The 230,686-nt window shown below is 44.7% G+C and carries 210 protein-coding genes, 1 tRNA gene, 1 pseudogene and 2 riboswitches (1 of these 214 cut by a window edge); of the genes and pseudogenes, 97 read left to right on the top strand and 115 right to left on the bottom strand.

Features of this window, described 5'->3' with window-relative positions; translation table 11 throughout:
- The first annotated feature begins 4 nt into the window (after positions 1-4).
- The 4 genes from gpmI to GTQ38_RS18980 all read left to right on the top strand — a co-directional run bounded on the left by gpmI (position 5) and on the right by GTQ38_RS18980 (position 4,269).
- Positions 5-1,522 carry a 2,3-bisphosphoglycerate-independent phosphoglycerate mutase gene (gene gpmI, locus GTQ38_RS18995; RefSeq protein WP_161437139.1) on the top strand — a complete coding sequence of 506 codons (1,518 nt, stop codon included), beginning with the start codon at positions 5-7 and terminating at the stop codon, positions 1,520-1,522.
- 93 nt (positions 1,523-1,615) lie between these two features.
- A complete protein-coding gene (locus GTQ38_RS18990; RefSeq protein WP_161437138.1) occupies positions 1,616-2,503 on the top strand; it encodes a bestrophin family protein in 888 nt (295 codons plus the stop codon).
- A 92-nt stretch (positions 2,504-2,595) separates the two neighbouring features.
- Complete coding sequence (map, locus tag GTQ38_RS18985) at positions 2,596-3,411, top strand: type I methionyl aminopeptidase (RefSeq protein ID WP_161437137.1); 816 nt, start codon at positions 2,596-2,598, stop codon at positions 3,409-3,411.
- An 84-nt stretch (positions 3,412-3,495) separates the two neighbouring features.
- On the top strand, positions 3,496-4,269 hold the full coding sequence (locus GTQ38_RS18980; protein WP_161437136.1) for a class I SAM-dependent methyltransferase: 774 nt from the start codon (positions 3,496-3,498) through the stop codon (positions 4,267-4,269).
- Here the strand turns inward: GTQ38_RS18980 and GTQ38_RS18975 are convergent.
- From GTQ38_RS18975 to GTQ38_RS18940, 8 genes are all read right to left on the bottom strand, one after another.
- The gene (locus GTQ38_RS18975) at positions 4,261-5,307 is read right to left on the bottom strand and encodes an FAD:protein FMN transferase (protein WP_238858032.1); all 1,047 of its coding nucleotides are present in this window, start codon (positions 5,305-5,307) and stop codon (positions 4,261-4,263) included. The two genes, GTQ38_RS18980 and GTQ38_RS18975, sit on opposite strands and share 9 nt — an antisense overlap.
- A complete protein-coding gene (locus GTQ38_RS18970; protein WP_161437135.1) occupies positions 5,264-5,620 on the bottom strand; it encodes a Na(+)-translocating NADH-quinone reductase subunit F in 357 nt (118 codons plus the stop codon). Before GTQ38_RS18970 ends, GTQ38_RS18975 begins: the two co-directional genes overlap by 44 nt.
- A 63-nt stretch (positions 5,621-5,683) precedes the next feature.
- Positions 5,684-6,991 (bottom strand): NADH:ubiquinone reductase (Na(+)-transporting) subunit F, encoded by a 1,308-nt coding sequence (nqrF, locus tag GTQ38_RS18965; RefSeq protein WP_161437134.1) that lies wholly within the window; start codon positions 6,989-6,991, stop codon positions 5,684-5,686.
- Positions 6,988-7,737 (bottom strand): NADH:ubiquinone reductase (Na(+)-transporting) subunit E, encoded by a 750-nt coding sequence (nqrE, locus tag GTQ38_RS18960; RefSeq protein WP_161437133.1) that lies wholly within the window; start codon positions 7,735-7,737, stop codon positions 6,988-6,990. The genes nqrF and nqrE overlap by 4 nt, the downstream gene beginning before the upstream one ends.
- A gap of 21 nt (positions 7,738-7,758) precedes the next feature.
- On the bottom strand, positions 7,759-8,406 hold the full coding sequence (locus tag GTQ38_RS18955; protein ID WP_161437132.1) for an NADH:ubiquinone reductase (Na(+)-transporting) subunit D: 648 nt from the start codon (positions 8,404-8,406) through the stop codon (positions 7,759-7,761).
- Between the two features lies 1 nt (position 8,407).
- The gene (locus GTQ38_RS18950) at positions 8,408-9,157 is read right to left on the bottom strand and encodes a Na(+)-translocating NADH-quinone reductase subunit C (RefSeq protein WP_161437131.1); all 750 of its coding nucleotides are present in this window, start codon (positions 9,155-9,157) and stop codon (positions 8,408-8,410) included.
- 2 nt (positions 9,158-9,159) lie between these two features.
- Positions 9,160-10,425, bottom strand: a complete 1,266-nt coding sequence (locus GTQ38_RS18945) for an NADH:ubiquinone reductase (Na(+)-transporting) subunit B (RefSeq protein WP_161437130.1) — start codon at positions 10,423-10,425, stop codon at positions 9,160-9,162.
- Between the two features lie 2 nt (positions 10,426-10,427).
- The gene (locus tag GTQ38_RS18940; RefSeq protein WP_161437129.1) at positions 10,428-11,780 is read right to left on the bottom strand and encodes a Na(+)-translocating NADH-quinone reductase subunit A; all 1,353 of its coding nucleotides are present in this window, start codon (positions 11,778-11,780) and stop codon (positions 10,428-10,430) included.
- A gap of 152 nt (positions 11,781-11,932) precedes the next feature.
- Here GTQ38_RS18940 and GTQ38_RS18935 point away from each other — a divergent pair, with 152 nt between their 5' ends.
- The 17 genes from GTQ38_RS18935 to GTQ38_RS18855 all read left to right on the top strand — a co-directional run bounded on the left by GTQ38_RS18935 (position 11,933) and on the right by GTQ38_RS18855 (position 28,436).
- Positions 11,933-13,177, top strand: coding sequence for a type IX secretion system plug protein (locus GTQ38_RS18935; protein ID WP_161437128.1), 1,245 nt, complete (start codon positions 11,933-11,935; stop codon positions 13,175-13,177).
- Positions 13,178-13,300: 123 nt separating this feature from the next.
- Complete coding sequence (locus GTQ38_RS18930) at positions 13,301-14,344, top strand: DUF3667 domain-containing protein (RefSeq protein WP_238858031.1); 1,044 nt, start codon at positions 13,301-13,303, stop codon at positions 14,342-14,344.
- A 9-nt stretch (positions 14,345-14,353) separates the two neighbouring features.
- A complete protein-coding gene (gene apaG / locus GTQ38_RS18925) occupies positions 14,354-14,740 on the top strand; it encodes a Co2+/Mg2+ efflux protein ApaG (RefSeq protein WP_161437126.1) in 387 nt (128 codons plus the stop codon).
- 663 nt (positions 14,741-15,403) lie between these two features.
- On the top strand, positions 15,404-17,032 hold the full coding sequence (gene pruA / locus GTQ38_RS18920; protein ID WP_161437125.1) for an L-glutamate gamma-semialdehyde dehydrogenase: 1,629 nt from the start codon (positions 15,404-15,406) through the stop codon (positions 17,030-17,032).
- A 133-nt stretch (positions 17,033-17,165) separates the two neighbouring features.
- Positions 17,166-17,669, top strand: coding sequence for a nuclear transport factor 2 family protein (locus GTQ38_RS18915; protein WP_161437124.1), 504 nt, complete (start codon positions 17,166-17,168; stop codon positions 17,667-17,669).
- 129 nt (positions 17,670-17,798) lie between these two features.
- On the top strand, positions 17,799-18,287 hold the full coding sequence (locus tag GTQ38_RS18910; protein ID WP_161437123.1) for a DOMON domain-containing protein: 489 nt from the start codon (positions 17,799-17,801) through the stop codon (positions 18,285-18,287).
- 135 nt (positions 18,288-18,422) lie between these two features.
- Complete coding sequence (locus GTQ38_RS18905; RefSeq protein WP_161437122.1) at positions 18,423-18,941, top strand: GNAT family N-acetyltransferase; 519 nt, start codon at positions 18,423-18,425, stop codon at positions 18,939-18,941.
- Positions 18,942-19,096: 155 nt separating this feature from the next.
- Complete coding sequence (locus GTQ38_RS18900; RefSeq protein WP_161437121.1) at positions 19,097-20,110, top strand: tetratricopeptide repeat protein; 1,014 nt, start codon at positions 19,097-19,099, stop codon at positions 20,108-20,110.
- 959 nt (positions 20,111-21,069) lie between these two features.
- Positions 21,070-21,540, top strand: a complete 471-nt coding sequence (locus GTQ38_RS18895) for a Crp/Fnr family transcriptional regulator (RefSeq protein WP_161437120.1) — start codon at positions 21,070-21,072, stop codon at positions 21,538-21,540.
- Positions 21,541-21,611: 71 nt separating this feature from the next.
- On the top strand, positions 21,612-22,067 hold the full coding sequence (locus GTQ38_RS18890; RefSeq protein WP_161437119.1) for a hypothetical protein: 456 nt from the start codon (positions 21,612-21,614) through the stop codon (positions 22,065-22,067).
- A gap of 272 nt (positions 22,068-22,339) precedes the next feature.
- The gene (locus GTQ38_RS18885) at positions 22,340-23,080 is read left to right on the top strand and encodes a CPBP family intramembrane glutamic endopeptidase (protein ID WP_161437118.1); all 741 of its coding nucleotides are present in this window, start codon (positions 22,340-22,342) and stop codon (positions 23,078-23,080) included.
- A gap of 151 nt (positions 23,081-23,231) precedes the next feature.
- Positions 23,232-23,969, top strand: a complete 738-nt coding sequence (locus tag GTQ38_RS18880) for a hypothetical protein (protein ID WP_161437117.1) — start codon at positions 23,232-23,234, stop codon at positions 23,967-23,969.
- A gap of 102 nt (positions 23,970-24,071) precedes the next feature.
- Positions 24,072-24,905, top strand: coding sequence for a class I SAM-dependent methyltransferase (locus GTQ38_RS18875; protein ID WP_161437116.1), 834 nt, complete (start codon positions 24,072-24,074; stop codon positions 24,903-24,905).
- A 44-nt stretch (positions 24,906-24,949) separates the two neighbouring features.
- Positions 24,950-25,504 (top strand): dihydrofolate reductase family protein, encoded by a 555-nt coding sequence (locus tag GTQ38_RS18870; RefSeq protein ID WP_317169091.1) that lies wholly within the window; start codon positions 24,950-24,952, stop codon positions 25,502-25,504.
- A gap of 82 nt (positions 25,505-25,586) precedes the next feature.
- Positions 25,587-26,117: a DUF4442 domain-containing protein gene (locus GTQ38_RS18865; RefSeq protein ID WP_161437115.1), complete on the top strand. Its 531-nt coding sequence runs from the start codon at positions 25,587-25,589 to the stop codon at positions 26,115-26,117.
- 16 nt (positions 26,118-26,133) lie between these two features.
- Positions 26,134-26,484, top strand: a complete 351-nt coding sequence (locus GTQ38_RS18860) for a GIY-YIG nuclease family protein (protein ID WP_161437114.1) — start codon at positions 26,134-26,136, stop codon at positions 26,482-26,484.
- A gap of 359 nt (positions 26,485-26,843) precedes the next feature.
- Positions 26,844-28,436 carry a serine hydrolase gene (locus GTQ38_RS18855; RefSeq protein ID WP_161437113.1) on the top strand — a complete coding sequence of 531 codons (1,593 nt, stop codon included), beginning with the start codon at positions 26,844-26,846 and terminating at the stop codon, positions 28,434-28,436.
- Between the two features lie 71 nt (positions 28,437-28,507).
- Here the strand turns inward: GTQ38_RS18855 and GTQ38_RS18850 are convergent, their stop codons facing one another.
- Positions 28,508-29,191 (bottom strand): HupE/UreJ family protein, encoded by a 684-nt coding sequence (locus tag GTQ38_RS18850; RefSeq protein ID WP_161437112.1) that lies wholly within the window; start codon positions 29,189-29,191, stop codon positions 28,508-28,510.
- On the bottom strand, positions 29,188-30,477 hold the full coding sequence (locus GTQ38_RS18845; RefSeq protein WP_161437111.1) for a DUF4198 domain-containing protein: 1,290 nt from the start codon (positions 30,475-30,477) through the stop codon (positions 29,188-29,190). The genes GTQ38_RS18850 and GTQ38_RS18845 overlap by 4 nt, the downstream gene beginning before the upstream one ends.
- Before the next feature lie 308 nt (positions 30,478-30,785).
- Here GTQ38_RS18845 and GTQ38_RS18840 point away from each other — a divergent pair, with 308 nt between their 5' ends.
- The 11 genes from GTQ38_RS18840 to GTQ38_RS18790 all read left to right on the top strand — a co-directional run bounded on the left by GTQ38_RS18840 (position 30,786) and on the right by GTQ38_RS18790 (position 38,351).
- Positions 30,786-31,187, top strand: a complete 402-nt coding sequence (locus tag GTQ38_RS18840; protein ID WP_161437110.1) for an ACT domain-containing protein — start codon at positions 30,786-30,788, stop codon at positions 31,185-31,187.
- Between the two features lie 10 nt (positions 31,188-31,197).
- Positions 31,198-31,902: a hypothetical protein gene (locus GTQ38_RS18835; protein ID WP_161437109.1), complete on the top strand. Its 705-nt coding sequence runs from the start codon at positions 31,198-31,200 to the stop codon at positions 31,900-31,902.
- A 291-nt stretch (positions 31,903-32,193) separates the two neighbouring features.
- Positions 32,194-33,324: a hypothetical protein gene (locus GTQ38_RS18830; protein ID WP_161437108.1), complete on the top strand. Its 1,131-nt coding sequence runs from the start codon at positions 32,194-32,196 to the stop codon at positions 33,322-33,324.
- Between the two features lie 237 nt (positions 33,325-33,561).
- Positions 33,562-34,368 carry a sialate O-acetylesterase gene (locus tag GTQ38_RS18825; protein ID WP_161437107.1) on the top strand — a complete coding sequence of 269 codons (807 nt, stop codon included), beginning with the start codon at positions 33,562-33,564 and terminating at the stop codon, positions 34,366-34,368.
- A gap of 126 nt (positions 34,369-34,494) precedes the next feature.
- On the top strand, positions 34,495-34,842 hold the full coding sequence (locus GTQ38_RS18820; protein WP_161437106.1) for an ArsR/SmtB family transcription factor: 348 nt from the start codon (positions 34,495-34,497) through the stop codon (positions 34,840-34,842).
- Positions 34,835-35,299 carry an SRPBCC family protein gene (locus GTQ38_RS18815; RefSeq protein WP_161437105.1) on the top strand — a complete coding sequence of 155 codons (465 nt, stop codon included), beginning with the start codon at positions 34,835-34,837 and terminating at the stop codon, positions 35,297-35,299. Before GTQ38_RS18820 ends, GTQ38_RS18815 begins: the two co-directional genes overlap by 8 nt.
- 131 nt (positions 35,300-35,430) lie before the next feature.
- Entirely contained in the window at positions 35,431-36,027 is a 597-nt protein-coding gene (locus tag GTQ38_RS18810; RefSeq protein WP_161437104.1) for a hypothetical protein, read from the top strand.
- 171 nt (positions 36,028-36,198) lie between these two features.
- Positions 36,199-36,852 carry a HEAT repeat domain-containing protein gene (locus GTQ38_RS18805; protein ID WP_161437103.1) on the top strand — a complete coding sequence of 218 codons (654 nt, stop codon included), beginning with the start codon at positions 36,199-36,201 and terminating at the stop codon, positions 36,850-36,852.
- A gap of 101 nt (positions 36,853-36,953) precedes the next feature.
- On the top strand, positions 36,954-37,322 hold the full coding sequence (locus GTQ38_RS18800) for a nuclear transport factor 2 family protein (protein ID WP_161437102.1): 369 nt from the start codon (positions 36,954-36,956) through the stop codon (positions 37,320-37,322).
- Between the two features lie 52 nt (positions 37,323-37,374).
- Entirely contained in the window at positions 37,375-37,887 is a 513-nt protein-coding gene (locus GTQ38_RS18795; protein WP_161437101.1) for a GNAT family N-acetyltransferase, read from the top strand.
- 74 nt (positions 37,888-37,961) lie between these two features.
- A complete protein-coding gene (locus GTQ38_RS18790; protein WP_161437100.1) occupies positions 37,962-38,351 on the top strand; it encodes a hypothetical protein in 390 nt (129 codons plus the stop codon).
- A gap of 10 nt (positions 38,352-38,361) precedes the next feature.
- Here the strand turns inward: GTQ38_RS18790 and rsmG are convergent, their stop codons facing one another.
- A complete protein-coding gene (gene rsmG / locus GTQ38_RS18785) occupies positions 38,362-38,997 on the bottom strand; it encodes a 16S rRNA (guanine(527)-N(7))-methyltransferase RsmG (protein WP_161437099.1) in 636 nt (211 codons plus the stop codon).
- A 102-nt stretch (positions 38,998-39,099) separates the two neighbouring features.
- Between rsmG and GTQ38_RS18780 the strand changes: the two genes are divergently transcribed.
- On the top strand, positions 39,100-40,203 hold the full coding sequence (locus tag GTQ38_RS18780) for a fatty acid desaturase family protein (protein ID WP_161437098.1): 1,104 nt from the start codon (positions 39,100-39,102) through the stop codon (positions 40,201-40,203).
- 12 nt (positions 40,204-40,215) lie between these two features.
- Positions 40,216-41,400, top strand: a complete 1,185-nt coding sequence (locus GTQ38_RS18775) for a pyridoxal phosphate-dependent aminotransferase (RefSeq protein WP_161437097.1) — start codon at positions 40,216-40,218, stop codon at positions 41,398-41,400.
- Position 41,401: 1 nt separating this feature from the next.
- Here the strand turns inward: GTQ38_RS18775 and GTQ38_RS18770 are convergent, their stop codons facing one another.
- On the bottom strand, positions 41,402-42,892 hold the full coding sequence (locus GTQ38_RS18770; RefSeq protein ID WP_161437096.1) for a TrkH family potassium uptake protein: 1,491 nt from the start codon (positions 42,890-42,892) through the stop codon (positions 41,402-41,404).
- A gap of 1 nt (position 42,893) precedes the next feature.
- Positions 42,894-44,243, bottom strand: a complete 1,350-nt coding sequence (gene trkA, locus GTQ38_RS18765) for a Trk system potassium transporter TrkA (protein ID WP_161437095.1) — start codon at positions 44,241-44,243, stop codon at positions 42,894-42,896.
- Between the two features lie 221 nt (positions 44,244-44,464).
- On the opposite strand from trkA, the gene ubiE reads away from it, so the two are divergent.
- Positions 44,465-45,193 (top strand): bifunctional demethylmenaquinone methyltransferase/2-methoxy-6-polyprenyl-1,4-benzoquinol methylase UbiE, encoded by a 729-nt coding sequence (gene ubiE / locus GTQ38_RS18760; RefSeq protein ID WP_161437094.1) that lies wholly within the window; start codon positions 44,465-44,467, stop codon positions 45,191-45,193.
- A gap of 2 nt (positions 45,194-45,195) precedes the next feature.
- The gene (porT, locus tag GTQ38_RS18755; RefSeq protein WP_161437093.1) at positions 45,196-45,894 is read left to right on the top strand and encodes a type IX secretion/gliding motility protein PorT/SprT; all 699 of its coding nucleotides are present in this window, start codon (positions 45,196-45,198) and stop codon (positions 45,892-45,894) included.
- On the opposite strand, the gene GTQ38_RS18750 is transcribed toward porT, so the two are convergent.
- Positions 45,881-46,618: an RNA methyltransferase gene (locus tag GTQ38_RS18750; protein WP_161437092.1), complete on the bottom strand. Its 738-nt coding sequence runs from the start codon at positions 46,616-46,618 to the stop codon at positions 45,881-45,883. The genes porT and GTQ38_RS18750 overlap by 14 nt on opposite strands.
- A 24-nt stretch (positions 46,619-46,642) precedes the next feature.
- Here GTQ38_RS18750 and tamL point away from each other — a divergent pair, with 24 nt between their 5' ends.
- The 3 genes from tamL to accD are packed head-to-tail and all read left to right on the top strand — an operon-like array spanning position 46,643 to position 51,248.
- Positions 46,643-49,231: a translocation and assembly module lipoprotein TamL gene (tamL, locus tag GTQ38_RS18745; protein WP_161437091.1), complete on the top strand. Its 2,589-nt coding sequence runs from the start codon at positions 46,643-46,645 to the stop codon at positions 49,229-49,231.
- Between the two features lie 59 nt (positions 49,232-49,290).
- Positions 49,291-50,358: a class II fructose-bisphosphate aldolase gene (gene fbaA / locus GTQ38_RS18740; RefSeq protein ID WP_161437090.1), complete on the top strand. Its 1,068-nt coding sequence runs from the start codon at positions 49,291-49,293 to the stop codon at positions 50,356-50,358.
- 29 nt (positions 50,359-50,387) lie between these two features.
- Complete coding sequence (gene accD / locus GTQ38_RS18735; protein WP_161437089.1) at positions 50,388-51,248, top strand: acetyl-CoA carboxylase, carboxyltransferase subunit beta; 861 nt, start codon at positions 50,388-50,390, stop codon at positions 51,246-51,248.
- A gap of 58 nt (positions 51,249-51,306) precedes the next feature.
- On the opposite strand, the gene GTQ38_RS18730 is transcribed toward accD, so the two are convergent.
- Positions 51,307-52,170, bottom strand: coding sequence for a hypothetical protein (locus GTQ38_RS18730; RefSeq protein WP_161437088.1), 864 nt, complete (start codon positions 52,168-52,170; stop codon positions 51,307-51,309).
- Between the two features lie 167 nt (positions 52,171-52,337).
- On the opposite strand from GTQ38_RS18730, the gene rpsO reads away from it, so the two are divergent.
- The 12 genes from rpsO to GTQ38_RS18670 all read left to right on the top strand — a co-directional run bounded on the left by rpsO (position 52,338) and on the right by GTQ38_RS18670 (position 66,397).
- Entirely contained in the window at positions 52,338-52,607 is a 270-nt protein-coding gene (gene rpsO, locus GTQ38_RS18725; RefSeq protein ID WP_161437087.1) for a 30S ribosomal protein S15, read from the top strand.
- Positions 52,608-52,791: 184 nt separating this feature from the next.
- Entirely contained in the window at positions 52,792-55,017 is a 2,226-nt protein-coding gene (locus GTQ38_RS18720) for a polyribonucleotide nucleotidyltransferase (protein ID WP_161437086.1), read from the top strand.
- A 197-nt stretch (positions 55,018-55,214) separates the two neighbouring features.
- Positions 55,215-56,078 carry a sigma-70 family RNA polymerase sigma factor gene (locus GTQ38_RS18715; protein ID WP_161437085.1) on the top strand — a complete coding sequence of 288 codons (864 nt, stop codon included), beginning with the start codon at positions 55,215-55,217 and terminating at the stop codon, positions 56,076-56,078.
- Between the two features lie 265 nt (positions 56,079-56,343).
- Positions 56,344-58,998, top strand: coding sequence for a c-type cytochrome (locus tag GTQ38_RS18710; protein WP_161437084.1), 2,655 nt, complete (start codon positions 56,344-56,346; stop codon positions 58,996-58,998).
- A 114-nt stretch (positions 58,999-59,112) separates the two neighbouring features.
- Positions 59,113-59,772 (top strand): ribulose-phosphate 3-epimerase, encoded by a 660-nt coding sequence (gene rpe, locus GTQ38_RS18705; protein ID WP_161437083.1) that lies wholly within the window; start codon positions 59,113-59,115, stop codon positions 59,770-59,772.
- Positions 59,772-60,755: a YpdA family putative bacillithiol disulfide reductase gene (locus tag GTQ38_RS18700; RefSeq protein ID WP_161437082.1), complete on the top strand. Its 984-nt coding sequence runs from the start codon at positions 59,772-59,774 to the stop codon at positions 60,753-60,755. The genes rpe and GTQ38_RS18700 overlap by 1 nt, the downstream gene beginning before the upstream one ends.
- A 151-nt stretch (positions 60,756-60,906) precedes the next feature.
- Positions 60,907-61,587, top strand: coding sequence for a Crp/Fnr family transcriptional regulator (locus tag GTQ38_RS18695; RefSeq protein WP_161437081.1), 681 nt, complete (start codon positions 60,907-60,909; stop codon positions 61,585-61,587).
- 18 nt (positions 61,588-61,605) lie between these two features.
- Positions 61,606-62,364 (top strand): flavodoxin family protein, encoded by a 759-nt coding sequence (locus GTQ38_RS18690; protein WP_161437080.1) that lies wholly within the window; start codon positions 61,606-61,608, stop codon positions 62,362-62,364.
- A gap of 42 nt (positions 62,365-62,406) precedes the next feature.
- Positions 62,407-62,934 carry an outer membrane beta-barrel protein gene (locus GTQ38_RS18685; RefSeq protein ID WP_161437079.1) on the top strand — a complete coding sequence of 176 codons (528 nt, stop codon included), beginning with the start codon at positions 62,407-62,409 and terminating at the stop codon, positions 62,932-62,934.
- A gap of 3 nt (positions 62,935-62,937) precedes the next feature.
- On the top strand, positions 62,938-63,714 hold the full coding sequence (locus GTQ38_RS18680; protein ID WP_161437078.1) for a hypothetical protein: 777 nt from the start codon (positions 62,938-62,940) through the stop codon (positions 63,712-63,714).
- A complete protein-coding gene (locus GTQ38_RS18675; RefSeq protein ID WP_161437077.1) occupies positions 63,695-64,426 on the top strand; it encodes an NAD(P)H-hydrate epimerase in 732 nt (243 codons plus the stop codon). Before GTQ38_RS18680 ends, GTQ38_RS18675 begins: the two co-directional genes overlap by 20 nt.
- A gap of 21 nt (positions 64,427-64,447) precedes the next feature.
- Entirely contained in the window at positions 64,448-66,397 is a 1,950-nt protein-coding gene (locus GTQ38_RS18670; protein WP_161437076.1) for a thiamine pyrophosphate-dependent enzyme, read from the top strand.
- A gap of 56 nt (positions 66,398-66,453) precedes the next feature.
- Here GTQ38_RS18670 and GTQ38_RS18665 read toward each other — a convergent pair whose 3' ends face one another.
- The 8 genes from GTQ38_RS18665 to GTQ38_RS18630 form a co-directional block, all read right to left on the bottom strand.
- Positions 66,454-67,608 (bottom strand): phosphatidylserine decarboxylase, encoded by a 1,155-nt coding sequence (locus tag GTQ38_RS18665; protein WP_161437075.1) that lies wholly within the window; start codon positions 67,606-67,608, stop codon positions 66,454-66,456.
- A 69-nt stretch (positions 67,609-67,677) separates the two neighbouring features.
- Positions 67,678-68,259 carry a DinB family protein gene (locus GTQ38_RS18660; protein ID WP_161437074.1) on the bottom strand — a complete coding sequence of 194 codons (582 nt, stop codon included), beginning with the start codon at positions 68,257-68,259 and terminating at the stop codon, positions 67,678-67,680.
- Between the two features lie 6 nt (positions 68,260-68,265).
- Positions 68,266-68,592 (bottom strand): winged helix-turn-helix transcriptional regulator, encoded by a 327-nt coding sequence (locus GTQ38_RS18655; protein WP_161437073.1) that lies wholly within the window; start codon positions 68,590-68,592, stop codon positions 68,266-68,268.
- Between the two features lie 113 nt (positions 68,593-68,705).
- Complete coding sequence (locus tag GTQ38_RS18650) at positions 68,706-69,842, bottom strand: hypothetical protein (RefSeq protein WP_161437072.1); 1,137 nt, start codon at positions 69,840-69,842, stop codon at positions 68,706-68,708.
- 159 nt (positions 69,843-70,001) lie between these two features.
- Entirely contained in the window at positions 70,002-70,349 is a 348-nt protein-coding gene (locus GTQ38_RS18645; RefSeq protein ID WP_161437071.1) for a toxin-antitoxin system YwqK family antitoxin, read from the bottom strand.
- A 368-nt stretch (positions 70,350-70,717) separates the two neighbouring features.
- Positions 70,718-74,665: a hybrid sensor histidine kinase/response regulator transcription factor gene (locus GTQ38_RS18640; RefSeq protein ID WP_161437070.1), complete on the bottom strand. Its 3,948-nt coding sequence runs from the start codon at positions 74,663-74,665 to the stop codon at positions 70,718-70,720.
- Positions 74,666-74,892: 227 nt separating this feature from the next.
- Positions 74,893-76,119, bottom strand: coding sequence for a hypothetical protein (locus tag GTQ38_RS18635; protein WP_161437069.1), 1,227 nt, complete (start codon positions 76,117-76,119; stop codon positions 74,893-74,895).
- Positions 76,120-76,384: 265 nt separating this feature from the next.
- The gene (locus GTQ38_RS18630) at positions 76,385-77,200 is read right to left on the bottom strand and encodes a dienelactone hydrolase family protein (protein WP_161437068.1); all 816 of its coding nucleotides are present in this window, start codon (positions 77,198-77,200) and stop codon (positions 76,385-76,387) included.
- A gap of 352 nt (positions 77,201-77,552) precedes the next feature.
- Here GTQ38_RS18630 and GTQ38_RS18625 point away from each other — a divergent pair.
- The 7 genes and pseudogenes from GTQ38_RS18625 to GTQ38_RS18595 all read left to right on the top strand — a co-directional run bounded on the left by GTQ38_RS18625 (position 77,553) and on the right by GTQ38_RS18595 (position 84,155).
- Positions 77,553-77,921, top strand: a pseudogene (locus tag GTQ38_RS18625) (DUF2200 domain-containing protein).
- A gap of 116 nt (positions 77,922-78,037) precedes the next feature.
- A complete protein-coding gene (locus tag GTQ38_RS18620) occupies positions 78,038-78,478 on the top strand; it encodes a hypothetical protein (protein ID WP_161437067.1) in 441 nt (146 codons plus the stop codon).
- A gap of 254 nt (positions 78,479-78,732) precedes the next feature.
- Positions 78,733-79,053 (top strand): hypothetical protein, encoded by a 321-nt coding sequence (locus tag GTQ38_RS18615; RefSeq protein ID WP_161437066.1) that lies wholly within the window; start codon positions 78,733-78,735, stop codon positions 79,051-79,053.
- A 459-nt stretch (positions 79,054-79,512) separates the two neighbouring features.
- A complete protein-coding gene (locus GTQ38_RS18610; protein WP_161437065.1) occupies positions 79,513-80,685 on the top strand; it encodes a hypothetical protein in 1,173 nt (390 codons plus the stop codon).
- Between the two features lie 262 nt (positions 80,686-80,947).
- The gene (locus tag GTQ38_RS18605; protein WP_161437064.1) at positions 80,948-81,481 is read left to right on the top strand and encodes a hypothetical protein; all 534 of its coding nucleotides are present in this window, start codon (positions 80,948-80,950) and stop codon (positions 81,479-81,481) included.
- A 77-nt stretch (positions 81,482-81,558) separates the two neighbouring features.
- On the top strand, positions 81,559-82,371 hold the full coding sequence (locus GTQ38_RS18600; protein ID WP_161437063.1) for a helix-turn-helix domain-containing protein: 813 nt from the start codon (positions 81,559-81,561) through the stop codon (positions 82,369-82,371).
- 65 nt (positions 82,372-82,436) lie between these two features.
- Complete coding sequence (locus GTQ38_RS18595) at positions 82,437-84,155, top strand: serine hydrolase domain-containing protein (RefSeq protein WP_161437062.1); 1,719 nt, start codon at positions 82,437-82,439, stop codon at positions 84,153-84,155.
- Positions 84,156-85,062: 907 nt separating this feature from the next.
- Here GTQ38_RS18595 and GTQ38_RS18590 read toward each other — a convergent pair.
- The 18 genes from GTQ38_RS18590 to mraZ form a co-directional block, all read right to left on the bottom strand.
- The gene (locus GTQ38_RS18590) at positions 85,063-86,148 is read right to left on the bottom strand and encodes a tetratricopeptide repeat protein (protein ID WP_161437061.1); all 1,086 of its coding nucleotides are present in this window, start codon (positions 86,146-86,148) and stop codon (positions 85,063-85,065) included.
- 272 nt (positions 86,149-86,420) lie between these two features.
- Complete coding sequence (locus GTQ38_RS18585) at positions 86,421-91,538, bottom strand: malectin domain-containing carbohydrate-binding protein (RefSeq protein WP_161437060.1); 5,118 nt, start codon at positions 91,536-91,538, stop codon at positions 86,421-86,423.
- A 434-nt stretch (positions 91,539-91,972) separates the two neighbouring features.
- Positions 91,973-92,890 carry a DUF6615 family protein gene (locus tag GTQ38_RS21055; protein WP_238858030.1) on the bottom strand — a complete coding sequence of 306 codons (918 nt, stop codon included), beginning with the start codon at positions 92,888-92,890 and terminating at the stop codon, positions 91,973-91,975.
- Positions 92,891-93,816: 926 nt separating this feature from the next.
- Positions 93,817-93,890: transfer RNA gene (locus tag GTQ38_RS18575), tRNA-Arg, on the bottom strand.
- Between the two features lie 92 nt (positions 93,891-93,982).
- Entirely contained in the window at positions 93,983-94,432 is a 450-nt protein-coding gene (locus tag GTQ38_RS18570) for a GatB/YqeY domain-containing protein (RefSeq protein ID WP_161437059.1), read from the bottom strand.
- A gap of 102 nt (positions 94,433-94,534) precedes the next feature.
- Positions 94,535-96,463 carry a cell division protein FtsZ gene (ftsZ, locus tag GTQ38_RS18565; protein WP_161437058.1) on the bottom strand — a complete coding sequence of 643 codons (1,929 nt, stop codon included), beginning with the start codon at positions 96,461-96,463 and terminating at the stop codon, positions 94,535-94,537.
- Between the two features lie 45 nt (positions 96,464-96,508).
- Positions 96,509-97,825, bottom strand: a complete 1,317-nt coding sequence (ftsA, locus tag GTQ38_RS18560; protein WP_161437057.1) for a cell division protein FtsA — start codon at positions 97,823-97,825, stop codon at positions 96,509-96,511.
- A 7-nt stretch (positions 97,826-97,832) separates the two neighbouring features.
- Positions 97,833-98,552: a cell division protein FtsQ/DivIB gene (locus GTQ38_RS18555; RefSeq protein ID WP_161437056.1), complete on the bottom strand. Its 720-nt coding sequence runs from the start codon at positions 98,550-98,552 to the stop codon at positions 97,833-97,835.
- A complete protein-coding gene (gene murC, locus GTQ38_RS18550) occupies positions 98,542-99,894 on the bottom strand; it encodes a UDP-N-acetylmuramate--L-alanine ligase (protein ID WP_161437055.1) in 1,353 nt (450 codons plus the stop codon). Before murC ends, GTQ38_RS18555 begins: the two co-directional genes overlap by 11 nt.
- Entirely contained in the window at positions 99,894-100,988 is a 1,095-nt protein-coding gene (gene murG, locus GTQ38_RS18545) for an undecaprenyldiphospho-muramoylpentapeptide beta-N-acetylglucosaminyltransferase (protein WP_161437054.1), read from the bottom strand. Before murG ends, murC begins: the two co-directional genes overlap by 1 nt.
- On the bottom strand, positions 100,975-102,180 hold the full coding sequence (locus GTQ38_RS18540; protein ID WP_238858029.1) for an FtsW/RodA/SpoVE family cell cycle protein: 1,206 nt from the start codon (positions 102,178-102,180) through the stop codon (positions 100,975-100,977). Before GTQ38_RS18540 ends, murG begins: the two co-directional genes overlap by 14 nt.
- Entirely contained in the window at positions 102,177-103,511 is a 1,335-nt protein-coding gene (gene murD / locus GTQ38_RS18535; RefSeq protein WP_161437053.1) for a UDP-N-acetylmuramoyl-L-alanine--D-glutamate ligase, read from the bottom strand. The genes GTQ38_RS18540 and murD overlap by 4 nt, the downstream gene beginning before the upstream one ends.
- A complete protein-coding gene (gene mraY / locus GTQ38_RS18530; RefSeq protein ID WP_161437052.1) occupies positions 103,512-104,732 on the bottom strand; it encodes a phospho-N-acetylmuramoyl-pentapeptide-transferase in 1,221 nt (406 codons plus the stop codon).
- 15 nt (positions 104,733-104,747) lie between these two features.
- Positions 104,748-106,211 carry a UDP-N-acetylmuramoyl-L-alanyl-D-glutamate--2,6-diaminopimelate ligase gene (locus GTQ38_RS18525; RefSeq protein ID WP_161437051.1) on the bottom strand — a complete coding sequence of 488 codons (1,464 nt, stop codon included), beginning with the start codon at positions 106,209-106,211 and terminating at the stop codon, positions 104,748-104,750.
- On the bottom strand, positions 106,208-108,214 hold the full coding sequence (locus tag GTQ38_RS18520) for a penicillin-binding protein (protein WP_161437050.1): 2,007 nt from the start codon (positions 108,212-108,214) through the stop codon (positions 106,208-106,210). Before GTQ38_RS18520 ends, GTQ38_RS18525 begins: the two co-directional genes overlap by 4 nt.
- The gene (locus GTQ38_RS18515) at positions 108,215-108,535 is read right to left on the bottom strand and encodes an FtsL-like putative cell division protein (RefSeq protein WP_161437049.1); all 321 of its coding nucleotides are present in this window, start codon (positions 108,533-108,535) and stop codon (positions 108,215-108,217) included.
- 15 nt (positions 108,536-108,550) lie between these two features.
- A complete protein-coding gene (gene rsmH / locus GTQ38_RS18510; RefSeq protein WP_161437048.1) occupies positions 108,551-109,453 on the bottom strand; it encodes a 16S rRNA (cytosine(1402)-N(4))-methyltransferase RsmH in 903 nt (300 codons plus the stop codon).
- A complete protein-coding gene (mraZ, locus tag GTQ38_RS18505) occupies positions 109,434-109,898 on the bottom strand; it encodes a division/cell wall cluster transcriptional repressor MraZ (RefSeq protein WP_161437047.1) in 465 nt (154 codons plus the stop codon). The genes rsmH and mraZ overlap by 20 nt, the downstream gene beginning before the upstream one ends.
- Positions 109,899-110,170: 272 nt before the next feature.
- Between mraZ and GTQ38_RS18500 the strand changes: the two genes are divergently transcribed.
- Complete coding sequence (locus GTQ38_RS18500; protein ID WP_161437046.1) at positions 110,171-110,935, top strand: alpha/beta fold hydrolase; 765 nt, start codon at positions 110,171-110,173, stop codon at positions 110,933-110,935.
- Between the two features lie 13 nt (positions 110,936-110,948).
- Positions 110,949-111,569 (top strand): ribosome biogenesis GTP-binding protein YihA/YsxC, encoded by a 621-nt coding sequence (gene yihA, locus GTQ38_RS18495; RefSeq protein WP_161437045.1) that lies wholly within the window; start codon positions 110,949-110,951, stop codon positions 111,567-111,569.
- Here yihA and GTQ38_RS18490 read toward each other — a convergent pair.
- A complete protein-coding gene (locus GTQ38_RS18490) occupies positions 111,566-111,949 on the bottom strand; it encodes a GTPase (protein ID WP_161437044.1) in 384 nt (127 codons plus the stop codon). The two genes, yihA and GTQ38_RS18490, sit on opposite strands and share 4 nt — an antisense overlap.
- On the opposite strand from GTQ38_RS18490, the gene bla reads away from it, so the two are divergent.
- The 9 genes from bla to GTQ38_RS18445 all read left to right on the top strand — a co-directional run bounded on the left by bla (position 111,932) and on the right by GTQ38_RS18445 (position 120,143).
- Positions 111,932-112,741: a subclass B1 metallo-beta-lactamase gene (bla, locus tag GTQ38_RS18485; protein WP_161437043.1), complete on the top strand. Its 810-nt coding sequence runs from the start codon at positions 111,932-111,934 to the stop codon at positions 112,739-112,741. The genes GTQ38_RS18490 and bla overlap by 18 nt on opposite strands.
- Before the next feature lie 37 nt (positions 112,742-112,778).
- Complete coding sequence (locus tag GTQ38_RS18480; protein ID WP_238858027.1) at positions 112,779-114,395, top strand: alkaline phosphatase D family protein; 1,617 nt, start codon at positions 112,779-112,781, stop codon at positions 114,393-114,395.
- A gap of 48 nt (positions 114,396-114,443) precedes the next feature.
- A complete protein-coding gene (locus GTQ38_RS18475; RefSeq protein WP_161437042.1) occupies positions 114,444-114,962 on the top strand; it encodes a TetR/AcrR family transcriptional regulator in 519 nt (172 codons plus the stop codon).
- 94 nt (positions 114,963-115,056) lie between these two features.
- Entirely contained in the window at positions 115,057-115,668 is a 612-nt protein-coding gene (locus GTQ38_RS18470; protein WP_161437041.1) for a hypothetical protein, read from the top strand.
- An 18-nt stretch (positions 115,669-115,686) separates the two neighbouring features.
- The gene (locus GTQ38_RS18465; RefSeq protein WP_161437040.1) at positions 115,687-116,169 is read left to right on the top strand and encodes a (2Fe-2S)-binding protein; all 483 of its coding nucleotides are present in this window, start codon (positions 115,687-115,689) and stop codon (positions 116,167-116,169) included.
- Positions 116,170-116,171: 2 nt separating this feature from the next.
- Complete coding sequence (locus GTQ38_RS18460; protein WP_161437039.1) at positions 116,172-118,337, top strand: xanthine dehydrogenase family protein molybdopterin-binding subunit; 2,166 nt, start codon at positions 116,172-116,174, stop codon at positions 118,335-118,337.
- Positions 118,338-118,455: 118 nt separating this feature from the next.
- The gene (locus GTQ38_RS18455) at positions 118,456-118,692 is read left to right on the top strand and encodes a thioredoxin family protein (protein ID WP_161437038.1); all 237 of its coding nucleotides are present in this window, start codon (positions 118,456-118,458) and stop codon (positions 118,690-118,692) included.
- Positions 118,693-118,735: 43 nt separating this feature from the next.
- Complete coding sequence (locus tag GTQ38_RS18450; RefSeq protein WP_161437037.1) at positions 118,736-119,476, top strand: hypothetical protein; 741 nt, start codon at positions 118,736-118,738, stop codon at positions 119,474-119,476.
- A gap of 67 nt (positions 119,477-119,543) precedes the next feature.
- On the top strand, positions 119,544-120,143 hold the full coding sequence (locus GTQ38_RS18445) for a MarR family winged helix-turn-helix transcriptional regulator (protein ID WP_161437036.1): 600 nt from the start codon (positions 119,544-119,546) through the stop codon (positions 120,141-120,143).
- Positions 120,144-120,148: 5 nt separating this feature from the next.
- Here GTQ38_RS18445 and gldC read toward each other — a convergent pair whose 3' ends face one another.
- Both gldC and gldB read right to left on the bottom strand, forming a co-directional pair.
- Positions 120,149-120,484 (bottom strand): gliding motility protein GldC, encoded by a 336-nt coding sequence (gene gldC, locus GTQ38_RS18440; protein WP_161437035.1) that lies wholly within the window; start codon positions 120,482-120,484, stop codon positions 120,149-120,151.
- Between the two features lie 3 nt (positions 120,485-120,487).
- The gene (gene gldB, locus GTQ38_RS18435) at positions 120,488-121,408 is read right to left on the bottom strand and encodes a gliding motility lipoprotein GldB (RefSeq protein ID WP_161437186.1); all 921 of its coding nucleotides are present in this window, start codon (positions 121,406-121,408) and stop codon (positions 120,488-120,490) included.
- 130 nt (positions 121,409-121,538) lie between these two features.
- Here gldB and nadE point away from each other — a divergent pair, with 130 nt between their 5' ends.
- Together nadE and GTQ38_RS18425 are read left to right on the top strand one after the other, a co-directional pair.
- Positions 121,539-122,327: an NAD(+) synthase gene (gene nadE / locus GTQ38_RS18430; protein WP_161437034.1), complete on the top strand. Its 789-nt coding sequence runs from the start codon at positions 121,539-121,541 to the stop codon at positions 122,325-122,327.
- 166 nt (positions 122,328-122,493) lie between these two features.
- On the top strand, positions 122,494-123,123 hold the full coding sequence (locus GTQ38_RS18425; RefSeq protein WP_161437033.1) for a response regulator: 630 nt from the start codon (positions 122,494-122,496) through the stop codon (positions 123,121-123,123).
- A gap of 65 nt (positions 123,124-123,188) precedes the next feature.
- Here the strand turns inward: GTQ38_RS18425 and dnaG are convergent, their stop codons facing one another.
- Positions 123,189-125,168 (bottom strand): DNA primase, encoded by a 1,980-nt coding sequence (gene dnaG / locus GTQ38_RS18420; protein ID WP_161437032.1) that lies wholly within the window; start codon positions 125,166-125,168, stop codon positions 123,189-123,191.
- Between the two features lie 92 nt (positions 125,169-125,260).
- Here dnaG and GTQ38_RS18415 point away from each other — a divergent pair, with 92 nt between their 5' ends.
- Positions 125,261-125,536 carry a zinc-ribbon domain-containing protein gene (locus GTQ38_RS18415; RefSeq protein WP_317169088.1) on the top strand — a complete coding sequence of 92 codons (276 nt, stop codon included), beginning with the start codon at positions 125,261-125,263 and terminating at the stop codon, positions 125,534-125,536.
- A 65-nt stretch (positions 125,537-125,601) separates the two neighbouring features.
- Here the strand turns inward: GTQ38_RS18415 and GTQ38_RS18410 are convergent, their stop codons facing one another.
- The 12 genes from GTQ38_RS18410 to rsgA form a co-directional block, all read right to left on the bottom strand.
- On the bottom strand, positions 125,602-126,675 hold the full coding sequence (locus GTQ38_RS18410; protein WP_161437031.1) for a porin family protein: 1,074 nt from the start codon (positions 126,673-126,675) through the stop codon (positions 125,602-125,604).
- A 126-nt stretch (positions 126,676-126,801) separates the two neighbouring features.
- Positions 126,802-127,563: a hypothetical protein gene (locus GTQ38_RS18405; protein WP_161437030.1), complete on the bottom strand. Its 762-nt coding sequence runs from the start codon at positions 127,561-127,563 to the stop codon at positions 126,802-126,804.
- A 52-nt stretch (positions 127,564-127,615) separates the two neighbouring features.
- Positions 127,616-128,191 (bottom strand): RNA polymerase sigma factor, encoded by a 576-nt coding sequence (locus GTQ38_RS18400; protein WP_161437184.1) that lies wholly within the window; start codon positions 128,189-128,191, stop codon positions 127,616-127,618.
- 101 nt (positions 128,192-128,292) lie between these two features.
- Positions 128,293-129,270, bottom strand: coding sequence for a polyprenyl synthetase family protein (locus GTQ38_RS18395; RefSeq protein ID WP_161437029.1), 978 nt, complete (start codon positions 129,268-129,270; stop codon positions 128,293-128,295).
- Between the two features lie 63 nt (positions 129,271-129,333).
- The gene (gene rlmN / locus GTQ38_RS18390; protein ID WP_161437028.1) at positions 129,334-130,377 is read right to left on the bottom strand and encodes a 23S rRNA (adenine(2503)-C(2))-methyltransferase RlmN; all 1,044 of its coding nucleotides are present in this window, start codon (positions 130,375-130,377) and stop codon (positions 129,334-129,336) included.
- A gap of 75 nt (positions 130,378-130,452) precedes the next feature.
- A complete protein-coding gene (queA, locus tag GTQ38_RS18385; RefSeq protein ID WP_161437027.1) occupies positions 130,453-131,502 on the bottom strand; it encodes a tRNA preQ1(34) S-adenosylmethionine ribosyltransferase-isomerase QueA in 1,050 nt (349 codons plus the stop codon).
- A gap of 149 nt (positions 131,503-131,651) precedes the next feature.
- Positions 131,652-132,881, bottom strand: a complete 1,230-nt coding sequence (locus GTQ38_RS18380) for a 3-phosphoshikimate 1-carboxyvinyltransferase (protein WP_161437026.1) — start codon at positions 132,879-132,881, stop codon at positions 131,652-131,654.
- A gap of 37 nt (positions 132,882-132,918) precedes the next feature.
- The gene (locus tag GTQ38_RS18375) at positions 132,919-133,245 is read right to left on the bottom strand and encodes a nucleotide pyrophosphohydrolase (RefSeq protein ID WP_161437025.1); all 327 of its coding nucleotides are present in this window, start codon (positions 133,243-133,245) and stop codon (positions 132,919-132,921) included.
- Complete coding sequence (locus tag GTQ38_RS18370) at positions 133,211-135,256, bottom strand: DUF3857 domain-containing protein (RefSeq protein ID WP_161437024.1); 2,046 nt, start codon at positions 135,254-135,256, stop codon at positions 133,211-133,213. Before GTQ38_RS18370 ends, GTQ38_RS18375 begins: the two co-directional genes overlap by 35 nt.
- A 33-nt stretch (positions 135,257-135,289) precedes the next feature.
- Positions 135,290-137,206: a DUF3857 domain-containing transglutaminase family protein gene (locus GTQ38_RS18365; protein ID WP_161437023.1), complete on the bottom strand. Its 1,917-nt coding sequence runs from the start codon at positions 137,204-137,206 to the stop codon at positions 135,290-135,292.
- Between the two features lie 81 nt (positions 137,207-137,287).
- Entirely contained in the window at positions 137,288-137,740 is a 453-nt protein-coding gene (gene dtd, locus GTQ38_RS18360) for a D-aminoacyl-tRNA deacylase (protein WP_161437022.1), read from the bottom strand.
- On the bottom strand, positions 137,737-138,687 hold the full coding sequence (gene rsgA, locus GTQ38_RS18355; protein WP_161437021.1) for a ribosome small subunit-dependent GTPase A: 951 nt from the start codon (positions 138,685-138,687) through the stop codon (positions 137,737-137,739). Before rsgA ends, dtd begins: the two co-directional genes overlap by 4 nt.
- Before the next feature lie 104 nt (positions 138,688-138,791).
- Here rsgA and GTQ38_RS18350 point away from each other — a divergent pair, with 104 nt between their 5' ends.
- A complete protein-coding gene (locus GTQ38_RS18350) occupies positions 138,792-139,232 on the top strand; it encodes a hypothetical protein (protein WP_161437020.1) in 441 nt (146 codons plus the stop codon).
- A gap of 63 nt (positions 139,233-139,295) precedes the next feature.
- Here GTQ38_RS18350 and GTQ38_RS18345 read toward each other — a convergent pair whose 3' ends face one another.
- From GTQ38_RS18345 to GTQ38_RS18320, 6 genes are all read right to left on the bottom strand, one after another.
- The gene (locus tag GTQ38_RS18345; protein WP_161437019.1) at positions 139,296-139,973 is read right to left on the bottom strand and encodes a head GIN domain-containing protein; all 678 of its coding nucleotides are present in this window, start codon (positions 139,971-139,973) and stop codon (positions 139,296-139,298) included.
- A 172-nt stretch (positions 139,974-140,145) separates the two neighbouring features.
- Positions 140,146-141,816, bottom strand: coding sequence for a serine hydrolase domain-containing protein (locus tag GTQ38_RS18340; RefSeq protein WP_161437018.1), 1,671 nt, complete (start codon positions 141,814-141,816; stop codon positions 140,146-140,148).
- Between the two features lie 175 nt (positions 141,817-141,991).
- Positions 141,992-143,074: a bifunctional 3-deoxy-7-phosphoheptulonate synthase/chorismate mutase type II gene (locus GTQ38_RS18335; RefSeq protein ID WP_161437017.1), complete on the bottom strand. Its 1,083-nt coding sequence runs from the start codon at positions 143,072-143,074 to the stop codon at positions 141,992-141,994.
- Between the two features lie 8 nt (positions 143,075-143,082).
- On the bottom strand, positions 143,083-143,946 hold the full coding sequence (locus tag GTQ38_RS18330; protein ID WP_161437016.1) for a prephenate dehydrogenase: 864 nt from the start codon (positions 143,944-143,946) through the stop codon (positions 143,083-143,085).
- A gap of 1 nt (position 143,947) precedes the next feature.
- On the bottom strand, positions 143,948-145,099 hold the full coding sequence (locus GTQ38_RS18325; RefSeq protein ID WP_161437015.1) for a pyridoxal phosphate-dependent aminotransferase: 1,152 nt from the start codon (positions 145,097-145,099) through the stop codon (positions 143,948-143,950).
- Positions 145,096-145,923 (bottom strand): prephenate dehydratase, encoded by an 828-nt coding sequence (locus tag GTQ38_RS18320; RefSeq protein WP_161437014.1) that lies wholly within the window; start codon positions 145,921-145,923, stop codon positions 145,096-145,098. The genes GTQ38_RS18325 and GTQ38_RS18320 overlap by 4 nt, the downstream gene beginning before the upstream one ends.
- A gap of 401 nt (positions 145,924-146,324) precedes the next feature.
- Between GTQ38_RS18320 and gldA the strand changes: the two genes are divergently transcribed.
- Positions 146,325-147,221 carry a gliding motility-associated ABC transporter ATP-binding subunit GldA gene (gldA, locus tag GTQ38_RS18315; protein WP_161437013.1) on the top strand — a complete coding sequence of 299 codons (897 nt, stop codon included), beginning with the start codon at positions 146,325-146,327 and terminating at the stop codon, positions 147,219-147,221.
- A 17-nt stretch (positions 147,222-147,238) separates the two neighbouring features.
- Here gldA and GTQ38_RS18310 read toward each other — a convergent pair whose 3' ends face one another.
- The 6 genes from GTQ38_RS18310 to GTQ38_RS18285 form a co-directional block, all read right to left on the bottom strand.
- Entirely contained in the window at positions 147,239-149,566 is a 2,328-nt protein-coding gene (locus GTQ38_RS18310) for a TonB-dependent receptor domain-containing protein (protein ID WP_161437012.1), read from the bottom strand.
- Between the two features lie 128 nt (positions 149,567-149,694).
- Complete coding sequence (locus GTQ38_RS21050; protein WP_238858026.1) at positions 149,695-150,672, bottom strand: helix-turn-helix domain-containing protein; 978 nt, start codon at positions 150,670-150,672, stop codon at positions 149,695-149,697.
- A gap of 65 nt (positions 150,673-150,737) precedes the next feature.
- The gene (locus tag GTQ38_RS18300) at positions 150,738-152,255 is read right to left on the bottom strand and encodes a M20/M25/M40 family metallo-hydrolase (RefSeq protein ID WP_238858025.1); all 1,518 of its coding nucleotides are present in this window, start codon (positions 152,253-152,255) and stop codon (positions 150,738-150,740) included.
- 19 nt (positions 152,256-152,274) lie between these two features.
- Positions 152,275-153,240, bottom strand: coding sequence for an NAD(P)-dependent alcohol dehydrogenase (locus GTQ38_RS18295; RefSeq protein WP_161437011.1), 966 nt, complete (start codon positions 153,238-153,240; stop codon positions 152,275-152,277).
- Between the two features lie 23 nt (positions 153,241-153,263).
- Positions 153,264-153,641: a bleomycin resistance protein gene (locus GTQ38_RS18290; RefSeq protein WP_161437010.1), complete on the bottom strand. Its 378-nt coding sequence runs from the start codon at positions 153,639-153,641 to the stop codon at positions 153,264-153,266.
- A gap of 115 nt (positions 153,642-153,756) precedes the next feature.
- Positions 153,757-154,725, bottom strand: coding sequence for an ankyrin repeat domain-containing protein (locus tag GTQ38_RS18285; RefSeq protein WP_161437009.1), 969 nt, complete (start codon positions 154,723-154,725; stop codon positions 153,757-153,759).
- 208 nt (positions 154,726-154,933) lie between these two features.
- On the opposite strand from GTQ38_RS18285, the gene GTQ38_RS18280 reads away from it, so the two are divergent.
- The gene (locus GTQ38_RS18280; RefSeq protein WP_161437008.1) at positions 154,934-156,016 is read left to right on the top strand and encodes a sensor histidine kinase; all 1,083 of its coding nucleotides are present in this window, start codon (positions 154,934-154,936) and stop codon (positions 156,014-156,016) included.
- Positions 156,016-156,723, top strand: coding sequence for a LytR/AlgR family response regulator transcription factor (locus GTQ38_RS18275; RefSeq protein ID WP_161437007.1), 708 nt, complete (start codon positions 156,016-156,018; stop codon positions 156,721-156,723). The genes GTQ38_RS18280 and GTQ38_RS18275 overlap by 1 nt, the downstream gene beginning before the upstream one ends.
- On the opposite strand, the gene GTQ38_RS18270 is transcribed toward GTQ38_RS18275, so the two are convergent.
- From GTQ38_RS18270 to GTQ38_RS18255, 4 genes are all read right to left on the bottom strand, one after another.
- Positions 156,720-157,196 (bottom strand): YdeI/OmpD-associated family protein, encoded by a 477-nt coding sequence (locus GTQ38_RS18270; protein WP_161437006.1) that lies wholly within the window; start codon positions 157,194-157,196, stop codon positions 156,720-156,722. The two genes, GTQ38_RS18275 and GTQ38_RS18270, sit on opposite strands and share 4 nt — an antisense overlap.
- Before the next feature lie 51 nt (positions 157,197-157,247).
- On the bottom strand, positions 157,248-157,844 hold the full coding sequence (locus GTQ38_RS18265) for a hypothetical protein (RefSeq protein WP_161437005.1): 597 nt from the start codon (positions 157,842-157,844) through the stop codon (positions 157,248-157,250).
- A gap of 59 nt (positions 157,845-157,903) precedes the next feature.
- Positions 157,904-158,347 (bottom strand): nuclear transport factor 2 family protein, encoded by a 444-nt coding sequence (locus tag GTQ38_RS18260; RefSeq protein ID WP_238858024.1) that lies wholly within the window; start codon positions 158,345-158,347, stop codon positions 157,904-157,906.
- A 61-nt stretch (positions 158,348-158,408) separates the two neighbouring features.
- Positions 158,409-159,317 carry an NAD(P)/FAD-dependent oxidoreductase gene (locus GTQ38_RS18255; protein WP_161437004.1) on the bottom strand — a complete coding sequence of 303 codons (909 nt, stop codon included), beginning with the start codon at positions 159,315-159,317 and terminating at the stop codon, positions 158,409-158,411.
- 142 nt (positions 159,318-159,459) lie between these two features.
- On the opposite strand from GTQ38_RS18255, the gene GTQ38_RS18250 reads away from it, so the two are divergent.
- On the top strand, positions 159,460-159,852 hold the full coding sequence (locus GTQ38_RS18250; protein ID WP_161437003.1) for a Fur family transcriptional regulator: 393 nt from the start codon (positions 159,460-159,462) through the stop codon (positions 159,850-159,852).
- 25 nt (positions 159,853-159,877) lie between these two features.
- Here GTQ38_RS18250 and GTQ38_RS18245 read toward each other — a convergent pair whose 3' ends face one another.
- The 3 genes from GTQ38_RS18245 to GTQ38_RS18235 form a co-directional block, all read right to left on the bottom strand.
- Entirely contained in the window at positions 159,878-160,750 is an 873-nt protein-coding gene (locus GTQ38_RS18245) for an SDR family oxidoreductase (protein WP_161437002.1), read from the bottom strand.
- 4 nt (positions 160,751-160,754) lie between these two features.
- On the bottom strand, positions 160,755-161,627 hold the full coding sequence (locus tag GTQ38_RS18240) for an SDR family oxidoreductase (protein ID WP_161437001.1): 873 nt from the start codon (positions 161,625-161,627) through the stop codon (positions 160,755-160,757).
- A gap of 109 nt (positions 161,628-161,736) precedes the next feature.
- Entirely contained in the window at positions 161,737-162,639 is a 903-nt protein-coding gene (locus GTQ38_RS18235) for an AraC family transcriptional regulator (protein WP_161437000.1), read from the bottom strand.
- Between the two features lie 184 nt (positions 162,640-162,823).
- Between GTQ38_RS18235 and GTQ38_RS18230 the strand changes: the two genes are divergently transcribed.
- Positions 162,824-163,798, top strand: a complete 975-nt coding sequence (locus GTQ38_RS18230; RefSeq protein WP_161436999.1) for a M28 family peptidase — start codon at positions 162,824-162,826, stop codon at positions 163,796-163,798.
- Between the two features lie 690 nt (positions 163,799-164,488).
- Here GTQ38_RS18230 and GTQ38_RS18225 read toward each other — a convergent pair.
- The 20 genes from GTQ38_RS18225 to metK form a co-directional block, all read right to left on the bottom strand.
- Entirely contained in the window at positions 164,489-165,592 is a 1,104-nt protein-coding gene (locus GTQ38_RS18225; protein WP_238858023.1) for a serine hydrolase domain-containing protein, read from the bottom strand.
- A gap of 125 nt (positions 165,593-165,717) precedes the next feature.
- Positions 165,718-166,509 carry a head GIN domain-containing protein gene (locus GTQ38_RS18220; protein ID WP_161436998.1) on the bottom strand — a complete coding sequence of 264 codons (792 nt, stop codon included), beginning with the start codon at positions 166,507-166,509 and terminating at the stop codon, positions 165,718-165,720.
- A 235-nt stretch (positions 166,510-166,744) separates the two neighbouring features.
- The gene (locus GTQ38_RS18215; RefSeq protein ID WP_161436997.1) at positions 166,745-167,845 is read right to left on the bottom strand and encodes an acyloxyacyl hydrolase; all 1,101 of its coding nucleotides are present in this window, start codon (positions 167,843-167,845) and stop codon (positions 166,745-166,747) included.
- A gap of 61 nt (positions 167,846-167,906) precedes the next feature.
- Positions 167,907-168,860, bottom strand: coding sequence for a methylenetetrahydrofolate reductase [NAD(P)H] (gene metF, locus GTQ38_RS18210; RefSeq protein WP_161436996.1), 954 nt, complete (start codon positions 168,858-168,860; stop codon positions 167,907-167,909).
- 171 nt (positions 168,861-169,031) lie between these two features.
- The gene (gene metH / locus GTQ38_RS18205) at positions 169,032-171,746 is read right to left on the bottom strand and encodes a methionine synthase (RefSeq protein ID WP_161436995.1); all 2,715 of its coding nucleotides are present in this window, start codon (positions 171,744-171,746) and stop codon (positions 169,032-169,034) included.
- On the bottom strand, positions 171,743-172,102 hold the full coding sequence (locus GTQ38_RS18200; RefSeq protein ID WP_161436994.1) for a four helix bundle protein: 360 nt from the start codon (positions 172,100-172,102) through the stop codon (positions 171,743-171,745). The genes metH and GTQ38_RS18200 overlap by 4 nt, the downstream gene beginning before the upstream one ends.
- 39 nt (positions 172,103-172,141) lie before the next feature.
- The gene (locus tag GTQ38_RS18195; RefSeq protein WP_161436993.1) at positions 172,142-173,143 is read right to left on the bottom strand and encodes a homocysteine S-methyltransferase family protein; all 1,002 of its coding nucleotides are present in this window, start codon (positions 173,141-173,143) and stop codon (positions 172,142-172,144) included.
- A gap of 201 nt (positions 173,144-173,344) precedes the next feature.
- Positions 173,345-173,461: riboswitch (SAM riboswitch) on the bottom strand.
- A 149-nt stretch (positions 173,462-173,610) separates the two neighbouring features.
- Positions 173,611-174,675 (bottom strand): NAD(P)/FAD-dependent oxidoreductase, encoded by a 1,065-nt coding sequence (locus tag GTQ38_RS18190; protein ID WP_161436992.1) that lies wholly within the window; start codon positions 174,673-174,675, stop codon positions 173,611-173,613.
- Between the two features lie 13 nt (positions 174,676-174,688).
- The gene (locus GTQ38_RS18185) at positions 174,689-175,342 is read right to left on the bottom strand and encodes a precorrin-2 dehydrogenase/sirohydrochlorin ferrochelatase family protein (protein ID WP_161436991.1); all 654 of its coding nucleotides are present in this window, start codon (positions 175,340-175,342) and stop codon (positions 174,689-174,691) included.
- On the bottom strand, positions 175,342-176,106 hold the full coding sequence (gene cobA, locus GTQ38_RS18180) for a uroporphyrinogen-III C-methyltransferase (RefSeq protein ID WP_161436990.1): 765 nt from the start codon (positions 176,104-176,106) through the stop codon (positions 175,342-175,344). Before cobA ends, GTQ38_RS18185 begins: the two co-directional genes overlap by 1 nt.
- Complete coding sequence (locus GTQ38_RS18175) at positions 176,099-178,189, bottom strand: HEPN domain-containing protein (protein ID WP_161436989.1); 2,091 nt, start codon at positions 178,187-178,189, stop codon at positions 176,099-176,101. The genes cobA and GTQ38_RS18175 overlap by 8 nt, the downstream gene beginning before the upstream one ends.
- 106 nt (positions 178,190-178,295) lie before the next feature.
- A complete protein-coding gene (locus GTQ38_RS18170) occupies positions 178,296-179,546 on the bottom strand; it encodes a sulfate adenylyltransferase subunit 1 (protein ID WP_161436988.1) in 1,251 nt (416 codons plus the stop codon).
- A 9-nt stretch (positions 179,547-179,555) separates the two neighbouring features.
- Entirely contained in the window at positions 179,556-180,458 is a 903-nt protein-coding gene (cysD, locus tag GTQ38_RS18165) for a sulfate adenylyltransferase subunit CysD (RefSeq protein WP_161437179.1), read from the bottom strand.
- A gap of 69 nt (positions 180,459-180,527) precedes the next feature.
- Positions 180,528-181,151: a phosphoadenosine phosphosulfate reductase domain-containing protein gene (locus GTQ38_RS18160; RefSeq protein ID WP_161436987.1), complete on the bottom strand. Its 624-nt coding sequence runs from the start codon at positions 181,149-181,151 to the stop codon at positions 180,528-180,530.
- A gap of 16 nt (positions 181,152-181,167) precedes the next feature.
- Positions 181,168-181,431: a DUF2061 domain-containing protein gene (locus GTQ38_RS18155; RefSeq protein WP_161436986.1), complete on the bottom strand. Its 264-nt coding sequence runs from the start codon at positions 181,429-181,431 to the stop codon at positions 181,168-181,170.
- Positions 181,432-181,652: 221 nt separating this feature from the next.
- On the bottom strand, positions 181,653-182,063 hold the full coding sequence (locus GTQ38_RS18150) for an RrF2 family transcriptional regulator (protein WP_161436985.1): 411 nt from the start codon (positions 182,061-182,063) through the stop codon (positions 181,653-181,655).
- Between the two features lie 35 nt (positions 182,064-182,098).
- Positions 182,099-183,271, bottom strand: a complete 1,173-nt coding sequence (locus GTQ38_RS18145; RefSeq protein ID WP_161436984.1) for a trans-sulfuration enzyme family protein — start codon at positions 183,269-183,271, stop codon at positions 182,099-182,101.
- Positions 183,272-183,545: 274 nt separating this feature from the next.
- Positions 183,546-186,950 (bottom strand): bifunctional aspartate kinase/homoserine dehydrogenase I, encoded by a 3,405-nt coding sequence (gene thrA / locus GTQ38_RS18140; RefSeq protein ID WP_161436983.1) that lies wholly within the window; start codon positions 186,948-186,950, stop codon positions 183,546-183,548.
- 73 nt (positions 186,951-187,023) lie between these two features.
- On the bottom strand, positions 187,024-188,316 hold the full coding sequence (locus GTQ38_RS18135) for an O-acetylhomoserine aminocarboxypropyltransferase/cysteine synthase family protein (protein WP_161436982.1): 1,293 nt from the start codon (positions 188,314-188,316) through the stop codon (positions 187,024-187,026).
- Positions 188,317-188,425: 109 nt separating this feature from the next.
- Positions 188,426-188,560: riboswitch (SAM riboswitch) on the bottom strand.
- A 76-nt stretch (positions 188,561-188,636) separates the two neighbouring features.
- Positions 188,637-189,893 (bottom strand): methionine adenosyltransferase, encoded by a 1,257-nt coding sequence (gene metK, locus GTQ38_RS18130; protein WP_161436981.1) that lies wholly within the window; start codon positions 189,891-189,893, stop codon positions 188,637-188,639.
- Positions 189,894-190,266: 373 nt separating this feature from the next.
- Here metK and GTQ38_RS18125 point away from each other — a divergent pair, with 373 nt between their 5' ends.
- Entirely contained in the window at positions 190,267-190,881 is a 615-nt protein-coding gene (locus tag GTQ38_RS18125; RefSeq protein WP_161436980.1) for a deoxynucleoside kinase, read from the top strand.
- Between the two features lie 226 nt (positions 190,882-191,107).
- Here GTQ38_RS18125 and GTQ38_RS18120 read toward each other — a convergent pair whose 3' ends face one another.
- The 4 genes from GTQ38_RS18120 to GTQ38_RS18105 form a co-directional block, all read right to left on the bottom strand.
- Positions 191,108-193,507, bottom strand: a complete 2,400-nt coding sequence (locus GTQ38_RS18120; protein ID WP_161436979.1) for a sodium-translocating pyrophosphatase — start codon at positions 193,505-193,507, stop codon at positions 191,108-191,110.
- Positions 193,508-193,623: 116 nt separating this feature from the next.
- Positions 193,624-194,151, bottom strand: coding sequence for an inorganic diphosphatase (locus GTQ38_RS18115; RefSeq protein WP_161436978.1), 528 nt, complete (start codon positions 194,149-194,151; stop codon positions 193,624-193,626).
- A 690-nt stretch (positions 194,152-194,841) separates the two neighbouring features.
- Positions 194,842-197,337 carry a DUF5686 family protein gene (locus GTQ38_RS18110; RefSeq protein ID WP_161436977.1) on the bottom strand — a complete coding sequence of 832 codons (2,496 nt, stop codon included), beginning with the start codon at positions 197,335-197,337 and terminating at the stop codon, positions 194,842-194,844.
- Between the two features lie 268 nt (positions 197,338-197,605).
- The gene (locus GTQ38_RS18105) at positions 197,606-198,583 is read right to left on the bottom strand and encodes a pyruvate dehydrogenase complex E1 component subunit beta (RefSeq protein ID WP_161436976.1); all 978 of its coding nucleotides are present in this window, start codon (positions 198,581-198,583) and stop codon (positions 197,606-197,608) included.
- A 185-nt stretch (positions 198,584-198,768) separates the two neighbouring features.
- Between GTQ38_RS18105 and GTQ38_RS18100 the strand changes: the two genes are divergently transcribed.
- From GTQ38_RS18100 to GTQ38_RS18065, 8 genes are all read left to right on the top strand, one after another.
- Complete coding sequence (locus GTQ38_RS18100) at positions 198,769-199,515, top strand: electron transfer flavoprotein subunit beta/FixA family protein (RefSeq protein ID WP_161436975.1); 747 nt, start codon at positions 198,769-198,771, stop codon at positions 199,513-199,515.
- Between the two features lie 6 nt (positions 199,516-199,521).
- On the top strand, positions 199,522-200,490 hold the full coding sequence (locus GTQ38_RS18095; protein WP_161436974.1) for an electron transfer flavoprotein subunit alpha/FixB family protein: 969 nt from the start codon (positions 199,522-199,524) through the stop codon (positions 200,488-200,490).
- Positions 200,491-200,577: 87 nt separating this feature from the next.
- The gene (locus tag GTQ38_RS18090) at positions 200,578-201,207 is read left to right on the top strand and encodes a bifunctional nuclease family protein (RefSeq protein ID WP_161436973.1); all 630 of its coding nucleotides are present in this window, start codon (positions 200,578-200,580) and stop codon (positions 201,205-201,207) included.
- 16 nt (positions 201,208-201,223) lie between these two features.
- Positions 201,224-203,029, top strand: a complete 1,806-nt coding sequence (locus GTQ38_RS18085; RefSeq protein WP_238858022.1) for a NupC/NupG family nucleoside CNT transporter — start codon at positions 201,224-201,226, stop codon at positions 203,027-203,029.
- A gap of 114 nt (positions 203,030-203,143) precedes the next feature.
- Complete coding sequence (locus GTQ38_RS18080) at positions 203,144-203,968, top strand: thymidylate synthase (RefSeq protein WP_161436972.1); 825 nt, start codon at positions 203,144-203,146, stop codon at positions 203,966-203,968.
- 70 nt (positions 203,969-204,038) lie between these two features.
- Positions 204,039-205,199: an ergothioneine biosynthesis protein EgtB gene (gene egtB, locus GTQ38_RS18075; RefSeq protein ID WP_161436971.1), complete on the top strand. Its 1,161-nt coding sequence runs from the start codon at positions 204,039-204,041 to the stop codon at positions 205,197-205,199.
- Between the two features lie 16 nt (positions 205,200-205,215).
- On the top strand, positions 205,216-206,187 hold the full coding sequence (gene egtD / locus GTQ38_RS18070; protein WP_161436970.1) for an L-histidine N(alpha)-methyltransferase: 972 nt from the start codon (positions 205,216-205,218) through the stop codon (positions 206,185-206,187).
- A 2-nt stretch (positions 206,188-206,189) separates the two neighbouring features.
- On the top strand, positions 206,190-206,471 hold the full coding sequence (locus GTQ38_RS18065; protein ID WP_238858021.1) for a DUF427 domain-containing protein: 282 nt from the start codon (positions 206,190-206,192) through the stop codon (positions 206,469-206,471).
- 51 nt (positions 206,472-206,522) lie between these two features.
- Here GTQ38_RS18065 and GTQ38_RS18060 read toward each other — a convergent pair whose 3' ends face one another.
- The gene (locus GTQ38_RS18060; RefSeq protein WP_161436969.1) at positions 206,523-206,819 is read right to left on the bottom strand and encodes an isoamylase early set domain-containing protein; all 297 of its coding nucleotides are present in this window, start codon (positions 206,817-206,819) and stop codon (positions 206,523-206,525) included.
- Positions 206,820-206,972: 153 nt separating this feature from the next.
- Positions 206,973-208,058 carry an aminotransferase class V-fold PLP-dependent enzyme gene (locus tag GTQ38_RS18055; RefSeq protein WP_161436968.1) on the bottom strand — a complete coding sequence of 362 codons (1,086 nt, stop codon included), beginning with the start codon at positions 208,056-208,058 and terminating at the stop codon, positions 206,973-206,975.
- Between the two features lie 60 nt (positions 208,059-208,118).
- Here GTQ38_RS18055 and GTQ38_RS18050 point away from each other — a divergent pair, with 60 nt between their 5' ends.
- Both GTQ38_RS18050 and GTQ38_RS18045 read left to right on the top strand, forming a co-directional pair.
- Positions 208,119-208,508 carry a 2TM domain-containing protein gene (locus tag GTQ38_RS18050; protein WP_161436967.1) on the top strand — a complete coding sequence of 130 codons (390 nt, stop codon included), beginning with the start codon at positions 208,119-208,121 and terminating at the stop codon, positions 208,506-208,508.
- An 11-nt stretch (positions 208,509-208,519) separates the two neighbouring features.
- Positions 208,520-209,020, top strand: coding sequence for a dihydrofolate reductase (locus GTQ38_RS18045; RefSeq protein ID WP_238858036.1), 501 nt, complete (start codon positions 208,520-208,522; stop codon positions 209,018-209,020).
- 155 nt (positions 209,021-209,175) lie between these two features.
- On the opposite strand, the gene murI is transcribed toward GTQ38_RS18045, so the two are convergent.
- From murI to GTQ38_RS18005, 8 genes are all read right to left on the bottom strand, one after another.
- A complete protein-coding gene (gene murI / locus GTQ38_RS18040; RefSeq protein WP_161436965.1) occupies positions 209,176-209,964 on the bottom strand; it encodes a glutamate racemase in 789 nt (262 codons plus the stop codon).
- Between the two features lie 91 nt (positions 209,965-210,055).
- A complete protein-coding gene (locus tag GTQ38_RS18035) occupies positions 210,056-210,565 on the bottom strand; it encodes an OmpH family outer membrane protein (RefSeq protein ID WP_161436964.1) in 510 nt (169 codons plus the stop codon).
- A 47-nt stretch (positions 210,566-210,612) separates the two neighbouring features.
- A complete protein-coding gene (locus GTQ38_RS18030; RefSeq protein WP_161436963.1) occupies positions 210,613-211,437 on the bottom strand; it encodes an OmpH family outer membrane protein in 825 nt (274 codons plus the stop codon).
- Positions 211,438-211,542: 105 nt separating this feature from the next.
- Positions 211,543-214,149: an outer membrane protein assembly factor BamA gene (gene bamA / locus GTQ38_RS18025; protein WP_161436962.1), complete on the bottom strand. Its 2,607-nt coding sequence runs from the start codon at positions 214,147-214,149 to the stop codon at positions 211,543-211,545.
- 4 nt (positions 214,150-214,153) lie between these two features.
- Positions 214,154-214,894, bottom strand: coding sequence for an isoprenyl transferase (locus tag GTQ38_RS18020; protein WP_161436961.1), 741 nt, complete (start codon positions 214,892-214,894; stop codon positions 214,154-214,156).
- Between the two features lie 9 nt (positions 214,895-214,903).
- On the bottom strand, positions 214,904-215,590 hold the full coding sequence (gene porG / locus GTQ38_RS18015; protein WP_161436960.1) for a type IX secretion system protein PorG: 687 nt from the start codon (positions 215,588-215,590) through the stop codon (positions 214,904-214,906).
- Between the two features lie 114 nt (positions 215,591-215,704).
- Positions 215,705-216,586 carry an NAD kinase gene (locus tag GTQ38_RS18010; RefSeq protein WP_161436959.1) on the bottom strand — a complete coding sequence of 294 codons (882 nt, stop codon included), beginning with the start codon at positions 216,584-216,586 and terminating at the stop codon, positions 215,705-215,707.
- A 4-nt stretch (positions 216,587-216,590) separates the two neighbouring features.
- Positions 216,591-217,247, bottom strand: a complete 657-nt coding sequence (locus tag GTQ38_RS18005; protein WP_161436958.1) for a CBS domain-containing protein — start codon at positions 217,245-217,247, stop codon at positions 216,591-216,593.
- 93 nt (positions 217,248-217,340) lie between these two features.
- On the opposite strand from GTQ38_RS18005, the gene GTQ38_RS18000 reads away from it, so the two are divergent.
- From GTQ38_RS18000 to clpX, 7 genes are all read left to right on the top strand, one after another.
- Positions 217,341-218,054 (top strand): pyridoxine 5'-phosphate synthase, encoded by a 714-nt coding sequence (locus GTQ38_RS18000; protein WP_161436957.1) that lies wholly within the window; start codon positions 217,341-217,343, stop codon positions 218,052-218,054.
- On the top strand, positions 218,054-218,824 hold the full coding sequence (locus GTQ38_RS17995; protein ID WP_161436956.1) for an alpha/beta fold hydrolase: 771 nt from the start codon (positions 218,054-218,056) through the stop codon (positions 218,822-218,824). The genes GTQ38_RS18000 and GTQ38_RS17995 overlap by 1 nt, the downstream gene beginning before the upstream one ends.
- A 129-nt stretch (positions 218,825-218,953) precedes the next feature.
- Complete coding sequence (locus GTQ38_RS17990) at positions 218,954-220,456, top strand: SGNH/GDSL hydrolase family protein (RefSeq protein ID WP_161436955.1); 1,503 nt, start codon at positions 218,954-218,956, stop codon at positions 220,454-220,456.
- 75 nt (positions 220,457-220,531) lie between these two features.
- Positions 220,532-220,882 (top strand): phage holin family protein, encoded by a 351-nt coding sequence (locus tag GTQ38_RS17985; protein ID WP_161436954.1) that lies wholly within the window; start codon positions 220,532-220,534, stop codon positions 220,880-220,882.
- A gap of 149 nt (positions 220,883-221,031) precedes the next feature.
- Positions 221,032-222,354: a trigger factor gene (gene tig / locus GTQ38_RS17980; protein ID WP_161436953.1), complete on the top strand. Its 1,323-nt coding sequence runs from the start codon at positions 221,032-221,034 to the stop codon at positions 222,352-222,354.
- An 85-nt stretch (positions 222,355-222,439) separates the two neighbouring features.
- Positions 222,440-223,120: an ATP-dependent Clp endopeptidase proteolytic subunit ClpP gene (gene clpP / locus GTQ38_RS17975; protein WP_161436952.1), complete on the top strand. Its 681-nt coding sequence runs from the start codon at positions 222,440-222,442 to the stop codon at positions 223,118-223,120.
- A gap of 92 nt (positions 223,121-223,212) precedes the next feature.
- Positions 223,213-224,448 (top strand): ATP-dependent Clp protease ATP-binding subunit ClpX, encoded by a 1,236-nt coding sequence (gene clpX, locus GTQ38_RS17970; RefSeq protein WP_161436951.1) that lies wholly within the window; start codon positions 223,213-223,215, stop codon positions 224,446-224,448.
- On the opposite strand, the gene GTQ38_RS17965 is transcribed toward clpX, so the two are convergent.
- The 4 genes from GTQ38_RS17965 to GTQ38_RS17950 all read right to left on the bottom strand — a co-directional run bounded on the left by GTQ38_RS17965 (position 224,445) and on the right by GTQ38_RS17950 (position 228,478).
- Positions 224,445-224,990 carry a hypothetical protein gene (locus tag GTQ38_RS17965; RefSeq protein WP_238858020.1) on the bottom strand — a complete coding sequence of 182 codons (546 nt, stop codon included), beginning with the start codon at positions 224,988-224,990 and terminating at the stop codon, positions 224,445-224,447. The two genes, clpX and GTQ38_RS17965, sit on opposite strands and share 4 nt — an antisense overlap.
- 189 nt (positions 224,991-225,179) lie before the next feature.
- The gene (locus GTQ38_RS17960; protein ID WP_161436950.1) at positions 225,180-225,695 is read right to left on the bottom strand and encodes a DUF3575 domain-containing protein; all 516 of its coding nucleotides are present in this window, start codon (positions 225,693-225,695) and stop codon (positions 225,180-225,182) included.
- Positions 225,696-225,794: 99 nt separating this feature from the next.
- Positions 225,795-226,934, bottom strand: a complete 1,140-nt coding sequence (locus GTQ38_RS17955; protein WP_161436949.1) for a helix-turn-helix domain-containing protein — start codon at positions 226,932-226,934, stop codon at positions 225,795-225,797.
- Positions 226,935-226,963: 29 nt separating this feature from the next.
- Entirely contained in the window at positions 226,964-228,478 is a 1,515-nt protein-coding gene (locus GTQ38_RS17950) for a GH3 auxin-responsive promoter family protein (RefSeq protein ID WP_161436948.1), read from the bottom strand.
- Between the two features lie 77 nt (positions 228,479-228,555).
- On the opposite strand from GTQ38_RS17950, the gene GTQ38_RS17945 reads away from it, so the two are divergent.
- On the top strand, positions 228,556-229,350 hold the full coding sequence (locus GTQ38_RS17945) for a DUF2797 domain-containing protein (protein WP_161436947.1): 795 nt from the start codon (positions 228,556-228,558) through the stop codon (positions 229,348-229,350).
- Here the strand turns inward: GTQ38_RS17945 and GTQ38_RS17940 are convergent.
- On the bottom strand, positions 229,343-230,686 hold the 3' end of the coding sequence (locus GTQ38_RS17940) for an AsmA-like C-terminal region-containing protein (RefSeq protein ID WP_161436946.1). The gene runs 1,365 nt beyond the window's last position; 1,344 of the gene's 2,709 nt are visible here — the last part of the coding sequence; its start codon lies beyond the right edge, outside the window; it ends in the stop codon at positions 229,343-229,345. The two genes, GTQ38_RS17945 and GTQ38_RS17940, sit on opposite strands and share 8 nt — an antisense overlap.

The raw sequence follows: 230,686 nt of genomic DNA, 5'->3' as shown, positions 1-230,686 counted from the left end.
CATTATGAATAAAAAAGTTCTGTTGATGATCCTTGACGGATGGGGAAAGTCTCCTAATCCTGAAGTATCTGCCATCGCTCAGGCAAACACCCCTTTTGTCGATTCCCTCTATACAAAATACCCTAATGCAGATCTGCTGACGGACGGAATGAATGTAGGCCTCCCTGAGGGGCAAATGGGAAACAGTGAAGTTGGCCATATGAATCTCGGGGCCGGTAGGATAGTCTACCAGGACCTCGCTAAAATAAACATTGCTGTTAAAGAGAATACGCTAAAAGACGAGGCCGTGCTTCAGCAGGCTTTTGCCTATGCCAGGCAGCAGGATAAGCCGGTACATTTCTTAGGATTGGTTAGTGATGGAGGAGTACACAGCCATATTAACCATCTTAAAGGACTTATTGCGGCTGCGGAGAAGTCCGGGGTATCCAGATCCTTTGTACATGCTTTTACTGATGGCCGGGACGTGGATCCGAAAAGCGGAAAGGCCTTTCTGGAAGAGCTGGAGGCCTACTGTGAGGACAAAAACACTGAGATCGCCAGCATAGTTGGCCGCTATTACGCCATGGACCGGGACAAGCGATGGGAGCGGGTGGCAGAAGCATATCATCTGTTGGTCAATGGAAAGGGTGAGAAATCCGACAACCTATCCAAGGCGGTTGAAAAGAGCTATGACTCCGGAGTTACGGATGAATTCATCAAACCCATTGTATTAACGGATAGCGAGGATTCACCTCGTGCTACTATCGGAAATGGGGATGTGGTTATATTCTTTAACTTCCGTACAGATCGCGGTAGGGAACTTACTCAGGTACTTAGCCAGCAGGACTTCCACGAATACAATATGCACCAACTGGACCTTTACTATGTGACCCTCACAAATTACGACGATACTTTTACCGGAGTAAAAGTGGTTTACGAAAAGGAGAACCTGGAGCAAACCCTTGGAGAGGTATTGGCCGCTGAGGGGAAAAAACAGATACGGATCGCGGAGACTGAAAAATACCCGCATGTGACCTTCTTTTTTAATGGCGGTCGTGAAACTCCCTTCGATGGTGAAGAACGCATCCTTTGTCCTTCCCCCAAAGTAGCTACCTACGATCTAAAACCCGAAATGAGCGCCTACGAGATCAGGGATGCCATTGTTCCGGAGCTGGAAAAGGAATCCGCTGACTTTGTTTGCCTGAATTTTGCCAACCCTGATATGGTGGGCCATACTGGTGATATGCAAGCGGCAATCAAGGCATGTGAAACAGTGGACAGCTGCGCGGAAAAGGTAATCACCACGGGATTGGAGCATGGATATGCAACAATTTTAATTGCGGATCACGGTAATTGCGATACGATGATCAACCCGGATGGCAGCCCGAATACGGCTCATACCACTAACCCGGTTCCGTTGATCATTGTGGATGAAGATATCCAAACCGTGAGAGATGGGGTTCTGGGAGATATCGCTCCGACCATTCTCAAACTGATGGGCGTACCACAGCCCGAGCTGATGACCCAAAAGCCGCTGATTTAGAAACTGGTATTTTTTTCGGAAATTTAGGGATGTCAAGACTAACAGGTGCTTAGCCTTACAGTAGTTTGATCTAATAACCAACAGCTTACCCCTATGATTCTGGAACGAAAAATCCCTATCGGTTACATCCTCGGTAAAATTAAAATAGATCTGCTTGTAGTGGTAGTTTTCTCTACGGCAACCTCTTTGTTATCCAGTTATTTACAGGATCTCAATATTCCCGTCACTATTGGGGCGTTCCTGGGTACTGCAATCGCCTTGATCCTGTCTTTTAAGCTTAGCCAATCTTACGACCGCTGGTGGGAAGCCCGCAAGATATGGGGGGCCATAGTCAATGACTCGAGGACCTTCGTATTGCAACTAAAGCACTTTTCCAAAAATCCGGAAAGTGCGCTGATCTCCCGTATGGCCTATCGCCAAATGTCATGGTGTTATGCCCTGGGAGCGAATCTTAGGGGACTCAAGATAAATACTGAAGAAGATCCCTTTCTTGAAGAACTTGAGAGGCAGTTGTTAAAGGACAGAATTCATATTCCCCTGGCGCTTCTGGATAATCATTCAGCAGATCTCAATACCCTTCACAGGGAGGATCAGCTCAATGATTTCCAACAGGTCCAGATAGATAGCACGCTGCTTAGGTTGTGCGCGTCTATGGGAAAGGCAGAACGCATAAAAAATACCTCCTTCCCCAAAACCTATCGCCTAACCCTGCATCTGTTCATCTACATATTTCTGGTTATGCTTTCTTTCTCACTAACCGAGCTAACCGGGTTTATTGAAATTCCGCTTCTGGTCTTTATCTCTGTTCCCTTCTTTCTTTTGGAAAAGATCGCCCTGAATATTCAGGATCCCTTTGAAAACCGTCCAACAGATACTGCCATGACAAGTATCGCCAGGACCATTGAACGAAATATCAGGGAACTTTTGAAGGAAGAGGATATTCCTGAACCTTTAAAACCGGAAAAATTCTATATGCAGTAAAGCCAGAGGGCTAGGTCAAAAGCGCATTGCTAAAGACCTTTATTATAGACATTTAACCCAATTTCAAACGAAAGTCATACCTTTGTCAGCCTATGGTAAAACTCAAGACTGCGGAAGAGATTGAATTGATTCGGGAGAGTGCCCTGATCGTATCCAAAACACTGGGGATGCTGGCCTCGGAAATCAAGCCGGGGGTCACTGCATTGTACCTGGATAAGCTTGCAGAAGACTTTATCCGGGATCATGGCGCCAAGCCCGGATTTTTAGGGATGTACGGCTTTCCTAACACCCTGAACATGAGTCCAAATGCCCAGGTAGTACACGGCATTCCCACTGATGATCCTTTGAAAGAGGGGGATATTATCTCTGTAGATTGCGGAGCCCTTAAGAACGAGTATTACGGGGATCACGCCTACACTTTCGAAGTAGGTGAGGTTGCACCGGAGGTAAAGAAGCTGTTACGGGTTACCAAGGAGTCCCTGTACATAGGTATACGGGAATTCAGGGCCGGAAACCGGGTCGGAGATGTGGGTTATGCTATTCAGACCCACTGTGAGAGCCACGGATATGGTATTGTACGGGAATTGGTTGGCCACGGTCTTGGGAAAAAGCTGCACGAAGGTCCGGAAATGCCAAATTACGGGAAAAGAGGACGTGGTAAGAAATTCGTCGATGGTATGGTGGTGGCCATAGAACCTATGATCAATATGGGTACCAGGCGGATCAAACAACTTAAGGATGGCTGGACTATTCTCACTGCTGATGGTCTTCCCAGTGCACACTTTGAGCACAACGTAGCCCTGGTTAACGGCAAACCTGAATTGCTATCTACCTTTCAATATATTTATGATGCTCTGGGCATTGAAAGCGACGAAGAAAAAGAATTCAGAAGGGAAGCATTCGCCTGACAAGATGCTATACTAACAGTTTGTCCAATTCCCGGATCACATAGCCGCGATCCCGACTAAACGTTCTGAGCAAGTAGTAACAGCTTGAAAAAGATCTTTAAACTAATACTAAATCGCTTTCCAAGGCCATTGCTCATCAAGCTGAGCTATCTGGCGAGGCCTGTACTGGCATTTTTTATGAGGGGTAGGAAATATACTGACCCCATCGATAACAGATCATTCCGAAGCTTCTTGCCCTACGGTTATGAAAAGCCAAGAGAAAATGTGCTTTCACCCTCCACCCTATCCCTGGAAAGGCATCGTTTGTTGTGGCTGTACCTGAAAAATGAGACTAATTTCTTTAGCGGCCATCACAAGCTGCTTCATTTTGCTCCGGAGCAGGCACTCTACAAGCGTTTTCGGAAGCTTAGAAACCTGGATTATACGACTACCGACCTAAACTCCCCTCTGGCGGATGTAAAGGCAGATATTTGTAATCTTCCCTTTAACGATGGAAGTTTTGATATCATTCTATGCAATCACGTATTGGAGCATATCCCGGATGACCGGAAGGCGATGAGCGAATTATACCGTGTCCTGAAACCAGGAGGTTGGGGAATCTTCCAGATACCACAGGATCTTTCCAGGGACGCCACTTTTGAGGATGACAGTATCACCGATAAAAGCGAAAGGGCCAGGATCTTTGGACAGTATGATCACGTTCGGGTATACGGAAGGGACTATTTTGAGAAACTAAGGCAAGTGGGCTTCGCAGTTGAGGAAGTGGATTACACTGCCACTTTAGGGCCTGAAGCCGTTGAAAAGTATCGATTAGCAAAAGGCGAGATCATTCCTCTTGTCCGAAAAGTATCATCTTAGGATGCGCTCTTCAAAACCCGTGGTGAAAAACTCCTGGGTCTCCCCCTCTTCATCCAGATAAATGATATAGGCCTCCAGGTCTTTGGATTTGGAAAGCAACGCTATGGAACGGTCCAGTTCCATGGCCATAAAAGCTGTGGCATACGCATCTGCCCTGGCACAGTCCTCCGCGATCACACTGGCTGCCAAAACCCTGGAATTCTTGGTAAATCCGGTTTTTGGATCTATAGTATGCACATATTTCTTACCACTTATGGAATCTATCCGGAACTTGCGGTAATTCCCGGATGAGGCCAGTGCCTCATCGCTAAGCTTAAGGGCCAGTTTGAGTCGTCTTGCATCTCGGGCCTGGGGGTCGTCTACCCCGACTACCCATTCCTTTTTTTTCAGTTTGTTCTCTCCACTACTAACGATCTCTCCGCCTACTTCAACCAGAAAGTTCTCTATCCCTTTGTCCTTGAGCATAGCCGCTAGCCGATCAATGGCATAACCTTTTGCCACGGCGTTAAAATCAAATTGGATAGCCGGATGTTCTTTGATGATCTCATCGGACTCATTCAGTCTCACCTTTTGAAATCCCACATACTCCAGAAGACTATCCACTTTAGCGCTATCCAGCTGAATCTGCTGCCCGGGACCGAATCCCCAGGCATTGACGAGCGTACCCACTGTAGGGTCAAAATAGCCATCTGTTTCCTCAAAGACCGATTTGGATAAACGGAATACATCCCGGAACATATGATCTACCTCCAGGGTATCTCCACGGTTGATCTTAGAGATGTCGGAGTCTGGAATATAGGTAGACAAGGATTGATTCACCACATTAAAAACCGAATCGATATCCCTTTGGAAGTTGAGTTCTTCCGATCCCAGGTAGGTGATATTGTATGAAGTTCCCAGTGCCCCTCCGGAATTGCTGTTCAAAATCCAATCCTGCGGTTCACGACAGCCAGTCAGGAACATAATTAATCCTAAAACCAGGGCGAAGTAGTATCTAAACCTCAATAAGCCCGTCATATTCAACAATATAGCTTTCATTCAAATATACCGGGAGTTCCCGGTTTTCCGCATTAGACAGGCCTACTCCCGCATAGTAGGTCCGGGCCTCGTATTTGAGGGCATGGGCCTTAACTTTTTCCAGTAGTTCCTTATCGTATTCTTTTGGATCATCAGGGTATGCCACGCTCCTGACGACTATAAAGTGCAATTCTTTTTCCCTGAGACACACAAACTGCGGGTTCTTTTTAGGTTTACTGTTGACTCCCATGAATTCGTAACCGGCAGCTTCCAGTTCTCTGCCTACTATATTCATCGCCAGGTTGTGCAATTCCTGCTCCGTCAGTGCCTGCATTTTATATGGTATTAAAAAACCGATATTTTTTGGATACCGGTTTTGTTTATTGTGACAGACGATTTATCCGCCAAAGTCATCAAATCTGATGTGCTCGTCCGGGATTCCGAAGTCTTCTCCCATTTTCTGTACAGCCTTATTCATCAATGGCGGGCCACAGAAATACAATTCAATATCTTCAGGGGCTTCGTGATCATTCAGGTAATTGTCGATCACACAGTTGTGGATAAATCCAACAAAACCATCGCCTTCACCTTCCAGATTCTCTTTTACCTTCCAGTTATCCTCTTCCAGCGGCTCGGATAAGGCCATATAGAACTTGAAGTTCGGAAATTCTTCTTCCAACTGCTTAAAGTGATCTATATAGAACAGTTCCCGCTTAGAGCGCCCTCCGTACCAGTAGGTAACCTTTCGATTTGTTTTAAGGGTCTTAAAGAGGTGATACAGATGTGAGCGCATAGGAGCCATTCCGGCACCACCCCCAACATACAGCATTTCCGATTCGGATTCGTTTATAAAGAACTCTCCGTAAGGTCCTGATATAGTAACCTTATCTCCTGGTTTTTGTGCGAAGATATAGGAAGACGCCACACCTGGATTTACATCCATCCAACCGTTCTTAGAACGATCCCATGGTGGAGTCGCGATACGTACATTAAGCATGATCTCCCTTCCTTCAGCTGGGTAAGAAGCCATAGAATAAGCCCTTTCCACAATCTCTGAATTCTTCATTACCAGGGGCCAGAGATTAAACTTGTCCCATTCCGTTTGGAACTTATCCGGAGTTTCATGTTCATCCGGGTGCGCGGTAATATCTATATCCGAATACTTAATTTCACAAGGAGGGATCTCAATCTGTATATATCCTCCCGCCTTATAGTTCATATCCTCCGGGATCTCTACTACGAATTCCTTTATAAATGAGGCTACGTTGAAATTCCTGACAACCGTGGCTTCCCACTTCTTGATCCCGAAAACTTCCTCCGGGATAGTGATATCCATATCCTGCTTTACCTTAACCTGACAGGCCAGCCTTGCTCCTTCGTTCAATTCACGCTTGGAAAAGTGTGGCGTTTCTGTAGGCAGTGCTTCTCCTCCACCGGAGAGCACATGGCATTCGCACTGGATGCAGGTACCCCCGCCTCCGCAGGCAGAAGGTAGAAAGATCTTTTGATTCCCCAGGGTAGACAGCAGGGAACTGCCCGAAGCCACTTCAACTTGCTTCTCACCATTAATAGTTATGGTAACCGGTCCTGAGGGGGATAATTTTTCTTTGGTAAACAACAATAGGGCCACTAACATCAATAGTAGGACCATAAAGGCGATCACCGTAATAACAATAGTACCAACTGTGCTTGTAGCTAATATCATGGATTTGCGTTTAATGCTTCATCAGTATAGGAAACCGCATTTTCATCGATCTCCTCTTTCTCTTCTTTTTGAACTTCTTCTATTTTCTGAGCAGTGGTTTCTTCTTCCGCGGCGGCACCGTCATCTCCCCCGGTAAGCATTCCTCCGAAACTCTGAAAACCAATACCCATCAAACCTGTAATAATAAAGGTAATTCCCAGGCCTCTCAAAGGAGCGGGGACGTTGGAATATCGAATTTTCTCGCGGATCGCGGCAATGGCAAGAATGGCTAAAAACCATCCGATACCAGAGCTTACCCCATAGTTAAAGGCGAGGCCTAATGTTGGGATCTCACGGGCTTGCATAAAGAGAGAGCCTCCCAGGATCGCGCAGTTTACGGCGATCAGCGGCAAAAAGATCCCCAGAGAATTGTAAAGGGCTGGTGAGAATTTCTCAACAACTATCTCTACAAGCTGCACCATGGTGGCGATTGTTGCGATAAACAGAATAAAGGATAGAAAACTCAGGTTGTAATCCGCGTACTCAGGTCCTAACCAGGCAAGCGCGCCGTCCTGTAATAAGTATTGATCCAGCAACCAGTTCAAGGGAACGGTAACGGCCAATACGAATATCACCGCAGCACCAAGACCTACGGCCGTAGCTACCTTCTTGGAAACCGCCAAATAGGAGCACATTCCCAGGAATACGGCGAATACCATATTATCTATGAAGATGGACTTAAAAAATAATTCTACATGCTCTAACATATGCTTTCCTTTATCTTCTGATTAATTTTCTTCTATCAAGGCCCTATTTTTAGAGCGTTGTACCCAAATAACAATTCCAACAACAATCAATGCGGCTGGCGGGATTATCATAAACCCATTGTTCTCATAACCTGTTGCGTACAGTCCGGTTTTTTCAATGGGGTTCCCCAATACCGGGATGCCGAAAAGGGTACCGGATCCTAAAAGCTCCCTGAAGAAGCCTACAATGATCAGAATTACACCGTATCCCAGGGCGTTTCCAATGCCATCGAGGAAGGACTTCCAGGGGCCATTACCCAGGGCAAAGGCCTCAAATCGTCCCATGATGATACAGTTGGTTATGATAAGCCCTACAAACACCGCAAGGGTCTTGCTTAAGGTGTATGCGTATGCTTTTAAAACCTGGTCTACAATAATTACCAGAGTGGCCACTACGATCAGCTGTACGATGATCCGGATCTTTGAAGGGATAATGTTCCGCATCAGGGAGATTACCACGTTTCCGACGCCCAAAACGAAAATTACCGAAAGGGCCATTACCAGGGAAGCCTGAAGTTCAGCTGTAATTGCCAGGGCAGAACATATCCCCAAAACCTGTATGGTAATCGGGTTGTTATCCGCCAGTGGATCCAATATCAGATTTGCATCTTTCTTTGAGAGTAGTGCCATCTTATTTTGCTCTAATAGTTTCTAAATAGTCTCTGTAAAGGTTTATACTTTCCCGTATCATGGCTGAAACTCCATTTCCGGTTATAGTCGCACCCGCAAGGGCGTCGACCTCATTGTCATCTTTTATTTTGTTCACCGGATCGTTATTTCCCTTGGCCACGTTTATTCCGGCATATCTGGATCCTGAAAGAATGGATTCTCCTTCAAAATCGTCCATAAAATATCGTTGTTTGATATTAGCGCCAAGGCCAGGGGTTTCTCCCTTGTGATCAAAGTAAACTCCTTGTACCACCATATTCTCATCCAGGGCAACAAATCCCCAGATCGCGTCCCAGAGCCCTTTACCGTACATTGGGAGTATGTAATATTTTTTACTGTCTTTTTCGCCTATGAAAACCGGAAGCCGGGGTGTGTTTCCAGCCTTGGCAACGGCCAGTTCCTTTTTAAGGTCAATCAGGTAGGCTTCGTCGTCCTGGGTGATCTGATCCCCGTTGATGACCAATTGTTCTTTGATGTATTTGGAGAACTCTCCTTCTACCCTATCGGTCGGAATGAAATTAACGCTGCCTTCATCTTCATTCTCATTTACCCCCATTGCATAGAGGATATTCTGCTGTTTTTCAAAACGCTCATTTTCTTTGATACGGTCGCTTAGTCCGGAAGCCAGGAAGGCCAGTATGGTTCCTACCACGACTACCATCAGCATCGCAAAAATTACCGTATAAATGTTCTTTTCCGTATTTATCGCCATGATTAAACTGTTTCTACTTTTGGAACTTCAGCCTGCTCAGTATCCTTCGGAAGGATAGTAGCGTGCTTCAATCTTTTCATCCTTCTTCTGACATTGCCTCTTACCACGTAATGATCTATGGTAGGTGCAAATACATTCATCAACAGAATCGCCAGAAAGACTCCTTCCGGATAGGCCGGATTGAATACCCGTATCATTACCGAAATAAATCCAATCAGGAAACCATAGATCCACTTGCCACGATTCGTCTGAGCCCCTGTCACCGGGTCGGTGGCCATGTAAACGATACCAAATGCGAGTCCGCCTACCAGCAAATGCTGCCAGAATTCAAAACTCATAAGTCCGTAAAACTTACTTCCGGTACTGATCCATCCGGCGTCGACCACTCCATTGAAGATCAACCCCATGACCAGGGAACCGATCACGGCACTTACCATGATACGCCAACTAGCGATCTTGCTAAAGATCAGGAATAGTCCTCCCAGTAAGATCAGAAAGGTTGAGGTTTCACCTACGGAGCCAGGGATAAACCCAAAGAACATATCGGATAGCGAATACTCATAACTTCCGTTCTGAGCCAGATAACCCAAAATGGTTTCTCCGGAAATGGCATCCGGTGTACCTGTTCTTTCTACCGCACCGTGAACCCACACTTTATCGCCACTCATCCATGTAGGATATGCGAAAAACAGGAAGGCCCTTATGGTCAGCGCGGGATTGAGGATATTCATTCCCGTACCTCCAAAAACTTCTTTTCCAATCACTACTCCGAAGACTACGGCTACTGCAAGCATCCAAAGCGGGGTATCTACGGGTACTATCAGCGGAACCAGCATTCCCGTAACGAGATAACCCTCTTCCACTTCATGACCCTTGATCACCGCGAAGATGAATTCGATCAGCAGACCCACTCCATAGGAAACAACTACCAGCGGCATAACCAGCTTGAATCCAAGCCAGAAATTTTCCCAGGTCAGGAAGTGATCCCAGATTGAAAATGCCTGAGGGAAACCGTTTATTGCAGAATAGTGCTGGTAACCTGTGTTAAAAAATGAAAACAGCAACACGGGGATCAATGCCATGATCACCGTGTTCATGGCGCGTTTGAGATCATCTGCCACCCTTACATGGCTCCCGGAATGCGTAGTTTCATTCGGAGCGAACAAAAAAGTGTGGAAGGCATTAAATGCCGGTGCCATTTTTTTGCCCCTGTAGTGGTGCTTTAGAATATGTAAACGTTTCTTGAAAGTCAGTCTTTTATCGCTCATTTCTATCCGATTTCTTTGTGGAGTAAGTCCAGTCCTTCCCGAATTATTTGTTGATGCGGTTGTTTGGAGATGCAGACAAATTCTGTCAGGGCGAAGTCTTCAGGTATCACTTCGTAAAGCCCGAGTTGCTCCATCTCATCCAGATCTTTTACCATACAGGCCTTGAGGAGTTGCAAGGGATATATATCCATTGGAAATACCTCTTCGTAGTGCCCCGTAATGACAAATGCCCGGTGTTCACCGTTAGTGTTAGTGGTAAGGTTGTATTTCTTTTTAGGTTGCAACCAGGAGAAGGTCAGTGCCCTGGTGTTTGATATTTTATTGAAGATGGGTTTGTTCCATCCGAAGAACTCATAGTCATCTCCTTCAGGGATTGCCGTAACGGTTGTATTGTAAAAACCGAGATAACCATCCGGTTTTACGGTTGAACCTGTCAGTACATCCCCGTTGATAACCCTGAAATTATCAGTATTCACTCCACTGGCATACAGAAAAGTTGCTACTTCAGCACCTATTTTAGTGGTGTAGTACTTTGGTTCTTTAACGGATGCCCCGACAAGCGCAACAGTTCGCTCCGCATTGAATTTTCCGCTAAGCATGGTCTCCCCAAGGATAACAAGATCCTGTGGTGAAATGGTCCATACCAATTCCCCTTTATTGATAGGGTCTATCTTGTTGATCTGCGTCCCGACCAGCCCGGCTGGATGAGGACCGCTTACTTTGTGCAGTTCTATACCGTTAAGGCCCTGTAATGGTGAATCACCTGACTTTCCTATCGAAATATGGATCTTACCCGGGGTAAGTTTTCCCAAAGCGGTAATAGCCGCCTGCAGGAATTCTTCTTTCCCTTTGAGGCTGTAGTTGAGGTCTGCGGCCAGAGGTGCCGTTACATAACCAGAAATAAAAATGGCTTTAGGTGTGGTTTCCGGATCTGCGATCAGATCGTAAGGCCTTTGGCGTATAAATGGCCAGCATCCGGATTTTAGCAAAAAGGACCGAATGGCATCGGATGATGCCGTTGCCGGATCCAGTTTATCGTGCGTAATGAATTCCTGGCTTTTGTCTGCCAGAATCTTAATTGTCAGGATCTTTCTCCTGGCCCCTCTTACTATTTCTATCAATTCTCCACTGACGGGAGCAACGAAAAGCATGTTTTCATTGTTCTTGTTGTAGAAAATCGGTTCTCCGGCTTTGATCTCTGCGCCCTCTTTAACGAGCATTTTTGGGGTCAAACCGTGAAAATCGAGGAGGTTGATTGCGTAAACGTTACTTAAAGCAGCTTTGGAAGTAGTATGTTCCGCTGCACCGACAAGGTTTATGTTTAAGCCTTTTTTAATTCGGATGTCTTTGGACATATTAAGGTAGACCTTAGGTTATCAAAATTTCCAGCAAAAATACCAAAGAAAAGAAAGTTTTCATAATTATTGTCTAGAAATTTGGGGTTTACATCGATAGGAATTTTAAGGGCACGCTTTTTGTTTACCTTTGCCTATTAAAAGCTCAAAAAATGCCCGTAAATCTTAAACAGCTTCTGTTGTTTTTTTGTTCTATTTCGCTGTTTTCACAGGTGCAGGTAGAGGTGGATGCACCGGCAAATATCAAGTCGATTATTTTTAAAGGGCCAACTGAAGATCAATTTCCCATTGTTCAGTTAGGGGAGACTATATACCTGGAGTTTGACGATATACTTGCCAACGAACAGGATTACTACTACAAGATCGTGCATTGCGACTACGACTGGACGCCATCCGACCTTTTAAAATCACAATATCTCATCGGTGTAGATAACCAGCGAATCATCGATTATGAGAACAGTTATACCACCCTGCAACCCTATTCCAACTATCGCCTTACCATTCCTAACGACAACGTACGCCTGAGAGTGAGCGGGAATTATGTGCTGGAGATCTATAACATGTTTTACGAGCTGCAGTTCTCCAGGCGATTTGTCGTCTACAAGGATATTGTCAAAGTAATTGCCACTACCAGGCGTTCAAGGGACTTTGATTTTCTGAATGAAAAGCAATCCGTACAGTTCACGATCAACTCAGCGGGCTTTCAATGGGTAAATCCAAAAAGGGAGATCAAAGTGGCTATTTTGCAAAACTATCATTGGCCTACAGCGCTTTACGACATAAGGCCACAATACACCCTGGGCAACGAATTGACCTATCGCTACGATCAGGAAACCGCTTTCTTCGGAGGGAACGAATACCTGAATTTCGACACCAAGGACTTGCGGGCTCCCAGCGCGGTGATATCACATATTGAATTCAAGGATGTGTATCATCATTATCTGTTCCGCGACCGGTTCCGGAGTGAGCTACCTTATACCTATTTCCCGGACGTCAATGGAGATTTCGCCATACGTACACTTCAGGGTGAGGATGTCTCCCGGGAGGCGGAATATACCGATGTGCATTTCAGCCTGCCGTATACGGAACTTATTGGCCTCAATGAAGTTTATGTATTTGGCAAATACAATAATTACGGCTTAACCGATGAAAATCGCATGACGTACAATGAGGAAACCGGTAACCTGGAAGTAAGGATCCGTCTCAAACAGGGCTTCTACAATTACAAATACGTGATGCAGACGGAAGGTGGAATTGTGGAACTCAATACGGTTTCGGGGAATTTTCACTTTACCGAAAACAACTATACCATTCTCGTGTATTACCGTGACTTTGGCGATCTCTACGACAGCATAATCGGTATTGGAAGCACGAATTCCAGGGATATTACCAATTAGCGTATCTTTAGCTTATCCAGGAGACAGGGATAAATGGAGGATAAGCCAACCATAGTGCCCAAGGGCAGATACCAACTCAAATACAGAGGGACCAAATGTTTGAATTGCGGTCACCCGTTGGATATGAGTGACAAATTCTGCCCCAGCTGCTCCCAAGCTAACAGCACCAAAAAACTTACACTCAAGGATTTTTTTGATGAGTTTTTCTCCAGCCTGATCTCATACGATTCCAAGCTTCTAAAGACGTTGAAAGCCATGCTTTTGAGACCGGGTAGAATCACCCTGGATTATGTTTCCGGAAAGCGGGTCTCTTATACAAATCCCTTTCGATTTTTGCTCAGCCTGGCGATTGTTTATTTTCTAATGCTGAGCTTTAGTGGAAATTATGATGCGCTGGACCGCTATGGGATGGAAAATACGGACGGTCAACTGGTCATGGATGGTCCAATGAATTTTACAATGTCTTCAATGGCCGAAGAAGCGGATGAGGCGGCAGGGGTCATAGATTCGCTTAGATTAACTGAAACCGCCAGCAGGCAACAAGAGCTGGAAGCCAGGCGAGATTCAATCAGGGCTTCAGATCCTAAGGCCTATTTCACCTCATTAGGAGATAGCACATTGTTAGATCGTATTGGTTATAAACGAGATCTGTTCGTAGCTTTGATCCAAAAGGATACGCTGTATTCCTTTGAGGAAATTAACTCTAAATACGAGATAGAAGACCGCTATGAGAATCGGGTCGCCTTTGGTATGGCAAACAGTATTCTCAAGGTATCTCAGGAACCGGGGAGTTTTGTGAATTCCCTGATGGCCAAGTTACCCTTTGCCACTTTTTTCTTTCTACCCGTCTTTGCTTTATTCATCTGGTTGGTTTACATCAGAAAAAAATATACTTACACCGATAATCTGATCTTTAGTTTTCATAATCAGTCTTTATTATTTATCTTGCTCATAATTAGTTTCTTAGTGGATTCTGTTTTTAATATAGACAGTTCCTGGTTGTTCTTTTTGATTTTCGCGTTTTACTTGTACAAGTCCATGCGGAAATTCTACGGCCAGGGAAGATTTAAAACTATATTAAAATACGTGTTCCTTAATACTATTTTTTTTATTTTAGCGAGCGTGGCTGCTCTGGTACTTTTGCTAGGCAGCGCTTTCACATATTAGGTCCAGACCATGATTACACAAGTAACCAAAGGCATTAAAATTTCAGTAGATACCAGTTTTGAAGGAACTTTCTTCAAAAATTATAAAATGCATTTTGCTTTTGGATACACTATTACCATTGAGAATCAGAGTAAGGATTCCGTACAACTCACCTCAAGGCATTGGCAGATCTATGACGCCTTAAACGATTTTGAGGTTTTGGATGGTGAGGGTGTTATCGGTAAGAAACCTGTGATACGCCCTGGTGAATCACATACTTACAGTTCTGGTTGTTTATTGGCCTCTCCGATTGGGGCTATGAAGGGTCATTACAACATGGTAAATTTCTCTTCCACTGAAAAATTCCGTGTGTACGTTCCCACTTTCAAGTTCAGCGCGCCCTTCGCATTGAATTAAGATAAACCCTTTTTGTATTTGGTTTAGCATTCCTCCTGTTGGGGGTATTTTGTGTTGGAGGAAGTTTAAGTACAGGCTTAAGTTTAAGCTTAAGATCAAGTAGAAGTTCAAAGTTTTAAATGTTGGGTGTTGGGTTTTAAATGGGGGAACTGTTCACTGATTACTGTTTACTGCTAACTGTTTACCGTATTCATCCTCCGAAGCTTTAGCGAAGGTGGACTGCCCAAATTAGGTCTCGACTCCGCTCGACCTGACATGGCGAACTGCCCACTGGAAACTGGCCACTGCCAACTGGAAACTGCCTACCGCCCACTGCCAACTGGAAACTGCAAACTGCGCACTGCCTACTGAAACAGGGGTTCTAAACCCCTCCCCAAAGTTAAGTTAATTGTTTAGACTGCAATTTAGAAGCAGAGAAGGCGAAGTTCGGGAATAAGTATAAGTTTAAGTACAAGTTTAAGTTCAGAGTTTTAAGTTTTAAGTGTTGGATGTTAAATAGGGAGATCTGTTCACTGATTACCGTTTACTGATTACTGTTTACTGTTTACTGTTCACTGATTACTGGAAACTGCCAACTGGAAACCGCATACTGACAAAAACCCTTTCTTCACATCAGCCATTTCACTACCTTTGAGCCCGACTAATTTTAAATAAAAACAGATTATGGCGAAAGGTTTTTTTCAGGTCCCTACGGCCGTTAACGAACCCATAAAAAGCTATGCCCCCGGCAGCCCGGAAAGGGAGGCGGTATTGCATCAATACCAGAAGTATTTCAATGGGAATGAAGACATTCCACTCTATATCGGAGGCGAGGAAGTGCGTACAGGAAATACCAGGACAATGGCTCCTCCGCACGATCATCAACACCAGGTAGGTCAATACCATCTGGCCGAAAAAGAACAGGTAGAGGCAGCGATCAGCAATGCCTTGGAAGCCCGGTCGGCTTGGGCCGATCTGACCTGGGAGCAGCGCGCCGCCATATTCCTGAAAGCGGCTGAACTGGTAGCCGGGCCCTACAGGGCAAAGATCAACGCGGCCACGATGATCGCACAATCCAAAACCATTCACCAGGCAGAGATCGACTCTGCTTGTGAATTCATAGATTTCCTGAGATTTAATGTGGAATACATGTCACAGATCTACGAAGAGCAGCCTGAGTCTGCGGAGGGGATCTGGAACAGGGTAGAATACCGGCCACTTGAAGGATTTGTCTATGCCGTAACCCCTTTCAACTTTACGGCTATCGCGGGGAATCTGCCGTCAAGCGCAGCCATGATGGGGAATGTTGTAATCTGGAAACCCAGCGATAGTCAGGTTTTCTCTGCAAAGGTGATCGTTGATGTATTTAAAGAAGCGGGTCTTCCCGATGGGGTGATCAATGTGGTATATGGAGATCCGGTGATGATCACAGAAACCGTTTTGTCCAGTCCCGATTTTTCAGGAATCCATTTTACAGGCTCAACTTTTGTATTTAAGGAATTGTGGAAACAAATAGGCAACAATATTCATACCTATAAGACCTATCCGCGTATTGTTGGAGAAACAGGCGGAAAAGATTTTATTGTTGCACATCCAACGGCCGTTCCCGCCCAGGTGGCCACGGCAATTACCCGAGGGGCATTTGAATTCCAGGGACAGAAATGTAGTGCAGCTTCGAGGGTTTATCTTCCGAAGTCTACAGCTAGCGAAATACTGGAATTGGTAAAAAAGGATATCGCATCCTTCAATCCCCCAGGTTCACCCGAGGATATGAGCAATTTTATCACTGCAGTGATCCACGAAGGATCTTTTGACAAGCTTGCCGGCTATATCGATCAGGCAAAAAATGATAAGGATGTAGAAGTGATTGCAGGAGGGGGATATGACAAGAGCAAAGGCTACTTTATAGAGCCAACAGTTTTGCTTACAACAGATCCTAACTATACTACTATGGAGACCGAATTATTCGGACCTGTAGTTACCGTATATGTCTACGATGATAAGGACTGGGCACAAACCCTGGAGCTGGTAGACAATACTTCAGAATATGCGCTCACAGGTGCCGTACTGGGTACAGATCGTTATGCGATCGACCAGGCCACCAGGGTATTACAGAATGCAGCCGGGAATTTCTATATCAATGACAAACCCACCGGTGCGGTTGTAGGACAACAACCTTTTGGCGGGGCCAGAGCTTCGGGAACGAATGATAAGGCAGGCTCAGCACAGAACCTGCTACGATGGGTGTCTCCAAGGCTGATCAAGGAGACGTTTGTACCGCCTACCGATTACCGCTACCCATTTTTGGGATAAGTATCCTTATACCGGATTTGTAAGAACCAAAATAGAATGCCCCTGATTGCTTAACAGGGGCATTTTGCGTTCAATGCTAATTGGTACAAAATCGATCGGAAGTTGAAAATTCAAACCAAAAAGATTACGCCATATGAAACGCATCTTATTACTCAAAGGAATAGCTATACTGCTTTTAAGCCTACTTTTTAGCTCGGGCTGTCAGGAGCAGACCCGGCCAGATCTCGATGCAGAAAAAGCAAAGATCCTGGAAATGCATCACGCCCAGCGAAACTACCATTTTGAAAAAGATTCACTGGCATTCGCGGATCAGATGTCTGAACATTTCATTTCAGTAAACCGGGGTATCATCAGCAGGCCTACACGGGAGGAACTTCTCGCCAGGTACAATCGCTACTTTTCTTCCGTTGAATTCCTAAAGTGGGATGATGTTTCGGACCCTGTAATCCGCTTTTCGGATGACGGCAGTATGGCCTACACTGTAGTTGATAAAATCGTAAGAGTACGTTACACAGATGCGGAAGGTAATTCAGAAGAAGGGGAAACACATTTTGCCTGGACTACCATCTACAGAAAGTATGGAGACCAATGGAAAATAGACGGGGTCACCTCAACAAATAAACCTGAAGCAGACTAAGTGCTTAGGCGTTAAAGTTTTGATAAGATCACAGGCCTTGAGAATTTCTTAACAGACTTTGGCACTACATTTATTAAACTTTAATCCGCGCCGAAAATATACGGCCATTCGTCAACAGAAAACATCATCATGAAAAAGATCCTGAGTACACTTTTGCTGCTGCCCTTATTCGCATTGGCCCAACAAGGTCATGAAGAAGTCGGTGGCATGACCATAAGCTGGAAATACACCGATAGTCAAATACATTTTCAATTAAACGCTCCCAATGACGGTTGGGTGGCCCTGGGCTTCAATAGCAGGAACGATATTAAAGACACCCACCTTCTGATGTTTGCCACCAAAGACGGAAATGCGGACTACCAGGAACTCTATGTAAAGGCTGCCGGCAATCCTGTTCCCGTGAAACAGCTTTTCAACAAGAATACACAGCTGAGCTACAAGATCTCTGAAAATGGGAAAAATACCGCTGTAGATTTTAGCATAGACCTGCGTAGCTATCCTGAATACAGTACCAGTATAAAACAAGGTTCTGAGGTATGGTTGATCTGTGCCTATAGCGAGGACGATGATTTTGCCCATCATTCCATGATGCGAAAGCACATCAAAGTCACGCTCTAGTGCAACATCTTATTAAAGATGGTAATTTCACCTCTTAGGTGATTGAAGAAATTGCCGCCAAAAATACAAGTGAAATAGTATCCATCCACAGCAGTTCTTTTATAAGCCGGTACAACCAAAACCCGTGGAATTGAAATGAAACCCTTTAAATCCATTCAAAGTCCGAGAACGCTTATCCGAAGATTTCGGGTTGATGACAAGCCAGACCTGATAAGCTTGCTTTGCGATAAGGAAGTCACAAAACATATGGCCTTTCCTGATGAAATGCTCACCCCGGAAGGTGTTTCAGAACTTTTGGACATTACGATTACTTCCTATACATCGCCAGAGCCACTGCTATCTTTTGCTATAGAGGATATTAAGTCTAAGGCTTTCCTGGGCGTAAGTGGTTTTACAGTTTTGACCGACAATGAGATCGAAATATTCTATGCTTTCCTACCGAAGTATTGGGGAAGAGGACTTGCTACGGAAATCCTTGAATATCTTAGCAATTATGTTTTTGAACAAGACCCGCGACACACAGTTGTAGCTCCGATTACCTGGAATAATCCTGCCTCCATCAAAGTCGCTGAAAAAAACGGTTTTAAGAGCCATGGGCTTAAGGAGGATCCGAACTACAAAGAACCCGTATATATCTACAAGAAAAAAAGGTAGTTTTCAGGGGAAAAAAGAGCCAAATGCTCCCTAATTCAGGTACTATCCCGAAAATACCTACGTTTGAACGGTTCTATTTCTTAAGCTGGAAAATCTGTGCGAATTTACAGTGTAATCGCATTGGCAGGAACATGCTGGTGATCAACACTATAAAGATGAAAACGCAGTTACTCAGATTGATATTTTTGCTTGTTGGTCCGGGAATCTTCGCCCAGGAAGCGGTCAACACTTTTGTAGAGCAGGGTATTCAATATCACGATCAGGGAGAATATGATAAGGCCATCGAAACTTATCAAAAAGCCCTCGAACTAGTTCCTCAATCCGCCCTGGTAAACTATGAACTCGCATTGAGTCATTTCGCCAAAGGTGACTATGAAAAGGTGATCGCCTACTCCGATGTTGTTTTGGATCAGAATGGAGACCATATGTTGCAGGCTTATCTGACCAAGGGTTCGGCCCTGGACGTAATGGGTAAAACCAAAGAATCCATCAAACTTTTTGAAAAAGCCATAAAAAAGACCGAGGGGCACTACCTGCTGCATTACAACCTGGCGGTCAATTACTACAAGCTGAATGAACTGGAAAAGGCCGAGGAAATGGTGATCAGGGCCATAGAAAGGAACCGGAATCATCCCAGCAGTCATTTAATGTTGGCCAATATACATCACCAACGGGGGAATACAGTGCAGACACTACTTGCCTCCCATTATTTTCTATTTCTGGAACCCGATACTCCAAGAGCTGTTGAGGCCTATCACATGCTTCAGCAAAATTTCGGTGGAAATGTCTCCAGGGACAGTGAAAAACCAAATACGATCAACATTCTACTGTCTCCAAATAATGACAGTCAGTTTGGGGCCGCTGAACTGATGGTATCCATGCTGGAAGCTTCGAGGGGTCTTGAAGAAAATCAGGGTAAGACGGAGGACGAAATGTTTATCAAAAACACCGATTCATTCTTTACTGTATTGGGTGAACTGAAAAGAAAAAAGGACAAGGAGATCTGGTGGACGTTCTACACTACATTTTTCTACGAACTGGCCAAAAGTGATCATATGGAAGCCTATTGCCACTACATAGCCCAGGGTTCAAAGGAAAATTCCAAAAAGTGGTTGATTGAAAACGGAGCTAAATTGATGGAATTTGACGGGTGGTTGAAGGAGTTGTAGGATTGGAAGTTTAAGTCTAAGTTCAAGCTGAAGTTTAAGTATAAAGTGTTGAGTGTTAAGTTTTGAGTGTTAAATTTTAAATGTATAACTGTCAATTTATCAGCTGAAACGCAGTGAAAGTGTACTGTTCACTGTTCACTGATTTCATCCTCCGAAACTTTAGCGAAGGAGGGCTGTTTATCGATTACTCCCAATAGCTATTGGGACAGTTTATGGCACTATCCTAAATTAGGTCTCGACTGCGCTCGACCTGACATAATAACTCAATGCATTCATCCTCCGAAGCTTTAGCGAAGGAGGACTGTTCACTGTTTACTGACTACTGTTTACTGATTTCATCCTCCGAAGCTTTAGCGAAGGAAGACTGTTCACTGTTTACTGACTACTGTTTACTGATTTCATCCTCCGAAGCTTTAGCGAAGGAGGACTGTTCACTGTTTACTGACTACTGTTCACTGATTTCATCCTCCGAAGCTTTAGCAAAGGAGGGCCGCCAACCGCCAACTGACCAGGGGTCTAAGCCCCACCCCAAAGTTAAGTTAGTCGATTATACTGCAATTTAAAAGCAGGAAGCTGAGGATGAGATAACGATTTCATTTGAAAACCTGGAAAAGGCAAAAATCAAATATTCCTTAAATTTCGGGTTCTTAATTGATAAGACCAGCAAGCGTGAATCAAAAAATAGGGTTAAGGGAAGCGATGTGCATTGGGATGGGAGGAAACAAGATCGTCCAAATAACGGGTTGTCTACTGTGTTTACTGGTTTTTTTGTTGATCAGTCAGCAACTTATCTCAAATAGAACCGGGGTTATCGTAGCGGTGTCTATAGTAACTGCTTGCTTTTTAAAGGAATTCATCTACAAGAACGCAGCAAATTACAGGACAAAAAGCTGATGTACAGCTTATGCACTATTTGGAGTTGGTAAACCGTGTCGTGAATACAAATAAACAGCATTAAATTGAAAAAAATTAGCATCAAAAAGGGTGAATTCCTGCAAAAGAGTGGCGACCTCAACACCAAAGTATATCATGTTCAATCCGGCTTGTTAAGAAGTTACATTATAGATGAGAAAGGAAAAGAACACATATTCTCATTTGCGCCGGAGAATTGGGTAATAGCAGGCAGCCTGCCCCCTGAAGTTCCGGCAGACCTGTACATTGACGCTATTGAAAATTCCGTGGTCCTTGTTGTGAATAAAGATATACGGTTAGAAGGTAAGAATGCGGGAGCACTGATCAGAAGGATTGCGGTATTACAGAAGCGTGTAATCATGTTGATGAGCGATTCCGCACTAAAGCGATATGAACATTTTATCCAAACCTACCCCGATATCGTTAAAAGGGTCCCACAAAAAATGATCGCCTCCTACCTTGGGATTACCCCGGAAGCCCTGAGCAAGGTTAAAAATGAAAGAAATCGCAATCATTAAACCTGATTTCTTAATCTAGATTAATGCACACTTTTTATGCAATTCCGAAATTGAGCGCTTAAACCATTCCTATGAAAAAGCTGGCACTACTTTTTAAACTTTCAGCAATCTTATGGATCATTTGGGGTCTCGTCCACATACTAGCCGGGGTAATGACCGTAAAAGGAATTCTAACCGACGACATTTCAGCATCTGTGGCAGGTATCGCAGATGCAGTAGACCCGAGCAGCCTGCAGATAGACTACCCTAAGGCCTCAGGAGCCATTATCGGGCAACACGGTTTTAATCTATTTTGGATCGGCTTAGTTACGTTTATCAGTGCCTTCTACATTTGGAAGGGAAACAAACACGCCATTTTCCTTGCTGCAATTGTCGGCGGATTAGCGGATCTGGGTTACTTCCTGTTCATGGATCTGGGTGGATACGTCAAATTCGTGCCAGGTACCGTAATGACCCTGGTTTCATCGGCTGCGATCATTCTAAGTTTCTACGCTTTTTACCGCAATAAAGGCAAATCGTCTGAATAGAAGCTCCAAACTACCAACTGCTAACTGCCAACTGCCCACTGAATTTATCCTCCGATGCTTTAGCGAAGGAGGGGTGTTCATTAGTAACTTCCCATATTAGTTCTCGACTGCGCTCGAACTGACATCGTCAACATTAACTGCTCACCGCCAACTGCCTACTGCCAACTGAATTTATCCTCCGATGCTTTTGCGAAGGAGGACTGCCAACTTAAATTATCGTACCTTATACAGTTGAGAACGAACCCGGGGTACCGGTAATAAACTACGTTGACATGAAAGTCGACTTTTTTGCGATAGTTTTTATTTTCCTGATCCTTATCCTAACTGTTTATTTTCCTATTTCCGGATATCGGGGAATGAAGCGGCTCAAGTCGCAACTTACTGCAGGAAACCATGAAGAAAAAGCACGATTCTACCACCGGACCATAGCGGGGTCCTGGGTACCCGTGATTTTAGTATTGTTACTTATCCCCATAAGCAATGTAAACCCAGGTGATCTAGGCCTGAAATGGATCCAAATCGATACTACTTCGGTCTCCAAATGGATTGTTTATCCTTTAATTGGGTTTTTCCTGCTGTATCTGATCTATTTGTTGTATTCGCTCTTCGTGATCAAATACGACAAGAAAAACCGGGAGAAAGTGGCTAAAACCATTCCCGAAGATACCCGTTTCCTTTTGCCGGTTACTCCAAAAGAAAAACAGCTTTGGACAAGGGTTTCCATCTCTGCAGGTATCACGGAAGAAATCGTTTACAGGGGTTATCTTTTCTTTGCTTTGGCTGTTGTTTTTCCTTCGCTATCCATAATTCACATCCTGCTTATCACCACACTTATTTTTGGAATGGGACATATATATCTGGGCAAAGACGCTATAAAATCTACCTTTCTCGGATTGCTGTTCGGGGTTTTTTACATTCTTTTTGATTCGGTAATTCCAGTGATCATTTTACACATCGTTCAGGATCTTGTAGTCCGGGATATCTTTCAGGAAGAAGAAATCCTCAATGATTAGACCCATAAAAACACGCTTATGCGGAGATCCTGTGTTTTTCTAATTTTATGCCAATGGAAAGGAATTAATCGAGGGCCGTTTTTACTAATGATCCAGGATTCCTGGATGAAAAGTAGAACTCTACATTCCATGAACCTTTAAATTAAAAACTATGAAAAGGCATATATTTATCGGGCTTTTTGCCCTTGTTTTTCTCGCTACTGGATGTGGTAACCGAAAACAAGCCCCGAAAGCTGAGATCGATCAAGAGGCACAAAAGTCGACTCCCGAACGATACGTTAAAGACAACATCCTGATCTCAAAGCTGCTTCCTAAGCTGGAAATAAAAGTAGCCGAAGAATTCGATTATGTTGGCACTTTTGAATTTGAAATCATTGCGAATTCCGAAGAATACCCGGAAGATCTGCGAGGCAAGCCAGTCGCGGCCGGAGATCGCTATGTTTTTGTATCTGCTGATGAGGGTAAAAAAGTGCAAAAACTCTTCATTCTTCAATTCGAGGGCTTTTTGCCGGATAACGACTTCATCTATAATTACAACTTCAGCCAGGCAGAAACCATTGGAGTGAATAAATATCGCCATAATACCTGGTTTTACGACAGTGCAAAACTGGCAGAAGAAAATCCGAATAACGAAGGTGCTAAGACCAGAAAATTTCTTAATGAAAAAGGATATCAATTGGAAGATCAGTTTATGATGTCGCGTTTCGTAGGCCTTGCGAGTGAGGATCGGAAACACGAGATCATTCTTTTTTATATTGAAATGCTTAAAAACAGTACCGGTATTTCGCTGGATGAATATGAAAACTCCATCAGTCCGGAAAAGGCGGATTCTCTTCAAAATACCTTTGTGGCCAGGTCCAGAAGCAGTTTTAGCGTTTTAAAGGGCTAACCGATTGCCAAAGCAGCCTGTTGAACCATAGCCAGACATGAAAGTTTTTCCTACTTTTGGGCAACAGTCCCGGGAGGCTAAACCAAATTCATTCTGATCACTATGAACCTGGAAAACCTGGCCCTTAACATCAAAAAAGCCGAGAACGGGATCTATTATTCCACAACGAGCTCAGCGATTTCTTACCCGGAGGAGGGAAATGATAACTTCATGCAGATTGAAGAGGATAGTTTCTGGTTTAAACACCGAAACAATGTCATTGCGAAGAGTGTTAAGAAGTACAGTGCTGAAAGGCCATTTTTCGACATAGGAGGTGGAAACGGTTTTGTCTCCAAACGATTGCAGGATGACGGATGCGATGTTGTACTTGTAGAACCTGGCGCTTCCGGTGCTGCCAATGCCAGAACACGGGGTATTGAGAAAGTACTCTGTTCTACCCTTGGAAACGCGGGCTTCCAGAAAGAGAGCATCGACTCAGCAGGCCTTTTTGACGTGGTAGAACACATAGAAGATGATGCTGGTTTTCTAAAAAACATTCACAGTTACCTGAAAAACGAGGGTTTGCTCTATCTTACTGTTCCGGCTTTTAATATTCTATGGTCCAATGAAGACAAGGACGCCGGACACTACAGACGGTACTCTTTAAAAGCAATCCGGGAACTATGCCGGGAATGCGGTTTCGAGATAGTTTATTCCTCCTACATTTTTTCCATACTACCTCTACCGATTTTCCTATTCAGGTCTATTCCCAGTAAATTGGGTTTAAACCGGAATTCGGATGATCTCAACAAGCACAAAAAGGAACACAGGGAAAGCAAAGGGCTGCTAAGCAAGATAATCAATAGCATATGGGCATGGGAACTAAGGCAGGTACAAAGGTCTAAGAAGATCCGGTTTGGCAGTAGCTGTTTCGTCATTGCTAAAAAGCAACAGTAACTTACTGATCAGGCATCTGTAAACCAATACAAATCGCAGTGAAAGTGAATGCAACATCCACCAAAGTAACAATTCATATGGTTGCCAGTCTGGATGGCTTTATTGCCAAAAAGGACAACAGTATAGACTGGATGAAATCTTCCGACAACTACGAAAAAGGTATAACCCTCACTGAGGAGAAAATAGTGGAATTTATCAACTCCATAGATTGTTACGTCATGGGCTCAAAAACCTATGAACATGCCCTTGAACTGGGATGGCCGTACGGAGAGGTGCCGGTCTATGTGCTCACCCAAAGAAAGCTGAAGGCAGAGCGAAAAACAGTAATATTCTACCAGGGAAATCCGCAAGAGCTCATAAAAAATACATTGGGCGCTAAATTTCAGAACATCTGGATGGTGGGAGGTTCAATGCTTACAAAAGCCTTTATTCAACAGGATCTGGCAGACGAAATCATCTTGTCTGTCATGCCCGTTATCCTGGGTGATGGTAAGCCCTTCTTTGATTTTATTGGGAAAGAAGTTGAGTTGCATCTTAAGGATGTAACCGCTTACAAAGATGGAATGGTAGAATTGTGTTACGAATTGAAAAAAGAATAAACCAATGGACAACAGGCAGTAGCCGGGAGACCATTTCCTACTACCAGATATGGTTTTAGTTTAAATTAAATACAAAGCAGTAATGTCCGTTTACAAAAAAATTGCCAAAATAGGCCCCAGGTTTTTTGCCAGAAATACACTTTTCAAATACGGTTTTAATTACTCTCCCATGTACCGTAGAAGTACAGGAAGGATAGTTCAGGTTTCTAAGGATTTGATGCACATAAGGGTCAAATTGCCCATCAGCTGGAAAAACAGAAATTATGTCAACTCCATTTTTGGGGGAAGTATGTTCTCCTCGGTAGACCCCATTCCCATGGTACAATTGATCAATCTGATCGGTGAAGATTACGTAGTATGGGACAAATCCGCGGAGATCTCCTTCCGCAGACCTGCAAAAGAGAGCCTGTTCGCGGATTTTAGGTATACGGACGAAGAACTACAGCAAATCAAAGACAAGGTAGTACGGGAGAACGAGATCGAGATCGTTAAAACCACCCGCCTGACCGATAGTGAAGGGAAACGCCTCTACTGTGAAGTAAAGAAGACCATCTATATTGCAGACAAGGCGTTTTACAAACAAAAGATGAATAAAGCCCGCCAAACCAGTTAAAAAAGAAGTATAGCTTATGCCCAGGGTGCAATATACCATCTACGTCGTTGAACTTTCCAAACGGGTATTTACTGAAAATTACCGGTTTCGGGCAGCGAACCCGCAATTTAATGGGGTCTTGCAGTGCCTTTATGTCGGCATGACGAGTAAATCACCAAAAGAAAGGTTTGAGCAGCATAAAACCGCTTACAGAAACAAAAAGGGCCACAATCTTTCGTCCGGTATCGTCCGGAAATACGGCACCTACCTAAGGCCGAGTCTCTACAATCATATTAAACCGCTAAACAGCAGAAGCGAAGCACTCAGAATGGAAAAAGCGCTGGCACTGGAATTGCGAAGAAAGCGCTACGCGGTTTGGTACAATTAGCCTTAAAAATTATTTGATGCCAACGCTTGAGAATTAGTTGTACTTGCCGGTTCAGGGTGTATTCTTCCCGGTTTTTAGTGACCACTCAGGTTTTGACTACAAGAACCGTTGATTTGGTTAGGAGTGTCCTTTACTTTCCACAGAAATTTGCTAAAACAAAAATTCATAAAGCTGGAAACAAATAAAATTACTTTAGTAAAAGAAGGAAGCCGGGGCCTTTGATTATCTGATCAATAATGCCGGTACCAGCTGTGCTCAGCCTTGGAAGACACCGCTGGAGTTCCGTCATTCCTTTGATCAAGGTTAGAATTAGTTCTGCTCAGGGCTTATATTTGGTATTGATAAGATACTATCAAGTCATGAACAAACTAATTTTCGCCCTGATCGCCATTTCTATTATCTCTTGCACAAACCAAAAATCAGATAGCACTTCGGTCAGCCGGGATTTTGAGGAAGATATGCTCCAGTTAAAGGAATACTTCCACATTCCAGGTTTAGCTATACTGGTAAAGAAAGACGGAAAAACGCTGTATGAGAATTATTTCGGATATGCCGATCTGGAAACCCAGCAGCCACTGGATTCAACCTCAATGTTTCCCATTGCATCTATAACCAAAACCTTTTCCGCAGTGCTATTGCAACAACTTGTGGAGGAAGGAAAATTGGATCTTGAGGAACCTATCAACCTTTACCTGGAAGGCTCTTCCCTTTCCGATTCCATTAAAATTAAGCATGTGTTATCCCATACTTCGGAAGGCGAGCCGGGTAGCTTTTTCAATTATAGTAGTCGATTCTTTTTGCTGACCCGTGTTATCGAAAAATCGGCTTCGGCCAGCCTGGTGGAACTGATGAATTCTAAAATCATCGATCCGCTGAATTTAAAGAATACCGTCCCGCTGATAGATCAAACCGTTATTGCGGCACGGGAAGACCAGCTGGCCAAACCCTATTATTTTTATGGTGAGGTAGAAGCCGGGCATTATGATAGTGGCCTGAGCGCTGCTAGCGGACTGGCCTCCACCTTACGAGACCTGGCCCGTTTTGACAACGCCCTCGATTCAGACCAGCTAATATCCGGGGAAAGCAAGAACCAGATGTTCTCCCCATTCAATTCGGATTTGGCTTTTCCCTATGGGTATGGAATTTTTACACAAAATTTCACTGCTAAGGAAATCAAATGGGGCTACGGGCAGGAAGACTGTTTTTCCAGCTTGTTGCTGAAAGTCCCGGAGGACAATATTACACTTATACTATTGGCTAATAACAACCTGATGAGTGACCCTCCACGGCTGATCAACGGCGACCTGAGCTATTCGCGTTTTGCCTTGAGTTTTCTAAAACACTTCGTTTTTGAACTCCCTGAAACTTATAAGAGTATGGATTATACCAAGCCGGAAAGCCTGGATATTGAACAAATCCAGGCAAACCCGGATCTCGGAAAGCTATACAGGCAGGAATTACTTGCGAATGCCATTGCTGCAAGTTTTATGGGCCAGGTAGACAGTTTGGAACTCCAAAGAAGTAAAGAGCTAACTGAAATTGCACTTCGCGAATTTCCGGATTACGCGCAATACGGAAACCAATCCCTGATGAGGCTTTTAATGGTACTGGCCAATTTTGGAGGATATGATGAATTTGACGAAGCTTTTGTAGATCTCGGGAACCTTTTGCTTGAAAAGAACCAATTTGACCCCTACACCAATGTTTATCTGGGTTACTATTATCAGAACAGGAACCAGGCCGAAAAGGCATTCCAATATTTTAATACTATAGCCGAAACACCAAATCTGCAGCCTTTCTGGTATTCCATAGAGGCATTTGATTTTTTGGGTGATTACTACAAAAATGACAATCCGGAACTCGCCAGGACCTATTATCAAAAAATTGTAGATATTGGCTGGAATATGGGCGGAAAACTTGACAAGGCCAAAACAGAGTTGGAGCGACTGTAGGACAATACAAAAACTCCCAGGCTAATTGTGGAGCAGTTTCATGTCAATTTAATCGTGAGGTATCAGCAAACTTAATGACCGTGAAAATAGCCGTACATCTGATAGATGAACAGCACTATACCCGCTATGACCAGGTAATAATTGGCAGCCTTGTAAAACGCCTGGTAACTTTTCAGCTTTTGCCATCTGGTTATGATAAAAACAATGGGGATCAACGCCAGGATCTGCCCAACTTCCACACCCACATTAAAACTGATGATCTTTAACAGGAATTGATCTGTCCCAATATCGAAGGATTGCAGTCTGGTGGAAAGGCCAAATCCGTGAATAAGGCCAAATATGAAAACCATCAACAATAAATTAGGTGATTTTACTTTGAACCATTTTTCGAAACCACCCAAATTCTCAAAACCTTTGTACAAAACACTCAGGGCTATTACCGCATCAACCAGATGTTCATCCGCTTTGATCCCCAAATAAGTTGCACTGATCAGGGTAATACTGTGCCCGATGGTAAATACAGTGATGAACTTTACGATATCCTTAAACCCACTCAGATAGAAGATCACCCCGGCCAGGAAAAGCAGGTGATCATAACCAGTGACCATGTGCTTGGCGCCTACATAGATGTAGGTCAGAAGTCCTCCGTTACTCAGCATTTCCTGGTCCGAAGAAGAGACTCCGTGGGCAAGGAGTACCAAAGGGCATAGCAGTAATACGATTACTACGGAAGGTTTAAATAACGATCTTTTCATTTGGCTTTACGGTTAAACCAAAGAAACAGGCCTCCAAATACTAGCAGACTGGCTATCCAGTAAACATAGGACGGGATTTCATGGCTGTGTTCTTCATCATGCTCGTGATGGTGATCTTCACCCTCTGCGTGACTGTGATCTCCCTGCCCTACAGCAAATGTCAGGGTAGCCCAGTTTGATTCATGAGTCAGGCCCTCCTCTTTGGAATGTACCAGATGTATGGTACGCAGATACCAAACCCCATCCGAAGTGAGTTTTACGTTGATCACACCTGCGGCATCAGTGCGTAATTGAGTTACAGCCTCATGACTGTGTTCTTCTTCAACTGGTTCCGCTTCCTGATCGTGGGAGTGTGTATGGTCTGAAGTTTCACCGTGATCATGACCGTGCTTGTGACTATGTTTTTTAGCATCGTCTTTGTCGTGCTCATGACCGTGTTCATGACTGTGTTTGTGTTCGCTATTCTTATCGTGATCATGGGTATGCTTGTGGTCTGCCTTGTCACTGTGCTCATGATCTGCTGAATGACTGTGCTCATGATCTGCTGAATGACTGTGGCTATGGCCCTGCTCCGATGTTGCCGCGTCCGATCCGGTATCATGACTGTGCGCTTCTTCCGGCTTCTCAGTTCCGTCTGCTTCCGCAGTATCGTGGCTATGACCCTGAGCTTCATCCAACCCCACGTACACCAATTGATCTGCCAGGGGCTTTCCCTGCCATAACAGTTTCACCTGCATCTCATGTCCCGCATGGATCTCGTAGGGATTACTTAAAGGAATAAATTCAATTGGGTAATCCAGAGCAGTCTTCCAGTCGTCCGTTTTCTTATCCCCTACCTGGAAAATTGTTTTGACGTGTTTGGAGTACTTTTCCACAGCATCTTTATCCAGCGCATTATTGTTTTTGCGCCACTCCAGCATGTCCAGTACGCCATCGTGTTCCAGGTACTTGTTGAAATCAGCGGCGTTCATCTCAATATTCCGGGCTAAGGTTGATACCCCGGCAATCCAGGTACCTTCAGCTCCTGTTTTAAAATCGAGTATAGTTTCGTTATCCGATTCCCTCCACTGAGTAGAATCCAGGACAAATCGTTTGTCTTCCCCCAAAAGGCTTACATCCAGCATGCGGTTGCGGTCTATAGTATTTTCGCTTTTTTGGAAAGTACCATTGAACAATCGAATAGATGCGGAGGTGTTCGCGGGAAGCACATAATCGTCCAATTTCAGGAACATATCGTGGCTGGAGAAGAGTAGGAATGCAAAGAGGGCAATGCCAATTTTTTTCATAGAAACGCTTTAAGTTACTGGCTCGGTTGTTTCTTCTGGCAATTCAGGAATCCCAAATGTAATCAAAATATACATCCCGGCAGAAAGATCTCACGGATCAGAGCGGGAATAGATCGCAGTTCATCGAAAATCCGTAGCGTACTCCAAAGTTCCGATGCTTTATCGTACATCTTCTACCTGCTTGCAATACTATCTTATCCCTGATGAAAGCCCGACATTTGGGTAAGTTTTGCTACATTTAAAGACGAATCCGGTCTCACTGGAACGAATAAGTTCCTGTCCGGTTAACAACAACCTATACCTCCTAAATGAACGCTGAAACAAGTCTGTCTGAACTCATCAGTGGAATGACACCACAATTGAATCCCGGGGAATATGTCTTTATTTCGACAAGGGATATTAGCAGTATTCCGAGAGATGAAACCATATGCGAATTCAGGGAAAAGGAGGCGCACACTGTGGTGATAAGCAGAAAAAAGGCGGAGGAAATGGGCCATAGCTATGAATATGTAGCTTCCTGGATCACCCTTATGATCCACTCTTCCCTTGAGGCTGTTGGGTTTACCGCGGTCTTCTCAGCCGAACTGGCCAAACACGGTATTAGTTGCAATGTGATCGCGGGCTATTATCACGACCACATATTTGTGAATAAAAAGGAGGCGGAAAAAGCTATGCGAGTGTTGACAAACCTTTCTAAAAATTACCATTAGACCGAAGTTTATGTACAAATCAAAAAACGGTCGTTTGTTTTTGAAAATCGCGGCAATTTGCTCATTTGCAGGGGCCTTAACCACGGCATTGCTCATTTTCCTTCCGAATCCTGAAGCTCCTGATTTTGAAAGCAGGGTAATGCTATTTGAAAACAGTCTGTATCTCACCAAACTGTGGATACTGTTCCTTCACCCACAGCTTAATCTGATCGCCAGCCTGGGTGTGGCCTTCCTTTTGTTGAAAAAATACCCCTGGCAGATCATCTTGGGAACCCTTTTTTTGTTGATCTGGGCACTGACCGAAATGTCTCAGCAGGCCTTACTGATCGATGCCCTGAACCAGATATGGCGCCCGGGCTACATGGCAGCGGCGGGAGAGGCAGATAAAACGGCCTATGAAACCCTGATCCAGGCTGCGAATGGGATTTCTGACAGCAAATACTTTTTGGTTATCTATGGATTCGGACTCGGAAGTCTCTTTTTTGGCCTCGCCTTTATAAGGGAAGAAGGTTTTGGCAAATGGATCGGTTGGGCACTGGTTTTCATCGGACTCCTGAGCCTTTCGTCTTTTGGGCGATATTATTTAGGGTTGAGTTTTTTGAACCCTCCGGTTAACTTCTCTTACACCTATATCTATCCTTACTTACAACCTTTGGTCCGCATTGCCATAGGTCTTTGGATCTTTAAAGCGATCATGAGATCACAGGATTCCTGAGATCAATAAATGTTCATGAAAATCCTATCTGAATCCAACCTGGAGCGAACCTGACTTGCCAAAAAGCCTGGCCCGCAATTGCCTCCAGGGAATGGTGTAACTTCAGAGGGTGATATAATCAAAGCAGTAGCCTTAAAAGTTAAATAATACGGGCTTAGCAACAAAGCAGATGTCTAAGCGTTCTTCTTGTGAAGGGACAGGAAAATACTTACATTTGAACTGCCCAAAACAAATACCAGAAGTTCCCTGAACAAATAAACAAACTGCGATTCTGCTTACAAGGAAATGGCTATGAAACTTACCAAGACTCTTTCGCTTCTACTGATATTCTTATGTTTGATTGGCTGCCAGGACGATGATGGAGAAGTACCTGAGGTAATCATTTCGGGAATAGCAGAGGTTACCGCTGCTACTGCCCAGGTTAGTGCCAATATCACCTTTTCAGGCTCCTCACCGGTGAACGAATACGGTATCTGCTGGAGTACCACAAATCCGCCAACGGTATCGGATAACTCCACGGTTAACCAAAACACCTGGTTAGGGGAGTTTACTGAATCCATAGCTCCACTAACCGGTGCTACAGAGTATTTTGTTCGAGCCTATGCGGTTAACGAAGAAGGAATAGCCTATAGCCAGACGCAGAGCCTTAAAACCCAGGGGGCTCAACCTACCATAATTAATCCTTCTGTCCTGAAAAATTGTCCACCTCTGGCTACCATAAGGGCAAGGGTGCTCTCCAACAAGATCTCTACCGATGTGTATTTTGAATACGGGACCACCACCGCATATGAATTTGGAAGGATAGGGGAAGTCTCCGATATTGGAGAAAGTGAGGCAATTGAGGTACCTTTAGAAGGACTCATTCCGAATACCACTTATCATTTCCGGGTGGTGGCAGAAAACTCCGCAGGAACCACAGTAAGTGAAGACATCTCCTTTGTTTCGCAATATGTACTCGGACAGGAACATATAGGTGGTATCGTAGCCTATGTGGATGAAACCGGTTTGCATGGCTTCGTATCACGTACCACTTATGAAAACGGTTCTTACGATATAACTTTTATAACCTCATGGGGACCCAATGAGGTTACCGGTGCCACTGGTCTGGAAATTGGGGACGGCAAGCCCAATTCAGAAAAGGCTATGGAGATCAACGGAACAACACTCTCCCATATGTATTTTATTAGTAGATATGGGCATTCTGTAAACCCGGACTGGTATATGCCTTCCATTGAAGAGCTCAAGATAGTCCAACAAAATATCTATGAGAATGGATTTGGAGCATTTCCCGGCATAAACTACTGGTCTTCCTCAGAAGTGCATAAAGACTCCGTATTGTGCCTCAATTTTGCCAAAGACAGCGTGTTTGTCGGTCCAAAAAACAAGCATGACCACGTAAGTTTAGGCATCTCTTATTATTAGGCAGCTCTTTTTGATCCAATATCCGGTCCCTAATTCATAATCAGGGCTGGATACGCTATTCAAATTCCGCATTTCTTCAGCTAAAATGGCTACCAAAGCCAAAGATTTTTATATGGCCCGATTTTTCGGTCTGTAAGACGTCGATCAAATCCGGTTATCGTCCAATTTTGATTGCTTAATAGCCAGTTTTTTTATAGATTTAAAGGTTAACTCCTTCCGGGCCCTACTATAACGAAAATGAAGCGATTATTGCCCTATATTCTGCTTATTCACTGGCTGTATGGCTGTCAGAAGGAGGCTGTGGAGGTTGACTACGAAAAGCCGTATAACGTTATCCTTATCGCAGGGCAGTCCAACACCTACTCAGGTGTCGGTTTAGATTCAAAATTCGACCACAGTCACGAACAGATCAAACAGCTGGGCAGATTCGGCTCAGACAACTTGAGGGTAATAAAAGCGCAAGAACCCTTGCAACATCACTCAAAAGCCAAGGGAAAAGTAGGATTTGCCATGACGTTCGCAAAACTCCTATTCGACCATCTCAAGGATGGAAGTGACATTCTGATCATACCTTGTGGCCATGGAGGGACCGGCTTTACGGACAGGAAATGGAATAAGGGAGATGAGCTGTATCAGGACGCTATAGCCAGGGTAAAACTGGTTTTACACGAATACAAGAACAGCGAGCTAAAAGCCATACTATGGCACCAGGGAGAGCGCGACATAGGAAATGGCAGTTATCAGGTACACCTGGACGATTTTATACAAAATTTCAGGCAGGATATCGGCCAGGAAAACGTTCCCTTCATTCTGGGGGGGATGGTACCATTTTGGGTAGAACAGGAAGAAGCCCGCCAGAAAATTCAGGAAATCATTTCGGAAACCCCGGAACGCCTTGGCAATGTTGGGTACGTAGATCCTGAATATCCTTTCCTGATAGAAAAAACAAACAATTTTCACGACGAGGTGCATTTCGATGCCAAAGGGCAACGCGAACTCGGGCGAAGGTATTTCAATCAGTTTAAAGCCATTACCGGGAAATAGCCTCCGGCTTGCATCTTCTTACTTCGGCCACTGGGGAACCCTTTGAAACATTTCTAAAAGAATTCCACAAAAATATTTGCGTAACCGAATGATTACATATATTTTTGTAACCAAATGGTTACCTAAATGAGAAGAGACGTTTTCCAGGCGATTGCAGATCCGGTAAGAAGGGACATTATCCGGCTACTCGCCGAGCAACGTCTTACGGTCAGTGCCGTAGCAGAGCAATTTGACGTCAGCAGACCAGCCATTTCCAAACATCTCAAAATACTGAACGAATGCGGGATAATCAGCATTGATCAACAAGGTAGGGAGCGGTATTGCGAAATTCAACCCAGAAACCTCATCCCCGCCTTTCTGTGGATACAACAGTACCAGAATCTTTGGGAGGACAAACTGGATTCCTTCGAAAACTATTTAGACCAATTACAAACCGGCATGCGACAGCAGCCTAAAAATCGAAAAGATGAATAAATCAGACGACCTGAGCAACCGAACGCTAACCTTAAAAAGAACCTTTAAAGCCCCCTTGAAACTGGTTTGGGAAGCCTGGACGCAAGCCGAACATATTGCCAGTTGGTGGGGTCCTAAAGGTATGAAAACCCGGGTCATAGAACACGATTTCAGGGCGGGTGGTCAATGGAAATACGCCATGACCATGCCTAATGGAGATGAATTTATTTCTGAAGGGCAGTACCTGGAGATCGTTGAAATGGAAAAGATAGTCACAACTGCCGATTTCAAACCTATGACCGAAGGGGTGGAATTGCATATTCAATTCGAAGCAGCGGGTGATAATACCCTTTTCACCTTTGACTGTGTTCACGAAACTGAAGCATATTGCAAACAACAGGAGCAAATGGGCTTTTACAACGGTTGGGCTTCTGTATTTGACAACCTTTCAGAATTTGTTGAAAATAGGGCAAATTAGGTTCTGACACAGCGCATAGCTGCCAGGTAAGCAATGTTAAAGGTCTTGTCTGCCTGAGAATTTTCCATAATTTTATTCTGCAAACTGATTACTCACTTCATCAAACAGAATGAAGTGATCACTGGCGAAATATGAGGCATCTACAGTTAATACTGCTGATCTTTCTGCTCGGACTGCAGGCGGTGGCCGGCCAGGAGCCCGTTACGGACCTGGATGGTCTGCACCAGCTCTTAAGCCCGGGAGATCGGGCATTCAAGCTGATGAAAACCGTTACCAAATACCAGGAGAGCCAGACTCCAAGAGTTCCCGATGAAAATGGCATGCAGCGGGAATTACCCCTGGATTTCAGGGAAACAGGAGAATTCATTTCAGTAGAATTGGAGCCTGCGGCCACCTTAAAACTCTCTACAACCTACACGGATTCTTCTGTAACCATAAAGGCGCTGGAGAATACCTTCTGCCCTACCATTTCCATCAACCTTAAAACACATGTCGCCCTTATAAAAGACCAGCATCTGAAGTCTGTAGAGAAGATTTCTGTAGAAAGTAAATCCAATCTTTTTCAGAGTGCCTGGCATGGCTATCAGTGGCAGGCGGAGACCAAGGAGCGAAACACTCTGAGCCAGCACAGGATCACCATAGGCAAACTGGAGGAAAATGGAGCGGTTTACCTGGAAATAGTCTGGCTGGAAGGTGGTCAGCGCTTTCATTATCGCCTTTTGGGCTAAAAGTTCTTCTTATTTGATCTTCTCCTGCTCTTTTAATGCTGTTGACACAGGGTTGTCAGTCGTCCTCCATAATTTTGAAAAAACAATCCATATTATGGATAAGCTAAAGGAATTTACCCTCCCGGGATCTCTGGCAGGATTTTTCACTAAAAGTATACACAAACCTGAGAGATGGAAGAACCAACATCTGTGATAGAACTGCTTTCCTCTTCCCAAAACAGCAGGGATCAGGGCCCGAATGAGGAACTAGCCGCACGAATAGCCGGTGAAAATGACCACAAGGCCGTTAAGGAACTCGTAGCGCACCTCTCAGATAAAAGCAAAGCCATACAAAACGATTGTATTAAAGTTATCTATGAGATAGGCGAGCGAAACCCTAAGTTGATCGCGAATTACGCTCCGGATCTCCTCCCCTTGTTGAAGAGCAAAAACAACCGCCTGCAATGGGGTGCCATGACCGCCATCTTTACGATTAGCTCTGAACGCCCGGAATGGGTCTATGCGGCCCTTCCAGAAATTCTCGCCGCCGCGGAGCTGGGTTCAGTGATCACAAAAGATAATGCAGTAAATACCCTGATCAGGCTATGTACCTATGAAGCCTATGCGGACAACTGCTTCGACCTGCTAAACGAACAGATCCTAAAAAGCCCGGTGAATCAACTACCTATGTATGCAGAAAGGGCCTTTACGGTTATTACCGCAGCGAACAAATCCATTTTTGTCAAAAGCCTGAATTCCCGTTTAGCAGACATTGAGAAAGAATCCAAACGGCAAAGAGTGGAGGCCGTCCTGAGAAAAATCCAAAAACATTTTCCGGACTCATAGCGCCAAGGTTAAGTCTGCAATTGTCAAATAAAGCTTAAATTACAGTTAGAAAGAGGCATACCTCATCAAATTTTCGAAACTAATTTAATGCACCAGGTGATATGAATTCGGAGGAATTAACCAAAATGTGGTTCGATAAATGGGAGAGCGGGGATTTTCTGAACCTGCCCATTTCCAACAACTTCAGACATACCAGCCCTTATGGGACTATAGAAGGCAAAGAGGCTTACATTAGCCTGGTAGATGCCAACAAGGATAAATTTCTGGGTCATCGGTTTGAGATCAGGGATGCTATTTACCGGTCCGACTCCTCCTGTGTGCGATACACGGCGATCCAGGGCGATTTCAGGCTGGAGGTGAGTGAATGGCATTATTGTAAAGACAGGATGATTGACGAGATAGTGGCTTACTACAATATTGAAGGAGAGATCAGCGAAGAGCGAAAACTTACAACACCTGGTGAATCCTGAAAAGCTGACTGATACTTTTTAAATTCAGGCATAAGTAGTTAACTTTCCTTCCATGGGTGAAATTGTTAAAGTAATTGACCAGGGTGAAATTAGTAGGACTGTGGAGCTGGCTTCAAAGATCTGGAACGACCATTATGTGCCTATTATCGGTCAGCAACAGGTAGACTATATGCTGGAGAAATTTCAAAGCGAACCCGCAATAAAGGAACAGATCAATTCCGGTTACGAATACTTCCTACTAAGAGATCACGGGAAAGAACTGGGCTATTTAGGCTTAATCCCGGACCACCCCAAGGGTAAGTTGATGATAAGCAAGATCTATCTGGATAAGTCTGCCCGGGGAGGAGGATATGGTGGGCAATTGCTTTCATTCACTCAAAATCTGGCTACTCACAGGCAATTCTCCGCCATCTGGCTTACCGTAAACAGACATAATAAAAATACCATTGCGTGGTACGAAAAGAAAGGATTTGTAAAGACACAGGAGATAAAACAGGATATCGGCAATGGTTATTTTATGGACGACTATGTTATGGAAATGTCACTGCCTTCCGATACGGATTAAACAAAAACCTCCGAAATACACTGCCTGGCCGCAACTTTTAAGACAATTTGCGTCTTTTTACAAAACACCTGGCTATGAAACTGATTTACCTTCCAGTAATTTTGTTATTTCTCCTTTTGGCATGTTCGGATGACGACGATAATACTGTTGTCTGTGGAGTGGTCTCACCGCTTACGGACCTACCCTGGTTGCGCACAGAGATTGAGAACAGGTTAGAGGAAGATTCCGAGGACCTGGTCTACTGTTATATTACAGAGGCTACCTACCGGGGCCAAACCGTATTCCTATACTGGGATTGTAACCCCACAATCAACAAGGTTATTCCGGTATATGATTGCGAAGGATCCTTCCTCGGTTCCCTGGGCCAGCAGATCGACGCTGAGGAAATAGAAGAGGAATGCGTTATCTGGAGGGCTCCTGGCTTTGTATGCCTTATTGATTTTGCCTGTATTCGGCCGGACTAGGGTTATCGGGTTACGGGCGGTATTTCAGAGGCAGATAAACCACTTTTTTGGTCTCGAAAAACGCTTCCTCGAAATAATCTGATAATTCAAAGATCTCGGCATTTCGGTAATCCTTTAATTCCTTGCTGAGATCACCTCCTTTCAGGTATAATATCCCGTTCCTGCGTTCGTGTACAGACTCCTTTTTAATACGCCCCCGAACCCATCGGACAAAGGTTGGCATAGCCGCTACCGCACGGCTGACAATAAAATCAAAACTGCCGTCCATCTCCTCTACCCTGCCATTTATTACGGTAACGTTAGAAAGTCCCAGTCCGGAAACGACTTCCTGGACCACTTTTATTTTTTTCTCGATGGAATCTACAAGTGTAAAATGGGCCTCAGGGAACAAGATCGCCAGAGGAATTCCCGGGAACCCTCCTCCCGTACCAACGTCCAATATCTCAGCACCGGCCTTAAATGCTTGAATTTTAGCGATCCCGCAGGAGTGCAGCACATGGCGCAGGTAGAGTTCATCAATATCCTTGCGTGAAACTACATTGATCTTCGTATTCCAATCCTGGTAAAGGGCTTCCAGAGCGAAAAACTGCGATTTTTGTTCTGCTGATAATTTGGGAAAATATTTAAGGACTAATTCAGCCGTCATACGTACCTTTGTGCTTTTCGCAAAAGTAGTACTTTCGCATGGGAGTATTAAATTGCAATTTTAACCGTTATATTTATAGCCTAGCCGTCAAAACGCGTTTGTATGGATAATAAGACCATTAGGTTCTCGAGAAAGGACTCCGCCCAGTTTTTCAGAACATTAAACAGAAGGGTAAACGAATACTTCAAGGAAAACGGAATAAAGAAAACAGGCAATTGGAGGCTTTATCTAAAGACGGCGGTAATGTTCGCCTTATTTCTTACCCCCTATTTCCTGATCTTAACCCTTAATCTTCCGAATTGGATCAACCTTCTGCTTACCATGGTCATGGGCGTTGGCATGGCAGGAGTTGGTATGAATGTTATGCATGACGGGAATCACGGGTCCTATTCAACCAAAAAGTGGGTGAACAAGATCATGGGAAGCACCATTTATATATTGGCGGGCAATGTCTACAACTGGCAGGTTCAACACAATGTACTGCATCACACCTATACCAATATCCACAACCACGATGAAGATCTGGAGGCTGGAAAGATATTGCGGTTTTCCAAACATGCCAAGTGGTATCGTTTTCACAAATTTCAGCACTATTATTCTGTTTTCCTATACGGCCTGCTCACTTTTAACTGGGCGGTGACCACGGATTTCATGCAAATGTATCGCTACACCAAGCGCAAGCTTTCATACGGCAGGTTTCCCAATCCCTTTGTGAACTGGAGTGTATTAGTAGCCACCAAGTTGATCTACGTTCTCATATGGATAGTTATCCCAATGTTGTTTCTGGATATTGCCTGGTGGAAGATCCTGCTTGGATTCTTTATTATGCACTACGTAGCCGGGGTAATCCTGAGTGTGGTATTCCAGTTGGCGCATGTTGTGGACGAGGCGGAAACCCCGCTTCCGGAAAAAGATGGCTCCATGAAGAATACCTGGGCCATTCACCAGTTGGCCACTACAGTAAATTTCGGGACCAAAAACCGTATTGTAAACTGGTTCACCGGCGGGCTCAATCACCAGGTTGAACATCATATTTTTCCAAATATCAGCCACATACACTACACAAAAATTTCGAAAATTGTGAAACAAACGGCAAAAGAGTTTAATTTGCCCTACAACGAATACAAAACCACCAGAAAAGCTATAATTTCGCACTTCAAGCATTTAAAGGAGCTCGGTAAAAAGCCGGTGCTGCAATACCAGTAAAGGAATTTGAAAATGAGTAACCAACTGTCCGATAGAATAAAGAACATGTCTACATCGGCCACACTGGCTATGGCCGCAAAAGCGAGGGAACTAAGAAATGAAGGTAAAGATATCATAGGTCTAAGTTTGGGCGAACCGGATTTCAATATCCCGGATTTCATCAAGGAAGCCGCTAAACAGGCGGTAGATGACAACTACAGCAGCTATTCCCCGGTAGACGGTTATGCGGATCTCAAGCAGGCTATCTCCAAGAAATTCAAAAGGGATAACAACCTGGACTATTCCATAAAACAAATTGTGGTCTCTACGGGTGCAAAACAATCACTTGCCAATGTAGCCATGATCATGCTAAACAAAGGAGATGAGGTTATCTTACCAGCTCCGTTTTGGGTGAGCTATAGCGATATTGTAAAACTGGCCGAAGGGGTTCCTGTTCAGGTTCCCACCAGTATCGCCACGGATTTCAAAATGACTCCGGAGCAGCTCGAAGAAGCCATAACTCCCAAAACCAAAATGCTATGGTTCAGTTCTCCCTGTAATCCCAGCGGATCAGTTTACAGTAAGGAAGAACTGGAAGGCCTGGCAGCGGTTTTGAGAAAATACCCGGACATCTATGTAGTCTCAGACGAGATCTACGAACATATCAACTTCAAAGGCGGGCATGTGAGTATAGCCGGAATTGACGGTATGTACGAGCGTACCATAACTGTGAACGGGGTATCCAAGGCCTTTGCCATGACGGGATGGAGAATAGGCTATATCGGTGCGGCCGAATGGATCGCAAAAGCCTGTACAAAATTCCAGGGCCAGGTAACCAGCGGCGCTAATGCCATAGGACAACGGGCTACGATCACTGCCCTTGAGGCCCCGGTAAGCAAGATCCAATTTATGATCGACGAATTTCACAAGCGTCGGGACATTGTGCTTGGACTTTTAGGTGAGATTGATGGATTTAAGGTCAATGTGCCAGAGGGTGCATTTTACGTTTTTCCGGATATCTCCGATTTCTTTGGAAAAACACTTCAGGGAGTCACTATCAATAATGCCTCGGACTTTTCAATGTACTTATTGGAAAAAGCGAATGTAGCCACCGTAACCGGAGAAGCTTTCGGAAATCCGAATTGTATAAGAATATCCTATGCTGCTTCTGAAGAAGAGTTGCGTGAAGCGATCGCAAGGATAAAGTCTGTACTATAGTCTAGGTCCGTTTCCAGAAATACGGAGTAAGCAGGATCAGCACTGTAAAGAGCTCCAGCCTTCCCGCGAGCATCAGAAATGCACACCACCATTTCCCTAACATAGGCAGGCCGTTAAAATTGCTGAGCGGATTCAGGCTGCCCAGTGCCGGGCCTACATTACCCAGGGAAGAAGCGGCTCCTCCTACCGCGGAAATGTAGTCCAGTCCCATAAAGCTCAGGACCAGGGCCCCGATAATGAACAACAGCATGTATAGTACAAAGAAGCCGATGATATTATACACGATATGCTCCGTAACCGTTTTATTATTGAAACGAACCGGTATAATGGCATTCGGGTGCAGGGTACGCTTAAATTCCAGTAAACCGTTCTTGATGATCAGCATATGGCGCATGACTTTGATCCCACCGGCCGTAGAACCGGCAGACCCGCCGAGGAACATCAAACCGAAAAAGAATACGGTAAGGAAGGGAGTCCATCCTGTAAAGTCGGCCGTCACAAATCCTGTGGTCGAAACTACGGCAACTACCTGGAACAGCGCATGCCGGAAAGCGCTTTCGCCTGGCCCGGAAACCATGGGGTGGTATTCAGAGACCGGCACATTGGCCTTGGTATAGATCACCAGGGCCGCTATAATGGTAAATATCAAAATAAAAATACCATAGGTCTTAAACTCCTCATCGCGCAGAACGCGCTGAACTTTTCCTTTGAATGCGAAATAACTCAGTACAAAATTGCTCCCGGCCAGGAACATAAAAAAGATCACAATATATTGGATAAGAGGCTCTCCGTTCCAATACGCCAGGCTAGCATTTTTAGTGGAAAAACCACCTGTGGAAAGCGTGGCCAGGGAGTGGTTCAGGGCGTCAAAAAAAGACATTCCCGCAAGCTTTAAAAGTAGGGTCTCAGCCGCCGTATATCCAAAGTAGATCAGCCAGAGACGCTTAGCCGTATCCGTAATCCTGGGGTGTAACTTATCAGCGCTTGGGCCCGGAGCCTCTGCCGCGAATAACTGCATCCCCCCAATTCCCAACAAAGGTAAAATGGCTATGGCCAGTACAATGATCCCCATACCTCCTATCCAGTGTGTAAGGCTTCGCCAGAAGAGAATACCTTCCGGTAGGGCTTCAATATCCTCCAGTATGGATGCCCCAGTAGTAGTGTATCCGGACATTGTCTCAAAAAAAGCATTGGTAACATCAGGGATGGCTCCAGAAAAAATATAGGGCAGTATCCCTGAAATGGACATCACCAGCCATCCAAGGGTGACGATGATGTAACCCTCTTTTCGCTTTACCTCTTTTTTATGGCCCCGGGTATAGAACATGGCCAGAACACCCACAAAGAGGGTAGTAATAGCCGCCAGGGTGATATCCAGAGTGACCCCGTCATTATAAATACCACTGACCAGGGCTGCCAAGAGCATAAAAGCGCCGTTGCAAAGCAACAGCAGCCCCATAAGATGAAAGATTATTTTGGAGTTAAGACCCATACTAGAGGAAGAGCTTTTCTATACGCGGAATGGATCTCGGCAAACAGCAGACCACCACTCTATCCCCCTCTTTAATTTCAAAATCCCCCAGGGCAATAATCCCCTTGCCATCGCGAATGACACCGCCTATGATGGCGGTCCTCGGAAAGTCTAACTCTCGAATGATCTTACCGGTTACCTCTGAAGTGGCTTTCACGATAAACTCCAGTATTTCCGCATTGAGATTATTCAGTCGGGTAAGAGCCACCACCTCACCCTTTCGGATGTAGCGGAAAATGTTGTTGGCTGCAAGCAGTTTTTTGTTGATCAGGGTATCCACTCCGATGGACTGGGATAATTGAAAATAATCCATATTCTCAACCAGCGCTATCGTCTTCTTGATCTTTTTGGACTTGGCAACCAGGCAGGACATAATATTCGTCTCTGAATTCCCGGTAACCGCGATAAACGCATCCATGGAATCCAGGCTTTCCTCCTCCAGCAACTCCACATTACGGCAGTCCCCGTTGATCACCAGGGCATTCGGCAAGCCATCTGCAATTTCAAAGGCCTTGGCCTTGTCCTTTTCTATGAGCTTTACATTGAATTTCTTATCGCAAAGGTCGCGGGCCGTTTTGAAACCAACCTTACTCCCTCCCAGGATCATGACGTTTTTGATCTCTTCCTTCTTTTTTCCGGTAAGCTTATAGAGTTCATCCACTCCGGTGCTGTCCGTTACAAAATAAACCTGGTCTCCATCTTTAAAAACAGTGTCTCCCCTGGGGATCAGGGTATACTGGGTGCCTTTGCGTTGCAGAGCTATGGGCATGAAATGCAGCCCAGGAAAGATCTGCGCCGCTTCTTTGACCATTTTCCCAACAAATGGAGCTGATTTAGGAAGGGATACCCCAACCATGATCAGCAGACCCTCCTCAAATTCATAAGTATTGTTGAAAGCGGACTGATTCAATAACAACTGAATTTCCGATGCGGCAAGCTCCTCAGGGGAGATCAGCTCATCAATACCCAATTCGGGAAATTTGATCAATTCCCGATTGTCTACAAATTCTGTGTTGGAGATCCTGGCAATGGTCCTTTTAGATCCCAATTGCTTTGCCAGCATGCATAAAGTAATATTGGTAGTCTCAGAGGCGGTTACTCCAATAACCAGGTCCGAAGTCTCTACTTTGGCATCCCTGAGCACGGAAACAGAAGTGGCATCACCTCTCAGGACACGAATATCAAGATGGGTATCCGCGTGGGCCAGACTTTCCTTATTCGTATCTATAAGTGTAATTTCCTGAGATTCGTAGGAGAGCAGTTTCGCCAAATGAAAGCCTACTTCACCGGCACCTGCTATTATGATCTTCATCTATCGAGTACATTAATTTTCATAGGCCGAACCTGTGGGGAACGGATTTGGACCCTGCCGTTAAGCATTCTATGCTCATCCAGTGAGGGTTAGCAAAGTTTTGCGGGAGCAAAATTACGCAAATTTCTGTTGTAAGCAGCTAATTTTTAACTGCAAATGCACAGGCTTGAAATTGCCGCTTTACTTATCTATTGTAGTATCTTTGCCAAAATTTTATAGCAGTGGCTAAAAAAGTTACCCCCTACAAGGATTCCGAGCTCGGGAAAAAGGAGCAGGTGACCAAAATGTTTGATACCATCTCCGGCAGCTACGACGGTCTTAACCGGGTCATTTCCTTCGGTATTGACGTAAAATGGCGCAAGCGAGTGGTTGCACTGGTTAAAAAAGAAAATCCCAAGTCTGTGCTGGATATCGCCACCGGAACCGGCGATCTTGCAATTCAACTGGTCCAAACCGGGGCCGATAAGATCGTAGGGCTGGATATTTCACCGGGTATGCTGGCAGTGGGTAAAACCAAGGTCAACGAAAAAGGATTGGACAATACCGTGGAAATGCTGGTAGGAGACAGCGAAGCCCTGGCCTTTGAAGACGGCAGCTTCGACGCCGCCACTGTAGCCTTTGGAGTACGCAACTTTGAGAACCTGGAAAAGGGGCTATCGGAGATCTATAGAGTATTGAAACCCGGGGGAACACTAGTAGTACTGGAGACCTCAGTACCTACAAAAACACCTTTTAAACAGGGATATCGATTTTATACCCGCTACATACTCCCGCAAATAGGAAAAATCTTCTCAAAAGACCGTTCGGCATACGCCTATCTCAGCGAATCAGCATCGGTTTTTCCATATGGTAAGGAATTCAACAATATTTTAGGCAAAATCGGGTTTATAGCTATGGAGAACCGGCCACAGACCTTTGGAGTGGCCACCATCTATATAGCCAGAAAATAGGAATGAAATATTTAGTGTTTGCCGTATTGGGCCTCGCCCTGCTTTTACCGCTTCCCTCTGCCGCACAGTTTAATGAAAAGCCCATCATTAATCTGGAGAATGAGGACAAAGCATTTTTGAATTGGGGATATTATCTCGGTTTCAATCAATACGACTTCAAATTTGAATATGCCAATGACCTTCCGGATATTCTGGTCAATAAGACCCTGGGCTTTAATGTTGGTCTGATCGGAGAGATGCGTATCAACGAGTTCCTGGACCTGCGCTTTGAGCCCGGGCTCTTCTATACCCAAAGAGATCTTGGCTTTCCCGGATTTGACGATGCCAATGACGCTATTCGCGAAGTGCGGTCAACCTACATCAACTTTCCGCTGCTACTGAAAGTGAGTACCAGGCGTCTGGGCAACTGGAAACCCTTTATTATTGGAGGAGTCTCAGCATCAATGAACCTGGGAAGCAATGAAACCGCATTGGACGATAACAGTAGTGGTACTTTTAGAATGAAAAAAAGTGTTTTCAACTACGAGTTGGGGTTCGGAATCGATTTTTATACGGAATACTTCAAATTCTCGCCATCGATACGGGGGGTTTTTGCTATAAATGACGAACTGGTTAGAGACAATGATCCGAACAGTCCCTGGACCGGGAATATAGATGCCATGGTAACCCGGGGCATCTTCGTGAACTTTACTTTTGAATAACCCCCACCCTTTTAATCTCATTCATAAATATGGCCGCGGCCGTGGCCACGTTGAGACTTTCAGCGGTATTTTCTCCAAACTGGGGGATCCCGATCTTTTTATGGATAAACGAATGTAGCCCGGAGGATATGCCATTGGCCTCATTTCCCAGCAGTAAGATCCCGGCTTCCGGCCATTTCTCCTCGTACACACTATGGCCATTCATAAAGGTTCCATATACCGGTAGATGGGTATCTCCAAAGATCTCTGACAGATCTTCATAAACCACATTTACCCTGCTAATGGAGCCCATTGTCGCCTGAAGCACTTTGGGGTTGTAGCAGTCTACCGTCTCCTTTGAGCACAGCAGCTGAGTAATCCCAAACCAGTCACAAAGGCGGATAATGGTCCCCAGGTTTCCGGGATCCTGTACTGTATCAAGAGCCACTATCCATTGATCAAAGTTCAATGGCTTTGCAGGAGGGATCTCAAATACACCCAATACCTCGTTAGGTGTTTTGAGATTGCTTAATTTCCTGAGTTCCCCAGCCGAAATTTTTTCCAATTTATCGGTCTTTTGTCCAAAAAGTTCCGGATTGATCGCAAATACCTTATACGCTTTAAAAGAGGAGTCTAAAAGCTCATTTACCGTCTTTATTCCTTCAACTACAAACAGCCCATGAACATTTCGGTACTTTTTTTGTTGTAGGTTTTTTATAAGTTTTGTTTGACTTTTAACAACCATTCAAATAATGTATTTTTGGCTTCTATGAACACCCGTTGGCGTTTTAACATAGGCATTACAAAAATAGGGGTATTATCGCTAGCTGTTATAATCACTTCCTGCAATGCGCTGAAACGGGTAGAGGAAGACGAGTTGCTACTTACCAAAAACAACGTCTTTGCCGATGAAGAGAAGGTAGTGGATGAGGATATCCAAAGTCTGATCGCACAGGAGCCCAACAGCCATGTTTTTGGTTTCCCACTGCGATTACACCTGTACAATCTGGCCAAAAAAAACCCGGATTCTTCATACCAGGCCTGGTTGCACAGAAAACCAAAAAGAGAACAGCGCTGGATAAATTTACTTTCCAGGAAACAGGTAGACAGGCTGGGGGAATCCTTTGTTGTAAAGGGGGCCAGCGAATGGCTAAAGAGTATCGGGGAACCACCCGCTGTTATTGATACGGCAAGAGTCCGGAAGTCCCTCCAGCGGCTGAGCGCTTATTATGGCAGTAAGGGGTACTTTAACAATACCACCAGTTATGATTTGGTTCCTACCGGGAGAAAACAAAGAGCGGAGGTCAATTATAATGTGGCACTGGGAAAACCCTATTATATCGATTCCCTGTCCAGACAGATCGCCTCTCCGGCAATTGATTCCATATACGAGCTGCACCGGGAGGACTCCTTTATCAAGGAAGGGAAGCAATTTGACCTGGTCGATTTCAACCTGGAACGCGAAAGGCTGACCAGCCTGTTCCGAAATTCGGGGGTGCATAATTTCCAAGAGAGTTCTATAACCTATGACATTCTTAGGGATACTTCTTTGTTACGGGACGATCAAAAAATGGATGTGGAACTCAATATTGACAACCTGAGAAGCCGTGGAGATACCATTGTATCTTCAAGGGAATACAAAGTTCACTATTTTGAAAAGATAAACATCTTTGCCGATTATAATTTTGATGTGGACATCAACAGCCTGCAGTCCCTTGATTATGAAAATTACACCATTTACTATAAGGACAAGCTGCGGTATAAACCCAAAGCCCTGACAGATGCCGTTTTTATGGATAAAGACAGTCTCTACCGGGATCTGGACAGGCTAAGGACTTACAGGCAGATCACTAACCTTAATACCTTCAGGTATCCGAACATTGAGTTTATAGAAGATCCTACTCAAACCAGACTCATTTCAAATATCTACCTCGCTCCCAGGCCTAAATATTCCCTTGGTCTTGATCTGGACGTAACCCATTCCAACATTCAGCGTCTGGGCGTGGGTTTCAGCACCTCACTGATCACCAGAAATGTCTTTGCCGGGGCAGAAACTCTGAGCCTCTCAGCAGGGGGTACATTTGGGTTGCTAAGCGATGAGTCCCTGCCGGAAGATTTCTTTTCAGAGATCAGGGGGGATATCAACCTGACCTTTCCAAGGATCTGGTTCCCATTCCTAAACACCAAAAAGATCATTCCTTATTATATGCTTCCCCAGAGCCGAATTGCCACGGGAACGAGCTTTCAAAAGAATATAGGATTAGACCGGCAGACCTTTAACAATGTTTATGGCTTTAATTGGTCTCCAACGGATTTTAAAAGGCATACGGTGGAGTTGTTGAATATACAATACGTGAGGAATGTAAATCCGGACCGTTTCTTTAACGTCTATCAAAGCACTTATGACCGATTGGATGAGATCGCGGATGATTTTGAGGACGAACCCACTTTAAGCGATTTTTATCAAACCCCTGAGGGCTCAGACGATCCCCGGTTGATCATTCCTGAAGGGACCACTGGTTTTACTGAGGCCATTTTGGACGACGGTCTTGTACCAACTGATTCCGAAACTTTCCGGGACGTGAGCAGGATTGAAGAAAGAAGGGTTAGGCTTACCGAGAATAACCTGGTATTCGCCAGTAATTACACCTTTAGTAAGAACAATCGGGTAGACATTAACGACAACAGCTTTTATCAATTCCGATTTAAACTGGAAAGCGCCGGTAACCTGCTGGCGGGAGTTTCCAATATCATTCCTTTTGAAATGAGTGACACAGGGGATCGCCTGGTATTTGGTGTGCCGTTCTCCCAATATGTAAAAACGGAATTCGACTATATCAAGCACTGGGACCTGTCCAGAGGGCAGGTGCTCGCCTTCAGAAGCTTTTTTGGGGTCGCGGTACCCTATGGCAATTCAGACAACATCCCCTTTATCCGTAGTTACTTTGCAGGTGGATCTAATGACAACCGAGCCTGGAACCCATATTCTCTTGGACCGGGAAGCACCAGGAACGTCAACGATTTTAACGAAGCAAACCTCAAGATCGCTTTAAACCTGGAGTACCGCTTTCCTATTGTGGGGGATTTTAAAGGAGCTTTGTTTGCCGATGCGGGAAATATCTGGAACGTTTGGGATGATGTGGACGATCCGGATGCCACCCTCAATGATTTCGCTTCCCTTGCGGATATAGCGCTGGGAACCGGAATGGGATTGCGCTATGATTTTACCTATTTCGTGTTTCGGGTAGATTTTGGATTCAAGACCTATAACCCCGCTCTTGACCCTTCCCGTAGATGGTTTACAGACTATAATTTTGCCAACGGAGAACTCCAAATAGGGATAAATTATCCTTTTTAGACCTAATTATTTTATTACTTTTGCCTCATCTTTAATTCAAACCAATAGACCTGAAAATTATGTCCCATTCGATAAAATCCGGAGTTGCAACCGGCGATGAGGTCCAGGAGATCTTTAACTATGCCAAGGAAAAAGGATTTGCGCTACCGGCTGTAAACGTTATCGGTTCAAACACTATAAACAGTGTTTTGGAAACAGCTGCAAGCATCAATTCCCCTGTTATCATTCAGTTCTCTAACGGAGGTGCCCAGTTCAATGCCGGAAAAGGGCTATCCAACGAAAACCAAAAGGCTGCCATACAAGGAGCAATTGCCGGGGCAAAACATGTCCATCAGCTTGCCGAGGCCTATGGAGCAACAGTTATACTGCATACAGACCACTGTGCCAAGAAATTACTGCCCTGGATAGACGGGCTATTGGACGCCAGCGAAGAACATTTTGCAGCTACGGGAAAATCTCTTTTCAGCTCCCATATGATCGATCTTTCCGAAGAACCTATCGAAGAAAACATAGAGATCTGCAAGGAATATCTGGCCCGAATGAGCAAAATGAACATGACCCTTGAAATAGAATTGGGTATCACCGGAGGTGAAGAAGATGGAGTTGATAATACGGATGTGGACGATTCCAAACTGTATACCCAGCCTGAAGAGGTGGCTTATGCCTATGAGGAGCTATCTAAAGTGAGTCATCGTTTTACGGTCGCGGCCGCTTTTGGTAATGTACACGGTGTATACAAGCCAGGTAATGTAAAACTTACCCCAAAGATCCTCAAGAATTCTCAGGAATACATCACGGAGAAATACGGGGTGGAACACAACCATATCGATTTTGTTTTTCACGGTGGTTCCGGCTCAACAGTAGAAGAGATAAGGGAAGCAATAGGCTACGGTGTCATCAAAATGAACATAGATACTGATCTTCAGTACGCGTTCATGGAAGGTGTACGGGATTATGTCCAGGATAAGGGTCCTTATCTGCAATCTCAGATAGGTAACCCTGATGGTGCAGACCAGCCCAACAAGAAGAATTACGACCCTCGTGTTTGGCTCAGAGAAGGCGAAAAGACCTTTGTTGAAAGGCTCAAGAAAGCTTTCGAAGACCTAAACAATGTAAATACGCTTTAATAAGCTGACAACTTTAACAGGTTTCCACTATGACAGCATGGTTCAAAAGAAAGGAGAAGGGAATTCAGACCGCTACTGAGCAGAAAAAAGACACCCCTAAAGGCCTTTGGTACAAATCGCCTACGGGGAAGATCGTCGAATCCGAGGAACTGGCCAAAAACTTTTACGTTAGCCCTGAAGACGATTACCACGTAAGGATTGGCAGTAAAGAGTATTTCGAGATCCTTTTTGACGATGACAAGTTCAAGGAACTGGACAGCAAACTCTCTTCAAAGGACCCACTGAAGTTTGAGGATACCAAAAAATATTCGGATCGGCTGAAGGCGGCTCAAAACAAGACCGGCCTGAAAGACGCCGTGCGCACCGCGGTTGGAAAATCCATGGGAAAAGACCTGGTGATCGCTTGCATGGATTTTAGTTTTATAGGCGGATCCATGGGAAGTGTAGTAGGTGAGAAAATTGCCAGGGGCATTGACTACTCCATTAAACACAAGATCCCTTTTCTTATGATCTCCAAGTCCGGAGGGGCCCGAATGATGGAAGCAGCATTGTCTTTGATGCAGCTTGCTAAAACATCTGCAAAGCTGGCGCAATTGGCAGAGGCGGGAATACCGTATATATCGCTTTGTACAGATCCGACCACAGGTGGGACCACAGCTTCATACGCCATGCTGGGAGACATTAATATTTCGGAACCAGGAGCCCTGATAGGCTTTGCAGGCCCTCGTGTTGTAAAAGAAGCTACCGGAAAAGAATTGCCGGAAGGGTTTCAAACCGCGGAATTCGTTCAGGAACACGGATTCCTGGATTTTATTTCACACAGAAGCGATTTGAAAAGGAAGATCAATCTTTATATCGACCTTATCCAGAACCTACCCATACGAAACTAAAAAAACCCTAAGACCGGGGCTGACCGGCATTAGGGTTCTCAACAGATTCAAAGCAATTTTATTTGAGAAATCTTCTGAGGAAGATCTCTTCCGTGCTGCCATCCGGGTAAGTCAGTTCCCCTTTGGCATCGCAGGTCCCATCGCCAAAATCGAGGCTGGCGGTAAGATCGTTTCTGCTGATCTCGAGAACGCCGCTTACGATAAACCTACAGGCCATTTCACGTCTTAATGGAGTAATAACCTCCCTGACATGGGTATTTCCCTGCTGCCCGACATAAGTTGCCTTACCGGTGATGAGAAAAACATTATCTCCCCAAAATCCACTACCAAAACCTTCTATCCATTCACGGGTTCGGTTTCCGTTAAAACTGGCAGTGGTTCCATCAGGCCAGGTTCCACTGAAATCAGCCATGGCATCCGACTGTGGATTTCCATTTTCATTGGAACGCACACGCTCAATCGAAGCTGATCCTTCTACCGCAACACCATTAAACGTGAAGTTTTCCAGGGACAGGCTCAATGACTTGGAAGCCATTTCCATATCCTTCAGATAACTAAGGTAAATGATACCGCTTAAGATATTTCCATTGGGAAGTTCACAACCTTCTCCAAAATCAATGGTTTTCTCTTTGGTAGAATCCGTGACCACAGTGGTAATGGTAACGCAATCCGGAAGGAAGTCCGAAGCATAACCTTTTGAGCTAACAGAGATCTCATCCGTGGCGTAAACATCCTCACCAATACTTAGGATCTCTTCGGAGATCTGCTCGGATTCATCACTTGCCTGAAGTTCTGCAACTTCAAAAGTTTGCTGTTCCTGGATCGGATCATCAGCAGTTTCATCTCTATCACATGAGGCAAAAAAGATGGGGGCCAGCAGCACTAGAGCCGCAAAGTTCATTTTTTTGAGACGCTTTTTCATAATTACACTTTTTTTAACGTTTGTGTTGCTTTGACCCCCACAATCGGAAAAGGTTTAATTCTGCCTCAAAAAAAATTTATCTTCGCCCTGTTATAAAATAATTCTTATCTTTGCGCCCTGATTGAAAATCAATCAAATACATAAAAATCATTTAATATAATATTGGAATGTATTTAACTAAAGAAATCAAAGCCGAGATATTTAAGAAACACGGCGGATCCGAAAGCAATACCGGATCAACAGAAGGTCAGATCGCATTGTTCACCCACCGGATCAATCACCTGACAGGGCACTTAAAAAAGAATCAAAAAGACTTTAATACTGAGCGTTCCCTGGTTAAACTGGTAGGAAAGCGAAGAAGTCTTCTGGATTACCTGAAAAAGAAAGATATTGAGAAGTACAGGGCTTTGATCAAAGAACTGAACATCAGAAAATAAATCTTTAAGGGGAAGCTTTGCTTCCCCATTTTTATACATACCAAGTCCTCTTCAGTGAGGCAAATACAAAAAGCTTACACTTAGTTTTTCATTGGTCCACCACAACAACACAACAAAGGCCGTCAACTAAGACGGCAGACCATTGTTTAACAAACCTGTTCTGTACAGGTACTAAGAAAAACTTATGATTCCAAAAACTTTTAAAGAGGTCATTGACCTCGGTGACGGTAGGGAAATTTCTATCGAAACCGGAAAACTTGCCAAACAGGCACATGGTTCTGTTGTGGTTCAGTCCGGGAAATGTATGCTACTATGTACTGTAGTTTCTAATTACAAGGCTTCGGATGTGGACTTTCTCCCATTGACTGTAGATTATCGTGAAAAATTCGCCGCTTCAGGACGTTATCCTGGCGGTTTCTTCAAAAGAGAAGCCAGACCAAGCGATGGTGAAGTACTGACCATGCGACTTGTAGACCGTGTATTGAGGCCATTATTCCCGAAAGATTACCACGCGGAAACCCAGGTTATGATACAGCTAATGTCTCATGACGAAAATGTAATGCCGGACGCTATGGCCGGCCTGGCTGCTTCTGCCGCCATCCAACTTTCTGATTTTCCATTTGAATGCCCTATTTCGGAAGTCCGTGTGGGCAGGGTCAATGGAGCGTTGATCATCAACCCGACCAGGGCTCAACTTGAAGAGTCTGACATTGATATGGTAATCGGGGCTTCTGAAGATTCTGTAATGATGGTAGAAGGAGAGATGAAAGAGATCTCCGAGGAAGAAATGGTAGAAGCCATCAAATTTGCGCACGAGGCCATAAAAGTACAGTGTGCCGCCCAGGTGAGACTGGCTGAAGCCTTTGGTAAAAAAGAAGTACGGGAGTACGATCCTGAGGCCGCAGATGAGGAGCTGGAGAAAAAGATCCACGAAATGTCCTATGACAAGATATACGCCATTGCAAAAGCCGGTTCTTCAAAACAAGAAAGAAGTACGGCCTTCTCAGACCTAAAGGATGAGATCCTTGAGACCTTCAGTGAAGAAGAACAAGAAGAACTTGGAGACCTTATCTCTAAGTACTACTACAAAACTGAAAAAGAAGCGGTCCGAAACCTTACCTTAAACGAAGGACTACGACTGGATGGAAGGCAAACTACAGAGATCAGGCCTATTTGGTGTGAGGTGGAATACCTGCCATCTACCCATGGTTCGGCCATCTTTACACGTGGAGAGACCCAGGCGCTGGCCACAGTTACGCTTGGAACTTCCAGGGAAGCCAACCAGATCGATATGCCTTCTTATGAAGGAGAGGAAACGTTCTATCTGCATTATAACTTTCCACCTTTCTCTACCGGTGAAGCCAGACCAATAAGGGGAACTTCCCGAAGAGAGGTAGGACACGGAAACCTTGCTCAACGAGCTTTGAAAGGTATGATCCCTGATGATTGTCCTTACACCGTAAGGGTGGTATCTGAAGTGCTCGAGAGTAATGGTTCCTCTTCCATGGCAACGGTATGTTCCGGAACCATGGCACTGATGGATGCCGGAGTACAGATGAAAAAGCCGGTTTCCGGAATTGCAATGGGATTGATTTCCGACGCGGAAACAGGGAACTACGCCGTATTGTCCGACATTCTGGGTGATGAAGACCACCTGGGTGATATGGATTTCAAGGTTACGGGAACCCATGAAGGAATTACTGCCTGCCAAATGGATATTAAGGTAAAAGGACTCTCCTACGAGATCCTTGTTAAAGCCCTGATGCAGGCAAAAGACGGAAGGTTACATATACTGGAAAAACTTACCGATACTATAGCACAGCCCAATGCAGATGTTAAGCCGCACGCTCCGAAAATGGTTACGACTACCATTCCAGGCGAGTATATCGGTGCGCTGATAGGGCCGGGAGGATCTGTGATTCAAGAACTTCAGAAAGAGACCAAAACCACTATAGTGATCAATGAAGATCCGGTTACGGAAGAGGGAATCGTAGAGATCCTCGGTGTAGACCAGGATGGAATTGACGCTGTATTGGCAAAAATAGACTCCATAACGTTTAAACCCGAAGTTGGAAGCGTTTACGAAGTGAAAGTGATCAAGATACTGGACTTCGGTGCTGTAGTGGAATATGTAGAGGCTCCGGGCAATGAAGTACTGCTTCACGTTTCTGAATTAGCGTGGGAAAGAACTGAAAATGTTACCGATGCCGTTAGTATGGGGGATGTTTTTGATGTAAGGTATTTTGGTCTCGATCAGCGAACCAAGAAAGATAAGGTATCCAGAAAGGCGCTGTTACCAAAGCCGGAAGGATACAGAGAAAGGCCTCCAAGAGATAACAGGAGCAGGGGAAATGACCGTAATCGAGGTGGTAACCACCGAAATCGGGACAGAAAACCCAGAAAAGACTAATTTTTCAATAAGGTCTTAAAAAGCCCTGGAAACCAAAATTTTTGTTAAATAGCAGGTTTCCGGGGCTTTTTTTTGCCTAAAAGCAGCCCGGATTAACCGAAAAATCAAAATTTTATAACTGTTTTGTAACATTTGTCCCTTTTTTACGTATAAGTATATGCAGTCAGGAACTATAAACTTAACAGAAAGGATTTTAGATGAGGCAACTTAAAATCACAAAACAGGTAACCAACAGGGAAACCGCGTCGCTGGACAAATACCTTCAGGAAATCGGTAAGGTAGACTTGATCACAGCGGATGAAGAGGTAGAATTGGCGCAGCGTATCAAGGCCGGTGATCAGGCCGCCCTCGAAAAGCTGACCAAGGCTAACCTGAGATTCGTGGTCTCTGTTGCAAAACAATACCAAAATCAGGGGTTAACCCTGCCCGATCTTATCAATGAAGGAAATCTTGGTCTGATCAAAGCCGCTCAGCGTTTTGATGAAACCAGAGGTTTTAAATTTATCTCTTATGCGGTATGGTGGATCAGACAGTCCATTCTTCAGGCTCTCGCAGAGCAATCGCGTATTGTAAGGCTTCCTCTGAACAAGATCGGATCTATCAATAAGATCAACAAGACATTTGCATTTCTTGAGCAAGCTCATGAGCGGGTACCTTCTGCGGAAGAGATCGCGAAAGAGTTGGATATGACCGTAGAGGACGTTAAGCAATCCCTAAAAAACTCAGGAAGACACGTTTCTATGGATGCCCCTTTAATAGACGGGGAAGATTCCAATCTTTACGATGTTCTTAGAAGCGGGGAATCTCCTAATCCGGACAAGGACCTCTTACATGAGTCCCTGAGAACGGAGATAGAAAGGGCTCTGGAAACCCTTACGCCCAGGGAGGCTGACGTGATCAGGCTCTATTTCGGGCTTGCGGGACAACATTCCATGACCCTTGAAGAAATTGGAGAGACTTTTGACCTTACACGTGAGCGTGTACGTCAGATTAAAGAAAAGGCTATCAGGAGGTTAAAACACACTTCCAGAAGCAAAATATTGAAGACATACCTTGGCTAAAACAAGGCACAAATTAACATGTTAAATATTCTATAAATTGGATTTATGGTATAAAAATTGTAATTTGTGAAACGTAACAACAGTTTATCATGACTGTTCGTTTTTTGATTGATGAATAAACTCCGGCTGATTACCGGAGTTTTTCATTTTATATACCCTCCTGCGGATTTTCCCGATTGGCCTGGTTTTACAGCATACCGGCGCTGAATATGACTCAGAACCCGGCGGGATTCCCTATATTTATGGAAAACAACTTCCAACGCCGATGTTTACAAGGAATATTAGCCCGATTTTGGCTTTTTTAGCCCTTTTTTTACTCTCCTGCGAGCAGAAAACCACAAAAAACAAGGATTCCGAAGAAATTGAGATAAGTTTTGACTTGCCGGAAAACTTTGAGCTCGATGAGCTTTATCACCCCAGTGCTTACGGACAAGGTTCCTGGGTGGCCCTTGCGGAAGGTCCGGATAGCCGGATCTACGCCTGTGATCAACGCGGAAAGATCTATCATTTTATCAAGCCAGGCGAAAATGAAGTACTAAAACCCAAAGCTGTTGACAGCGTTTCCCTGGAAATTGGAGAAGCCCACGGCCTGTTATGGGCCTTTAACAGCCTGTATGTAGCGGTAAACAAAACCTGGGATGAGTCCATACCGGAAGAAGAGCAGAACGGAAGTGGTATTTACCGACTGACAGATACGGATGCGGATGGGGAGTTGGATTCGCTGACCCGACTGTTAAAACTGGAGGGAGCCGGAGAACATGGCCCGCACAGTTTTGTGCTAAGCCCGGATGGCAAATACATCTATTTTATTGCTGGAAACCACGTTCTATTACCCGAAGCGCTAAAGGAAAAAAGCAGACTCCCTACAAATTGGGGCGAAGACAATTTGTTTACACCCTTCCTGGATGCCCGTGGCCATGCGAACGAAATCAAGGCCCCAGGGGGTTGGATTGCAAGATTTACTGAAGAAGGTAACGATTGGGAATTGATCTCCGCGGGGTATAGAAACCCTTTTGACCTGGCCTTTAATCAGGACGGGGAATTGTTCACATACGACGCGGATATGGAGTGGGATATCGGGATGCCCTGGTACCGCCCAACCAGGATCTGCCATGTGACCAGTGGCAGTGAATACGGCTGGCGAACCGGATCCGGGAAATGGCCGGATTACTACCCGGACAACCTTCCGTCTGTCCACAATCTGGAACAAGGATCCCCTACTGCGGTGCTCTCCGGGGCCGGACTCAACTTTCCGTCCAAATACAAAAACGGACTTTTTGTAATGGACTGGAGCTTTGGAACGGTCTATTTTGCCGATCTGATCGCTGAGGGCAGCACCTATACGGCTGAAAGGGAAGAATTCCTCACAGGCGTTCCACTGCCTTTAACAGATATGATCGCAGGTTCTGACGGTCATCTGTATTTTGCCACAGGAGGAAGGGGTTTGGACTCTCACCTATACCGTCTGCGTTATGTAGGACCAGAAAATTCCACTGAGATCGCCAAATCCACCGAGGAGCAGGAGGAGCTTCGAAAATTGAGACATCGTATCGAAAAATATCACTCCCAGGCGGATAAAAATGCCATCCCCCTGGCATGGGATAACCTGGACCACCAGGACAGGTTTGTTCGCTATGCTTCGCGCATTGCCCTGGAAAACCTTCCTACAGCAGACTGGAAACAGCAATTTTTAGCTGAACGGGACCCCCTGAAAGTAATTACAGCTGGTGTGGCCATGGCGAGACAAGGATGGAAAGAAAGTCAAAGTGAACTACTAAGCCGACTTAACAGTCTGAATTTTAACGAGTTGACAGAAAGCCAAAAATTGGACCTGTTGCGAGCGTATTCACTTTCTTTTATCAGGTCCGGGCAGCCGTCGGTGGCAGATGCACGAGCGGTTATTCAGAAATTAAAGCCCCATTTTCCGAATGAAAACAACGCCATAACCAGAGAAATGGCTCAGATCCTGGCATTTCTCAATGCTGATGGGATCACCGGTGAATTGTGCGCTTTATTGCAAAAACACACCCGTGAAAAGACGGTCATAGACCGGAAAATGCTCTCTGAGGAAACCACGATGAGAAGCGAACATTACGGCCCGCTTATCCGGGAAGTTCTGGCAAAGATGCCCCCAAGCGAAGGCATATATTACGGTGTACTGCTAAGTAATGTATCCGAGGGATGGACAAAAGATCTAAGAGAAGATTATTTTCAGTGGTTCTACGATGTGCTAAGTGCCAAGGGGGGTATGAGTTTTAAGGCATGTATGGAAAATGTCAGGCTCAGGGCACTAAGTCATGTTCCTGAATCTGAAGTAGCTTATTTTGAGGAGCTTACCGGCGTTTATTCACCAGAAACCGTTGTAGCAGACCTGCCCCAGCCCATTGGCCCGGGATCTGAGTACAGCGGAAGTGATATGAGCGATATGCTGTGGGGCGATGGAATGAAGGGCCATAAGGCAAACTTTGAGAATGGTAAGCGCGCTTATGATGCGGCTCTCTGCATTTTATGCCACCGCATGCGTGGCGAGGGTGGTGCCACAGGGCCGGACCTGAGTCAGATCCATACTAAATTCGGTAGATACGATATGCTTTTTGCCATTTACAGCCCTAATGATGAGATCTCCGATCAATATGCCTTTACGCTATTTCATATGGCAGACGATAGAAAAATCGCCGGGCGTATCTTATCCGAGGATGCAGATTCCGTGCAGGTGGCGCCTAACCCATTGAATCCGGCATATTCGGTGAGTTTGGACAAATCTGAGATTTCCAAAAGAGAGCTTTCTCCGATTTCCCCCATGCCTTCCGGGCTACTGAACCGCCTGAATAAAGAGGAAATCGCGGATCTGTTTACCTATCTGCTAGCCGGGGCCGACGAAAACCATGAATTGTACCAGGACGAAGCTGGTAGCCAATAGCCGCGGAAGAACAAAATACAGGTGGATCGCAGGGCGACGTCAATGGTCTTGTACTATGAAGGTAGAAGATGTCAATTCACTACCTTTGCAGGATAAAAGCGGTAATTATATCCTATGAATAAACCCAAAATTGCGCCTTCGCTCCTGGCGGCAGATTTCGGAAATCTGCAAAGGGATGTGGAGCTTGTCAACCGGAGTGAGGCGGATTGGCACCACATAGACATCATGGATGGTGTTTTTGTACCGAATATTTCTTTTGGAATGCCCGTACTCAAGGCTATCGCCAGTCATGCTACAAAACCCCTGGATGTTCACCTGATGATCGTTGACCCCGATCGCTATATTGACACTTTCGCGGACCTCGGTGCCGCTGTACTTACCGTTCATTATGAGGCCTGCACCCATTTGCACAGAACCCTTCAGGCCATAAAAAACGCCGGAATGCAAACCGGTGTAGCACTTAATCCACATACGCCTGTTTCCCTGCTATCGGAAATCATTGAAGATACGGATCTCGTATGCCTGATGAGCGTAAATCCGGGCTTTGGAGGGCAGTCATTTATTGAGAATACCTATCAGAAGATCAAAGAATTAAAGGAGTTGATACAGCTGCGCAATACCGAAACATTAATAGAAATAGATGGAGGTGTTAATGCGGATAATGCCAAAATGCTGGTCGATACCGGGGCAAATGTGCTGGTAGCCGGTAGTTTTGTTTTCAATAGCTCTGATCCTGAAGAAACCATTCGTCTTTTAAAACAAAAAGTGAGTTAATGGAGCGCTTAGATGTATTGATAGTAGGAGGAGGCCCCATAGGAATTGCCTGTGGTCTTGAAGCAAAGAAAAAAGGATTGCGCTATCTCATAGTTGAAAAGGGCCCAATTGTGAATTCTCTTTTCAACTACCCGATCAATATGCAATTCTTCTCTTCTTCAGAGCGACTGGAGATAGATGAAATACCTTTTATAAGCAAAGAAGCCAAGCCAAAGCGGAACGAAGCCCTTGAATATTACCGGCGAATTGTGACCTCTAACCAACTGCGGATCCATCTTTTTGAAAAAGTTGAAGATGTCAGCAAAAACGAGGACGGATTTACCGTAAGATCCGATAAAGGCCTCTACACTGCGGACAATGTCATTATCGCTACCGGCTTTTACGATCTCCCCAATATGCTCAATGTACCGGGCGAGAATCTACCCAAGGTTTCGCATTACTACAAAGACCCCCATTTTTATGCAAGTCAGAAACTGGCCGTGATCGGGGCAAGTAATTCCGCTATAGACGCGGCCCTCGAATGCTGGCGTAAGGGTTCTGAGGTCACGCTGATCATTCGCGGTCCGGAAGTGGGTCAAAGGGTTAAATACTGGGTTCGGCCTGATATCATAAACCGTATCAATGAAGGAAGTATTCAGGCGTATTACAACTCAAACGTAAAAGAGATCCGGGAAACCGAACTGATCATTGAAACTCCGGAAGGAATTGTTCATCTGGAAAACGATTTTGTGCTGGCACTAACCGGGTATATGCCAGATTTTGCCTTTTTGGAAGCCCTGGGAATACAACTTTCCAAAGACGAAAAAAGACTGCCGAATTACGATCAGGATACCATGGAAACCAATGTACCCGGGCTTTACCTTGCCGGGGTGATCTGCGGGGGTATGGAAACCCATAAGTGGTTTATTGAGAATTCCAGGATCCACGCCAAGATCATCGTGAGCGACATCCTGCAAAAAAAGGCCCAGGAAACACACAGCTAATAAGGCCTGTTATAAAGTTTTAGAGTTCTTATTCCCAATATTTTTGGTTTTATAGCAAGGGGTGTCGCCTAAAGTAAGTCTTCTGGTATGGCCCGAATCAATCCCCGTTAAAATTCCTTACATTTAAGGAGAGTAACTTGGCCATCCCAAAATGAATACCCTTACCAAATACTGGTTCCTGGAGGGCTTTGACCTTTTTCGAAAGTTGAGCATGCCGACTATGATGCGGATATGCAAACTGCTGGAGATGGAAAATAAGGATAAAGGAGAAGTCATAAGCCTGGGTGACAGGGATCGAAAGAATATATTCTTCCTGAAAAAGGGGACCGTAAAGATCATAGATACTTCTACTGACACCATCAAATACATTGTAAAAAAAGGGAATCTCTTTGGGGAGTTGGCACTTTACGATGAAGAGACTGCTTCCAAGGAACAGGCAATAACCCTTGAGGATTCTATCATATGCTACATTGAGGCTGATATGATGGAAGATCTGATGAGCCGGTACCGCTCTCTCAAAAACGGTGTTTTAAAGATATACGGCCTTAGAATAAAGCGGCTGGAAAGAAGGCTTCAAGACCTCTTGTACAAGGATAGTGCAACGAGGATAAGGGAATTTGTCTTTGCTTATATTCAGGAGTTCGGGCAACCTTTGGACGGCAGGCTGGTTGCCAAAAACCTTCTTTCTCACCAGGATATAGCCCATCTTACCAATACCTCAAGGCAGACCGTAAGTAATACGCTGAGCATACTACGAAAAGATAAACAACTGGATTACGATGCCCGAATGCTATCTATCCCTATGCCGGGTTCCCTGGCGAACAATAATTAATCATAAAAACTGCGAAATATGTCGGAACAACTCTCAAAAATGACGGAACAACACTGCTCCAATCCACCAGCCAGGTACGATGACCTAAAAGCCTTATTTCTGAACTGCACCCTAAACAGAACCCCGGTATTATCCCATACTGAGGGACTAATTGGGGTTGCCCAGCGTATTTTCGAAGCCAATAGTGTAAGCACTAAGGTAATACGCCCGGTAGATTATGATATTCCTGCCGGACTGGGCCTGGACATGTCTAAAACCCCGGAATGGGACAAAGACGATTGGCCAATGCTACAAAAGGAGGTGGATGATTGCGATATTCTCATCCTGTGTACTTCGGTCTGGTTAGGGGAGAAATCTTCCGTTTGCAACCGGGTGTTGGAGCGTATGTACGGCTATACCCATCAGTTCAATAAGAAAGGTCAATACCGGGATTATGGTAAAGTCGGGGCCACCCTGATCACCGGAAACGAGGACGGTGTAAAGCACTGTGCGATGAACATTTTGTTCTCCCTTTCCCATATCGGCTATACCGTACCGCCACAGGCTGACGCAGGCTGGATGGGCGAGGCAGGCCCAGGGCCTTCGTACCGGGACGAAGGTTCCGGAGGACCTGAAAATGACTTTACCAACAGGAATACCACTTTCCTGGTATGGAATTGCATGCATCTGGCCAGAATGCTAAAAGATCAGGGAGGCATTCCAGCCCATGGAAATCAACCGGATGAATGGGAAGCAGGATGCCGGGCCGGCTTTGATAGTCCTGAACACAAACGCTAGAAGATCCTGGGGCCTTATTCCAGAATTCCTAATTCGAATACAATGAGGCAGCATAAAAAACTGAATTCTCTTTTACTGTACTGTTCGCTGCTGTTGTTTACCCTTTGTGGATATTCACAGGAGGGATGGATGGCAGGGGCAGCTCCTTCCCTGGAGCTGGAGTATGGCCTGGTCGGTGTGAATTCAAGGTTATATTACGGGCCTAATCCCAAGGTTTGTTTTGGCCCGGAATTCACTTTGTTTCCCTATCAGGCTTTTGAAGAGAATTACGACATCAGTATTGTAGACCTGAATTTAAACGCTCACTACATCTTTGAGCTTTCCCATAAGTTTGGCGTGTACCCGCTGGCAGGTATCAATCACACTACGGAACGGGAAAGGTTTATTGACCGATCGGAAACCAATTCTGAAAACGCCTTCGGTTTGAATTACGGCTTGGGCTTCCATATAAATGTGAACCAATTCTTCATTTTTTCTGAATTCAAAGGTGTGACAGGCGAACTCAACGGGGAATTTTTGACCGTAGGGGTCATCTTTTTGATTTCAAAAACACAACAAAAAGCGCATTGAATTATGGAAGAGGGATTAAAAAATGCCGTTAAAGAAGTGCATCTTGCTGCACAGTACCTGGCTACGGCGGCCAAAAGTTTTACAGTGTCTAAGGAAGACGACAGCCACACCAATTTAGGTTTCAATACTGTTGAGGGATCCCTGGAAACATGGCCTTTAGATGATCAGGGACTTAAACTCAAATTTGAATATAAAGCATTTTCGCTTAGTCTGGGGAGTGATGATAAGGACCTGATGTCTTTTGCCCTGGACGGGCAATCACATGAGATGGTAGTCGATTGGCTTGGAAAAGCCGCTACCGGCCTTGGGATGGCGGAGTCCTACGATTACGACTTGCATTACAGTCTTCCTTACGAAGGCCTGACAGCAGATTTCAAGCACGAAAAGCCTTCCGAAAGGCATCTCGGAGAGCTTTTAAGATTGCGGAATATAGCCCATACGGCCATGGAGAACCTGGTAGCCGAGCATATGCTGGAAACAAATATTCGCATATGGCCTCATCATTTTGATTCAGGTGGCTATGTAGTCATTCCCGAGGGAGTGGTTTCCGGAATTGGATTTGGTATGGCCGTACCTGATACACTGATTGACGACTTTTATCTCTATTGTAGTGGTTACCATGGACATCAGGGTCTGGATACATCTTCATTTAAACCTTTATCCATGGGGAAATGGCTGAACGAAGGTTTCAAGGGGGCTACCTTGCCACTGAGTGCTGTGGGAGCTGAAATGGCACGAAGCTTTTTCGAAGAAACGATCAATGCCTATATATCCTTATAACCAAAGGACAGCCTTGATCCTGGATCTTAAAGAACGATATGATCACAATATGCAGGAACACTTTAAAAACAACGAAGCCTTAAGCCTGGAAGCCTTCCGGGATATGGATTATACGGCTATTGAGAAATACCAGTTACCCATTGAACTTATGATGGAAAACGCCGGTCTGCAGCTGGCCCGTATTGTCACGCGTAATGCCAGGGAAGATAGTATTATTTGTATTGGAGCCGGTAACGGAAACAATGGTGGAGGTGGCCTGGTAGCGGCTCGGCGGCTCTCAGGATGGGGATATCAGGTTTACCTGGATCTGCCGGTGGAGATCACCAAGCCGCTTCCGAAAAAGCAACTGCAGCGAGCCCTGCTTTTTGGGGCCAAACAAGCGGTGCCGGATCATACGGATATCTGGGTGGACGCCTATCTCGGCTTTTCACAAAGGCTTCCCTTATCCAGGGAATTCACAAAGGCCGTTCAAAGGGCTAATGCCTCTGGCGCTAAACTAATTGCCCTGGATATTCCTACAGGTATTTCGTCCAATACCTATCAACCCCGGTTCCTGGCAGACCAGGTTCTTACGCTGGCCGCACCAAAAAAGATCCTGAATGTTTTACCAAAGTCAACGGAAATTTTTGTAGCGGATATTGGTATCCCCAGGGAAATGTATGAGCATTATAAAATTCCGTCCCCGGATTTTTCGAAACATCAAATTCTTTAATTTAATTGAAAAGTATCTCAAATGGAAAATAAGGTCAGTTGGCATAAGGTATTGAACAGCAGAGAGGAGTTGGCCGAGGGCCGTGTAAAAACGGTAACGGTCAGCCATAAAGGAATCTGTCTCACGCATTTCGAGGGAAAGATATCGGCACTAGACAACAGATGTCCGCACCAAGGAGGGCCACTGGGAGAAGGTTCCATTGAAAATGGGCTCCTTCGCTGCCCCTGGCATGGTTGGGACTTTCATCCCTGTACGGGAAAACCACCTGGCGGGTACGACGACGGCGTGGAAGTCTTTGAAGTGAAAGAAGAACATGACGGTATTTACGTAGGTGTACCGGAAGAAGAAGAGCACAAGAAAACCATCTCGGACATCATGGTGGAGACTATGGTCAATTGGGGGGTAACCAAGGTATTCGGCATGGTCGGGCATTCCAATCTTGGTTTTGCTGACGCCATGAAGCGACAAGAGCAAAAAGGGAAGTTGGAATTCTTTGGTGTCCGCCATGAAGGAGCAGCGGCTTTTGCAGTGTCCGCTTACGGGAAGTTAACCGGAAAACCTGCGGCGTGTTTTACCATCGCCGGGCCAGGAGCGACCAATTTATATACCGGGATGTGGGATGCCAAGGTAGACCGGGCTCCATTTATGGCTTTGACCGGACAGGTAGCCACACAGGTAGTAGGAACCGGAAACTTTCAGGAAGTAGACCTGGTTCAGGCTTTTAATACCGCGGCAGAATTCAATCATCGTGTCCAAAGAGACAGCAGGCATGCGGAATTGATGTCGCTGGCCGTAAAACACGCCATTTTAAAAAGAGACATTTCTCATCTGACCTTCCCGGACGAAGTACAGGAGATAGAGGCAATGGAAAACGCTAAGCCCCTTGGGCCCGAAGACCGTATTACCGGTCTGGATATCGCACCGCCTCAGGCAGCAGTTGATAAAGCACTCAGCCTGATCAAAAACTCCAAAAGGCCCCTGATCATCATGGGGCACGGGGCCAGAGCCCACAAAAAGGCCGTGGTAAAATTTGCTGAGGACCTCAACGCTCCTGTGGTAACCACCTTTAAAGGAAAAGGACTTATAGCCGATAGTCATCCCCTGGGCTGTGGTGTTCTTGGGCGAAGTGGTACTCCTATAGCCTCCTGGTTCATGAACGAGTCCGACCTTCTTATCGTTTTTGGTGCGTCTTTCTCTAATCATACCGGGATCACCTCAAAAAAGCCCACAATACAGGTTGATTTCGATCCGATGGCGCTCAGTAAATTCCATAAGGTGGATGCAGCGGTTTGGGGAGAGATCTCAAGAACCCTGAAAATCTTTGAAGCCGGTTTAAAAGGCTATCCCGAGTTTCCGGACCAAAGGAAAGAGGTGGCAGAGCGTTGGGCCATCTGGCGTAAAGAAAAGGAGAAAAGGTTGGGAGAAACATCAGAAACAGGTTTGAGTTCTATAGCCGTTTTCGATGCCATGAATAAGCTAAGCCCCAAGAACGCGGTAATGTGCGTTGATGTGGGTAATAATGCCTATTCTTTTGGGCGCTATTTTGAACCTGAGGAGCACGACTTCCTGATGTCCGGATATTTGGGATCTATAGGTTTTGCACTTCCTGCTGCCATGGGTGCCTGGGCGGCTGTTGGTAATAGCAGACCTGTAGTGGCAGTAGCCGGAGATGGAGGACTTTGTCAATACCTGGCCGAAATCACCACGCTGGTCAAATACAATATGCCTGTAAAAGTCATTGTCCTGAACAATTTTGAACTAGGGAAAATTTCCAAGGAACAAAGGGCTGCGGAACTGGATGTCTGGCAAACATCGCTATCCAATCCTAACTTTGCGGAGTATGCCGTTTCCTGTGGTGCCTGGGGCAAAAGAGTAAGTCAGGCTTCAGAGCTTGAGGCCGCTATGAAGGAACTGTTCCAGCAGGAAGGTTGCGGTTTGCTGGAGGTTATTACAGACGTCAGCCTGATATAAAATACCGGGACCTGAATCCGCAACGCGTCATCAGATCCCGGCTTGTTTGTCCCCGTTTATGGTTTCAGATGGCCAATTTGCTGTCCGAGCTGAACGCTTATAGAACTTAACCGGTCTTTTTCAAATAATAATAAAACCGTAGATCCGCCGTAGGCAAAATGCCCTAATTTATCACCCTTGTATACCGCAATGGGAGCATCACCATCTATATCCTTAAATTTTTCCTCGAAAACTACAGAACCTATGGTCTGCAAACCAATGGGGATCATGGCAATATGCCCGAATTGTTCGGTTTTTATGATATAGTATCCATGCCTGAAATCCTGGAAAACACTGTAATCCTTGTTATAAGCGACATTCCCATCGTTGATCATATCCAAAATATCCGGCATACCGAATAAGCGATCTCCGGCATTTTCCCTGGATTCTACCATGACTCCCGAAATCGGGGCGTGGAAATGGTGGTAATTCGTCGGGAGAAGAAATACAGCCATGGCCGTTCCTCCCACGAAACGCTCACTGTATTTGGAATTATCCAGCAATTCGGTCAGGCTTAAAACCATGCCTCCTTTCGTGGGTAATTTGGTGTCAAGACTTAGATCGTTATTGATCATATTGATCACCCCGTCAGCAGGGGAAACCAATATGGAATTATCATCAATTGCCGTAATAGGCCTGGCTCCGGGTTTCAAGTCCCTGATAAAAAAATCATTGAACGATTTAAATCCCCCTTCCGGCATCACGTATTCCTCATTGTTGAGATTCGGATTGTTAAGCCATGCCGATATCGCCTGAGTGGAAGCAGGGCTGTCCATATAAGCCCCTTTTTCCATGGCGAACTCCAGGGACCAACTCAGGCCAGGCTCCTCTTTTATAAATTTCATCCCATACGGATTCTTGTAGTATAGAAATGAAAATTCAATGATACGATCCAGACCGTTCTCCGTATTCGGCAAAAAGTAGAACCACTCATTGATAAAAGAGTACAGGTCTTCTACGGTACGCCCTTTCCAGGGGTTTGAAGCGCCCCCGGGTAATTCCTGAACGTTCGCGAGCATCAGATCCGTATTTTGTTTAAAAGCCGGATGGGTTTCATATAACGCCTTTAGTTTTACCACAGGTTTACAATCTTCCTGTGCGCTTAAACTCAGTAAGCCCAGAATTAAAGAGCATAGTAAGAGTAAAAAAGTTATTCCAAGTTTCCGTTTCATCGTTTCTCGATTTATATTAATTAGTGATAGACTTAGCTATCCCATTAAGTTGTTTTTAAAGTATTTGTATTAGTCCGTGACGTAAGTGCTGCTTTCCGGGGGTAGTTCTATTCCCAGGTAACGCTCCTTGATAATATTAAAATGCCGCAATTCATGCCCGGCGATATGATAGGCCAATGCCCGGACCGTCCTACGGTTGACGAAACTTCCATCGAAATCTATCCCCTCTCCACCTCTGAGGAAAGCCTCTTCCGGCAGGTATTCAAAAAGAGAGATTGTAGCTCTGCGTACCCATTCATATTCCTCGAATATGCTTTCCAGGCTTCTTTCGTTCGCTCCGGAATATTGGGTATAGTGGTTTTCGTCAAAACCGTGCAAGGGTGTTTCATCGTTCCTGGCATATCGCAAAGCCCGATACGCAAAGATACGTTCGTCGTCAATCAGGTGGACCAGGATCTCCTTAATAGTCCATTTACCAGGCGCATACCTGTGGTAAAGGGTTTCTTCATCCAGACCGGATACGAATTCCCTGATCTCCTTAAAATTGTCCCAGAGTTGCTGTAGAATATTCCCATCACCCTTCAGCAAATCCATATAAATGCTTGAATAGGCAGGGTATTCAGATGTCTTCGGTTTTTTTATCATTCTCATGTGCTTCTATTTAAAGTTCTTTGCCCAAATTTTTGCCCAGCTCCCCAAAGGTTCGATCAGTTCAAAGAGTTCTTCGCCACTTTTGGTGAGTGCATATCCTTCGAGAGTCCGTTCAATCAGGTGGCAATCCTTAAGTTCCTTTAATCTTTTATTCAGGGTTGTGGGCGAAATAGATTCGCAATACTCCTGTAATCTCCTGAAAGTGCTGGGACCAGTGTAAAGGTGCCAAATGATTCCCATGGCCCAGCTCCTACCCAATAGGTCTAAAAGTGCCATGATTGGTTGTCCTGTTTTGGAACCTCGGACGGGTTTTCCCGGGATTGGTAAAGCCATACCACTACATATTTTGTAGCAATACTACATAATATGTAGCACCTTACCAAAAATTTTCAAAAAGACTTTCAGAAGAAAAGCACTGTGTTCTAACTCCCTGTTTCTAAATGGAATTACTTGATCTGTTCATCTGTAATCCTTGCGCTAAGCGTGGCCATTTCAAAAGTCGCCCTCCAAAAATTATAGGAATTTCCCCAAGAATCATCAGGATCGCCCTGACGTGTAAAGCTCTCCATGTCTGCCGTGAGCTGTTCCCTTTTAGACTGACTGAGCGCTTCGGTAGACAATACAACCACAATGCCTGTAAACGCTTTTTGAGCATCCTGAGCAGAAGGTAGTCTTTCCCCGTGTTGCGCAATCAGTTGGGCCGCGGTGATCTCTGTGATGGCGTCTGCCGTAAATTCACCAAAAACTGCCGTACTTTGAGGGTTTTCCGCCACCATTACAGTTTCAAGATCATCAGCTTCAATGAGACCCATGGTGTATAATTCCAGGTTCCCGTAAGGAACGGAATTACCACCGTTGGCAAAGGTCCCAAATCCGGTTTGCCCATTCAGCAGCCCCCTGTAGGTGTTTCCACCAAGGTCTTCCAGGGCATCAAAACCACCTAATTGACCTCCGGCACTAGAGTATCCCCAATGGCCACCAACAGTGGTAGCTATAAACCCGTGATTTGCCCAATAATGAGCTATTTCGTGCAAAAAAGGGCCATTGCGTACGTACTCTGTGCGTGGCATATGAATAAGAGATTTCAGTTTTCCAGCTGATCCATAGGCCGCGGTATTGTCCCACAAAGAACTCCCCAATCCGGAGACGCCGCTTTGAGCTGAAGAAGATCTGCCATAATAGAGGCCGGAGGGTTGCTCCTCCTCGACAGACAGTATGAAAATAAAATCAAAATCATCTTCAAAATACTGGTATACCTTGTTTGAAACCATTTGCAGATCACCATTACCTTCCAGAAATGCCTGATATTCGGCTGCAGACACTATCATACTGCTAAACATTCTGTCTTCATCCACTGTAAACCCATCTTCAAGCTCAATTGAACCCTGAGGGCCGGGGTCGTCTTGTTCAGCATCTGTATCTTCATTTGCATCATTATCATCTTCGGTATTATTCTCTGTGATCTCCGTGCCGTTTTCAGAATCCGTACTACAGGAATTAAAAACGACTACGGACAGAAAAAGGAAGGTTAGCATTAAAAGCCTTCTGATTCCGAGAATCTGGAAAGTTTTGATGTAAGACATATGCAAGCTTTTTGGGGATTCAATTAGTTATAACGGTTTTTTGTACTTGATATTTCACCGTTTATCGAATCGTTGGGCTTGCTATGCCCTTTACTATCCAGTAGGAATGAAACCCGCAACCAAAGCTACGGGTTTCGGGAAGGGAAAACCTCTCGGCAACTACAGCATGGACTCTGAGTTATTCCAAGTGATAACCTGTACCGGTCTTCCCTGGATATATGTAACCTCTCTCAAAGCTCTACCTTCTTCCTGCCAAAAGAACCATTTTCCGGTTCGTCTCCCTTCTTCGTACTCCCCCAAAGCGATTTTCTTTCCTTCTTTGTTATACATCACCCATTCTCCGTGAAGTTTTCCATCCAGGAAATGTCCGGTATGGGATACCAGGCCATTATCGTGAAAATAAGTGCCTTTAATGTACCTTCCTTTACCCTCGAATATGGGCTCTGTGTCTTGGGCAAATATCCCTATGTTTAAGAGGACTGCTGCCACTAATACTATTGCTTTCATATCTTATTTGTTTACTTAATTAATTTTACTCTTTTACTTAAATCTTCTCTGACCTGCCCAGCGAACCCTTTTGGTTTTAGCGTACTGGGAAAACATTTCCTGCCTTTTGGCTTCAGTTGGAATTGTCATACCTACTCTTTTCATGATTTTCAACTTTTTTGTTAAACATTGATTCTATTCGCTTTTGATCGATTTACAGAACTACCAGTCTTACAAGCGGTCCTGTGTTGTGATTCCGGGGGCAAAGGAATGACCAAAGCAAGAGCAGTACTATCAGGATTGTATCAAATACTGTAAAATATGTATGGATGGAAAGCGGGAAAAACCCAAATGAAAACCTGGTCGCGTAAACTATAACTGAGGTCGCATTAGCTGGATTTATTGACTTCCCGCGGGGAATAACCAAAAGCTTCTGTAAAACATTTGGTAAAATAGGAAGGGCTGGAGAAGCCAACCTCATAAGCGATATCCGATACTCTGCCCACTCCTTTTTCCAGAAGTTGTTTGGCGCGCTCCAGTCGGTATTTTCTGATGAAGAGGCTTGGAGCCTGGTTCGTAATAGAGAGCATTTTGCGATGTAGTTGAGACCTGCTCAGGCTCATTGCAGACGCCAGATCTTCTACTCCAAAAGTCTCATCTCCCATCTTTTCTTCTATAAGGTTTACGAGTTTTTGGAGAAAAGCCTCTTCCATAGAGGTAACCGCGATTTCCTTAGGGGTTATCAAGGCCGTCTCAGCAAAACGCTTTTGGAGTTTCCTGCGAATCAGGATCAGGTTTTTTACCCGGGCCGCCAGCTCAGCTTTATTGAAAGGTTTGGCCAGATAATCGTCGGCTTCAATATTCAAACCCTTTATCTTGTCCTCCTCCGAGGCCTTGGCAGTTAGTAGAATTACGGGTATATGAGCAGTAATTTCGTTCTTCTTGATCTCTTTGCACATTTCGGTGCCATTCATTCTGGGCATCATAACATCCGAAATAATAAGGTCCGGGACCTGTTCCCTGGCTAATTCAAAACCTTCCAGCCCGTTTTCAGCTTCAAGAATGCGGTAATCAGCCTGCATCAGGCTTTTGATATAAAACCGCATCTCTTTGTTGTCCTCAACGATCAGCACAACTTCTTCGTGTTCGGAGGCTATGGTTTCGGAATCCTCGATCAACCCTCCAACGACCGACTGCTTTTCCGGCACTTTTACAGCTTTAAAAGCCGCAAGCTGATGTTCTTCATAATGTGCTTTTCCCAGCGGCAGTTTTACGGTAAAAAGCGTTCCTTTGCCCGCTTTGCTTTCCACCTCAATAGTACCTCCATGAAGCTCTACCAATTCTTTGGCAAGCGACAGACCTATGCCTGTTCCCTCATATTCCCTGGATTCACTGTGATCTGCCTGATAAAAGCGATCAAAGATATAGGGTAACTGATCCGGATGGATCCCTATGCCGGTGTCCTGGACGAATAGTACCGCCTGTTCTTCGCCGCGTGTCAAACGTACTTCTACTTTGCCTCCGGCCCCGGTAAATTTAAGGGCATTTGACAGTAAATTGACCAGGACTTTTTCAAGCTTATCCGTGTCGTAAAAGACAAATAAGTCATCAGTATCCGATTGATAACTCAACCGGATATTCCGTGAAACCGCAAGGGAATCAAAGGATTTAGTTAGGGTGCAGACCAAATCCGCGAGGTTTTGCTGACTTACCTGCAGATCTAACTTTCCGGCCTCTAATTTGGAAAGGTCCAGCAATTGGTTAATGAGTCTTAGTAAACGCTTTGCATTGTTATTGATAAAGGTTAGCCGATTCCGTTGCTCCGGCTTTGTTGAAGCATCCTCAAGCAGGTCGTTTGAAGGCCCTAAGATCAGAGTCAGGGGTGTTCTTAATTCATGAGAGATATTAGCAAAGAATTTATTTTTTACGTCGTAAAGGTTTTGTATCTCTTCTGCCTGTCGCCTGGTTTCTTTGACCGCTTCAGCAATTTTGCCTTTCAGCATAATGTTTCTTTGTCTTAGCTGTCTGCTTCTCCAATGCGAAAAGGCATAAATAAGGAGGACAAGGCAAACCAGGTAAATTGAGATGGAGTATGCATTCCAGTACCATGGCTGCCTAACCTTAATACTGAGAGCGGCGACGGGGCTTTCAACAAAGTAATCATTAAGCGCTTTTACCTTAAATGTATATTCTCCGGGAGGAAGGCCGGTATATTCCTTAGTATGCTCCGGAGAAGGCGGAGACCATGCCTTATCAAAACCTTCAAGTCGGTATTGATACAATTTGAATTCCGCGTCTTTATAATTAGGGGCGGCATACTCAAATTTCAGTCGGGCATTGTTAAAGGGTAATGCGTTTAAAACCGTGCTGGCATTTATTTCATTATAGATAGTATCGGAAGTCACCACCTCTGTGATCATTACATTCAGGTTCCGTACGATCGTATTTGCCTTGTTAAGGTCATAAGCAACTATGCCTTTTGAACCACCGAGGTAGGCCATTTTTCCGGAGGCGTGAAAAGTCAGTGTGCTAAAGGGGTCTTTATAGTTTTGTACAGCCTTACTCAAGGCGTAGGAACGGTGGGAATAGCCATCCTTCCCAGCTTGCACTTCTATTAAATGGGTCTCCAGGCTATCTTGTTGCCTAAACCAGGCCCTGCCATTGATTTCACTTTCCTCAGGGAACATCCCCTTTTCGTTAAAACCAACATAGGGAGTAAAATCAGTCACTTTACTAAAACCATCAGTTTTAGGATCGTAGAGGAATACTGAATCCTTTTGCGACTTGAAAAACAGTTCATCATGGATACTGAATGTCCTGTTGTATCCGCTCGGAACACCGTCTTCCAGGTTATAGTTATCTACGATGGCATTCTCAAGGTCGATAATGCCTTCAGCAGAGATGCTATATTTCAGTCTGTAGAGGCCATTGATATTTGTAGTGATCCAGATAACGCCCGGTCTAAGCTGTACAAGGGTTCGCGCCTGACCGGAAATACTTTCCAATTGTTGGTGCACCTTCCAACCATTGTCCTCCCATCTTAGGTGAAAAAGCCCGGTGTCAAAGAGTACAACCGCAGACCTTGGGTCTTCCCGTAGTGGAAGAACCTTGTGGTTTACTTCACTGTTGTTGACGGCAGAGTCGTCTATAATATTGAGAGATCCCGATTTGTCAATCGCATAAAGTTCATCAAAACTGTTGGCCACAATGAGTTGCCCCTGTAGCGTATCCAGGTCTCTTATAATGGACTTGATGTTCCCAAAGGGTTTGAATTTGCGTCCGTCCTCCACCATCAATCCAGCTGTAGTACCCACATATAGTTTTCCCGCGAACTTTTGAATATCCAATATGGTACCGAGAAGTCCGGAGTCCTGGGTATAGAAAGAAAGGGGAGATCCCAGGTCGAGGCGCGCGATACCGGAATCCAGGGCAAACCACAGTGATCCTTCGGAATCTTCATAAATATTCCGTATCACATCGTTTCCCAGACCGATATCTGAGGTCAAATAATACCGCAAGTCGCCTTCTTCGCTTAAGATCACACATCCCTTTTTAATGGTTGCAATAGCGAAATCCCCGGACCTCAACTTCAAACCAGTGTTAATACCTGCATCATTGAGAATGGAGCCGGCCTGATTTTCGAAAGGATTTACCTCATTACCGCTAAAGTGCATCAGACCATTATTTTTTTCAAAGATCCAACCCTCGTTCAATGGTAACATAAACTCTGTAGCGGCGGATTGGAACAGCTCTGTATGCGGGACCCTGACCATTTCGTCATTGGAATTAATAAGGAGCAGACCTTCGTCCGGGATATTCAGATACAATTCATTATCTACCACCAGGAGTTTCCAGATACGGGAATCGGGATTCCAAATTTTTGAAGTACCATCCGGAGAGATCCGGATGACAAAATTGTCTGTTTGAAAGAAAACATTATCCTTATGCACCAAAGTGGTCCATACTCTCCCAAATGCGCCAAGTGAATCAGGAAGATGTTCTATATAGGACTTATACTTATAGGTTTTACCCTTCCTGCTAAACACGCCGAACTCATCGCCTCCACCCACATAGATCTTATCATTGTCGGTGGCCAGGGATCGGATATGACCGTCATTCGGCATTCGTTCCAAACCCCATTCCTCCCCATCAAAATGCAAGAGGCCCCTGCCATTGGCAAAATACATGACACCTCTGTTATCCTGAGCAACGGCCCAATTCTGACGATGACCATTGAATTCTTCAGGTCCGTAATTCCTCAGATACGGAATTCCGGATTCCTGGGCAAAACCACAAAGAAAAAATAATGATACCAGTATCAGTATATAGGGCTTCATAAGATACAAGTCTAAGTTGCTGATTCCTTGCCCCGGGGGAAGTGGGCGCGTGTTACACCGGATCTTCGAACAGATCTAGCTGATAAAATTACTGAAAAGAAGAATTGATTGTATCCTTTTTATGTAAGGAAAACATAATGAATCGTATAAAACGAGCGGCCATATTGTTAAAATCTGGGTGTCTTTAGGGTTGTTGCGGAATTCTACCGATCACTAAAACAAAAGCCCTAAAACCGGCTTAAGGGCAACCTTAAACGAAGTCCGGTCTGCAGGTCCGGAGCATTGTTTACCACCATATCTTCCTGAAGGTAAATGGAAAATTCGATCTTTTTGGTAAAAGAGTATATCAGGGACCAGTAACTCGGGAATTTGTACAAGTGCCTGGAAGCTTCATGCCATCGCTTAACCCGTTCCACGCTATAGGGCACGTAGTATGCCTCTTCCTTTTTCTTGTTATAAGGTGTTTGTATCCTGTAGTTCAAGCCAATGGAATGTGTGCCCCCTCTTCTGGTCTGTCGGTTGAATTCCAAATGACCTTCAAAACTGCCAAACAAACGGCTGGTGCCCAGGTCTGTCTGATCCTCGGAAAAAGACAAGACACTCCGCCGTAGCAGGTTGAGCCCGAAACCGGTAAGGAACTGATGACGTTGCTTCAAGGAAAACGCTTTTACCGTAGCAACGGAAATGCCGAGGTCCAGGGAACGATTATAAGGGCTAAGATTGGTTCCAAGATGTAAACCCATATTGGCATAAAGCTGCTTTGAGGGAAGAAAATCAGGATAGTAATACAAGGCGGTTTCGATTCCCGAAAAGACAAATTCCCCATTGTTTATTTCCAGGCTATTCCCATTGCGATCCGTATAGGCTATCCCGGCCTCATCCAATCCCTGTACTTTTCTACCGAAAGGGTCTTCCCCTCCTATACCAGAACTGTGGATAAATTCAATAAAGCGATCTGCAGTAAATACGCTAAACAAAGATGTCCCGTCTGACAACAGAAAAGAACGCGCCGTCAGAGACAATTCGTATTTACTACCCAATGGAATGCCAGCGTTTATCCTGAAATCCTTTAGGATACCATCATAGGCAAAAGTATAGGAATCTGAAGGGCTGCCGTCCGGATCAAATTCAAATATGCGGTCGTAAAATTCAATCTCACTGATCTGTTCTCTAACAGCAGAATTCTCTGGTAAATAAGTAGTCACCGGCTGACCCCAAATGTTGCCGCTGCTAAGGTTAATATCCAGGGTTGGCCTGAGATCCGGCCTGATCTTAAAATTGTGTGGCAAGGTATAAAACAAGACCCCAAAAGGATGGGTGGCCAATGTAACCGGCTTGCTAATGCCGTTTTTTAGTGTTTTGACCTCCTCTGTCCGGCTGTTTTGGGGAAGAAGTTGTTGTGTAAAATGCAGACAACATACCACAGCAAGCAGGTATCGACAAAATTTGTCCATATCACTTGCGAATTGGTTTGGTAAAGCAATGCATAAAACTAATAAATCGCTGTCTTATAAGTAGTTAAGAAAATCCTTCCAGATTTGTAATACTGGATTTTGAAGTTTTTAAGGGAAGGGTGACGCGATATAAAGTCTAAAGGCGGGCAATTGGTTCAAACCAGATCCTGATCAAATCCTCCAATATACTTCCGCAACTCACTTTTGCTGGTTACTTACTACCAATACCCATAAAATAGCATAACTCCTATTTTTGGGAAAAGCGCTATTCCCAAACCTCTGTTTTTAGCCAGTCTATTGCATCCAGCAGGTAGGACAGATATTCGCAGGGAACAAAATGGGTCAGGCCAACCGCTTTTATCAGGGTAATATCACTACCGGCATTCATGGATAACTGTGCCAGGGTTTCGGTATTGGTATACGGGAATATCGTATCATCCTCACCATGGATGACATAAAGAGGGACATCAGTTTTCTTTACCAGGCCTTCCTCTGTATATGAAAGTCCGTAAAAGCTGGCCATGGGTATGCCAGCGGAAAACACTTCAGGAAACAAATCGGCAAAAAACCAACTCCCTGTACCTCCGTCGCTATAGCCTACCGCAACCACTCTCTGCGGATCCACGCTCAGGTGCTCAATAGCAAAATCTACCAGGTTTAGCACCTGTGAGACGTTTTCATTGTGATTCCACAATCTGGCCTGTGAATTAGGGCTTATCACATAGGCCCTGGTGTTCTCCAAAGCCGGCTCAATCAGACATTCTGTCCTTTTATGCGCATTGGCATCCGGGGTCAGCACCCCACCGTGGAGGTTAACGAAAAGAGGAAGTAGTTCACCTTCCTCCACTTCCGGTACAATGACCCTAAAATCCCAGCTCTGATTGTGTAAAACGTTAAGGGTAAAGTCGTTCACCCCGGTGTTGAAGGACAATTCTGAAAAGGCCCTGTTGACATCTTCAATACTCAATTCGGGGATAACGTTCGCCGGATCGTCATCCGTTTCCAAAAAACTCTCACTACACCCAAAAAGAAAGAGTAAAAGAATGGAATATACCAGCAAAGCTCCGTTTTTGAGTCTCATGTTTCGTTAAGTTTAATAATTGGCCAGGCTTCTACTTTGCCTAAAATTGCGAAAATCGTTTTAAAATAGTGATTATAACGATATCCATAGCATTAAATACTGCGAAGAGTTGTTATAAATCAAACAGCTTATTTATTACAGTTTAGAATTTCGGTCACCAATCTTACTATTAGAATGAGAGCTGTTCAAGCATGCGTTTGTACAGCTTGTGGTTCGGACAAACATGAAAACCAAGCTATGTTCATCCGGTTTAAGTATCCCGGCCAAAGGGATTTCATATTTTAGAGGAACTGTCTCCATGCGATTTATGGATCAGATGGAATACAGGCAATCATCTAAAAAAAAGAAACCAATGAAAGTAACAGCAGAACACAATGCACGGATAGCAGGATTGACTTTTAGTTCGGTTTATCCGCATTACGTAAATAAAATAGAAAAAAGGTCAGACAAAAGAAGAACTGCACCAGGTGATACACTGGCTGACCGGCTTTGATTATGATAAGTTACAGGAGTTGATCGATGAGAAAGTAACGTTTGAAACTTTTTTGAGCGTACAAACCTGCATCCTAATGCGCAGCTGATCAAAGGGGTAATCTGCGGTTATAGCATTGAAGAAATTGATAACACACTAACCCGGCAGGTCAGATATCCGGATAAATTGGTTGATGAATTGGCGAAATACCGTAAAATGGAGAGGATCTTGCGCAAAGAAGGCCAATAATTTTGGTTATCAATAGGTTAGTGATTCTCCAGCTATAGAAACATTCCCTGCGCTGAAATTTTAACACAACCATGGCGTCTTTTTGACATCTAAGAGGAAAGTCAAACAACAAAATCATGTCAAATAAACTGTTTCTTATAGCCTTCTCTCTTTTATTGTCACTTGCACAAACTTCCTGCAACAGCGATGACGACAATGGTAATGAAGATGGCAATGCCAGATGCGAAGGTACTATTTGTACTGCCATATTTATCCGGATCAATGTATCCCTTACGGACCAGGATCAGAACCCTGTCGCACTGGATTCCTTTACGGTTACCAATTTGCAAAATGGTGAAGATATGACCGTATCCCTCACCCCCTCAGAACTGGCTGAAGCACAAGAAACCGGTCTGTATCCACTGACAGAGGACGGTAGTTTTGGGCTCAACGAAGAACGGGAAGTACAATTCAAGGGGTTTATCAATGACCAGGAGGTCTTAAGTAGCGATTATATCGTAAGTACGGATTGCTGTCATGTTGGATTAGACTCCGGAGACCTAGAGCTTACCCTTTAAGAGTTATTCCCTTTTTTATGGCTTTAAAGTGAAGCAAGATCTTGGCGCCTTTTCACCTAATTGCGTAGCTAAGCAGCAAGATTTCATATCGTAGTCTATGTGCTAATTCGCATTTCCAGACAACCCTTTGCTGCTTTTTAGCGTCCATAATTATAGAACCCTAATGGGATATTATGGAGGGATCAGGTTCAAGATCAAGTATAAGCTTAAGTTCAAAGTCGAGGTCATTTAGGTTTTTTGTCATCCTGGGATGTTTGCTGCTCACCCTTATGGCGGTCTTTCACGGAAGCGGATTGAAATTCGTGACCGCCTCGGTAGTCGAGTCTAATTCCGAAGACTTTATCAAAGATATTTTTCCCGTCCTGTTTTTACATACTTCTATGCATCTGTTGGGACTGGCGGTATTTGGATTGTCTACCTTGTGGATGCGAGAGGGTCATAATACCGTTTTGGTAATTATTTCTTCTTTAATTGCCGTCAGCGCTTTTGCCGCTTTTTATTTGGGTGCTCTGATCCCTGGCATACTACTGCTGACTGCCGGCTTTTGCTTTCTAATTGCACGCTACAGGAGCTAGTAAAAACGACTTTTGGAGGTGGTAAATCCCAAGTGGCTGTAAATCCAACTCAAAACATAGAATCCAATTTCTAAACTGGAACCTTTTACTATAACGCCTTCCCAAAGCTTGAAACTTTACATGTTCTTTTAAAAGTATCCTGATTTGAAATGGGTAAGGGTACAACAGCCGAGCCACTTGTAACGGATCCACCATTGTCTTTACCGAAAAAATACCTTCTTCCACTCCGCGGTCTGATTCCTATTATCATCATTTATGCGCCTTCATCCCCATTTATTACGGGACTATTTTTTTGATGTAAGAATTTACTGAATTTAGGTTGCCCATGTATACACTTGAACATCGTGTGCAAGCTAAATGAATATTAACAAAGCTTTTATTGGTCAGATTCAGTCCTGCCTTATTCCAATCCGATAGTTGTGGGGCGAATAGCAGCCGTATTCCTAAAACTTTAGCGTAATGGGCATAAAAAGAAGCGTCGATTTTTTAAGTAATGCCAAAACTAAAAAAGTCTCATATTGGACTCTTACTGGAATTTACATTTTTATTAATGCTCTTTTTATATGTAAATACGGAGAAAGGCTAAATTTCAAAGTATCTATCGTTGTTCTTTTGATCTTAGTTTACGGAAGCTTTATTGGGTGGGTGGCTTTTGTATTTAAGAAGAAAAAGTATGTTCCAACGCTTAAAAGATCTGTGCTGAGCGTTTTATACTGGCTAATAGTCGGGGTATTCACTGTTATATTTTCTGTGGTCGTTTTCAGTGTAGACGGTGAGAGTCTTAGTGTAGATAGGTGGTCGGCCCTGGAATTGACCGTTCAAGGAATCACTGAAAATAAATATCCATATTCCCGAACCGACCATCTAGGTAATATGAGCTCTAATTTTCCCGCTTTGGGGTTCCTGGGTTTACCGTTTTATTTGCTTGGTGATGTAGGGTATTTACAGGTATTGGTTTTTGCGTTATTTGCATTTTTTGTGTTTCAAACATGTAGCAAAAGAGAAACGTCTTTTTGCATACTGTTGCTTTACCTATCTTCCCCAGCATTGATTTGGGAAATCATTGCGAAAAGTGATTTAGTGAGCAATCTTTTTCTTGTTTTTCTTTTTATAGCCCATTGGCGAAAAAGATACCAAGGGGAAATACTCAGGAATCCCCTTGCATTTGGAGCCTCGGTCTCGTTTTTACTATTGACGAGAGCGATCGTTATTATTCCGCTGATGCTCATTTTTTTTAGGGATATATGGCAAAGTAAAATGAGTACTAAAATAAGAATTGGGATATCGGCCGTGTTAATCGGTATCCTAATTTGTCTGCCTACATTTATATCAGCTCAAGATTGGGAAACCCTGATAAAATTTAACCCACTCTCGCTGCAGGCAAACAAGGTTCCTATAATTTCTTATCTGCTACTATTCCCTATTTTTTTTATTCCCTGGATCACAAAAAAATATAATGATCACATATTGTATAGCGCTTTGATCATTTTTGCGATACCCTTAATCGGAATGCTTTATACCATTGTTCAATTCGGGGGTCATTTGACTCTTTTCGAGTCCAAATTTGACATTTCTTATCTTAGTATGTGTATACCACCTATCCTAATTTGGATAAAAAATAGTCTGGATTGAGAGCTTACGGCTTAAAAAGTATCAGGCACAACATCTGTGTTATTAATGGCAGGTCATTTTTAAAACCTCTCAAACCACATAAACTCTGATTACTCCTTACTGCCAAATCTAAGTCAGCTATAAATAGCAGTAATTTGTTAACTTCATAGCTGTAAACTTTTAAGGGTTAATCTTGCTGAATTTGAATTTTTACAATTCCACAATTTTGCGAAGAATTATGAAGTATTGGCCCTGGCAGCGGTAAAATCTCAATAATTATGATATGAAAAAATCTAAGCTCCTAAAAGTATTAGGCCTCACCATTGTTCTATCGCTAAGCCAGGGTATTGCAGCGCAGGATGCAGGGATCAAGGATCTTGATTTTTTGATCGGGACCTGGGAAACTCGCGAGGATAATGTAGAAGAGGGTTGGTGGGAAACGTCCACCAGGGAAATAAACTATGCCTTGAAAGAGAATTATATTGAAATAAGGGCAAATTCCATAGACTCCAATGGCCGGGAACGAGAATATTTTTGGTATATCAACTATAATAAGAAAACCAAACGCTTCGAAATGGTATCGATGTTTAGCAATTGGTATCAATCGCAGTTCGATATTTTAGAGTGGAACCGTAAAGAAAGAAAATTGACCATTCGTAATGAGCCGGACAGTGAAAAAGAATTTCGCATTAGGTTTGGCGAAATGGTATTCAACGAAAGCTTTGATGAATATACCTGGAAAGGTGAGAACAAATACGGAGACCCAAACAAGCCGAGTATCTGGAGGTACGTTGAAACGGGAGTTCGGATAAAGTAATACATACAAATACCAAAGATAGCGCCGCCTTGTCAACAAGCTTTTGTTGGCAAGCAGGCTAAACGACTTTCTAAAAGATGAAGATCTTATCCCGGGGAGAATATTATGGAAATCAGGATGCGGAGAACTCCTTTAACGGGGTGCTGCTGTCTGAATATACCTATCTGACAGACAGCACAGATTGGCATTACCATGAAAACCCCTATTTTATGTATGTCCTAAACGGTAATATGAAGGATTGCAATACCAGGACTAAAACACTCTGTCCTGCCGGGAGTCTGATGTTTAACAATTGGCAGGAGCCGCACTATGGTTCTAAGCACTCTAAAAAGGCCAGCGGATTTCATCTGGAATTTGAAAAAAAATGGCTTGAAGAACACAGCATTCCCTTACAATTATGGGAAGGCAGCCAGCGCATTCAAAACCCGAAATTGCACCTCCTTTTTGCCCATCTCTATAGTGAATTTCTGCTCTCGGATGAGTTTAGTGAAGTATCTGTGGAACTTCTATTGCTTCAAATCTGTGAAGCCCTGAGCGACTTAAAACGAGCTAGTTCGCTTGAAAACCCCGTCTGGATTAACGCTTTAAAAGAATTACTGCACTATGATACCTCCAAATTGAGCCTGAATTATTTATCTAAAGAGCTGCAGGTACATCCGGTACACATATCCAGGGTAGCCCCCAGGTATCTTTCCATGAGCCTTGGGGCCTACATCAGGATTGAGAAACTCAAGAAGGCGCTTCCTCTTTTATTGGACTCAACGCTGACTTTAACTGAAATCAGCTACCAGGTCGGGTTTTCAGATCAAAGTCATTTTAACCGGGTGTTCAAATCCCATTTCAATATGAACCCCGGCCAATACCGGAAAATAGTCCGAAAAAACCGCTGATGTTAATTTCGTCCAATTTCCAGTATTCCTGACACGCTACCTTTACTGCCTAAATCCTTATTACCATGCGCAGATACCTCAATATCTTAGTATTTCTTTCTTTGACTGCAATAATCAGCTGCGCACAGGACTACGAACAAGACTATCAGGGCGAATGGGTAGGTTTCTTACCAGATAAGTACAGCTTTAATTTTACGGTTAACCTGGAACGATCGGAGGGCAATAAGTATCATCTCAAAATCTCAAATGGCAAAACATTGATAGAGGAAGACATAGTGTCCTCCGGTGAGGATCATTTGCAATTCAATATAGATCAACAATTGTTTTTCAATCTTGAGTATAATCAGAGCATGCAGGCCCTAACCGGGTTTATCCGGAGCGGGAGATTGCTCTATCATGTGAGCCTGGCCAATAATGGCGATAACCAATTCGCCGGAGACTGGAACCCATTTATGTTTAACAATGGCTTACAGTCAAGGGATATTATGCTCTATGTAGAAGCCACAGAAACTGTTGGTCTGGCCGCCTATCCTTTTTTTGGAGACCAAAGGTTCAGGGGAACCTGGACAAGTGGTTTTAGGATGATGGAAGACACCCTATTCTTTAGAGACAGCAATACCGGCTTTAACTTTAGGGCCAACTTGTTAAAGAATTCGATTGAACTTGAAATTCTATTAACCGATGCGCTGGTTTCGAAAACTAGCTTAACACATACCGATGACGGTTGGGAATACCAATCCAATCCGGAGGAACAACCTCAGATAACGGATACACCCGTCCAGTTAGACGATGGATGGACCTCCGCTAATATTGCCGAACATGGTATCGATGAAAGTGAACTTCTCAGGCTGCTCGACAGTATTCGCTCCAAAACTTTGGTCAATACACATAGCGTACTGATCGCAAAGGATAACAAACTGGTATTTGAAAATTATTTTGAGGGATTTAATGCCCATATTCCACATGATTTACGCTCTGCCTCCAAGAGTATCTCCTCTGCTATGATCGGTATCGCCATGGAAGATAAATATCTACAAAGTGTGGATGAGCGCTTGTACGATTTTATTCCAAGAGAGTACCAATACACCAAGGATTCTGTTAAATCCAGGATAAGGCTCAGGGATCTACTGACTATGAGCTCCGGATTAGACGTTAATAATCTGGCACAGGAAGACTACTACCAAAATCCTGCTAACCCCAAAAGCTGGCTTCAAACCGTTCTGGAGGCTCCAATGGTAAAGGAACCCGGAACTTACGCGGATTATGGATCTGCTAACCCTTTCTTGTTAGGGATCTGTTTAAAAGAACGCCTGAATAAGCCCATGGAAATGTACATGGACGAAAAGCTATTCGCGCCTTTAGGGATAAGCAATTATATCAATCAGACGGACGACTCTGAGATCCACCCTTATTTTGGTGGGGGCATGCTCCTGACTCCTCGGGATCTGTTAAAATTCGGGCAACTTTACCTGGACAAGGGCAAGTGGCATGGAAAGCAGGTTATCTCCGAAGATTGGGTTACGGAATCCTTTGACAAGCACGTTCAGTTACAGGATGTAAGGGACAAGAATCTGTACGGTTATCTATGGTGGCACGATACTTATTTGATCCGTGGAAAAGCCATAGAAACTATAGAGGCCAGGGGAGCCGGCGGACAATTTATTTTTGTAATTCCGTCCCTGGATTCTGTGGTGGTCATCACTTCGGGAAATTTTAGAAATGGCAAGGGTAATCAAGCCAGAGATATTCTGAAGGACTATCTGTTGCCAGCTATGGTAGATTAAGCCGGTTTGTTGTATCCGGATGTTAGGAAGGGTGGAAGACAATTTGAAGATTTGAAGAAATGTAAAGTTGTAAAACTGTAAAATCGAGGAATTGTGAAATTGAGGAATTGACTGCCCACTGCTAACTGCCAACTGCCCACTGCCCACTGATCTCATCCTCCATAGTCTTGGCGAAGGAGGACTGTTCACTGCATACCGAAAATTGGCTCGCCAATTTTCATGGGGTTATCAACCCCACCCCAAACTCAAGTTAATCTTTTGCACTGCATTTTTAAAGCAGAAAACGCAAAGATCAAGCTTAAGTTCAAGTTGAATTAAAGGGTTTTGAGTTGAAAGTGTTGAACTTTAAATGAGAAAAACAGTCAAAAAATGTAAAATTGTAAAATTGAGGAATTGAGGAATTGACTGCCCACTGCTAACTGCAAACTACCCACTCACTGATCTCATCCTCCATAGCCTTGGTGAAGGAGGACTGCTAACGGCATACTGAAAATTGGCTCGCCAATTTTCAAGGGGTTATCAACCCCACCCCAAACTCAAGTTAAACCTTGGCGCTGCATTTTAAAAGCAGAAAAAGCAATGATTTAATTTGAAAATGTGAAAATGTAGCAATTTGAAGGTTGGGAGAAAGGTAAAGTTGTAAAACTGTAAAATCGAGGAATTGAGGAATTGAGGAATTGAAAGTTAGTAAACCTGATCCATTAGTGCCTTAAGGATAGTGTATCTAACATCGTATATCGTACTTTGTACATGTGCTTTACGCATTACGCTATACGCTAAGCGCAGGCCATCAACGAACAACTAACAACCATCAACTATTAGGAAAAGGACTGCCAACTGCCCACTGTTCACTGATTACTGTTCACTCCCGATAGCTATACTTTATAAACCATGTTGGCTGTTGGCATTAGTTATTATCTTTTTCAATATTTTCAATTAAACGCCTAAATGCTTGCATATAGACTACATATTCTTTGTCAGTCGCTGATTTCAAACCTTTTTTAGCATACTTAACCGCATTCTCCTTATTACCTAATCTTCTTTCAATTAAACTTAATCCGTAATAACTTCTGCACATCACAATTCGTTGACCTAATTCCTCGGATAAATACCTGGCCTTATCAAAATAACGCTTTGCTTCGGGTGTTTCATCTATATCAAAATGATATTGTCCTAAATTACATAGTGAATGCGCTTCCGTATAATTACTATTAATTTGTTTTCCATGATTGTATGCGCGGGTATAATGGAATAATGCTGAATCCAATTTGCCGCTTCTCATCAGCTCTGCTGCTTTATGAGTATCGTTCCTGATCATTCCAACAGTATCCGAAATCGAAAATGAAATCTTTAGTCCTTTTTCAAAATATTTAAGACTTTCCTCATTTTGTCCTTGAATTTGTAGAATTGAACCAAGTCTATATAGAACTTTCGATTCAAGTTCCAAAAGCTTTCCCTGCTTTGCCTGAATTAAAGAAGAATCCAAATAGGCCTTTGAGATATTTAAAGCATCCTCTTGTTCAAAATAAGCCCATTTGAGATAGTTTATATCTCCCAAACCATAATATGCTTCACCTAAATGTTCTGAATCCGCATTTTCTTTAGAGTTCTCTATAGCCTTTTTGAAATTGGTTTCAGATAAATCATAGTCTTCCAAGAAAAAATAATTTTGCCCTAAAACCAGATAATAATATGAGTTTTGCTTGTCAGAGGTTGTTCTTTGTAGTTCAATGTTGGCAATATCGATCGCATCTTTCCAATTACCCTGAATAAAAAGTCTTTCGATAATAGGTTTAAAACTTGATTTATTTTTGATGTCAGCTGAAGACCTGGTATTACACGCAATGCAAAGCACAAAAAATAGCAATAGATAGATTAGATTAAACTTTTGTGAATAGACTCGCATAATATTTCTGATTAACCTGTCTAATTTCTTAGTCCAGTCTGCTGCTACACCAAAAATAACTTTTTTGGGCTGTTCAACGAAAACCATATCGCCTGAATATCTGCGATTTACAGACTTTTTGAATTCAAAATTACATTTCTCAGTTATCGTGGGAAGATTACTCGTATCACTCGTTATCCTTGCCGCTCATAGCTACAAATAGGAAACCGCAATTGTCAACCTTAAATGTGGGATAATATTATTTACCGCTTTACATTTGAGTTTCTTAGACTTTTCTTGTTTTATTCTTGAAAAATCAAGAGTCTGCGATTACCAGCTAAAATTTAGATTTTCCTTTTTTGATTCGCTTTCTAATATTATTAGCGCTTTACGACTATCTGCTTCTGATAGCGATTTCCCTGAACATCGTATGAGTTGATGAAATAGGTGCCGGGCGGTAATTCACCTGTGTTGAGCAAATAGGTGCTATTTGCAGACATTCCCATGTCTGTATAGTGACGTACTAATCGACCCATTACATCAAAAACCTGAATCTTCAACAGTTGAACCGGCTTTTCGAAATTTAAGGAGGTCGTAGCCATTACAGGGTTTGGGGCGATGCGCATGGTATTATCGCTAATCGGTTTACTAGATGCCAACTTTGCAGGAGCTCCATTGTTGCTGCCAAGAATCTCTATGGCGTTGATTATCGGATGGCGTACGCCCCCATCGGTAGTTAATGACGAGAAGTCTATATCCAAAACCCCTCCTGAAACCGTTACATTGTGCGTTCTGACCAACATGGCCTCTGAACCGACCAGGGAATAGACATCCAGATTGTCTTCTTTTAACTCGCCCTCGATGCTGACATCAAAAACCCGTCTACCTATACCGGGCAATCCACCACCCGTAGCACCGAACCAAAGCTCGGCAAAATGAAGGTTAACGGTATATTCTCCATCAGGTACTGGAATATTGTAGCTCATTTGTTGTGAGGGGCTGAACCGGAAGGATTGATACGGTTCCGGCAAACCGGTTTGCGGCCTAACCAATGTTCTTCCCGTATCAAAATAGGAGTCGGCCATAAAGGCCTCACTTTTATATTCGACTTCAGATCCCCCTGTATTAATACGCAAGACGAAATCATTGGTGTCTGGGCAATCCTCTCCATCAAGCGATTTAATTTCATAATCAAAAACGACATCAGAACTACTACCAATAAAACCCCAATGAATAGTTACGCGATAGTTTCCGGGAGCTAAATCCGCTGCGAAGGGCCCTCTTAAAAGTGGATCATGGCTCCAAGTAGCATCATTATCTGGTATGCTTCCACCGGTTAATATGATTGCACTTCCATCGGCCGATGTACAACTTGTTGCATCCGTTATTCTTAAAACGGTGAAAATACCATCTTGTGCATTAAAATTAGCGGTAATCGATTGACCCATTGCACCACCTTTATTGGCAGCGGAATAAGGAGTTGCAGTCAACGTATATGCGCCCGGCGGCAATATATAATCACTTCCTTCAAAAAACAATTGAGAGTCTCCCGGAACATCATTTATCGTTTCCTCAAGGTTTATTCGGCCCTTTAGTTCAAAGTGGACACTACCTACACCTTCATTGACATTGGCCACAAACCGACTATTACAAGTAGTACAACCGGAATACATCAATCTGCTTCCTGTTAAATTAATACTACGTGAAGAACCATCATCTAAAATCAACGTCAGATTTGATATAATAGGATCTACCGGGCCGATCGTTTTGCCCAAAATCTCAATGGCATTGATTATGGGGTGACGTTCTCCTCCATCAACATCCAAAGAAGAAAAATCAATACTCATTGCCCCGTCTGTCACGGTTACATTGTGCGTTCTGACCAACATGGCCTCTGACCCGACCAGGGAATAGATATCGAGGTTGTCTTCTTTTAACTCGCCCTCGATGCTGACATCAAAAACCCGTCTACCTATACCGGGCGATCCTCCACCCGTAGCACCGAACCAAAGCTCGGCAAAGTGGAGGTTAACGGTATATTCTCCATCAGGTACTGGAATATTGTAGCTCATTTGTTGTGAGGGGCTGAACCGGAAGGATTGATAAGGTTCCGGCAAACCGGTTTGCGGCCTAACCAATGTTCTTCCCATATCAAAATAGGAGTCGGCCATAAAGGCCTCACTTTTATATTCGACTTCAGATCCCCCTGTATTAATACGCAAGACGAAATCATTGGTGTCTGGGCAATCCTCTCCATCAAGCGATTTAATTTCATAATCAAAAACGACATCAGAACTACTACCAATAAAACCCCAATGAATAGTTACGCGATAGTTTCCGGGAGCTAAATCCGCTGCGAAGGGCCCTCTTAAAAGTGGATCATGGCTCCAAGTAGCATCATTATCTGGTATGCTTCCACCGGTTAATATGATTGCACTTCCATCGGCCGATGTACAACTTGTTGCATCCGTTATTCTTAAAACGGTGAAAATACCATCTTGTGCATTAAAATTAGCGGTAATCGATTGACCCATTGCACCACCTTTATTGGCAGCGGAATAAGGAGTTGCAGTCAACGTATATGCGCCCGGCGGCAATATATAATCACTTCCTTCAAAAAACAATTGAGAGTCTCCCGGAACATCATTTATCGTTTCTTCAAGGTTTATTCGGCCCTTTAGTTCAAAGTGGACACTACCTACACCTTCATTGACATTGGCCACAAACCGACTATTACAAGTAGTACAACCGGAATACATCACTCTGCTTTCGGTTAAATTAATACCATGTGAAAAACCATCATCTAAAATCAACGTCAGACTTGATATAATAGGATCTACCGGGCCGATCGTTTCGCCCAAAATCTCAATGGCATTGATTATGGGGTGACGTTCTCCTCCATCAACATCCAAAGAAGAAAAATCAATACTCATTGCCCCGTCTGTCACGGTTACGGTATGCGATTTTACGAGTATGGCCTCCGCACCTACCTCAGCATAGACATCCAGATTGTCTTCCGCTAATTGTCCTTCGATATTCACATCGAACACTCGTTTACCTACGCCACCGGTACCACCTCCCGTAGCACCGAACCAAAGCTCGGCAAAATGAAGGTTAACGGTATATTCTCCATCAGGTACTGGAATATTGTAGCTCATTTGTTGTGAGGGGCTGAACCGGAAGCTTTGATAAGGTTCCGGCAAACCGGTTTGCGGCCTAACTAATGTTCTGCCGGTATCAAAATAGGAGTCGGCCATAAAGGTATCACCGTTATAGTCGATTTCGGAACCTCCTGTGTTGATTCGTAATTGAAAACCGCCGGGAGGGCAATTGTTCGGATCTATCCCGATCGTATATTCAATAGTACGGGTACAGCCCGGTTCATTGCCAACGGTTACCTCATATGTGCCGGGCTCATGGTATCTAACATAATCTCCATGCTCATCACGTTCCCAATTGGGCGCATCTTCATCGCTAATGGCCAAAGTGGTAATTAGAATTGCATGCCCACCTTCGCCATTACAATCAGCGTCAAAAGCCTCCACAATAGACCTATCAGTGGCTTCCTGACAGTAGCCCGCTATTTCAAAGGTCAATTCGACAGGGGTTCCGGCAACCCCCCCAAGATTGTCTTGGCTATAAGGTACGGCCGAAATGGTAAAATCAGCGTCAAAAAAAGTGGCGCCCATATAGTCTCCAATGGGCAAGTCCTGGAAAAAGGCATAGGGTAATAAACTTTCTGTCCGGATATTGTTAAGTTCCTGTACATTCCCGGAGGAAGTGATTGATAATTCGACGCTCTCCACATCCGTCGACGTATTCGCCCGTATATCCAGATGCAGCGTTGGTAATTTATCGATATCTATTTGCATACCATCTTTCAGGTCAAAAAGATCTTCATCGGTATCGGCATTGATCAAGGTAAAGGTAATATCGGATTGAGGTGGTGTTTCTCCTGAAACGTGCAAAGCCATGGGTGTCGAAACCGTCTGTGCGCCAGAGGGATCTGTCAGCCTTAAACGGATCAGATGATTCCCTCCAGGCAAGTTGACCGTGGTGAGACTGCTCTGATCAGGTGGAGTGTCATATACTCCGTCATTGTTGAAGTCCCACTCAAAGGAAAGTGGGGTGTTGCTATCAGGATCTCGGCTATGGCCAGCGTCTAAACTAAAATTATCTCCAGTTTCCCCAATGGGAGGGATGAAACGCATGTACGGCCAGGGTGCTCGATTGATTCCGGTCGCTGGGGTCACCTCGACAGTATTTTCCACTTTATTCCCTTCTTTGTCATACAGTTTTAAACGGAAATCCGTCATTATGCCTGGATTGAAATAGGGAATCGTTATCTGCCCATTGAAGCTAGTGCCAGAAAGCACATTTTCAACACTATAACCTGGAATGCCGAACAGATGAAGCATTGATAGGCCATCTGAGTCGGAAGCTGTTATATTGAATACCAATTTTCCGTCTTGTGGTGCGTTCGATTGTAGGGTAAAAGATACATTATCTACCCGATTACGTTGCTTGCCTGTATTAAAGTAGTGGTTGGTGTTAAGTGCTTGTGCACTGGCAAAGGCAAGCCGTGTATAGTCATTTGGATACTGCTTTGGATACAGGTGGCCACGGACACCTCGAAAACCGTTACCCATAAGGTTACCATGAAAATTGGCATCATTTCTAAAATCGTGATGCCCTATACCAAATGCATGCATCAATTCATGCCAGAATGCACCCACCGTAACCGATGCGATGGAACTCATGGTAGAGCGATCCCCGGGGTGAAAGCTTATACTCTGTTTTAAAGGATAGGGCCCTATTTCCGGGATGAGCATACCATCGTAAGGCCGGTTATCGGTTAAGGCACCATGTGCAACCGGGGTAAGAAAGGTACTCGTCATCGTTGCTACCCCGGGGTCATCTGCATTGCCAAAACTTGCACCCAGGGCACCGCCTGCAATAATTGAGCTATTAGGCTGCTGCATATGTGTTTCCGACACCAAAATCCATATTTCACCTCTTTGCCATACCCCAAGGCCAGCATTAATTGCTGCGCTTATTTTATTGTTCCAGGCATCTATATCGCTGTTCCCCTCAATCTGCGCATCCGTTTCAGGAATATGGACTACATGGATCAAAGGGGTTTCCCCATCTGCCTTCGTCTCGTAGCGAAAAGTTTTTGGGGGAAGGCCATTATGGGCCATCTGCTTCTTAAAAAAATCACGGCCCGTCCTGATGATCAGTTGAAGGGCCTCTACCCCTTTGGCCTGTGGAGTACGGTTGGAAGGAATAAGATAAGCCACACGCACGGTAGATTCCTCCAGGACCTTAGTTGTTAAGATTCTCTTTTCGGCAGCTAGAAGCCAAGCAGGATCAATAGGAGCGTCACAAGTAAGTGGCGGCAGGGTCTTTTCCTGTAAATTTGAAGCATTATTATGTTGGGCATAAATTTGAAAAGAAAATAGGAATATAAGGATCGCTGAAAAAGTAAAATTTTTCATGATTGTGGGTTTTGGTTATAAAAAATTGCCAGCCGACGATTTTGACCGAAAATACCTACATGAACTTGAGATACAAAACTCAGGAATGTGTTTTGAAGCCGAAATGATCTGAATCAGTTGACGGAATTTTAATAGAAGTGTAAGAAAATCAGATCTTGTTCTTCCATTTCCATGGCTACTACCTCCAATTTCACGTAATCGTCGATAGTTTTTTTATATTCTGATGTCTTCTATAGTCTTCATCAAAGCCTTCACGACTATTCTAGAGGTCGTTCATGGTCAGTCTCTGCCCTGATAAAATTTCATTTTACATGAGGATTACTCGTTTCATTAGTGACCCCGAACATTCAAGGTTCAAACTTTTTGGTTCAGGATTTAAAATCAATTGGAGAGCTTTCAAAAGATATCCCTGCTTTATTAATTACTTGTTAGTTTTATTTTTCTCCTATATCAATTTTTAAAATCCTTTTAGGGTATAGACCGAGTTGTTTATCATAGTATTCTTCAGATATAATAGGTGCATTTTTAATGACAATATTATTATCATAATTATTGGGACTCATAAATATTGAATCTTCAGATATTGTTTTGTAAGCTATTCCTAATGGATATTCTTTATCTTTTTTTCTCATTTCTTCTTCATCATCTCTATCAATTAATAACTGAATATTTTTAAAGAAAGGAGGTAACGATTTATGGTAACCAACAACATCTTCTCCTTTTTCCTTACATGAATTAAGTAAATTCTCAACATTTTTAGAATGCATCAAATATCGTATTGGAAAAGTGTTTTTACGGCAATGTATGCTTTCAAAATTCTTATTTCCTCTTACGTTAGAATCCAACAACTTCAAAATATTCTCAATAGGACTACATGTCCAACCAAATTGTTCTATCTGATACTCTTCTTTGTTTTGATGCCAGAAGGAGTGCAAATCGTCGTTATTTCTTACTCTTACGTAATTGTAAAAAGAATATAAAGGAATTGCATTATTTTTTTCGGCATACCTTTTTAAAATATCTACTTGTCTTTTTTGATTTGGTTTTTTGCCAGATTTATAGTTTAAAGACTTGTAATTAAGGGTCTTAGGGTCTATTTTTTTAGCTTGAACAGCATAACGCAGCCACCCCGTCTTTTCATTTCCTATCCACCATTCCCAATCAGTTCCTTTTTCCGGTTCTTTAATTTTTGGAGTTTGTACGACTATTATATTCTTATTTCCAGAACGTAGTATTTCCAATAAGATAATATCAGTTATGGTTTCTTCCCCCTGCCTAATACTCGCTCTACTTGTGTCCCTTAGTCGAAACCATACATCCTGCGATATTTGTTCAAATAATTTGTAAATCATAGATAATTGTTTCTTTCTTAATAATAGAATTAGATAAATGAAAATAAATAAACCAGACAAATTTGTCTGGCATTATGGACAATTTTGTCCAACTCGTGACCCTCACATGTTTGGCTTCCAGAGCAAAGCCCTGCTTAGCGAAGGCAGGATTATTCTTGATCCTATGAGCTCAATTACCAAATCGATAAGGAAGCGTTTGAATTGCAAGCTTTTTACAGGGAGAAGCACTAAATTATAATTGGGGAGGGGATGGCAATCCCCAACATCAAACTAATTAAATCCGGGCGTGATTTTCTGCTTGTGGTGACCTCTAAAGACTTGTCCGGCATAGCTAAATCCTGCTTAGCAAAGGCAGGATTACTCGTTTCACTCGTGATCCTCAAAGCTCCGCTTTGAAAATGCAAAGCCGCATGCCTTCACCATGGTCTTAATTGCTTTGATCTGCCCTGATAGAATTCCATTTTACATAAGGATTACTCGTTTCACTCGTGATCCTCACTGCACTCCCCTTCGCAAATGCAAAGCTGCATGCCTTCACCATGGTTTTATTGCTTTGATCTGTCCTGATAAAATTTCATTTCACATGAGGATTACTCGTTTCACTCGTGATCCTCAAAGCTCCGCTTTGAAAATGCAAAGCCGCATGCCTTCACCATGCTCTTAGTTGCCTTGATCTGCCCTGATAGAATTTCATTTTATGTGAGGATTACTCGTTTCACTCGTGATCCTCAAAGCTCCGCTTTGAAAATGCAAAGCCGCATGCCTTCACCATGCTCTTAGTTGCCTTGATCTGCCCTGATAGAATTTCATTTTATGTGAGGATTACTCGTTTCACTCGTGATCCTCAAAGCTCCGCTTTGAAAATAGACCAAACAAAAAAACGCTCAAGCAAGCTTGGCGTTTTTTCTTATTGATCTATTTATTCGTGACCGCGGGAGGATTCGAACCCCCAACCCTCAGAGCCGAAATCTGATATTCTATCCAGTTGAACTACGCGGCCCGATTTTAGCGAGCGCAATTTACGCAAAAAGAACTTTCCAGGGCGAATAAAATGCCCTCAATTCGTATTTCTTTTTTCCGTATCCTAAGCGTCTATGCCAATTTGCTACGAACGATGGCTGAGATTGTTTTCCCGTCTGCCTGTCCGGCCAATTCCTTGGTAACAATCCCCATTACTTTTCCCATGTCCTGCATGCCACTTGCCCCAATATCATCTATAGTCTGGACAACTACTTTCTCTATTTCCTCTTCGGTAAGCTGCTCGGGTAAGAATTTAGCAATTACTTCTGCCTGTGCCAGTTCCGGGGCCGCGAGGTCTTCCCTGCCCTGCTCTTTGAAAATAGCTGCACTATCCCTGCGTTGCTTCACCAGTTTCTGAACCAGTTTTACCTCATCCGCTTCAGATAGTCCATCACCGGCACCCTTTTCGGTTTGTGCAAGTAGCAGAGCAGATTTTATAGCCCGGAGTGATTCCAAAGCAACGGTATCCTTAGATTTCATCGCCGCTTTCATTTCTTCCATTACCTGTTGTTGTAAACCCATAACACCTTGATTTTAGCGAGGCGAAGATAAAAAAATAAACCTGAAAACTCAGTTAGGTTTCCAGGTTTAAACTCGGTTTGGGGGGACTATATCAAAAACTGGCTAATCCACATTTCCGTGCAAAAAGGAGTTGTTGGAACGCAATTGCATATCCCCGTTACTGTCTTCGCCAAGTGAGGTTTTAGAAACCTTTCCTTCGTTAGGGTTTTCATTGAGATCTACGCCCTGCCGTTTATACGCAGGCTCCTTTTCTATTTCGTCAATATTACTGACGCCATTCTGAAATTTGTAATTAAAGTCCTTAAGTTTTCGCCTTCTTTCATCAGCCCTTTCTTTCAAAAGCTCTTCGATGGAGCTGTTCATCGGATCAACCTCTTCATTTGCAGCCTTAGGTTCTGCATTGCCCTCCTCGCTCAAGGTTTTCTTCTCAAAGACCAACTCATCTTCCACGATCTTTGGTTCGTAGCCTTCTGCCTTGGATTTGGCCCCGGTAAGCTTGCTTTCCAGTTCCATATAGTCGTCCAGACTGTAGCGAGTCTCCCCTTCCTTCTTGTATTCCAATACAGGTACTACCTCAATATGGTCTTTCACATCCAGGTCCATCACTTCCTCGTCAAGATTGAAGGTTATCACATTTTCCTTTTCTTCTTCCAGTTCTTGCTCCCTGGATGATAGGGGCATATCAAAACTAAAAGCCATCTGATCCTTCTCTTCCTGCATAGAAGTGACCACGATCGGGTCTACCACCTCTATATCGTTCAGAGTGTCTTTAGAATCTATGATGATGAACTCATCCTCAGCAACCTCTTCGGCCACCACTTCTTCGTAAAACACATTGAAATTCCGGATGAAATTCGTAGTCGGGATAAGTTCTACCTCTTCTTCCTTTTCCAGGTCGTGCTTAACAACCGGCTCAAAAACTTCCTCTTCTTCAGTTACTAAATGATGTACAATAGGCTTTTCCGTAAGGTCTTGAACCGCTTTCTGCTCGTCTTCCAGCGTATGGATGATCTTCTTGGTCTCCGTATTTACAATATCGTCCTGCTGATCCACATTAAAACCCGTTGCTATAACTGTCACGGCTATAGCCTCACCAAGGTTTTCATCTTCTCCTACTCCCATAATGATATTGGCCCCATGTCCGGCTTCTACCTGGATATGATCATTGATCTCACCAATCTCATCTATGGTGATCTCCTGAGATCCTGAAACGATCAGTAACAATACGTTCTTGGCCCCGGTGATCTTATTATCATTCAGCAAGGGAGAATCCAGGGCTTTCATTATGGCTTCCTGCGCCCTGGAAGAGCCGGCGGCAATGGAAGAGCCCATAATAGCAGTTCCACTGTTGGACAGTACGGTCTTCGCATCCCTAAGGTCAATATTCTGAGTATAGTGGTGGGTTATCACCTCGGCGATTCCCCTGGCTGCCGTGGCCAGTACCTCATCCGCTTTGGAGAAACCGGCTTTGAAACCTAAGTTGCCGTACACCTCCCGCAGTTTGTTGTTGTTGATAACGATAAGGGAGTCTACATTTGCCCTCAATTTTTCTATTCCTATCTGCGCCTGCTTACAGCGGTTCTTACCTTCAAACTGGAAAGGCATGGTAACGATCCCTACGGTAAGCACGTCCATTTCCTTGGCCTGCTTAGCGATTATGGGAGCAGCTCCTGTGCCGGTTCCGCCTCCCATTCCGGCGGTGATGAAGATCATTTTGGTAGAGGTGTCCAGCATACGCTTGATCTCTTCCATACTCTCCAGGGCAGCCTGCTCTCCAACTTCAGGATTGGCCCCTGCTCCAAGACCTTCGGTAAGGGAAACGCCTAACTGGATTTTAATAGGGACCGGACTGTTCTGCAGCGCCTGCGCGTCCGTATTGCATATCACGAAATCCACTCCGTTTATTCCCGCCTGGAACATGTGGTTGATGGCATTACTTCCGCCACCGCCTACGCCGATCACTTTAATTACATTGCTTTGATTCTTAGGTAAATCAAAGGCTATACTGTCAAATTCGGAGTTCTTGCTCATGTCTATTTTGTTACTGATTATTGTTGAACTTATAAGTTAATGGGGTTATTCTGCGTTATCTAAAAAGTCTTTCAACTTCTCGGACCATTTATCAAAGACAGATTTGCGCTCTTTTTTCTGTGGATTGGAGTTCTCTAAAGGACCTTCAAGGACCAACTCCTTCTCCGCCAGTTCTTCTTCCTCTAATTGCTTTTGTTTGTGTTTATTTTCTATGGCATTCATCAGCAGCCCAACGGCCGTTGCATACATAGGGCTTGCGATCTCTACATCCGAGTCACCGGCAAGGTGCTCGTTGGGGTAGCCGATCCTGGTATCCATTCCGGTGATGTATTCCACCAATTGTTTCAGGTGTTTCAACTGGCTTCCTCCTCCCGTTAGTACGATCCCGGCGATAAGCTTCTTTTTCTGTTCTTCATGACCGTAGTTCTTGATCTCCACATATACTTGTTCCACGATCTCCACAACCCGGGCGTGTATAATTTTCGACAGGTTTTTCAGGGTGATTTCCTTAGGCTCCCTTCCACGAAGTCCGGGAATAGATACGATCTCATTATCCTTGTTCTCTCCTGGCCATGCAGATCCGAATTTCATTTTGAGGAGTTCAGCCTGTTTTTCTATGATGGAACAGCCTTCCTTGATATCCTCAGTGATGACATTTCCCCCGAAAGGGATTACCGCGGTATGCCTGATGATCCCGTCCTTAAAAATGGCCAGGTCCGTGGTACCTCCTCCTATATCTATCAGCGCTACACCGGCTTCCTTTTCTTCCTGGCTGAGCACCGCATCTGATGAAGCAAGGGGTTCCAGGGTGATATTGCCCAGATCCAGGCCGGCACTCTTGATGCAACGCCCTATATTTTTGATAGAGGATACCTGACCCACTACCACATGGAAGTTGGCTTCAAGTCTACCTCCGTACATCCCTATAGGTTGTTTGATCTCCGCTTGCCCGTCTACTTTGTATTCCTGTGGCAATACATGTATGATCTCCTCTCCCGGAAGCATCACCAGTTTGTACACCTGGTTGCACAATTTATCCAGGTCGTCTTCATTGATCACTTCTTCCGAGTTGGCCCTGGTGATATAGTCGCTGTGCTGCAGGCTGCGGATATGCTGCCCGGCGATACCAACCACTACAGAACTTATTTTTAGACCGGAATTCCCTTCGGCCATCTCAACGGCCTGCTGAATGGATTTTATGGTTTGGGTGATATTATTGACCACACCCCGGTGAACGCCTAAACTCTTAGACCTACCAATACCCAAAACCTCAATTTTGCCGTATTCGTTCTCCTTACCGATTATGGCTACGATTTTCGTTGTGCCTATATCTAATCCTACAGAATATTTGCCTTGTTCCATATGCGATCTAAATTTTGGTACAGACGACCTGATTATTAAATTCCAAGCTTACTATTTGATAATCCTCCAATGTTTTGTCCTTTGTGGCCTTGGCGTAAAAGGCTTTAAAATTGTTGAACTTCTTGTCCAAATCCTCTACATCTCCCAGGTTGACCACGAAATTTTCCAATCGGAATTTCAATTGATATTTCTCATCGTCCTCAATATGGATCCCGATCACGTTTTTCCGTAAAAAATCATCCTCATTGATGTGCTTTAAAATCACATACACATCCTCAAGGCTTTTTCCGGTGATTTTTCCGGTAATTATTGGGACCCTGGCGGAATGATTTTCGGATAGAGGCATGCGTTTGCCTTCCTCATCAAGGTAAAATTTTGAATTCCCCTCTATTCTTCCGATTGGTTGCCGCTGAACAATTTTAGATGTAAGTTCTCCATTTATAGTAAGATAAACTTGGGCACTTTTCACCATTTCATTGGTCTCAATGACCTTTTCTATAGTATTCAAAACTAATTTTTCTTTGGGCACATTTCGGAGGCCTCCGTAATTTTGTATTAACAATTTATTAACCATTACCTCAGTCAGATAAAGGTTCTCCGCCCCAACGAACCTTACAGTGATACCGTGTACGGCTCGTTCCGCATTTCGCTTGTTAGAAAAAGCATAAAGACCTGTAATACAGATTATTAAAACAAATAGTTTTATGATATTCCAATTAAATCGCATCTTCAAGTTCACTTTGTATTCGAGTTATTTCCAGTCCGATATCGCCTGCTCCCATGGTTACTAATACCTCGGGATTTTCCTGCTTTATTTCCTGGATCATATTTGTTTTTTTGATCAATTTTTTTCTGGGATTCTGTATTTTTTCAAGTAACCAGTCCGAACTTATCCCTGGCAAGGGTTCTTCTCTTGCCGGATAGATATCCAACAGCAAAACCACATCAAAACGCTGCAGGCTTCTCGCAAAATCATCAGCAAAATCCTTGGTGCGTGAAAAGAGATGAGGTTGGAAGACGGCGACCACCTTTTTTCCAGGGTGCATTTCCGCAATGGCGTCGTAAACCGCATCAATTTCCGTGGGGTGATGGGCATAATCATCAATAAAAACCAGTTCTTCTTCTTTGATCTTGTAAGAGAAACGCCGCTGTACGCCCTTGAAATTTTCTAAGGCCTGAGCAAGGCGGTACGGTGGGGCACCGGTCTGTACCGCCATTGCAAAAGCCACAAGGCCATTCAGCAGGTTATGCCGTCCTGGCTTGTTAAATTTCACCCCTTTAAGCAATGTTTCGGGGGTTCCCAGATCGAATATGTAGGTGCCATGTTCTATTCTTAAATTCCGAATGCAGTAGTCGGAATCATCCTCAATACCATAGGTTATACCCTTGAAAGGCAGGCCATTGCGGATAAAAAGTTTTCCTTCCGGTTTTAATTTCCCAATAAAATCCCTGAAGGACTGCATCAGGCTTTGGTGATCTCCATATATGTCCAAATGATCAGCATCTACTGAGGTAATACAGGCTATATCCGGTGACAAACGCAGAAAAGAGCGATCAAACTCATCCGCTTCTACCACGGTGTATTGATCACCTTCAAAAAGGAAGTTGCTGTTAAAGTCTTCAGAGATACCCCCCAGAAAGGCCGTTAAGGGTGTATTCGTTTCCCTGAGCAGGTGTGCCAGTATACTGGAAGTGGTAGTCTTACCATGGGTTCCGGCAACAGCAAAACAAAAGGTATCCTTTGTAATGATCCCCAGTACTTCCGAACGTTTTTTGATATCAAATCCTTTATCCCGGAAATACACCAACTCTGAATGTGAGTCAGGTACCGCAGGGGTATAGACCACCAGGGTATGTGCCGTATCCCTGAACTCAACAGGGATCTCCTCAATATCCTCATTGTAATGGATGGACATGCCAAGATCTGAGAGTTCCCTGGTCAAAGGGGTCTCGGTTTTGTCATAACCGCATACCTCTTTCCCCAGCAGTACAAAGTATCGTGCCAGGGCAGACATACCTATCCCACCTATACCGATGAAATAAACCCTATGTATATCTGCAATACGCATTACTTGCTGCTTAGTATTTTTTCAATTTCATCCGCAATCCTGCGGGTAGCTTCAGGTCTTGCCAACAGTTTGATGTTAGCACTCAACTTCGTCATCTCCTCTGGTGACCCCAGCAAGGCTGAAAAGCGTTCTTCAAATTCGGCCTGAAGTTCCTTTTCACTGATCATTAAAGCTGCATCCTTATCTACCAAGGCCTGGGCATTTTTGGTCTGATGATCTTCAGCCACGTTGGGAGAAGGAATAAACAGTACCGGTTTGCCCACAATACAGAGTTCCGATACGGATCCTGCCCCCGCCCTGGAGATAATTATATCTGCTGCTGCATAGGTCAGGTCCATTCGATTCAGAAAATCAAACACCTTTACCGAAGCGCTGTCGTATTTTTTGTATTCCTCGTAATACAATTTCCCGCATTGCCATATGAGTTGTACTCCCTCCTTTTCAAAATAGGACAGCTTTTCTTCTATGAGCATGTTGATCTTCCGGGCGCCAAGACTACCTCCAATGATCAGCACAATGGTTTTATTAGGATCTAGTCCAAAAAAGTCCGCTGCGGTCTCTTTGCCGCTTTCAGAACTCACCAACTTAGCGCGAACCGGATTCCCGGTCTTTGAGATCTTTTCCGCAGGGAAGAATTGCTCCATCCCGTCATAGGCAACAAAAATCTTAGAGGCCTTTTTAGCGAGTAGTTTGTTGGTGATCCCGGCAAAAGAATTCTGTTCCTGCAACACATATGGGATCTTTCGGCTACCGGCAACCCGCAAAACCGGGCCACTTGCATAACCTCCGGTTCCGATGACGATGTCCGGTTTAAACCTCGATACAATTTTTCTCGCTTTCATTAAGCTGCTTATTACTTTTAAAGGAAACATCAGGTTCTTTAAGGTCAGTTTCCTCTGCAATCCGCTAATCCATAATCCTTCAATACGGTAACCCGCCTGGGGTACCTTTTCCATTTCCATCCTGTCTTTAGCCCCGACGAACAGGAATTCCGCTTCCTTATGCCTTGCCTTCAGTTCGTTGGCAATAGCGATGGCGGGATAAATATGTCCGCCTGTTCCTCCTCCGGACAGTATAAACCTATAGTTGGCCACTCAAGACTTCTAAAGGGTTAGACTCGTCCATTTCTTCCCTGGCTTTTTCGGGAAGTCCGTTATTTCTACTGGCACTCAACACAATTCCTATGGCCAGGCATGTCATCCATATCGAAGTCCCCCCGCTGCTGATCAGTGGCAAGGTCTGCCCTGTTACTGGGAAGAGCTCTACGGCCACTGCCATATTGATCAATGCCTGAAACACAATAGGAAGCCCCACACCCACTACCAGGAGTTTTCCAAAAATGGTCTGGTTGCTGTTCGCCACTACCACTATCCTAAACAGTAGTAGCAGATAAAAGAACAACAGGGCAAAACCTCCTATCAGACCGTATTCTTCAATAATGATCGCATATATAAAGTCCGACGAACTCTGCGGCAGGAAATTCTTCATAACGCTCTTGCCGGCTCCGTTACCCACCAATCCGCCGCTTGCTATAGCGATCTTTGCTTTTTCTATCTGATAATCTGCCTCCGTATCCGCAGGATCCCAAAAGCTCTCCACCCTGCTTATCCAGGTATCCACCCGGTTTGGAAAAAGATCCGGAGCGGCTTTGGCTGTAAGCACAAAAAGCGTTAAAGCAAGTATACCTGCAGCCACCATGCTAAAAAGGTATTTAAGGGGATATCCTCCCAGGAAACACAATACCAATACCATAAAAAAGAGAATGGCAGCGGTAGAGAAATTCGCGGGTAGAATAAGCGCGATTACCAGGGCAACGGGTACCCATAGCGGTAATATACTTTCCTTAAAACTGATTTGCCGGTCCTTGATCTTGGTCAGGTATCTGGCCACGTAGATCATGAGCACCACGGCAGCGAGGTTGGAGGTTTGAAAAGTAAATCCAACCAGGGGTAGCCTTATCCATCTACTGGCATTCGCTCCGTCTATCGTGGTACCCTGGGCCAGGGTATATATCAACAAAACCAGAACTACCGGCATAGCGATAATGGACAGGCCTTTGAAAAAATGAGTTGGGATGCGGTGAATTCCGTAAATGATCCCAAAACCGAGGAACAATAACAAGCCGTGTTTTACCAGATGCCCCATAGTGGTCCCTGTACCCACCACATAGACCAGATTGCTGCTGGCGCTGTATACGGGCAAAAAGGAGAATAGCGCTAAAAGCGCCACGACTCCCCAAATGGCTTTGTCGCCTTTTATATTTCTTAAAAAGGCTGTTATCCTCATAGATTCTTTATTGCTTCCTTAAATTGGTTCCCACGATCCTCATAATTGTTAAACAGATCAAAGCTTGCACATGCGGGGGACAGTAAAACAGTGTCACCTCTTTCAGCTATCTTGTAGGCTACCTTAACTGCCTCACTCATGGCATAAGTCTCCACCAAAAGCTCTACCACATTGCCAAAGGCTTCTTTTATCTTGCTATTGTCCAGACCCAGGCAAACTATGGCTTTGACCTTTTCTCTTACCAGGGGCATTAATTCTTTATAGTCATTGCCCTTATCCACGCCTCCCACGATCCATACGGTAGGTGTGCTCATGCTGTCAAGAGCATAATAGGTAGCATTGACGTTCGTTGCCTTAGAATCATTGATGTATTGTACGTGATGAATTTTCAGAACCTTTTCCAGCCTGTGTGGGGCCCCTTGAAAATTGGCAACACTGGCCCTGATGGTTTCCTTTCGGATACCCAGTAAGGTAGCTGCTGTAGCCGCTGCCATGGTGTTCTTCAAATTGTGTTTGCCCTGTAAGGCCAATGATTCCGTTTTCATCGTCGTTGTCTTATTAGCTGTTTTGATGCTGATCTCGTCATTTTCAACATCTGCTCCTTCTTCAATCTCTTTCTCAAGTGAGAAGGGCAGTAATCCTGGATTGACTGGGTGTTTCTTTAACCATGCTGTGATCACCGGGTCATCCGCGTCGTAAATCAGATAGTCTTCTGAGGTCTGATTTTCCGCGATGCGGAATTTTGCGGCTACGTAATTCTCAAAGACGTAAGCGTATCGGTCCAGGTGATCCGGTGTAATATTGGTGATCATCGCAATGTGTGGCCTGAAACCGTCAATACCGTCGAGCTGAAAACTACTGATCTCCAAAACGTAGAAATCATAGGAGTTTTCGGCTACCATCCTGGCAAAACTGTCCCCGATATTGCCGGCCATCCCCACATGCAATCCTCCTTCGCTAAGGATGTGATAGGTTAGCATGGTGGTAGTGGTTTTGCCGTTGCTGCCTGTTATGCCAACTATGGTCGCATCCGTATACCTGGAAGCAAACTCTATTTCGGAAATCACCGGTGTTCCAAGCTCATTTAGCTGCTTCACCAGGGGAACGGTATCCGGTATGCCCGGACTTTTCATGACCAGGTCCGCATTGAGGATCTCAGCCTCGCTATGGCCTTGTTCTTCCCAATCAATCTCAAAATGTTCAAGAACGTCCTTATACTTTTTTTTTATTTCGCCATTGTCGGAAACAAAGACCTCAAAGCCTTCTTTTTTTCCAAGTATGGCCGTCCCTACTCCACTTTCGCCCCCTCCCAGAATGACCAACCTTTCCATCTACCTTACCTTCAGGGTCACTATGGTAACTATAGCCAGTAAAATGCCTATGATCCAGAACCTTGTGACTATTTTACTCTCGTGATATCCTTTTTTCTGGTAATGATGATGCAGGGGAGACATGAGGAAAACCCTTCTGCCTTCGCCGTATTTTTTCCGGGTAAACCGGAAGTAGCTTACCTGAATCATCACGGAAAGCGATTCCGCAAAAAATATCCCGCACAAAAGCGGTATTAATAATTCCTTTCGTACGATCAGCGCGATAACCGCAATTACACCTCCTATCGTCAGACTACCGGTATCTCCCATAAAAACCTGGGCGGGAAAAGCGTTATACCACAAAAAACCAACCAGAGACCCCACAAAAGCAGCGATAAAAACCACGAGTTCACCTGCCCTTGGGATAAAGAAAATGTCCAGATAGTCGGAGAAAATGATGTTACCCGAAACCCAGGCGAAGATCCCCAGGGTGAGTACGATTATAGCTGAAGTGCCCGCAGCCAGGCCGTCTATCCCATCCGTGAGATTAGCGCCGTTGGACACGGCCGTAACAATGAAGATCACAATAGGAATAAATAACAACCAGGCATACTTTTCCGCTCCTTCTCCCATCCAGGAGATCAGCGAAGAATAATCCAGTTCATTGTTTTTAAAGAAGGGCACATTGGTTTTGGTGGATTTGATCTCCAGTCCCTCAACCTCTTCTACCGTGTACTGTTCAGTTATAATGGTTTTGTTCTTCTCCTTCATGGTGACCTCCGGATGAAAGTACAGCGTAGCACCCACCATGAGGCCAAGCACAACCTGCCCCAAAACTTTGAATCTGCCCTTAAGTCCTTTTTTGTTCTTCCTGAAAATCTTAATGTAATCGTCAATAAAACCGATGATCCCCATCCAAATGGTAGTGACGATCAGTAGGAGCACATATATATTGTCCAGTCGGGCAAAGAGCAATACCGGTATCAGCGTAGAGAGGATGATAATGATCCCTCCCATAGTTGGTGTTCCTGATTTTTGTTGCTGCCCTTCCAGGCCCAGGTCACGGACCGTTTCCCCAATTTGCCTGCTCCTGAGAAAAAGAATTACCCGTTTTCCGTATACCGTAGCCAAAATGAGGGATAGCAGAACCGCCATGGCCGCCCGGAAAGTGAGGAACTGGAACAGGGTAGCTCCGGGAAACTGGTATTGTTTTTCCAAATATTCAAAGAGATAGGTCAGCATATTTTATTCTACCAGTTATTTGTTTAAGCTTGTCAGTACTTCCTTAACAATTTTAAAATCGTCAAAGTCTACTCGTTTACCATTGGTTTCCTGGTAGGTCTCATGTCCCTTCCCGGCTACCAGGATGATATCGTTGGCAGCTGCAAGTTGGCAGGCTGTTTTTATGGCCTGTTTGCGGTTCTCAATTGCCAGTACCTTGTTGGAATTTTGAGGCTCCACACCAGCTTCCATCTCTTCTATGATGGCGTTCGGGGGCTCAGTTCTTGGGTTATCCGAGGTAAAAATGGCCTTGTTGCTCATCTCCGATGCGATATGACCCATTACCGGACGCTTAGACTTGTCACGATCACCACCACACCCCACTACGGTGATGACGTTTTCATTTCCAGTCCTCAATGCATTGATTGTATCAAGTACATTTTTTAAGGCGTCCGGCGTATGGGCATAATCAACAATAGCCGTTATTCTCTCCTTGGAGATATAATATTGGAACCTGCCATCTACATTCTCCAGTTCGCTCAGCAAACGGAGAATTTCCAGCTTTTCCAGCCCCAAAAGGTCTGCGGTAGCATAAATGGCAAGGATGTTATACGCGTTAAATCTTCCTATCAGTTTGGTCCAAAGTTCGTTTTCTTCAATCTTGAGAAGTTGGCCGTTAAATTGGTTTTCAAGGACCTGTGCACGATAATCGGCATAGGTCCGAAGTCCGAAGGTGTATTTTTTGGCCTTGGTATTCTGCAACATCACCAGGCCATTCTTGTCGTCTATATTACTTAGGGCAAAGGCCTTTTTAGAAAGCTCGTCAAACAATTTCTTCTTGGTATCCCTGTACTCCTTGAAGGTCTTGTGATAGTCCAGGTGGTCATGGGAGATATTGGTAAAAATGGCCCCTTCAAAATAAAGACCCTGGGTCCTTTTTTGATGGATCCCATGGGAACTCACTTCCATGAAGCAGAATTCAACCCCTGCTTCGTTCATAGTGTACAGGTGTTTGTTTATGGTGATGGCGTCGGGAGTAGTATGGCTGGTTTGATGCTCCTCATCGTCCACCATGACCTTAATAGTAGAAATAAGGCCTACTTTATAACCGGCCTTCTTGAAAAGCTGGTAAAGCAGGCTGCTCACTGTTGTCTTCCCGTTCGTTCCGGTAACCCCGACCAGCTTGAGGTTTTTAGAAGGATTATCAAAGTAATTGGAAGCCATGATGGCCAGGGCGCTCTGAGCGTCCCGTACCTCAATATAGGTGACCCCGTCCTCGATCTGCTCCGGAAGCTCTTCGCACACGATAGCGATCGCACCGGAACTTATCGCATTGGCTATGAACTTGTGCCCGTCCGTTACAACACCCCTCACGGCAACAAATACATCACCCTTACCTACCTCCCGGGAATCAAAACAAATGGATTTGATCTCAATACCGGTTGGCCCGCTTACCGCGCTCAAACCCACACCGAATAATATGTCTTTAAGGACTTTCAAGATAAATGCAAAACAATTTTTTTAACTCGTTTCAGATCTGTGCCTCTCGGAACAGACTGCTTTTTAACTTTACCATTTCCTCTCACCTCAACTTCCAGTCCCAGATTCTCCAGGATGGACACCGCATCCATACCGCTCATACCTTTTACATTGGGGATCTCGTTATGTTCCTTCCGCGCTTCCGCATAGTAGCGCTCGTACTCCGTTTCCAAATCTCCTGTAGCGGGTTGCAGTGATTCCACCTCGTCTATAAGGGGGTTATTAGCATATATTTTTTGTGCCACCGATTTAAAGACCGGTCCGGAAACATCAGCACCGTAGTAGCCCACGCTTTTATCGGGCTCATGGATTACCACAATACAGGAATATTTAGGATTCTCGGCGGGGAAGTAACCCGCGAAAGTGGAGATATACCTGAGCTTATCCGGATCCTTGGTGACATAGTTCTTTTGAGCTGTACCAGTTTTGCCAGCCATTGAAAAATTAGGGGAATAGAGCTTGTGCCCCGTACCTCTTTCGCTTTCCACTACGTTTTTGAGTAGCTGCTTTACCTGGTCAACGGTTTTTTGGGAACAAATGGCAGGATCCAGTACTTCCTTGTCGAACTTGTGAATAGTCTTGTAGCCTTCCTTAACCTCTTTTATCAGCCTGGGCCTCAGCAATTCGCCGTTATTGGCAATGGCATTGTAAAAGGCCAGGGTTTGCAATGGCGTTAATGAAACTTCGTAGCCATGGGACATCCAGGCCAGGGATATTCCGGACCAGCCTTTATCTCCCGGATATCGTATTACCGGCTTGCCTTCACCCTTAATAGGCATGCCAAGTTCCTGATGCAAGCCCATTTTCATAAGACGGTCTACAAAGGCCTCGGGATTCTCCTTATAACTATTGTGGATGATTTTCGCGAAAGCGGTGTTGGATGAAACCTCAAATGCCTCAGAGACTGAGATTTTGCCATATCCTCCGTGTTTGGAATCCCTCACTATTCGATCGTAAATTCGCCACCGGCCCTTTTCGGTATCTATAACAGCACTGGTATCAATTACCTCGTCTTCCAGGGCGGCAACCAAAGACATCAGCTTGAAGGTTGAGCCAGGTTCGTGAGATTCTCCAATAGCGTAGTTAAGGCGCTCATAGTATTTGCCTTCCGACGTTCTTCCCAGGTTGGATATCGCCTTTATTTCACCGGTAGCGGTTTCCATGACAATAACACAGCCATGGTCTGCCTTGTATTTCTCCAACTGACCCAACAAGGCGTGATGGGCGATATCCTGAATATTGATATCAATGGTCGAAACCACATCATAGCCATCCTTGGGTTCAACAATATTGTTTAAGCCTATAGGTTTCCATTGCCCCTTGGCAATCCTCTGCTTGAGCCGTTTACCTTCAATTCCCCTTAAATAATCACCAAAGGCGCCTTCCAGCCCTACACGGGTGGCATAGCCGTTCTCATCAAATCGCTCATAGCCCACACTGCGTTCAGCGATCTTTCCCAGAGGATGTTCCCTTACGGTTTTTTGCTCTACTATGAGTCCGCCTTTATACGGTCCTTCTCTGAAAAGCGGGAAGTCCTTAACCTGCATGTATTCTGAGTAATCCAGGTTTCTTGCTATAAGGGCGTAGCGGTTCTGGTTGGCCCTGGCTTTGCGCAAGACATTTTCATAATGTTCCGAAGATTTCCCTAAAAGATCCCCCAGAGCCCTGGAAAGTGGCCCAACATGGGATTCAAAGGCTTCGCCATTAACAGTGACCGCGTCAAAACGTATGGTATACCTGGATACTGAAGTAGCCAGCAAGCTGCCGTCGTCTGAGTATAGATTTCCGCGGTTGGGTTGGATGGTAAACATCTTTTCGGTTCGTTGCATGGCGATTTCCTTGTATTTATCTCCATGAACCAACTGAATAGTTACCAGCTTTATCCCGACGGCTATTGCAAAAAGGAAGAGGCAAGCGGCTACGACGTACAAACGGGTCAATATGTTCTTTTCAGTGATAGCCACTTATTCCTTATTGGATTTTACTTTAATTTTTTTTGGTGGTGTTTCCGAGGGATACAACTCGTCTTCCTTGAGTATTTCCGTGATCTTGGATTCCAGTTTCAATCTTTGAAGATCTGAGCGTACATCCACAAATTCGTTTTTCAATTCCTTGACTTCCTCACTCAGGGCCGCTACCTGGTGCACTTTCTTATCGGCACTGTGCGAACTTGCAATCATAACAGTGGCGAGGCCTGAAGCGAAAATGATGAACAGCCAGTTCTTAGGCGCGTCTCCACTTACAAGGAACTTCCCTTTTAAAATGTCTAAAAAACCTTTTTTCATTCTGTTCGTAATTCTTTATATCCTGATAGCTATTCGCAATCTTGCACTGCGAGCACGATTATTTTTTGCAATCTCTTCGGCTGATGGTGTGATCAATCCCCCTATTTTTTTGAAAGGAACCTCCACATTTCCGTAAAAATCCTTTTCCGGTTCCCCTTCGAATTGACCCGCGCGTATAAAGCGTTTTACCAGTCGGTCTTCCAGGGAATGGTAACTGATGATGCTTAACCTGCCACCTTGTTTTACCAGCTCCGGGGTTTGAAGCAGAAATTCCTCGATAACGACCAGCTCCTGATTTACCTCGATCCGGATGGCCTGATAGATCTGCGCCAGGATCTTATGGGACCTGGCCTTTGGAAGTAAAGGATCCAGTACTTCTTTGAGCCTTGCCGTGGTGGATATAGGAGATTTGCCTCTTTCTTGTACTATCCTTTGAGCTATACTACCGGCATTCCTCAACTCTCCATATCTGAAGAGTAGTTTCCGCAGCGCTTCGTGAGAGTAGGTATTTACCACCTCATATGCGGTAAGCTCAGTTCGCTTGCTCATCCGCATATCCAGCTCAGCGTCGAAACGAGTTGAAAACCCTCTTTCAGCAATATCAAACTGGTGGGAGGATACACCGAAATCTGCCAGGATGCCATCAACCTTCAAAATGCCATAGAACTTTAAAAACCTTTTGATGTACCGGAAGTTTTCATTGATCAGCGTAAACCTGTCGTCCTCCAGCTTGTTTTCCAACGCCTCCTCATCCTGATCAAAAGCGATAAGGCGACCTTCCGGGCCCAATCTGCTTAGTATTTCTTTGGAATGTCCACCACCTCCGAAAGTGACATCCACATATATTCCATCTTTTTTGATATCGAGTCCATCTACAGACTCCTTCAAAAGCACCGGATTATGATAGTTCGTCTCCATCGTCGCCCATTACCTCTTCTGCTAACTCCGCAAAATTCTCGGCGGTTTCTTCCAGGACCTTTTCATAACTATCCTTGTCCCAAATCTCAATGATGTTAATCGCTGAACTGAGGACGACTTCCTTGGTTATTCCGGCAACAGACATCAGGTTTTTGGGGATCAAAAGACGACCTGTACCATCGATCTCGATAGGCTTTACTCCGGCAGAAAACCTTCGAATGAAATCATTGTTCTTTTTCTTGAACCTGTTTTTCTTATTCATTTTCTGCATGAGCAGATTCCATTCATCCATGGGGTATAACTCCAGGCAGGGTTGGAAAACCGACCGTTTAATAACAAAGCCCTTGTTGAGAACAGGGGCCATTTGATTTTTCAAGGTAACAGGTATCATAACCCGTCCCTTGACATCGGCTTTGCAATCGTATGTCCCTATAAAATTTGTCACCTGAAATTGGCTGGTTCTCAATTATAAACTCAAATATAGAGAATTTATTACCACTATTTACCACAAATTACCACTTTGTTGATAATTTTAGCGGATTTAGAGGCTTCAGCCTGAAGAAATGCCTTTAAAATAGCCTCGGATGTTAGTGGTAAAAGAAGCCATGACAGCTTTGGAAATCCCTTTTATTAAAGGAAACCTTGATACTCACAAAGGTATTAGTATTATTCGGAAATGCCTATATTTGCCAACTGATAGCCACAAGCTAACCTTAAATGGAAGAAAAATTAATTGCCGACGGAAAATACAGGTATATTGAGGTAGGAGAGGGTACTCCGATGATTATACTGCATGGACTCATGGGCGGCCTGAGTAATTTTCACGGGGTAACGGACTATTTTCCAGAAAGGGGATATAAGGTGCTTGTGCCCGAGCTACCGATCTACGATATGCCCATGTTAAAGACCAACGTCAAGAATTTTGCAAAATTTCTTGAAAAATTCATCGAATACAAAGGTCTTAAGGATGTTATACTACTCGGAAATTCTTTGGGAGGACATATAGGTCTCCTACATACCAAACTTTATCCGGAAATGGTAAAAGCCCTGGTCATCACCGGAAGTTCAGGTCTGTACGAAAGTGCCATGGGCGATGGGTACCCGAAGCGCGGAGACTACGAATTCATAAAGAAAAAAGCACAGGACGTTTTTTACGATCCTGCCGTGGCTACCAAGGAGATCGTCGATGAGGTTTTTGCGACGGTAAATGACCGTATGAAACTGGTAAAAACCCTGTCCATAGCTAAAAGTGCCATCCGCCATAATATGTCAAAAGACCTGCCTCATATGCAAACTCCTACCTGCATCATTTGGGGCGAAAACGATAATGTTACTCCTCCTAATGTAGCGGAAGAATTCCACGAACTACTACCGGATTCAGAACTCTTTTGGATACCAAAATGTGGCCACGCCCCAATGATGGAACATCCGGACGATTTCAATACCATTCTGGAGGCCTGGCTTAAGAAGCGAAATTTCTAATCTCACTCGGGACATGAAGATAAAGTCGGCAGACTTTGTTATGAGCAACTCCAAAGTGGAGAGCTGCCCTAAAGAACCCTTACCGGAATATGCATTCATAGGAAGGTCTAACGTGGGAAAGTCTTCCTTGATCAATATGTTGACCCAAAGAAAGAACCTGGCCAAAACCTCCGGAAGGCCTGGAAAAACACAACTGATCAATCATTTTAAAATAAACGGCAATTGGTTCCTGGTAGATCTGCCGGGTTATGGTTACGCCAGGGTCTCCAAGAAAGCAAAAAAAACCTTTCAGAAGTATATCACGGATTATTTTAGAAGACGCCGTCAGTTGGTATGCGCATTTGTCCTGATTGACATCCGGCACGAACCCCAAAAAATAGATCTGGAGTTCATGCAATGGCTAGGAGAAAATATGATACCCTTTTGTATTGTATTCACCAAAGCAGATAAACTTAAGCCGGCAGTAGTAGCCACTAAAGTGGATCAATACCAAAATGCATTGCTTCAGGATGTTTGGGAGGAAGTCCCCTCATCTTTTGTTACGTCCTCCACTAAAGGCACAGGCAGGGATGAGCTTTTGAGCTATATCTCAGAACTAAACCGGCAATTTTTCGATTCGGGTAGTCCGGTTTAAGCACCGGCCAGGCTTTGCTGCAATGCAGTGATCAGTTCTTCAGCGGATTGCAGTTGGTTTATGCTGTCCGTACCCAGCAAGACGGATAATTCCTGCCCGTCATCAAACAAAACGATCGGAAAAGTAAACTTGGGTCCGAATTTTGAAGCGTACTGCTTGCGGTATTCGTCCCGGTGAAGGAACTCCATCTTCAGCTCGCTGCTTTCGCGGAATTCCTTCCATTCTTTGTTCTCCGAAAAGATGCCGAAGGTAATATCACACAGATTACAATCATAGGTAGCCGGGCTCAGAATTTTATGCGCACTGTCTAAAATGGCATTTCGGATTCCCGAATCCGCGTTGTAAACAAATAAGAGTTTTTTATGATCTTCGTATTCCATATAAACTGTATTCCTGTGTCTCTTTATCCCAGACGTAAATTAATACATTGTATTCAAAAGGCTATCTGTCCCATTGTATGCTGCCTCCTGCTGATCCTCTCAGCATGTAAGTCCGCGAATGTTGGAGAGGCTTACAATCTTGAACAAATAAAAATTGTACCTCTAAGCTCTAAGAGTTTTATACACATATCTTACCTGTATGCGCCTGGTTACGGAAAAGTGGCCTGCAATGGCCTCGTCTATGTCAACGACAGAAAAGCAGTAGTAATGGATACCCCACCAAATATTCCGAGTACACAGGAATTGATCCGATGGATTACCAAGGACCTCGGGGCCGAGATATCCGCGGTAGTGATCAATCACTTTCACAATGACTGCCTGGGTGGACTAAAGGCCTTTCATGAGCTGGATGTTCCCTCCTACGCCAATGAAGCGACCATAAAATTAGCGGCTGAAGGGTCGGAAGTTGTTCCAATTCATGGTTTTTCCGGGACCCTGGAACTTCAGGTCGGGGATAAAACCATCATCAATGTCCATCCCGGAGAGGCCCATAGCAAGGACAATATTGTAAGTTACATCCCGGAGGAGAAGCTGTTGTTTGGTGGCTGTATGGTAAAATCATTAAATGCCCAAAAGGGCAACCTTGCAGACGCTAATACCGAACAATGGAGCCGGACCATCGAAGCGATCAAAAGAAAATTCCCGGAAATAGAAATAGTGGTTCCGGGACATGGTAAGGCCGGGGGCACCGAATTACTGGATTATACCTATCAACTTTTTTCGCTGGACTGACATTATTAGTATCTTTCTGTTTAAAAGCCGATTCTCCATGCGAAACATTACGCTGTTAGTACTCCTATGCTTATTCCTGTGTTGTCAGGAAAAACAAACAAATGACAAAAACTTTTTAAAAGCCCCGTTTACAGAGCTGGACACTCTTGCCACGAATGATTGGTGGAATCGTCCGGGGAACGAGATAATAGACCTTAACGTAAATCGAGACAGCGTGGTGGCTTTCGGACTTTATACCGTACATAAGGGTGTCCTTAAATTGTCCGCACAGCTTTATCCGCTATATCCCGAAGAGACCCGCGAAGTGCGATTAGCCCTCTGGAAGGATGGGCAATGGGAGGAAATTCAAAGTAAGGCAGTGAATGAACTTGGATGGAGCGCTTTGTTCCGGATCGCGGACTGGGACCACTCCAAAGATGTAAAATACCGTATTCTGCACGGGCCAAAGGCCTACTATGAAGGCCTTATACGTAAAGATCCCATAAACAAGGACGAGATCGTACTGGCAGCGCTTTCCTGCAACTCCAACAAGGATAGGGGTATGCGGGAAAACTATGTCAGGAATATTAACTACCAGGACCCGGACCTGATCTTTTTTGCCGGCGATCAATCCTATGACCATACGGAACATACGGCTGCCTGGCTCAAGTTTGGACTGCAGTTCCGTGAAACCTTCAGGAACAGGCCATGTGTAAGCATTCCGGATGATCACGATATAGGACAGGGCAATCTCTGGGGAGAAAACGGCAAGGTATCAGTAAGCGCAGGAAGTCCTGACGGGGGTTACAAATACCATCCGGAATATGTAAAAATGGTTGAACGATGCCAGACGGCGCATCTCCCGGACCCTTATGATCCGGAGCCCATCAACCGCAGTATTGGGGTCTACTTTACGAATCTGGAAATCGGGGGCGTTGATTTTGCCGTTATAGAAGACCGAAAGTTTAAATCCGGCCCTGAAGGAAAGATTCCACAGCAAGGTCCCAGACCAGACCACATAAGAAACCCGGAATACGATCCCGCTTCTATCGATTTGCCCGGACTGACACTTTTAGGAGAAAGACAGCTCAAGTTCCTGGACGATTGGGGATCGCGGGATACCGCGCTGATCAAGGCCGTTTTATCTCAAACCGGCTTCTGTGGCGGGGCGCATATTCACGGTTCCCTGGATAACAGGCTACATGCCGACCTGGATTCCAATGGCTGGCCACAAACAGGAAGAAACAAGGCCTTGCGCCTTATCAAAAAAGCGAATGCCGTACATATTGCCGGAGATCAACACCTGGCGACGGTAATACAACACGGTATTGACGAGTTCAGGGACGGGCCATGGGCTTTTGTGGTTCCGGCGATAGTAAACGATTACTATAGCAGATGGTGGTGGCCTGAAGACGAGCGGGCAGGTACCAACCCTAATGTGAATACGAATTTACCCTGGACTGGTGACTACAGGGATGGTTTTGAAAACAGGATCAGTATGTGGGCCTATGTAAATCCTGAAAGCCCTTCCAAAGGGGGCGGTTATGGTTTGATCCGTTTTCAGAAATCGAACAGGGAGGTAACTTTTGAATGCTGGCCGAGGAATGTGGATGTACGAAATGAAGATGCCGCTCAATTTGAAGGTTGGCCAATAACGGTATCCCTCGATCCCTGATAGACGGATCATAAGCAAACAGCAAAAGTAAGTACTTACTCACTATTTATGATCAGTAAAAAAGAGAAAATCCTGAATACTGCCCTGGAGCTGTTCGCTTCCGAAGGTTACACGGCCGTTTCTACACGTAGGATCGCTGAAAAGGCCGGTGTGTCCGAAGGTCTCATTTTTCGTCATTACAAGAGTAAGAAGGGTTTGTTGGACGCCATAAAAGTGCAGGCCGGTGAACGAACGATCAACCTCTTTGCCCCTATCATCCTTCAGGCAGACCCCAAAAAGGCCATACGGATGGCCATCAGCCTGCCTTTTGAAATTCCCGCTAAAGAATATCCGTTTTGGAAACTACTGTTCAAGCTCAAGTGGGAAACGGATTATTCTGAGGATAACAAAATGCAACCGCTGATCAACAAACTGAGCTGGTCATTTTCGCAACTGGACTATAAGTCTCCAAAAAAAGAAGCGGAAATTCTTAGTCATATTATTGAAGGGATCTCCACGACCATTCTGCGGGATGGTAAAGAAGCGCAAATGTCATTAAAACAATTCCTGATCCGTAAATACGGTTAAAGCAGATTTGCTAGTGTATCAAAATTTTCGTACATTTTAAATATCCAAAAGACATGAGTGATCACTCACTCACTTGTTTATAAGCCCGATAAACATGAGAAAATATCTGGCCTCATTGACCTTTTTATTTGTCACCATCCTGGTTTTGGCAATGGCCTACCCCATAGCTGAATCGGAGTATACGCCGGTCCCGGAGGAGCAGGAAGAGGCACCGCTCACGGACTCTGAAGCTTTTGATCAAATGATGGCTGTGCTTACTCACAAACGTTGTGTGAATTGCCACCCTTCGGACAATTCACCGAAGCAGGGAGAAGATAGTCATCCACATCGTTTTGGTGTATTAAGAGGGACAGACAATCACGGAATGCCGGCCGTACGCTGTAATACCTGCCACCAGGCAGAAAACAATTCCTTTTCCGGAGTCCCGGGAGCCCCGGAATGGTCCCTGGCTCCAATGAGTATGCAATGGGAGGGTCTGAGCAGGACGGAAATCGCAAAAAGCATGCTGGATCGCGCTAGAAACGGGAACAGATCTCACGAAGACATAATGCATCACCTTACGGAACACGAACTCGTACTATGGGCCTGGGAACCAGGCGTAGACGCGGAGGGTAGACCCAGGGAGAAACCCCCGGTACCCAAAGAAGCCTATATAACAGCCGTAAAAGCCTGGTTTGATAGTGGTGCGATAATTCCTGAAGAGTAAATCCGATAATCTGAGCAAATGAAAATATCTTTTAAGTTGAACAAAAGCCCGCAAACCGTGGAAGTAGCGGATGGCAATACCCCTCTTCTGTGGATTATCCGGGATGTCCTGGACCTCAAGGGCACCAAATTTGGCTGTGGGAAGGCCGCCTGTGGCGCCTGTACGATACACGTGAATGGTGAGGCAGTGCGTTCTTGTTCCTATGCCGTAAAATTCGCGGAGGGAAAGGAGATCACTACCATTGAAGGCCTGGGATCCGAAGCAAACCCGCATCCTGTACAACAGGCATGGATAGAGGAGGTAGTTCCGCAATGTGGCTACTGCCAGCCAGGATTTATGATGGCCGCAGCCGCCATGCTGGAGAAAATCCCACAACCAACAGATGAGGATATAGATAATAATATTATAAATATTTGCCGCTGTGCAACCTATTATCGCATGCGCAAGGCTATATACAAGGCCGCGGAACTGCAAAAGGAAGCGGCCCGGAAAATCCCTTAGCTATGGGCAAAAAGAAAGTATCAAGACGAAAGTTTCTGATCCGGGGTACCCTTGGAACCGTCGGTGTCCTGGCGGTAGGGGCATACCTCTTCCGCCACCCCATCCGCCGGTCTATTTTGAGTTTCGCAAACTCGGCAGACCTTTCCTATATAGGGGAGACAGACGATCCTATACTCTGGTTTGAAATAACTAAAGACAACCTGGTACTGCTGCACAGCCCAAAAGTAGAAATGGGTCAGGGAACCTTTACCGGATTGGCGCAAATTGCAGCGGACGAGTTGGATGTCAATATGGAGCAGATCAGGGTTGTTCATGCTCAGACAGCTTCCGGCAATATAGACGGATTCAGTACGGGTGGCAGTACTTCCATTTCCAGTCTGTGGCAACCCTTAAGGGAACTTGCAGCCACTATGCGGGAAATGATCAAAATAGAAGCCGCAAAAAAAATGGGGGTTGATGTTGGGAGCCTGTCCACTTCACAAGGCAGTGTTAGCAGTGGGGGAAATTCTATGACCTATGCGGAAATTGCCGATGGCGTCACCGAATGGGAAGTTCCGGATACCCCACAGTTAAAGGAATTAAAATCTTATCAATTCATAGGCAAACCCGTTCCCCGTGTTGATCTTAAGGAAAAAGTATTTGGGGCGCCTATCTTCGGTATGGATGCTGGCATGCCGGATATGCTATACGGAACCGTAGTCCGCCCAAGTAGTATTGGCGCGCGCCTCGGAGAAGTGGATGCCTCAGCGGCAGAAAATATGCCTGGGGTGGTAAAAGTGATCCGGGAGGAGGACTTTGTGGGGGTGGTAGCCCAATCTTACCCGGAGGCCGAAAAGGCCAAAGAGGCCATCAAAGTAAACTGGATTACCGAAAAGAACTGGCAAACCGAAGATATAGAAGCCATGATCCAGGTGGGTCAGGGGGAACCCCAAACCATCCAAAAGGAAGGAAAGGCCAAACGCATACTGGAGAGTTCGGATCAGCTGATTAGCGCGGAATACTCAAGTCCGTTAGGTGCCCATGCCCAATTGGAGCCCAATGGGGCACTGGCCTATGTGGACGGTGATAAGGTTACCGTTCACATTTCCACTCAGGTGATCGGACTAACCAGAAAGGAAGTGGCAGACCGGCTGGACCTGGATCCGGAACAGGTCAATATTATCCCTACCTATCTGGGAGGAGGTTTTGGAAGACGTCTTCATACACCTCATGCCGTGCAGGCCGCTCTAATGTCTAAAGCCGTGGGAAAACCGGTAAAATACTACTTCAGTAGAAAGGAAGAATTTCAGCACGACATGTTCCGGCCTCCTACCCATCACCTACTAAAAGCTGTTCTTGGAGATGACGGTTTGATACAAGCGCTGGAACACAATTTTTCCAGTGGGGATGTAGGTTTTGGGTCACCACTGCTTCCAGGTATCGCCGAACCCATCCTTGGCGCGGATGTAGGTGCTATACGAGGAGGATTCAACCAGTACGGAGCTATTCCGAATCATCGGGCCGTTTGCTGGAGGGTAAGGCTGCCATTCGCGACCAGTTGGTGGCGTAGCCTCGGACTCCTGGCAAATACCTTTGCTGTAGAGAGCTTTATAGATGAACTGGCCTTGAAGGCTGGCAAAGATCCGGTAGAATTCAGGCTGGCGCAGATCCAGGATGATGAACGTGGCCACCGGCTGAAAGAGGTGATCAAGGCCGCAGCTGAAAAAGCGGGTTGGACAGATCAGGTGGTCAATGGAAAGGCAATGGGCTTCGCTGCCTCTACGGATGCAAATACCCCTTGTGCCCAGGTTGCCGAGGTATCCATTGAAGGAAATGAGATCAAAGTTCATAAAGTCACCTGTGCCATAGATCCGGGCATGGCAGTAAACCCGGATCAGATCCGGGCTCAATGCGAAGGTTCCATTATTATGGGCTTAAGCGCCTCTATGTTCGAGCGTATGCAGGTTGAAAATGGGGAATTACGCCCCGTGATTTACGGTCCATACGCCATGGCCCTGATGAAACACGCTCCCAAAGAAATAGAAGTAGTGATCCTTGAAAATGCGGATAAACCCGGAGCGGTTGGGGAACCACCCCTTGGACCCATAGGGGCCGCTATTGCCAATGCGGTTTTCCGTCTTACCGGCGAGCGCCTTAGAAGTATGCCGCTGGCATTGGATCAGGCCTGATTATCCACTCCATTCCCAAGAGCTATAGAAGCTCCAAAACCTAAGGGAACGTTAAATATTTTGTTTAGTTCGTTTAACTAACTATATTTGTCCCAAGTTTAATTTTAAATCCAATACAATGAAAAATGCCACATTCTATCATGCCGGATGCCCGGTATGTGTCAACGCAGAAGAAGAGATCCTAAATCTTGTAGATCCCAGAAAGGTCCGGGTCCATACCGTTCACCTGGGACAGTCAACAGATCAGATACCCGTAGCTGAAGGCCTTGGGGTACAATCGGTACCAGCACTCGTAATAGACGATAATGTTTTGCACATCAATTTCGGGGCTGCGCTGGAAGACTTAAAGTCTTAAAATTTTTTACACCATATAGTTAGTTTAACTAATTTTAATTATCATGAAAACAACTTTAATCCATTTTGCCTTTGTTCTTCTGCTGAGTCTGAACAGTTGCTATGGGCAAAAAACAAATGAATCACCGGATTTTCAGACAACGGAGGACCTAAAAATCACAAGTGCAGAAGTCAATTACCAGCCAGAACTGGAACTATTGATCTTCTCCATAGAAGTAAAGGGTAATGCCGGCGCCAGTGTACCTGCCAAGGCGGGACAAATGGACGGAGCCCCTGTTTTAGGCTATGTTTTTCCTACCAGTCTTTCTTCGGAAGACGTGGGGTTTTCTAAAGTTGAGGGTATTGTTGCCCTCGCGCTCACTTCACATCCGGATTTTGACGATACCCCGCTTTGGGACGAAAACGCTAACCAGGTTTATGACGATGATGGCGTAATCTGGCATCCCCACTGGGTGGTACTCAGAAAGGATGAGCGAGTAAACGGCGGCCTGTCAGTGATAGAATTCAAAAAGGCCGATACCTCGGTAACGCTGCCTACTACCAATCCGGGAATGCCCATGTATATGGATTCTCCAGGTTTTCCAGTTATTACCAGCGGAAATACCATCAAAGTGGTCGTCCCGCAGTATCGTATGAACAATAGAAAGCATTTCAGTTTTGATGCGGTTACCGCATATATGCAGGTAAACACTTCAAACGCTGATCTGCCTTTACTAGGGGTTTATAGCGTGTACAGTGTCGCTTCCGGCGATCTGTCCCTCCCCTACCGCGTCAGCGGACTTTAGTCTTATTCATTTTTAATTTTACCCTAAACAGTTAGGTAAGCTAATTGTTTAGGGTTATTTTAGGCCGATGGAAACATTTGATCCACATCACCAGTCCCGGCATATTGAAAGCAAAATCGTGGTCGCACTGGAGCGCATCTCAGAGGCTTTCAAAGTTTTGCTCTGGAAAAAAGGGAAGGAATACGGCCTAACTCCTCTGCAATTGCAGTTGCTGCTGTTCGTACGTTTTCATCCCCCTGAAAAATCCAAAGTAAACTACCTTGCCCGGGAGTTTAATGTGGCTAAGGCTACCATTAGTGAAACGGTACGCCTCTTGGGTAAGAAAGAATTGATTACAAGGATGCGTGACCCGGGTGACAGTAGAAGTTACAGCATTCACCTTAGCGAAACAGGCCTTGAATTGGTCTCGAAAATTTCGGACTTTGCCTCGGTTATTGAAGCCCCGCTCAAGGATATGCCCCAAAGCAGGAAAGAGGCTTTTTTCCATGAGCTATATTACCTCATATCGAGGCTTTCGAGTGACGGGGTCATCTCGGTCAACCGTATGTGTGTATCCTGTAAATTTTTCGAAAGATCTGAAAACGGCACCTATTGTAGATTCCTGGAAAAAGTACTTAGCCCCGGAGACCATAGGATCGACTGCCCTGAACATCAGCCAGTGGGTTAAGATCGCTATTTACCCAATTCCAGCTTTTCTGCGAAATAATCACAAAAATCCTTCATGGTGGCCGTCATTTTTTCATCCTGGGTAGCCTTCATAAAGGTATCAGTGAGCGAAACCAACGTTTGATGAAAAAACACCTTCATTTCGTCCACAGGCATATCCTTGGTCCAAAGATCTATTTTCAGGGACTCTTGATTCTTGCTATCCCAGACAGACAGCAACATGGCTTTGGCCTCTTCATTGGTCACTCCACCATCCTGAGCAGACCAGCTCAATTCTTCGGGGACCCTGTTCTCATCAAGACCTACCCTTAAGACGATCTCTGAAGTATGTAATACCGACATTATCTATTTTTTTGGTTTATAGTTTGCTCTCTTAAAAATTTCTTCCTCTGGTAAAGCGAGTATTTGTTTAAGCTCCAGCTCATTCTTATCCGCGAAAGCCCGTACGATCTGCCATCCCATATAGCGCCCCAGCCTGCCCGGAGATTCGTTATCCAGTTCTAAGCGGAACTTGGAAAAAGGGGCCGGATCCAGAAATCGGGGGCCCAGTTTGAGATCTGTACTGTAAAGTAGCTCCTTCTCGATAAAATAGCGCCAGATCTGCTCTTCATTTTCCCTGGCCCACTCCAATTGTTCCGGAGTATAGCCTATACGCTGCGCCTCAGTGGCACCCGGCAGTAATTTGTCCTTTAGGTAAAGTTCTTTACCGTAGTAAATCATACGTGCCAGGAAACTGCGGTCCGATGGATATCTCACTACGGATTTAGCAAAGGCTGAGGCCAGATCACTGGTAAGGTATTGCTTGTCCATACCGGCAGCGATATAGCGGTCGATACCGCGGTAAAACCCGTGTTCACTTCCGAGATAATTGTCAAGCCCTATTAACAAAAGCGTATCCGCCAGAATAATTCTGGCTTCATAATCTACATTATTGATCAGGGTGATCACCTTAGGCGTAGTAGACTGTGGAAAGTAATACTTACTGTGTTTGAAGAATTGGCTAAGCAGATCTTTTTCTTGCTCAAAATCCTCAAACAACTTCTCCGATTCCTGAAACAGTTGTAGGTGAAGGGTGTCTTCCATCTTGGCTAGCCAGACGCTGTCGGGTCCCGGGAACAAATAGGGATACCTCGCTTTCAGTTTTGGAAATTCCTCAGGTTCAGCCCTGGAAAACTCCTGATCAAAGCGCAGTACTTCCAGATCGATCTCAATTCCCGCAATTTCGGACACGGTTTTATCTTCTTCCCTGCAAGCGGCAAAAACCATTAAAAAAACTATCCCGAAAAAGCCCGTCAGGTAGCGGTAAAGTAATTTATCCACTATTTTATTATTACGTTCCTACACCTTATTTTTACGGGGGCAAAGTTAGTAGTTTTCAATCTAATAGAGAGGCTATATGAATACAGAAAAAGTAACAGACTACATAGTAACCTGGCTTAAGGATTATGCCACCAGGGCCGGCATGGAAGGATTTGTGATCGGGGTTTCCGGAGGTATTGATTCTGCCGTAACCTCCACGCTCTGTGCGAAAACCGGTTTGAAACTGCTATGTGTTGAAATGCCCATTCACCAGGGTGCCAATCAGGTCTCCAGGGCAGCGGATCACATCGCCTGGTTACAGGAAAACTATAAGAATGTAGACAGGATACCTGTTAACCTTACTCCTGTTTTCGACAATCTGGTAGCAGCATTGCCCGCTGTGGAGAATGAAGAAGAACGCTTCATGTCTCTTGCCAATACCCGGGCACGTCTGCGGATGACCACATTGTATTATTTTGCAGCACTGAAGAAATACCTTGTAGCCGGTACGGGAAATAAGGTTGAGGATTTTGGCATTGGGTTTTACACCAAGTACGGGGACGGAGGGGTGGACCTCAGTCCGATAGCCGACCTCTTGAAAACTGAGGTCTATGAAGTTGGAAAATTCGTCGGTGTTAGTGATGCGATTATCCAGGCTCCACCCACTGATGGGCTTTGGGGAGACCACAGGACAGACGAAGATCAAATAGGGGCTTCATATCCGGAACTGGAGTGGGCAATGCGTATGAATGACTTGGGAAAAACAGCAGAAGATTTTAGCGGGAGAGAACAGGAAGTTTTTGTTATATTTAAAAAATATAATACCGCAAACCAACATAAGATGATTCCTATTCCAGTTTGCGAGATACCTGAAGAGCTAAAATAACCTCTTAACTAAAAATCAGGTATTTAAGTCGAATAAAGTCATAAAAATTCGTGTTAATTAAGAAAAAAAGTACATTTTTGTTTCTGAAATTAGATAATTTAACCCTACATTGCATGTCAGTATTTTTGGACGCGTTAGGCGTTAAAAGTCTAGAAAAAAAACCACAATGATCAAAGTACTAATTGCAGACAACCATCCAATTGTGAGAATGGGAATAAAGCAGGTGCTCAATTCTGCTTCGGATTTTGAAGTAATTGAGGATGTTTCCACTACTTCAGAGCTATTCGAAAAATTGGAAAAAGTTACCCCGGACGTTGTAATGTTGGAGATGGATATTCCAGAAATCAACGGTATTGCAACCTTAAGAAAGATCAAACAAGAGTTTCCCGACATTAAGGTATTGATCTACAGCGGACAATCTGAAGACGTTTATGCGCTGAGCACAATAAGAGCTGGAGCTTTCGGATATCTTTCTAAAACCGCAGACCTGGATTATATCATCAGTGCTGTGCGAAAGGTAAGCGAGGGAAACATGTTCATCACCAACGAGTTGGCACAACGCCTTGCTTTTGATGAAGGAACACAGAAACCGAGAAGATTCTTTAGAAAACTCTCTACAAGAGAGGTTGAAGTATTGAAATTGTTAGCCAGCGGAAAGCGAAACAAAGACGTGGCACTGGGACTGAATTTGAACGAGAAAACGGTAAGTACGTATAAAGCCCGTTTGATGAAAAAACTCAATGTGGACAACCTGGTAGACCTGTTACAGCAGGCCAAAGCCCTGGAGTTGTACTAAATAGTTCTAAACACATGAAATACAGAGCCCTGGCAGATAGCCGGGGCTTTTCTTTTGCCTTGAGCTTAAGACAATACCCGGTTGAGTTTTTTGTTTAAAAGTGTATTCAGTTGGAGGTAATTCATGATCTCTTCCAGGGTCTCCCGGTGGTCTTCAGAGGAACCTTCCGTATTTTGCTGAAGTGAGTGTATCCTTTTCTTAATGAGGTAACATCGCAGCGTAAGTATGGTTTCACTTACGAGTTGCGAAACCCCTGCTTGTTTTTCCTTTGGGTAAATATCCTTTCGCTCCCATTGGTGCAAGGTATATCTTTCCTCCTCCATTAAAATTGAAGATACTTCCTCTACCAGTTCCCTGTCCAGATCGGTTAGAAAAGTATTGATGGAAAAATCCTCGTTCTCACTTAAACTGGAGATCAATAAATAATAGATCGTTCTGAATTTTTCATGGGTGAGTTCGATCTCATCTTCCTGCAGGTCCAGGAAGATCTTTTCGTAGACCTTAGCAGCCATACTTTCTGGCTCCAGAACCAGGTCTCCTGCCTCGTTCTCGCGGAGTAGCAAATCCTCAAACTCTTCCTCTTCATTGCCGTAAAGCAGGAGGACCTCTATGATCTTTCGTTCCAGTTCGTACTGCAGGTCTATTTTTTCCTGAACAGGTTCCGATTTCACCACCTCAAAGGCCTTCTGAGCTTCTCTGGCCTTTTTTCCAGCATCAGACAATGCTTTTTGCCCGATCTGAGCCAGCGTATTGAATAAGACCTGTTCAGAGATATTCATGATTTGGGCACACTCCTGGATATAAACTTCCCGTTTTATAGTATCCGGTATTTTGGAGATACTGTTGACGATATCCCGAATGGTGTCCGCTCTTTTTATAGGGTCATTAGCAGATTCCTCCGCCAGCAGAGAGGCTTTGAATTGGATGAAATCCTTGGAGTTCTCCTGTAGATAATGCTGTAGTTCTTCCAGGCTGTTATTTTTGGCGAAACTATCCGGATCTTCTCCTTCAGGGAAGGTACATATCTTCACATTCATTCCCTGCTCAAGAATGAGATCCACTCCGCGCAAAGAGGCTCTAAGCCCTGCGGCGTCCCCATCAAAAAGGACGGTTATGTTCTTCGTAAGTCGGTTTATCAGGCGGATCTGCTCCGGGGTAAGTGCTGTACCACTGGACGACACCACATTTTGGATCCCGCGTTGATAAAACTGGATTACATCCGTATACCCTTCCACCAAAAAGCAATTGTCTTCTTTGGCAATGGCCTTCTTCGCAAAATAGATCCCATATAGGACCTTGCTCTTGTGATAGATCTCACTTTCCGGGGAATTCAGATATTTTGCAGCCTTTTTGTTGTTTCCCAAAATACGACCTCCAAAGCCAAGTACCCTGCCACTCATAGAATGTATGGGGAACATAACCCTGCCTTTAAAGCGATCGAACTTTCGGTTACTCTCTCCTTCAGCGGCCCCTTCCTTAATGATGGTTAGCCCGGTTTTCTCCAGATAATTCAATTGGTAGCCTGCTTCAAGTGCAGCCTTGGTAAAATCATCCCAGTGATCGAGGCAGTAACCCAAACCAAAAGACCGGATCGTCTCCTCCTCAAATCCCCGTTCTTTAAAATAGGACAGGCCGATCGCCTTCCCCAATTCCGATTCCCACAGATTATGCTGAAAATGGTCTCTGGCAAATTCAGAGACCAGGTACATGCTTTCCCGCTCATTGGCTTCCTGCTTTTGCTCATCTGTACGCTGGGTCTCCTCTACCTCAATATTGTACTTTTTAGCCAGGTACTTGATAGCTTCCGGATAGGTAAAGTGTTCGTGTTCCATAAGAAAGGCCACTACATTACCTCCTTTACCACTACTAAAATCCTTCCATATTTGTTTTACCGGGGAAACCATAAAACTGGGAGTGCGTTCGTCCGTAAACGGACTCAGCCCCTTGAAGTTCGCTCCTGATTTCTTTAACTGCACAAAATCCCCGATCACCTCCTCAAGGCGGGCAGTTTCATATACTTGGTCTATAGTGCTCTTTGAAATCAAAATTGAAGCTTCTGTAGCAGGTAAAAATAAGAAAACCAATGCGTTTTAAAAAGTGAAGATCCGGAGTGGATTCCTCCTAAATCCTTAAATTTATGATCGGTTTTGAAACCCTTATTTCTATGATACTTTTCTTTGGCACAAGGCCCGGAAAGCAAAGAACAAGAATCCTTACACAAAGTATCTGCCCCTTCTGTGAACAAAAGGGCAGTTTACAGGCAACCGAGGTCCCGAATTATTTCCACCTGTTCTGGATCCCACTGTTTCGCGTCCAAACCAGTCGATTTGCCTCCTGTTCGCATTGCAAACGAACATACTATAAAGAAGAATTCACAGCAGAAATGGAACAGGAATTCGCGAACTTCCAGTGATCCAATCACAATATAAAAAGCCACCCCGCGATATGAAGGAGTGGCTTTCTGGAAGAAGTGATTGGTTACAGATCGAACCGAAGGCCCAGTGATATATTTCGTTGTTCCGGTGCTGCCCCATCCTTAAAGATGGTATTCAGGTCGTATTTAGCGTAGAGTAAGATCCCTTCAACCCCAACATAGGCACTAAGCCCGTAAATAAAGTCGTTGGTATTAAAAGCCCCCTTCACCTTGTCTTTTATCCTGTCACCATCAAGACGGTATTTTAGTTTTTGCCTGGTTCCCAGGTTGAACCCGGCATATCCTCCCAGGCCCAGTCTGAACTGTCTTCTCAGGGAGTATCTGATCTTGTCTTCGCTTTCAATAAATCTGGAAGGGCCAAATTCCAGGTGGAGGGGGAAAACCAGGTTATCCATCCTCAATTTGGATTTTTGCAGTTCGGCGATTTCAAAATCCTGAAGGCTGGTCTGCCCACCTTCAGAAACAAAATACATATTGTCTTTGGGCTTAAGTCCGTTAAACTGAAAGCTAAAACCGTAGTTGATGCGCATAAAGTTGGTATTTCGAAAAACCCTTGTTCTCCAGGCCCAACCCAGTTCAAAAAAGCGGCTTCCGCCCACTTTATAGGGAGTATCGTCCAGGGATTGCCCTTCTATAATAGCGTTATTCAGACCCACGGCCACCACCAGGTCCGAATAGGTGCGGCGGTCGTATTTAGCCCTTCTGTAACGGGACTCAAAAGGATCCCAACTCCTCTCATTAATGGTAATTCTGGCGCGCCTATCCTCCTCATCGATGTCAAAACGATCCCGGTTGTCCTTTAGCACATCCCCCTTATTGCGTTCCAACAAGGCAATCCGGTTATCCAGTATGGCCAGACGATCTTCGATATTCAGAGCCCTTTTCCTTGCAGCCTCCTCCTTAAGCCTGTCTGCTCTGACCAAACTGATCTCACCCGCCTCCAGTCGTTCGTTTATCTCCTCTATTTCCTTTTTAAGAGCCTCTTTTTCCTGAAGCATCACTCGCTCCTTTTGCTCTTTAAGCCTGGCAATTTCCCTTTCATAGTCTTGCTGGGCCGTTGCGTTTTGCGCAAGAAGTGTAAGCAAAATCAGTACTATGAACCTACTTAATGTTCTCATATTGGTGTTTTTGATTTTCCACCATCCCGGTAAACTGTTCCGGAATGTTGGCTGATTGATGAATAAAACTCTCCTGTTCTTCACGATCTAATGAAGAATTATATATGCTTTTCCCGATGTGTTGGATTAGTTGTTACGGTCAGCAACAGCTGTGCGTACCTTTATAAAACCTGTTTTTAATTTTTCAAATATCCGGTCCCTGAAGGTTTGATCCAGTTCCGCCTCCACTTCATTCAAGAGGGCTACGGCATCCACGCTATTGTCTTTCCTAAAGATCCTTTCCTTTAATAGCTCTTCCTGCGCTTTTCGCAGAAGGGAATCCACCTCGGCATCGCTGACTGTACCGTCGTTCTGTTCCAGGAGGGCCACCTGGGAAACCACTTCGGCTACCTTAGATGCGATTACGCTGTCCTCCTCGTCCAGCAGGGAAATATCTGTTCCTAATTCAACCGGAGTTTCGGTTTCCACTACCGTTGCTATTTGCTGATTATCATCCAAAATTTCATCCTCTTCATGCAATTCCCCGGTTAAGACCTGATTCTCTTCTGAAGGCTCTTCAGTTTCGGCCAGTACAACCGGATTGGTTTCAGCTGTCTTTGGCGGAATATCCTGAGGTGCTTTGGCTTCAGCCGGCGCCTCCTCATTCAGAGGAGTATTAACGATCTCCTCGGTTCCAACCGCCATCTCCGGCTTATTTAGCAGCACCATTGAACCGATAATCAACCCGATCAGGACGGCCGCAGCGGCATACCATGGTTTAAAGCGCTTTGGCGATTTTTTCTGATGATCTATACGTCCGGCCACTTCAGTCCACGCCCGATCAGACGGCCTGATCTCCCTGGACCCTAACTTCTCCCTGGCTAACTTTTCCAACTCATTCAATTCCATGCTTCAATTTTTAGACTATACTTTTATCGCCGCTCTGTCATTCAGTAGGTGGCTATGCTTTGTTCGATATATTTCTCGCTTCCCTCATCTCCAGTGCCCTTAATTTATCCCTCAGCATCCTCCTGGCCTTGAAAAGCTGGGACTTGGATGTATTTTCAGATATAGAGAGCATTTCCGCAATTTCCGCATGTTTATACCCTTCCACTGAATAAAGGACAAAGACCATCTTATAACCCTCAGGTAAGCCGTCAATCAGGTATTGCATATGGTTCTCATCCAAAGGCTCTCCTGTCGGAGTTGTTTCCATATGGTTCTTTTCAAAGACCTCATCGTCATAGACCACGAATTGCCTTTTGCGCAAATGAGAAATACATTCCCGTATCATGATCCTTCTTATCCATCCCTCAAAACTGCCTTCGTGCTTAAATCCTTCCAGGTGCCTAAAGACTTTTACGAATCCTTCTATCATAACATCCTCAGCAAATTGAAGATCCTTGATATACTGACGGCAAACACCTAACATTTTGGGTGCAAAAGAGTCGTATAACCATTTTTGGGCCTCCCGGTTTCCGGAAATTGCCCTTTTGATCAGCACTTTCTCATTCTTGTAAAACGGAATGATCTTCAACGGATTGATTTTTTTCATTTGGTCTCTACTAAAAAGACGAGCTAATACTGAAAATAGTTGCCCGGACCCCGGATTTTTTCTAAAGCCCGATAAGGTAATCGCTATTTCTTGCGGTCTACGACGTAATTCACCATCAATTTAAGTGAATCCTTATAGGCCGAAGGGGGGTAGGTATCTAATAAGGATAGTGCAGACTCCTTGAATTCGTGCATTTTCTTCTCGGCATAGGTAAGACCTCCCTTTTGTTTAACGAAAGTGATCACCTCTTTTACCCTCTTTTTGTCCTTATTGTGGTTTTTGACCGAGTTAATGAGCCATTTTTTCTCTTTTTTGTCCGCCTGGTTGAGCGCGTAGATAAGCGGGAGGGTCATTTTTTGTTCCTTGATGTCAATTCCCGTAGGCTTGCCTATCTTTTCTTCTCCGTAATCAAATAGATCGTCTTTGATTTGGAAGGCCATCCCACAGAGTTCACCAAATTTTCGAAATTTTTCCACCTCCGGGGAATCCGGCTTAACGGAACATGCCCCAATACTACAGCAGGCAGCGATAAGCGTGGCCGTCTTCTGCCTTATGATGTCGTAGTAGACATCCTCGGTAATATCCAACCTCCGGGCTTTTTCTATCTGTAACAATTCCCCCTCGCTGATCTCCCGCATGGCCACTGAGATAATTCGCAAAAGGTCAAAATCCCCGTTGTCTACTGAAAGTAGCATGCCTCTGGCCAGTAAAAAATCCCCTACCAGAACGGCTATTTTGTTTTTCCACAAGGCGTTGATGGAAAAGAATCCCCGTCTTTTGTTGCTGTCGTCCACAACATCGTCATGCACCAGACTGGCGGTATGGATGAGCTCAATAACCGAGGCCCCTCTATAGGTGCGCTCATTCACTTCGCCCTTATTGAGTAGTTTGGCGGTAAGAAAAACAAACATCGGACGCATTTGTTTTCCTTTCCTGTTGACAATGTAATAGGTGATCCTATTCAGCAGGGCAACTTTAGAAGACATGGACTCGTAGAACTTTTCTTCAAAAAGTTCCATCTCCTTATCTATAGGCTCTCTTATTTGAGCAGCGACTTTCAATCAGGTTAGTTTTTCGAAACGTTAATCTGGTCCGGTAAAATTAGGGAAAATAAAGAGGTTAATTTAGGATTTATTGGCCAATTGTCCGCAAGCGGCATCAATATCTTTACCGCGGGATCTTCGTACCGTAACAATAATTCCGTGAGCCTCCAGAGAACTAACATATTGATCTATGGCTTTGTCTGCCGCCTGCCGGAAGTCTCCGTCCTCTTCTATGGGATTGTACTCGATCAGGTTCACTTTGGAAGGCGCGAATTTGCAAAACTCCAGCAGGGCGTCAATATCAGCCTGGCTATCATTTATGCCTTCCCAAACCACATATTCATAGGTGATCCTGCTTTTGGTTTTCTGATACCAGTAGATAAGCGCTTCCCTCAGGGATTTAAGGTCGAAGGTAGCATTGAAAGGCATTATGGAAGTACGTATCTCGTCTATGGCCGAGTGCAGAGAAACGGCCAGTTTGAATTTCACCTCATCATCTGCCAGTTTTCGGATCATTTTCGGGACTCCGGAGGTAGAGACGGTTATCCTTTTGGGGGACATTCCCAGTCCTTCTTTTGAGGTTATTTTGTCTATGGCCTTCAGGACATTATTGTAGTTCATAAGCGGCTCCCCCATCCCCATAAAAACGATATTACTTAGGGGGCGGTCAAAATACAGTCTGCTTTCCCTGTCAATAGCCACCACCTGATCGTAGATCTCATCCGGATTCAAATTTCGCATCCGCTTCAACCGGGCTGTGGCACAGAACTTACAATCCAGGCTACAACCCACCTGGCTGGAAACGCAGGCGGTGGTCCGGGTCTCCGTGGGGATCAGTACGGATTCTACCACCAGGCCATCGTGTAAACGTACCGCGTTCTTTATAGTGCCGTCCTGGCTTCTTTGCATTTGGTCAACCTCTATGTGATTGATCACAAAATTCGCTTCCAGCATTTGCCGGGTAGCCTTGGAAATATTGGTCATGGAATCAAAAGAATGCGCAGACTTACGCCAGAGCCATTCGTAAACCTGGTTTCCTCGAAAGGCCTGCTCTCCCTGATCCTCAAAAAAATCACGGAGTTGTTGCTTGCTCAGCGCTCTGATGTCTTTTTTCTTTTTTTCCATATTAAAGACAAAAATCCTGCCGCACTTTAGTAGATCATGTGGACAGGATTTTCAATATTATGTACAACTTGCCGCTTACAGGATGAGCATAGCATCGCCATAAGAATAGAAGCGATATCCTTCCAGAATAGCCTCCTTATAAGCCCTTTTCATAAGATCGTGCCCCATAAAGGCAGAAACCATCATCAAAAGCGTAGATTTCGGCAAATGAAAATTTGTAACCATGGCATTGGCTATGCTGAAGTCATAGGGAGGAAAAATGAACTTATTCGTCCACCCGTCAAAAGTATTCAGCATATGTTCCGAAGAAACCGCGCTTTCCAGGCCTCTCATTGCGGTAGTCCCTACAGCACAAACCTTGCGCTTGTTCCTTTTCGCATTGTTTACCACCTCAATGGCCCTTTCTTCGATCACCAGCTCCTCACTGTCCATTTTGTGTTTGGAAAGGTCTTCAACTTCCACAGGGTTGAAAGTACCCAATCCAACGTGTAAGGTGAGCTCGGCAAAGTCAATTCCTTTGATCTCCAATCGCTTCAGAAGATGTTTAGAGAAATGCAGGCCTGCGGTAGGGGCGGCAACCGCACCTTCGTGCTTCGCGTAGATCGTTTGGTAACGGTCTTCGTCCTCTGGCTCCACGTCCCTTTTAATGTACTTGGGAAGCGGCGTCTCTCCAAGCTCTCTCAGTTTTCTTCTAAAGTCTGTGTAAGACCCGTCGTAGAGAAAACGCAATGTTCTTCCCCTGGAAGTGGTATTGTCTATCACCTCAGCAACCAGGCTCTCATCATCTCCAAAGTACAGCTTATTTCCAATACGAATCTTCCTCGCAGGATCTACCAGTACGTCCCACAATCTTTGTTCTTCGTTCAATTCGCGCAGTAGGAATACTTCAATCCTGGCTCCGGTTTTTTCTTTGTTACCGTAAAGCCTTGCCGGAAACACCTTGGTGTTGTTCAGGACCATAACATCCCCTTCATCAAAATACTCGATAAGGTCTTTGAACATACGGTGTTCAATTTTACCGGTCTCCCGGTGAATCACCATTAGTTTGGATTCATCTCTGTTCTCAGCCGGGTACTCAGCCAGAAGATCTTTAGGTAACTCAAAATTGAAGTGCGATAATTTCATCTATGTGTTTACTTTTTGGATTTGTGATCTGTGGCTTGCCATTTGCGCAAAGACTTTTCCGCCTTAATGCTTTCAGATCCGGATTTTTGCGGCTGCAAATATACAATCCCGAGATAGGGGTTGTCAAGTAAATGGGGTAATAATTGAGCTTAAACCTCCTTTATCTGAAAAGCCAGCCGGTCCAGGTCCTTCCAAAAGTCGGGATAAGACTTGGAGACTACTTCTGCATCATCGATGATCAAGTCCGTACGAAGGGCCAACGGAGCAAAGGCCATAGCCATTCTATGATCGTTATAGGTCGCTATGCTCACTGCTTTATTTATGCTTGTCGCGGCTTCCAGCCTAAGGCTTTTGTCCGTAACAGAGATATCTGCACCTAGTTTGCCCAACTCATTTTTCAGGGCCTCCAGCCTGTCCGTTTCCTTTATCTTCAGGGTGTGTAATCCGCTAAGATGGCAGGGAAGTCCAAGGCCAAAGCAAGTTACCACCAGGGTCTGCGCCAGGTCAGGCGCATTGCTAAGATCCAGGTCGATTTTGGAAGGCAGCGGCCTCGAAGTCTTTGTTAATACTATACTATTTTCCTGAAATTGGGTGTCTACTCCAAGTGCTTTGTAGAGATCCGCCAGTATACTGTCTCCCTGCAAACTGTGTTCCCGGTAAGCTGAAAGCCTGATGGTGGAACCGGCTTCACTTAGCGCCAGGATACTGTAGAAATAGGAAGCGGAACTCCAGTCAGATTCAACGACCAGTGTTCTTGGAGAAACGGTATCAAGCGGGGCGACCTTAATGATATTTCCTTCGAAAGAATGCCCGACCCCAATTTGTTCAAGCAGGCCAAGGGTCATTTTGATATAGGGTATTGAAGTTATGGTTCCGATCAATTCCAGTTCCAATCCCCTTTCCAGGCGCGGAGCTACCAATAGTAAGGCAGAAATATACTGACTGCTGATATTGGCCGGCAAACTCACCTTACCCCCATACAAGCGTTTTCCCTTGATCTTGATCGGAGGGCATCCTGAAGTCTTCAAATAGCTGATATCTGCTCCCAGATCTTTAAGGGCTTCAACCAGGACCTCTATGGGACGTTCCTGCATACGTTTGGATCCGGTGAGCACTACTTCTTTCCCTTGCTGGGAGGCAAAATATGCGGTTAGAAAACGCATGGCTGTACCGGCATGGTGGATATCCACTTCTCCGCTTGAGATCCCAAGTCCCTTTTTCATCACCCTGGCGTCATCCGAATTGGAGCAATTATCGATACTCAGATCAGGATAAAGCGCCTGGAGAAGCAACAGGCGATTGGATTCGCTTTTCGAGCCGGTAATTTCAATATCGGATTTTAAAACCTTTTCAGCTGGTCCGGAGAGATACAAGTTCAAAATACCTGGGTTTAAAAAAGAAAGCCCAAATATAGTACTATTTGAGCTTTTTGTTGTTTTGATGGCGCTGATGATCCCGTTGGGTTTTGAGGGCCAATTTATGATCAAAAGCCTTCTGTAGGTCTATCCCTGTCTGATTGGCCAAACACAAGACCACAAAGACCACATCAGCAAGTTCTTCACCCAGGTCTTTTCGCTTATCAGAATCCTTTTCGCTTTGCTCTCCATACCTCCTGGCAATGATCCGGGCTACCTCCCCTACCTCTTCAGTAAGCTGAGCCATATTGGTAAGCTCATTAAAATAGCGTACGCCATGCGCCTTTATCCAATCATCTACCGCCTGCTGAGCGTTCTGTATGTTCATTTTCAGACGTTTTGGACAAAACTACCTTTTCTGATTCTTTTTCCACTATTTTACTGAACAATTCTTTCACCACCGCATAACTTTCAGCAGGTATCAGGGCTTCATTGATCTTGAGATCCGCCATAACCTGTATCTTATTCCCTTTTTGAGCCAGACGGTACACAAAACTACCTGCATTTTCCGGCAAGCTCATTTTTATGCTTTCAGGTAGAAAATCCACCTCATATCCCTGTGGTATAGTGATCGTAAACATACAATTGTCCCTCCATGGATAGGCAAAGTCTATAGGAAACTTCCGGTCTTCCAGTTTGAACGGATTCTCTGTCATAGTGTGGAAGAACAAGGGAGAAAAATAGATCTTATCTCCTGTAACGGCCAATTGATCTTCCATATAGAAGCTGAAGTCTTCCGTGATTGGTTTCCCAATGGTGTTCCTGTTCTTAATGGTATAATCAGACACCTCAATCCCACCATGCTTATTCTCAAACTTTTCCAGGTAATCTTCCTCGCTTACCTTGTTGTATATGTTTCGGAAGTTATAGGCTCGGTATTCCGTATAGGACTTACGCATTTTACCTTCTATGGTACCATCCAGATTTAATTGTATATCGGCCATATTCCCTTCTCTGGAAAGCGATCTGGGACGTACCCCTACAGAAACATGTGTGCCATCTTTTTTGATTACCCTACCCATCCAGTTAAGCGCTCTTATTGGCAGCAAATTGGGTTTGGTGTATTTGTTGGAGGCGTCGAGAAAGAGCATGGACTCGCCCAACTCAAGGGCAACCACCACGTAGTTGAACCCTTCCCGGGTTGGGAAAAGCGGTATGCCATTGTCTCGGGTACTGATGAGTACAGGGTTGGCTTCCAGACCGGCCTCCCTTAGCATTGCGGCCAGCATCAGGTTAATATCTGCCGTATTCCCTGATTTTTCCTTATAGGCTTCTTTCACCCCGTTATAGGTGTAATGACTATTGAGGCCATTCCAACTCATACGCTGTTGTACATGATGGAAAATCGCGGCTGCCAGATCCGCATCGCCCTGAACGTTTGCCATGATCTGTGCCAGATCGTCCCTGAAGTATTTGGAAAGAGCCAATTGTTTTCCAAAATAATCACTCTTGTAGATCTTTTCGACCACTTTTTCCCAGGTAGTGCTGTAACTCTCTCTGATGGAATTTGGAAACTGGACATATTGCAGTTCGTAGTTAACCGCCGCCCGGTAATTGTCCATATCATTCACATAGGGCTCTTCCTTTAGTGCCGGAACATCCTCCATCAGAAATTGAGTGGTATTGAGAGTGTAGTCAATAGCTTCATTGCTAAAATTGGTCCTGGCATGCATTCTGTTACCCGTTCTCGTTTTTGATGTATAGTTTATCTTGGCATTACTCTTGGAGTATTTGGGCATTACACCCAGGTATCCCTTAAAATTCGGTTTAAAAGAAAAGTATTCCGGAATGGCTATGGAAACGTCCTGATACTTTACCGGGATATCCAGTTGCAGAGCTATCTCATCCACACTATACCAAAAAGGTGAATCCAGACGGTATTGGTACTCAATAACACAGCCTTCCTTTACATTAGGCATGGTGAATTTCTCCTGGTCGTAATATTTATTGACAGAACTGGTAAAGCTTTCGGAACTCTTTAATTTGGTCTTTACAATTTCTCCTTCCTCCAGGGTATAGGTATAACCCTTTAGTCCTTGCAACGCCTCCCTGGTACTACCATCGTGATAGAGCGCTTCGCTTATTGTGGCATAGTCAAACCCGTTCTTATTGTAGATCTTGATCCGCTCATGAACATGGGTCACCAGGTGAAATCCGTCATTTTGGATATAGTTGAATTTGTGGCTTATATTCCTGAAGAGGACCACAGCCGAAGCCGAGGAGTCCTTTTCGTAAAAGGCTTCTGAGAGTTCCGCTTTGGAAACCTTTCCGAATTTCACTTCCTGCGCCAGGCTTAGGGAAGCGGTAAAAATGCATAGGAGCAACAATAGGTTTTTCATAAGTGTTTTGTTTATTGGTTTGGTGATTTGTGGTTATGTTTTGGAACGTATGAGAACGATCTTGGCATTGTCGTTGGCAGCTACCTGCTTGCGAAAAGCGCGATAAGCCTTGTATTTTTCTTTGGAGTAATCCCCTTGCTTAATAAACAGGCTACGCTTGTACAATATGGTTCCGGACTCCTCTTCATGGATCAATTCGGTGAGATAATGTCCGAATTCGGTCTCCACCTTAACCGGAGAGGGCATCGCCTCAATACTGTAGCCTTCAGGCAGAACGATTTCAAACTCGTCCTCGTCCATATACCCCCTTTGTATCTCAAACGGAAGTTTGCGGGTCCTGTGACGGTTTGGCACATAATCATTGCGGTTAAAGGCATTTGGAGTAAAGAGTATTCTCTCCCCGCTGTTAGAAGCGTAATTCTCAGCTATAAGCGTCACGTTTTCCTCAAATAACACACTGTCCTGGTCGTTCTTGAAGCTGTAGCTTTCCAGCTTCAGATTGTTGATATTCCCCCAGTATTCCTTGTAGTGTTTATCGATTTCTTCCGGGGTGTCGTCTTCGATCTTAAAGTGGTTGTCATACTGTGTTCCCCTGGTCTGTATACTTACCTCAGCCTGAATTCCGCCCTGCGCGTTCAAACTAAGGCGGGCCCTGGTATGTTGATGGTTCTCTTTGTTAAGATAGGACACGGTTTTCACGATCTCACCACCGTCCGGTTTCACAACAAGAACCTTCCTGTCGTCCGTAAAATCCCCCACAAAGCCAAAAGGATGTACCTGGGAAGTACAATCTACCCAATAATACATATCATTATAAGGAATGGCGAGAATAGCATGATTACCCTGCACCAGGTCCGCGAAATCCTCTTCAAAATCCACTTTGTCCGGACCGGCCTGCACGTGTACGTAATAAGCATCCACTCCTACTACAGAAAGCAGGGCTTTAGCGTAATTAGACAGCCCTTTGCAATCTCCGTATTTTACGCGGTCTACCTCCATAGCGCTAATGGGCTTGAATCCGCCTATTCCGATCTGAACGCTGATATACCTGGTGTTCTCCTGAACGTAATCATAAACAATCTTAGCCTTTTCCAGGGGGTCTGTAACTCCCTTCATCAGGCCTCGGATCTCAGTTTTGGTATGTTCCGGAAGTTCTGTCTGTTCCTTTAGGAGATGGTTATGTATCCACACTCCAAGATCATCCCAGCTATCAATGGCTGCATCATAGCCTTTAAAATGAAATTTGGGTAAGCGGATAGCCACTTTAGGGGCGATCTTGCGAAAGGAGGGGCTTAGACTTTCTTTTTTTACAGCAGGGATATTTCTGGCGGTAAAGCTGGTAATCCCAGGAGTTTCAGTCCTGGTTACCTCAATTCCCTCAAGGTGATGCTCTTTTACGATGGGTTTTAGTGATTCATTCCCATAGGAAACGCTATAAATACTCTTCTCTACACTGGCCGTATATCCCGGTAAAAAGTACCAGGAAGGAAACAATCCGGTATCCGAAGTTTCCACTTCGTAGGAGAATTCCAGGGTATAAGGGTATTGAACCGGGGTATAGTTGTAATAGAGTCGCCGGTCGTCCACATAAAGTGAAAATCCGTCAACAGCGCTAACATCCTGGAAGTCCTTTCTTTTGATCCGTTCCAGTTCCTTTCCATTGCTGTCATACACGTATGCCTCAATACTCTTAACTTTCCTTTCCTTGTCATAATGCACACTCATGTTCGCATGCTTATTGCCCAATTCGTTCAGGACGGTCACGACCTGTTTAAAAGTGGAGCGCATATCACGACTGGAATTGAGATGGATCTTCATTTCGTCCAGACGATATACCGCATTAGCATTCTTGAGAAGTTCCGGACTTATAGCGCTAATACGATAATCCGCTTCCTGACCGAAAGAAATCAGGCTACAGAAAAGCAGTAGGTAGATGTAGAAGGGACGCATTCAGTTTGTTTGGTTCGAAAATCAACGCAACAAAGCTGTGTTAATTCCTACAATATTATTCAAAAAAATCGATAAAAGGTGCTATTCCTTCTTTTTGGTATCTATACAAATCGTCACGGGGCCGTCATTGAGCAAAGCAACTTTCATATCCGCCCCAAAGATCCCTGTTCCTACTTTTTTGCCCAGGTCCTGCTCCATCTGACCCACGAAAACTTCGTAAAGCGGTATGGCGATATCTGGTTTCGCCGCTTTAATATAAGATGGCCGGTTGCCTTTTTTTGTTGAAGCGTGAAGGGTAAACTGACTCACAACTATGGCCTCTCCATCAATATCCAGAAGCGAACGGTTCATAACCCCCTCGCTGTCGTTAAATATCCTCAGGTTGACTATTTTCCTGGATAACCAGCTTATGTCTTCGTTGTTATCGGCCTCCTCTATCCCCAGTAGTACAAGAAGGCCCATTCCGATCTCTGAGATCCTTTTCCCCTCAACGGTTACACTGGCTTCTGATACCCTCTGGATGACAGCCCTCATGATTCCGCATAATTATCTATCCGGTAGCTGTCCTCTTCGTTCGTGATCATTTGCAGATAACTGCGGTACCTGCTCCAGCTTACCTCGTCCTCCTCCAGGGCCTGTTTAACGGCGCACTTTGGTTCGTCCAGATGAAGGCAATTATTGAATTTACACCCCTCCTTAAGGCGGAACAGTTCGGGGAAGTAGTCTCCGATCTCGTCCTTGTCCATATCCACTATCCCAAAACCCTTGATCCCTGGTGTATCTATGATCCTGCCACCAAAACTCAGGTCGTACATCTCGGCAAATGTGGTGGTATGTTGCCCTTGTAGGTGTTGTTCGGAGATCTCTTCGGTCTTTAGGTTGAGCTGGGGCTCCAGAAAGTTGATCAGCGTAGATTTTCCGACTCCCGAATGCCCGGAAAACATACTGGTCTTTCCCTCCATCAATTGCTGTACCTGATCCACGTTTTTCCCGGTCTTTGCCGAGATCCCTATACAGGTATACCCGATCTTCCTGTAAAGGTCTGCAAGATATTTCGCCTCAAGCATTTCCTCTTCGTCATAGGTATCCACTTTGTTGAACAACAATACGGCTGGAATATCGTAGGCCTCAGAAGTAACCAGGAAACGGTCAATGAAGATGGTATAGGTCTTAGGGTTATTAAGGGTGATCAATAAAAATACCTGGTCTATATTGGCAGCGATAATATGGGTTTGCTTCGATAGTTTGACGGATTTTCGTATGATATAATTCTTCCTGTCTTCAATTTCATTTATTATCCCTATGGTTTCATCCCCTATGGTCTCAGTGTCAAAACGCACAACATCCCCAACGGCAATGGGGTTTGTACTTTTAATACCCTGAATGCGGAATTTGCCCTTAATTCTGCAGGTAAATTGCTGGCCATCGTCTGTCCTGACGATATATTGACTTCCGGTAGACTTGTAAACCGTTCCCTGCATTAATTTTTCTTGTTTTCTTCACAAAGAAACAACAATCCGCTAAGCTATCCGTTATATTTGCCAAAGACAATGAACTATTTAAATTTCCAACTAAAATTTCCATTATGAAAAAAATCCTTTTTATCGCGTTCCTTGCCCTGGCTGCAACCTTAGACGCTAACGCTCAACAGTTTAAAGTAATCACCAGTGTGGAGTCCATTGTACCTAACGGTCTGGGTAGATCCAGGATCGTCAATGCTTTGGAAGACAAAGATTACAAAGAATACACCAGCGTGCAGACCGAGGACGACAACACTCGTAACAAATCGAACCGAAAAGAGATCCGGGTAAAGAATTTTGAAGAAACCAAGTTATTGAACTTCTTTAATATTGGTGGAATTCGCTTTCAGAACATCGCGGCAAACGATGCCCTTATCACTTCTATGATCAACTCTATGATTGCGGACGGATGGGAATTGGCTTTTGTTACCAGTGCAGTTGAAAGTGCAGGCGGAAAAGGAGATAATCAGGGTATTTTTATCACCCGTTACATCTTTAAGAAATAGAATAAAGATCTGAATACAAAAAAACCCCTGAAATTCAGGGGTTTTTTATTGCCTTTTAAGGGCTTAGAAGTCCTTTATAAATATTCTGCCACCGGCAAAGGTATTCTTATTTATCTGAGAGGGATTTCCATAGACGTAAACATCACCTCCGGCCCTGATATTGATATCTACCTTCTCTGAGGCATAGAGTTCCGCCTCGCCCCCAGCGGATATTTTAATACTGCTGGCCTGGGTCTTGAGTTCCCTGCCTTCGAAAATTCCACCGGTGTTCAGTACTATGAATTGGTTGGTGGCCAGTCCGGAAGTCTCAATGATGCCTCCGGTAACCGCCCGTACATCCAAGTTCTCTACATCCAGGCCTGCTTTGATCATAGCACCTTCCTGGGTACGCAGTTCTATTCGGTTCTGTTCGATGAGTTCATTACAAACGATCTTGGCCCCTTCATTGCCATCAATGATATCCAGATCGGTATAGTAAACCTCAATAAAGGTATCCTCACCCATAAATCTTTTGTCCAGATGCATTCGTAATTTCAGCGTCCCATTCTTATTGACAAAACGAATGTCATCCACGTTTTCCCCTTTGATCAGTATACGATTCTCGTCAGACTTGATCAGATTCACTTCGATCAGGTCAAAAACCTTTATCTCATTAAATTGGCCCACGTCTTTATCGATGATACGTTGGGAAAAAGTAGTAAATCCGGCAAGGAGGAAAAGGAGTGTAAATATTTTTTTCATTTCTTTTTGATTTAGTGTTTTTCTAAAAGATGCATACGCTACGGATTTGTTACAATTTCATGCATTTTTTTTGCCAAAAAATCCAATAAAATGAGCCTCTGCCTAAAACATGCTCCGTTCCGCACCGCAAGAGTCCGGCCGTAAAGCCAGATCAGTTGGGGGATAGCCAGAATTATTTCTTTTCGAACTTTAGATTTTTTACTCTCCCGGCGGCCAGTGTAAAACCCGCTGGTTTTCCATCCGGGGCGGAGGTGAATTGAAAGGTGCCGTAATCGTCATTTGTGAACAGGTTTGCCACTATGGGTTTCAGGAGTGACTTTTTATTGTCATTGATATAAAGGATCAGGGAATCGTTCTCAAGTTCAAGAGAATAGAAGATGTCGAGTTCTTTGCTGAAATATCTCCCCTCATAGCCGGAAAGCGCTTCATTAGTATAATTTACTGGTTGATACGCGTTAAAGTTCGACGGATCTCCGTCATTTACAGTAACCTGCATTGTGCGTTTCTCTTTGTCATCAAATCTAATAATTACATCAGCGCTTACGTTGATCATCTTAAATTCCTTCTCACTAAGCGGCATCAATGCACTTTCACTATTCGCATTGCGGTAATATCTCAGGGTATCATTCTTTACGTAGATCCTTCTGGTGTAGGCATCGCTTTCATTCCAATAGTCCCCGGTGTATTTTCCGAGCTTTTCGAGGCTTAGTTTGATGAAGGTATCCTTGTTATTGCTCTTTTTTGACTCACTGGCATTGGTAGCCGCCTTCATAAAACTGTCTTTGAGCATAACATCTGCCACCTGGTTCGCCATTTCCCATGGACTGGCATCAGCCCTGTTGGCAAAAATCGCTATGGACAGACGCTGATCAGGGAAGCGCAATAATTCTGCCCTGAACCCTACAAACGCTCCGCCGTGCCTAATGGTCTTTAAACCCTTATATTCTTCAATGTCCAAGCCGGAGGCATAGCTTATTACTTCGCCGTCATTGAGAACACCCTGTTGAGTCATCATATCCCAAAATTCCTTGCTTAATACGGTTGAATTGTAATACGCATCATCCCATTTTTTGATATCCTGAATACTGGTAAAAATTCCTCCATCACCGATCATGTTTAGGGTGGTCATGCTTATTCTGTAGCTACCTTCGCCAGTCGGAGCATATCCGAATGCCCTGTTCCTGACGATTTGCTTATGATCATTATGAAAATGGGTGCTGTTCATGTTGAGAGGCTCAAAGATCTGCTCCCTGGCAAAATCAGCCATATTTTTCCCGGAGACCTTTTCTACAATCTGGCCCAACAGCCAATACCCGGAATTGCTGTATAAGTATTCCTCTCCCGGATCAAAGTTCAGATCGGTCTGATTGATCAGCCATTGCATAATTTCCGCATCCTCGTAATAATCATCCCCTCTCAACCCCTTTAAATAGGACAACGCCAGGTAATCTCTAATCCCACTGGTGTGATTGAGTAAGTGTCTTATCGTAATTTTGCTGGCATAATCGGGAAAATCCGGATACAGATCCTTTAGGTTGTCTTCCAGACTGAGCTTTCCCTGTTCCGCGAGCAGGACGATGCAAGCCGCGGTAAACTGTTTTGAGGTGGAACCTATTCTAAATACCGTTTTGCCGGAGTTGGGAATGCCGTATTCCATATTTGCCAGGCCATAGCCTTTGGAATAGATCAGGGAACCCTCTTTGATGATTCCCAGGGAACAACCCGGCACCTCTGGGCTATCCCATTGGGAAAAAATACTGTCGATTGCCTGACTTTCAGTTATCTGGCCAAAGGACAAGCTGGAAATAGCAATAAGTACCAATAGAAGAAGCGTCTTTTTCATAGATTGAGTTTAAGTATTAGTGATGCAGGAGGTACGGCACCTCGCTCTCAGCATGGAACTGACCTGATATAAAACGCCACACCCGAAAATCCAAAAAGGCCTTTCGGGTGTAGTAATAATGTTAGCTATCACATCTGCCCATCTTAAGCTCCTAAAGATAGGCAAAGTCATGCACTTATGAATTGATAATCTTCTCCTGGTGGTTGATGGATTCCTGGTGAATCGCCTTGAACATACGCAGCACGAATTCTTCGCTCAGTCCCCTGGATTCGCCCTCGAGGATCATCTTCCCAAGGATAGAATTCCAGCGGTTGGTCTGAAGTACTGCAACGTTTCGCTGCTTCTTGATCTCACCGATGCTATCGGAGATCTTCATACGCTTGCCCAGGGTTTCAATTAGTTGGTTGTCAATGATGTCTATCTGTGCCCGAAGATTGCTCAATTGGCTCTTGAATTCCGCTTCCGTGTCCGTTTCTTTCCTTATCCTTAGATCTTCCATAATCTGTACCAATCTTTTAGGGGTTACTTGTTGTGCCGCATCGCTCCAGGCATTGTCCGGATCGCAATGGGTTTCAATCATCAGACCGTCAAAATTCAGGTCTAACGCGGTCTGGGAGACATCCAGGATCATATCGCGCTTCCCGGTAATATGAGATGGGTCGTTGATCAGGGGAAGGTCCGGGAACCTGGTCTGCAATTCTATGGCCAGTTGCCACTCCGGAATATTCCGGTATTTGGTCTTCTCATAGGTGGAAAAGCCTCTGTGGATCACTCCCAGTTTCTTAATGTTTGCAGAATGCAGGCGCTCCACCGCACCAAGCCAAAGCGAAAGGTCCGGATTTACGGGGTTCTTTACCAGCACTATTTTATCGGTTCCCTTAAGGGCATCCGCAATATCCTGAACTATAAAAGGGCTTACCGTAGAGCGGGCTCCGATCCACAACATGTCTATATCGTGCTCCAGGGCCAGGTCTACATGCGTTTTATTGGCTACCTCGATCGCCGTCTTCAGCCCTGTTTCCTCCTTTACTTTTTGCAGCCATTTTAGTCCTATGGCGCCTACCCCTTCAAAGTTACCAGGTCTGGTCCTTGGCTTCCAGATGCCAGCGCGATAGTAGTTCACGTCGGTGTCTTTCAGTTCATGGGCTATTTGCAATACCTGGTCCTCAGTTTCAGCACTGCAGGGCCCGGCAATGACCAAAGGATGCGGTAAATTCATATCGTCTAACCAGGTCCTTAATGCTTTTGAATTCTCCATTTCTTGTTCTAGTTTTTGTTCTGTGGTACAATACCTTTTAAGATCTCTTTTATTTTGTTCGTGTTATTCATTTCTCCGTAGATACCCTCGTAATCATCCTGCAACAGTTTCTGTTTGAATTCCTCCAGGTTCCGGATGTACTCCTCAAGTGTTTCCAATACGTTTTCCTTATTCTGTTCAAAAATAGGGGTCCACATATCGGGTGAGCTTTTGGCCAGGCGCACAGTACTTTCAAAACCACTGCCGGCCATATCGAAAATATCCCTTTCGTTCTTTTCCTTTTCTATGACCGTCTTGCCCAGCATAAAAGAACTGATATGGGAAAGGTGGGAAACATAGGCAATGTGCTTGTCATGCGCCTCAGGATTCATATACCGAATACGCATTCCCAGCTTTTTAAAGAGCTCAAGCCCCCTTTCCTGTAATTTAAAGGCGGTCTTTTCTACTTCACAGATGATATTTGTTTTCCCCTGGTACAGTTCATCGATTGCTGCAGTCGGGCCGGAAAACTCCGTACCGGCTATGGGGTGGCAGGCCATAAAATTCCTTCTTTTGGGATGATCTGATAGCGTGTTGCAGATTAATGCTTTGGTAGAACCCGCGTCTATTACCAGGGTGTCGTCCCCTACCTTATCCAGGATCTTTGGCAATTCCCTTACGGAAGCATCTACAGGGATACTTACCAGCACAACATCGGCTTCTGAAAGCTGATCATAGCTTGCTTCCTCATCCACCAGTCCCAGTCGCAGGGCTTCGTTCATATGGGCAGGGTTGTCGTCCAGGCCGTAAATCCTGACATCTTCCTGAAACCTCCGGATATCCCTTGCCAGGGAACCTCCAATCAATCCTATACCGATTACAAATACATCCATACTAGCTATTAATTCTATTTATGGCCTCCTCTATTTTGGGTTCCTTCACACAGAGGGAAAAACGGATAAAACCTTCCCCATTATTACCAAAAACAGTACCCGGGGCCACAAAAAGGTGTTTGTCATAGAGCAACTCATCAATATAAGATTCTGAGCTCGCTGCCCCTGTCGGCAGTTTAGCCCATACAAACATCCCTGCCGCAGAACTGTCATAAGTACAACCCAGTCTGTCCGCCAACTCAAAAATAAGGCTGCGTCTGGAAGTGTAAATACGATCTTGCCCGGCGTACCAGGAGGCGCTGCTGCCAAGAGCCGAAATCGCGCCTTTCTGCAGGCCGTAAAACATGCCTGAATCCATATTGCTTTTTACCTTAAGTATGGCATTGATATGTTCGCTGCTTCCAAGAACCATCCCTATTCGCCATCCGGCCATATTAAAGGTCTTACTCAATGAATTCAATTCCAGAGCCACTGCTTTGGCGCCTTCTACCTTTAAAAGACTGGTGGGCTGGTCATTGAGAACAAAACTATAGGGGTTATCATTAATAACCAGAATATCGTTTCGCTTTGCAAAGCCAATTAAATCAGCTAATTGTTCCTCACTGGCTTTGGCTCCCGTAGGCATATGCGGGTAGTTTACCCACATCAACTTAACCCGGGAAAGATCCTCCTTTTCCAGCCCGTTCAGGTCTGGCAGCCAATTGTTTGCCTCTGTGAGGTGATACTTTCTTGGTATGGCACCTACTAATTTGGAAACGGAGGTATAAGTAGGATATCCCGGATCCGGGATCAGCACCTCATCCCCTTCATTCAGGAAAGCCATACTAATATGCATAATACCCTCTTTAGAGCCCATCAGGGGAAGCACTTCAGTACCCGGGTCTGCCTGAACTCCAAACATTCTATTGTAAAATCCACTAATCGCGGTTCTGAGTTCGGGTAAACCCTGGTAGCTCTGATACTGGTGGGCACTTACAGCGGACATGGCCTCCTGTAAACTGGAGATAACCTCTGGCGAGGGCGGAAGATCCGGACTGCCTATACCCATATTGATAATGGGCTTGCCCTGGGCTGCCAATTCCCTTACCTCTCTCAACTTCCTGGAGAAGTAGTACTCTTCAACGGTATGTAATCGATTTGCAACAGGGATCATAATCTCGCATTTTTATATTCTCCTAATACCTTAAAATCTTCAGCCATGATCTCTAGTAGTGATTTGGCCTTGGCGAAATGATCATAAGATTCAAAGGTCACATCTACAAAGAAGGAATACTTCCAGGGTGTTTCTATGATTGGTAGTGATTGTATTTTGGTAAGGTTCAAATTGCAATCACTCATTACATTGAGTACAGTTGCCAGGCTACCCCTTTTATGATCTGTAATAAACCTCAGCGATGCCTTGTTGATCTCTTCCCGTGGGAGTTCCTTGTTCCTGGTTTTGACAATGATGAAACGCGTAGCATTATTCTTAATAGTCTGGATTTCCGGGGCGATAATTTCCAGATCGTACAGTTTTGCAGCGCCCTTGGGCGCTATGGCGGCAATTCCTTTTAACTTATTATCCTGTATACGTTTGGCAGTTTCCGCGGTATCCACATCTTCCACCATCTTTATATGCGGTTGAGTTTTCAGATACTCCCTACACTGTAATAAAGCCATGGGATGTGAATGCACCTCGGTGATCTCGCCCAGACTTTGCCCGTTCAGAACCATGAGGTTGTGATGAATATTCAGGTAATGTTCTCCGATAATGTGCAGATTGTTCTCGTAGACCAGGGCGTAATTCGGAATTATGGAACCGGCAATAGAATTCTCCAGGGCCATAACCCCCTGATCTGCCCTTTTGCTGATCAGTTCATCTACCAGACCGTGGAAGGAGAGGCATTCCACCAATTCAATGCCATTCCCGAAATACTCTTCGGCCACCTGATGGTGGTTAGATCCCTTAATACCCTGTATGGCGATCTTTTTTTTCAATATGTTGTTTTTACCGGCCACATGCGCCTTTAATACTTAGTTTATCCCAAAAAAAAGTCCCGTAATTCACGGGACTTCATATGCGATATTGTTTCATGCACACTAGAACAGTCCCGTACCCCTCTTAAAGAAGAAGTAAAAGTAAAAGCTGTTCCAAAAATATGTGCGTGTCATTTTCCTTTATTTCAGGGGCTAATGTAGCTATTAATTTTAAAATTCAAATAATATGCCTTCCTTTTTTTGAATCTTCCGCAAAATTTGGACTACGTTGCGGATTTTTTTTGAAAACGCTGATATTATTGATAATAGTTCATCGATGAGAGAACGTTTCATCCTCCTGAAAATTGTCCTTTTCCATGTCTCATCTTGTTTCCATTGTTTATTTTTACCAAAAAAAGTGAATGTCCATATCGGTAAAGAACATTAGCAAATCCTTTGGGTCCCAGAAAGTACTGAACGAGGTTTCTTTTGAGATCAGCAAGGGGGAAATTGTAGGTTTCCTGGGGCCTAACGGGGCAGGGAAATCCACCCTAATGAAGATCCTTACCACTTATAGTGCTTCAGATTCGGGAGAAGCCAAAGTGAACAGCTTTGACGTGGTCTCGGAGCCCAGAAGCGTTCAGAAAAGTGTTGGCTACCTGCCGGAACATAACCCGCTTTACCTGGACCTTTACGTAAAAGAATACCTGGCCTTTAATGCAGAGGTGTACAAAGTTCCCAAGTCGCGCATAGCCGAAGTTATAGAGCAGACCGGGCTTAGTCCTGAAGCGCACAAAAAAATCGGGCAGCTTTCCAAAGGATACCGTCAGCGTGTTGGTCTGGCCGCGGCACTGTTGCACGATCCGGAGGTGTTAATTCTCGATGAGCCTACTACGGGCCTGGATCCGAACCAATTATTGGATATTCGCCGGCTAATCCGTAAGATCGGCAAAGAGAAGACCATTTTACTCTCTACCCATATCATGAAAGAGGTAGAAGCTGTTTGCGACAGGGCTATTATCATCAACAAAGGCAGTATAGTGAGCGACAAAAACCTGGATGACCTTCGGCAGGAGGAAGAACAAATTATTGAAGTGGAGTTCGATTACCGGGTGGAAGAAGTTCTGCTTAAAAAATTACCCAATGCCACCACAGTGAAGAATACGGGTGGCTTTGTCTATGAAATAAGCTTTGATACGGACAAAGACATGAGGCCGGCAGTATTCGACTTCGCTCATGACAACAAGCTGAAAACCCTGCAGCTAAGCAGAAAGAACAAGAACCTGGAAAGTTTATTTACGGAACTTACTTCGGATTAGAGATCAGCAAACTCCATTTACTGAATTCGGTCCAGGTTGTCATCCACTTCCTTGTTCCTGTACTCATTCGCTTTGCTGCTTCCGAAACTGTACTGCAGGCTAAGGGCAATCTCCCTTGCATCTCCGAAGTATATCCCCTCCGCCACAACTCCGGCGATATTATAACTTTCCCGGTAGTTTTGCCCCCTGGTGATATCGCTCAAGCGCAGGGAGCATTGAAGTTTCTTAAAGAATGTTTTGGAAAAGGCAGCCTCCAGGACGAAAAGCCCATTTCTTTCGTAAATGCCCTCTTTTCTTTTGGTCAATCCCCAGCCTCCGACGGAAATAGTAGTATCCCTGGCAATTTTGAACTGATGATTGGTGTAGTAATAAAGGTATGGCCGGGAATCACTTAAGGCTGCTTCCGGATCCCGGATCCTTCTGTATAACAAGGAGACCCAGTTTGTAGAAGTCCATATTTTGTGATTAAAAGGCAATCCCAGGTTGATGTCCAATCCGGTCTCTCCTTTAAAATTTGTTGGGGCAAGGACAGCCCTGTCTGCCTGTTCGTCATAACGGATACTGTAATAAATCGGGTTATCCTGTTCTGAATAGCGCAAACTCAAGCTTTTGTCTTTCCATTGAAAATTGACTGACCATTCCTCCGTGATCGCGGGTAAAAGGTTTACGTTATTGGAGCCCTCCAGAAAGGGATTAATAAAAACCGTGATGGTACTGGTATTCCTAAAATTAGGCCTGCGGATCGTTTTGGCGTAATTGAGTTGAATGCTTTTGGTACTGTCCAGTTCAAGACTTGTGTTCACTCTTGGGAAAAAATTGGTGTTCTTCCGATCCAGGGCAAGCAGGCTATCATCTGTAAATTCACCCCTCGCCTCATTGGTTTCCACTCTCATACCTGCGCCGTAACTAAATCGTTTACCTTCGCCAGAAAACTGTAAATAGGCCGCGGTAGTTGTTTCGGAATAGTCGTAATTAACCACCTCATCCGATCCGTCATTGATATTAGAGATCCGGGTAAAGGCATCTGCATCCGCTTTGTTCAGGGTCATTCCAAACTCAGCCTTAAGCCCCTTCTTAAAGTTTTTTTCCAGGTCTACGCGTACGGCTTTGGATTCGATGCTATAGCGTTGGTTCCTGTTCTGTGAAGGAATAAAACCAGCATCATTCAAATTATTGTTTATGGCTGTTTGCAGTTTTTGGTCGTACCAGGTGTACTGGACCCCTGAAAACAATGTTAGATTGCTGGACAATCTATTATTGTAGTTAAAACTACCGCTAAAAAGGTCTCTGCTATTGTCATTCGTGGTCTTTGTAAGGATTCGATCTGTAATATTACCTTCCTGAAGCAGCGTACTGGTTTCAATTGGAAATTGGTCTGTTTGTCTTTGAAGATTGAGATTGAGTGAGATATAATCCTCCTTATTCAAGTCGTACAAAAGCCCAAGGTTACTGTTTATTTGCAAGCGGTCATTTCTTGGAATAAGTACCAGGTAATCCGTAAGTATATCCCTTTCGGGAATAAGGAATTCAAAACTATTGCTTTCCCAGGTTTGAAGGTCGTTCCTTGCCAGGCTGCCCTTGAGTGTAAGATCTTCTCCGCTGTTATTCGCTGTAAAGTTCAGATAATTATTAAAATTCCGCTTTTGTGAAGCCGTTTCCACAATACCGAGTTTTAGGCCTTTGCCAGTAGACTGCTTTGTGGTGATCAGCAATACTGTTCTACCTTCCGCCTCGTATTTTGCAGAAGGGTTATTGATCAGTTCCACACTCTGGATGTCACTTACAGACATGGCAGTGAGTTCCTCTACCGAGATCCTTTGGTTGCCCAGATAGATCAGGGGTGCACCCCGCCCGATCACATTGATTGAGGTTCTGTCAGGACTGAGTTGAACGCCCGGTAGTTTTGATAGTACTTCCAAAGGATCTGGGATAGCGGACAATACCGGGTTGGTAACATCCATACTTACATTCCCATTCTTAAAGCCAAATAAGGGTTTGGCAGCTACCAGTTCTACCTCTTTCAGTTCGGTCGCTTTTTCTTCCAGAACAATGCTCAGGTATTCGTTTTCAAACAAAGTAATTTCTTGTTCGTAGGAGGCAAAACCAAGGCAGGAGATCTTTAGTCGGTAATTACCTTTAGGGACCTCATTGAAGCGGAAACGACCTTCAAGAACCGCGGTATAAGCCACAGGCTCCTTTTCTCTTTGATCGAAAAGCAAGGCGTCACCTACGGATACCACTTTGGCCGTAGCCTCTGTTACCATCCCCTCAAGGGAAACGGTTTGCTGTGCCTGCAAGGTCGCACATAAGCTGACCCAGAATAATGCTGCCAATTTGTACGTCATAAACGTTTGGCAAATAACAGCTTTAGGGCCTTCCGGTAATGGGATCCTGGTTTGAAATTGGTACTAGTACGGGTACTAAATTGTCAGCGCGGCGATGGAATTCCAACTTTACCACCGCTGTGAGGATGTTATTTTTTCTGCAGAAGCTCTTTTCTGCTCCTCACATCAAGCTTCTGATAAATGTTGGTGATATGTGTTTTGACCGTATTAACGCTTATGAAAAGTTCATTCGCGATTTCCTTGTTGGTCTTACCTTCCAGGATCAGGCTACGGACATTGCTTTCCTGTCTGCTGAGCGGCACAGAAACCTCCTGACGCTTTTTCCGGGCTTTTAACATCAATCCCAATAGAAATAATACAAGGCCACCAAGAAGCAGATTTACCCATATGCTGATCTCATAATTCCTGGCTGTTTTGTTTCCTAAAACCAGCAATAGTCTTTGTTCTAAAAAGTAGTACTCGGCCTGATCTATTTCGCTTGATCTGAGTTCTTCAAGCAATCCCTGGTAATAGGTCGGGTTCTCCAGAATATCCTTGTTCAACAATTGCTTGTTCGCTAATTCCCGGATGCTGATCAACTTAACCATAAGGATCTGAAGAGAATCCTTGGCAAAAGACCTGTAAGCCTTATCTCGCCCGGATATTAGGTGCTCTTCCTTATCCTCACTGGCGTAAAATTCCCGCTCAAACCTTCGCAAACGCTGCCATTCCCTGTCGGCCAGATTGGTAGTGCGGTACTTGTCAAAGATGGCATCTCCCTTTTCAAAATGAAGCCTGTCTTTATTGGAAAGTAAGATCAGTTGATCGTGTTTAGGCAGCTGCCCGATCGCCTTCTTAATGGCTTTTATATGCAGGCGGTATACGGATTCCTTTTCTGGTAGCAGTTCCCGTTTAAATGAAAAATAACCATCCTGGCTTATAGGGGATACTGCAATGAGCCTGGTTTTGTCAATACGCTGTAACTCATTGAGCTCAATCCGGGAAAGGTAAACCTGCTTTTCCCACAGGGCCGGCTCTTTAAGACTGACGTAGCCCGTTATGACATCCTGCCCAAGTAGCGAAGCTCCAGTTAGTAGAAGAAAAAGAAAGCAAAAATGCCTGAGCATATTTCAGCGGATTTTACAGACTAAAGTTAGGGTATTCCCTGCTTAAAATCAATCGTCATTTGATCTCACAGGGGTTCTTTCAAAATGGCGATCATGGTTTGGATGCCCTCCCGGTAATTCCCCAACCGCAGATTTTCATTCGGGCTGTGTTGGTTATTGTCCCGATTCACTGTGGGTACTGTAACGGCGGGAATCCCGAGGGTATTCACAAATGGGGAGATCGGGATGGAACCTCCGCTCATACGGATCATTACGGGTTTCTCACCAAAGGTCTTAAACAAAGCCCTTTGAAGCCAAAGGCCAACATCCGAATCAAAATCCGTTCTAAAGGATTGATAGGAGATCTCTGTGGTATAGGTCGCGATCTTTTCATGGCTAAGCCTTTCCTCCCTGCTGGGTTCTCTGTCGATCACATAGTACCCCATGGAGCGAATGTGGTCTCCGATCAGCTTTAGCAGCCTTTCCGGGTCCGACTCCAGAACCAGTCGAACATCAATTTCCGCCCTGGCCCAGGCAGGTACAATGGTCCTCACTTTTTCGTCTATCCATCCGGACTGCATCCCCCGGATGTTCAGAGAGGGATATTGAATTGCTTCCTGATAATAGCTCCCGACTTTATCTGAATTTACTATCTGAAGCCGTTCTTTGATTCCATTTTCGTCGTCTGGTACGGCACGCAGCACCGCTTCGGTTTCCGGGCTTATAGAAATCCCATCGTAAAATCCCTCAAGGGTTACTCGCCCTTCATCGTCTTTCATTGAAGCCAGGATTTTGGCAAGTCTTAAGGCAGGATTAGGCGCGTAATTTCCAAAATGCCCGCTGTGTTGAGAAACCACAGGCCCGTAGGTAGTTAGCGTAGCTGTGGCTATACCGCGGGCACCAAAGGTTAGCGTGGGTTTATTTGAAATATGTCTGGGGCCGTCAAAGATAACCAGCATGTCCGCAGACAGCAATTCCTTATTTTGTTCTACCGCTTCAGGAAGGTTGGGCGACCCTAACTCCTCTTCGAAGTCCATGATGACTTTCAGGTTGAAATTTGGACTGTGATCCTCGTCTCGAATAGCCTCCAGAGCACTCAAAAACATGGCTACAGGGCCTTTGGCATCGCTGGCCGATCGGGCAAACACGCGCCAATCATCTTCGTATTCCGCAATCCGCTCCCAGGGTAACTCCTCCCATTTGCCGTTCCCGGATGGTCTTTTCAGAACCGGGATGTACGGACTCTGCTGAAACCAGCGAGTGCTGTCTACCGGTTGACCGTCTATCTGCAGATACACCAATACCGTTTTGCCAGCCCTGGGATGTTTGCGTTCAGCCAGTAGCAAGGGGGCGGTTTTTGTTGATATATGGGTGGTTTGGAATTCTTGTTTTTGAAAAGCTACCTCGCACCACTGGATGTTTTTTTCGATAGCTTCAGGATAAAAGGCGTCGTTAGGGATACTGAGTATTTCCTTAAGCACTGGAAAGGACCTCTGGCTGTATTCTTCTGCCTGTTTATCCCTATCAGTGCCGGATTGGGCCATGCATGTTCCTGCAGCAAAGATCAGGGTTAAAAGGAGGGTTAATTTTGGATTTAAAGGCATGATCACGGATTTTATAAGATTACGAAACAACATCAATTACAACATTTCCAGTTTTCTGACCTGTTTCTACATATTTGAAAGCCTGAGGGACTTCCTCAAGGCTGTACTTTTTATCGATCACCACTTCGTATTTTCCTTCAATTATCAACGCTTTAACCAGCTCAATACTTTTATCGATCTGCAAAGGTATCGGAAATCGCACCTTTTTGCCACCTGTTAAGGGGGTTAGCAGGGCGAGAACAGGGTTTTGGATCATATATCCTAATTCGGAGGAGATATAGGTTCCCTTTGCTTTTAAAAGTCGTTTGCACTTAAAAAATGAACTCTTTCCTACAGCATCAAAAACGTAATCATACTGCCTATCGCTTTTGGTGAAATCCTCTTGCTGATAGTCTATTACCTCATCAGCGCCAAGCTTTCTCAGCAATTCCAGGTTCCGGGTGTTTCCAACAGCGGTGACCCATGCGCCATAGGCTTTAAGCAACTGCAGCATCGCTGAGCCAATGGCTCCGGTTGCTCCATTTATCAAAACCCGTTCACCCGATTTAAAATCTACTTTGTTGACAAAGTTGTAGGCATAGTGAAGGCCTTCAATACCACCAATAACTTGTGCATAAGCTAAAGCTTCGGGCAGTTTTGCGATGCCTTTGTTTTCTGTAACGGTAAAATATTCCGCATAGGTTCCAAGGCCGCTGTCGTCAAAGCCAAATACCCTATCCCCTGGACGGAAACTATAGACTTCTTCACCTACAGACTCCACTTCCCCTGCAAATTCAGTGCCTAATACGGGTTTTTTTGGTTTGAATAGTCCGGTAAGAAAGCGCATAATAAAAGGTTTGGCCCGCAGCATCGCGCAATCGGTCCGGTTAACCGCAGTCTTATGTACTCTGATCAGCAATTCTTTTGGCCCTGGAGTTGGTTTTGGCAGATCTGACAGCAATAGAACTTCCGGTGGTCCGTATCTGGTATGCAATATTGCTTTCACCCTTCAATCATTCGATGGATCCCCTATTCCGTACCTCTTCCAAAACACAAGACATGGCCGTCAGGATCCCTGACATCGAAATCCCTCATACCGTAATCGTGGGTCTCCGGCTTAGATATTCGGTTCACACCTTTGTTCACAAAATCCTGGTACAGCCCGTCTACATCATAGACGAAAACATAGAGGTTGGTGTGAAGTCCATTGTTGGTCACTTCAGGATCCTGAAGGCTGAGATGCACATTGACATCCCCCCGCTTAAGTACGGCGTATTCTATTGGTTCCCTCCAGGTGAAATTGATGTTGAAGCCGAGTTTGTCACTGTAAAAGCTGAGGGATTCTTCCATATTGGATACGCTCAATATGGTAGCCGAATGCGAAAAGTTTTCCTTGTTTTCTGCCATAATCCGGGTTGTTTGCACTAAAAATAGTGAATTTCACCCGGAATTTGACTGGCAATCACACCCAATAAATCGCGTTTACAAGGCGATATAATTTTGGACAATTTGGAATTCAGGCTTACTCTTTCGCCCCCTTACTGATCAAAAATCTCACTACCTCATCATGGTCTTCTCTTTTGGCCATTTTAAGGGCGTTCCTTCTTTCGGAATTGAATCCATAACCGTCGCGTACCGTGGTATTAACATCCGCTCCTTTGGCTACGAGGTATTTTACAGTTTCAAGGTGCCCATTCCAGGCTGCGCGGATCAAGGGGGTTTCGTCTCCTCTTACGTGCCGGTTTACATCTGCACCGGACTCCACCAGGTATTTTACGACCTCAAGATGTCCGGATCTCGCAGCCATAATAAGCGGGTTTCCATCTCCATCGCTGGCTTTGTTTACATCCGCCCCTAGTTTTACCATAGCCATAACCATGTCCAGGTTTCCTTTGGCAGCGGCACGGATCAATCCGGTTCCATCTCCCGGGCTTTCCTTATCAATATCCGCAGAGTAGCTCATAAGTAGCTTCAATACCTCTATTTGGTCGGTTTTTGCCGCTATCAGAATAGGACTTCCGTCTCCATCCATGTCAATATCCGGGTCGGCACCTTTTTTGAGAAGTAGTTTTACTACATCAATGTTTTTTCCCCTTACCGCGGCAATAAGCGGTGTGCCGTCGTTCTGAATCCGGGCATTGACGTTGGCCCCCTGCTCTATGAGAAAGGATACGAGTTCCAGGTTGCCGGATTCAGCAGCGATCATCAGGGCATTCGCGTCGTTTTTGGCATAGAAAGACACTTTCGCCCCGTATTTTACAAGTAGTTTGGCAATATTGAGATCGCCCACGGTGGCTGCCACACCCAGGGGGGACCTCGGCTGATCCTCTCCATAGTAGGTACAATTTGGATTTTGGGATTGAAGAAGTCGTTCTACTTCCCTGGCGTCTTTAGACCAGATAGCCCTTAGAAGGTCGTCGCAATTGTCGGATTGGGAATTCAGGACCACGGAGAATAAGAGTGATATCAAAAGTGAAGCTACATATTTCATTTTATTAGGATTTTATATTCACTCCCAAACATAGCAAGGAAAATAAGTGGTTTTTTGTAAAGTAGATGAAACGGCGTTTTCCACAACCGGAAAGCCTTTTTGGCCTGCTTATCGCATTGGTCATCCAAAACTCCGGATAAATGGGTACTTATACCTTTTTTATCGATTTTGGGCTTGAGAAGTGTTAATTTTCTTTAATGTTGTAGTGATGAGCTCCAATAACGGATTTGTTGATCACATTTTAAAACGCAGGTGGTTATCCCACCTGGTGTTTTGGGGCGGATTATTCTTTATCCTGACCCTTCTGGCCATTTTGAATACGGGTGGAGTTAAGCAACAATTCATCAATTACCTGACCCTGCTTCCTTTTCAAATGATGGCTGCCTATACCCTGGTGTACTATCAGGTACCTAAGCTATTGCTGCGGAAGAAGTATCTTTTGTTTTTTGTAAGCTTCTTATTTTTCATCTACTTTTTTTCTGTCCTGGCCAGGCTTGGGATAGTGCATATCGCAGAACCCTTTATCCGAACGGATTTCGAACAGGAATCCGTAATGGAGATCGTTTCTGACCCCTATTACCTTCTGGCCGTCTACGCCCCGGCCATTTACGTTACCGCCTTTTTAATGCTTGCTGTTAAGATGATCCTGGAAAGGTTTAGAGAAAAACACGACCTGGAGGTATTGCGCAAAGAAAAAGTGACCAATGAACTGAAGTTCCTGAAAACCCAGATCCATCCGCATTTTCTGTTCAACACCCTAAACAATCTATACGCCCTGACTCTGACAAAATCCGACACAGCTCCTGTAATGGTCCTGAAACTTGCAGATATGCTGGACTATATCCTCTATCAGTGTAATGTACCACGCATTTCCATCGACAAGGAAATTGAACTTATCCGGAATTATATCGATCTGGAAAAACTGCGATACGGAGAGCAACTAGACCTGGATTTTAGCTATGATCTCGAAGACGAACAAGCCCAAATAGCTCCTCTGATCCTGCTGGCGTTGATAGAGAATGCTTTCAAACACGGTACTGGGGGGCAGTCTGGAAGGCCGGAGATCAACATATCCCTCAAAACTCAGAATGAGAGGCTAAGCCTTAGTGTTTTCAATACTAAACCCAAGGCAAAAGAGGAAAAAGTGGTCAAACCTGGCAGAAATTCCATTGGCTTACCCAATGTAAAAAGGCAACTGACACTGGATTATCCGAACAAGCACAATTTGGAGATCAGGGAAGAATCAGAGTCCTATCTGGCGGTATTAACTATTGATTTAAGCAAAGACTGATGCCTGTAAAATGCATGATCATTGACGATGAACCACTGGCTATCCAGGTTATTGCACAACACCTGGAAAAGATCGAAGATCTTGAGCTTAAGGGTAGTTTTCAGAAGCCACTGGACGCCTTTGAGATGTTAAAAACTCAGCAAATAGACCTCATCTTTTTGGATATTCAGATGCCGCTACTTAGTGGAATAGATCTGATTAAATCCCTACCGGACCCACCCGCTGTGATCTTTACAACGGCTCATAGGGACTATGCTTTGGAAAGCTATGAGTTAAATATTGTGGACTATTTGCTAAAGCCCATCAGCTTTACCCGGTTTTTCCGCGCGGTGAACAAGTACCGGAAGATAGCCCGGATCCCAGATCCGAAGGTACTTCCAAAGGAAACTGAGCCGGTGAACGATCACATTTATGTGAACGCGAATAAGAAATACGTCAAGGTATTGTTCAAAGAGATCACGCATGTGGAGAGCATTAAGGACTACATTCGCATACACACTACAGGAACATCCATTATTACCAAAGACAAGATCAGTGAATTTGAAAGAAAACTCCCGGATCAGTTTCTGCGTGTACACCGCTCCTATATCGTAAACACTACCAAGATATCTGCTTTTACCGCAAAGGATATCGAAATAGGGCGAACTGAAGTTCCGATTGGGGATAGTTATAAGAAAGCCATCCTGAGCATCTTAAAACGTCCTTAACGAAACTTTGCTCCTTGCTCTTCTAAAAAAGCGAGGATCCGCTTAACCTGTTTGTCTATGTCCTTAATTCCCTTTATAGAATAGATTAAACTTCTTTTTTTTCCGTCTGTTAACTTCTCATAAACAGCCTTTGCCTGTGGGTCCTGGGCCAAAAGTACCGTTAATACCTCGGGGACTTCAACACCCAAGGGCAAGGGGTTCGGGTCCTCGATTATCTCAAATAAAACGGTATCTCCAAGTTGTTTACCTAGTTTCTTCAAATTTGCTGTAGACAGAATGATAAAGAAATTCCCGTCTCCAAAATGATTCAGGCCGCAGGAGTAGGAAATGCTATCGTCCAGGGTACATAGGAGTCGGGTTGCGCGCTGCTTCTCAAACTGCTTTACAATGTCTTTATCAATTTTGAAGTAATAGTAGCCCCCTTTCCTTTTTTCGAGTTGTCTGACGGGTTGATTAAAGGTAAAATTGGGCATAAAAGATCCATTTTAAGGTTTGATGTAGAACCGGTTTATTTCATACCAATTTCACTTCTTCTTTTTGCGCTTTTTGGGAGGCTTGCACAATTTGCAGTAATCTGCCAGAGCCTCTATCTCCGTTTTAATGGCCTGGTGTTCTTGTTGAAGCACTTCCGACTTATTTCCAAAATCCGAGGCACTGTAAACCCGGGAACTAATTTCGTTTCTTTCTGCGATCAGTTTATCGAAATAAGGTTGGAAAAACCTCGGATCAGAGAAGGCTTTTTTGTTTTCGTAAAGCTCTCTTCTGATCTTTCTGGCATAGAGTTCGGAAAGATCGAAGTCAAAACGGACCAATTTTACTAACTGCTGTGCTTTAAGACTGTCCGGGGCCATCAGCGAAGCGGCATTCCTGTGAAAGTTACAGGAAACTTTAGAATTAAAATTCTTGGTGAACATAAAGGCAACATTAGACATTTGGAAGCCAAAATCTATCATTACCCCGGAGTGAACCGAAATATTGGAAAGGTCTTTATTTATCTGCGTGGTAGAAGCCTTAAAATCTTCTAGTTGGATCTGGTAATCCGACTCCCAGGGGATGGAAGCTTCCTGAGAAAAGCCAAAGGTACTGATGAAAATGAAAGCAATGAAGATCCTGTAAATCATGGGGAAACTGTTTTATTCAGGCCCTCAAAAATAGGTAATCCCTGGGAAACAGACCCGGTTTAGCTTCTATCCCGGATGGTGATAATTTTTTTGTCCCTGAACTCAAACTCTGAACTACCCTCTAGCTTTAAGGTGTCACCCACTTTCATTCCATTTGGGAGATCCACGGCCAAAACGGCTTCATAAACGATACGCACAACTACTTTTTCCCCTTCAAAATCCCAGCTATCAATGCTTTGCTCCCTACTGCTAAAGTATTGCGTCGCAGCTTCAGCTTGCTCGGTAAATGCATCCACGCCTTCTGTGCGGAGATCCACCTCACCCTGGCTAATATTTTCAAAAACAATATCATCGTCCAGGTCCCTTGTCATACCCTTAACATCGAAGGCATTGTATGCAAGGATATAGTGTTCAATAACTTTCTTTCGTTCTTCTTTAGTACCGTTTTTCATCTGGCAGCCAAGTGTAAATATCAAAATCCCTATTAATCCAAGAAATCTCATTGTGCATTTTCTCTTAATTACAGGAGATTACCGAACAATTTCAATGCTGTTTTCCTATGGGTCAAAACTGCTCTTCTGTTAGTTCCCTGTTCACATAAGCACCTGTTGCATTACCTGTGGACACCGCCTGTGCTACAGAACGAAAATAGCTAGTATTATCACCACAAGCAAAAATACCTTCCGCACTGGTATTTTGAAAGTCATCAATTTTAATATAACCGTCTTCAGTCAGCTCACATCCAAGTTTGCCGGGTAGATCCGTATGCTGTTCGAATGGGATACTGGCATAAAGAGCGTCAAAATGCTGCATTTTTCCTCCCTTGAAGTGCAACGCGCTTAAGTGGCCATGCTCATGCTCAATTTCAGAAAGCTTTTCCTCCACGATACGAACGCTGTTCTTCTCGAGTTTTTGCAATTGTTCCGGACTGAACTCAGCCCTGCCCATCGTAAGAATAGTAATGTCTTCGGTTAGATTATTTACCATGGAAGCCAGATGAAAGGCGCGGTCTCCATTAGCCATTATGGCGGTCTTCCGGCTACGGAACTCGTAACCGTGACAGTAAGGACAGTGGATAACAGAGATCCCCCAACACTCAGCAAACCCTTTGATATCCGGCATGATATCTTTGATGCCTGTGGCAAAAATCAGTTTTTTAGCCTGGAAAGCCTTCCCGGATTCCGTGCGGATCTCAAAACCATAAGTCGTCTTTTTCCCATCCGTAGCAAGTTCATTCAGGAAACTTACACTATCGTAAGCTTCCACCTGCTTCCTTGCCAGACGGGCAATATCGGAGGGTTTTTGGCCATCCTGGGTTAGAAAATTATGGGAATGCGGGGTTTGTCGGTTACAGGGCTTACCGCTATCAATTACCAGTGTTTTGCGAAGGGACCTACCCAGGGCCATAGCGGCAGAAAGCCCGGCATAACTTCCCCCAATGATTATTACTTCAAAAGTGTTTGGTGTGTTCATTCTTCGGATTTAGATGCGCTCCAGCCTGGCTATGAAGAAGGTAGCTTTAAGCTAATTTCCTATGAAGGCGGGTTTTTTCGTTTTTTTCTTGACAAATTTAAACATAGTTTTTATTATTGCAACATAGTCGCATTAATAAATTATGCAAAGAAGAAAAACCCCGACAAAGGAGGCCGTATTGAAGATTCTTAAGGACAGCGGCAGGGCAATGAGTCAGGAAGGTATTGAGTCTGAAATTAATATAGAGATCAACCGGGCTACCATTTACCGCATCCTCAACAGGTTTTGTGAAGACGGGCTGGTACACAAAATCGTGGCTGAGGACGGGAAGCAGTATTTTGCCTTATGTTTGAATTGCAGCGAAAAGAAACACCGGGACAATCATTTTCATTTTCGCTGCCTTTCTTGTCAATCCATAGAATGCCTGGAGGAGCCGGTAAACTTTTCGGTCCCGGCCGGGTATCAGGTGACCAGCCTAAACTGTGTGATCAGTGGGGTTTGCAAAGATTGTTACCAGCATACCCGCTTGTCCTGAAACTGAACCCGAAGTAACTAAAAGCCTACCTGCTGTAGTAACCACCGTTTACCCAAAAGGTCTGCCCTGTAAGCCATTGCGACCTTTCGGAAGCCAAAAATGAGACCAGAGGCACTACATCCGAGATCTCTCCAATTCTTTGGGCAACCGAAAACTTAGCCACATATGCCGCAGCACCGGGTGGTTCCTGGCTATGGAAAAATGGGGTATCAATAGGGCCCGGGCATACTACATTTACCGTGATTCCCCTACCACCTACTTCCCTGGCCAGGGCTCTGGCATACTCTTCCATTCCCGCCTTGGTGCCAGCATATGCCGAGTAATTAGGTGTAAGTTTACCAAAAAGAGTGGTACCAATATTTATGATCCTACCATTGTCCGCCAGTCTTCTGGATGCTTCTCGCATACAGAAAAAAGTACCCTTGGAATTGATATTTGCCAGGCGATCATATTCCTCTTCGGTCACCTCAGAGAGGGGCTTCTTAACGATCTGGCCCGCATTGTTAACGAGTATATCTACCCGGCCAAATTGATCAATAGCCGTATCGAATAACTTTTCAATATTGGAAAGCTGCCCGAGGTCGCCGACTGCAATTGCCGCCTTACCACCAGCTTTTTCCACCAAAGAAGCAGTTTCCTCCGCCTGATCCCGGCTATCCGGTTTATGATGATGCACCACTACATTGGCGCCAGCTGCTCCAAAGGCTACAGCGTAACCCCTTCCAAGGTTGTTTCTGGCGCCTGTTACAATGGCCACTTTCCCTTTCAGTTCATTTTCCGAAAACACCGCCGAGTTCTGCTTTAATGACACTCCCGGAACCAGGCCCGCCCCAAAAACGGCGGCAGCTTTGCCGGTATTTTTAATGGCTACCCTACGGCTCATAGCTGACTTCTCCATAAGGTTAACTTTTTACTTTTAGCATACCTTCAATTCCAAATGCGCTGTAAATACCATGGGTCATCTGATCCAACTGTGTATTGTAGGCAACCACGTGAGTTCCCATCCCCATATGATCCACTACTGTACGCATAGGTTTTTCTCCACTCGGAATGTCAACCAACTCAACAATGGCATCGGCAACCTTTTGGGGTCTCTGTTCAGGGTTACTTTCCAGGGCTTTTTCAAAGTTCTCGAACATCAGGCCGGGAGCATTCATAAATTCCCCATACGCTTCAACTCTGCTGGAATCGCTTGGTTTTTTGAGGTTATCCATAAAAGTAGTGGGGTAACCTCCTGGTTCTACGATACAACACTCAATCCCAAACTGGGACAATTCGGTACGATAGTTCTCTGCAATAGCTTCCAAAGCCCATTTTGAGGCATTGTAAATTCCATAGAAGGGTAAGGTTATCCTGCCCAATAAGCTAGAGGTAAACAGTACCAGTCCATGCCCCTGGCCGCGTAAATAAGGCAATGCCGCACGCATTACGCGTTGCGTTCCAAAGATGTTGACATCAAAAATGTACTGCATGTCCTCCGGAGTAAAGTGCTCCTGCATCCCAAGTACTCCTACACCAGCATTGTTAATGAGTACATCCAGGCCTCCCAGCGACTCAATGGCCTCTTCCACAGCACGGTTTACCTCATTCTCCTCTGTTATATCCATCTCCACCAGGACAGCGCCTGCTGCCTTTAGTTCTGAAGCAACTTCTGCGTTTTTACCGCTGGTACTGCGCATTGTTCCTACCACTTGATGGCCTTGCGCTAATAAACTCTTGGTCGTAAGGGCGCCAAATCCACCACTGGCCCCTGTAATAAAAATCTTCTTTGACATGATTCTTCTTTTTAAATTCATAATTACATTGCAAATCACGGACTATATGAGCAGGAACTACCTACCCATATTATAGGAAGAAGTACCAATTTCAAAGCAGAAGATGTTACTAGCTGTTTTTTCGATAAGTAGAGGGTGTTTGACCGCTGTAATTTTTAAAAAACCTGCTGAAATGATTAGGTTCACTATAGCCAAATCGAATACTGATCTCCTTCACAGTTAATGAGGTATTTTTCAAAAGGGATTTAGCCCCTGAAATCAATCTTTCAGCTATCCATTGATGGGCGGATTTTCCAGTTTTTGATTTTATGACGGTATTCAGATAGTTAGGATGCAAATTAAGCTCATTGGCATAATCCTGTACCGTATGGGTGTATTCAAATCCCGTATTAAGCAAACCATTAAACTGTTGTTCCAAAAGACGTTTGAAGGATTTGACGATCTGAGAGTTTCTATCGCCCTCCTCTATCGGATTGTAATCTTGCCAGAAATAAGCTTTGATCTTGAGTAACAGAACCACGAATAGATTTCCCAAAACTTTTTTTTGATATTTACCCGGATTCCGAAACTCTTTGAATATCTGGGTATAAAGGAGTTCGAACTCCGAGTATACCTCCTGGTCCAGGGTTTTGGGCGGAACGGTCTCCGCGAGCAGAAAGGGGAACTCCTTGAAGATCTCAGGGTGAACATTTTCCATCAGGAAAGTTTCCGTAAGGGTTATAATATAGGCGTCTCTGGATTGAATAATTTCAAAAGCCTTAATGTGCCCGGGATTTGTAAAATATACGGTCCGCGATTCAAAAGGATAGGTATTATCGTCTATGGTATAAGATCCCTTACCATCCTTAACAAATACGAATGAAAAGTAATCTGCCCTAAAAACCGGTGACTTAAACGGTAGTTTCTGATGCAGATCAGGAAGAAAATGGATGGTAAAATCTAATTCCTGCTCCAATGGCAGGTTTAGGGACCGGTAGAGGTCAGAGATATTATGATGAACAATCAGATCCATTTATTAACACTGGCCCTTTCACTTAAGGGGCGGCGGACAAATTAAATTAGCAACCGATACTGGTCTTCTTTCCTAAATTTAGAAAAACTAAGTGGAAACCGGAACTTATCTGGCAGTTAAGTAAGCTCACCGGCAATGTAACTTTTTTCAATAATCGTGGTCATTATAAAAACACCTTTTTTATATGACTTCTATAGCGAAAAAAGCCCTGATTTGCATAGCCATTGTGCTACCTCTTGCAGGCGGTGCCCAGTTGAGAGAGAAATTTCAGGCCCATGCCACCTACCTTGCTTCAGACGAGTTAAAAGGGAGAGGAACAGGTAGCGAAGGTATTCGGCTTGCGGCAAAATACATTGCAACTCAATTCAAAGAAATAGGCTTGGAACCCGGTTTAGAGAAATCGTATTACCAGGAATTCCCATTTCCGGAACAGCAGCAGCCAGAGGCCAATATTGTAGGGGTTATCAAAGGGGCGGCCACAACTAAAAAGTCCATAGTATTTACCGCTCATTATGATGCATATGGCGTGATAAAAAAGGAGGAGCAAAACGATTCCATCTATAACGGGGCCCTTGACAACGCCATCGGAGTAGCTGCACTAATTGAAATAGCCAGGCTGTTCGCTGAGCAGGAAGCCCCGGAATGCCATCTGGTTTTTGTTGCGACGGCGGCAGAGGAATTCGGCGCATACGGAAGTAAATTTTATGTGGAAAACCCGGTATTTCCCATTGAAGATATCATAATATGCCTGAACATTGATGGTTTCAATGTAAGCGGAGTGCGGGAAGACTACTTCGTTTTTCCCAAACGCGGTGTAGATTATGTAGACCAAATAGAAGCTATTGCAAAGCCTCTGGGGTGGGTCTACAAAAGTCCGGGTTGGGAAGACCAATTGAACACCAGTTTTGACACTGCCTCCTTCCTTCAACGAAGTGTCCCGGCACTGACACTCTGGACGGGAGACCAATTAAAAGGCGGTAAAACCGCCGAACCGATCCCCTTTGGGAAGATACACAGTCCGGAGGATGAGATCACTGCACTTTGGAACTGGGAAGGTGTAGAAGATCATTGCCTTTTATACAAGGCCATCGCGGATTACTTTCTTAACAACCCCAGCGACATAAAGGTCACTGAACCTTCTTTGTTTATGGAAAAATGATTCCAGTTGGTAGTAGGTAGTTGATAGTTGATGGTCAGTACTCAGCGTATAGCGCAAAGCGTAAGACCGATATATGAAGTACGGTATTAGATGTACGATATTAGATGTACGATATTAGATGTACGATATTAGATGTACGATATTAGATGTACGATATTAGATGTACGATATTAGATGTACCGATTTGCTCTTAAACGTACTTGGCAAAGCATTCAAGAATTCGTCTTAACATCCAACAGTTTAAAAAATCTAACAATCCAATAGTCTAATTCCACAATTCCTCAATTTTACAGTTTCACATTTCTTCAAATCTTCAAATTGCCTCTCTGCTTTTAAAATGCAGTAAGAACCAATAACTTGAAATCGGGGTGGGGTTTGGAACCCCGGTTTTCAGTAAGCAGTAGCCGGTAGGCAGTTGGCAGTTCGAAATGTCAGGTCGAGCGTCCACCCGGCCAAGGCGTTCGGACGGGCAGTCGAGACCTAGTTAGGGCAGTGAACAGTCCTCCTTCGCTAAAGCTTCGGAGGATGAATACAGTGGGCAGTTGGCAGCAAGCAGTAGACATAAAACGTATAGCGCAAAGCAAGGACTCTTCAAAGTTTAAATGCAACACTTAAAACTCAAAACCTTTCAATTGAACTTAAACTTAAGCTTACACTTCCGAATTAGCTCAGTGTTCCGAATCAACACCGTTACACATGCAAAGCCTCCACCACCTCATCCAGGGTATCCTGCACATTGGGATTCGTACAATTGATCAAAATGGCTACAACGAGTTGTTGCTCCGGATATATAAAGAAATTGCTATAGCCCCCAACTCCGTTGCCAACATGGCCGTAATAAGGCCTTCCCTTCTTGTCTTCGCTTACCTGCCACCCCAATCCATAATAAGTCGGCTGCCCTTTGACTTTTTGTGAACTAAGAAAGTCTGATAGCACTTCTTTAGAAGAGATCTTTCCTTCAAGATAGGCCTGACCCAATCTGGCAATGTCTTCAGAGGTTGATAGATAACCCCCTCCGGCCAGTTTGTAGGCGTTGTTTACAGTTACGGCTCGTCGGAAACCACTGAGGTTTCTGGAATAGAAAGTGGCGATACGGTCAGATCTTGAGTATTCATTGCTTTCGGAATCTACATTAGGAAGATCCTTTATTGAATGTTCCGGAAAAGTGTTCTGCATCCCCAGAGGTTTTAGCACCTTCTCCTCTACATAATCCGCAAAGGGCAGCCCACAGGCCTCCTGCATGGCCAGAGAAACCAAAACCCAGTCATAACTGTTGTAATGGTAGCCGGTACCAGGATCAAACAACAGCTCGTCATCCTGGAAAATTTCCAGGCTGTCCTTTATGGAGTAGGGCCTGTTCAGGGCGTATTCCTTTCCCTTGTATCCCCGTATCCCGGCAGTATGGCCCGCCAGTTGCCGCAAGCTTATATCAGCTTGTTTCTTTGGAAAATAAGGCAGGTGATCATAAACGGAATCGTCCAGGGAAATAGTGCCTTCGGCCACCATTTTGGCAAGGGCTGTTGCCGCAATAGGCTTAGACACACTGGCCGCCCTGAAAATAGTGGTTTTTGGATCTACATCCACCTTTTTGTCCAGATCTGCATAACCATAACCTTGCTGTATTAACAACTTCCCCTGTTTGAGGACCGTCACTGAAATCCCGGGAACGACTCCCTGGCTGGTCAGGTCACTTAGCAAAGCATCCGCCCTGGTGAGTCCGCGCAGTTTCTGATGATCTCCGATTACTCTTCTGAACGCCAGAAGATTTTTAAGGTATGAGACTATTGGGTTCAAAGGATGCTGATTCGTTTATGTGTTGAATTGTAAAATTGTAAAACTGTAAAATCGTAATTGTTCCTGTTCCAACTATAAACAGATTTAATCCTCCGAAGCTTTAGCGAAGGAGGACTGTTCACTGTCTACTGTTCACTGAAAATCAGTCTTCCTCTAAACAGCACTTCCACATCAACCGAGTCCGGCCTGTTTATACTGATCACATCTCCTGTGCCTCGTATCACTCCGGTTAAAGATTCCTGTGGGTTCACAAGGATATCATTACTCCCTCTGTGATTTATCCGGACATTCTGTGCCGTCAATTGTTGCGCCTCTACTCTCGAATCCCCGGCCGCGATAAAAACGGAGAAATCTGAAACATTTCCTCTTAATTGAAAAAAGTTTATGCCGTTTACTTCTATGGCCAACTCATCTGTATTCACATCCAGCTCAAAGGAGCCATCCGTGGTTTCAGTCTCTGGATTGCTAAAACTTTCGGAGATCAGGTCCAGGGAGTTATATCCCAAAATACCTTCACTCTCAACGGGCAGTCCTGTACTGCTGCGGATCTCCGTAATATTCGGTGCGGAGACATAGACTGTAGTAAGACCGTAATCCCGGAACAAGTTGCAATTGTTGGCATTTCGCAGTATAAGCCTTCCATCCTCCACCTCCGCGCTGACTTCATCCCTTAGAAACTCTCCGGTCTCAATCTCTACTTTTTGCTCATTGTCCTGCTTCAAGACCAGGCGCACCTTTTCAAAGACGGTGATCTTGTCAAAAGTACCTACGGTCACTTCTTCCCGAACAATATCTCCGGCATTCTGAAAGCAATCCGGAACATTGTCTCCGTTACAGGCATTTAAGGCGATCAATAACGCAGCCAGGGCAAACTGCCTGCCGGTTGTATGTCCCAAATTCCTTATTACGGATTTCATAGGTGTTTTATTCGTTTATTTGTCAATTCCTTTATTGGTTTATTTGTTTACTGTTCACTGTTGACTGTTCACTGAACTAACTAGGTCTCGACTCCCCGTCCGTACAGGCGCGGGCGGACGCTCGACCTGACATTTCGAACTGCCAACTGCCCGCTGCCAACTGCCAACTTATAGTATCCTCCGAAGCTTTAGCGAAGGAGGACTGTTCACTGCCCACTGCCAACTGCCAACTGAACTACAGTCTCACCCCCACGCCAAACTCTACGGCTTCAGCCTTGGCTGCGTGTGATTTCAGGGTAACAGCCCCGAACCAACGGTCACCGAAATAACGTTTAAGTCCAATCCTGTTATACATACGCCCTTCAAAATCAAAGGGGTAATACACATAGTATCCGAGTTGGGTTACCACACTCATTTTATTGATGAACAATTCGTGTCCAAGAAACAGCCCAACCCTTTTAAAATCAGTATCTGCATCTACATTCATTTCCGGAAAGGAAATGGCTTGAAACCGAATGAGTTCTTTCAGGAAATTTGAAAAGAAAATATCCGTTCCAATTTGCAAGGCACTCTTTCTTCCCAGACGCTTATCCGCATAAGCGGAAATGATGTAAAAGGGGAATTGTCCTGAATTGATCACATCACTTTCGTTCAGTCCTGTCCGGAATGCGATATTGTATTTTATCCTTTCGGTGATCTTTTCCGGCTTGTCCTGTACCAGGTAGCCCTTATCCCAGTCTTCCTCCAGGGAATAGACGATACCCGCATTAAAAGCAAACGTATTCGTTGAGGTATTGGGCGCTCTAAAATTGGCGTTGGAATAATGCACCAGGGAGATCCCGGCCTTTACCCCCAGATTGCGAAAAAGCTTCTCCTTATGATAGTTTAGCATTAGAAAGGTGGTACTCAGCAAGTGGGAACCATAAGCGTTATTACGGAAGTTTTCGTTCTTATCATAAGGGTTGGTGTTGTATGCAATTCCCTGGCCTATTCGAAATTGCAGATTCCTCTTGAAAAAATAGAAATTATAGTGAGCGTAGAGCCCAAAATTCTCTCCCAGGGTTGGATTGTTCATCCCCTGGTAAATAAATGAGAAACCGCTGTCCGGATAGTTATAGGATTGCTGCCAGGATTCCTCTCCAAAAGTCTTCTTGTTAAAAGACAGTATAAAACCCGCCGGATGGGCCGAGATCAAATGCGAAATATCCGTATTGTGAAGCAGAATTGAGCCGTAGAACGGGCTGGTGTCCAGGGTGTATGTACTTAGCTTTTCCGCTTGTTGCGCAAAACCGCAAAGGCTAAAAAGCCAGCAGGCCATATGGATTCTTAGCTTCATTGGGGGCAAAAGTAGCTAAAAGTTGTAAGTGAAAGGTAGTCAGTAATCGGCAAACGGCCTATTAAAATACGGCTTTTGCTATTTTCTTGATGTTATCCGACTTGCCCATGGAATAGTAATGAAGTACCGGTACACCAGCTTCTTTGAGCTCTTTGGATTGCGCAATGGCCCACTCTATTCCTACCTGCCGCACCTCCTTATTGTCCTTGCAAGCCTCTACGGCTTCAATCAACGCTTCCGGAAGGTCGGTCCTGAAAACTTGGGGTAGCAGTTGCATATGCCTTTTTACAGCAATGGGTTTTATTCCCGGAATTATGGGTACGTTGATCCCCATTTCCCTGGCGGCCTCTACAAAAGCGAAATACTTCTGGTTATCAAAAAACATCTGGGTAACCACATAATCTGCGCCCAGGTCTATCTTGTGCTTTAACCATTTGAGGTCTGTTTTAAGGGAGGGAGCTTCCATGTGCTTTTCCGGGTAGCCGGCCACCCCGATGCAGAAATCCGAACAGTTGTCTGTTTCAATAACTTCGTGCAGGTACTGACCGTTATTCAGGTTTCGGATCTGGCAGATAAGGTCCGAAGCATAGGCATGTCCGCCCTTTGTAGGTTCAAAATACTGCTCTTCCCTCATGGCATCTCCTCTCAGGGCCATAATATTGTCTATCCCCAGGTAATGACAATCAACCAGCAGGTATTCAGTTTCCTCCTTGGTAAAACCGCCACAAAGCACGTGTGGGATGGTGTCCACATCGTATTTATGCTTAATGGATGCGCAGATCCCTACGGTTCCCGGCCTCATACGCGTTAGTTTCTTGTCCAGCAGTCCGCCGCGGTCTATATAAACGTACTCTTCCCTGGAGGTGGTAACGTCTATAAAGGGAGGATTAAACTCCATCAGCGGTTCAATGTTGTCGTATAATTCCTGAATGCTTTTCCCCTTTACCGGAGGTATGATCTCAAAGGAAAAAAGTGTTTCTCCTTTGGCATTTTTAATATGGTCCGTAACCTTCATTTGGTATTTTAAATTCTCTTTTTATTATTTGGGCGTCCCCTGAAGCTCGCTTCGTTCGTTCAGGGACGGGCTATCCGCTTTATCCCTGAAGTAATGAAATTTACTTCAGGGGATGTCGCTTCTATCCCTTACGCGGCCTTTTGTTATGTTTTATATGCACCCACCTAACGATCAATTATCCACTATATTGGGTGCCAGCCATTTTTTTGCTTCGTCTTCGGCTATTCCTTTTCTGCTGGCATAATCAGCCACTTGCTCTTCCGTGATCTTTCCAAGACCGAAATACCTGGCTTCCGGGTTCCCAAAATAGTAGCCACTTACACTGGCTGCCGGCCACATGGCCAGGCTTTCTGTCAGTTTCACCCCAATTTGTTCTTCTACCCGCAGGATCTCCCAAATGGTCAGCTTTTCCAAATGATCCGGGCAGGCGGGGTATCCCGGAGCCGGCCGGATCCCCTTGTATTCCTCTTTGATCAGTTGCTCATTCGTCAGCTTCTCTGTTCCGGCATAACCCCAATGCTTCACCCTGATCTGTTTGTGCAGGTATTCCGCGAATGCCTCAGCCAGCCGGTCTGCCAGTGCCTTTATCATGATAGAGCTGTAATCGTCCAGCTGCTTTTCATAGGCTTCTGCTAATTCCCGTGTTCCAAAACCTGCAGTAACGCAGAAGCAACCCATATAATCCTGCAAACCGGATTCTTTCGGGGCTATAAAATCCGAAAGCGCAAAATTCGGAACCCCGGCCTTTTTCTTCAGCTGCTGGCGCAGGGTCCTGAATATGTGGCTGTTACCATCTACCTGGACTTCTATATCATCCCCATCTACAGAATTCGCAGGGAAAAGCCCAAAGACGGCCTTGGCCTTAAGTTGCTTTTTAGCTATTACCTCCTTCAGCATTTTTTGAGCATCTTCGTAGAGTTCGGTGGCTTGTTCACCTACAAGTTGGTCTTCCAGGATCTGGGGGAATTTTCCGTGTAGATCCCAACTTCGGAAAAAGGGTGTCCAGTCAATATAATCCTCCAGAAGTCCCAGATCAAGGTCGGGGATCAACTGAATCCCTGGTTCTGAGGGTTTCACAGGATCAAAAGCCGGCCAATCTATCTGAAATCGGTTGGCGCGGGCAGTAGAAAGGTCCAGGTATTCTTTTTGTTTACCCCTTTGAAGGAATTTGTCCCTGAATGCCTCGTAATCTACCTTGATAGACTTTTTGTAATCTCCCGAGGTTTCTTTATGCAATAAGTCTCCTACTACGGTAACCGCCCGGCTGGCGTCGTTCACATGAACAACCGCCGAATGGTATTGCGGATCTATTTTTACCGCTGTGTGGGCTTTGCTGGTAGTAGCTCCGCCGATCAGCAATGGCACTTGAAATTTCTGGCGTTGCATTTCCTTGGCCAGAAAGACCATTTCGTCCAGGGAAGGAGTTATCAGGCCACTTAGTCCTATAATGTCTACCTGCTCCTCACGAGCGGCCTGAATGATCTTCTCAGGAGGTACCATCACCCCAAGGTCTACGATCTCGTAATTGTTACAGGCCAGCACCACACTAACGATATTCTTGCCTATATCGTGAACATCGCCTTTTACTGTGGCCATCAGTATCTTCCCTGCGGCTCCTGCCGTACCCTCTGCCTTGGAAGCCTCAATAAATGGAGTAAGGTGGGCCACGGCCTTCTTCATCACTCGAGCCGATTTCACTACCTGTGGCAGGAACATCTTACCGCTCCCGAAAAGGTCTCCAACAACGTTCATGCCTGTCATCAGATGACCTTCTATAACCTCAATGGGTTTGGAAGACGCCAATCTGGCCTCTTCTACATCCTCTTCTATGTATTGATCTATTCCTTTTACCAGGGCCCTGGTAATACGCTCCTGTAAGGGCTCCTGCCTCCAGGAAAGATCAGCCTTAGACTCTTTGGCCTTACCCACTACGGTCTCGGCAAAGTCCAAAAGCCGTTCCGTGGCATCGTCCCTTCTGTTGAGGATTACGTCTTCTACGTACTCCAGCAGGTCTTTGGGAATATCATCGTAAACTTCAAGCAGGGCCGGGTTTACAATCCCCATATTCATTCCTGCCCGAATGGCGTGATAGAGAAAGACCGAATGCATAGCTTCGCGAACCGGGTTGTTCCCTCTAAAGCTAAAAGATACGTTACTCACGCCCCCGCTCACACTACAGTAAGGCAGGTTTTCCCTCACCCATCGGGTTCCCTCTATAAAGTCGATGGCATTGCGTTTGTGCTCTTCCATACCCGTAGCTACGGGAAAAATATTGAGGTCAAAAATGATATCCTCGGGAGGAAACTTAACCTGGTCGACCAGGATATTATACGAACGTTCCGCAATTTCAATCCGCCTTTCATAGGTATCGGCCTGCCCCACTTCATCAAATGCCATCACAATTACGGCCGCCCCATAACGACGAATGAGTTTGGCCTGACGGATAAATTCTTCCTCACCTTCCTTTAAGCTGATGGAATTTACCACGCACTTCCCCTGCACCACCTGTAATCCTGCCTCGATGATCTCCCATTTGGAGCTGTCTATCATAATTGGGACCCGGGCAATATCCGGTTCGGCTATGATGAGATTCAGGAATTTAACCATGGCCTCTTTACCGTCAATAAGGCCATCGTCCATGTTGATATCAATGATCTGAGCCCCTCCTTCTACCTGGTGGCGAGCAATTTCCAGGGCTTCTTCGTAATTCTCTTCCTTGATAAGCCTCAGGAATTTCCGGGACCCGGCCACGTTGGTCCGTTCCCCTACATTGATAAAATTACTTTCCGGAGTAACCACCAGCGGCTCTAAACCGGATAACTTTAGGTACCTGGTTTGGAGTTGATCGTTGATAGTTGATCGTTGATAGGGTTTATCAGTTATCATGATTTGTTCTTTTTATAATAATTGATGAAACCTTTTAACAATTTCTTACACTCAACAATTCGTTCAAATAGCTTATCAAATCTATCATTGCTTATAAACGCCTGATCGAAACCAAGGTAAAGTTGGGTTTCCAATTCATATAAGGAGCCTCTCGCAATATGCAGGAATTGAATAGTATCCGTTGCGGTTCGCCTGCCACAGCCTTCAGCAATATTAGAAGGAACTAAAATGGCCGATCTCCTTAGTTGCAAGGTCAACCCATATTGCTCATCTTTCGGAAACTCTTTAGTTAATGTATAAATCATACTAACAAGCGCTCTGGCCTTTTTCCAGACCTCCAATTCGGTATATTCCATATTAACAACTACTAACCTTATACTCCAAACTATCAACCATCAACCAACAACCAACAACTCCCTAGGACTATATTTCTCCACCTGTTGGGCGATAGCCTGGATGTGATCCGGAGTGGTTCCGCAACAACCTCCTACAATGTTTACAAGGCCTTTTTCCAGGTATTCATTGATTTGAGTGGCCATTTGTTCAGGGGTCTCGTCATATTCCCCGAATGCATTTGGCAGTCCGGCATTAGGGTGTGCGGAAATGGCCTTGTCTGATTTGGCCGAGATCACTTCCAAATGCGGTACCAGTTGGCTTGCCCCAAGCGCGCAATTAAAACCTATGGAGAGGATGGGAATATGGGAAACCGAGATCAGAAATGCTTCCGCTGTTTGCCCGGATAGTGTACGGCCGGAGGCATCTGTTATGGTTCCGCTTACCATGACCGGAATATCCACCCCTTTTTCTTCTTTTACTTCTTCAATTGCAAAGAGGGCTGCTTTGGCGTTAAGGGTATCAAAAATGGTTTCCACCAGCAACAGATCCGATCCTCCTTCTATGAGCGCCTCGGCCTGTTCTTTATAAGCCTTCCGCAGTTCTTCAAAGGATATTGCCCTAAAGCCAGGGTCATTGACATCCGGCGACATGCTTGCGGTTTTGTTGGTCGGGCCCATACTACCAGCCACAAAACGAGGTTTTTCCGGTTCTTTGGCTGTAAATTCGTCCGCCACGGCCCGGGCTATTCTGGCCGATTCAAAGTTCAGCTCATAGACCAGGTCTTCCATTTGATAATCCGCCATGGCAATAGTGGTACCGGAAAATGTATTGGTCTCTACAATGTCAGCACCAGCCGCAAAATACTTGCGGTGTACTTCGGCAATGGCCTCCGGCTGGGTCAGTGAAAGGAGGTCATTATTCCCTTGTAGCGGAGAGGGCCAGTCTTTAAACCGTTCACCTCTGAAATCCTCTTCGGTAAATTTGTACCGTTGTAACATGGTACCCATAGCCCCGTCCAGGACCAGAATACGTTCTTTTAAAATTTCTTCTATATGCTTCATAATTACTTTCGCGCCAGGGATTGAGGTTTTGTCGAAGCTCTCCCAACGCCCCGGAAAGGGGTTGGGAAGCGACTACCGAAAGCCCGTCCCTGAACTACGCTATAGCGAGTTTCAGGGGGCGCCCCATATTTTTGTATTATCAAGTAAGTGAAAAGAAAGACGGTGTCTTGATTTGCGTTATCTGCCCTTTCCCGGCTGCAGTCGATAGCTATCGATGCGGGATCGAGTAGAATTTAGCACCTTCTTTGTCCCGATTTCCGGGGAAAAGGGTTGCTAAGGTTTCATTGGGTCTATTCCCTCCACCTTTCTTGATAACAATTACAGATTGTAATGAACTCTGTGCAAAGTAAGTACTCAGGCTTATGAAAAACAAGCAAAATGCCAATTTTATATCCGGAGCTAAAAAGAGAAAACCCCTTGATCCTTTCGGACCAAAGGGTTCAGAGCTAATAATAAACTAAAAAACACTACATTACAATGCTCTGTACTACCTCTTTTTTGGCTTCTTTCTTAGAGCCATCAAAGCCGGTTACTCCACCAACTGTGGTATATTTCATCACATAGCGCTTGCCCGGATTAACGAGCTGGTAAGCACTCTGACACATTACCGCTGCTTCGTGAAAACCGGATAAGATCAGTTTTAACTTCCCCGGATAGGTATTTACATCACCCACGGCGTAAACGCCTGGAATATTGGTCTGGTAGTCATAAGAGTTGTTTACCTTGATGGCATTTTTCTCAATTTCCAGACCCCAATCGCCTATGGGCCCCAATTTGGGTGAAAGTCCGAATAGCGGAATGAAGTGATCCGTTTCCACATAGGTCTCCCCTTTGGCCGGATCGTTGTGTTTTATCACCACGGCTTCCAATTGCTCATCGCCATAAAGTTTTTTTACTTCGGCCTCGGTGTAGAGCCTTATTTTTCCCTGTTTTGCCAGCTCCGCGGCTTTTTCCACAGAATCCAGGGCACCACGGAATTCGTTTCGTCGGTGCACCAGGGCAACTTCAGAGGCCACATCGGCCAGAAAAATAGACCAATCCAATGCAGAGTCCCCACCTCCGGCAATAACCACTTTTTTATTTCTGTATACCTCGGGATCCTTGATCATATAGGCGACCCCTTTATCTTCAAAGTCGGCGATATTCACAATTGGGGGTTTACGAGGTTCAAATGAACCTAAACCACCAGCGATCACGACCACGGGGGCCTGGTGCTGCGTGCCTTTATTGGTGGTCACCACAAAGGAACCGTCTTCCTGTTTTTCCAGGGTTTCCGCCCGTTCTCCCAGGGTAAAACCAGGTTCAAAAGGCGCGATTTGCTCCATGAGCCGGTCTACAAGATCTCCTGCGAGGATTTCCGGATAGGCCGGAATATCGTAGATGGGTTTTTTGGGATAGATCTCCGAGCACTGCCCTCCCGGCTGGGGTAAGGCGTCTATCAGGTGTGTTTTCATCTTTAGCAGGCCGGCTTCGAACACTGTAAACAAGCCAGTTGGCCCGGCTCCGATAATTATGATATCTGTTTTGATCATAGTTTTCTACTCTTTAAATTTTTACGGCCTTGGTGGTCTCCTGCTCCTTTTTTAGATCTGCGGATACCTCTGACCTGCTTATTTGGGATTCGTTTTTATCTACCAGGGTCTTAGTGACCTCATTCATTTTATCTACTTTGTACTCAAAATCGCCTTTAAGTGTTTTTCTGTAAGCATTGAGATTCTGTACCATTTCATTGATGTTGTCCGGCAATACCTCCTCAAAAAACTGCCGTAGTCTTTTGGCTGTGGTAGGCGATTTCCCGTTTGTAGAAATGGCCACCTTTACATTGCCTTTGGTAACTATACCACCCATGTAAAAGTCGCAATAAGGTGGATTGTCCGCTACGTTCACCAGTTTGTCCAGGCCCCTGCAATCTTTATAGATCTGAATATTCAGTTCCGGCTTGTCTGTGGTAGCCACCACCAGATGCTTTCCCTCCAGATATTTGGTATCGTAGAAATCCGTAATCAAATCGGCCTTAAACCGCTTTGCCAATTCCAGGGTCCCCGGACGAAACATCGGAGATACCAGTGTTATATTGGCATCAGGGCTCGACTTGGTAAGGAATTGCAATTTTTCCTCGGCCACGTAGCCTCCTCCCACGATCAGCACATGCAGCTGACTGGTCTTTAAAAAGATCGGGTATAGATTATTGCGTTCCATTAACTAATTTCTTCTAAAATCAACTCCCGGCGGATGGCTTCTAAGGCCGTTTTATGGCGTACTACCTCCCCAATGATAATGATAGCGGGATTCTTCAATGCCTTGCTTTCTACCTCAGCGAGTATCGTATTCGCGGTGCCCAGGGCAATTTGTTCGTTATCCCAGGTCCCGTTTTGGATCACAGCAACGGGAATATCCGCTTTCCCTTCCTTTTTGAAAAGGGCAGTGATCTGGTCCAGTTTAGACATCCCCATGAGGATGACCACTGTTGCATTGGACTTGGCCGCCAGGGCCACATCGTCCGATAATTTATGTTCTTTTGTCGTCCCGGTAATCACCCAGAAACTCTCCGCAGCTCCTCTTTTGGTGACCGGGATATCTTGCGCTGCCGGAACTGCTATACAAGAGGAAATCCCAGGTACCATGGCCACTTCAAGTCCGTGTTCTGCCGCATAGGTCATTTCTTCGGCCCCCCGGCCAAAAACAAAGGGGTCTCCTCCTTTTAGTCGTACTACGTGCCCTTGGTCGTGCGCCCGGCTTACGATAAGTTCGTTGATCTGCTCCTGATGGTAACTATAGCAGCCTTTGCGCTTTCCGACGAAAATATGTTCTGCTTCCGGGGCGTAATCCAGCAATTGGGTGTCTACCAGGGCGTCGTATAAAACTACATCGGCCTGCTGCAGTGCCTTTACACCACGGATTGTAATGAGATCTACTGCGCCTGGTCCGGCGCCGATCACCGTTAATTTTGGCGATTTAGGCATAGGCCAACTCCTCCTTTCTGTGGTTTTCAATCTGCTTTAAAAAAGATTGGGCATCCGCTAAATAGGTCCTGGCAAAGTCTGCTGTAGGCTCATTTTCATTGAGCTGCAGTACCAGTTTTTCAAAAGAGCCTCCCAGATTCAGTTTTCCGCTCTCTACGAATAGTGCATCAAAATCCTTTACGATGCTGGCGTGAGTATTTGTTTTTACCTTCTCTGCCGTAAGCAGTGCCTTGGCTGAATTCACCATAGAAGCATAGGAGTGGTAGATACTTGCCGCCCACTTCCCTTCTTCCAGGGTTTCAGAAGCTTTTTGGATCTTCTCTTCACTCTCGAACAATAAGGTAGCTACGAGATCAATGACCACCCCGGCGCATTCACCAATACCAATGGCCTTCTTGTAGCGTTCCGTATTACCCCAATCTATAAAGTCTTCAGGTTTGAGATCCTCAATATCCGCAAGGGGTTTCAGGAGGTCATAAAAGTAATGTTCTCCTTGTTCCGCATAATAGGCATCGTAAGTCGCGCCCTTGCCATTGGCCTCAAAATCGTTCAGGATCAGGCGTAGGGCCTGAGGTCCTCTTTTACTTGGAACCTTAATGACTTTATCAGCGAAGCGTCCTTTACCGTTTCCGAGATTGCCGCCGCCCAGTAAAACCTGAAGGGCCGGGGCTACCAGTTTGTCTTTTGTACGGATAGACATTCCCTGAAAACCGATATGGGCCATATTGTGCTGCCCGCAGGCGTTCATACAACCGCTTATCTTGATCACCACATCAGGATTGCTTATGTACTGAGGGTACTCCGCTTTGATTATCCTTTCCAGTTCTTCTGCGATTCCGGTACTACTGGCAATACCCAGATTACAGGTATCCGTTCCGGGGCAGGCTGTAATATCCAGGGCCTTATTATAGCCGGCTTCGGCGAAACCAAGTTTTTTTAGTTCCGTATAGAAATAAGGCACCAGCTCTTCCTTTACGTAAGGGATCAGGATGTTCTGGCGCAAGGAAAGACGGATCTCCCCTGCGGCATACCGCTCAACCAAATCTGCCAACAATCTCGCCTTATCCGTATAAAAATCCCCGAGCAAAACTTTGATCCCTATAGCTACATACCCCTCTTGCTTTTGGGCTACCAGATTGGTTTGTTTCCAATATTCAAAGGCCTTCTGGTCTGTTATCCTCACTTCAGGAACTTTGGTTTCTAATACTTTGATTTCCGGATAGGATTCAAAGTCGATCGGGTAAGTCTCGAAAGGAACCGCCGGCCGGACTTCCTGAAGCAGTTCTCTGAAACCGTCCAGTCCTACATCCTTTAAAAGGAATTTCATTCTCGCCTTGGCTCGACTCTTGCGTTCGCCATAGCGGTCAAAAACCCGTATTACAGCTTCCATTAAAGGAACGATCTTATCTGTAGCCAGGAAGGAATACAGTTCATCCGCATGTCTTGGTTGGGATCCGAGACCACCTCCGAGCATTACTTTGAATCCCCGGACTCCATTTTCCAATTTGGCAATGAATCCCAGGTCGTGCATGTAAGAGAGTCCGGTGTCCGCGTCTGAGGCGGAAAAAGATACCTTGAATTTCCGTCCCATTTCCTGTCCAATAGGATTTCTGAGGAAGTACTCAAAAACTGCCTGAGCATAGGGAGAAACGTCAAAGGGTTCTTCCGGGTCTATACCAGCCGTTTCGCTGGCAGTTACATTACGAACGGTATTTCCGCAAGCTTCACGGAGGGTAACATCGTCTTTCTCCAACTCCGCCCAAAGTTCCGGGGTGCGCTCCAATTCCACATAATGGATCTGAATGTCCTGCCGGGTAGTGATATGCAGCCGTCCGGTGGAGTACTCATCGGCCACATCGGAGATCCTCCGAAGTTGATTGGCGCGTACCTTACCGTAAGGTAGTTTTATGCGTATCATCTGTACGCCTTGCTGACGCTGGCCGTAAACCCCACGGGCTAGCCTGAGGCTACGGAATTTTTCTTCATCAAGCTCTCCCTCCTTGAACTGGCGGATCTTTTTCTCCAGCTCAATGATGTCTTTTTCAACTACGGGATTCTCAATCTCTGTTCTAAAACTCTGCATAATTCAGCGTCTTAATTTTTAATATATTTTGCCTATAGATTTAATAGATTTATAAACGCAAAAACCTATCTTCCTTCGGCTTTTTTCTTCGTATTAGCCTGTCTTCTTAGCCATTAATAAAACCTACTCCTGCGGTTGCGTTGGTGTGCGCATCTATCAGGATAAATGCTCCGTTGGACCTGTTTTCCGTATAGTCGTCATAGAAAATAGGCTTACTGAGTTTTATTTGTACCTCGCCGATCTCGTTAAGACCCAATTGATTGTTGGCTTCAAGAACACCACTAAAATCCGTGGCGATATTATTTCTTATGACATCAATTTTAGACAGTACACTATTGGTGTTATGTTGCACGATGTATTTGGTGCCCGGACGCAATTGTTTGTTGTCCATCCAGCAAACGATCGCATTGATCTCTTTTTCCACACGAGGCAATTCATCCGTTTTCACGAGCATATCCCCACGGGTAATATTGATCTCATCTTCCAGGGTCAGGGTCACGGAACTTCCGGCCCCAGCCTTATCGAATGTTTGGTCAAAAAAGAAGATCTCTTTTATCCTGGAGGTCTTCAGAGATGGCAATACGGTAACCTCGTCTCCTACTTTTAGGTCGCCACCGTATATTTTACCGGCATAACCCCGGAAATCGTGAAACTCTTCCGTCTTTGGGCGTATAACCGTTTGTACCGGAAATCTGAATTTACTTTTATCGGACACATCGGCAATCTCTAATTTCTCAAGGTGTTCCAACAGGGTTTCACCTTCGTACCAGGGCATATTTTCCGATCTGGCCGCAACGTTGTCTCCTTTCAAAGCGCTAACCGGAATGTAATTCAGTCGTTGTTCCCCATAGGTGCTTTTTTCATTCAGCAGCTCAAAGTTTTCACGGATATCATTAAATATCTCTTCGGAATAACCTACAAGGTCCATCTTGTTAACGGCCACAATTACGTCTTTTACACGCAATAGATTATTGATAAAGAAGTGGCGGTAGGTTTGTTCTATCACACCTTTCCGCGCATCGATAAGAATGATGGCAACCTGCGAAGTGGAGGCTCCTGTGACCATATTCCTGGTGTATTCCACATGCCCGGGGGTATCCGCGATAATATAGCTACGGGTAGGGGTTGAAAAATAGATATGGGCCACATCAATGGTGATGCCCTGCTCTCTTTCTGCAACCAAACCGTCCGTTGCCAGGGAAAAATCCAGGTAATCATAACCTTTCTTTTCACTGCTCTTCCTTATAGCCTCAAGCTTGTCTTCGGTCAGTGATTTTGTATCGTACAACAGCCTTCCGATCAAGGTGCTTTTGCCGTCATCCACGCTTCCGGCGGTTGCTATTTTAAGTACTTCCATTGCCTTCTTCTAAAAATATCCTTGTTGTTTTCTTTTTTCCATAGCCGCCTCGGAGCGTTTGTCATCGATCCGGGCCCCTCTTTCCGAGATTTTAGAATCCCTTATTTCGGCCACAACCTTGTCAATGGTATCTGCATGAGATTCCACCGCGGCGGTACAGGACATATCGCCTACCGTTCGAAAGCGAACCCATCTGGATTCAACTTCCTCGTCTTCCGCACGAAAAACAATATCGTCCTGGGCAGACCAGATCAGCCCGTCCCTGAGGAAAGTTTCCCGTTCATGAGCGAAATAGATGGAGGGAATGTCTATACCCTCTTTCTGTATATAGCTCCAAACGTCTAATTCGGTCCAGTTACTAATGGGGAAAACCCTGACATTCTGGCCTATTTCAATATTCCCGTTAAGCATATCAAAAAGCTCCGGCCGTTGGTTCTTTTCATCCCACTGCCCAAAGTCATCCCGGACAGAGAAGATCCTCTCTTTGGCCCTTGCCTTTTCCTCATCCCTCCTGGCACCACCAATACATGCGTCGAACTTGAACTCTTCTATGGCATCAAGTAGTGTAGTGGTCTGGAGGGTATTCCTGCTGGCATATTTACCGGTCTCTTCCACCACTTTCCCCTGGTCTATGGAATCCTGAACATTACGAACGATCAGTTCCACCCCAAGTTCATTAACCAGTTCATCCCTAAAGGCTATGGTCTCCGGAAAATTGTGCCCGGTGTCTATATGCAGTAAAGGAAATGGTATCCTGGCGGGATAAAACGCCTTTTGCGCCAGGCGTACCAGGGTAATAGAGTCTTTCCCACCCGAAAAAAGCAGTACCGGACGCTCAAATTGAGCGGCTACCTCCCTTAAGATGTAGATCGCTTCGTTCTCCAGGGCATTCGCTTGTACCCTGCTGGTGATAGCTTCCGGTGAAAGCGGCTGTTTTTCCAATGCTAATGTTGTTTCTGTATTCACTATTGTAGGTTTTTATTAGGTATGTAAACCGCATTCTCTGTTTTCCAAAACTTTTGTAGGATCAAAATACTTGTGCTCGTTAGGCAGTTCGTTCTTGGCGAGATATGCATCTAATTCTGCATCGCTCCAGTGGTAAAACGGACTTACTTTGAGCACTCCATCCTTGCTTACGCTCAGCACGTCCAGAGTATCCCTCAGACTGGTTTGTCCTTTCCTCAGGTTGGTAAACCACAGATCCGGTTGGTGCTCTTTCATAGCCCTGCGAAAAGGTTCCAATTTGACCTGTTCCGTAAACAGGGCATGTCTGGGATCCTCTACTCCCGGAATTCCCAAAACCACATCACGGTGAGCCGATGTTTGAGCAGGTACGTACAGCTTGATATTCAAGTCAAGCCTCCTTTGTAACTCTTCGGCATGTTTGTAGGTATTTGGAGTATTATATCCGGTATCACACCAAATCACGGGAATGTCTCCCTTTACCTCAGTGACCGCATGAAGTATTGCGACCTCATAAGGCCTGAAATTGGTGGTAAGCACGGGTTTTTCCGCCTGGTTAATAGCCCAGGAAATGATTTCCTGAGGCTCCGCCCCTTTAAAGCGGGCGTTTAATTCCTGAAGTGATTCCTTGTTCAGTATCATAATACTTTCGCTCTAACTACTTACCCCAGGAGATGCTGTTCCAGATCCTTTCATGAAAAAAATACAACACCATTTTGGTCACTAATTCTACCAGGCCAATAGAAAAGGCCAGGGTCAGTGTTCCGGTAATAATCCAGGAAATGATGATGGTATCCAGTGTTCCAATCACTCGCCAGCTAATGGATTTGGCGATACTTCGTTTAGGATGTTCAGAGCTTCTGTCACGTTTGTAGTCGTTCCTGGAACGCTCTTTACTTATTACGAATTGGTCTGTAAGCATGTTTCGATTTTTAATTATCCCATAGATTTAATAGGATAAACAAACATAGTATTTATTTTTAATCTTAGACGTTAAAATTACCCGAATATTATGTTTATCCTATAGTTTTAGTAGATTTTTAAGATTTCCCCGGCTCTATTACCAATTTTGCAATAAAAGCACAGTATTGTTACGGAACTGATTGCGGACTGAGTTGATTTGATGTACTGCGATGTTCTAAGCTAGAGGACAAGGTCTGCCAGAGTAGTGTTCCGGTATACGTCCAGGGCGCTATCCCTTACCTGGATCATCAGTTTATGAACAGCGCAACTGGCTTCATCCGGGCAATCATCGCATTTCTCATAAAAATTCAGACTCACACAGGGAACCATTGCTATGGGCCCTTCCAAAACCCGCATTACCGCGGTCATAGGGATTTCAGAAGGTTCCTTAATGAGGTAATAGCCTCCGCCCTTGCCTTTTTTTGAGCCTAAAAACCCGGTTTTTCGAAGGCTTAGCAGAATGCTCTCCAAAAACTTCTGGGAGATATTTTCATGCCTGGAGATCTCGGCAATCTGAATGGGTTGGTTCTTCTCTTGAGACGCTAAATAAGATAGGGCTTTCAAGCCGTATTTTGTCTTTTTGGAAAGCATAGTACTAAGATAGGAAAAATAGAGCGATTCCCTTCTTAGTCGCTACCTAAAGCCTGGTCTATATCCCGGATAATATCTTCAATATGTTCCAGTCCTACAGAGACCCGGACCATGCCGTCTGTAATCCCCGTTCCAAGGCGTTCTTCCTCGGATAACTTACTGTGGGTGGTGGATGCCGGGTGTGTAACGATACTACGTGTATCTCCCAAATTGGCTGAGAGCGAAAGCAGTTTCACCCGGTCAAAAAATCTCCTGCCTTCCTTTAGCCCTCCTTTTACTTCAAAGGCCACTACACTTCCTCCGGCTTTCATCTGTTTTTTGGCCAGGTTGTACTGTGGATGTGATTTTAGAAAGGGGTACTTCACCCAATTCACTTTGGAGTGGGTTTCCAGGAATTCCGCCAGTTTCAGGGCATTCGCGCAATGACGATCTACCCTTACACTCAGGGTTTCAAGGCTTTTGGACAATAGCCAGGCGTTAAATGGAGAAAGTGCCGGGCCACTTATTCTGGCAAAGCGATAAATACGATCTATCAATTCTCTCTTCCCGACCGTTATGCCTCCTAATACCCTACCCTGGCCGTCCATAAGTTTGGTACCTGAATGGATCACAAGGTCCGCCCCGAACTTTATGGGTTGCTGTAAATACGGCGATGCGAAGCAGTTGTCTATTACCAAAATAAGCTGGTGCTTTTTGGCCACTTTTCCCAGGAATTCCAGATCCAGGATATCCACCCCGGGATTGGTAGGGGATTCCGCGTAGATCATTCGAGTATTTGGCTGGATGTATTCTTCGATCTTTGAAATTTCCTCCGTTCCAAAATAAGTATGTCTGATGTCCCACTGGGGGAAAAACTGGGTAAAGAGGCTATGGGTAGAGCCAAAAATGCTACGGGCAGACAATACGTGATCCCCACTATTGAGCAATGCCGCAAAGGTGGAGAAAACCGCCGCCATGCCAGAGGCAAAGGCAAATCCATCTTCAGCACCTTCCATCTTACATACCTTGTCTATAAACTCCGAGGTATTGGGATTCGCGTAACGAGAATAAATTGTTCGGTCCGTTTCCTCCGCAAAGGCGGCCCTCATATCTTCCGCATCCTCAAACACAAAACTGGAGGTAAGGTACATGGGACTGGAATGTTCCAGGAATTGTGAACGCTCTATCTGGGTTCGTATCGCTTCGGTTTCAAATCGGTTGTTTTTCATATTTATCTGTTGGGGGAACCAGGGGGCAATTCCAAATCCTCCGTTAAATCATTACCCACTCTTTACTGCTTACTCCCGATAGCTATCGGGACTGTTCACTGCAATTTTATCCTTCTCACCTTCCGTTCAGAATGACTGTCTTATTTCTAAATAGTTCTCTACTGCCCGTCCGAACGCCTTGGCCCCATCCGTACCGGAGCGGGCGGGCGGGTGGACGCTCGAACTGACAAGCAATAAATCTGCTTACTGTCTACTGGCTACTGTTCACTGCTTATCATCCTTTTTCCGCTATTCTTAAAATATCTCCAAAAACCCCTCTTGCAGTTACCGCTGCACCTGCGCCAGCACCCTGGATCAGCAGGGGCTGCTCGCCATAAGACTCGGTATAGATCTCAATAATGGAATCTGAACCTTTAACCTGGCCGAGCCCACTTTCCTTAGGTACAGATACCAGTTTAACATCCAGTTCTCCTTTGTCTTTTTGCAAGTTTCCATGAAGGTCCCCGATGTACCTCAATACATGTCCGGGCTTTTGGTTTTTCTTGATCTCGTGGAACATATCGTCCAAAACACCCAGGTTTTCCAGAAAATCCGGAACATCGCCTTTCTGCAGTAACGGGGGAATAAGATTTTGTATGCGGATATCGGCTAACTCGTTTTGAAGGTCTAACTCCCTGGCGAGGATCAGCAGTTTTCTACCGACGTCATTTCCAGAAAGGTCCTCCCTCGGGTCCGGTTCGGTATAGCCCTTCCGGATGGCCTCCTTTAAGACCAGTGAAAATGGTGTATCCACTTCCGAAAAGGTATTGAATATATAACTTAAGGAACCGGAAAACACCCCTTTTATCCGGGTGATATTCTCACCGGAAAGGTGAAGTAACTTGATCGTATCAATTAAAGGCAGACCCGCACCTACGTTGGTTTCATAGAGGTAGTTCTTCTGATTTTTAACCAATTCTTCCCTAAGCAACTGGTAGTAATCAAAACCGAGTGTATTACCTATTTTATTAGAAGAAACCAGGTCAAATCCATTGTCTGCAAAATCAAAATAATGCGCAACAAAGTCTTCACTTGCTGTATTGTCTACAGCGATAAGGTTCTCCAAATGATGTGTTCTGGCGTAATTGAAAATATCGTTGATCCCGTACGGTTTTCCTTTGCCATTCATCTGCGACCGCCAACTCCGGCTTATCCCATCCTTATTCAGCAGTAATTTCTTTGAATTGGCCAGGGCAAATATATTGAGATGAATTCCCTTTCGCTTTTCAATGGTCTTTGAAGAACTCAATATCTGGTCTACCAGTGTTCCTCCGACATTGCCGTGACCAAAAATGGCCAGGTTGATCTTTTTGCTAATGCCAAAGATCTGTCCGTGCATGACGTTAAGCGCTTTGTTCAGATCGGCTTTCCGAACCACCAGACCCACATTCTTTCCGGAAACCGTATTGTTAAACAGCAGCGGTACGATGTGGTTTTTGATCAAGGCGTTATAAGGCTTGTGAAAAGTGCTCAGGTCCTGCCCTACTATAGAAATAACGGATACATCTTCCACTATGGAGATGGTGTTAATGTCCTGGGCGTGGTAGTCCGCTTCGAATTCCGCTTCCAGGGCGGCTTTGGCCAGGCTGGCCTTTTTCGCGTCAACCACCAGGCCGATTCCCCTTTCCGAGGAACCCTGAGATATGATACCAACATTGATGTTATTCTGGCTCAGCGCTTTAAAGATCCGGGCATCTATTCCTACTTTCCCAAGCAATCCCCTTCCTTCCAGGTTAATAAGGGCCTCGTTCTCTATAACCGACAAGGATTTGATACCCTCCTTACTCGTTTTGGCGCTGATCACCGTACCCTCATTATCTCCATTAAAGGTATTCAATATGCGTAGCGGAATGTTCTTTTCTATTAGCGGAATGATGGTTTTGGCATGAAGGATGGTAGCCCCGAAATTGGCCAGTTCATTGGCCTCACCATAGGACAATTGCGAGATCCGCCTCGCCTCGGGAACAAGCTCCGGGTTGGCCGTAAAGATCCCGTCCACATGGGTATAATTCTGCAGTTCCCTGGCGTCTAGAAAGTTCGCGATCAGGGCCGCCGAATAATTGCTTCCGTTCCTCCCCAAGGTAGTGGTCTCGTTATTTGCGTTGGAGGCAATAAACCCGGTGATCACCGGAACACTATCCGATCGGAGTTTCATAAATTCCTTCAAAACGTTCTCCTTGGATTGGGTTTCCAAAACCTGGGCATCCCCAAAGCTGTCATCCGTTTTTATGAGTTTCCTGGAGTCGATCAACACGGCTTTTACACCTTTGCCTATAAGCAATTTGGTGATCAGCTTTGCAGAGATCAGTTCACCATAGGCCAAAACCTGATCCTTGATCTTTGCGCTGTAATCCCCCAGAAGGGCAACCCCTTCAAAGAGCTCCACCAGTTTCCGGAATTCGGCCGATAGGTTGACATTCTTGAAGGTGTGTTTTTGATATTTTTCGAAGGCTTCGAAGTCTCTTTTGTACTTTTTACCTGCTGCCGCTTTATCCAGAATGGCCTCCAGTTGATCAGTAGCTTTTTCTCTGGCCGATAATACCACAGCGATGTTCTCACCATCGGTCACCTTCTTTGTGATGATATCGAGAACCCTCCCTATACCTTCACCATTGGAGAGGGACTTGCCACCAAATTTCAAAATTTTGATGCCTTCGGCCTTATTGTGATGATCAAAAACGCTTTTTAGCAGTTGCTGCATTTGCTCGAACTCGATAAGAAATGCGTCATGCCCGTGTAGCGATTGAATCTCACCATAAGTGACATTGCTATTGGCCTGGGCTAAATGTTTAAAGGTTTCCTTATTCTCCCTCGCGGTAAAGAAGAGATCGGAATCTACCCCTATGATATGAATATTTGTATCGCTTTCCTTTAGTCGGTTAAAAGCCTCGTCCCCATCCCTGGTAATATCAATGGTCTTTAGCAGTTGGTTGGTCAGTTTATAAGCGGACAACTGAAAGCGTTCCTGTAGTTTCTTTCCATGGTGGATCAGCCAGCTTTCCACGTTGAAGATCTGAAGTTCGTCATTGGTACTTCTCTGGAATCGTTCTTTAAAGGATTCCGGGGTGCGGTAACACAGCATGGCGTGCATTCTGGCATCGTGCACCGGCTGTTTGGAGTTTACCAGGAATTGTTCCTGTATCTGGCAGTTGGCTATCAGCCAGTCTGTGGATTTCCAATCCGAAGCCACGGGAATGAGGTGAGTGGTTAGTTTAGGGTCTAAAGCCGCCATTTCCCAGGCTATTCCTCCGCCCAGAGATCCTCCTATGATGGCGTAAAGTTTATCAATTTCCAGTGCTTTAAGTCCAAGGAGGAAAATTTGAGCTATATCCCCTGCGACAAAATCCTTGTAATTATCTATAACGAAGCCGTCATAGCCATTTCCAGGAACATTGAAGCAGAGCACCGTAAATTTTTGTGTGTCTATACATTTCCCATCTCCTATCAGGGAGGACCACCAACCGTCTTTTCCCGCTACATTTGAATTTCCCGTAAGGGCGTGATTTACCAGGACGATAGGAGCTGAATATAGCTCTTTCCCAAAGATTTCATAGGACAATTCAATATCCTGGGTCACCCCGCTAAGCGTCTTAAAAGCCGGTAATTTTAGATGGTGGAGTAAGGTAGTAGCCTCTTTCATAGCTTTGCTGAAGGGATAAGGAGGTACCGCATTGCTGATTGCTCCGGGCAATGCGGCACAACCTAAGTGAATTTTACGTCAATACGGATTTGTCTATAGTCGCAAACGCCTGTTTCAGATCAGTTTTCAGATCTTCTACATCTTCCAGTCCAACGGAAAGTCGTATCAGATCCTTAGTAACCCCTGTGGATTCCTGGGCCGCATCGTCGAGTTGTTGATGTGTGGTGCTGGCCGGGTGAATGATCAGGGATTTGGTATCACCAATATTGGCTAAGAGTGAAAATATCTTCGTCTCATCCGCGATCTTTTTAGCAGATTCAAAGCCACCTTTAACCCCAAAGGTCACTATACTACTTTGTCCATTTGGAAGATAAGCCTCCGCATGCGCATAATACTTACTGGATTTCAGTCCGGGGTAATTCACCCAGGACACTTCGGGCTGATCTTCCAGCCACTGTGCAATGGCAAGGGCATTCTCACTGTGCTTTTGCATCCGCACTTCAAGGGTCTCCAGTCCTTGTATGATCTGGAATGCGTTGAAGGGGCTCAGGCAGGCTCCGTGATCCCGTAGACCTTCTATACGGACCTTTGCGATAAAAGCAGCGGGGCCCAGGGCATCGTGATACACCAAGCCGTGGTATCCGGGAGAGGGTTCGGTAAATTCAGGGAACTTCCCATTGGCCCAGTCAAATGTTCCGGCATCAATGATGGCGCCACCAAGCGCTGTTCCGTTTCCATTGATGTATTTGGTGAGTGAATGGATCACTATATTGGCGCCGTGCTCAATTGGTTTTAGTAAAGCGGGAGTGGCCACTGTATTATCAACAATAAACGGAACTTTTGCAGCCTTAGCTTCTGCGGAGATTGCCTTAAGGTCTAAAACATCCAGTTTGGGATTCCCAAGAGACTCCACAAAAATAGCCCTGGTGTTCTCCTGTACCGCCTTGCCAAAGTTAGCAGGGTCTGAAGGATCAACAAAGGTGGTGGTGATCCCAAGTCGCGGCAGGGTTACACTTAACAGGTTGTAAGTACCTCCATACAGGCTGTTGGATGAAACAATATGGTCACCGGCCTTTAACAAAACTAATAAGGCGGTATTCAGGGCTCCGGTACCGGAAGACGCAACCACAGAGGCGATCCCCCCTTCGAGGGCAGCCAGTCGTTGTTCCAGTATATCGTTAGTCGGATTATTTATCCGGGTATATATGTTTCCGAACTCCGCCAGGGAAAACAGATTGGCAGCGTGGTCGGCATTGTCAAAAACATAAGCAGTGCTTTGGTAGATCGGGACAGCCCGGGTACCTCCATTAACGGTGGTGTCATGTCCGGCATGTAGGGCGTTTGTAGAAAATTTGTGTTCACTCATGATACAGTTTTTTAATTAATGCTAAATCAAGCCAAAGACCATCACCTTTTAAGGTGACCTTTAACAATGAAATAAGTTATTAAGAAAAACTGTGGTGAACTTTACGCTTATGTTATCTGCCCTTTCTACACTTGTGGGAGAACGGATAGAATGTAGCACCTTCTCTGAATACTGGATTGAGGGATGAAACAGAGGGTTGCTAAGGCTTCACAGGGTCTAGTCCCTCCGCCTTTCTTGATAACTATTCAATATGTTTTTGAACTTTGGAGTAACAAATATAGGGAGCTGAATTTTGAAATTCCTAATCTTTTTGCAAAAAATTACAAGTTAAAGGCAGATTTCACCTGCTCTATCATATCCAACTTTTCCCAGGTAAAGAGCTCTACTTCCTTTTCTACCCGGCCATTATAGGGAGACTCAAAGACTTTTGTGATACTTCTTGGGGTTCTTCCCATATGTCCGTATGCGGCGGATTCCTGATAGATAGGATTTCTCAGTTTCAGTCGATCTTCAATTGCAAAAGGCCTCATATCGAACAGTTCCATTACCTTTTCAGCGATCTCGCCATCGCTAAGGTCCACATTGGATGTACCGAAAGTATCCACAAAAATGGATGTTGGTTCCACTACCCCAATGGCATAACTAACCTGTACCAGGATCTCATCCGCTACTCCTGCCGCAACCAGGTTTTTTGCCGCGTGACGAGCAGCATAAGCCGCGCTTCTATCTACTTTACTGGGGTCCTTCCCGCTAAATGCACCACCTCCATGAGCACCTTTGCCTCCGTAGGTATCCACGATGATCTTCCTACCTGTCAGACCGGTATCCCCATGTGGGCCACCAATAACAAACTTTCCGGTTGGATTGATATGATATTTGATCTCATCATTGAACAACGCCTGAATGCGTTCCGGCAACTCAGCCTTAACCTTGGGAATAAGGATGTCTATGATGTCCTTTTTGATCTTATTAAGCATACCCTCGTCATCCGGACCAAAATCATCGTGTTGTGTAGATACCACTATAGTATCAATTCTTACCGGTACGTTGTCATCCGAATATTCTATGGTGACCTGGGCCTTGGCATCCGGTCTTAGATAGTCGATCTGGCTTTTTTCTTTGCGAAGCGTAGCCAGTTCTTTCAGGATCCTATGCGATATGTCCAGGGCCAATGGCATGTAATTCTCCGATTCCTTTGTGGCATAGCCAAACATCATCCCCTGATCTCCGGCTCCCTGCTCTTCTTTTGTCCCTCTGTCTACCCCTTGATTAATATCCTTTGACTGCTCGTGAATAAGCGAGATAACGCCACAGGAATCTCCGCTAAACTGATATCCCCCCTTGGTATAGCCAATGGAGTTGATCACCTCTCTCGCGATATGTTGAAGATCCACGTAGGTCTTACTCTTTACTTCACCCGCCAGGATTACCTGCCCTGTGGTTACCAGGGTTTCACAGGCTACCTTACTTTCTGGGTCAAAGGCAAGAAAATTATCCAAAAGAGCGTCACTGATCTGGTCCGCGATTTTATCCGGGTGTCCTTCACTTACGGATTCTGAGGTAAACAAATATGCCATATTTCAAATTTAATTAGTCGGAAAAGTATTGAAAGGAGTTGCAGGAAATGCTAAAAAGTACTGGATCTGTTAAGACCTGGCTGTTTTAGCATTTTTTGTTGCCGTTCTTAGGGCTACAGAGGTTGCAATCAGTCAAATCTCTCCTCTTAAATAACGAGTGCAAAAGTATAAAAATAGTTTGGTTTCAAAACCAAATGGGATAATAAATTAACGTCTCGGTAACCGCTATGAACCAGAATGGCGGTAAGGCCTTTGTTTACTGGTCACGGAGAAATTCCTTGGTATTTCAACAACTATTTTTTCAGGTGCACTAGATACTTTGTATATTGTGTTCCTTTGACATTACGACACCAACTTAAAATTTCAAAGCCCTATGCACATTGCCGTAGCTGGTAACATTGGAGCCGGAAAAACCACCATAACAAAACTGCTTTCAAAACATTACAAATGGGAAGCCCATTTTGAGGATGTCGTAGACAACCCTTATTTGGATGATTTTTATACTCAAATGGAACGGTGGAGTTTTAATCTTCAGATCTATTTCCTGAACAGCAGATATCGGCAAATTCTAAAAATTCGCGAAAGCGGTAAGGACGTAATCCAGGACAGGACCATATACGAAGATGCTCACATTTTCGCTCCGAACCTTCACGCTATGGGTTTGATGACCAATAGGGACTTTAAGAATTACTCCAGCCTTTTTGAACTAATGGAAACCCTGGTTCAACCTCCGGATCTTCTGATTTATCTCAGAAGCTCCATTCCCAATCTGGTGAATCAGATCCACAAGCGGGGACGGGAATACGAAAATACCATTTCAATAGACTATTTGAGCAGGCTTAACGAAAGATACGAAGCCTGGGTACACAGCTATGAGAAAGGGAAGTTACTCATCATAGATGTAGACGAACTTGACTTTGTTGATAATCCCGAGCACCTGGGTGTGGTAATCAACCGGATTGATGCTGAGATCCACGGTTTGTTTTGAGGGGTGGACGGTTAGACGGTTAGACTGTTGGATTGTTGGACGGATAGATGGGTAGACGGGTAGATTGCTGGACTGGTGGATTGTTGGACGATTGGATGGTTGGATTTTTAGACGTGTGGATGGTAGGACGGATAGATTGTTAGACTGTTGGATTTAAGATGTTTATTACATGAAATAAAAAACCCCGGGTGATCCGGGGTTTTTCTTTTGTGAGTTGTAAATATCGCTATTCCTCAATTTGGTCAACTGTCTTTATCAGTTTGGTTTTGGTATCGGCTTCAGAACTCTTAAGTCCTTCTATCTTAGCATTCACCTCTTCTTCAGTTCCTTCGAACAGTTGCTCCTCAGTGCTGGTTTCCCCATTAAAAGTTGTTGTAGTGATTACAGTGGCTTTTACCAGTTCCTCTCCAGACTTCTCCATTTTTACCTGTATTTCCTTTTTGATGTCCTCTCGGTTATTTTCAGAGGCATAAGCCATCATACTATCAGCTGATATGGCAATACTTGGCGCAATTACCAGGGCTACAACAGACATCAATTTCAACAATATGTTTAGAGAGGGACCTGAAGTATCTTTAAACGGATCTCCAACAGTATCTCCCACTACCGCAGCCTTGTGTGCGTCTGTTCCTTTTCTACCCTGTTCTTCGATCATTTTCTTTGCATTATCCCAGGCGCCTCCGGCGTTAGACTGGAATATTGCCATCAGCACACCACAGGTAGTTACCCCTGCCAGGAGACCTCCCAGCATCTCGGCACCTCCAATAAAGCCAACAGCAACAGGTACTGCAATTGCCAACAATCCGGGTAGTACCATTTCTTTAATGGAAGCTGTTGTAGAGATCTCAACACATTTGTCGTATTCCGCAACCCCATCAGCTGCTTCAAAGATCTTTCTGTCTTCCTCTGAAGCCTTAGACATATCGGAATCGTACTTTCGCATTACCCCAAGGGCGGAATTCAAAGCAGGAATATCACGGAACTGTCGCCTAACCTCTTCGATCATGGCCATTGCAGCTCTACCCACAGCGTTCATAGACAAAGCAGAGAAAACAAATGGAAGCATACCTCCTACCAGAAGACCCGCCATGATATCCGGTTGAGATACATCAATAGCGGTAACATTCGCAGTCTTCATAAAGGCCGCGAACAAGGCCAGTGCGGTAAGGGCGGCAGAAGCAATCGCGAATCCTTTTCCAATGGCGGCAGTGGTATTACCTACTGCATCCAATTTATCTGTTCTTTCACGGACTTCGCCAGGAAGTTCTGCCATTTCGGCTATACCTCCCGCATTGTCAGAGATAGGTCCATAGGCATCCACAGCAAGCTGAATCCCGGTATTGGCAAGCATCCCGACCGCCGCGATCGCTATTCCGTAAAGTCCGGCAAAGTAGTGTGAAACCAATATTGCACCGGCGATAAGAATAATCGGTATAGCGGTAGACATCATACCCACTCCGAGACCGGCAATGATATTGGTAGCAGATCCTGTTTCAGATTGTCTCACTATAGAACTCACGGGTTTTGTACCTGTTCCTGTATAATATTCGGTAACCTTTCCTACCAAAAGACCTGCGACCAATCCGGCAATAGTGGCCCAGAATACACCCATAGAAGTATATTCTTTTCCACCTTCTACCCAGCTTTCCGGTAACATTTGCTGAATTATGAAATAGGAGGCGATCAGCATTAAAGCTGCTGAACCAAATTCTCCAATATTTAATGCTTTATGAGGTGAGCCACCATCCTTTACACGTACAAAAAAGGTTCCGATAATGGACATCACAATCCCGACAGCTGCCAGGGCAAGTGGAAGATAAACAGCTCCAAGTCCATCAAAAGCAGCCTGAAACTCTGGTATTCCTACAAAAGCTGCACCCAATACCATAGTACCTATAATAGAGCCGACATAAGATTCAAAAAGGTCAGCTCCCATTCCTGCCACATCTCCAACATTATCACCTACGTTATCCGCAATAGTCGCGGGATTCAGAGGGTGATCTTCAGGAATACCTGCTTCAACCTTTCCAACCAGGTCAGCTCCTACATCCGCCGCTTTCGTATAGATTCCACCTCCTACACGGGCGAAAAGGGCTATAGAAGAGGCTCCAAGGGAGAACCCTGAAAGTACATTCAATACTTCTGCTATTGCCCAACCTTGGCCGCTATAAACCATAAACAGACCGCTAAGACCCAGAACACCGAGGCCAACTACGCCCAGACCCATCACAGAGCCTCCTGCAAAGGCAACCTCCAGGGCTTTACCCAGGGATTGTCTTGCCGCATTGGTGGTTCTTACATTAGCTTTGGTAGCAACCTTCATACCGATGAAGCCAGCCAATGCAGAGCAAATTGCACCTACTATAAAGGAAACGGCTACCATGCCATTAGAACCTGCTTCTGAGGCACCCTTAAAGTATAGCAGTACGGCAACCGCCACTACAAAAACCGCTAGTATCTTATATTCGGCTTTAAGGAAAGACATTGCACCATCGGCAATATTCTTAGCGATTCTAGACATTTTTTCATCACCTTCATCCTGCTTGGCAACCCACGCATTTTTAATGAATACGAAAAGCAGGCCAAGAATTCCAAATGCCCATAAAAAGTTTACGATCAGTTCCATATTTGTTTAGTTATTTACGAAGTTAAAACGGGGGCAAAAGTAGTAAAATGGATTAGAATAAAAAAGCAATATCGTTCATGTGACATTGCTTAATTTTCAGGAATTTAGATAAAGTCCTATTTGATGCTCACCTCCTTGTCCGGAACGTCGCTTTCGGCGAATCTATTTACGCATTTTGCCACGATTTCTTTGGCTTCCTCAACATTGCCCCAACCTCCGACATCTACTTTTTTCTTTTCGAGATCCTTATACACCTTAAAAAAGTGTTCAATCTCTTTAATAAGATGAGGATTAAGCTCACTCAGATCTGCCACCCGGCTACCGATGGGATCTGAAACCGGAACACAAATGACCTTTTCGTCCGGCCCCTTCTCATCTGTCATATGAAAGACCCCAATGGGTTTAACCTCCATAACACAGCCGGGAAAGGTGGGTTCGGTCACCAGGACCAGCACATCCAGCGGATCGCCATCCAAAGCAAGGGTCTCCGGCACGAAACCGTAGTCTGCCGGATACATCATGGATGAAAAGATCATACGATCGTAACGGATCTTTTTAAGTGCGAAGTCGTATTCGTATTTGTTTCTGCTGCCTTTGGGAATCTCGATCAGCACGTCGAACGAGCTTACTTCTGATGGGGTCATAGCTATAGTTTTAGGCTGCAAAGATAGGGTTTTATCAGTGGGGAGTTGGCGGTAAACAGTAAACAGTGAACAGTAATCAGTAATCAGTGGACAGTCCTCCTTCGCTAAAGCTTCGGAGGATAAATCAGTGGGCAGTCCTTAATTAACGGATAGCGGATAGCTGATAGCAGATAACAGATAGCTGATAGCAGATAACAGATAGCGGATAGCGGACAGCGGATAACGGACAGCGGACAGCGGATAGCAGATAGCGGATAGCAGATAACAGATAGCGGATAGCAGATAACAGATAGCGGACAGCGGATAGCGGATAGCGGATAGCGGATAGCGGATAGCGGATAGCGGATAGCAAAACTAATAACCACGAATAAACAAATACACGAATTACAAAAAATACCAAATGATCAAGCCAATACCACAATTCTACATTTCCACATTTTCAAATCTTCAAATTAACAAATCCTCTTTCTGCTTGTAAATTACAGTGTCGGGCTTTAATTTGAAGTTGGGGTGGGGTTTGGACCCCAGGAAAATTGGGGAACCAATTTTCAGTGAACAGTGAACAGTAAACAGTGAACGGTGAACAGTCCTCCTTCGCCAAAGCTTCGGAGGATAAATCAGTGGCCAGTGGGCCGTTGGCGGTCAATTTCACAATTCCTCAATTCCTCAATTCCTCAATTTTAAATATCCTCAGAAATTAAATCCAAAGGTACCGGTGACACTAAATGGCCTGGCTTCCGGATTGTCCAGGTAATTACCCCTGAAGTTAAAATCGATGCGAAAGATCTTGAAGATATTGCCAATACCAAAGGAATACTCCCAGTAGATCTGGTCATTTGGGGCTATAAGTGGAATATTCGTAGGACTACTCAACTGGATATTCTCTTCGGACAGATCTCCCCAAACTCCTCGCAGGCCAACAATTTCCCGTAAATTGAGTTTTCTTAGTAGCGGGATCCTGGAGAACAATCGTCCGTTAAAATTGTGTTCCAGATGCAAGGATGCATAAGTATCCGTTACAAATTCGTAAAAGTCCAGGTTCGGAAAGGTATTATATATGGAAAACAGGGTCTGATTTCCCGGGATAACATTGAGAAGACCCAGAGGCACTTCACCAAAGGTTTTACCAACTTCAATGGTACTGAAGAGTCTGCCGAATCCACCGATCTGCCATGGTTGTGTATAAGAAAACTGCACTTTTTCATAATCAAAATCACTCTCCAGAAAACCACTGATGCCCTTGGTATAATTCAACAAAAGGGTGCTGTAATTGTCGTTTATATTCCTGCGTTCCACACCATAACCTATGGTTCGCTTTCCCGGAGTATAGATCAGGCTGGTGGTTATATCAAATTGTTTGATCTCTGAGGATATCCCTGTTGGAGAAGTGGGATCAATATAATCCAGGCTGAATGCTTCCGGAAGTGCCGAACTAAGCGTACGGAATGAACTGCCTACACGTACCCTGAAGTTCGTCAGAGGTTCCATTTCCACATTGAATGTGCTGAGATTAATATTGGTAAGCCGGTCATTAGCTCCAACCGTAAGCACAGCAGAAGAGGCAATACTACGGCCAAGAACGTCTGTCGTTGGATTAAGGGTAAGCCCAAGCTGTTCAATATCCCTGCGGTTCCCTCCGGAAATGATCAATCTGCTTTTACGGTCAAGGAGAAACTTTGCCGAAATACCGTACTTGAATTTCCTGTCGTCAAAACCGTAGGCTGTAAAGCCCTGTAGTCTCCAAAGGTCGTTTTGTCCGAAATAAGTCCGGGCGCCTCCACGGATGCGGACACCCTCCGCATCATTATAACCAAAAACGCTGTAGATATCCCCAATATCTATATTCCATTTGTCTATTTCTATGTAGCCTGATCCCAGTATACTTACGATGTTGTAATAGGTTTTGAACTTAGGTACGGTTTTCAGGGTATCCAGAAGTTTGTAAATACCCTGTTCGTCCTTATTCAGGGATTCCAGGCGTTTGTTGGCCCAAAAGGTACTATCCCGGCCAAACACAACGGGATCAAAAGGGTCTGATACCGTTTTGTAAAAATTACGGGGCTTGGGAATATCAAAGGTATAATTGTCAAAAACCGTGGTCCTTTTTCCGTATACCCCTCTGGATTGCTCTTTTTTATTGAAACTGAAATCGCTGAGCATATAATCTCGCTTCAACAGGAAAACGGAATCGCTTACCACTTCGAATTCCTGCTCTATATATATGTCCTTTACCCAGTTGATGTTGGCGCTTTTGGTGACCGCCAAATTGATCTTTTTTATGGCAAATGTGGTATCATTAACCCAGAAGTCCCCTTTAAAAGTTAGTTCGTTTTTACGGCGCGGGTAGTAAATAATATTGTAGCACCATTTGTTATCTACGAAAGCACTGTCTGAAAGCACATAATTATAGGTATCAATTCCTGTTCTGGAGAGCGGACTGGTAAAGCTTTTGTCAAAAAACTTGAGGTAGTTCTCATAGATATCGTAATCCGAGTACAGGTCCTCCACGAAACCAATAATCGCCTGATTGTTACTGAAGCCGGAATTCTTGTTCCCCAGAACCTCTTCTTTTTCCTCCTTGAGGGCATTGTCTCCATAAACCTTGGAGGCAGATTCGTTCAGAAAAAGAGGCAGGTAGGTTTTACCCGTGATCCGGGAGGTATCGAGATCAGCGAAGACAAACTCCAGCCCCTTAAACAACTTACTGTTCATCAAGGCACTGTCTATGGTATTCAGGTCGAACTCGATCTTCTCGTATTTATCGTACTGATACTGTTTGAATTTCCTGAGCCCATTAACCCTTTTCTTAGCCCATATCTTTTTAAGAATGTCAATGGCCGGATTGTTCTTTTTTGATTGTTTTCCGACATATACCACCACCTCATCCAGCTGTTCCTGCCCTTCGGACAGCACAATCCGCATATTGTAGTTTACCTTGGCCTTCAAGGCCATTTCCAGGGTTTCATAGCCGATAAATGAAACAACCAGGGAATCATAAGTAGATTCAGATTCCAAATAAAACCGGCCGTTATCATTAGTAATGGTGCCCTCGGTAGAATTTTTGAACAGTACATTGGCAAATGCCACCGGAGATCCCGAATCGTCCACTACAATTCCTCCCACCTTAGATTGAGCTGAGGCCAACAGAGATACGAGAAAGATCAAGGAAAAAAGGAATTGCTTCATAGGTCTTCCCATCCGGCAAATCGGGGTCAAGAGGCCTCCGGATACACGCGGATACTTTTTTTGGTATAAAGGTTTAGGGTAGTGTTACGTTCGAATACAAGCCTTTTAAACGACGACCACCAGAACGAAAATATCCCGCATTCAGAGCGGGATCAGATCAAATACTATTTCTGAGAGTATTTACCCAGAAACAACTACAGTATTTCATCAAAAACTTCGCCTTCTACATAGTCGACAAAGCGAATATACCTTACGCGAGTGGTATATGTTATTTATATAACACTTTCTTAACAGCTTTGATCACGTCATTGTGGTTGGGGAGCCATTCTGCTAGCAATACCGGAGAATATGGTGCCGGAGTATCCGCAGTATTCAGTTTAACCACAGGGGCATCCAGATAGTCGAAGGCCTTGGACTGCACCTGGTAGGTGATCTCAGTAGCTACATTTCCAAAAGGCCAGGCCTCTTCAAGGACCACCAGCCTGTTGGTCTTCTTTACAGACTTTAAAATCGCATCCTGATCCATAGGGCGTACAGTACGCAGGTCGATAATTTCGCAACTGATGCCTTCTTTTGCCAGTTCGTCCGCTGCCTTATAGGCCTCTTTTATGATCTTCCCAAAGGAAACTATGGTAACATCCGTTCCTTCCCTTTTAATATCCGCTACACCCAATGGAATGGTGTATTCCCCTTCGGGAACTTCGCCTTTATCTCCGTACATCTGTTCCGACTCCATAAAAATGACCGGATCGTCGTCCCGGATTGCGGATTTTAGCAAACCTTTGGCGTCATTAGGGTTAGAAGGCACCACCACCTTTAAGCCAGGACAGTTGGCAAACCAACTTTCAAATGCCTGGGAGTGCGTAGCCGCTAGCTGCCCGGCCGATGCCGTAGGACCCCTGAATACTATGGGGCAATTGAATTGTCCGCCAGACATTTGACGGATCTTGGCCGCATTGTTAATGATCTGATCTATCCCGACAAGCGCAAAGTTAAAGGTCATGAATTCGATGATAGGTCGGTTTCCATTCATTGCCGAGCCTACACCCACACCTGCAAAACCCAATTCGGATATCGGCGTATCCAATACCCGGTCCGGACCGAATTCGTCTAACATCCCTTTGGAAGCCTTATAGGCACCGTTGTATTCGGCTACCTCTTCGCCCATGAGGTAAATGGATTCATCTCTTCTCATTTCTTCGGACATGGCTTCCGCAATGGCTTCCCTAAACTGTAATGTCTTCATAAAAAGTGGTTCTCAAAGGTGTATATTCCAATGTAAAATGCGAACAAAAATAGGAAAAGTTTGCTCAAACTCAGAAATGATATCCGTAAAAAAATCTTCAAAATTTACTATGCATGCATAGTAAATTTGAAAATTATTGGCTATCTTAGCCTGCTCATTTGAAGACCTATAAAAAAGCAGTTTATATGAAGATTCTAGTTTGTATCAGCAACGTCCCGGATACTACTTCCAAGATCAATTTTACGGACGATGATACCAAATTTGATACCAATGGGGTGCAATTTGTCATCAACCCCAATGATGAATTCGGGCTTACCCGAGCCATGTGGTTTAAGGAAAAGCAAGGTGCCACTGTTCATGTTGCCACGGTTGGTGAGGCCACTACAGAGCCAACTATCCGAAAAGCCCTTGCTATTGGCGCAGACGAGGCTATCCGTGTAAATGCGGCGCCCACAGACGGCTATTTTGTGGCTCAGCAGTTGGCCGAAGTCATAAAATCTGGTGGTTATGACCTGATCATTGCCGGACGCGAGTCTATAGACTACAATGGCGGTATGGTTCCTGGTATGATCGCGGCCATGCTCGATATGAACTTTGTAAATACCTGCATCAGCCTGGAGATCGAAGGTGAGAACGCCACCGCAGTTCGGGAAATTGACGGGGGAAAAGAAAAGATCGCTACAAGCCTGCCGTTGATCATCGGAGGACAAAAAGGCCTGGTGGAGGAAAGTGATCTTCGAATACCAAATATGCGAGGGATCATGATGGCCAGGCAGAAGAAATTGAACGTTGTGGAAGCCGTTGGGGGAACCCAGGCCACCAAGGACGTGAAATTTGAAAGACCTGCGCCAAAAGGAGCAGTAAAGCTCGTGGATTCAGCAAACATTGATGAATTGGTTAACCTTTTACACAACGAAGCCAAAGTAATATAGTATCCTATGTCAGTATTAGTTTATACAGAAACAGAAAAAGGAAAGTTTAAGAAGAACGCTTTTGAAGTGGCTTCCTATGCCAATGCGGTCGCCCAGCAATTGGGAACCACAGTAACAGCTATCGCCTTTGGGGCTGATAATGCCGAAGAATTGGGCACCTATGGAGTTTCTAAGGTATTGAATGTGGCTGAGGCATCGCTTTCAGACTTCAATGCCAGGGCTTTCGCTCTGTCTATTGCACAGGCTGTCTCCTCGGAAGAAGCAAAGGTAGTTTTGCTCAGTTCCAGTACAGATTCTAAATTTCTGGCTGGAATACTGGCCGGAAAGCTTAGTGCCGGATATGCACCCAATGTCGTAGCCGCCCCTGAGACTACGGAGCCGTTCATAGTGAAAAGAACCGCCTTTAGTAACAAAGGGTTTGCACATACACAAATTGATACGGATATCAAGATTGTAGGGGTCTCTAACAATGCTTTTGGTGTTGTAGAAAATCCCACCTCTGCCGATGTAGCGGCATTCTCACCTCAGATCAATGAATCGGACTTCTCCACCAAATCTGTCGAAGTGGATAAGGTAGTAGGTAAGGCCACAATTGCAGATGCGGATATCGTGGTATCCGGAGGAAGAGGACTTAAAGGACCTGAGAACTGGGGACTTATAGAGGAATTGGCTGAAGTGCTGGGAGCGGCTACCGCCTGTTCAAAACCTGTTTCAGACCTGGGATGGCGACCTCATAGCGAGCACGTTGGGCAAACAGGGAAACCCGTGGCCAGCAACCTGTATATCGCCATTGGAATATCAGGTGCCATACAACATTTGGCGGGTGTAAGCGCCTCCAAGGTAAAAGTGGTCATCAATACAGATCCGGAGGCTCCATTCTTTAAAGCGGCGGACTATGGAATTGTCGGAGACGCCTTTGAGGTGGTTCCTGAACTCACCGAAAAATTAAAGGAATTTAAGGCCCAAAACGCTTAAATTTTGTTAATTTGTGCCCCTGAAGGGCTGTTCAAATAACTAGGAGACCTTCTTATTTGAACGGCCTTTCGTGGTTTAAAGCGTCTTATGAGTTTAGTGCGATTAAAAATAAAGGGAATATCTTACAGCCAAACGCAGAACGGGGCCTATGCCCTTATCCTCAACGAGGTTGAAGGAGACCGGAAACTACCGATCGTTATCGGTGCTTTTGAAGCCCAATCCATAGCTATTGCCCTTGAAAAGGAGATCAAACCTCCAAGACCCTTGACCCACGACCTTTTTAAGAACTTTGCTGATCGCTTCGACATTGTTGTAAAACAGGTGATCATTCACAAATTGGTAGATGGGGTATTCTATTCGAGTATCATCTGTGAGCGGGATAAGATCGAAGAGATAATCGATGCCAGAACAAGCGATGCAATTGCCCTGGCATTGCGCTTTAACGCCCCTATATTCACCTACAAAACCATTTTGGACAAGGCGGGAATTTTCCTCAAGTTTTCCTCTAAAGACAAGGATAAGGAAGAGGGTGATGACAGCATAGTGGTAGATGAAATATTGCAAGAAGGGGAAACGGTGGAGATAGACTCCGCTTCCTCTGCTCCATATAAGGAACTTAGCCTGGAAGAATTACATCAGGAACTGGACAAGGCCGTTGCCAGCGAAGACTATGAAAAAGCGGCCAAACTCAGGGACGAAATATCCAAACGCAAGTAACTAACCAAACCCTTATATGAAGTACAGATTCTGGCTGCTTCTTTGTATAATATGTTTCTCAAATTCTCTCCTGGCTCAGGAAAATGCTCCAATTGACAGTACTAGCGTCATTTCCCAGACCCACGACTTTGATTCGGCTATCCTTCAATCCAAAAAAGAAGCTGCCTCAATCCAGGGATACTGGCAACTCTCTGAAAATCTGGTCTATGAGAACTATCCAGACAGTATTTCAGCCAGCTTAGGCATAAGAAAAGGTTACGAGTTCTTATCGCTGAAGACCAATGGGGAATACGAAGCTCAAATTAATGGGGCCTTTAGCAAAGGATACTGGCTGATCAATAACAACCTCTTGCTTTTCAAGCAAAAAGATCCTAAGACCATAGATATCTACAATGAGATCATTGAGCAATCGGATTCCGTTATAAGACTAAAAAATGAGAACAAGGTGTTTGTTTTCATTTCGGAAGAACATCCGGACTACGCCGTTCTATCCACAACCAAAGACCAGATTCTGCCCAGTGAGGGTTTTAGTACCAAGAGTATTTTAAGAGGGATATTGGGGATGATCGTGTTGCTGGTGATCGCTTATTTGTTCAGCAGCAACAGAAAAGCCATTAACTGGCGGACTACCGGAATAGGGCTGAGCTTACAACTATTGATTACCATTGGAGTGCTGACTGTACCTTTTATCAAAGTGGCTTTTGAAGCCATTGGTCAGGTTTTTGTCAAGATCCTGGATTTTACGAAAGCCGGAAGTGAATTTTTGTTTTCCGGGATTATCGATGTTAATTCTTACGGTTTTATTTTTGCCTTCCAGGTACTTCCCACCATAATTTTCTTCTCTGCTTTAACTTCAGTCCTCTTTTATCTCGGGATCATTCAAAAAGTGGTAAGGGCACTTGCCTGGTTACTATCAAAAGCATTGGGGATCTCAGGAGCCGAAAGTCTTAGCGTAGCTGGAAACATATTTTTAGGGCAAACAGAGGCGCCTCTGCTGATCAAAGCCTACCTCGAAAAAATGAACAAATCCGAGATCCTCCTTGTGATGACAGGAGGTATGGCCACTGTGGCCGGCGCGGTACTGGCCGCCTATATCGGATTTTTAGGCGGAGATGACCCTGCTCTTAGGTTGCAATTCGCAAAGCATCTGCTGGCCGCTTCCGTAATGGCTGCTCCGGGGGCCATTGTGATCTCTAAAATGCTCTATCCACAGACAGAAGCCGTGAATACAGACGTTCACGTGTCTACGGAAAAGATAGGTGCAAATATTCTGGATGCTATTGCCAACGGAACTACAGAAGGCCTGAGGCTTGCCGTAAACGTGGGCGCTATGTTGCTGGTATTTGTAGCATTTATTGCTATGATTAACGGTATCCTCGGTTGGATTGGAGATTTTACCAGTCTGAGTGATTGGATTGCAGCCAACTCCATATATGAGGCCCTGTCCCTGGAAGCCATTCTAGGTTTTGTCTTTGCCCCGCTGATGTGGCTGATAGGTGTAGATGGCACAGATATTATGTTAATGGGTCAATTGTTGGGGATAAAGCTCGGCGCCAGTGAATTTATAGGATACATACAACTGGCTGAACTCAAAAATGTAGCCAGTGGAGCTCATTTCACTTATAACAAATCCGTTATCATGGCCACTTATATGCTCTGCGGTTTTGCCAATTTTGCTTCTATTGGTATCCAGATTGGGGGTATTGGTTCACTGGCACCCGGCCAGCGAAAAACACTTTCAGAATTCGGTATGCGTGCGGTATTGGGAGGTACGTTGGCGTCATTGCTTTCGGCGACCATGGCAGGAATGATACTGGGTTAAAACGACCGCGGTTAATAAAATTCTTGATAACTGGTCAGGATATTTGCCGGAAAAACTGGCACAACTTTTTACCTTAGCCAAACGAATATATTCTACCGTTTTCAATACTATTTTATGAAGCAATATCACGATCTGCTCAAGCATGTCCTGGAGCACGGATGCGAGAAAGGAGACAGAACAGGAACGGGAACCTATAGCGTTTTTGGCTACCAGATGCGTTTTGACCTCTCTGAAGGCTTTCCTATGGTGACTACAAAAAAACTTCACCTAAAATCCATTATCCACGAGTTGCTATGGTTTCTCAATGGGGATACCAACGTGGGTTATCTACAGGAAAACGGGGTTCGGATCTGGAACGAATGGGCCGATGAGAACGGTAATCTCGGACCTGTTTACGGTTATCAATGGCGAAACTGGAACGGGGAGGAAATAGATCAGATCCGCGAGGTGATACACACTTTAAAAACCAACCCGAATAGCAGACGAATGCTGGTTTCTGCCTGGAATCCCAGCGTCTTGCCGGATACCTCTATTTCTTTTTCCGAAAACGTCGCCAACGGAAAGGCGGCTCTCCCTCCCTGCCATGCCTTTTTTCAATTTTATGTAGCAAACGGGAAGCTATCCTGCCAGTTGTACCAGCGCAGCGCCGACATCTTTTTGGGAGTTCCTTTTAATATTGCTTCCTACGCGCTATTTACCATGATGATCGCCCAGGTTTGCGGTTACGAAGCGGGAGAATTCATCCATACCTTCGGCGATGCTCATATTTATAACAATCACATGGAGCAGATCCAATTGCAATTGAGCAGGGAACCCAGGCCGCTTCCAAAAATGATATTGAATCCCGAGGTAAAGGACATTTTCGATTTTAAATTCGAGGATTTTACGCTACTGGATTATAACCCACATCCACATATCAAAGGAGCAGTTGCCGTATAGGGCCAAATAGGCAAGTTTTTGAGCTTTTTAGCATCCTCAAAATGCGTATCTTTAAGCTAAAATCGCTTTCATGATACTTACCGATACGCTACTGGATTTCTTTCTGGAAACCCGAAAGCACAGCGAAGCACTATGTGAACCCCTGGAGATTGAGGATTACGTGGTACAACCTGTAGTTGACGTGTCTCCGCCTAAGTGGCACTTAGGGCATACCACCTGGTTCTTTGAGGAATTCATTTTAAAGCCATACTCCCAGGATTATCAACTTTTTGATGAGGATTTTTCCTTTGTTTTCAATAGCTATTACGAAACTGTAGGCAAAAGGGTGGTTCGGGCAGACCGGGGTAATCTGTCAAGGCCATCGGTACAGAAAGTTTATGAATACCGTAAATATGTTACGGAACATATAAGCCGCTTATTCACTGAAAAAAGCTCCAAAGAGCTGAACGAACTGCTCGAGATCGGGATTCATCATGAAAAACAGCATCAGGAATTATTACTTACTGATATTAAGTACATTCTGGGAAACAATCCCTTGCTTCCGGTATATTCTACCAAAGTTGAGGAACATGTGACTGAAAATGGCCTGCCGGAGTGGATCAGCATGGATGGAGGAGTTTATGAAATAGGGCATGATTCCGAAGAGTTTTGTTATGATAATGAATTGGGAAAACACAAAGTGTATCTGGAACCCTATGAGATTTCAAATTCCCTGGTGACCAATGCCGAGTTCCAGGAATTCATCGAGGATGGAGGATATCAGAAATTTGAACTTTGGCATGCCGAAGGTTGGGATTGGGTGAATGAGCAAAAGATATCAGCACCACTCTATTGGCACCGTATCAATGAAGAATGGCATCACTTTACTTTAGGGGGATTACAAAGCATTGTTCCGAACACCCCCCTAACACATATTTCATATTTTGAGGCTTTCGCCTTTGCACAGTGGAAAGGATGCAGACTCCCAACAGAATTTGAGTGGGAAGCCGCTCAACGATCTTTCTCCTGGGGTGAACGCTGGGAATGGACAGAAAGCGCTTACCTTCCCTATCCCGGATACCTAAAGGCAGAAGGAGCCCTCGGAGAGTACAACGGTAAATTTATGGTTAGTCAAAAAGTACTTCGAGGCGGATCTATAGCCACTCCAAATAATCACACAAGAGCGACTTATCGCAATTTCTTTCACCCCCAATTACGCTGGCAATACACCGGATTAAGGTTGGCCCGCTAATTCCGACATATAAGGCATGCAACAAAAAATAACCGAAACGTTTACAACGCAATTCGAGGCAGATGTTTTTAAGGGCCTCAGTGAGTATCCCAAACATCTTTCGTCTCAATATTTTTACGATAAGAAAGGAGACAAGTTATTTCAGGACATCATGAATATGCCTGAATACTACCTTACAAATAGTGAATTAGAGATCTTCAAAACACATAAAAAGGCCATAGCGGACCTCTTTGCTGAACGTGGTGAACCTTTTAACCTCATCGAGTTGGGTGCAGGAGACGGATTAAAAACCCGGGTCCTTCTGAAACAGCTGCTTGGCGATAACAATCACTTCACCTACAGCCCCATTGATATCAGTCAGAATGCCCTGGATCAATTAGAACATTCCTTATTAGAAGAATTTCCAGGCTTGTCCATTTCTCCGCATCGCGGAACTTATTTTGAAAGCCTTGAACATATCAATCAGCTGGATCAACAACGAAAGGTATTGCTATTCCTGGGATCCAATATCGGCAACCTTTTACATCCCCAGGCGGTAGACTTTTTAAAACAACTGCAGGAACTTATGCGGACAGACGACCTGCTGTTTGTGGGTTTTGATCAAAAAAAACATCCAAAGGTCATTCTGGATGCTTATAATGACGCTGCGGGAATAACGGAAGCCTTCAATAAGAACATTCTGCATCGGATCAATCGGGAACTTCAGGGGAATTTTGATCCTGATAAGTTCCTTCACTGGGAAGTATACGATCCGGAAAGCGGAACAGCCAAAAGTTACCTGGTGTCCCGTGAGGACCAGGAGGTTTTCATAAGTAAACTGGATTTGGATGTTAAATTCAGAAAGTGGGAGACGATACACACTGAGATCTCACAGAAATATGACGACGAAGTCCTGCACTGGCTGGCATCAGAGGCGGGGCTTTATGTTTCCGGTGAATTCAGTGACAGCATGGGCTATTATAAAGATTATGTTTTAAAGAAGCATTAATAATGAAAGCAATTTGGAATAACAAAGTGATAGCGGAAAGTGATGATACTGTTGTAGTGGAAAACAATCACTATTTTCCAGCGGAGAGTATCAGAAAAGAGTATTTTAAGGACAGTAGTTCCCACACGACCTGCCCTTGGAAAGGGGTCGCGTCTTACTATACTCTGGAAGTAGACGGACAGGAAAACCCAGATGCCGCCTGGTATTATCCAGAGGTAAGCGAACTGGCCAAGCCCATCAAAGGACGAGTGGCCTTTTGGAAGGGAGTCGAGATTGTCGACTAAAAGCCAGGGGTCCTCAATAGGGACCCCGACCTTAGATTTTTACGTTTTTTACTACAGTTCAAGAACGGCGTTCTCGGCACCTGCAAAATCGTTCCACTGATAGCGATCAGCAGCTTCATCATTTACATAATTACCGTCTACCAGGTACCTGAATTCATAGGTAGCTTCTTTAGGTAGATCAAAAGTACCTTTAAAGGTACCGTTCTTTAGTTTCTTCAAAAGACTGCCTTTAGGATTCCAGTTGTTGAAATCTCCAACTACAGCTACTTTTTTTGCGTCTTCAGCAGGAACAGTAAAGGTCACTTTACATACCGGCTTGGTCTTTAAATACTGTTTTGCTATTGCCATAATCTATCTGTTTAAAAATTTAAGGTGCAAAAAAAGATATTAAATAGCTCATTTACAATGATTAAACTCATATTTATCAATTTCCTAAAATAAGCCTGATGATAAGTTTACCTTCGCAAAAAAGCTAATTTATTTTTCAAGAGTAGTCAATCATTAGATCCCACTTTTTATTATTTCCGCAATTTGGTCTATCTCATTTACCGTATTGTAGAAGTGAAAACTGAGTCTGATCCCTGCACCTCTTTGAGAACATACTACATTATTATCTACGAGATGCTTGAACATTTGGTCTGTTCCGCGAATGTTAAATATTGTACTGTGATCTTTTCGTTTTACGACTTTTTCTTCCAACAAGCCTAGTGAAGCAAATGCCGACCTGGCGTGTTCTTGAAGTTTTTGATTCTGGGCTATAATCTCCGGCATTCCGATCTCCGACAAATTTTCCAGGGCAAACTTCAGACTTCCAAAATTGAAACTGTCCTGATGTCCCGGTTCAAAGTATTTGGAAAACCGGATATGGTTATCAAGTGCTTTCCGCTCCCCTGCGGTATTGTAACCCACAGCCTTTGGCTCAAAGCGGTGCGCGATTTCTTCTTTAAAAAGAAAAAACCCGTTGCCAAAACCGGCCAGTAGCCATTTGTAACTACTAGCACCCAGTATGTCTATCCCGGAGGTGTCAAAATCAAAATCAAAAGCCCCGCAAAATTGTGTGCCGTCTGCGATGATGATCAATTCAGGAAATTCCTGTTTTAAACTTTTCAGAAAATTCAGGTCAACGACGATGCCGTTGGTCCATTGTACCAGGCTAAGAGCGAATACATCTATCTTTTCCGCCCTGATCTTCTCCAATATGTTTTGTTCCAGCGATTCATCAATTCTCGCATAGACCAGCGGAAATCCTCGCATTTCAAAAGGCCAGTTAACTGATGGGTAGTCTTCTTCGAGAAGTAACACTTTACTACTTTTATCCAGGCCTTCGAGTAAAAAGTTCAAGCCGGTAGAAAAGTTAGGGACCAGAGCCACCCTGTCTCTTTTACAACCAAAAAAATCACCAACTGTATCTTTGGTCTCCGAGACCAGGTCAAAACTTTTCATTTTCATGATACTCCCGCCGATCAGAAAATCGAGGTCGTGTTCCTGGCGCCACTCCACCAATCTATCGCTCAACAGTCCGGTGGAGGCTGTGTTGGCATACAGGTATTGACTCAATACGGGATAGTGTTTTCTGATCTCTTGCATTATCGGCGATTTCGGTAAGTGCGAATTGGTTTATCTTTGTGGTTAAAGATAGCCATAAGCATGTTTTCCAAACAGAAAAAGAATGCGAAAATAGACCCTGAACAGCATGAGTTGCTGGAGTATGCCCAAAAAAGGGTGCGCCAGAAAAAGAGCTTGTTCATTCACTTCGTCTTGTTTCTTATTGGAAGCGTTTTCCTGGTGCTTATCAACAAAATACTGAAATACGGCGAGCAGTACGATTGGTTTGCCTGGGCTATCATCTTCTGGGGATTTCTGTTTGTTGTCCATCTTTTCAATGTTTTTGTTACTCAAAAATTTATGGGAGCAGCCTGGGAGAGGAAGGAACGGGAGAAACTGGTTCGGAAACAACGGGAAAAGATCGCTTCTATACAGAAGGAAATCGAGACAGAGTTTCCGTTGTCTAATGTCAATAAAAAAAAAGACCTGTGAGAAACCTCGTCATGATCGCCGCGGCCGGAGAGAACAACGCTTTAGGCCAGGACAACCAATTGCTTTGGCACTTACCGGATGATTTCAAGCGTTTCCGGCGATTGACAACTGGCCACAAAATGATCATGGGGAGAAAAACCTTTGAAAGTTTTCCAAAACCGCTGCCGGACAGGGACCATATTATCATTACCCGTGATCCCAATTACACCATAGATTTTGAAAGTTGCAGACTTGTTCATTCGTTTGAAGCTGCCCTAGGACTTTTAGGTAAAGATGAGACCGCATATATTATTGGAGGAGGAGAAATATACCGTCTGGGAATGCCATATGCTCATATGCTGGAACTTACCAGGGTGCATGCGGATTTTAAGGCTGACACATTTTTCCCGGAAATTGACGAAAGTTACTGGCGACTTATCAAAGAAGAATACCACCCGAAAGACGAAAGACACGCCTTTGATTTTACGTATCTTACCTATGAAAGGGTGGGTGTTGAAAACAGTAAACAGTAATCAGTCCTCCTTCGCTAAAGCTTCGGCGGATGAAATCAGTGGGCAGTGAACAGTAATCAGTTCTAATCTAACTATCTAACTGTCTAAAACTCTAACTATCTAATCGTCTAACCATCGGATCATCCAAAAGTCCAACAGTCTAAGTGTCTATCAACCTAAAATTCCAAAAACTCTGGTTGCATTATCCCCGGTACACCTTCCAAAAACCGACTTAAAACCGCGACATCGGAATTGGAGTAGAATTGATGTATGGGTCTTTCTTCGGAAGTATTCGACAAACCTTTCTTTTCGAGGACTTTTTTGGTTTGCCTGGCTACAGCTTCACCGCAGTCGATGATCTTAATGTCATCTGGCAATAACTCCCGTAGCTCCGGGATTAAATAAGGATAATGGGTACATCCTAACACCAGATGATCCATATTTGCGTCCAACATGGGCTGAAGAAATTTTTGAAGTAATTGCCTGGTCTCTTCAGAATTCACTCGCCCCGCTTCTATCAACCGAACCAGGCCCTTACCTTCTTGTTCTACTATTTCTATGTGATGGGCATGATTTTGAGAAGTGGTATTGAACAATTGGCTGCTCAGTGTTCCTTTGGTAGCCAAAACCCCAACGGTTCCGGTAGCGGATTGCAGTGCGGCAGGTTTAATAGCAGGCTCAATACCTATAAAAGGTAATTCATATTCGGCCCTTAGCTGACTAATAGCCGTTGTCGTAGCCGTATTGCAAGCGACGACAATAAGTTTGCAGCCGCGTTCTATCAGTAGCTTTGTATTCTTTCTACTGAGATCAATGATCTCCTGTCTTGACTTTTCTCCATAAGGCGCATTCTTACTATCAGCCAGGTACACTGAACTTTCTCCCGGAAGTAGTCTATGGATCTCCTTCCAAATTGAAGTACCTCCTACCCCGGAGTCAAAAATTCCTATGGGCCTCTTGTCCATAATGCTTTAAACTGACTTTAAGCGTTTCTTAAAAATAAAAAAACCGCACAGACAACAGGTCCTGTGCGGTTCCAAATATTTTATCTGAACATTAAAATCCCAGTTCCTGTTTAACAGCTGGCAGAAGGTCCGGGCCTTTGGCCACGATCAAACCACCTCCCTGGGTTGCATCAATTACGTAATCAAAACCTTGAGAAGCCGCGACTTTCTCAATGGCAGCCATCGCTTTCTTAGAGATTGGCTCGAAGAGCTCTGCTTGTTTTTTAGCCAATTCCTGTTGTGCAGCTTGCTGTGCTTCTCCTATATTCTTTTCAAAACCCTGTAGCTCAATAGCTCTTTTTTCGTTCTCCTCTTTGGACTTAGCCGAAGCTTCGCTTTGATATTGGGTATACTTGTTCTTTAGTTCAGTCATGGAACTTTCAATATCGGCCCTGTAGGTTTCCTGTAGTTTCTTGAGTTCAGCCTGCGCAGATTTCATCTCGGGCATTTCAGCCAGCAAGTCCGTAACATTGATATGCGCAACTTTGCTTTGAGCATTGACAAAACTGGTAGCGGCAATAAACAGAACTACAGCAACAGCTACTTTCTTTACGTGTTTCATGATTTCTAATTTACTATTTGAGTGTTAATTAATTTTAATTATTTGACCTAGTTGATGGTATCTTTCTTTTGCTCCGTTAATTTGAGCCTTTCTTCTTGTTTCGCTTTTCTACGGGCCTCCCTTTCTTCCAGGAGTTTTTTCCTTCTGGCCTCGTAGGCCTTTTTTCTTTCTTCCCTGATCCTCAGCTGTTCCGCCCTTCTTTCTTCAGCGGTTTTGGCCCTGGCTTCCGCAGCGGCCGCAGCCTTATCCTGTCTTTCCTTAAGCGCCGCGCTGATCTCTTCTTCCGGCTCCCCTTCGAACTCTTCCAGGGCGCTTTTGGCGCTGGCTTTCTTCTTAGGCTTGCTTATTCTCCTGGTCCTCGCGATACCTCTGAGTACTAACTCGCTGATATCGTGCCTTTTTTCGGAGTACAACATTACAACATCCGCAGATTTATCGAAAATAAAATCGTACTTTTTATTCGCTCCGATCTTCTGAACCTCGTTAAAAACCTGGTCTTGTATGGGCTGTATCAATAACCTTTTCTGAATCACAAGGTCTCCCTGAGGGCCGAATCTGTTCTGCTGATATTCCAGCATTTCCTTTTCCAGGATCTGGATCTCTTCTTCCCGCTCCGCGATCAACTCATCTGTAAGCAGCACTTTCTCCGCCATCAGATCTTTGCGCATTTGTTCCACTTCGCTCTGCTTTTGCTCGATCTCCACCTTCCATTTCTGAACTTTATTTTCGAGCTGTTCACTTGCCTCGCGGTACTCCTCCACATTTTCCAGGATATACTCCATGTCCACGTAACCTATTCGCACTCCGCGTTGCGCTAACGCGGCTGATGTAATGAACGTAAGGGCTACAAATACAAGAACTTTTTGTTTCATTTTTGAAATCGCTTTAAACATAGAAAATATCGTGCCAAAATTACTAAAACAATTAAAATGAGCGGATTACCATCTATGATTGCCCCCCTGGAAAGTTTATCCTTATCAGAATTGTTGCCCTATAATGAAGTGCGTCTGCCATCCGCTCGGTCCTTGTCCAACCGCAGATGGTCTCAGATCTTCATCAAAGCCGTAACCAAAGTCTATCCCCAGAAGACCAAAGGCTGGCATAAATATACGCAACCCCACTCCGGCCGATCTTTTTATTTGAAACGGATTAAACTCCTGAAAATTGTTGAAAGAATTTCCAGCTTCTAAAAAACCCAGCGCATAAATAGACGCAGAAGGTTTAAGAGTTAGGGGATATCGCAGTTCCATGGAGTACTTATTGTACACGATCCCCCCTTCCTGCTGATTGGTTATGGGGTCTACCGGGGTAAGTGAATTGTTCTCATATCCCCTTAACTGTATGGTTTCCCGGCCATCCAGGGTGAAGTTCCGGCCCAAACCATCACCTCCAAGAAAGAACCTTTCAAACGGTACCTTTCCCACATCGGCATTGTAACTACCTAAGAACCCAAACTCTATATTAGTGCGCAATACCAATTTCTCTACAAGACGTGTATACCAATCGCCCTTGAATTTAACCTTGTAAAACTCCAGCCATTTGAAGCGCTCCTGATCTACGGTTTCCAACTCGGTCAATTCCTCAGCCGTCAATCCTTCTGTGGCGCGCTTTTCACTTAATTCTTCACTTCTTTCCCTCAGGCTTTTGAAATCCTTATCGCTAAAAAGCGAATAAGGCGGGGTGAACTTTGCAGTCACCTCAAAAATGGACCCCGTAAGCGGGTATATCCTCCCAGGTCCGGCAGAACTCCTGGAAATCCCAATAGTATAAGCCAATGAGTTGGATGTACCATTCCCGAAATTAAAGAGTCCGGTTCGGTAGTTCTCAAAATCATAGAGCTGGTAACTCAGGGCATGGGATACGGTAAAGAAGTCGTCCGGCCACTGAACCCTTTTTGCAAGACCCAAGGAAATACCGGTGATGGAAAACTGCTGATCCCGGTTTACCTGAACACGCCCGGTATTGCTAAAGGAAGCGAGGAACTGCTGGGTCCTGGACAAAGACAGGTTAAACCTTACCGGCTTTTTCCCCCCAAGCCAGGGTTCGGAAAAATTCAGGCTGTAAACCCTGAAAGTACGGCTGGCCTGTACCCGTAAGGCGAAGGTCTGCCCATCTCCCATGGGAACAGGTTTATACGCTTTGCCGTTGAATATATTCTGTATGGAAAAGTTACTAAATGAAAGCCCAAGGGTTCCGATGAAGCCTCCACCGCCATAGCCCCCCTGAAGCTCTATTTGGCTGGAACCGGATTCTACCAGGCTGTAAGCCAGGTCTACCGTTCCTGAATTCGGATCAGGATTTTGGATGTCGGGCTTAATCTGTTCCGCATCAAAAAACCCGAGCTGCCCTAGTTCCCTTACACTTCGAATAATATTGTCTTTGCTGTATTTCTGTCCCGGACGGGTGCGCAATTCCCTAAATATCACATGATCGTTGGTTTTGTCGTTCCCGCTTACGGTCACATGGTTAAGAAAGGTCTCTTTTCCTTCTATGATCCGTATTTCAAAATTAATGGTATCATTCTGGGCAGATACTTCCACTGGGTTGATCTGGGAGAAGAGGTATCCGTTGTTCTGATATAGATTAGTAAGGTCTTCAGCGTCCGGTTTGGAATCGTCCGCAATTCGCTCTCTCAAGAGTACACCATTATAAGTAGAGCCTTTCCTGATACCTAACACCTGACCCAACTGACGGTCTGTGTAGACTGAGTTCCCCACAAAATTGATGTCTCCAAAATAGTATTTGTTCCCTTCTTCTACCTTTATGTTGATCTTAATTCTTTTGTCATTAATTACCTCAACAGTGTCGGCGAGCACCCGCGCATCCCTGTAACCATTCTCAGCATATTTATCGATCAGGGAAGAAAGGTCTTCGCTATAGTCATTTCGTATGAATTTGGATTTCTTCCAGAAACGGCCCGGTTTCCTTTTCTTGGTATTTTTCATGGACTTGCGAAGCTTGCGTGCCGAGAGCTTCTCATTCCCTTCAAAAGTGATGTCCTTAATCTTAACCTTATCACCTTTTTTAACGTTGATCACCATGCTTTGTGCATTGGTCTCCGAAGTGTCTTTAGCGGTAACAATATTAACTCTGGTGTTTAGAAAGCCTTGCTTTTTATACTTGTTTTGAAGGTAATTCTTAGTATTTGCAATAAGACTCTCAGTAATTTTTTTACCCTTCTTTAGGTCGGTTTCTTTAACAATGTCGTCTACTTTCCGCTTTTTCACCCCAAAAATGGTCACCTTGGACAGGGTGGGCCTTTCCTGAATGTAAAGTTCCAGGAAGATGGTTTCACCTTCTATCCTGGTAACGAAAAACTCAATATCACTAAATAACTCCAGCCCCCAGAGCTTTTTAATAACCGCGCTGATCTGATCTCCTCTGAAAGAGATAGGCTGACCTACCCTGAGACCAGTATAGGTTTTAACGGTTTGCTCATTATAGCTCTGTAAGCCTGTAACTTCCAGGCCTCCAAGTATATATTTTTTGTCTGGGTCGTAATTGACGTCCTGGGAGAAGGTGCTTAGGGTGAAAAAAAGTAGTAAGAGAGTTAAAAGGAGTTCAAGAGATATGAATCTTTTCATACCGCTAGTTGAGTTGTTCGCTAGTTTTTCCAAATCTTCGTTCTCTGTTCTGGTAATTCAATATGGCCTCTGCCAAATGGTGCTCACTAAAATCGGGCCAAAGTACGTCAATAAAATATAATTCTGCATAGGCTATCTGCCAAAGTAAAAAATTGCTGATCCGATGTTCCCCACTGGTACGGATTAGCAAGTCTACGTCTGGCAAATCATGCGTGTAAAGATGGTTATTAATAATGGTTTCATCAATTTTTTCAGGCGAAATTATATTATTTTTAACTTTGGTACTTATCTGCTTTACAGCGGTTTTCAGCTCTTCCCTGGCACCATAACTCAAAGCCAAAGTCAGGGTCATAGCAGTGTTTTTTGAAGTCTTTTCTATAACCTCCTGCAACTCCCGCTTTGCTCTTTTTGGCAGGGAGGAAATATTCCCTATCGCATTGAGTTTGATATTGTTTTCGGTAAGCGTTTTAAGTTCTTTTTTAAGAGAAGAAACGAGCAGGCTCATAAGCGTGTCTACCTCCAACTTGGGTCTTTTCCAGTTTTCGGTTGAAAAGGCGTAGAGTGTTAAATATGAAATTCCGAGTTTGGCGCAGTTCTCAACGGTCTGCCTCACAGCGCTAACACCGTTCTCGTGGCCAAAAACCCTCAACTTACCGCGTTGCTGCGCCCATCTGCCATTACCATCCATGATAATAGCAAGGTGCTCCGGTAAGTGCCCGCTTTTAAGATCCTCTAAAGTGCTCATTGTTCCGTATTACTCAAAACAGTCCTGACATGGCTTCCTGCCAAAGGTATAAGTTAAGGTAATTCCAGAGAAAACATACCAATCATCGCTAAAAATGTTACCAAACCTAAATTGCTCAAAATTAGAGCCTTCAGGATTACTGGCATCCAGATTATCGGTAAAGGTATAGCGGGCGCCGATCTCGGCTCCCAAAATTAGATATTGATTGATCCTTCCTTTTACACCCACTGTCATTGGTATGGCAAATGCTCCGTCTCTCTGATCTATGTCCTGCAGCTGACCGGCATCAAAATAACGAAAATCGTACCTGAAGTAAGTAACTCCGGTGTACAGATATGGCGTAAATGCAGGTCCCAGCTTGTGCAGGTTATAATTTACAAAATTAAACTCCAGTCCCGCGGAGGCTTCTAAAATGTTATTATCCACTTCGTAACCTCTTTGCCTCCTGGAAGCGATATCTGATTTGGAATCATCTGCGGTGAATTTCCCGTAAATCAAACTGGCTCGCCATGCATAACGCCTGCTCTTGTTCCACTTAAACAGGCCACCGACAGCCAGGCCGGAGGGCAATATGAAATTGGTCCTCCCTACATCACCAATATTGTTGGCAGCTCCTGCAAAAAGCCCTACTTCGTAGGTTTGCGCTCTTAGATCAACAAAAATCAATGTAAGGATTACAACAAGAAATACTCTCATTAATTCCAAAAGTTTGCAAATATAATAATTCCGGCTTTTTAACCATACGATTATTATATTCCTGTTCTCCTTTGATAAACAGCTTTTGGTCTTATTTATTGTTTTCTCCAGCCATCAATTACGCCTGTCCTGGCCCCACAGCAATTTGTTTCTAAGCGTTTTGAGAAAGCTCTCTGAAGTATATTCGATCATCTTAACGGTAAAACCGGCTTTTTTTATGATGATCTCCTGGCCGTTCTCCAGGGTGGCAATCCTGGAATCCAGGGAGACAAGGTGATTCATCTCTCTTCCGGATACTTTTAGCCTGATCTCCGTATCGTCCGATATTACTAATGGCCGGGCGTTAAGATTATGCGGTGCGATGGGTGTGATAACCAGCGATTGAGCCGTAGGGGTGATCACAGGCCCACCACAACTCAGGGAGTAGCCCGTAGAACCTGTTGGCGTGGCCACAATAAGACCATCCGCCCAATAAGATGTGAGGTATTCCCCGTTCAGGTGAGTCTCCACGGTGATCATGGAAGTGGTATCTTTTCTACTTACAGTAACCTCATTCAGTGCGAAATTCAACAGACCAAACTCCGGGATTTCATAATCTGCATGGACTTCCACCAGGCTTCTTTCAACAATGGTATAGGCACCTGCCTCAAATTCCTGTATCACCTTTCGTACATCCTCTTTCTTAAAGGTAGACAGGAATCCCAGTCTTCCGGTATTTACGCCAACCACGGGGATGCCGAGATTCCCAATAAAGGTAATAGCCCTGAGGATGGTTCCGTCCCCGCCGAAACTTACAAGCATGTCCATGGAGCTATCCAGGCCGTATGTATCTGTGAAAACGGGATAATCAGATATTCCTTTGGAGGCCTTCAGGAGTTTGTAAAAGGAAGATTCAATTAGGACGTGAGCCTTCCTCGAAGCCAGTTCTTCCAGTAATTCGAGAACGTAGTCAAGGGCACCTCCTTGTTGGGCCTGACCATAAACAGCAACTTTCATGCTACTATACGTTTAGGTATTTATCGAGGTAGTCTGACCTTTGCTTGAGGTCTTCCAGGAATTGGTCATCATTATTCCCAAACAAAATGTTGTAGTTGTAACGTCTAAAACTTTGTATGACGTCATTGAGATTCGTTGTACCTATTTTCAGGGTGATCTGTATCACCTCATTGCGGGAGTCCGTAATAAAGGCACCCAACAGTTTGGTATTATTGCTTTCCACAATCTGGGCTATCTCACTAAAAGAGTAATCCCTGATCCCTTTGGCCACAACCAGTATCCCACCAGGCTCGGTAAAAAATGGAGTATCAATGAAAACGCCAACAACATCGTTCAGGTCATAATAACCCTGTATATATCCATCATCGTCCAATACAGGAACAAGATTGGTCTCATTACGTGCGAAAACCTCAAGTACATCCAGCCAGGAAGTGCGCTTATCCACAAAAAAAGACTCCAGGTTATAACGATAGTCCTCTATGTTCTTTTCTTTTTCAAAGGTTGCCAGATCATTTTCAGACAGGGTTCCTGCAAAGCGTCCGTCTTCAATAATTGCCACATGAGAATAGGTACTGTTGTTAAAAAAAGTGATCACTTCTTTTAAGGAATCCTTTACCTCAAAGTACGGCACTGAATTGATTATATGTGACTGTATCTGCATTAGACCCATAACTCTCGCAAAATAGTAATTTTAAATATCAAAAGGTATGCCTAATTTGTATTTTTGCGGCTCATAAATTATCAATCCGATAAAATGACAAGATTAAGCGTTAATATAAATAAAATTGCTACCCTGAGGAACTCAAGAGGTGGCAATGTACCCGATGTGGTAGCTGTGGCTCAGGACATAGAGCGCTTTGGTGCCGAAGGTATCACTGTGCATCCAAGGCCGGATGAAAGGCATATCAGATATCAGGATGCCAGGGACCTCAAAAGCGTAGTCACTACCGAATATAATATTGAAGGTAATCCCATACCTAAGTTCGTCGATCTGGTACTGGAGGTAAAACCTACCCAGGTAACCCTTGTTCCGGACTCGGTAGATGCCATTACCTCCAACGCGGGTTGGGATACCCATAAAAATGCGGACTTCCTGAAGGAGGTGATCAGTACTTTCAAAGACGCCGGTATACGTACTTCCATCTTTGTGGACCCGGTCTCAAAACAGGTTGAAGGTGCCGCCAAAACAGGTGCGGATCGTATTGAATTGTATACCGAAACTTATGCAAAGACTTTCGTTAAAGACCCTCAGCAAGCTGTAAGATCCTTTACGGAGGCTGCCGTTGTGGCTAATGAGGTAGGCTTGGGGATTAATGCCGGCCACGATCTTAATCTTGATAACATCCGATACTTTAAGGAGAATGTACCCAATCTGTTGGAAGTATCCATAGGTCATGCCCTCATATGCGAGTCCCTGTACCTTGGCCTGGAAAATGTGATCAATATGTATTTACACCGACTTAAATAATGGAGATACTACATTCTAAAATACTGGGCAGCGGACAACCACTTTGTATTCTACATGGCTTTCTGGGAATGGCTGACAATTGGAAAAGCCTGGGGAATCGATACGCGACATCCGGATTTGAAGTTCACCTTATCGATCAGCGAAACCATGGCAGGAGCTTTTGGTCAGAGGATTTCAACTACAGTCTGATGGCACAGGACCTGAAGGCCTACCAGGATTATCACGGCATTCAGAGCGCCAATATTCTGGGGCATTCCATGGGAGGGAAAACCGCTATGCAGTTCGCCTGCGATTTTCCTGAAAGGGTTGAAAAACTCCTCATCGCTGATATTGCACCTAAATATTATCCTCCTCACCACCAACAGATCATCGACGCGCTGCTTAAAGTGCCTCTGGAAGAATTGTCCTCAAGAGGGGAAGCAGATAAGCAACTTGCCCTACACCTGTCTGATTGGGGAATAAGGCAGTTCCTCTTGAAAAGCCTTTATTGGATGGAACCCGGTAAACTTGGATTCCGCTTTAATCTTCAGGTATTACGTCATAAAATGGAAGAGATCGGGGAAGAAGCAGGTGGCGGCTGCCTTTTTGGATCCCAGTCCTTGTTTGTTCGCGGTGACCGATCGGAATACATCGCGGATGCGGATATTCCTATGATCAGGATGTATTTTCCGGATGCTGAAGTCGAAACTATTGACAAGGCCGGGCATTGGCTGCATGCCGAAAATCCGGAGCAGTTTTTCCAGGTGACCCAAAAATTTCTAAATTCCTAAAAAACGTCCCAATTTATTATGCATGCATAATTTTATAAGGCCTTTCGTTGTGGGTGTCATAATTTTCCTTTAATTTGGCCCAACCTAACAAACTAAAGGACTCTCATAAACTAACTCAAATTTTTGTATATGAAAAAGCTTTTGGCCTTGATGGCTTTTGCAGGACTTTTCCTTCTTTCCTGCAGTGATGATGACGAGGTGATCCCGCCCGAAGTAGTAGATCCCCCAGCCGTTGAATACACCAGCGGTAGCGCTAATTTTTCTAATTATGTCGCGGTTGGAAATTCGCTTACCGCGGGCTTTTCCGATGCCGCTCTTTTTATGGACGGGCAAACTGCTTCCATGCCTAATATGCTGGCTTCGAATTTCGCGCTTGCAGGCGGTGGAAGTTTTTCCATTCCATTTATGGCCGATAATCTCGGAGGAGCTACCCTTGGAGGCACCCCGATTTTGGGCAACCGCCTGATCCTGGATTTTTCTTCAGGTTCACCAACCCCGGTAGAAGTTAGTGGTATGGGAGCCACGGAAATCACAGAAACACTTTCTGGCCCTTTCAACAATATGGGCGTTCCCGGAGCGAAAAGCTATCATTTAGTGGCACCCGGCTACGGTAATGTAAGCGGTGTGGCCCTGGGCCTGGCGAATCCTTATTATGCCAGGTTTGCATCCTCCCCCACGGCAACGGTAATTGGAGATGCAGCAGCTCAGGCACCAACTTTCTTCTCCTTGTGGATAGGCAATAACGACATACTTGGTTATGCGATAGCCGGAGCATCAGGGGTAGATCAGACCGGAAATCCGGATCCGAGTAGTTATGGCCCGGCAGATATTACAGACCCTACGGCTTTCGCCGGCATCTATGACGGTCTTTTGGCAACCTTAACAGCAAGTGCAAGCGGAGGGGTCATCGCGAACATACCCGATGTTACTTCCATACCTTTTTTCACAACAGTTCCTCATAATCCGGTACCGCTTGATGCCGCTACCGCGGAACTTTTAAACAATGCCTATGCGGCTTATAATGCCGGAGTAACGCAATTAGCAGGACTGATGGCGCTTACCCCTCAGGAAGCCGAGGCCAGACAGATCTCTTTCAGCGCTGGTGATACCAACGCTGTAGTTATCATAGACGAGGACCTTACGGACCTTACAGGATTTAACCCGGCCCTGATCAATATGCGCCAGGCTACGGAACAGGATCTATTGATTTTTACCTCTCAGACTTTTATCGGGACATTGGCGAATCCAAACGATCCTACCTCCATCAACGGTGTGGCTGTGCCACTTGGGGATGAGTGGGTGCTCACTCCAGAAGAGCAGATCACTATTGGTAATGCAGTGATGGCTTACAATCAGAGCCTTGAGGTCCTGGCCCAGACCTATGACGTTGCCCTGGTAGACATGAATACGTATCTGGATATTGTAGACCAGTTAGGGGTTCAATTATCAGATGGGAGTACGGTATCTTCCACCTATGGTACAGGCGGCGGCTTCTCTCTGGACGGAGTTCATCCGTCACCCCGGGGTTATGCTCTCATCGCAAATGAATTTATAAAAACCATCAATGAAAAATACGGTTCCAACCTACCTGGAGTAGAGCCTTTGGATTATACCGGCCTTTACGTTAATTAGCAAGAAAATATTCTTTACATTTAAAGGTACCGATCAAGATCGGTACCTTTTTTCTTTAACTAAAAACCAAAAGGCATGAAATTCATTCTCAGAATCCTATTAAGCGCACTGGCCGTGGTTATCCTGGCAAAAGTGCTTCCCGGGGCAGGAGTAGATTCCTATACCACCGCCATCATTGTGGCCCTGGTGCTCAGTCTGCTGAACTTTATCGTAAAACCTATACTCATCATCCTTACACTGCCGGTGACTATCATCACATTCGGACTATTCCTGCTGGTTATTAATGCCATTATTATACTGCTGGCTGACCGCCTGATAGACGGTTTCTATGTAAATAGCATCTGGTGGGCCTTGTTGTTTAGCCTGCTTTTGTCCTTTCTCCAATCCATACTTTTTTCCCTGCTTAAAGACGGAAAAAAGGATTGAACTGAGCCTCGGAATTCCGGCCTCTAAAAAGTTGTTGAACTTCACAAAATACACTACTTTTGCAACCCGTTTTCAGACAAAAAAAACGAAACCTTAGGGCGGATTAAGGTTTAGGGTTTTAAGGAGACCTAAGAAAATAAAAGAGTGCGATGAATATCACCAAAGAGCAGATTGATGAATTGAATGCCATTGTAACGGTGGCAATTACCAAAGAGGATTACCATGAGAAGGTAGAGAAGATCCTCAAAGACTATAGAAGACAGGCTAATATTCCAGGCTTTAGAAAGGGTCATGTGCCTATGGGGCTGATCAAAAAGCAATACGGTAAGGCCGTTTTGGTGGATGAGGTGAATAAACTATTACAGGATAACCTCAACAAATACCTCACAGAAGAAAAACTGGACGTACTGGGTAACCCACTGCCAAAGCAACAGGACAATTTTAACTGGGATGCAGAAGAATTCGCCTTTGAGTTTGAGTTAGGGCTTGCCCCAGACTTTGAGGTTCCGTTGAAGTCCAAAAAGGCCATCACCCACTACAAGATCGTTGCGGACAAAAAAATGATCGATGAGCAGGTAGAGCGCATAAGAAAGCAATACGGAAAACTCAAAAGCAAAAGCGAAGTCGGAAAAAATGACGAGCTAAACGGTACCTTCAGGAATGAAGCTGAGGAGATCGAGAATAAAACCACCATTGAGCTGGATAAAATTAAGAGCAAAAAATCCAAAAGCCTGCTGGAAGGTAAAAAGGTTGGCGATGTGGTCACTCTCAAAACCAAAGATCTCTTCTCGGAAGACTATTTACTTTCAAGTGCCCTGGGCATAGCCAGGGATAAAGCGGAAAAGCTGAGTATTGAAGTTGAATTCACCATTGAAGAGATCAACGAGCGGGAACTGGCTAAAATGGACCAGGAGTTATTTGACAAACTTTTTGGAAAGGACGAAGTTAGTTCCGAGGAAGAACTAAAGGCAAAGATCAAAACGGATTCCGAAAAACAGTTTGAGCAACAATCAGATCAGAAACTGCTCAATGATCTTACGGAAAACCTGATCGAAAATACCAAGTTCGAGTTGCCGACGGAATTCCTGAAAAAGTGGATCCAGATGACGGGAGAAAAACCCCTGACACCTGAGGAAGCTGAAGATGAATACGAAAAGTCCGAAAAAGGACTAAGGTACCAGCTGATCGAAGGAAAGATCATCAAGGATAACAATATGGATATCCAGTTCGACGAGCTCAAGGAATTCACCAAGGACTTCATTAAATCACAGATGGCACAATACGGCCAAACCAATCCGCAGGACGAGGAGCTGGAGCCCATTGTGATGCGTGTGATGAGCAACCAGGATGAGGTAAAGAGATTATCCGAACAGCTGATGAGTCAGAAACTTCTGAACCTCTACAAGGAAAAGGCCAATTTGAAAGTAAAGGAGGTCACTTACGAAAACTTCGTCAAAGAGGTCTACGGGTAATTTTCCCAAATAAAATAAGTATCTTTACGGTGCCGAAAATTGTTTTTCGGCACCTTTTTTTTATCAAAAAACAGTCATAAAAAACATGGATTACGGCAAAGAATTCAAGAATTACGCTATAAAAGACCGAGGAGTTAACAGTTTGTATTACGACAGGATCATCAGCAGTATGTATCCTACGAATATGACTCCTAATATAATTGAGGAAAGGCAGTTAAATGCTATTGCTATGGACGTTTTCTCCAGGCTTATGATGGACAGGATCATATTTATGGGCACAGGTATCAACGACCAGGTTGCCAATATTGTCCAGGCACAGCTGCTATTTCTGGCCAGTGCGGATTCTTCCAAAGATATTCAGATCTATATCAATTCCCCTGGCGGAAGTGTCTATGCCGGCCTGGGAATTTACGATACCATGCAGTTCATTAAGCCGGATGTGGCTACCATCTGCACAGGAATGGCGGCTTCCATGGCGGCTGTATTGCTATGTGCAGGAGAGGAAGGCAAGCGCAGCGGGCTTACGCATTGCCGTGTGATGATCCACCAGCCCATGTCCGGAGCCCAGGGACAGGCAAGTGATATTGAGATCGCGGCAAAGGAAGTATTAAAGATCAAAGATGAATTGTATCAGATCATCTCCAAACATTCCGGTCAGAAATTTGAGAAAGTCTATGAAGACAGTGACAGGGATTACTGGATGAAAGCCGCGGAAGCACTGGAATACGGTATGATTGATGAGATCTTAGAAAGGGATAAGGATTAATTTCGACAAAATACACCCGATTACGGCTTAGACCGGGCTCCTCATAAACCAAATTTAGTTTTAAGCCGTTATAGATAAGAAAGTAAGGAATTATGGCAAAGGAAAATCTGGAATGTTCTTTTTGTGGCAGGAAAAAGCCGGAAACCAACCTGTTGATCGCAGGTTTGGATGCACATATCTGTGATCGCTGCATAGAACAGGCCCACGGCATAGTAGCTGAGGAATCACGGCAGTCCAGAAGTGACGACCTTTCCGCAGAGCTAATACTGAAAAAGCCCCTGGAGATCAAAGATTTCCTGGATACCTTCGTCATCGGGCAGGAGCGTACCAAAAAAGTGATGTCCGTTGCTGTTTACAACCACTATAAGCGTTTGTTGCAGCCCAGTTCCAAGGAAGACGATATAGAAATTCAGAAAAGCAATATTGTAATGGTTGGCCAGACCGGTACCGGAAAAACCCTTATGGCCAAGACCATCGCGAGAATGCTAAACGTACCCCTCGCCATTGTGGATGCCACCGTCCTTACAGAGGCCGGTTATGTTGGAGAAGATGTAGAGAGTATTCTCACCAGATTACTGCAGGCCGCGGATTACAACCTTGAAAAGGCGGAACGCGGTATTGTTTTTATCGATGAGATCGACAAAATAGCCAGAAAAAGTGATAACCCTTCTATTACCCGTGATGTTTCCGGTGAAGGGGTGCAACAAGGACTGCTAAAACTTCTCGAAGGTACCGTCGTGAATGTACCGCCCAAGGGAGGCAGAAAGCATCCGGACCAAAAATTCATAGAAGTAAATACAGAGAACATTCTCTTTGTTGCCGGAGGTGCTTTTGACGGTATTGAGCGTATTATCACCAGGCGGCTGAACATGCAGGCAATCGGGTACAGTGCTTCCAAAAGGGAGGAAAACCTGGACCAGGACAATGTGCTGCAGTATATCATCCCAAAAGATCTGAAAGAATTTGGATTGATCCCTGAAATCATAGGTCGTCTACCGGTACTAACTCATATGAATCCCCTGGACAAAAAGACGCTTAGAGCTATTCTTACCGAACCAAAGAACGCCATCATCAAACAGTACGAAAAGCTCTTTGCCATGGACGGGATCAGTTTTAAAATCACTGAACAGGCGCTGGACTATATCGTTGAAAAGGCTATAGAGTATAAACTAGGGGCCAGAGGTTTAAGATCTTTATGTGAAGCTGTGTTTACCGATGCGATGTTTGAATTGCCCAGCAGCGATGAAAAAGAATTTAAGGTCACCAAACCTTATGCGGAAGACAAGCTATCGCATGAAACTGTGAAAAAATTAAAGGCGGTATCTTAATACTGAAACTGCTTCTTCAGCACCCTCTCAAGCAGGCTTAAACAGACTTTCTGAATTATTTTCTCGTCTGAGTACAATTCATTCCCGAATTGAGGAACCACATCCATGGTCACGCCCAACTCTTTGGCCCAGGCGGCATCCGGTTTTTCTTCCTGATATTCCCCGAAAAGAAGGTTAACGGGGCAATCCGGTTTCTGATCCTGTAAGTGCAGATTGATCGGAGAAACCGCGTAAAGCGATTTCATAGGCAAACCTTTTAAGGCAGCTTCCCAACCTATAGTCCCACCTGCACAAAAGGTCAGGTAGTGACTGGGTTCCGTTTCTTTGCGCAAAATCTGTGCAATAGCTGTTTCTCTTCCTCCGTCGAAAAATGCTTTACAGAGGTTTTCACGGGTATGAACAACCACGTCCAGGTCTGCCAACTGCTGGCTATCGTAGTAAACTATATCAAAATATTGCTGAAGGTATCCGAGATAGGAAGTGATCCAGAGGCCTTTTCTGGCCCCCCACATGTCCGATAAAACAACTAATCTTTCTGCCATTGAAGTAGTTTTATTAATAAGGTTTGGTCAAGTTTCGTCCTCTAAGTTGGACAATTAACGCTAAATACGCTTATTTAATTGTTCATCGGGAGCAAATCATCGACGTAGTTAAGATTTATTGAGATTTATCCTACAACTTTAGGGCTTGCTGGTTGATGTAAAAATGAAGTAACAATATTACCTCAAATACTAAAACCGCTTTCCAATCACAAATCCGAAACGGGGGTAACCCCAGTCAATGTCATCTCCACTGTTTAGATTCCTTCCGAAGCCACCGTAGATCTCTCCTACCCAACCTTGCTTATTGAGGAATTTTCCGCCGACGGCAGTACCCAATCCCACAACCAATTGATTAGAGGATGTTTCTTCGCCGCTTAGAGTGTTTTGCTCGTATTCCCGTAGTGCATAAATAGCTGTATGAGCTTCCACAAAGAAACCTCCAGCCCTTTTCTCACCAAAGTAAAACCGATAATAAGGTGTTATACCATATCTGTAGTCCGCTTTACTATCAAACGCCAGGATGGCATCAATTCCCATGGCCGATTCATCGCTGATTATTCTTTCATATCCAAATTCCGGGACCCCGAGCAGGCCATAGGCTAGATTGAATTTGATTTCGTTGGCCCCTCCATAGGGTTCCATAGGTTGCTGAGCTGAAAGCAAACAAAAATTACTGATCAGGGCAATACACACAAACTTTCTCATGTCTCTTATTTTATGTTTCCCCAAACCTATTGAACCGTAAAGGTTTAGATGTCCGAAATCCTCCGGCGGAGAGAAATCAGGACAAGATTTTTGAGAAATTCAGTGTATTTCTTTTCTGTATGAAGTTGGCGTTAAGCCCGTGAATTTTTTGAAGGCCGAATAAAATGTAGATTTAGAGTTAAAGCCGCATTCCAGACCTATGGCTACGATGGTATAAGCGCTGAATTCATCGTCCTTAAGTAGCTTTTTGGCCTCCTCTACTCTCAATGTGTTGATATAGTCGGGAAAATTCTTTTCGGCCTGCTGATTGATGATCCTGGACAATGTGCTGGCCCCTAGATGCAGTTCCCCGGCTAGTTTTTCCAGGCTGAAATTCGGGTCCAGGAAACGCTGATTTTCAATGACGTACTCATTTACATCCAGGAAGGCCTTATCATCCTGTTCGTTTGGTCTTAGAGCCTCGCTCTTTTCCATCCCGGCTTGCACCAGATCTGAGCCAGACTTTCGGATCTTGGTCCGCAGTACAAGCCTGTCCTTTAAGAGCACATACTGAAAGAATGCCTGATATCCTACCCAATAGATCAATATGGAAGAAGCCAGCCTTAGAGGGTAATAGCTGTATGGTGGTTTGATGACGTCCGAGAACAAATTCAAAAGTACTGCTACAAACCACAGCAAGATCACCCCTCCCCCAATATTCATAAATCTCTTGGTCCACTTGAGATTGTCAAAAGCCAGGATGGGTTCATACAGATCCCCATACTTGTAAAGAATACGGAGGGCCTTAAAATACAGAAAGATTGAATATGAAAGCGTTACCGCATCCTCTATGGAATCGTAGAGCGCAATGGACCCCTCATCCAATGGCCCTCTGTATGCCAGGTATAAGACCAGGCTTCTGCAAACTACTTCAATTGCAAAAATGGCTATTGACAAGCCCAGAAACGGCCACTTTTTCTTTTCGATCCTGAGATAGTGCACCAGGAAGGCGTAAAACATGGGCACGATAAGCACATACCAGGGTAGCTTAAATTGGGAAAGAAAGAAACCCGGGCCTACCAGACCTTTATCTATCAACCAGGACTGAAAATTATTTAAGGAAAGGAATAGTACAAACAGGTTTAGGAAGAGTACTGGTTTTTCAATGCTTTTCCTGGCCAGAAAGGTAACAATGATGAAAATAAGCCCGTGTAACGCCCCTGCCAGCAGCAAAAAATTAAAGATGGCAGTTACATCCATAGGGTGCAGATTTCAGTGGAGCGGACGGTTTATTTATTCATTTCCAGGAGCTCTTCCACATACTCCCTTTCATTGGAAAGTCTGGGGATCTTGTGCTGCCCTCCTAATTTATCCTTAGACTTCAGCCAATCGTAAAAGAGGTTCTCCCGGGCAACGTGGACTTTAGGCATTTTCAGGGTCATATTGTTATAGCGCTTTGCTTCGTAGTCGGAATTCAGGGATTTCAGTGCATTATCCAGAAATTCCGTAAAGTACTCGATCTCATCCGGAGCCTTTCTAAACTCAATGATCCATTCATGTGCGCCCTTTTCTTTGCCCGACATAAATACCGGCGCTACCGTATAATCTTTGATCTCCGCCCCGGTTTTTAGGCATATATTCTTCAGGGCCTCTTCGGCATTCTCAATAATGAGTTCTTCCCCAAAGACGTTGATATGATGTTTGGTCCTTCCCGTGATCTTGATGCGGTAAGGTTTTATGGATGTGAAGCGTACCGTATCCCCAATTTTATAGCGCCATAGGCCTGCGTTGGTAGTTATTATGATAGCGTAGTTCTTTCCTGTCTCCACTTCCCATAACGGGATAGCCCTTTGTTCGTCAGCATTGTACAGATCCATAGGCACGAACTCATAAAATATCCCATAATCCAACATCAGTAAGAGATCATCGGCGTCATTGCGGTCCTGTATGGCAAAGAATCCTTCCGAGGCGTTGTAGATCTCGTAGTACTGAAAACTCTTCCTGGGCAAAAGCTTACGGTATTGCTCCCGGTAAGGATTAAAGCTAACCCCTCCGTGAAAGTACACCTCCAGGTTTTCCCAAACCTCAAAAAGGTGTTCTTTACCGGTTTCTTCCAGCACGTTGTTTAACAACACCAACATCCAGGAAGGGACACCGGCCAGGCTGGTCACATTTTCCTGTATACTTTCTTTGACAATAGCTCCCATTTTGGTTTCCCATTCACTCATCAGGGATATCCTGTTGCTGGGTGTACTACTAAGCTCTGCCCATAGCGGCATGTTGTCTATAAGAATGGCTGATAAGTCGCCAAAGAAGGTTCCGTTGTCCTCGTACAATTCCTTACTCCCACCCAACCTCAAACTCTTTCCTGTAAACAGCTGGGAGTTTTCATTGTTATTCAGATAAAGGCATAAAAGGTCTTTACCCGATTTGTAGTGGCAGTCCTCCAGGGCTTCCGTACTAACGGGAATGAATTTACTCTTGGCATTGGTAGTACCGCTGCTCTTCGCAAACCATTTGATCGCAGTGGGCCAAAATATATTCTGCTCCCCACGGCGGGTCCTTTCTATCAGGGGTTCCACCTCCTCATAGTCCACTACTGGCAATCTGTCTGCAAAGGTTTCGTAATTCAGTATGGATTCGAAATCGTATTTTTTACCTAGCTCAGTATCCTTGGCAATATCCAATAATTGATGAAGCACCTCCTGCTGTACCTCCCCCGGATATTTCAGAAAAAGCTCAATCTGATGATAGCGCTTTTTGATAAGCCAGGATGCAATGGAATTGAATAGCGGTATTGGCATTTTTAGGTATCTTTAGCTTGCTAAATTTAACTTTTAAAGTTAGCATTTAAAAATCGATTTAAACAAACAGAACACTTATGTTATACGAAGGGGTATTGCGCAAAATGCAGACTGAAATGGGTCAACCAATTCAGTATTACCTGCTTTTCGACAATGATTTTCTCAATTTAAACCAGGCGCTGAACAAAGAGCTTCACATTCACTTTATCAAGTACCAATGCCTGAATTGCGGTGAAAACAGGCCCATTTACCGACAGGGTTTCTGCCGAACGTGTTTTTTTGAAACTCCGGCTGCCGGGGATTGGATCATGAGGCCTGAATTGAGTACCGCTCACCTGGACAAGGAAGACCGAGACCTGGAATACGAAAAGAAAATGCAATTGCAACCCCATATTGTCTACCTGGCAAATTCAAGTAGTGTTAAAGTGGGCGTAACCCGAAAGTCTCAGGTTCCTACAAGATGGATAGACCAGGGAGCTCATGAAGCCATAGAGATCGTAGAAGTTCCCAACCGCTACCTTGCAGGCATCACGGAAGTGGCCCTAAAGGATCATATCAGCGATAAGACCAATTGGCGAAAGATGCTTAGGAATGACGTGAAGGACGAGGACCTGGTACAATGGCGGTCAGAACTCAAACCCTATATTCCAGAGGAGGCAGCGGATTATTTCCTTGAGGCGCGCTCAGAGACCCATATGGAGTTTCCTGTACTCAATTACCCTGAAAAGCTGAAAAGCCTCAATCTGGATAAGACCCCGGATTTTAAAGGGGTTCTAAAAGGCATAAAAGGGCAATACCTCATCTTTGAGGATAGTACGGTTTTCAATGTCAGGGGTAGCGAGGGTTACTATATCGGCCTGGACATCAATTAACTGAATCCTTTTTAGACTTTTTCTTCCTGGAAAAGAGTCCGCCCAGGACTTCCTTCGCGGCGTCTTTGATCGGATCCTTTGTTTTTACAGAATCCTTTTGAGCCACTGTACTGTCTTTTTGGGTTTCTGAGTCCCCTAGTATCCCGCCGAGCACCTGCTTTACAGCCGGTTCATCGCTTTCAGTAGTTGTAGAATCCTGAGAGGAGTTGTTAGAGGCCAGAAGTCCTCCGAGAAGGTCTTTGGCACCATCCTTTCCCTGATTGATCAGTTTTTTCTTTTGGATGTCTACCAACTGGGCTGTCAATTGCTTGACCCCTGAAGTCAGATCCGTGCTTACTTCCGGACTGGTATAACCGCCACCGATATTGGCAGTAACCGGTATAGTTAGGTTTTCCAGTTCCTGTTCGTCGATTTTGGCGATCAGGTTGTTTACTTCATTACCCAGGTATTTGGCAGGCACCTGCAAGGTAGCGGTATAGGCCAACTTTTGGTCAAAGCTATGCCCTCCTGCAACTTCTACAGCGATGTCATTATAGTTTATCGTAAAGGGTTTCACTTTTACCGTACCATTTTCAAAGGAAAGAGCGGTCTTAAGGTCCTGTAGGTTCAGGTCTTTGGTGTCTAAAAAACTCAGCTTACTGTCCAGGGCGGAAAGCAGTGGAGCTTTTTGGGCATCTACCTCTGTGGCAAAGATTTTCGCCAGCAGATCTCCGGATATGCTTGCCAGGTTAGGGGTCATATCTTCCTTTAGGTTACCGGAGATATTGATATCCGAAGTGATCTTCCCCTGTAGTGCGCTGGCAAGAGGTGCCAGGGTCTTGAACAGGTCCAGGGAAGCGAAAGACTGCCCGATATTCAGGTCGCTCATACTGAGATCCATATCAAAGCTGGAGGTCTCTTCTTTAGTAGATACGGAACCTGCCAGTCCTATGGAGCCACCAAAGAGGTCCGATCTGAGGTTTTGCAGCGTAACCGTTTCGTCTTTTACAATGAGGTTACCGGATACATTATTCAGGTTTAGATTATCGTACACCACTCTATCTGCTCGGGCTGCAATAAAGCAGTCTAAAAAAGCCGGGATCTTAATACGCTCCGAGGATCCGGAAGTTGTACCGGCCTCCGATTCGGGGACCTCCTCATCCACCATAAAATCAACAACCTCAAAATTTTTGGAATACATCTTAAAGTTCCCTTCTATCTTTTCGTCGTTGAAAGCAAACCCGAGTAAGTTTTCTAAGCTACCGGATACTCCAAAATCCGTTTGCCCAAGTTTCCCGTCCAGAGCATTTAAAATCACGTTATCAGGGCTAAACGTAATGTTTGCGCCCTGTATGTT

Source organism: Poritiphilus flavus (assembly GCF_009901585.1).
Lineage (GTDB): Bacteria > Bacteroidota > Bacteroidia > Flavobacteriales > Flavobacteriaceae > Poritiphilus > Poritiphilus flavus.
This window is presented reverse-complemented; position numbering and strand designations above follow the sequence as displayed.

Excerpts from the sequence above, each read along its gene's own strand:
- metK (WP_161436981.1), bottom strand. The coding sequence starts at position 189,893 with ATGGCATATTTGTTTACCTCAGAATCCGTAAGTGAAGGACACCCGGAT.
- GTQ38_RS18975 (WP_238858032.1), bottom strand. The coding sequence starts at position 5,307 with ATGAAAGCTATATTGTTGAATATGACGGGCTTATTGAGGTTTAGATAC.
- GTQ38_RS18630 (WP_161437068.1), bottom strand. The coding sequence starts at position 77,200 with ATGAGACTCAAAAACGGAGCTTTGCTGGTATATTCCATTCTTTTACTC.
- GTQ38_RS18300 (WP_238858025.1), bottom strand. The coding sequence starts at position 152,255 with ATGCCTTTAAATCCAAAATTAACCCTCCTTTTAACCCTGATCTTTGCT.
- GTQ38_RS18030 (WP_161436963.1), bottom strand. The coding sequence starts at position 211,437 with ATGAAACAAAAAGTTCTTGTATTTGTAGCCCTTACGTTCATTACATCA.
- GTQ38_RS18910 (WP_161437123.1), top strand. The coding sequence starts at position 17,799 with ATGAAAAAGATCCTGAGTACACTTTTGCTGCTGCCCTTATTCGCATTG.
- pruA (WP_161437125.1), top strand. The coding sequence starts at position 15,404 with ATGGCGAAAGGTTTTTTTCAGGTCCCTACGGCCGTTAACGAACCCATA.
- GTQ38_RS18310 (WP_161437012.1), bottom strand. The coding sequence starts at position 149,566 with ATGACGTACAAATTGGCAGCATTATTCTGGGTCAGCTTATGTGCGACC.
- rlmN (WP_161437028.1), bottom strand. The coding sequence starts at position 130,377 with ATGGAAAAAAAGAAAAAAGACATCAGAGCGCTGAGCAAGCAACAACTC.
- GTQ38_RS18730 (WP_161437088.1), bottom strand. The coding sequence starts at position 52,170 with ATGAAAAAGCGTCTCAAAAAAATGAACTTTGCGGCTCTAGTGCTGCTG.
- nadE (WP_161437034.1), top strand. The coding sequence starts at position 121,539 with ATGAATACAGAAAAAGTAACAGACTACATAGTAACCTGGCTTAAGGAT.
- murD (WP_161437053.1), bottom strand. The coding sequence starts at position 103,511 with ATGGAAAGGTTGGTCATTCTGGGAGGGGGCGAAAGTGGAGTAGGGACG.
- GTQ38_RS18665 (WP_161437075.1), bottom strand. The coding sequence starts at position 67,608 with ATGAAACGGAAACTTGGAATAACTTTTTTACTCTTACTATGCTCTTTA.
- GTQ38_RS18285 (WP_161437009.1), bottom strand. The coding sequence starts at position 154,725 with ATGAAATATGTAGCTTCACTTTTGATATCACTCTTATTCTCCGTGGTC.
- GTQ38_RS18680 (WP_161437078.1), top strand. The coding sequence starts at position 62,938 with ATGGAAGAGGGATTAAAAAATGCCGTTAAAGAAGTGCATCTTGCTGCA.
- GTQ38_RS18930 (WP_238858031.1), top strand. The coding sequence starts at position 13,301 with ATGAGTGACAAATTCTGCCCCAGCTGCTCCCAAGCTAACAGCACCAAA.
- GTQ38_RS17995 (WP_161436956.1), top strand. The coding sequence starts at position 218,054 with ATGGAGATACTACATTCTAAAATACTGGGCAGCGGACAACCACTTTGT.
- GTQ38_RS18585 (WP_161437060.1), bottom strand. The coding sequence starts at position 91,538 with ATGAAAAATTTTACTTTTTCAGCGATCCTTATATTCCTATTTTCTTTT.
- GTQ38_RS18035 (WP_161436964.1), bottom strand. The coding sequence starts at position 210,565 with ATGAAACACGTAAAGAAAGTAGCTGTTGCTGTAGTTCTGTTTATTGCC.
- GTQ38_RS18850 (WP_161437112.1), bottom strand. The coding sequence starts at position 29,191 with ATGAAAAGATCGTTATTTAAACCTTCCGTAGTAATCGTATTACTGCTA.
- GTQ38_RS18645 (WP_161437071.1), bottom strand. The coding sequence starts at position 70,349 with ATGAAAGCAATAGTATTAGTGGCAGCAGTCCTCTTAAACATAGGGATA.
- GTQ38_RS18720 (WP_161437086.1), top strand. The coding sequence starts at position 52,792 with ATGATTCCAAAAACTTTTAAAGAGGTCATTGACCTCGGTGACGGTAGG.
- tamL (WP_161437091.1), top strand. The coding sequence starts at position 46,643 with ATGAACACCCGTTGGCGTTTTAACATAGGCATTACAAAAATAGGGGTA.
- rsmG (WP_161437099.1), bottom strand. The coding sequence starts at position 38,997 with ATGACGGCTGAATTAGTCCTTAAATATTTTCCCAAATTATCAGCAGAA.
- GTQ38_RS18235 (WP_161437000.1), bottom strand. The coding sequence starts at position 162,639 with ATGGATCTGATTGTTCATCATAATATCTCTGACCTCTACCGGTCCCTA.
- GTQ38_RS18170 (WP_161436988.1), bottom strand. The coding sequence starts at position 179,546 with ATGGAAGTACTTAAAATAGCAACCGCCGGAAGCGTGGATGACGGCAAA.
- cobA (WP_161436990.1), bottom strand. The coding sequence starts at position 176,106 with ATGCCTAAATCGCCAAAATTAACGGTGATCGGCGCCGGACCAGGCGCA.
- GTQ38_RS18415 (WP_317169088.1), top strand. The coding sequence starts at position 125,261 with ATGATCGGTTTTGAAACCCTTATTTCTATGATACTTTTCTTTGGCACA.
- GTQ38_RS18250 (WP_161437003.1), top strand. The coding sequence starts at position 159,460 with ATGCAAAGAAGAAAAACCCCGACAAAGGAGGCCGTATTGAAGATTCTT.
- GTQ38_RS17955 (WP_161436949.1), bottom strand. The coding sequence starts at position 226,934 with ATGGATGTAACTGCCATCTTTAATTTTTTGCTGCTGGCAGGGGCGTTA.
- GTQ38_RS18465 (WP_161437040.1), top strand. The coding sequence starts at position 115,687 with ATGAAAATATCTTTTAAGTTGAACAAAAGCCCGCAAACCGTGGAAGTA.
- GTQ38_RS18795 (WP_161437101.1), top strand. The coding sequence starts at position 37,375 with ATGGGTGAAATTGTTAAAGTAATTGACCAGGGTGAAATTAGTAGGACT.
- GTQ38_RS18640 (WP_161437070.1), bottom strand. The coding sequence starts at position 74,665 with ATGAAGCCCTATATACTGATACTGGTATCATTATTTTTTCTTTGTGGT.
- GTQ38_RS18080 (WP_161436972.1), top strand. The coding sequence starts at position 203,144 with ATGAAGCAATATCACGATCTGCTCAAGCATGTCCTGGAGCACGGATGC.
- GTQ38_RS18245 (WP_161437002.1), bottom strand. The coding sequence starts at position 160,750 with ATGGAGAAGTCAGCTATGAGCCGTAGGGTAGCCATTAAAAATACCGGC.
- rpe (WP_161437083.1), top strand. The coding sequence starts at position 59,113 with ATGAATAAACCCAAAATTGCGCCTTCGCTCCTGGCGGCAGATTTCGGA.
- gldC (WP_161437035.1), bottom strand. The coding sequence starts at position 120,484 with ATGTCGGTATTACATACTTCAGAGATCGTCTTAAGGGTAGGTCTTGAT.
- GTQ38_RS18685 (WP_161437079.1), top strand. The coding sequence starts at position 62,407 with ATGAGGCAGCATAAAAAACTGAATTCTCTTTTACTGTACTGTTCGCTG.
- ftsZ (WP_161437058.1), bottom strand. The coding sequence starts at position 96,463 with ATGAGCAAGAACTCCGAATTTGACAGTATAGCCTTTGATTTACCTAAG.
- tig (WP_161436953.1), top strand. The coding sequence starts at position 221,032 with ATGAATATCACCAAAGAGCAGATTGATGAATTGAATGCCATTGTAACG.
- GTQ38_RS18105 (WP_161436976.1), bottom strand. The coding sequence starts at position 198,583 with ATGAAGACATTACAGTTTAGGGAAGCCATTGCGGAAGCCATGTCCGAA.
- GTQ38_RS18620 (WP_161437067.1), top strand. The coding sequence starts at position 78,038 with ATGTCAAATAAACTGTTTCTTATAGCCTTCTCTCTTTTATTGTCACTT.
- GTQ38_RS18555 (WP_161437056.1), bottom strand. The coding sequence starts at position 98,552 with ATGCGATTTAATTGGAATATCATAAAACTATTTGTTTTAATAATCTGT.
- GTQ38_RS18775 (WP_161437097.1), top strand. The coding sequence starts at position 40,216 with ATGAGTAACCAACTGTCCGATAGAATAAAGAACATGTCTACATCGGCC.
- nqrE (WP_161437133.1), bottom strand. The coding sequence starts at position 7,737 with ATGTTAGAGCATGTAGAATTATTTTTTAAGTCCATCTTCATAGATAAT.
- GTQ38_RS18410 (WP_161437031.1), bottom strand. The coding sequence starts at position 126,675 with ATGAGAACATTAAGTAGGTTCATAGTACTGATTTTGCTTACACTTCTT.
- GTQ38_RS18635 (WP_161437069.1), bottom strand. The coding sequence starts at position 76,119 with ATGGACAAATTTTGTCGATACCTGCTTGCTGTGGTATGTTGTCTGCAT.
- GTQ38_RS18060 (WP_161436969.1), bottom strand. The coding sequence starts at position 206,819 with ATGGCAATAGCAAAACAGTATTTAAAGACCAAGCCGGTATGTAAAGTG.
- GTQ38_RS18345 (WP_161437019.1), bottom strand. The coding sequence starts at position 139,973 with ATGAAAAAAATATTTACACTCCTTTTCCTCCTTGCCGGATTTACTACT.
- GTQ38_RS18875 (WP_161437116.1), top strand. The coding sequence starts at position 24,072 with ATGAACCTGGAAAACCTGGCCCTTAACATCAAAAAAGCCGAGAACGGG.
- apaG (WP_161437126.1), top strand. The coding sequence starts at position 14,354 with ATGATTACACAAGTAACCAAAGGCATTAAAATTTCAGTAGATACCAGT.
- GTQ38_RS18820 (WP_161437106.1), top strand. The coding sequence starts at position 34,495 with ATGAGAAGAGACGTTTTCCAGGCGATTGCAGATCCGGTAAGAAGGGAC.
- GTQ38_RS18195 (WP_161436993.1), bottom strand. The coding sequence starts at position 173,143 with ATGAAGCATATAGAAGAAATTTTAAAAGAACGTATTCTGGTCCTGGAC.
- GTQ38_RS18020 (WP_161436961.1), bottom strand. The coding sequence starts at position 214,894 with ATGAGCACTTTAGAGGATCTTAAAAGCGGGCACTTACCGGAGCACCTT.
- GTQ38_RS18840 (WP_161437110.1), top strand. The coding sequence starts at position 30,786 with ATGAACGCTGAAACAAGTCTGTCTGAACTCATCAGTGGAATGACACCA.
- bamA (WP_161436962.1), bottom strand. The coding sequence starts at position 214,149 with ATGAAAAGATTCATATCTCTTGAACTCCTTTTAACTCTCTTACTACTT.
- GTQ38_RS18935 (WP_161437128.1), top strand. The coding sequence starts at position 11,933 with ATGCCCGTAAATCTTAAACAGCTTCTGTTGTTTTTTTGTTCTATTTCG.
- GTQ38_RS18945 (WP_161437130.1), bottom strand. The coding sequence starts at position 10,425 with ATGAGCGATAAAAGACTGACTTTCAAGAAACGTTTACATATTCTAAAG.
- GTQ38_RS18160 (WP_161436987.1), bottom strand. The coding sequence starts at position 181,151 with ATGATACTGAACAAGGAATCACTTCAGGAATTAAACGCCCGCTTTAAA.
- GTQ38_RS17950 (WP_161436948.1), bottom strand. The coding sequence starts at position 228,478 with ATGCCAATACCGCTATTCAATTCCATTGCATCCTGGCTTATCAAAAAG.
- GTQ38_RS18475 (WP_161437042.1), top strand. The coding sequence starts at position 114,444 with ATGATCAGTAAAAAAGAGAAAATCCTGAATACTGCCCTGGAGCTGTTC.
- GTQ38_RS18490 (WP_161437044.1), bottom strand. The coding sequence starts at position 111,949 with ATGGAATACGAAGATCATAAAAAACTCTTATTTGTTTACAACGCGGAT.
- gpmI (WP_161437139.1), top strand. The coding sequence starts at position 5 with ATGAATAAAAAAGTTCTGTTGATGATCCTTGACGGATGGGGAAAGTCT.
- GTQ38_RS18460 (WP_161437039.1), top strand. The coding sequence starts at position 116,172 with ATGGGCAAAAAGAAAGTATCAAGACGAAAGTTTCTGATCCGGGGTACC.
- GTQ38_RS18280 (WP_161437008.1), top strand. The coding sequence starts at position 154,934 with ATGAGCTCCAATAACGGATTTGTTGATCACATTTTAAAACGCAGGTGG.
- GTQ38_RS18330 (WP_161437016.1), bottom strand. The coding sequence starts at position 143,946 with ATGGATGTATTTGTAATCGGTATAGGATTGATTGGAGGTTCCCTGGCA.
- GTQ38_RS18155 (WP_161436986.1), bottom strand. The coding sequence starts at position 181,431 with ATGCTTACAGACCAATTCGTAATAAGTAAAGAGCGTTCCAGGAACGAC.
- GTQ38_RS17945 (WP_161436947.1), top strand. The coding sequence starts at position 228,556 with ATGTTATACGAAGGGGTATTGCGCAAAATGCAGACTGAAATGGGTCAA.
- GTQ38_RS18220 (WP_161436998.1), bottom strand. The coding sequence starts at position 166,509 with ATGAAATCCGTAATAAGGAATTTGGGACATACAACCGGCAGGCAGTTT.
- gldA (WP_161437013.1), top strand. The coding sequence starts at position 146,325 with ATGTCCATATCGGTAAAGAACATTAGCAAATCCTTTGGGTCCCAGAAA.
- accD (WP_161437089.1), top strand. The coding sequence starts at position 50,388 with ATGACAGCATGGTTCAAAAGAAAGGAGAAGGGAATTCAGACCGCTACT.
- GTQ38_RS18815 (WP_161437105.1), top strand. The coding sequence starts at position 34,835 with ATGAATAAATCAGACGACCTGAGCAACCGAACGCTAACCTTAAAAAGA.
- GTQ38_RS18905 (WP_161437122.1), top strand. The coding sequence starts at position 18,423 with ATGAAACCCTTTAAATCCATTCAAAGTCCGAGAACGCTTATCCGAAGA.
- mraY (WP_161437052.1), bottom strand. The coding sequence starts at position 104,732 with ATGCTGACCTATCTCTTTGAATATTTGGAAAAACAATACCAGTTTCCC.
- GTQ38_RS18790 (WP_161437100.1), top strand. The coding sequence starts at position 37,962 with ATGAAACTGATTTACCTTCCAGTAATTTTGTTATTTCTCCTTTTGGCA.
- GTQ38_RS18480 (WP_238858027.1), top strand. The coding sequence starts at position 112,779 with ATGCGAAACATTACGCTGTTAGTACTCCTATGCTTATTCCTGTGTTGT.
- nqrF (WP_161437134.1), bottom strand. The coding sequence starts at position 6,991 with ATGATATTAGCTACAAGCACAGTTGGTACTATTGTTATTACGGTGATC.
- GTQ38_RS17965 (WP_238858020.1), bottom strand. The coding sequence starts at position 224,990 with ATGGCAGAAAGATTAGTTGTTTTATCGGACATGTGGGGGGCCAGAAAA.
- yihA (WP_161437045.1), top strand. The coding sequence starts at position 110,949 with ATGAAGATAAAGTCGGCAGACTTTGTTATGAGCAACTCCAAAGTGGAG.
- GTQ38_RS21050 (WP_238858026.1), bottom strand. The coding sequence starts at position 150,672 with ATGCTCAGGCATTTTTGCTTTCTTTTTCTTCTACTAACTGGAGCTTCG.
- GTQ38_RS18150 (WP_161436985.1), bottom strand. The coding sequence starts at position 182,063 with ATGCTTTCCAAAAAGACAAAATACGGCTTGAAAGCCCTATCTTATTTA.
- dtd (WP_161437022.1), bottom strand. The coding sequence starts at position 137,740 with ATGAGGGCTGTCATCCAGAGGGTATCAGAAGCCAGTGTAACCGTTGAG.
- GTQ38_RS18950 (WP_161437131.1), bottom strand. The coding sequence starts at position 9,157 with ATGGCGATAAATACGGAAAAGAACATTTATACGGTAATTTTTGCGATG.
- GTQ38_RS18830 (WP_161437108.1), top strand. The coding sequence starts at position 32,194 with ATGAAACTTACCAAGACTCTTTCGCTTCTACTGATATTCTTATGTTTG.
- GTQ38_RS18230 (WP_161436999.1), top strand. The coding sequence starts at position 162,824 with ATGACTTCTATAGCGAAAAAAGCCCTGATTTGCATAGCCATTGTGCTA.
- fbaA (WP_161437090.1), top strand. The coding sequence starts at position 49,291 with ATGTCCCATTCGATAAAATCCGGAGTTGCAACCGGCGATGAGGTCCAG.
- GTQ38_RS18880 (WP_161437117.1), top strand. The coding sequence starts at position 23,232 with ATGAAAAGGCATATATTTATCGGGCTTTTTGCCCTTGTTTTTCTCGCT.
- GTQ38_RS18450 (WP_161437037.1), top strand. The coding sequence starts at position 118,736 with ATGAAAACAACTTTAATCCATTTTGCCTTTGTTCTTCTGCTGAGTCTG.
- thrA (WP_161436983.1), bottom strand. The coding sequence starts at position 186,950 with ATGAAAGAGGCTACTACCTTACTCCACCATCTAAAATTACCGGCTTTT.
- GTQ38_RS18835 (WP_161437109.1), top strand. The coding sequence starts at position 31,198 with ATGTACAAATCAAAAAACGGTCGTTTGTTTTTGAAAATCGCGGCAATT.
- GTQ38_RS18770 (WP_161437096.1), bottom strand. The coding sequence starts at position 42,892 with ATGGGTCTTAACTCCAAAATAATCTTTCATCTTATGGGGCTGCTGTTG.
- GTQ38_RS18500 (WP_161437046.1), top strand. The coding sequence starts at position 110,171 with ATGGAAGAAAAATTAATTGCCGACGGAAAATACAGGTATATTGAGGTA.
- GTQ38_RS17990 (WP_161436955.1), top strand. The coding sequence starts at position 218,954 with ATGAAAAAGCTTTTGGCCTTGATGGCTTTTGCAGGACTTTTCCTTCTT.
- GTQ38_RS17985 (WP_161436954.1), top strand. The coding sequence starts at position 220,532 with ATGAAATTCATTCTCAGAATCCTATTAAGCGCACTGGCCGTGGTTATC.
- GTQ38_RS18055 (WP_161436968.1), bottom strand. The coding sequence starts at position 208,058 with ATGCAAGAGATCAGAAAACACTATCCCGTATTGAGTCAATACCTGTAT.
- GTQ38_RS18260 (WP_238858024.1), bottom strand. The coding sequence starts at position 158,347 with ATGAGATTTCTTGGATTAATAGGGATTTTGATATTTACACTTGGCTGC.
- metF (WP_161436996.1), bottom strand. The coding sequence starts at position 168,860 with ATGAAGGTTACGGACCATATTAAAAATGCCAAAGGAGAAACACTTTTT.
- GTQ38_RS18090 (WP_161436973.1), top strand. The coding sequence starts at position 200,578 with ATGAGTTTAGTGCGATTAAAAATAAAGGGAATATCTTACAGCCAAACG.
- GTQ38_RS18425 (WP_161437033.1), top strand. The coding sequence starts at position 122,494 with ATGATCAAAGTACTAATTGCAGACAACCATCCAATTGTGAGAATGGGA.
- porT (WP_161437093.1), top strand. The coding sequence starts at position 45,196 with ATGAAATATTTAGTGTTTGCCGTATTGGGCCTCGCCCTGCTTTTACCG.
- GTQ38_RS18690 (WP_161437080.1), top strand. The coding sequence starts at position 61,606 with ATGTCGGAACAACTCTCAAAAATGACGGAACAACACTGCTCCAATCCA.
- GTQ38_RS18605 (WP_161437064.1), top strand. The coding sequence starts at position 80,948 with ATGAAAAAATCTAAGCTCCTAAAAGTATTAGGCCTCACCATTGTTCTA.
- GTQ38_RS18800 (WP_161437102.1), top strand. The coding sequence starts at position 36,954 with ATGAATTCGGAGGAATTAACCAAAATGTGGTTCGATAAATGGGAGAGC.
- bla (WP_161437043.1), top strand. The coding sequence starts at position 111,932 with ATGATCTTCGTATTCCATATAAACTGTATTCCTGTGTCTCTTTATCCC.
- GTQ38_RS18515 (WP_161437049.1), bottom strand. The coding sequence starts at position 108,535 with ATGAAAAAAGGTTTTTTAGACATTTTAAAAGGGAAGTTCCTTGTAAGT.
- GTQ38_RS18290 (WP_161437010.1), bottom strand. The coding sequence starts at position 153,641 with ATGGCAGAAAACAAGGAAAACTTTTCGCATTCGGCTACCATATTGAGC.
- GTQ38_RS18940 (WP_161437129.1), bottom strand. The coding sequence starts at position 11,780 with ATGTCCAAAGACATCCGAATTAAAAAAGGCTTAAACATAAACCTTGTC.
- metH (WP_161436995.1), bottom strand. The coding sequence starts at position 171,746 with ATGATAACTGATAAACCCTATCAACGATCAACTATCAACGATCAACTC.
- GTQ38_RS18750 (WP_161437092.1), bottom strand. The coding sequence starts at position 46,618 with ATGGTTGTTAAAAGTCAAACAAAACTTATAAAAAACCTACAACAAAAA.
- GTQ38_RS18065 (WP_238858021.1), top strand. The coding sequence starts at position 206,190 with ATGAAAGCAATTTGGAATAACAAAGTGATAGCGGAAAGTGATGATACT.
- GTQ38_RS18675 (WP_161437077.1), top strand. The coding sequence starts at position 63,695 with ATGCCTATATATCCTTATAACCAAAGGACAGCCTTGATCCTGGATCTT.
- GTQ38_RS18955 (WP_161437132.1), bottom strand. The coding sequence starts at position 8,406 with ATGGCACTACTCTCAAAGAAAGATGCAAATCTGATATTGGATCCACTG.
- rsmH (WP_161437048.1), bottom strand. The coding sequence starts at position 109,453 with ATGGAGACGAACTATCATAATCCGGTGCTTTTGAAGGAGTCTGTAGAT.
- GTQ38_RS18590 (WP_161437061.1), bottom strand. The coding sequence starts at position 86,148 with ATGGTTTTCGTTGAACAGCCCAAAAAAGTTATTTTTGGTGTAGCAGCA.
- GTQ38_RS18270 (WP_161437006.1), bottom strand. The coding sequence starts at position 157,196 with ATGCCCAATTTTACCTTTAATCAACCCGTCAGACAACTCGAAAAAAGG.
- GTQ38_RS18095 (WP_161436974.1), top strand. The coding sequence starts at position 199,522 with ATGTCAGTATTAGTTTATACAGAAACAGAAAAAGGAAAGTTTAAGAAG.
- GTQ38_RS18125 (WP_161436980.1), top strand. The coding sequence starts at position 190,267 with ATGCACATTGCCGTAGCTGGTAACATTGGAGCCGGAAAAACCACCATA.
- GTQ38_RS18135 (WP_161436982.1), bottom strand. The coding sequence starts at position 188,316 with ATGAGTGAACACAAATTTTCTACAAACGCCCTACATGCCGGACATGAC.
- GTQ38_RS18865 (WP_161437115.1), top strand. The coding sequence starts at position 25,587 with ATGTCCGTTTACAAAAAAATTGCCAAAATAGGCCCCAGGTTTTTTGCC.
- GTQ38_RS18570 (WP_161437059.1), bottom strand. The coding sequence starts at position 94,432 with ATGGGTTTACAACAACAGGTAATGGAAGAAATGAAAGCGGCGATGAAA.
- egtD (WP_161436970.1), top strand. The coding sequence starts at position 205,216 with ATGCAACAAAAAATAACCGAAACGTTTACAACGCAATTCGAGGCAGAT.
- GTQ38_RS18610 (WP_161437065.1), top strand. The coding sequence starts at position 79,513 with ATGGGCATAAAAAGAAGCGTCGATTTTTTAAGTAATGCCAAAACTAAA.
- murI (WP_161436965.1), bottom strand. The coding sequence starts at position 209,964 with ATGGACAAGAGGCCCATAGGAATTTTTGACTCCGGGGTAGGAGGTACT.
- GTQ38_RS21055 (WP_238858030.1), bottom strand. The coding sequence starts at position 92,890 with ATGATTTACAAATTATTTGAACAAATATCGCAGGATGTATGGTTTCGA.
- clpX (WP_161436951.1), top strand. The coding sequence starts at position 223,213 with ATGGCAAAGGAAAATCTGGAATGTTCTTTTTGTGGCAGGAAAAAGCCG.
- GTQ38_RS18365 (WP_161437023.1), bottom strand. The coding sequence starts at position 137,206 with ATGCGTCCCTTCTACATCTACCTACTGCTTTTCTGTAGCCTGATTTCT.
- GTQ38_RS18190 (WP_161436992.1), bottom strand. The coding sequence starts at position 174,675 with ATGATCAAAACAGATATCATAATTATCGGAGCCGGGCCAACTGGCTTG.
- GTQ38_RS18370 (WP_161437024.1), bottom strand. The coding sequence starts at position 135,256 with ATGAAAAACCTATTGTTGCTCCTATGCATTTTTACCGCTTCCCTAAGC.
- GTQ38_RS18445 (WP_161437036.1), top strand. The coding sequence starts at position 119,544 with ATGGAAACATTTGATCCACATCACCAGTCCCGGCATATTGAAAGCAAA.
- GTQ38_RS18900 (WP_161437121.1), top strand. The coding sequence starts at position 19,097 with ATGAAAACGCAGTTACTCAGATTGATATTTTTGCTTGTTGGTCCGGGA.
- GTQ38_RS18255 (WP_161437004.1), bottom strand. The coding sequence starts at position 159,317 with ATGAACACACCAAACACTTTTGAAGTAATAATCATTGGGGGAAGTTAT.
- GTQ38_RS18695 (WP_161437081.1), top strand. The coding sequence starts at position 60,907 with ATGAATACCCTTACCAAATACTGGTTCCTGGAGGGCTTTGACCTTTTT.
- GTQ38_RS18010 (WP_161436959.1), bottom strand. The coding sequence starts at position 216,586 with ATGAAAGTTGCTGTTTATGGTCAGGCCCAACAAGGAGGTGCCCTTGAC.
- porG (WP_161436960.1), bottom strand. The coding sequence starts at position 215,590 with ATGAGAGTATTTCTTGTTGTAATCCTTACATTGATTTTTGTTGATCTA.
- clpP (WP_161436952.1), top strand. The coding sequence starts at position 222,440 with ATGGATTACGGCAAAGAATTCAAGAATTACGCTATAAAAGACCGAGGA.
- rsgA (WP_161437021.1), bottom strand. The coding sequence starts at position 138,687 with ATGCAGGGAACGGTTTACAAGTCTACCGGAAGTCAATATATCGTCAGG.
- GTQ38_RS18350 (WP_161437020.1), top strand. The coding sequence starts at position 138,792 with ATGAAAAAAATCCTTTTTATCGCGTTCCTTGCCCTGGCTGCAACCTTA.
- GTQ38_RS18915 (WP_161437124.1), top strand. The coding sequence starts at position 17,166 with ATGAAACGCATCTTATTACTCAAAGGAATAGCTATACTGCTTTTAAGC.
- GTQ38_RS18240 (WP_161437001.1), bottom strand. The coding sequence starts at position 161,627 with ATGTCAAAGAAGATTTTTATTACAGGGGCCAGTGGTGGATTTGGCGCC.
- map (WP_161437137.1), top strand. The coding sequence starts at position 2,596 with ATGGTAAAACTCAAGACTGCGGAAGAGATTGAATTGATTCGGGAGAGT.
- GTQ38_RS18595 (WP_161437062.1), top strand. The coding sequence starts at position 82,437 with ATGCGCAGATACCTCAATATCTTAGTATTTCTTTCTTTGACTGCAATA.
- GTQ38_RS18275 (WP_161437007.1), top strand. The coding sequence starts at position 156,016 with ATGCCTGTAAAATGCATGATCATTGACGATGAACCACTGGCTATCCAG.
- GTQ38_RS18700 (WP_161437082.1), top strand. The coding sequence starts at position 59,772 with ATGGAGCGCTTAGATGTATTGATAGTAGGAGGAGGCCCCATAGGAATT.
- ftsA (WP_161437057.1), bottom strand. The coding sequence starts at position 97,825 with ATGGAACAAGGCAAATATTCTGTAGGATTAGATATAGGCACAACGAAA.
- GTQ38_RS18045 (WP_238858036.1), top strand. The coding sequence starts at position 208,520 with ATGATCGCCGCGGCCGGAGAGAACAACGCTTTAGGCCAGGACAACCAA.
- egtB (WP_161436971.1), top strand. The coding sequence starts at position 204,039 with ATGATACTTACCGATACGCTACTGGATTTCTTTCTGGAAACCCGAAAG.
- GTQ38_RS18325 (WP_161437015.1), bottom strand. The coding sequence starts at position 145,099 with ATGATCCCTGTTGCAAATCGATTACATACCGTTGAAGAGTACTACTTC.
- GTQ38_RS18855 (WP_161437113.1), top strand. The coding sequence starts at position 26,844 with ATGAACAAACTAATTTTCGCCCTGATCGCCATTTCTATTATCTCTTGC.
- GTQ38_RS18540 (WP_238858029.1), bottom strand. The coding sequence starts at position 102,180 with ATGAGGATAACAGCCTTTTTAAGAAATATAAAAGGCGACAAAGCCATT.
- GTQ38_RS18340 (WP_161437018.1), bottom strand. The coding sequence starts at position 141,816 with ATGAAAAAGACGCTTCTTCTATTGGTACTTATTGCTATTTCCAGCTTG.
- GTQ38_RS18005 (WP_161436958.1), bottom strand. The coding sequence starts at position 217,247 with ATGCAGATACAGTCACATATAATCAATTCAGTGCCGTACTTTGAGGTA.
- GTQ38_RS18000 (WP_161436957.1), top strand. The coding sequence starts at position 217,341 with ATGACAAGATTAAGCGTTAATATAAATAAAATTGCTACCCTGAGGAAC.
- GTQ38_RS18990 (WP_161437138.1), top strand. The coding sequence starts at position 1,616 with ATGATTCTGGAACGAAAAATCCCTATCGGTTACATCCTCGGTAAAATT.
- GTQ38_RS18810 (WP_161437104.1), top strand. The coding sequence starts at position 35,431 with ATGAGGCATCTACAGTTAATACTGCTGATCTTTCTGCTCGGACTGCAG.
- GTQ38_RS18845 (WP_161437111.1), bottom strand. The coding sequence starts at position 30,477 with ATGAAAAAAATTGGCATTGCCCTCTTTGCATTCCTACTCTTCTCCAGC.
- GTQ38_RS18085 (WP_238858022.1), top strand. The coding sequence starts at position 201,224 with ATGAAGTACAGATTCTGGCTGCTTCTTTGTATAATATGTTTCTCAAAT.
- GTQ38_RS18120 (WP_161436979.1), bottom strand. The coding sequence starts at position 193,507 with ATGGAACTGATCGTAAACTTTTTATGGGCATTTGGAATTCTTGGCCTG.
- GTQ38_RS18710 (WP_161437084.1), top strand. The coding sequence starts at position 56,344 with ATGTTTACAAGGAATATTAGCCCGATTTTGGCTTTTTTAGCCCTTTTT.
- GTQ38_RS18780 (WP_161437098.1), top strand. The coding sequence starts at position 39,100 with ATGGATAATAAGACCATTAGGTTCTCGAGAAAGGACTCCGCCCAGTTT.
- murC (WP_161437055.1), bottom strand. The coding sequence starts at position 99,894 with ATGCGTATTGCAGATATACATAGGGTTTATTTCATCGGTATAGGTGGG.
- GTQ38_RS18660 (WP_161437074.1), bottom strand. The coding sequence starts at position 68,259 with ATGAGAATGATAAAAAAACCGAAGACATCTGAATACCCTGCCTATTCA.
- GTQ38_RS18655 (WP_161437073.1), bottom strand. The coding sequence starts at position 68,592 with ATGGCTTTACCAATCCCGGGAAAACCCGTCCGAGGTTCCAAAACAGGA.
- GTQ38_RS18860 (WP_161437114.1), top strand. The coding sequence starts at position 26,134 with ATGCCCAGGGTGCAATATACCATCTACGTCGTTGAACTTTCCAAACGG.
- GTQ38_RS18265 (WP_161437005.1), bottom strand. The coding sequence starts at position 157,844 with ATGATTTACAGGATCTTCATTGCTTTCATTTTCATCAGTACCTTTGGC.
- GTQ38_RS18805 (WP_161437103.1), top strand. The coding sequence starts at position 36,199 with ATGGAAGAACCAACATCTGTGATAGAACTGCTTTCCTCTTCCCAAAAC.
- GTQ38_RS18825 (WP_161437107.1), top strand. The coding sequence starts at position 33,562 with ATGAAGCGATTATTGCCCTATATTCTGCTTATTCACTGGCTGTATGGC.
- GTQ38_RS18145 (WP_161436984.1), bottom strand. The coding sequence starts at position 183,271 with ATGAAAAACAACCGATTTGAAACCGAAGCGATACGAACCCAGATAGAG.
- GTQ38_RS18050 (WP_161436967.1), top strand. The coding sequence starts at position 208,119 with ATGTTTTCCAAACAGAAAAAGAATGCGAAAATAGACCCTGAACAGCAT.
- GTQ38_RS18890 (WP_161437119.1), top strand. The coding sequence starts at position 21,612 with ATGAAAAAGCTGGCACTACTTTTTAAACTTTCAGCAATCTTATGGATC.
- queA (WP_161437027.1), bottom strand. The coding sequence starts at position 131,502 with ATGAAATTATCGCACTTCAATTTTGAGTTACCTAAAGATCTTCTGGCT.
- GTQ38_RS18455 (WP_161437038.1), top strand. The coding sequence starts at position 118,456 with ATGAAAAATGCCACATTCTATCATGCCGGATGCCCGGTATGTGTCAAC.
- trkA (WP_161437095.1), bottom strand. The coding sequence starts at position 44,243 with ATGAAGATCATAATAGCAGGTGCCGGTGAAGTAGGCTTTCATTTGGCG.
- gldB (WP_161437186.1), bottom strand. The coding sequence starts at position 121,408 with ATGGTTTTTGCCGCTTGCAGGGAAGAAGATAAAACCGTGTCCGAAATT.
- GTQ38_RS18115 (WP_161436978.1), bottom strand. The coding sequence starts at position 194,151 with ATGACCCCATCAGAAGTAAGCTCGTTCGACGTGCTGATCGAGATTCCC.
- GTQ38_RS18335 (WP_161437017.1), bottom strand. The coding sequence starts at position 143,074 with ATGGAGAATTCAAAAGCATTAAGGACCTGGTTAGACGATATGAATTTA.
- GTQ38_RS18405 (WP_161437030.1), bottom strand. The coding sequence starts at position 127,563 with ATGGAATTGAATGAGTTGGAAAAGTTAGCCAGGGAGAAGTTAGGGTCC.
- GTQ38_RS18650 (WP_161437072.1), bottom strand. The coding sequence starts at position 69,842 with ATGTCTTACATCAAAACTTTCCAGATTCTCGGAATCAGAAGGCTTTTA.
- GTQ38_RS18885 (WP_161437118.1), top strand. The coding sequence starts at position 22,340 with ATGAAAGTCGACTTTTTTGCGATAGTTTTTATTTTCCTGATCCTTATC.
- GTQ38_RS18970 (WP_161437135.1), bottom strand. The coding sequence starts at position 5,620 with ATGCAGGCACTGACGGAGCAGGAATTGCACAACCTGGCGATGAATATA.
- GTQ38_RS18100 (WP_161436975.1), top strand. The coding sequence starts at position 198,769 with ATGAAGATTCTAGTTTGTATCAGCAACGTCCCGGATACTACTTCCAAG.
- GTQ38_RS18175 (WP_161436989.1), bottom strand. The coding sequence starts at position 178,189 with ATGCAGAGTTTTAGAACAGAGATTGAGAATCCCGTAGTTGAAAAAGAC.
- GTQ38_RS18715 (WP_161437085.1), top strand. The coding sequence starts at position 55,215 with ATGAGGCAACTTAAAATCACAAAACAGGTAACCAACAGGGAAACCGCG.
- GTQ38_RS18185 (WP_161436991.1), bottom strand. The coding sequence starts at position 175,342 with ATGGAACGCAATAATCTATACCCGATCTTTTTAAAGACCAGTCAGCTG.
- rpsO (WP_161437087.1), top strand. The coding sequence starts at position 52,338 with ATGTATTTAACTAAAGAAATCAAAGCCGAGATATTTAAGAAACACGGC.
- GTQ38_RS18200 (WP_161436994.1), bottom strand. The coding sequence starts at position 172,102 with ATGGAATATACCGAATTGGAGGTCTGGAAAAAGGCCAGAGCGCTTGTT.
- GTQ38_RS18670 (WP_161437076.1), top strand. The coding sequence starts at position 64,448 with ATGGAAAATAAGGTCAGTTGGCATAAGGTATTGAACAGCAGAGAGGAG.
- GTQ38_RS18470 (WP_161437041.1), top strand. The coding sequence starts at position 115,057 with ATGAGAAAATATCTGGCCTCATTGACCTTTTTATTTGTCACCATCCTG.
- GTQ38_RS17960 (WP_161436950.1), bottom strand. The coding sequence starts at position 225,695 with ATGAGAAAGTTTGTGTGTATTGCCCTGATCAGTAATTTTTGTTTGCTT.
- GTQ38_RS18110 (WP_161436977.1), bottom strand. The coding sequence starts at position 197,337 with ATGAAGCAATTCCTTTTTTCCTTGATCTTTCTCGTATCTCTGTTGGCC.
- GTQ38_RS18600 (WP_161437063.1), top strand. The coding sequence starts at position 81,559 with ATGAAGATCTTATCCCGGGGAGAATATTATGGAAATCAGGATGCGGAG.
- GTQ38_RS18215 (WP_161436997.1), bottom strand. The coding sequence starts at position 167,845 with ATGAAGCTAAGAATCCATATGGCCTGCTGGCTTTTTAGCCTTTGCGGT.
- GTQ38_RS18375 (WP_161437025.1), bottom strand. The coding sequence starts at position 133,245 with ATGAACATACAGAACGCTCAGCAGGCGGTAGATGATTGGATAAAGGCG.